Annotated in this window: 214 protein-coding genes, 1 tRNA gene and 10 pseudogenes (2 of these 225 only partly in view); 120 read left to right on the forward strand and 105 right to left on the reverse strand. The window is 72.8% G+C overall.

Annotated elements, in window-relative coordinates; genetic code table 11:
• Together FB563_RS33475 and FB563_RS33480 are read left to right on the forward strand one after the other, a co-directional pair.
• A protein-coding gene (locus FB563_RS33475) for a hypothetical protein (protein ID WP_055703895.1) crosses the window boundary here: on the forward strand, window positions 1-413 show its 3' portion. Its footprint begins 49 nt before the window's first position; only the last 413 of its 462 coding nucleotides appear in the window; the start codon falls outside the window, past its left edge; the stop codon is at window positions 411-413.
• A gap of 461 nt (window positions 414-874) precedes the next feature.
• Window positions 875-1783, forward strand: coding sequence for a TolB family protein (locus FB563_RS33480; RefSeq protein WP_055703894.1), 909 nt, complete (start codon window positions 875-877; stop codon window positions 1781-1783).
• Window positions 1784-1834: 51 nt separating this feature from the next.
• On the opposite strand, the gene FB563_RS33485 is transcribed toward FB563_RS33480, so the two are convergent.
• Window positions 1835-2398 (reverse strand): hypothetical protein, encoded by a 564-nt coding sequence (locus tag FB563_RS33485; RefSeq protein ID WP_055703893.1) that lies wholly within the window; start codon window positions 2396-2398, stop codon window positions 1835-1837.
• A 107-nt stretch (window positions 2399-2505) separates the two neighbouring features.
• Here FB563_RS33485 and FB563_RS33490 point away from each other — a divergent pair.
• A pseudogene (locus FB563_RS33490) lies at window positions 2506-3159 on the forward strand (M15 family metallopeptidase).
• 440 nt (window positions 3160-3599) lie between these two features.
• Here FB563_RS33490 and FB563_RS33500 read toward each other — a convergent pair.
• The 6 genes from FB563_RS33500 to FB563_RS33520 form a co-directional block, all read right to left on the reverse strand.
• Window positions 3600-4052: a hypothetical protein gene (locus FB563_RS33500; protein ID WP_142219138.1), complete on the reverse strand. Its 453-nt coding sequence runs from the start codon at window positions 4050-4052 to the stop codon at window positions 3600-3602.
• Window positions 4053-4125: 73 nt separating this feature from the next.
• Window positions 4126-5184, reverse strand: coding sequence for an FUSC family protein (locus FB563_RS44505; protein WP_234357863.1), 1059 nt, complete (start codon window positions 5182-5184; stop codon window positions 4126-4128).
• Window positions 5118-6350 (reverse strand): hypothetical protein, encoded by a 1233-nt coding sequence (locus tag FB563_RS44510; RefSeq protein ID WP_244329063.1) that lies wholly within the window; start codon window positions 6348-6350, stop codon window positions 5118-5120. The genes FB563_RS44505 and FB563_RS44510 overlap by 67 nt, the downstream gene beginning before the upstream one ends.
• 62 nt (window positions 6351-6412) lie before the next feature.
• The gene (locus FB563_RS33510) at window positions 6413-7270 is read right to left on the reverse strand and encodes a 5-oxoprolinase subunit C family protein (protein WP_142219139.1); all 858 of its coding nucleotides are present in this window, start codon (window positions 7268-7270) and stop codon (window positions 6413-6415) included.
• Window positions 7267-7914: a 5-oxoprolinase subunit B family protein gene (locus FB563_RS33515; RefSeq protein WP_055706670.1), complete on the reverse strand. Its 648-nt coding sequence runs from the start codon at window positions 7912-7914 to the stop codon at window positions 7267-7269. Before FB563_RS33515 ends, FB563_RS33510 begins: the two co-directional genes overlap by 4 nt.
• The gene (locus tag FB563_RS33520; RefSeq protein WP_055706671.1) at window positions 7911-8663 is read right to left on the reverse strand and encodes a LamB/YcsF family protein; all 753 of its coding nucleotides are present in this window, start codon (window positions 8661-8663) and stop codon (window positions 7911-7913) included. The genes FB563_RS33515 and FB563_RS33520 overlap by 4 nt, the downstream gene beginning before the upstream one ends.
• 168 nt (window positions 8664-8831) lie before the next feature.
• Between FB563_RS33520 and FB563_RS33525 the strand changes: the two genes are divergently transcribed.
• The 4 genes from FB563_RS33525 to FB563_RS33540 are packed head-to-tail and all read left to right on the forward strand — an operon-like array spanning window position 8832 to window position 11757.
• Complete coding sequence (locus FB563_RS33525) at window positions 8832-9551, forward strand: DUF969 domain-containing protein (RefSeq protein ID WP_055706672.1); 720 nt, start codon at window positions 8832-8834, stop codon at window positions 9549-9551.
• A complete protein-coding gene (locus tag FB563_RS33530; protein ID WP_055706673.1) occupies window positions 9548-10522 on the forward strand; it encodes a DUF979 domain-containing protein in 975 nt (324 codons plus the stop codon). Before FB563_RS33525 ends, FB563_RS33530 begins: the two co-directional genes overlap by 4 nt.
• 54 nt (window positions 10523-10576) lie before the next feature.
• Entirely contained in the window at window positions 10577-11227 is a 651-nt protein-coding gene (gene pcp / locus FB563_RS33535) for a pyroglutamyl-peptidase I (protein ID WP_055706674.1), read from the forward strand.
• Window positions 11227-11757 carry a DUF2891 family protein gene (locus tag FB563_RS33540; protein ID WP_055706675.1) on the forward strand — a complete coding sequence of 177 codons (531 nt, stop codon included), beginning with the start codon at window positions 11227-11229 and terminating at the stop codon, window positions 11755-11757. Before pcp ends, FB563_RS33540 begins: the two co-directional genes overlap by 1 nt.
• Window positions 11758-11810: 53 nt before the next feature.
• Here the strand turns inward: FB563_RS33540 and FB563_RS33545 are convergent, their stop codons facing one another.
• The 5 genes from FB563_RS33545 to FB563_RS33565 form a co-directional block, all read right to left on the reverse strand.
• Complete coding sequence (locus tag FB563_RS33545) at window positions 11811-12149, reverse strand: GNAT family N-acetyltransferase (RefSeq protein ID WP_055706676.1); 339 nt, start codon at window positions 12147-12149, stop codon at window positions 11811-11813.
• A 73-nt stretch (window positions 12150-12222) separates the two neighbouring features.
• The gene (locus FB563_RS33550; protein ID WP_055706677.1) at window positions 12223-13212 is read right to left on the reverse strand and encodes a pirin family protein; all 990 of its coding nucleotides are present in this window, start codon (window positions 13210-13212) and stop codon (window positions 12223-12225) included.
• Window positions 13213-13294: 82 nt separating this feature from the next.
• Window positions 13295-14287 (reverse strand): NADPH:quinone reductase, encoded by a 993-nt coding sequence (locus FB563_RS33555; protein ID WP_055706678.1) that lies wholly within the window; start codon window positions 14285-14287, stop codon window positions 13295-13297.
• A gap of 51 nt (window positions 14288-14338) precedes the next feature.
• Entirely contained in the window at window positions 14339-15238 is a 900-nt protein-coding gene (locus FB563_RS33560; protein ID WP_055706679.1) for a 4Fe-4S domain-containing protein, read from the reverse strand.
• A gap of 346 nt (window positions 15239-15584) precedes the next feature.
• Window positions 15585-16775 (reverse strand): acyl-CoA dehydrogenase family protein, encoded by a 1191-nt coding sequence (locus tag FB563_RS33565; RefSeq protein ID WP_055706680.1) that lies wholly within the window; start codon window positions 16773-16775, stop codon window positions 15585-15587.
• Window positions 16776-17300: 525 nt separating this feature from the next.
• Here FB563_RS33565 and FB563_RS33570 point away from each other — a divergent pair.
• On the forward strand, window positions 17301-17687 hold the full coding sequence (locus FB563_RS33570) for a DUF2267 domain-containing protein (RefSeq protein ID WP_055706681.1): 387 nt from the start codon (window positions 17301-17303) through the stop codon (window positions 17685-17687).
• Between the two features lie 28 nt (window positions 17688-17715).
• Here FB563_RS33570 and FB563_RS33575 read toward each other — a convergent pair whose 3' ends face one another.
• Complete coding sequence (locus FB563_RS33575; RefSeq protein ID WP_055706683.1) at window positions 17716-18384, reverse strand: dienelactone hydrolase family protein; 669 nt, start codon at window positions 18382-18384, stop codon at window positions 17716-17718.
• A gap of 494 nt (window positions 18385-18878) precedes the next feature.
• On the opposite strand from FB563_RS33575, the gene FB563_RS33580 reads away from it, so the two are divergent.
• The gene (locus FB563_RS33580; protein WP_055706682.1) at window positions 18879-20060 is read left to right on the forward strand and encodes a glycosyltransferase family protein; all 1182 of its coding nucleotides are present in this window, start codon (window positions 18879-18881) and stop codon (window positions 20058-20060) included.
• 408 nt (window positions 20061-20468) lie between these two features.
• On the opposite strand, the pseudogene FB563_RS33585 reads toward FB563_RS33580, so the two are convergent.
• The 5 genes and pseudogenes from FB563_RS33585 to FB563_RS33605 form a co-directional block, all read right to left on the reverse strand.
• Window positions 20469-20764: pseudogene (locus FB563_RS33585) on the reverse strand (pyridoxamine 5'-phosphate oxidase family protein); the annotation flags it as partial.
• A 123-nt stretch (window positions 20765-20887) separates the two neighbouring features.
• Entirely contained in the window at window positions 20888-23080 is a 2193-nt protein-coding gene (locus FB563_RS33590; RefSeq protein ID WP_055706903.1) for an MMPL family transporter, read from the reverse strand.
• A 240-nt stretch (window positions 23081-23320) separates the two neighbouring features.
• Window positions 23321-23974, reverse strand: coding sequence for a maleylpyruvate isomerase N-terminal domain-containing protein (locus tag FB563_RS33595; protein ID WP_055706904.1), 654 nt, complete (start codon window positions 23972-23974; stop codon window positions 23321-23323).
• A 76-nt stretch (window positions 23975-24050) separates the two neighbouring features.
• On the reverse strand, window positions 24051-24416 hold the full coding sequence (locus tag FB563_RS33600) for a 5-carboxymethyl-2-hydroxymuconate Delta-isomerase (protein ID WP_055706905.1): 366 nt from the start codon (window positions 24414-24416) through the stop codon (window positions 24051-24053).
• 104 nt (window positions 24417-24520) lie between these two features.
• Window positions 24521-25372 carry a helix-turn-helix transcriptional regulator gene (locus tag FB563_RS33605; protein ID WP_055706906.1) on the reverse strand — a complete coding sequence of 284 codons (852 nt, stop codon included), beginning with the start codon at window positions 25370-25372 and terminating at the stop codon, window positions 24521-24523.
• Between the two features lie 87 nt (window positions 25373-25459).
• Between FB563_RS33605 and FB563_RS33610 the strand changes: the two genes are divergently transcribed.
• Complete coding sequence (locus FB563_RS33610; RefSeq protein WP_055706907.1) at window positions 25460-26251, forward strand: SDR family NAD(P)-dependent oxidoreductase; 792 nt, start codon at window positions 25460-25462, stop codon at window positions 26249-26251.
• A gap of 17 nt (window positions 26252-26268) precedes the next feature.
• Here FB563_RS33610 and FB563_RS33615 read toward each other — a convergent pair whose 3' ends face one another.
• Window positions 26269-27141 (reverse strand): SGNH/GDSL hydrolase family protein, encoded by an 873-nt coding sequence (locus FB563_RS33615; RefSeq protein WP_055706908.1) that lies wholly within the window; start codon window positions 27139-27141, stop codon window positions 26269-26271.
• Window positions 27142-27462: 321 nt separating this feature from the next.
• Here FB563_RS33615 and FB563_RS33620 point away from each other — a divergent pair, with 321 nt between their 5' ends.
• Together FB563_RS33620 and FB563_RS33625 are read left to right on the forward strand one after the other, a co-directional pair.
• Complete coding sequence (locus FB563_RS33620) at window positions 27463-28452, forward strand: NAD-dependent epimerase/dehydratase family protein (RefSeq protein WP_055706909.1); 990 nt, start codon at window positions 27463-27465, stop codon at window positions 28450-28452.
• Between the two features lie 86 nt (window positions 28453-28538).
• The gene (locus FB563_RS33625; RefSeq protein ID WP_055706910.1) at window positions 28539-28844 is read left to right on the forward strand and encodes a hypothetical protein; all 306 of its coding nucleotides are present in this window, start codon (window positions 28539-28541) and stop codon (window positions 28842-28844) included.
• Window positions 28845-28848: 4 nt separating this feature from the next.
• On the opposite strand, the gene FB563_RS33630 is transcribed toward FB563_RS33625, so the two are convergent.
• Both FB563_RS33630 and FB563_RS33635 read right to left on the reverse strand, forming a co-directional pair.
• The gene (locus FB563_RS33630; RefSeq protein ID WP_055706911.1) at window positions 28849-29961 is read right to left on the reverse strand and encodes a sensor histidine kinase; all 1113 of its coding nucleotides are present in this window, start codon (window positions 29959-29961) and stop codon (window positions 28849-28851) included.
• A gap of 2 nt (window positions 29962-29963) precedes the next feature.
• The gene (locus FB563_RS33635) at window positions 29964-30707 is read right to left on the reverse strand and encodes a response regulator transcription factor (protein ID WP_055706912.1); all 744 of its coding nucleotides are present in this window, start codon (window positions 30705-30707) and stop codon (window positions 29964-29966) included.
• Window positions 30708-30818: 111 nt separating this feature from the next.
• Here FB563_RS33635 and FB563_RS33640 point away from each other — a divergent pair, with 111 nt between their 5' ends.
• The 3 genes from FB563_RS33640 to FB563_RS33650 are packed head-to-tail and all read left to right on the forward strand — an operon-like array spanning window position 30819 to window position 32877.
• Window positions 30819-31511: a glycosyltransferase family 2 protein gene (locus FB563_RS33640; protein WP_055706913.1), complete on the forward strand. Its 693-nt coding sequence runs from the start codon at window positions 30819-30821 to the stop codon at window positions 31509-31511.
• Window positions 31508-32125, forward strand: coding sequence for a TIGR04282 family arsenosugar biosynthesis glycosyltransferase (locus FB563_RS33645; protein ID WP_055706914.1), 618 nt, complete (start codon window positions 31508-31510; stop codon window positions 32123-32125). Before FB563_RS33640 ends, FB563_RS33645 begins: the two co-directional genes overlap by 4 nt.
• Window positions 32122-32877, forward strand: coding sequence for a class I SAM-dependent methyltransferase (locus tag FB563_RS33650; RefSeq protein ID WP_055706915.1), 756 nt, complete (start codon window positions 32122-32124; stop codon window positions 32875-32877). The genes FB563_RS33645 and FB563_RS33650 overlap by 4 nt, the downstream gene beginning before the upstream one ends.
• 313 nt (window positions 32878-33190) lie before the next feature.
• Here the strand turns inward: FB563_RS33650 and FB563_RS33660 are convergent, their stop codons facing one another.
• A complete protein-coding gene (locus FB563_RS33660) occupies window positions 33191-34423 on the reverse strand; it encodes a molybdopterin-dependent oxidoreductase (protein ID WP_079048830.1) in 1233 nt (410 codons plus the stop codon).
• Window positions 34424-34536: 113 nt separating this feature from the next.
• Between FB563_RS33660 and FB563_RS33665 the strand changes: the two genes are divergently transcribed.
• Together FB563_RS33665 and FB563_RS33670 are read left to right on the forward strand one after the other, a co-directional pair.
• On the forward strand, window positions 34537-35871 hold the full coding sequence (locus FB563_RS33665) for a hypothetical protein (RefSeq protein WP_142219140.1): 1335 nt from the start codon (window positions 34537-34539) through the stop codon (window positions 35869-35871).
• 161 nt (window positions 35872-36032) lie between these two features.
• A complete protein-coding gene (locus tag FB563_RS33670; RefSeq protein WP_142219141.1) occupies window positions 36033-39194 on the forward strand; it encodes an amidohydrolase family protein in 3162 nt (1053 codons plus the stop codon).
• Window positions 39195-39203: 9 nt separating this feature from the next.
• Here FB563_RS33670 and FB563_RS33675 read toward each other — a convergent pair whose 3' ends face one another.
• Complete coding sequence (locus tag FB563_RS33675; protein WP_055707671.1) at window positions 39204-40697, reverse strand: long-chain-fatty-acid--CoA ligase; 1494 nt, start codon at window positions 40695-40697, stop codon at window positions 39204-39206.
• Window positions 40698-40857: 160 nt separating this feature from the next.
• Here FB563_RS33675 and FB563_RS33680 point away from each other — a divergent pair, with 160 nt between their 5' ends.
• On the forward strand, window positions 40858-42057 hold the full coding sequence (locus tag FB563_RS33680; RefSeq protein ID WP_234357841.1) for a PucR family transcriptional regulator: 1200 nt from the start codon (window positions 40858-40860) through the stop codon (window positions 42055-42057).
• Here the strand turns inward: FB563_RS33680 and FB563_RS33685 are convergent.
• On the reverse strand, window positions 42054-42797 hold the full coding sequence (locus FB563_RS33685) for a class I SAM-dependent methyltransferase (RefSeq protein ID WP_055707672.1): 744 nt from the start codon (window positions 42795-42797) through the stop codon (window positions 42054-42056). The two genes, FB563_RS33680 and FB563_RS33685, sit on opposite strands and share 4 nt — an antisense overlap.
• Before the next feature lie 113 nt (window positions 42798-42910).
• On the opposite strand from FB563_RS33685, the gene FB563_RS33690 reads away from it, so the two are divergent.
• From FB563_RS33690 to FB563_RS33705, 4 genes are all read left to right on the forward strand, one after another.
• On the forward strand, window positions 42911-43870 hold the full coding sequence (locus tag FB563_RS33690) for a TIGR01777 family oxidoreductase (RefSeq protein WP_055707673.1): 960 nt from the start codon (window positions 42911-42913) through the stop codon (window positions 43868-43870).
• Window positions 43871-43950: 80 nt separating this feature from the next.
• Window positions 43951-44865, forward strand: coding sequence for a TIGR01777 family oxidoreductase (locus tag FB563_RS33695; RefSeq protein WP_055707674.1), 915 nt, complete (start codon window positions 43951-43953; stop codon window positions 44863-44865).
• Between the two features lie 152 nt (window positions 44866-45017).
• The gene (locus FB563_RS33700) at window positions 45018-45887 is read left to right on the forward strand and encodes a class II glutamine amidotransferase (RefSeq protein WP_055707675.1); all 870 of its coding nucleotides are present in this window, start codon (window positions 45018-45020) and stop codon (window positions 45885-45887) included.
• 54 nt (window positions 45888-45941) lie between these two features.
• Entirely contained in the window at window positions 45942-46175 is a 234-nt protein-coding gene (locus FB563_RS33705) for a hypothetical protein (RefSeq protein WP_234357842.1), read from the forward strand.
• A 19-nt stretch (window positions 46176-46194) separates the two neighbouring features.
• On the opposite strand, the gene FB563_RS33710 is transcribed toward FB563_RS33705, so the two are convergent.
• The 3 genes from FB563_RS33710 to FB563_RS44995 form a co-directional block, all read right to left on the reverse strand.
• A complete protein-coding gene (locus FB563_RS33710) occupies window positions 46195-47898 on the reverse strand; it encodes an LCP family protein (RefSeq protein ID WP_234357843.1) in 1704 nt (567 codons plus the stop codon).
• Window positions 47899-48229: 331 nt separating this feature from the next.
• Entirely contained in the window at window positions 48230-48592 is a 363-nt protein-coding gene (locus FB563_RS33715; RefSeq protein WP_055707677.1) for an ArsR/SmtB family transcription factor, read from the reverse strand.
• A 170-nt stretch (window positions 48593-48762) separates the two neighbouring features.
• On the reverse strand, window positions 48763-49890 hold the full coding sequence (locus FB563_RS44995; RefSeq protein ID WP_055707678.1) for a TerD family protein: 1128 nt from the start codon (window positions 49888-49890) through the stop codon (window positions 48763-48765).
• A gap of 255 nt (window positions 49891-50145) precedes the next feature.
• Between FB563_RS44995 and FB563_RS33725 the strand changes: the two genes are divergently transcribed.
• The gene (locus tag FB563_RS33725) at window positions 50146-50412 is read left to right on the forward strand and encodes a GlsB/YeaQ/YmgE family stress response membrane protein (RefSeq protein ID WP_055707679.1); all 267 of its coding nucleotides are present in this window, start codon (window positions 50146-50148) and stop codon (window positions 50410-50412) included.
• A gap of 415 nt (window positions 50413-50827) precedes the next feature.
• Here the strand turns inward: FB563_RS33725 and FB563_RS33730 are convergent, their stop codons facing one another.
• The gene (locus FB563_RS33730) at window positions 50828-51430 is read right to left on the reverse strand and encodes an Rv1733c family protein (protein WP_055707680.1); all 603 of its coding nucleotides are present in this window, start codon (window positions 51428-51430) and stop codon (window positions 50828-50830) included.
• A gap of 426 nt (window positions 51431-51856) precedes the next feature.
• Here FB563_RS33730 and FB563_RS33735 point away from each other — a divergent pair, with 426 nt between their 5' ends.
• Window positions 51857-52336, forward strand: coding sequence for a pyridoxamine 5'-phosphate oxidase family protein (locus tag FB563_RS33735; protein WP_055707681.1), 480 nt, complete (start codon window positions 51857-51859; stop codon window positions 52334-52336).
• On the opposite strand, the gene FB563_RS33740 is transcribed toward FB563_RS33735, so the two are convergent.
• Window positions 52303-53046, reverse strand: a complete 744-nt coding sequence (locus FB563_RS33740) for a TIGR03943 family putative permease subunit (protein WP_055707682.1) — start codon at window positions 53044-53046, stop codon at window positions 52303-52305. The two genes, FB563_RS33735 and FB563_RS33740, sit on opposite strands and share 34 nt — an antisense overlap.
• Window positions 53043-54083, reverse strand: coding sequence for a permease (locus FB563_RS33745; protein WP_411573201.1), 1041 nt, complete (start codon window positions 54081-54083; stop codon window positions 53043-53045). The genes FB563_RS33740 and FB563_RS33745 overlap by 4 nt, the downstream gene beginning before the upstream one ends.
• A gap of 191 nt (window positions 54084-54274) precedes the next feature.
• On the opposite strand from FB563_RS33745, the gene FB563_RS33750 reads away from it, so the two are divergent.
• The gene (locus FB563_RS33750) at window positions 54275-55096 is read left to right on the forward strand and encodes a serine hydrolase (RefSeq protein WP_055707683.1); all 822 of its coding nucleotides are present in this window, start codon (window positions 54275-54277) and stop codon (window positions 55094-55096) included.
• 4 nt (window positions 55097-55100) lie between these two features.
• Here FB563_RS33750 and FB563_RS33755 read toward each other — a convergent pair whose 3' ends face one another.
• Window positions 55101-56639, reverse strand: a complete 1539-nt coding sequence (locus FB563_RS33755) for a nitrilase-related carbon-nitrogen hydrolase (RefSeq protein WP_055707684.1) — start codon at window positions 56637-56639, stop codon at window positions 55101-55103.
• A 137-nt stretch (window positions 56640-56776) separates the two neighbouring features.
• Between FB563_RS33755 and FB563_RS33760 the strand changes: the two genes are divergently transcribed.
• The 5 genes and pseudogenes from FB563_RS33760 to FB563_RS33780 all read left to right on the forward strand — a co-directional run bounded on the left by FB563_RS33760 (window position 56777) and on the right by FB563_RS33780 (window position 60409).
• Window positions 56777-58018 carry a sensor histidine kinase gene (locus FB563_RS33760; protein ID WP_055707685.1) on the forward strand — a complete coding sequence of 414 codons (1242 nt, stop codon included), beginning with the start codon at window positions 56777-56779 and terminating at the stop codon, window positions 58016-58018.
• Complete coding sequence (locus FB563_RS33765; RefSeq protein WP_142219142.1) at window positions 58015-58686, forward strand: response regulator; 672 nt, start codon at window positions 58015-58017, stop codon at window positions 58684-58686. The genes FB563_RS33760 and FB563_RS33765 overlap by 4 nt, the downstream gene beginning before the upstream one ends.
• Before the next feature lie 200 nt (window positions 58687-58886).
• Window positions 58887-59114 carry a response regulator transcription factor gene (locus FB563_RS33770; protein WP_055704977.1) on the forward strand — a complete coding sequence of 76 codons (228 nt, stop codon included), beginning with the start codon at window positions 58887-58889 and terminating at the stop codon, window positions 59112-59114.
• 166 nt (window positions 59115-59280) lie between these two features.
• Window positions 59281-59433: pseudogene (locus FB563_RS45300) on the forward strand (HEAT repeat domain-containing protein); the annotation flags it as partial.
• A 397-nt stretch (window positions 59434-59830) separates the two neighbouring features.
• On the forward strand, window positions 59831-60409 hold the full coding sequence (locus tag FB563_RS33780) for a HEAT repeat domain-containing protein (protein WP_055704978.1): 579 nt from the start codon (window positions 59831-59833) through the stop codon (window positions 60407-60409).
• Between the two features lie 58 nt (window positions 60410-60467).
• Here the strand turns inward: FB563_RS33780 and FB563_RS33785 are convergent, their stop codons facing one another.
• Window positions 60468-62273: an alkaline phosphatase family protein gene (locus tag FB563_RS33785; RefSeq protein WP_055704979.1), complete on the reverse strand. Its 1806-nt coding sequence runs from the start codon at window positions 62271-62273 to the stop codon at window positions 60468-60470.
• 252 nt (window positions 62274-62525) lie between these two features.
• On the opposite strand from FB563_RS33785, the gene FB563_RS33790 reads away from it, so the two are divergent.
• Both FB563_RS33790 and FB563_RS33795 read left to right on the forward strand, forming a co-directional pair.
• Complete coding sequence (locus tag FB563_RS33790; protein ID WP_055704980.1) at window positions 62526-62939, forward strand: SRPBCC family protein; 414 nt, start codon at window positions 62526-62528, stop codon at window positions 62937-62939.
• 71 nt (window positions 62940-63010) lie between these two features.
• A complete protein-coding gene (locus tag FB563_RS33795; protein WP_055705009.1) occupies window positions 63011-63205 on the forward strand; it encodes a hypothetical protein in 195 nt (64 codons plus the stop codon).
• A gap of 106 nt (window positions 63206-63311) precedes the next feature.
• On the opposite strand, the gene FB563_RS33800 is transcribed toward FB563_RS33795, so the two are convergent.
• Window positions 63312-64883 carry a hypothetical protein gene (locus tag FB563_RS33800; protein WP_055704981.1) on the reverse strand — a complete coding sequence of 524 codons (1572 nt, stop codon included), beginning with the start codon at window positions 64881-64883 and terminating at the stop codon, window positions 63312-63314.
• Between the two features lie 267 nt (window positions 64884-65150).
• Here FB563_RS33800 and FB563_RS33805 point away from each other — a divergent pair, with 267 nt between their 5' ends.
• The 10 genes from FB563_RS33805 to hypA all read left to right on the forward strand — a co-directional run bounded on the left by FB563_RS33805 (window position 65151) and on the right by hypA (window position 74323).
• On the forward strand, window positions 65151-66272 hold the full coding sequence (locus FB563_RS33805) for an aromatic acid exporter family protein (RefSeq protein ID WP_055704982.1): 1122 nt from the start codon (window positions 65151-65153) through the stop codon (window positions 66270-66272).
• Complete coding sequence (locus FB563_RS33810; protein WP_055704983.1) at window positions 66269-67474, forward strand: PP2C family protein-serine/threonine phosphatase; 1206 nt, start codon at window positions 66269-66271, stop codon at window positions 67472-67474. Before FB563_RS33805 ends, FB563_RS33810 begins: the two co-directional genes overlap by 4 nt.
• Before the next feature lie 303 nt (window positions 67475-67777).
• The gene (locus FB563_RS33815) at window positions 67778-69337 is read left to right on the forward strand and encodes a hypothetical protein (protein ID WP_234357630.1); all 1560 of its coding nucleotides are present in this window, start codon (window positions 67778-67780) and stop codon (window positions 69335-69337) included.
• A 93-nt stretch (window positions 69338-69430) separates the two neighbouring features.
• Window positions 69431-70519 carry an NADH-quinone oxidoreductase subunit B family protein gene (locus FB563_RS33820; protein ID WP_055704984.1) on the forward strand — a complete coding sequence of 363 codons (1089 nt, stop codon included), beginning with the start codon at window positions 69431-69433 and terminating at the stop codon, window positions 70517-70519.
• Between the two features lie 63 nt (window positions 70520-70582).
• Entirely contained in the window at window positions 70583-72376 is a 1794-nt protein-coding gene (locus FB563_RS33825; RefSeq protein WP_055704985.1) for a nickel-dependent hydrogenase large subunit, read from the forward strand.
• Window positions 72369-72929 (forward strand): NifU family protein, encoded by a 561-nt coding sequence (locus tag FB563_RS33830; protein WP_055704986.1) that lies wholly within the window; start codon window positions 72369-72371, stop codon window positions 72927-72929. Before FB563_RS33825 ends, FB563_RS33830 begins: the two co-directional genes overlap by 8 nt.
• A complete protein-coding gene (locus FB563_RS33835; protein ID WP_055704987.1) occupies window positions 72926-73522 on the forward strand; it encodes a DUF5947 family protein in 597 nt (198 codons plus the stop codon). The genes FB563_RS33830 and FB563_RS33835 overlap by 4 nt, the downstream gene beginning before the upstream one ends.
• 21 nt (window positions 73523-73543) lie before the next feature.
• Window positions 73544-73750 (forward strand): hypothetical protein, encoded by a 207-nt coding sequence (locus tag FB563_RS33840; protein WP_055704988.1) that lies wholly within the window; start codon window positions 73544-73546, stop codon window positions 73748-73750.
• A 32-nt stretch (window positions 73751-73782) separates the two neighbouring features.
• Window positions 73783-73959, forward strand: coding sequence for a hypothetical protein (locus FB563_RS43275; RefSeq protein ID WP_167528535.1), 177 nt, complete (start codon window positions 73783-73785; stop codon window positions 73957-73959).
• A 7-nt stretch (window positions 73960-73966) separates the two neighbouring features.
• On the forward strand, window positions 73967-74323 hold the full coding sequence (gene hypA / locus FB563_RS33845; RefSeq protein ID WP_055704989.1) for a hydrogenase maturation nickel metallochaperone HypA: 357 nt from the start codon (window positions 73967-73969) through the stop codon (window positions 74321-74323).
• A gap of 24 nt (window positions 74324-74347) precedes the next feature.
• Here the strand turns inward: hypA and hypE are convergent, their stop codons facing one another.
• From hypE to FB563_RS33895, 10 genes are all read right to left on the reverse strand, one after another.
• Window positions 74348-75421: a hydrogenase expression/formation protein HypE gene (gene hypE, locus FB563_RS33850; protein ID WP_055704990.1), complete on the reverse strand. Its 1074-nt coding sequence runs from the start codon at window positions 75419-75421 to the stop codon at window positions 74348-74350.
• Entirely contained in the window at window positions 75414-76526 is a 1113-nt protein-coding gene (gene hypD, locus FB563_RS33855; RefSeq protein WP_055704991.1) for a hydrogenase formation protein HypD, read from the reverse strand. The genes hypE and hypD overlap by 8 nt, the downstream gene beginning before the upstream one ends.
• Window positions 76523-76813: a HypC/HybG/HupF family hydrogenase formation chaperone gene (locus FB563_RS33860; RefSeq protein ID WP_055704992.1), complete on the reverse strand. Its 291-nt coding sequence runs from the start codon at window positions 76811-76813 to the stop codon at window positions 76523-76525. The genes hypD and FB563_RS33860 overlap by 4 nt, the downstream gene beginning before the upstream one ends.
• 3 nt (window positions 76814-76816) lie before the next feature.
• Window positions 76817-79186 (reverse strand): carbamoyltransferase HypF, encoded by a 2370-nt coding sequence (gene hypF, locus FB563_RS33865; RefSeq protein WP_055704993.1) that lies wholly within the window; start codon window positions 79184-79186, stop codon window positions 76817-76819.
• Window positions 79183-79902, reverse strand: a complete 720-nt coding sequence (gene hypB / locus FB563_RS33870) for a hydrogenase nickel incorporation protein HypB (RefSeq protein WP_055704994.1) — start codon at window positions 79900-79902, stop codon at window positions 79183-79185. The genes hypF and hypB overlap by 4 nt, the downstream gene beginning before the upstream one ends.
• 72 nt (window positions 79903-79974) lie before the next feature.
• Window positions 79975-80541, reverse strand: a complete 567-nt coding sequence (locus FB563_RS33875; protein WP_055704995.1) for a hydrogenase maturation protease — start codon at window positions 80539-80541, stop codon at window positions 79975-79977.
• Complete coding sequence (locus tag FB563_RS33880; RefSeq protein ID WP_055704996.1) at window positions 80538-82244, reverse strand: hydrogenase maturation protein; 1707 nt, start codon at window positions 82242-82244, stop codon at window positions 80538-80540. The genes FB563_RS33875 and FB563_RS33880 overlap by 4 nt, the downstream gene beginning before the upstream one ends.
• A 66-nt stretch (window positions 82245-82310) precedes the next feature.
• Window positions 82311-82679, reverse strand: a complete 369-nt coding sequence (locus FB563_RS33885) for a hypothetical protein (RefSeq protein ID WP_055704997.1) — start codon at window positions 82677-82679, stop codon at window positions 82311-82313.
• A gap of 55 nt (window positions 82680-82734) precedes the next feature.
• Window positions 82735-83085, reverse strand: a complete 351-nt coding sequence (locus FB563_RS33890) for a phage holin family protein (protein WP_142219143.1) — start codon at window positions 83083-83085, stop codon at window positions 82735-82737.
• 118 nt (window positions 83086-83203) lie between these two features.
• Window positions 83204-83734 carry a hypothetical protein gene (locus FB563_RS33895; protein WP_055704999.1) on the reverse strand — a complete coding sequence of 177 codons (531 nt, stop codon included), beginning with the start codon at window positions 83732-83734 and terminating at the stop codon, window positions 83204-83206.
• 208 nt (window positions 83735-83942) lie between these two features.
• Here FB563_RS33895 and FB563_RS33900 point away from each other — a divergent pair, with 208 nt between their 5' ends.
• Complete coding sequence (locus FB563_RS33900; protein ID WP_055705000.1) at window positions 83943-84434, forward strand: DUF1360 domain-containing protein; 492 nt, start codon at window positions 83943-83945, stop codon at window positions 84432-84434.
• A gap of 45 nt (window positions 84435-84479) precedes the next feature.
• Here FB563_RS33900 and FB563_RS33905 read toward each other — a convergent pair whose 3' ends face one another.
• Window positions 84480-85217 carry an MgtC/SapB family protein gene (locus tag FB563_RS33905; RefSeq protein ID WP_055705011.1) on the reverse strand — a complete coding sequence of 246 codons (738 nt, stop codon included), beginning with the start codon at window positions 85215-85217 and terminating at the stop codon, window positions 84480-84482.
• 246 nt (window positions 85218-85463) lie between these two features.
• Between FB563_RS33905 and FB563_RS33910 the strand changes: the two genes are divergently transcribed.
• The gene (locus FB563_RS33910; RefSeq protein WP_055705001.1) at window positions 85464-85898 is read left to right on the forward strand and encodes a DUF2267 domain-containing protein; all 435 of its coding nucleotides are present in this window, start codon (window positions 85464-85466) and stop codon (window positions 85896-85898) included.
• Window positions 85899-86060: 162 nt separating this feature from the next.
• Window positions 86061-86429 carry an ANTAR domain-containing protein gene (locus tag FB563_RS33915; protein WP_055705002.1) on the forward strand — a complete coding sequence of 123 codons (369 nt, stop codon included), beginning with the start codon at window positions 86061-86063 and terminating at the stop codon, window positions 86427-86429.
• A gap of 30 nt (window positions 86430-86459) precedes the next feature.
• On the opposite strand, the gene FB563_RS43280 is transcribed toward FB563_RS33915, so the two are convergent.
• Window positions 86460-86606, reverse strand: coding sequence for a hypothetical protein (locus FB563_RS43280; protein WP_159045458.1), 147 nt, complete (start codon window positions 86604-86606; stop codon window positions 86460-86462).
• Between the two features lie 707 nt (window positions 86607-87313).
• Here FB563_RS43280 and FB563_RS33920 point away from each other — a divergent pair.
• The gene (locus tag FB563_RS33920; RefSeq protein ID WP_055705003.1) at window positions 87314-87982 is read left to right on the forward strand and encodes a nitroreductase; all 669 of its coding nucleotides are present in this window, start codon (window positions 87314-87316) and stop codon (window positions 87980-87982) included.
• Window positions 87983-88126: 144 nt separating this feature from the next.
• Window positions 88127-89299, forward strand: coding sequence for an AI-2E family transporter (locus FB563_RS33925; protein ID WP_055705004.1), 1173 nt, complete (start codon window positions 88127-88129; stop codon window positions 89297-89299).
• A 161-nt stretch (window positions 89300-89460) separates the two neighbouring features.
• On the opposite strand, the gene FB563_RS33930 is transcribed toward FB563_RS33925, so the two are convergent.
• Window positions 89461-90018 (reverse strand): TetR/AcrR family transcriptional regulator, encoded by a 558-nt coding sequence (locus FB563_RS33930; RefSeq protein ID WP_055705005.1) that lies wholly within the window; start codon window positions 90016-90018, stop codon window positions 89461-89463.
• 115 nt (window positions 90019-90133) lie between these two features.
• Here FB563_RS33930 and FB563_RS33935 point away from each other — a divergent pair, with 115 nt between their 5' ends.
• The 3 genes from FB563_RS33935 to FB563_RS33945 all read left to right on the forward strand — a co-directional run bounded on the left by FB563_RS33935 (window position 90134) and on the right by FB563_RS33945 (window position 93875).
• Complete coding sequence (locus FB563_RS33935) at window positions 90134-91291, forward strand: FAD-dependent monooxygenase (RefSeq protein WP_055705006.1); 1158 nt, start codon at window positions 90134-90136, stop codon at window positions 91289-91291.
• Window positions 91292-91454: 163 nt separating this feature from the next.
• Entirely contained in the window at window positions 91455-92603 is a 1149-nt protein-coding gene (locus tag FB563_RS33940; protein ID WP_411573168.1) for an FUSC family protein, read from the forward strand.
• Between the two features lie 336 nt (window positions 92604-92939).
• Window positions 92940-93875 (forward strand): alpha/beta hydrolase, encoded by a 936-nt coding sequence (locus tag FB563_RS33945; RefSeq protein ID WP_142219144.1) that lies wholly within the window; start codon window positions 92940-92942, stop codon window positions 93873-93875.
• Window positions 93876-93943: 68 nt separating this feature from the next.
• On the opposite strand, the gene FB563_RS33950 is transcribed toward FB563_RS33945, so the two are convergent.
• Window positions 93944-94945, reverse strand: coding sequence for a LacI family DNA-binding transcriptional regulator (locus tag FB563_RS33950; protein WP_055707962.1), 1002 nt, complete (start codon window positions 94943-94945; stop codon window positions 93944-93946).
• Between the two features lie 199 nt (window positions 94946-95144).
• Here FB563_RS33950 and FB563_RS33955 point away from each other — a divergent pair, with 199 nt between their 5' ends.
• The 3 genes from FB563_RS33955 (at window position 95145) to FB563_RS33965 (ending at window position 98237) form a co-directional block, all read left to right on the forward strand.
• Entirely contained in the window at window positions 95145-96401 is a 1257-nt protein-coding gene (locus FB563_RS33955) for an MFS transporter (protein WP_055707963.1), read from the forward strand.
• A gap of 65 nt (window positions 96402-96466) precedes the next feature.
• The gene (gene surE, locus FB563_RS33960) at window positions 96467-97372 is read left to right on the forward strand and encodes a 5'/3'-nucleotidase SurE (protein ID WP_055707964.1); all 906 of its coding nucleotides are present in this window, start codon (window positions 96467-96469) and stop codon (window positions 97370-97372) included.
• Between the two features lie 229 nt (window positions 97373-97601).
• Window positions 97602-98237 (forward strand): LysE family transporter, encoded by a 636-nt coding sequence (locus FB563_RS33965; protein WP_055707965.1) that lies wholly within the window; start codon window positions 97602-97604, stop codon window positions 98235-98237.
• Window positions 98238-98540: 303 nt separating this feature from the next.
• On the opposite strand, the gene FB563_RS33970 is transcribed toward FB563_RS33965, so the two are convergent.
• Complete coding sequence (locus tag FB563_RS33970; protein ID WP_055707966.1) at window positions 98541-99395, reverse strand: alpha/beta fold hydrolase; 855 nt, start codon at window positions 99393-99395, stop codon at window positions 98541-98543.
• A gap of 58 nt (window positions 99396-99453) precedes the next feature.
• Here FB563_RS33970 and FB563_RS33975 point away from each other — a divergent pair, with 58 nt between their 5' ends.
• Window positions 99454-99936 carry a MarR family winged helix-turn-helix transcriptional regulator gene (locus FB563_RS33975; protein ID WP_055707967.1) on the forward strand — a complete coding sequence of 161 codons (483 nt, stop codon included), beginning with the start codon at window positions 99454-99456 and terminating at the stop codon, window positions 99934-99936.
• A gap of 36 nt (window positions 99937-99972) precedes the next feature.
• Here FB563_RS33975 and FB563_RS33980 read toward each other — a convergent pair whose 3' ends face one another.
• The 5 genes from FB563_RS33980 to FB563_RS34010 all read right to left on the reverse strand — a co-directional run bounded on the left by FB563_RS33980 (window position 99973) and on the right by FB563_RS34010 (window position 106666).
• Window positions 99973-100812 carry a lysozyme gene (locus FB563_RS33980; RefSeq protein WP_055707968.1) on the reverse strand — a complete coding sequence of 280 codons (840 nt, stop codon included), beginning with the start codon at window positions 100810-100812 and terminating at the stop codon, window positions 99973-99975.
• Between the two features lie 87 nt (window positions 100813-100899).
• Window positions 100900-102756, reverse strand: coding sequence for a M1 family aminopeptidase (locus tag FB563_RS33985; RefSeq protein WP_055707969.1), 1857 nt, complete (start codon window positions 102754-102756; stop codon window positions 100900-100902).
• A gap of 213 nt (window positions 102757-102969) precedes the next feature.
• The gene (locus FB563_RS33990) at window positions 102970-103626 is read right to left on the reverse strand and encodes a maltokinase N-terminal cap-like domain-containing protein (protein WP_055707970.1); all 657 of its coding nucleotides are present in this window, start codon (window positions 103624-103626) and stop codon (window positions 102970-102972) included.
• 340 nt (window positions 103627-103966) lie between these two features.
• Window positions 103967-105094: a hypothetical protein gene (locus tag FB563_RS44520; RefSeq protein ID WP_055709905.1), complete on the reverse strand. Its 1128-nt coding sequence runs from the start codon at window positions 105092-105094 to the stop codon at window positions 103967-103969.
• Window positions 105095-105721: 627 nt separating this feature from the next.
• Window positions 105722-106666: a LysR family transcriptional regulator gene (locus FB563_RS34010; protein WP_055709906.1), complete on the reverse strand. Its 945-nt coding sequence runs from the start codon at window positions 106664-106666 to the stop codon at window positions 105722-105724.
• Between the two features lie 71 nt (window positions 106667-106737).
• Between FB563_RS34010 and FB563_RS34015 the strand changes: the two genes are divergently transcribed.
• A complete protein-coding gene (locus FB563_RS34015; RefSeq protein ID WP_142219145.1) occupies window positions 106738-107469 on the forward strand; it encodes an SDR family oxidoreductase in 732 nt (243 codons plus the stop codon).
• 151 nt (window positions 107470-107620) lie between these two features.
• Here the strand turns inward: FB563_RS34015 and FB563_RS34020 are convergent, their stop codons facing one another.
• On the reverse strand, window positions 107621-107821 hold the full coding sequence (locus tag FB563_RS34020) for a hypothetical protein (RefSeq protein ID WP_055708675.1): 201 nt from the start codon (window positions 107819-107821) through the stop codon (window positions 107621-107623).
• Window positions 107822-108066: 245 nt separating this feature from the next.
• Between FB563_RS34020 and FB563_RS34025 the strand changes: the two genes are divergently transcribed.
• On the forward strand, window positions 108067-108984 hold the full coding sequence (locus tag FB563_RS34025) for an SGNH/GDSL hydrolase family protein (protein WP_142219146.1): 918 nt from the start codon (window positions 108067-108069) through the stop codon (window positions 108982-108984).
• 483 nt (window positions 108985-109467) lie between these two features.
• Here the strand turns inward: FB563_RS34025 and pgm are convergent, their stop codons facing one another.
• Entirely contained in the window at window positions 109468-111108 is a 1641-nt protein-coding gene (gene pgm, locus FB563_RS34030; protein WP_055706009.1) for a phosphoglucomutase (alpha-D-glucose-1,6-bisphosphate-dependent), read from the reverse strand.
• A 159-nt stretch (window positions 111109-111267) separates the two neighbouring features.
• Between pgm and FB563_RS34035 the strand changes: the two genes are divergently transcribed.
• Entirely contained in the window at window positions 111268-111888 is a 621-nt protein-coding gene (locus FB563_RS34035) for a DUF4328 domain-containing protein (RefSeq protein WP_055706010.1), read from the forward strand.
• 10 nt (window positions 111889-111898) lie between these two features.
• Here the strand turns inward: FB563_RS34035 and FB563_RS34040 are convergent, their stop codons facing one another.
• Both FB563_RS34040 and FB563_RS34045 read right to left on the reverse strand, forming a co-directional pair.
• Window positions 111899-112741 carry a chitosanase gene (locus FB563_RS34040; RefSeq protein WP_055706011.1) on the reverse strand — a complete coding sequence of 281 codons (843 nt, stop codon included), beginning with the start codon at window positions 112739-112741 and terminating at the stop codon, window positions 111899-111901.
• A 157-nt stretch (window positions 112742-112898) separates the two neighbouring features.
• The gene (locus FB563_RS34045; RefSeq protein WP_199832801.1) at window positions 112899-114392 is read right to left on the reverse strand and encodes an MFS transporter; all 1494 of its coding nucleotides are present in this window, start codon (window positions 114390-114392) and stop codon (window positions 112899-112901) included.
• 229 nt (window positions 114393-114621) lie between these two features.
• Here FB563_RS34045 and mgrA point away from each other — a divergent pair, with 229 nt between their 5' ends.
• The 3 genes from mgrA (at window position 114622) to FB563_RS34055 (ending at window position 116703) form a co-directional block, all read left to right on the forward strand.
• On the forward strand, window positions 114622-115665 hold the full coding sequence (mgrA, locus tag FB563_RS34050; RefSeq protein ID WP_055706012.1) for an L-glyceraldehyde 3-phosphate reductase: 1044 nt from the start codon (window positions 114622-114624) through the stop codon (window positions 115663-115665).
• 162 nt (window positions 115666-115827) lie between these two features.
• The gene (locus FB563_RS43285; RefSeq protein ID WP_167528541.1) at window positions 115828-115983 is read left to right on the forward strand and encodes a hypothetical protein; all 156 of its coding nucleotides are present in this window, start codon (window positions 115828-115830) and stop codon (window positions 115981-115983) included.
• Window positions 115984-116079: 96 nt separating this feature from the next.
• Window positions 116080-116703, forward strand: a complete 624-nt coding sequence (locus FB563_RS34055) for a DedA family protein (protein ID WP_055706013.1) — start codon at window positions 116080-116082, stop codon at window positions 116701-116703.
• Between the two features lie 144 nt (window positions 116704-116847).
• Here FB563_RS34055 and FB563_RS34060 read toward each other — a convergent pair whose 3' ends face one another.
• Both FB563_RS34060 and FB563_RS34065 read right to left on the reverse strand, forming a co-directional pair.
• The gene (locus FB563_RS34060) at window positions 116848-118638 is read right to left on the reverse strand and encodes an MFS transporter (RefSeq protein WP_055706014.1); all 1791 of its coding nucleotides are present in this window, start codon (window positions 118636-118638) and stop codon (window positions 116848-116850) included.
• Window positions 118635-119057, reverse strand: coding sequence for a MarR family winged helix-turn-helix transcriptional regulator (locus FB563_RS34065; RefSeq protein ID WP_055706015.1), 423 nt, complete (start codon window positions 119055-119057; stop codon window positions 118635-118637). The genes FB563_RS34060 and FB563_RS34065 overlap by 4 nt, the downstream gene beginning before the upstream one ends.
• A 359-nt stretch (window positions 119058-119416) precedes the next feature.
• On the opposite strand from FB563_RS34065, the gene FB563_RS34070 reads away from it, so the two are divergent.
• Window positions 119417-119863 (forward strand): ATP-binding protein, encoded by a 447-nt coding sequence (locus FB563_RS34070; protein ID WP_055706016.1) that lies wholly within the window; start codon window positions 119417-119419, stop codon window positions 119861-119863.
• On the opposite strand, the gene FB563_RS44530 is transcribed toward FB563_RS34070, so the two are convergent.
• Window positions 119826-120377, reverse strand: a complete 552-nt coding sequence (locus FB563_RS44530) for a hypothetical protein (RefSeq protein ID WP_055706017.1) — start codon at window positions 120375-120377, stop codon at window positions 119826-119828. The genes FB563_RS34070 and FB563_RS44530 overlap by 38 nt on opposite strands.
• A 217-nt stretch (window positions 120378-120594) precedes the next feature.
• Between FB563_RS44530 and FB563_RS34080 the strand changes: the two genes are divergently transcribed.
• The 4 genes from FB563_RS34080 (at window position 120595) to FB563_RS34095 (ending at window position 124698) form a co-directional block, all read left to right on the forward strand.
• The gene (locus FB563_RS34080) at window positions 120595-121053 is read left to right on the forward strand and encodes a hypothetical protein (protein WP_055706018.1); all 459 of its coding nucleotides are present in this window, start codon (window positions 120595-120597) and stop codon (window positions 121051-121053) included.
• Between the two features lie 16 nt (window positions 121054-121069).
• Entirely contained in the window at window positions 121070-122086 is a 1017-nt protein-coding gene (locus FB563_RS34085) for a 4Fe-4S dicluster domain-containing protein (protein WP_055706019.1), read from the forward strand.
• Window positions 122083-123096, forward strand: a complete 1014-nt coding sequence (nrfD, locus tag FB563_RS34090) for an NrfD/PsrC family molybdoenzyme membrane anchor subunit (RefSeq protein WP_199832799.1) — start codon at window positions 122083-122085, stop codon at window positions 123094-123096. Before FB563_RS34085 ends, nrfD begins: the two co-directional genes overlap by 4 nt.
• A 90-nt stretch (window positions 123097-123186) precedes the next feature.
• Window positions 123187-124698, forward strand: coding sequence for an MFS transporter (locus FB563_RS34095; protein WP_055706020.1), 1512 nt, complete (start codon window positions 123187-123189; stop codon window positions 124696-124698).
• Window positions 124699-124923: 225 nt separating this feature from the next.
• Here FB563_RS34095 and FB563_RS34100 read toward each other — a convergent pair whose 3' ends face one another.
• Together FB563_RS34100 and FB563_RS34105 are read right to left on the reverse strand one after the other, a co-directional pair.
• The gene (locus FB563_RS34100) at window positions 124924-125604 is read right to left on the reverse strand and encodes a haloacid dehalogenase type II (RefSeq protein ID WP_055706021.1); all 681 of its coding nucleotides are present in this window, start codon (window positions 125602-125604) and stop codon (window positions 124924-124926) included.
• On the reverse strand, window positions 125594-125938 hold the full coding sequence (locus tag FB563_RS34105) for a hypothetical protein (protein ID WP_055706022.1): 345 nt from the start codon (window positions 125936-125938) through the stop codon (window positions 125594-125596). Before FB563_RS34105 ends, FB563_RS34100 begins: the two co-directional genes overlap by 11 nt.
• Before the next feature lie 268 nt (window positions 125939-126206).
• On the opposite strand from FB563_RS34105, the gene fdh reads away from it, so the two are divergent.
• The gene (fdh, locus tag FB563_RS34115) at window positions 126207-129467 is read left to right on the forward strand and encodes a formate dehydrogenase (protein WP_234357730.1); all 3261 of its coding nucleotides are present in this window, start codon (window positions 126207-126209) and stop codon (window positions 129465-129467) included.
• A 3-nt stretch (window positions 129468-129470) separates the two neighbouring features.
• On the opposite strand, the gene selD is transcribed toward fdh, so the two are convergent.
• On the reverse strand, window positions 129471-130490 hold the full coding sequence (gene selD / locus FB563_RS34120) for a selenide, water dikinase SelD (RefSeq protein ID WP_055706025.1): 1020 nt from the start codon (window positions 130488-130490) through the stop codon (window positions 129471-129473).
• Window positions 130491-130527: 37 nt separating this feature from the next.
• On the opposite strand from selD, the gene FB563_RS34125 reads away from it, so the two are divergent.
• A tRNA-Sec gene (locus FB563_RS34125) sits at window positions 130528-130620 on the forward strand.
• Between the two features lie 35 nt (window positions 130621-130655).
• On the opposite strand, the pseudogene FB563_RS34130 reads toward FB563_RS34125, so the two are convergent.
• Both FB563_RS34130 and selA read right to left on the reverse strand, forming a co-directional pair.
• Window positions 130656-132398, reverse strand: a pseudogene (locus FB563_RS34130) (SelB domain-containing protein); the annotation flags it as partial.
• The gene (gene selA / locus FB563_RS34135; RefSeq protein ID WP_055706026.1) at window positions 132398-133723 is read right to left on the reverse strand and encodes an L-seryl-tRNA(Sec) selenium transferase; all 1326 of its coding nucleotides are present in this window, start codon (window positions 133721-133723) and stop codon (window positions 132398-132400) included. The pseudogene FB563_RS34130 and the gene selA, both read right to left, overlap by 1 nt.
• A 262-nt stretch (window positions 133724-133985) precedes the next feature.
• Between selA and FB563_RS34140 the strand changes: the two genes are divergently transcribed.
• Window positions 133986-134372 (forward strand): hypothetical protein, encoded by a 387-nt coding sequence (locus tag FB563_RS34140; protein WP_234357731.1) that lies wholly within the window; start codon window positions 133986-133988, stop codon window positions 134370-134372.
• Between the two features lie 12 nt (window positions 134373-134384).
• Here the strand turns inward: FB563_RS34140 and FB563_RS34145 are convergent, their stop codons facing one another.
• From FB563_RS34145 to FB563_RS34160, 4 genes are all read right to left on the reverse strand, one after another.
• A complete protein-coding gene (locus tag FB563_RS34145) occupies window positions 134385-135407 on the reverse strand; it encodes an MASE1 domain-containing protein (protein WP_055706027.1) in 1023 nt (340 codons plus the stop codon).
• A gap of 155 nt (window positions 135408-135562) precedes the next feature.
• Window positions 135563-136387, reverse strand: a complete 825-nt coding sequence (locus FB563_RS34150; protein ID WP_055706028.1) for a PP2C family protein-serine/threonine phosphatase — start codon at window positions 136385-136387, stop codon at window positions 135563-135565.
• A gap of 144 nt (window positions 136388-136531) precedes the next feature.
• On the reverse strand, window positions 136532-136852 hold the full coding sequence (locus FB563_RS34155) for a hypothetical protein (RefSeq protein WP_055706029.1): 321 nt from the start codon (window positions 136850-136852) through the stop codon (window positions 136532-136534).
• 90 nt (window positions 136853-136942) lie between these two features.
• Window positions 136943-138151 (reverse strand): glycosyltransferase family 39 protein, encoded by a 1209-nt coding sequence (locus tag FB563_RS34160; protein WP_234357732.1) that lies wholly within the window; start codon window positions 138149-138151, stop codon window positions 136943-136945.
• Window positions 138152-138334: 183 nt separating this feature from the next.
• On the opposite strand from FB563_RS34160, the gene FB563_RS34165 reads away from it, so the two are divergent.
• Window positions 138335-139780: a glyceraldehyde-3-phosphate dehydrogenase gene (locus FB563_RS34165; protein WP_055706031.1), complete on the forward strand. Its 1446-nt coding sequence runs from the start codon at window positions 138335-138337 to the stop codon at window positions 139778-139780.
• A gap of 73 nt (window positions 139781-139853) precedes the next feature.
• On the opposite strand, the gene FB563_RS34170 is transcribed toward FB563_RS34165, so the two are convergent.
• The 3 genes from FB563_RS34170 to FB563_RS34180 all read right to left on the reverse strand — a co-directional run bounded on the left by FB563_RS34170 (window position 139854) and on the right by FB563_RS34180 (window position 144155).
• Window positions 139854-141815 (reverse strand): collagenase, encoded by a 1962-nt coding sequence (locus tag FB563_RS34170; RefSeq protein WP_079048749.1) that lies wholly within the window; start codon window positions 141813-141815, stop codon window positions 139854-139856.
• Window positions 141816-141963: 148 nt separating this feature from the next.
• Window positions 141964-142917: a LysR family transcriptional regulator gene (locus tag FB563_RS34175; protein ID WP_055706032.1), complete on the reverse strand. Its 954-nt coding sequence runs from the start codon at window positions 142915-142917 to the stop codon at window positions 141964-141966.
• Window positions 142918-143267: 350 nt separating this feature from the next.
• Window positions 143268-144155, reverse strand: coding sequence for an NAD(P)-dependent oxidoreductase (locus FB563_RS34180; protein ID WP_055706033.1), 888 nt, complete (start codon window positions 144153-144155; stop codon window positions 143268-143270).
• A gap of 70 nt (window positions 144156-144225) precedes the next feature.
• Here FB563_RS34180 and FB563_RS34185 point away from each other — a divergent pair, with 70 nt between their 5' ends.
• Window positions 144226-144621, forward strand: a complete 396-nt coding sequence (locus tag FB563_RS34185; RefSeq protein ID WP_079048750.1) for a winged helix-turn-helix transcriptional regulator — start codon at window positions 144226-144228, stop codon at window positions 144619-144621.
• 248 nt (window positions 144622-144869) lie between these two features.
• On the opposite strand, the gene proS is transcribed toward FB563_RS34185, so the two are convergent.
• The gene (gene proS / locus FB563_RS34190) at window positions 144870-146282 is read right to left on the reverse strand and encodes a proline--tRNA ligase (protein WP_055706035.1); all 1413 of its coding nucleotides are present in this window, start codon (window positions 146280-146282) and stop codon (window positions 144870-144872) included.
• A 148-nt stretch (window positions 146283-146430) separates the two neighbouring features.
• Between proS and FB563_RS34195 the strand changes: the two genes are divergently transcribed.
• The 7 genes and pseudogenes from FB563_RS34195 to FB563_RS34215 all read left to right on the forward strand — a co-directional run bounded on the left by FB563_RS34195 (window position 146431) and on the right by FB563_RS34215 (window position 150867).
• Window positions 146431-146664 carry a hypothetical protein gene (locus tag FB563_RS34195; protein WP_055706036.1) on the forward strand — a complete coding sequence of 78 codons (234 nt, stop codon included), beginning with the start codon at window positions 146431-146433 and terminating at the stop codon, window positions 146662-146664.
• Window positions 146665-146667: 3 nt separating this feature from the next.
• The gene (locus FB563_RS34200; RefSeq protein ID WP_234357733.1) at window positions 146668-147960 is read left to right on the forward strand and encodes a glycoside hydrolase family 27 protein; all 1293 of its coding nucleotides are present in this window, start codon (window positions 146668-146670) and stop codon (window positions 147958-147960) included.
• Between the two features lie 49 nt (window positions 147961-148009).
• Window positions 148010-148747 carry a LacI family DNA-binding transcriptional regulator gene (locus FB563_RS34205; protein ID WP_234357734.1) on the forward strand — a complete coding sequence of 246 codons (738 nt, stop codon included), beginning with the start codon at window positions 148010-148012 and terminating at the stop codon, window positions 148745-148747.
• Window positions 148735-148782, forward strand: a pseudogene (locus FB563_RS45625) (hypothetical protein); the annotation flags it as partial. The gene FB563_RS34205 and the pseudogene FB563_RS45625, both read left to right, overlap by 13 nt.
• A gap of 73 nt (window positions 148783-148855) precedes the next feature.
• Window positions 148856-149059: pseudogene (locus tag FB563_RS45630) on the forward strand (substrate-binding domain-containing protein); the annotation flags it as partial.
• A 48-nt stretch (window positions 149060-149107) separates the two neighbouring features.
• A complete protein-coding gene (locus FB563_RS34210) occupies window positions 149108-149677 on the forward strand; it encodes a TetR/AcrR family transcriptional regulator (RefSeq protein WP_055706037.1) in 570 nt (189 codons plus the stop codon).
• Window positions 149674-150867, forward strand: a complete 1194-nt coding sequence (locus FB563_RS34215) for a GDSL-type esterase/lipase family protein (RefSeq protein WP_234357736.1) — start codon at window positions 149674-149676, stop codon at window positions 150865-150867. Before FB563_RS34210 ends, FB563_RS34215 begins: the two co-directional genes overlap by 4 nt.
• Before the next feature lie 16 nt (window positions 150868-150883).
• On the opposite strand, the gene FB563_RS34220 is transcribed toward FB563_RS34215, so the two are convergent.
• Both FB563_RS34220 and FB563_RS45000 read right to left on the reverse strand, forming a co-directional pair.
• Window positions 150884-151633: a class F sortase gene (locus FB563_RS34220; protein ID WP_055706038.1), complete on the reverse strand. Its 750-nt coding sequence runs from the start codon at window positions 151631-151633 to the stop codon at window positions 150884-150886.
• 205 nt (window positions 151634-151838) lie between these two features.
• The gene (locus tag FB563_RS45000; protein WP_267888646.1) at window positions 151839-151964 is read right to left on the reverse strand and encodes a hypothetical protein; all 126 of its coding nucleotides are present in this window, start codon (window positions 151962-151964) and stop codon (window positions 151839-151841) included.
• 6 nt (window positions 151965-151970) lie between these two features.
• On the opposite strand from FB563_RS45000, the gene FB563_RS44540 reads away from it, so the two are divergent.
• Together FB563_RS44540 and FB563_RS34230 are read left to right on the forward strand one after the other, a co-directional pair.
• Window positions 151971-152708 carry a hypothetical protein gene (locus FB563_RS44540; RefSeq protein ID WP_142219147.1) on the forward strand — a complete coding sequence of 246 codons (738 nt, stop codon included), beginning with the start codon at window positions 151971-151973 and terminating at the stop codon, window positions 152706-152708.
• A gap of 371 nt (window positions 152709-153079) precedes the next feature.
• Window positions 153080-153958 (forward strand): SCO6745 family protein, encoded by an 879-nt coding sequence (locus tag FB563_RS34230; protein WP_055706040.1) that lies wholly within the window; start codon window positions 153080-153082, stop codon window positions 153956-153958.
• Window positions 153959-154050: 92 nt separating this feature from the next.
• On the opposite strand, the gene FB563_RS34235 is transcribed toward FB563_RS34230, so the two are convergent.
• Both FB563_RS34235 and FB563_RS34240 read right to left on the reverse strand, forming a co-directional pair.
• The gene (locus tag FB563_RS34235) at window positions 154051-155262 is read right to left on the reverse strand and encodes a cytochrome P450 (protein ID WP_055706041.1); all 1212 of its coding nucleotides are present in this window, start codon (window positions 155260-155262) and stop codon (window positions 154051-154053) included.
• Window positions 155259-155969 carry a cyclodityrosine synthase gene (locus tag FB563_RS34240; RefSeq protein WP_234357737.1) on the reverse strand — a complete coding sequence of 237 codons (711 nt, stop codon included), beginning with the start codon at window positions 155967-155969 and terminating at the stop codon, window positions 155259-155261. Before FB563_RS34240 ends, FB563_RS34235 begins: the two co-directional genes overlap by 4 nt.
• 188 nt (window positions 155970-156157) lie before the next feature.
• On the opposite strand from FB563_RS34240, the gene FB563_RS34245 reads away from it, so the two are divergent.
• The 4 genes from FB563_RS34245 (at window position 156158) to FB563_RS34260 (ending at window position 159345) form a co-directional block, all read left to right on the forward strand.
• Window positions 156158-157039: a fructosamine kinase family protein gene (locus FB563_RS34245; RefSeq protein ID WP_055706042.1), complete on the forward strand. Its 882-nt coding sequence runs from the start codon at window positions 156158-156160 to the stop codon at window positions 157037-157039.
• Between the two features lie 176 nt (window positions 157040-157215).
• Window positions 157216-157407 (forward strand): putative ATP-grasp-modified RiPP, encoded by a 192-nt coding sequence (gene tgmA / locus FB563_RS34250; RefSeq protein WP_055706043.1) that lies wholly within the window; start codon window positions 157216-157218, stop codon window positions 157405-157407.
• A 16-nt stretch (window positions 157408-157423) separates the two neighbouring features.
• A complete protein-coding gene (tgmB, locus tag FB563_RS34255) occupies window positions 157424-158404 on the forward strand; it encodes an ATP-grasp ribosomal peptide maturase (protein WP_055706044.1) in 981 nt (326 codons plus the stop codon).
• Window positions 158405-158442: 38 nt separating this feature from the next.
• Complete coding sequence (locus FB563_RS34260) at window positions 158443-159345, forward strand: Gfo/Idh/MocA family protein (protein WP_055706045.1); 903 nt, start codon at window positions 158443-158445, stop codon at window positions 159343-159345.
• Window positions 159346-159442: 97 nt separating this feature from the next.
• Here FB563_RS34260 and FB563_RS34265 read toward each other — a convergent pair whose 3' ends face one another.
• The 3 genes from FB563_RS34265 to FB563_RS34275 form a co-directional block, all read right to left on the reverse strand.
• Complete coding sequence (locus FB563_RS34265) at window positions 159443-160288, reverse strand: lipocalin-like domain-containing protein (RefSeq protein WP_055706046.1); 846 nt, start codon at window positions 160286-160288, stop codon at window positions 159443-159445.
• Window positions 160289-160372: 84 nt separating this feature from the next.
• Window positions 160373-160732, reverse strand: coding sequence for a hypothetical protein (locus FB563_RS34270; RefSeq protein ID WP_055706047.1), 360 nt, complete (start codon window positions 160730-160732; stop codon window positions 160373-160375).
• A gap of 46 nt (window positions 160733-160778) precedes the next feature.
• A complete protein-coding gene (locus tag FB563_RS34275; RefSeq protein ID WP_055706048.1) occupies window positions 160779-161687 on the reverse strand; it encodes a GNAT family N-acetyltransferase in 909 nt (302 codons plus the stop codon).
• Window positions 161688-161987: 300 nt separating this feature from the next.
• On the opposite strand from FB563_RS34275, the gene FB563_RS34280 reads away from it, so the two are divergent.
• Entirely contained in the window at window positions 161988-163085 is a 1098-nt protein-coding gene (locus FB563_RS34280; protein ID WP_199832803.1) for a PP2C family protein-serine/threonine phosphatase, read from the forward strand.
• 12 nt (window positions 163086-163097) lie between these two features.
• Here the strand turns inward: FB563_RS34280 and FB563_RS34285 are convergent, their stop codons facing one another.
• Together FB563_RS34285 and FB563_RS34290 are read right to left on the reverse strand one after the other, a co-directional pair.
• The gene (locus FB563_RS34285; protein ID WP_055706050.1) at window positions 163098-163538 is read right to left on the reverse strand and encodes an Lrp/AsnC family transcriptional regulator; all 441 of its coding nucleotides are present in this window, start codon (window positions 163536-163538) and stop codon (window positions 163098-163100) included.
• 32 nt (window positions 163539-163570) lie between these two features.
• On the reverse strand, window positions 163571-164920 hold the full coding sequence (locus FB563_RS34290; RefSeq protein WP_079048751.1) for a transaminase: 1350 nt from the start codon (window positions 164918-164920) through the stop codon (window positions 163571-163573).
• A gap of 289 nt (window positions 164921-165209) precedes the next feature.
• Between FB563_RS34290 and FB563_RS34295 the strand changes: the two genes are divergently transcribed.
• Window positions 165210-165677 (forward strand): hypothetical protein, encoded by a 468-nt coding sequence (locus tag FB563_RS34295; protein WP_055706051.1) that lies wholly within the window; start codon window positions 165210-165212, stop codon window positions 165675-165677.
• A 4-nt stretch (window positions 165678-165681) separates the two neighbouring features.
• On the opposite strand, the gene FB563_RS34300 is transcribed toward FB563_RS34295, so the two are convergent.
• Entirely contained in the window at window positions 165682-165909 is a 228-nt protein-coding gene (locus tag FB563_RS34300; RefSeq protein ID WP_055706052.1) for a hypothetical protein, read from the reverse strand.
• 254 nt (window positions 165910-166163) lie between these two features.
• Here FB563_RS34300 and FB563_RS34305 point away from each other — a divergent pair, with 254 nt between their 5' ends.
• Window positions 166164-167402, forward strand: coding sequence for a serine hydrolase domain-containing protein (locus FB563_RS34305; protein ID WP_411573181.1), 1239 nt, complete (start codon window positions 166164-166166; stop codon window positions 167400-167402).
• Window positions 167403-167526: 124 nt separating this feature from the next.
• Here FB563_RS34305 and FB563_RS34310 read toward each other — a convergent pair whose 3' ends face one another.
• On the reverse strand, window positions 167527-169083 hold the full coding sequence (locus FB563_RS34310; protein WP_055706054.1) for a helix-turn-helix domain-containing protein: 1557 nt from the start codon (window positions 169081-169083) through the stop codon (window positions 167527-167529).
• A gap of 311 nt (window positions 169084-169394) precedes the next feature.
• On the opposite strand from FB563_RS34310, the gene FB563_RS34315 reads away from it, so the two are divergent.
• From FB563_RS34315 to FB563_RS34325, 3 genes are all read left to right on the forward strand, one after another.
• The gene (locus FB563_RS34315; protein ID WP_055706055.1) at window positions 169395-170015 is read left to right on the forward strand and encodes an L-threonylcarbamoyladenylate synthase; all 621 of its coding nucleotides are present in this window, start codon (window positions 169395-169397) and stop codon (window positions 170013-170015) included.
• A 117-nt stretch (window positions 170016-170132) separates the two neighbouring features.
• On the forward strand, window positions 170133-170888 hold the full coding sequence (locus tag FB563_RS34320; RefSeq protein WP_055706056.1) for a dienelactone hydrolase family protein: 756 nt from the start codon (window positions 170133-170135) through the stop codon (window positions 170886-170888).
• A 177-nt stretch (window positions 170889-171065) separates the two neighbouring features.
• Window positions 171066-172241, forward strand: coding sequence for a glycoside hydrolase family 64 protein (locus tag FB563_RS34325; RefSeq protein WP_055706057.1), 1176 nt, complete (start codon window positions 171066-171068; stop codon window positions 172239-172241).
• 47 nt (window positions 172242-172288) lie between these two features.
• Here FB563_RS34325 and FB563_RS34330 read toward each other — a convergent pair whose 3' ends face one another.
• Window positions 172289-174694 (reverse strand): M4 family metallopeptidase, encoded by a 2406-nt coding sequence (locus FB563_RS34330; protein ID WP_055706058.1) that lies wholly within the window; start codon window positions 174692-174694, stop codon window positions 172289-172291.
• 427 nt (window positions 174695-175121) lie between these two features.
• On the opposite strand from FB563_RS34330, the gene FB563_RS34335 reads away from it, so the two are divergent.
• Window positions 175122-175862: an SDR family NAD(P)-dependent oxidoreductase gene (locus tag FB563_RS34335; protein ID WP_055706059.1), complete on the forward strand. Its 741-nt coding sequence runs from the start codon at window positions 175122-175124 to the stop codon at window positions 175860-175862.
• A gap of 113 nt (window positions 175863-175975) precedes the next feature.
• Here the strand turns inward: FB563_RS34335 and FB563_RS34340 are convergent, their stop codons facing one another.
• Window positions 175976-176263, reverse strand: a complete 288-nt coding sequence (locus FB563_RS34340) for a DUF1905 domain-containing protein (RefSeq protein WP_055706060.1) — start codon at window positions 176261-176263, stop codon at window positions 175976-175978.
• 92 nt (window positions 176264-176355) lie between these two features.
• On the opposite strand from FB563_RS34340, the gene FB563_RS34345 reads away from it, so the two are divergent.
• On the forward strand, window positions 176356-177858 hold the full coding sequence (locus tag FB563_RS34345) for a metallophosphoesterase family protein (protein WP_107100609.1): 1503 nt from the start codon (window positions 176356-176358) through the stop codon (window positions 177856-177858).
• A 67-nt stretch (window positions 177859-177925) separates the two neighbouring features.
• Window positions 177926-178954 (forward strand): LLM class flavin-dependent oxidoreductase, encoded by a 1029-nt coding sequence (locus FB563_RS34350; RefSeq protein WP_055706062.1) that lies wholly within the window; start codon window positions 177926-177928, stop codon window positions 178952-178954.
• A gap of 13 nt (window positions 178955-178967) precedes the next feature.
• On the opposite strand, the gene FB563_RS34355 is transcribed toward FB563_RS34350, so the two are convergent.
• The 3 genes from FB563_RS34355 to FB563_RS34365 form a co-directional block, all read right to left on the reverse strand.
• Window positions 178968-179870: an NADP-dependent oxidoreductase gene (locus FB563_RS34355; RefSeq protein ID WP_055706063.1), complete on the reverse strand. Its 903-nt coding sequence runs from the start codon at window positions 179868-179870 to the stop codon at window positions 178968-178970.
• Window positions 179871-180167: 297 nt separating this feature from the next.
• On the reverse strand, window positions 180168-181163 hold the full coding sequence (locus FB563_RS34360; RefSeq protein ID WP_055704092.1) for a TauD/TfdA dioxygenase family protein: 996 nt from the start codon (window positions 181161-181163) through the stop codon (window positions 180168-180170).
• A 58-nt stretch (window positions 181164-181221) separates the two neighbouring features.
• Window positions 181222-182784, reverse strand: a complete 1563-nt coding sequence (locus FB563_RS34365; protein ID WP_055704093.1) for a glycoside hydrolase family 32 protein — start codon at window positions 182782-182784, stop codon at window positions 181222-181224.
• 151 nt (window positions 182785-182935) lie between these two features.
• On the opposite strand from FB563_RS34365, the gene FB563_RS34370 reads away from it, so the two are divergent.
• From FB563_RS34370 to FB563_RS34385, 4 genes are read left to right on the forward strand one after another with little or no spacing between them, the layout of a single operon-like run.
• A complete protein-coding gene (locus tag FB563_RS34370) occupies window positions 182936-184345 on the forward strand; it encodes an ABC transporter substrate-binding protein (RefSeq protein WP_055704094.1) in 1410 nt (469 codons plus the stop codon).
• Entirely contained in the window at window positions 184342-185319 is a 978-nt protein-coding gene (locus FB563_RS34375) for a carbohydrate ABC transporter permease (protein ID WP_055704095.1), read from the forward strand. Before FB563_RS34370 ends, FB563_RS34375 begins: the two co-directional genes overlap by 4 nt.
• Before the next feature lie 50 nt (window positions 185320-185369).
• Window positions 185370-186209 (forward strand): carbohydrate ABC transporter permease, encoded by an 840-nt coding sequence (locus FB563_RS34380; RefSeq protein WP_055704121.1) that lies wholly within the window; start codon window positions 185370-185372, stop codon window positions 186207-186209.
• A complete protein-coding gene (locus FB563_RS34385; protein WP_055704096.1) occupies window positions 186206-187609 on the forward strand; it encodes a glycoside hydrolase family 32 protein in 1404 nt (467 codons plus the stop codon). The genes FB563_RS34380 and FB563_RS34385 overlap by 4 nt, the downstream gene beginning before the upstream one ends.
• Here the strand turns inward: FB563_RS34385 and FB563_RS34390 are convergent.
• Window positions 187572-188636 (reverse strand): LacI family DNA-binding transcriptional regulator, encoded by a 1065-nt coding sequence (locus FB563_RS34390; RefSeq protein WP_055704097.1) that lies wholly within the window; start codon window positions 188634-188636, stop codon window positions 187572-187574. The two genes, FB563_RS34385 and FB563_RS34390, sit on opposite strands and share 38 nt — an antisense overlap.
• Window positions 188637-188730: 94 nt before the next feature.
• On the opposite strand from FB563_RS34390, the gene FB563_RS34395 reads away from it, so the two are divergent.
• Window positions 188731-189561 (forward strand): aldo/keto reductase, encoded by an 831-nt coding sequence (locus FB563_RS34395; RefSeq protein WP_055704098.1) that lies wholly within the window; start codon window positions 188731-188733, stop codon window positions 189559-189561.
• Between the two features lie 13 nt (window positions 189562-189574).
• On the opposite strand, the gene FB563_RS34400 is transcribed toward FB563_RS34395, so the two are convergent.
• A complete protein-coding gene (locus tag FB563_RS34400; protein WP_055704099.1) occupies window positions 189575-190450 on the reverse strand; it encodes a helix-turn-helix domain-containing protein in 876 nt (291 codons plus the stop codon).
• Between the two features lie 163 nt (window positions 190451-190613).
• On the opposite strand from FB563_RS34400, the gene FB563_RS34405 reads away from it, so the two are divergent.
• From FB563_RS34405 to FB563_RS34420, 4 genes are all read left to right on the forward strand, one after another.
• On the forward strand, window positions 190614-191477 hold the full coding sequence (locus FB563_RS34405; RefSeq protein ID WP_055704100.1) for an oxidoreductase: 864 nt from the start codon (window positions 190614-190616) through the stop codon (window positions 191475-191477).
• Between the two features lie 85 nt (window positions 191478-191562).
• On the forward strand, window positions 191563-192171 hold the full coding sequence (locus tag FB563_RS34410; RefSeq protein WP_055704101.1) for a DNA polymerase ligase N-terminal domain-containing protein: 609 nt from the start codon (window positions 191563-191565) through the stop codon (window positions 192169-192171).
• Window positions 192172-192177: 6 nt separating this feature from the next.
• The gene (gene ligD / locus FB563_RS34415; protein WP_055704102.1) at window positions 192178-193188 is read left to right on the forward strand and encodes a non-homologous end-joining DNA ligase; all 1011 of its coding nucleotides are present in this window, start codon (window positions 192178-192180) and stop codon (window positions 193186-193188) included.
• A gap of 106 nt (window positions 193189-193294) precedes the next feature.
• Window positions 193295-193729, forward strand: coding sequence for a cupin domain-containing protein (locus FB563_RS34420; protein WP_055704103.1), 435 nt, complete (start codon window positions 193295-193297; stop codon window positions 193727-193729).
• A gap of 19 nt (window positions 193730-193748) precedes the next feature.
• On the opposite strand, the gene FB563_RS34425 is transcribed toward FB563_RS34420, so the two are convergent.
• The 4 genes and pseudogenes from FB563_RS34425 to FB563_RS34440 form a co-directional block, all read right to left on the reverse strand.
• Complete coding sequence (locus FB563_RS34425; protein WP_055704104.1) at window positions 193749-196079, reverse strand: SpoIIE family protein phosphatase; 2331 nt, start codon at window positions 196077-196079, stop codon at window positions 193749-193751.
• Window positions 196080-196155: 76 nt separating this feature from the next.
• Window positions 196156-196623 carry a peroxiredoxin gene (locus tag FB563_RS34430; protein WP_055704105.1) on the reverse strand — a complete coding sequence of 156 codons (468 nt, stop codon included), beginning with the start codon at window positions 196621-196623 and terminating at the stop codon, window positions 196156-196158.
• The gene (locus tag FB563_RS34435; protein ID WP_055704106.1) at window positions 196620-197000 is read right to left on the reverse strand and encodes a DoxX family protein; all 381 of its coding nucleotides are present in this window, start codon (window positions 196998-197000) and stop codon (window positions 196620-196622) included. The genes FB563_RS34430 and FB563_RS34435 overlap by 4 nt, the downstream gene beginning before the upstream one ends.
• Window positions 197001-197081: 81 nt before the next feature.
• A pseudogene (locus FB563_RS34440) lies at window positions 197082-197552 on the reverse strand (MarR family winged helix-turn-helix transcriptional regulator).
• A gap of 108 nt (window positions 197553-197660) precedes the next feature.
• Here FB563_RS34440 and FB563_RS34445 point away from each other — a divergent pair.
• The 3 genes from FB563_RS34445 to FB563_RS43300 all read left to right on the forward strand — a co-directional run bounded on the left by FB563_RS34445 (window position 197661) and on the right by FB563_RS43300 (window position 199719).
• Entirely contained in the window at window positions 197661-197948 is a 288-nt protein-coding gene (locus tag FB563_RS34445) for a putative quinol monooxygenase (RefSeq protein WP_055704107.1), read from the forward strand.
• Window positions 197949-198125: 177 nt separating this feature from the next.
• Window positions 198126-198725, forward strand: a complete 600-nt coding sequence (locus FB563_RS44545; RefSeq protein ID WP_055704108.1) for an SH3 domain-containing protein — start codon at window positions 198126-198128, stop codon at window positions 198723-198725.
• Window positions 198726-198912: 187 nt separating this feature from the next.
• Window positions 198913-199719: an XRE family transcriptional regulator gene (locus FB563_RS43300; protein ID WP_055704109.1), complete on the forward strand. Its 807-nt coding sequence runs from the start codon at window positions 198913-198915 to the stop codon at window positions 199717-199719.
• Window positions 199720-199947: 228 nt separating this feature from the next.
• Here the strand turns inward: FB563_RS43300 and FB563_RS34460 are convergent, their stop codons facing one another.
• Together FB563_RS34460 and FB563_RS34465 are read right to left on the reverse strand one after the other, a co-directional pair.
• Window positions 199948-200598, reverse strand: a complete 651-nt coding sequence (locus FB563_RS34460; RefSeq protein WP_055704110.1) for a GntR family transcriptional regulator — start codon at window positions 200596-200598, stop codon at window positions 199948-199950.
• Window positions 200599-200687: 89 nt separating this feature from the next.
• Window positions 200688-201545, reverse strand: a complete 858-nt coding sequence (locus FB563_RS34465) for a LysR family transcriptional regulator (RefSeq protein ID WP_055704111.1) — start codon at window positions 201543-201545, stop codon at window positions 200688-200690.
• Between the two features lie 147 nt (window positions 201546-201692).
• On the opposite strand from FB563_RS34465, the gene FB563_RS34470 reads away from it, so the two are divergent.
• Together FB563_RS34470 and FB563_RS34475 are read left to right on the forward strand one after the other, a co-directional pair.
• Window positions 201693-202505 carry an EamA family transporter gene (locus FB563_RS34470; protein WP_055704112.1) on the forward strand — a complete coding sequence of 271 codons (813 nt, stop codon included), beginning with the start codon at window positions 201693-201695 and terminating at the stop codon, window positions 202503-202505.
• Window positions 202506-202548: 43 nt separating this feature from the next.
• A pseudogene (locus FB563_RS34475) lies at window positions 202549-202887 on the forward strand (SpoIIE family protein phosphatase); the annotation flags it as partial.
• Here FB563_RS34475 and FB563_RS34480 read toward each other — a convergent pair.
• Entirely contained in the window at window positions 202884-203309 is a 426-nt protein-coding gene (locus FB563_RS34480; RefSeq protein WP_055704115.1) for an ATP-binding protein, read from the reverse strand. The pseudogene FB563_RS34475 and the gene FB563_RS34480 overlap by 4 nt on opposite strands.
• A 165-nt stretch (window positions 203310-203474) precedes the next feature.
• Between FB563_RS34480 and FB563_RS34485 the strand changes: the two genes are divergently transcribed.
• The 7 genes and pseudogenes from FB563_RS34485 (at window position 203475) to hemC (ending at window position 209870) form a co-directional block, all read left to right on the forward strand.
• Window positions 203475-204242, forward strand: coding sequence for an IclR family transcriptional regulator (locus tag FB563_RS34485; protein ID WP_055704116.1), 768 nt, complete (start codon window positions 203475-203477; stop codon window positions 204240-204242).
• Window positions 204243-204286: 44 nt separating this feature from the next.
• Window positions 204287-205801: a glycerol kinase GlpK gene (gene glpK, locus FB563_RS34490; protein ID WP_055704117.1), complete on the forward strand. Its 1515-nt coding sequence runs from the start codon at window positions 204287-204289 to the stop codon at window positions 205799-205801.
• A gap of 43 nt (window positions 205802-205844) precedes the next feature.
• Window positions 205845-206297 (forward strand): annotated as a pseudogene (locus FB563_RS34495) (MFS transporter); the annotation flags it as partial.
• A gap of 357 nt (window positions 206298-206654) precedes the next feature.
• Window positions 206655-207611 carry an ATP-dependent DNA ligase gene (locus FB563_RS34500; RefSeq protein WP_107100506.1) on the forward strand — a complete coding sequence of 319 codons (957 nt, stop codon included), beginning with the start codon at window positions 206655-206657 and terminating at the stop codon, window positions 207609-207611.
• Between the two features lie 154 nt (window positions 207612-207765).
• Window positions 207766-208284: a hypothetical protein gene (locus tag FB563_RS34505; RefSeq protein WP_142219149.1), complete on the forward strand. Its 519-nt coding sequence runs from the start codon at window positions 207766-207768 to the stop codon at window positions 208282-208284.
• A complete protein-coding gene (locus FB563_RS34510) occupies window positions 208281-208757 on the forward strand; it encodes a GNAT family N-acetyltransferase (RefSeq protein WP_055708614.1) in 477 nt (158 codons plus the stop codon). The genes FB563_RS34505 and FB563_RS34510 overlap by 4 nt, the downstream gene beginning before the upstream one ends.
• Before the next feature lie 177 nt (window positions 208758-208934).
• Entirely contained in the window at window positions 208935-209870 is a 936-nt protein-coding gene (hemC, locus tag FB563_RS34515; RefSeq protein WP_055708615.1) for a hydroxymethylbilane synthase, read from the forward strand.
• A gap of 99 nt (window positions 209871-209969) precedes the next feature.
• On the opposite strand, the gene FB563_RS34520 is transcribed toward hemC, so the two are convergent.
• The 4 genes and pseudogenes from FB563_RS34520 to FB563_RS34535 all read right to left on the reverse strand — a co-directional run bounded on the left by FB563_RS34520 (window position 209970) and on the right by FB563_RS34535 (window position 213634).
• Window positions 209970-210494 carry a hypothetical protein gene (locus FB563_RS34520; RefSeq protein WP_055708616.1) on the reverse strand — a complete coding sequence of 175 codons (525 nt, stop codon included), beginning with the start codon at window positions 210492-210494 and terminating at the stop codon, window positions 209970-209972.
• A gap of 190 nt (window positions 210495-210684) precedes the next feature.
• Window positions 210685-211545, reverse strand: a complete 861-nt coding sequence (locus tag FB563_RS34525) for an ABC transporter permease (protein ID WP_055708617.1) — start codon at window positions 211543-211545, stop codon at window positions 210685-210687.
• Window positions 211505-212320 (reverse strand): annotated as a pseudogene (locus FB563_RS34530) (ABC transporter ATP-binding protein); the annotation flags it as partial. The pseudogene FB563_RS34530 and the gene FB563_RS34525, both read right to left, overlap by 41 nt.
• An 828-nt stretch (window positions 212321-213148) precedes the next feature.
• Window positions 213149-213634 (reverse strand): MarR family winged helix-turn-helix transcriptional regulator, encoded by a 486-nt coding sequence (locus FB563_RS34535; protein ID WP_055708618.1) that lies wholly within the window; start codon window positions 213632-213634, stop codon window positions 213149-213151.
• A gap of 260 nt (window positions 213635-213894) precedes the next feature.
• Between FB563_RS34535 and FB563_RS34540 the strand changes: the two genes are divergently transcribed.
• The gene (locus FB563_RS34540; RefSeq protein WP_055708624.1) at window positions 213895-214686 is read left to right on the forward strand and encodes an RNA polymerase sigma factor SigF; all 792 of its coding nucleotides are present in this window, start codon (window positions 213895-213897) and stop codon (window positions 214684-214686) included.
• 13 nt (window positions 214687-214699) lie between these two features.
• Here FB563_RS34540 and FB563_RS34545 read toward each other — a convergent pair whose 3' ends face one another.
• Window positions 214700-215014, reverse strand: a complete 315-nt coding sequence (locus FB563_RS34545) for an ANTAR domain-containing protein (RefSeq protein WP_055708619.1) — start codon at window positions 215012-215014, stop codon at window positions 214700-214702.
• A gap of 128 nt (window positions 215015-215142) precedes the next feature.
• Here FB563_RS34545 and FB563_RS34550 point away from each other — a divergent pair, with 128 nt between their 5' ends.
• Window positions 215143-215952, forward strand: coding sequence for a VOC family protein (locus FB563_RS34550; RefSeq protein WP_055708620.1), 810 nt, complete (start codon window positions 215143-215145; stop codon window positions 215950-215952).
• On the opposite strand, the gene glgX is transcribed toward FB563_RS34550, so the two are convergent.
• Window positions 215953-218097 carry a glycogen debranching protein GlgX gene (glgX, locus tag FB563_RS34555; protein WP_107100739.1) on the reverse strand — a complete coding sequence of 715 codons (2145 nt, stop codon included), beginning with the start codon at window positions 218095-218097 and terminating at the stop codon, window positions 215953-215955.
• Window positions 218094-218651: a hypothetical protein gene (locus tag FB563_RS34560; protein ID WP_055708621.1), complete on the reverse strand. Its 558-nt coding sequence runs from the start codon at window positions 218649-218651 to the stop codon at window positions 218094-218096. The genes glgX and FB563_RS34560 overlap by 4 nt, the downstream gene beginning before the upstream one ends.
• 330 nt (window positions 218652-218981) lie before the next feature.
• Here FB563_RS34560 and FB563_RS34565 point away from each other — a divergent pair, with 330 nt between their 5' ends.
• The 5 genes from FB563_RS34565 to glgB form a co-directional block, all read left to right on the forward strand.
• The gene (locus tag FB563_RS34565) at window positions 218982-219281 is read left to right on the forward strand and encodes a DUF5133 domain-containing protein (protein WP_055708622.1); all 300 of its coding nucleotides are present in this window, start codon (window positions 218982-218984) and stop codon (window positions 219279-219281) included.
• Between the two features lie 107 nt (window positions 219282-219388).
• Window positions 219389-221380: an alpha-1,4-glucan--maltose-1-phosphate maltosyltransferase gene (locus tag FB563_RS34570; RefSeq protein WP_142219150.1), complete on the forward strand. Its 1992-nt coding sequence runs from the start codon at window positions 219389-219391 to the stop codon at window positions 221378-221380.
• Window positions 221377-223095 (forward strand): maltose alpha-D-glucosyltransferase, encoded by a 1719-nt coding sequence (treS, locus tag FB563_RS34575; protein ID WP_055707908.1) that lies wholly within the window; start codon window positions 221377-221379, stop codon window positions 223093-223095. Before FB563_RS34570 ends, treS begins: the two co-directional genes overlap by 4 nt.
• A 31-nt stretch (window positions 223096-223126) precedes the next feature.
• Entirely contained in the window at window positions 223127-224491 is a 1365-nt protein-coding gene (locus FB563_RS34580) for a maltokinase N-terminal cap-like domain-containing protein (protein ID WP_055707907.1), read from the forward strand.
• Between the two features lie 4 nt (window positions 224492-224495).
• Window positions 224496-224505, forward strand: partial view of a 1,4-alpha-glucan branching enzyme gene (glgB, locus tag FB563_RS34585; protein ID WP_055707906.1) — the 5' portion only. 2192 nt of this gene lie beyond the right edge of the window; 10 of the gene's 2202 nt are visible here — the first part of the coding sequence; it begins with the start codon at window positions 224496-224498; the stop codon falls past the right edge of the window.

Here is a 224505-nt window from a genome sequence, read left to right on the forward strand (position 1 = left end):
TGCGCTTTCAAGTGCCATCGGGACTGCATCGTCTGCAGCTGAAGATCGCCTGGTGTTCCAGTCCGCCGCTCACCGCCGTGGTCGAGCCGGGCAGCACGGTCTACTTCTGCTGCGCGCCCGGCGGTCACCCGTTCGACGGGCTCGACGACATCCTCGGCAACCCGGGCAACTACATCGCCCTGCAGCAGACGCCGGAGCCGGCCGACATGGAGAAGATCCGGCTGGATCCGAGCGGACGCGTGCTGATGGGCGCGTACTTCGGTCTTCTCGGAGGAGGCATCACCGTCGTGGCAGCCCAGGTCTGGCACCTCCCAGGTCCGGTGGGCGGTGCGAGCCTGGCCGTCACTCTCCTCTCGCTCATCGTCGCCCAGCTCGGCAGGCGCCACAGGGCCAGACAGCGCCGTGGCAAGTGATGACGTGCGAAGCCGGCCTACTGCTCCGCTGGCTTCGGGCTGCAGTGGGCGGCTCAATGCGCGAGCCCGACGACGGTGCGGGTGCTGGGCCGGCGCCGGTGCAGGCCGGCGCGTCGTGACCGGCCGGGGTGAGGCGGGCGGCCCGCAGGATGGGCCGTTCCTCGTTCGCCGACAGCTCCGAGCGCATCTCCCGATCAGCCGGCTCCGCCGGCCCCCGGTGCCTGGCGTCGGTTCCACCGCCTGTTGACGGCGTGAGCGAAGGTCACCCGACGACACCCAGCCCCGCAAGGCTTCCCGCTCACCCTCACGCGGCTTCGTCTGGAAGTCGCACGTGGACCTCAACCCCTGTGTTACGCCTCTGTGACGGTGAACGGACGATTCGAAGATCAGGGCCTGCCAAGCTCGGCTTCAGCGAGCGACTCGACCAGTCGACCAGTCCAGGTTCCTGGGGGAATACAGACATGACCACGCGTACCCGCACCATGGCGGCCGCCATCGCCGTGGCGGCGGCCGTCACCGGCACGGCACTGCTGGGCGCCTCCGGCGCGGCCTCGGCCGCCGCCACCGCCTCGCACAGCACCCTGACCATCAGCAACGGCTCCAAGTACGTGCTGATCGGCGGCCACAAGGTGGACTTCGGCGTGCCCGTCCGGGACCTGGCCTGGTCCCCGGACGGCAAGAAGGCCGCCTTCGTCGACGGCTCAGGCAACCTGGACATCGCGAACCCCGACGGCAGCGGGCGCGTCGTCGTCGCCAAGAATCCCGGAAACCAGAACTGGTCGCACCCGACCTGGCAGGTGACCGCGAAGGACACCCAGAACGGCATCCCCGCCAAGGACAACCTCATCTTCGCGGCACGCGCGAACAACGTGTCCCGGCTGAAGTACATCTCCGCCAAGGCCGTCCACGGCACGCCCAAGACGCTGTCCCTGTACGGCGACCCCGGTCCGGGCGGTGCGCTGCCGCAGACCGGCAACGTCTGGCCGAACGCGGCCGGCCACTACGGCACCTCGGTGTACGCCAACGACCACAACGGCGAGGTCTACATCCGCGACGACTACCTGCGCCAGCAGGGCGGCAAGCTCACCCAGGGCTCCCAGCCGGCGCTGTCCCCGAACGAGGAGGAGGTCGTCTTCGTGCGCTCGGTCGCCGGCCACGACCACGTGCTCGTGGAGGACTTCACGCACGGCAACCACATCAAGGACCTCACGCCGCACGCCACGACCGACTACACCGAGCCCGCCTGGTCCCCCGACGGCAAGACCCTCGCAGTGCGCACCCCGTCCGGCACGGTGACAATGCCGGCCGACGGCACGGGCCACCCGACGAAGGTCACCTCGACGGTCGGCCTGGCGGCGTACCGCCCCTGACATCGTCGAGCGACACAGCGGGCCGGGCGCGTCCGGGGCGCGGAGTGCGGGTCACTTCGCCGTCCGGGCGAGCTCGGCCCGCAGTTCGTCCAGGTGCGCGTCGGCGGTGTCGTGCGGCAGGAACTCGACGACGTCGAGGAACCGGAAGAGCACCCGGCTGGCGGTGACGGCGTACTCGTACTCGCCGAACCCCACCACCGCACCCAGCGCGCCGCGGACGGCGCCCCGCACCACATGTGAGGTCATGTCGTCCGGCTCCGCCGCCGACATGCCGCGCCGGGCGTTGGGCCGGGCCAGATAGGGGCAGACCATGGAGGCGTACAGCATGCACGCACGGTGCCCCGGTCCTTCGAGGGTCGGCGCGAGATTGCGGTAGGGCCGCCCGGCGGCCAGCGCCTCCCCGATCGCGGCGCTCTCCGCGGCCCCCACCACACGCCACACCGGCCCCTGCGGCATGCCCTGGTTGCACACCGAGCACAGACGCTTGCGCGCACAGGCGGCGCTGCGTTCGTAGTCGGTCAGCGCGAACTGGGGCTCCTCCCCCTCCCAGGGGGTGATCGCCGGCACCGGATACCCACGGGCGTCACGGGGCCGCGCCTCGACCGGCGCCGGCATGGGAACACTCTCGAATCGCACAGGCCATGACTACCAGGACCGACGGCTTTGGGCCAAGACCGGCAGACACGGCCACGGTTGAACGGACGGCCGGAGAGGATCGGTGCATGAATGAGCTCGTACTGATGGCGGATCCGAGGTCGCGGCCGTCCCCGTGACCGAGTGCGGTGAACCGCTGGTCGACGTCCGGCTGCGGAACACCCTGGCCGTGGATGCGGCGCAGTGCGGAACCGTCGGGGGCGTTCGCGTATCTGCGCGAAGGAGTGCTGATCCGTCTGCTCAGGGCGCAGCAACTCCTCCCGGACGGCCTGCGCCTGCTGTTCGTCGAGGGGTACCGGCCGCCCGCACTGCAGCGAGAGTACTTCGAGCGGTACGCCGACTCGCTGCGGGCCGCTCACCCGGACTGGTCGCCGGCGCGGGTGCGGGAGGCAGCGAGCCGGTATGTGTCGCCGCCGGAGATCGCGCCGCACAGTGCCGGCGCCGCGGTGGACCTCACGCTCGTGGACGCCGAGGGGCGTGAGCTCGACATGGGCACTCGGGTGGACGCCGACCCGGAGGAGAGTGACGGCGCCTGCTACACGGACGCCGCCACGATCGGCCCCGAGGCGCGGGCCAACCGCCGCGTCCTCGGTGCCGCACTGGGGGCCGTCGGCCTCGTCAACTACCCCACGGAGTGGTGGCATTGGTCCTACGGCGACCGCTATTGGGCTCTCTCGACGGATGCCGGCGCCGCCCTGTACGGCCCGTGGGAACCGGGATGAGCCGGGCTGCGGCCCGCGGCCCCGACGGCCCGGGACCGGCAGGTGACGCGGTGGGCCGGACGGACCTCGCGGACGACGTGCCGTCGGAGACCGGTCCCGTACCGGTGGCCCGGGCGGTGCCGCCGTTCGACCCCGAACCGTCCGAGGCACTGGGAGGTTCGTGGGCCTTGGCGAGGGAGCCGTACACCCCTCAGAACCTTGCCGCCCGGCAGGAGCGGGAGGATCTGTCCGGGCTGCCCCCGGCCTGTGTCGAGGTCGGCTCGGCCGAGACCTTGCGGCACGAGGCCGTGGCGCCTACACCCAGGCGATCTGGCAGGCCGGCGGCCGGGCCCAACTGCATGTCTGGCCCGGCGCCTTCCACGGCTTCGACACCCTCGCGCCACGCGCGGCGCTCAGCCGGGAGGCCCGCGAAACCCGTACCCGCTGGCCGCGGCGCACCCTCAACCCGACGCGACGACCCGGTAGGTGACCAGGCCGTAGGCGAGATGCGGGACGGCGTCCGAGGCCCAGTCGGCCGACGACCAGGTGCGCGGATCGCTGATGCCCAAGCCGGCGATCGGCGCGTCGGCCAGCGTCATCGCCAGGGCCCCGGTCAGCAGGGCGCCCAGCCAGGCGTGCGGCCGCAGACCGGCGCGGTGCAGCAGTGCCACCACGGCGCCCGTCCCGACGCCGACGGCGATGCCCGACAGGGCCCCCAGTCCGGAGAGCCGGTTGTCCCGCCCTTCCCCGCCCCGGACCGGGTGCCCCACCTTGGTGGTGACCTTCTCCACGACGGCTTCCGGGGTGCCGCTCGAAGGCCGGGCGCGCACCGCCATGTCCAGATAGGTGACGGCGTTCAGGGCGGTGGTGCCGGCAGCACCGGCGGCAGAGCCCCGCGCGATGGTTCGAAACATGTCGCTCCGGGTCCCCGCCGTGACATGGGCCAAACCGCGCCCCGGTCGGCCGCGGCCGGATCCGGCGGCACGGTCACGGCGGATGCGGGCCCGGTCCGGACTCGGGGCTGCCGCGCGCGATCCGGGTCAGGTCGGTCATCAGCGAGTCGAGCCACGACACGGTCGCGTAGTACAGGCGCGGGGCGCCGGGCGGCTCGGCGGCGGACCCGGCGAGCGCCGGATCGATCGGCGGAACCGGCCCGGCCGGCGTGTCCGCTCCGGGATCGAGGGCCGCCGAGATCAGCAGCATCCGCCCGGCCACGCGGTCCCCCAGCCCGCTGACGGATTCGGCCGCCGAACGGCCGAGGCCGGCCGGCGGCGGCGCCAGCAGCCGTACCGAGCCCCACAGGGTGTGGTGGCCGGCCATCAGCGTGGCCTGCCGGTCCACGCTGCGCGGAGCGGGCCGGCGCGCCACGCCGCCGAACGGTGTCGGCTCGCTCTGGAACTGGGCGTACGCGGACTCGGCGAGGACGACCGCGCGATGCAGCGACCGGTGCCCGGACGCCCCGGACGGCGCGGTCACCGCACCGCCGGCCGCCACCGAGGCGCCGGTAGCCACCACGATCTCGGCTGCCCTGCGCAGGAGTTCCGCCGCCGCCTGGCGCAGCTCGTCATGGGCGCCGCGCGGCCAGGCCAGCAGTCCGAAGACAGCGCCGATCGCGCTGCCGACCAGCACGTCCAGCATCCTGACCTCCGCCAGGCGCCAGGTCGGCGGGGCCAGCTGGGCGAAGACCAGGGCCACGAGCACGGTGAACAGGCCCTGTGCCCAGCCGACGCCCTTGACCGGGCCCACCGTGAAGGCGAACAGCATCCACACCGGCAGGACGACGGCGTAGACGGCGGTGTCGGTCCCGGCCAGGCCCAGTGTCCCGGCGGTGACGAGGGCCCCGGCCAGGGTGCCCGCGAGGGCAAGACGGATGGTGTGCCAGGTCTCGTCCATGGTGGTCCGGGTGAGGGTGAGCGTCGCCAGGGTGGCCCAGAAGCCGTGGGGCAGCGTGTCCACCCCGGCCACGAGCCGGGCCGCGGTCAGTGCCAGGGCGATGCGGACCGCGTTCTGGAAGAAGACCGACCGGCTCCCGGCGTGGCCGCGCACCCGGTGCCACCACAGGAGCGGCGCCCAGGTCCCGGCGTACCGGAAGCGGCCCTGCGTGTCCGCCACCGCGGCACGCCTTCCGTGTACGGCGAGCTCGGCCGCCGTGGCCATGGTGAGCGCGGCGTCGGCGATCCCAGCACGGCGACGTGCCGGCGCAGTACCGCGGGCGGGAAGTCCGGCGCGCGAGCGGTTCCGGGTGCCGGATCACCGGCGGCGGCCGGGGTTCCGGGTGCCGGGTCCCTCGCGGGGGCCGGGGCCGCGGAGACGGCCGACAGGTGCGCGCGTGCCCCGGCCAGGTGCTCGTACGGGGTCACCGGCGACGGCCCGGTCCGCAGGCAGTCCGCGGTCGCCGCGGCCAGCCCGGCGACGGACCGCAGCACGGCGGCCACCTCGGGACCCGGCTCCCCGCCGGGCGGGACGGGCAGCTGCGCCAGGCGGCTGAGCAGGGTGCGCGTGGCCAGACCGGTGTGGGCGAGGGCTCGGTCGCGCACTCCCGGCCCCGCCGGGCGTTCCGCCTCCGGCACGGTCAGGGGCCGCAGGGACTGGCTGCTCTCCCCGGCCGCCCGGATGTCCGGGCCGGTCAGGGCGTACGGCGGTGCGGCGAGGAGCGCCGCGCAGTGCGCGGCGGTTCGCACGGCGCGGGCGGCCCGTTCCCGGTACGAGGGCGGGCGGGGCTCGGGGAGGATCAGCGCCTCGGCGGCGATGAAGAGGGCCAGTCCGGTGCTCGTCCCGACCAGGCGCTCGCCGAGGGTGGCGGGGGCGTACGGGGGGAACGACGGGAGGATGTACAGCAGTTGCAGTCCGGGCGCCGCCCCTGCCGGGCGTGGACCGCCCACGGCGGCGAAGCCCAGCGTGAAGCCCACCGCCAGCATGCCGACGACGGCGCTCCAGGTCCGCACCGACAGAAAGGTGCCGACGGCGACCAGCAGCCAGCACACCGGAAGCAGGCGCAGCACCGTCGCGGCCCGCTGCCGGCCGGTGCCCGGGATCTTGGCGAGTCCGCCCAGGGCCACGGAGGCGAACAGTGCGTAGGTAGCCGCCACGGGCCGGTCGAGGCCGTAGCGGAAGAGGTAGAACCCGGCCGCGGCGACCAGTGTCACGCGTACCGCCCGGCGGCCCGAGACGGCGTAGTCCGCCGGAATCCGGCGGGCTGGGACACCACCCACCCCTCCAGAATCACCCACCACCCGGCGCCCGCACGCCGCCGCCGCGCGGGCAGCGGCGGCGGTCAGCCGGGGGTGAAGCGGACCGGCGTACCCGGCGCGGCCTGCGCGGCAGCCGCCAGCGCGGTCTCTGCGACGACGCCGATCACCGGGTAGCCGCCGGTGGTCGGGTGGTCGTGCAGGAACACCACCGGGCGGCCGTCGGGGGGCACCTGGACGGCGCCGAGGACCATGCCCTCGCTCGGCAGCTCGCCGGCCGACACGCGCTCCAGCGCGGGTCCTTCGGTGCGCAGGCCGATCCGGTTGCTGTGCTGCGACACGCGGTACGTCGCCGCGGTGAAGGTGCGCAGCGCGCCGGGGGTGAACCAGTCGGCGCGGGGGCCGAGCCGCAGCGGCAGGGTCAGTTCGGTCGGCGGCGCCGGCCAGGGAGCGCTGTCCGGAAGCGCCGGCTGCCGGGCGGGGGTGCCCACCGGGAGGACGTCGCCGTCGCGCACCGGCGCCGGGCCCAGTCCGGAGAGCAGGTCCGTCGACCGGCTGCCGAGGACCGGTTCGACGGCGATGCCGCCGGCGACGGCGACGTACGAGCGTACGCCCGCCGTCACCCCGCCCACGTCGAGCACGGCGCGCCCGGGCACCCGTACGGGCACGCCCCAGGCCACCGGCCGGCCGTCGACCGTCACCGGGCAGGGTGCGCCGCCGACCACGACGGTCACGCCGCGGTCGGGACGCAGGGTGCAGCCGGTCAGCGTGGTCTCCAGGGCGGCGGCGTCGGCGGCGTTGCCGAGCAGCAGATTGGCCAGTCTCAGGGCGGCCGAGTCGAGGGCGCCGGAGCGGGGAACGCCCAGGTGGGCATGGCCACGACGGCCGCTGTCCTGGACGGTGGTGAGGGCGCCGGAGCGCAGGACGGTGAGCTCGGCGGTCATGGCGTGCCGTCCTGAGCCACGAACCGTACGCGCGTCCCCGGTGTGAGGAGGGCCGGTTGGTCCCGGCCGAGGTCCCACAGCGGTGTCGGGTCCGGCATGGTTCCGATCAGCTGCCAGCCACCGGGGGTGGCGCGCGGGTACACCGCGCTGTAGGGGCCGGCGAGCGCGACGGCGCCGGCCGGGACGCGGGTGCGCGGGGTGTCGCGGCGCGGAACGTGCAGCTGGGCGGGCAGGCCGGTGAGGTAGCCGAAGCCGGGGGCGAAGCCGCAGAAGGCGACGCGGAAGGTGTGGGAGGAGTGACGTGCGGCGACCTCGTGCACGGCGACGCCCCACAGCGCGGCCACCCGGGCCAGGTCGGGTCCGTCGTAGCGTACGGGGATCTCCACGACTCCCCCGCCGTCGGCGGCCCGGTCGGGCACGTCCCAGTGGGAGATGTGGCGGGCCAGCTCCTCCGGGTGTGTGACGCCGTCCAGGAGTACAGTGCGGGCACCCGGCACGATCTCCACGACGTGGGGCAGGGTGCCCGCCGCGCGCCGCCGGAGGACTTCGGCGTGGAAGGCCGCGGTGTGCTCGGCGTCCGGCAGCTCGACGAGCACCGCGTGCCGCCCGGCGAGGCGCACCTGCACGGACCGGCTCTGCGTCATGCGAACGCCCCGACCTCGATCCCGGCCGCCTCCAGGGCCGCGCGTACCCGCGCCGCGATCCGGGCGGCGCCCGGGGTGTCGCCGTGGACGCACAGGGAGCGGGCGGTCACGACGACCGTCGTCCCGTCCACGGCCTCGACGGCACCGTCCACCGCGAACGCCAGCGCGCGCCGGACCACCTTGTCCTCGTCGGTCACCACGGCGTTGGTCTCGCGCCGCGACACGAGCGTGCCCGCGGGGGTGTAGGCGCGGTCCGCGAAGGCCTCCGGTACGGCGGTGAGGCCGGCGTCCTCCGCCGCGGCGAGCAGCTCCGACCCCGGGAGGCCGAGCACGGACAGCGCGCCGCCGGCCAGTTTCACGCCCTCCACCACTGCCGCGGCCTGCTCGGCGTCGTGCACGGTGCGGTTGTAGAGCGCGCCGTGCGGCTTGACGTAGGCCACCTCGGCGCCGGCGGCCTGCGCGAAGACCCGCAGTGCCCCGATCTGGTAGGCCGTCTCGGCCGCCAGTTCGTCGGGCGGTACGTCCATGGCCCGGCGGCCGAAACCGGCCAGGTCGCGGTAGGACACCTGGGCCCCGATCCGGACGCCGCGCTCCGCGGCGAGGTCACAGACGCGCCGCATCACCGAGGGGTCGCCCGCGTGGAAGCTGCAGGCGACGTTGGCGCTGGTCACGACGGAGAGCAGGGCGTCGTCGTCGGTGAGGGTCCAGCGGCCGAATCCTTCACCGAGGTCCGCGTTGAGGTCGATCACGCCCCACAACGTAAGCGATTGTTGAACGATCCGACAAGGGGTGGATTTTTCGAACGCCCCCTTGTTCGATCGTTGAACGATCCCCTAGGGTCCGGGCATCCCCACGGATCCGGGCCCCCGGATCCGCGCCGCTCGGGCGTCCCGCCCGCTCACGCCAAAGGCCACCGCATGATCGTTCTCCTAGGCGTCGTCGTGGTGATCCTCGGATTCGTCACGCGCCGCAACCCCGTCCTCGTGGTGGGCGTCGCCGGTGTCTGCACCGGGCTGCTCGGCAGGATGAACCCGCTGGAGGTCCTCGCGGCCTTCGGCCGGTCCTTCGCCGACAGCCGCTCGGTCACCGTGTTCGCCGTCGTCCTGCCCGTGATCGGTCTCCTGGAGCGCTACGGCCTGCGCGAACAGGCCCGCAGACTCATCAGCCGGCTCGGCGGCCTGAGCGCCGGCCGGTTCCTCACCGTCTATCTGCTGGTCCGCCAGATCACCGCGGCGTTCGGCCTCACCAGCATCGGAGGTCCCGCGCAGTCGGTACGGCCGCTCGTCGCGCCCATGGCCGAGGCCGCCGCCGAGCGCTCGACGGGCGCGGCGCTGCCCGAGCGCCTGCGGGAGAAGGTGCGCTCCTACGCCGCGTCGGCCGACACCGTGGGCCTGTTCTTCGGCGAGGACTGTTTCATCGCGATCGGCTCGATCCTCCTGATCACCGGCTTCGTCAACTCGACGTACCACCAGAACCTCGAGCCGACCCAGCTGGCCCTGTGGGCGATCCCGGTCGCCGCCTGCGCCTTCCTCGTGCATGGCGCCCGTCTGCTGCTCCTGGACCGGCAGCTGCACCGGGAGATGGCACTCGCCACCGCCGAACACGATCTGCCGCGGCCGAAGGAGACCAACAAGTGATCAAGGTCGAATGGCTCTACTGGCTGGTGGGCCTCGTCTTCGTCGTCATGGCCGTACAGATGGCCGCCGACCGCAGCAACCCCAAGCGGTGGACGACCGCCGCGTTCTGGGGCCTGCTCGGGCTCACCTTCCCCTACGGCACCGGCGTCGCCGACGCCACCGCGAAGAACGGCGACTGGACGTTGCCCGCCGAACCGCTGGGCGTCGCGGTCCTCGCCCTGATCGTGCTCGCCGGGTTCAACTTCCTGGGCAAGGGCGTCCCGGTCACCAGCACCAGCGAGGAACGCGAGGCCTCCGCGGCCCGGCTCGGCAGCAGGATCTTCATCCCCGCCCTGACGATCCCGCTCGTCGCCATCGTCTGCGCCTCCCTGCTCGACACCTCCGGCCTGTTCGAGACCGGCAAGGCCACCCTCCTCGGGCTCGGCGTCGGCTGCCTGGTCGCGCTGGTCGTCGGCATGCTGGTCACCGGCGAGCGGAAGCTGTCCGTGCCGCTGCACTCCGGGCGTTCCATGCTGGAGGCGATGGGCTCCGCCCTGCTGCTCCCCCAGCTCCTCGCCGTGCTCGGCTCGATCTTCGCTCTGGCCGGGGTCGGCACCCAGGTCGGAAAGATCGTGCACGAGGTCCTGCCGGACAACTCGAAGTACCTGGCCGTCGTCGCGTACTGCGTCGGCATGTTCCTGTTCACCGTGATCATGGGCAACGCGTTCGCCGCGTTCCCGGTGATGACCGCGGCCATCGGCTGGCCCGTCCTGATCGAGCAGATGCACGGCAATGCCCCGGCCGTTCTCGCGATCGGCATGCTGGCCGGCTTCTCCGGCACCCTGTGCACCCCGATGGCCGCGAACTACAACATCGTCCCGGCGACCCTGCTGGAGCTGAAGGACCAGTACGGCCCCATCAAGGCGCAGATCCCGACCGCCCTGCCGCTCCTGGCCTGCTCCACCGTGATCATGGCGCTCTTCGCGTTCTGAGCCGCCTTCGCGTTCCGAGTCGTCCCTACCCTCGCCTCCCGTGAAGGAAGTGCCATGACCCGCGTGCTCATCACCGGCTTCGCGCCCTTCGACGGCCAGGAGGTCAACCCGTCCTGGCGGGCGGCCCGTCTCGTGGCCGCCGAGCCGCCCGCCGGGCTCACGGTCACCGCCGCCGAACTCCCCTGTGTCTTCGGCGAGTCCGTCGACACCCTGCGCGATGCCGTCCGCGCGTCGACGCCCGACCTGATCCTGTGTCTGGGCCAGGCGGGCGGCCGTCCCGGCGTCACCGTCGAACGCGTCGCCGTCAATGTCGACGACGCGCGCATCCCCGACAACGCGGGCAACCAGCCCATCGACGAACCCGTGGTCCCGGGCGGCCCCGCCGCGTACTTCTCGACCCTGCCCGTCAAGGCCTGCGTCGCCGCCCTGCGCGCGGCGGGCGTGCCGGCCGCGGTCTCCAACACGGCCGGCACGTTCGTCTGCAACCACGTCGCGTACGGCCTCGGCCACCTGATCGCCACCGAATTCCCTAGCGCCCGCGGTGGTTTCGTCCATGTGCCCTGGGCTCCCGAGCAGGTCCTGGACGGCACCGCCCCCGCCCTGGCGCCCGCCACGGTCGCCGACGGACTGCGCGCCCTGCTGGTCACCGCCGCCGGCACCCTGGCGGAGCACGACCTGAAGGTCACCGAGGGAGCCACCCACTGATGCCGCGCAGCGCACACGCGTCCGGCTTCGCCCGTCCGGCCCTTGCCGACATCACCCGGGAGTACCCCGACTTCCCTGCGCACCCGGTCACTTCACCCGACGAGGAGGTACGGCCCAGCACGCTGCATCCGGCCTTCCAGGGCGCCGACGACTGGCACTCGTCGGTCCATATGCACTGGCTGCTGGTGCACCTGCTGCGCCGCCACGGCGACACGCCCGCCTTCCCCGCCCACGGCGCCGGGTTCCTGCCCGCGCCGCGCTCCGGCGCCCCCTGCCCGCTGCTGGAGGTGCCGGTCGTCTCCGACCACGCCGACCGCACATCGGCCATCTGCTGGGTCTCACCCTCGGCAGGGCCGCCGCGCTGCCGGACGGGCCGGTCCGCGCGCTTGGCGGAAGCCGCCGAGGCCCACCTCGCGGCGAGCCTGCCCGCGGTGGAACGCACGGACTTCACGACCGGCCACTGGCCGGCCACCTTCGCGGCACTGGCCCTCGGCGCGGGATCCGACTCCCCAGCGGCCGACGTCGCCTGACCGACGGCGGGCGGCGACTCGCTCCACGACCGCAGGGCCGTCGCCGCCTGGGGTCAGCCCAGTTCGGTGTCCAGCCAGTGCAGGACGTCGGGGGTCACGGGGTCGGTGATGTCGGCGAACTCCTCGTGCCTGTTCAGGAACTTGGCCACGTACGGGCAGACGGGCACGATCCGCTTGCCGGACTCCCGCACGTCGGTGAGCGCCTCCTGGACCAACCGGGAGGCCAGGCCCTGTCCGGCGAAGGCCTCGTCGACCTCGGTGTGGTGGAAGACGCGCTGGTCACCGCGGTCGCGGTAGGCGGTCAGTCCGGCGCGCTCGCCACCGACCATGATCTCGTAGCGGTTCCTGGCGGCGTTGTGCTCCACGGTCGGAGCGGCGGAGGGCTGGCTCATGGGGTGCCTTTCGGACGGGAGCGGGTGGGGTCGGTGCACGCGGCGGAGAGGAACGTGACGCGTGCCGGAGATGTCAGCGGCGCGGTGGATTCCTGCGCGGTGTGATCACGGCGTTCGGCAGGGCGGGGGCGGGAAGACGGTGCCCCGGATACCCCTCGACCACCCCGAAGCGATCGGAGGAGTTCTGCCAGTCCTCCCGGGCCTTGGCGACGTCCTCGTGGCTGCGGCCGACGAAATTCCACCACATGACGATCTCCTCCTCGAACGGGGTCCCGCCGAGCAGCACCGTCCGTGCGGCGTCGTCCGACTCGTTCGTCAGGGTCAACGTGTCGGCGCCCGGCGCGACATAGCCCAGCTGCGCAGGACCCACCGGGGTGTTCGCCAGGCACACCAGTCCCTGGTCGACCAGGAGGCCGTGCTCGAAGGCGGGGTCCACGGCGAGGGTGAGGGTCGCGCGCGGCCGGAGGACGATCTCGGCGCCGAGCAGCGGTGTGAAGGCCGGCACCGGAGAGACCCGGCCCGCCAGGGAGCCCACGAAGACCCTGATCTCCGCTCCGTCGGCCTGCACCGGCTCGGGTGCGTAGTGCTGGAAGTCCCGTTCGGTGTCGCGGTGTTCCGCCGGGAGAGCCACCCACAGCTGCACGCCGTGCAGGACGGTGGTCCGCGGGGTGGAGACCTCCGAGTGGCTGATGCCGTACCCGCCCGTCATGAGGTTCAGCTCGCCGGGCCGTACGTACGTGTGGTTGCCCATGCTGTCCCGGTGCTCGATCTCCCCGGTGAACAGCCAGCTGACCGTCTGCAGGCCGGTGTGGGGGTGCGGGGCGACGTCCATGCCGCCTGTGACCGAGACGTCGTCCGGGCCGTAGTGGTCGGCGAAGCACCAGGCGCCGATCAGGGTCCGCGCGCGCTGCGGCAGCGTGCGGCGTACGGTCATCGCCCGGGGGCCACCGAGGGGCACATCGCGCGGGGTCAGTACGTCGACCCGGGCCGGCCCGGTGGTCCGGTCGGCGTCGACTGCGCCCCCGCACCGCAGCTCCTTGGGTTTCGTCTCGATGTTGCTCACCGTGGACCGCCTCCCGGAAGATTAGTTCTATGTTCAACTATTATGCCATGGCCGTAGGCCGTCACCCAGGGCGGCCGGGATGTCAGCCGGCGGAGGTGAGGTCCGTACGCAGGACGACCCGGCGTCCGTGCAGTTCGCCCCTCTCCATCCGGGCATGCACGTCGGCGGCCGCGCCGAGGGGAAGGACCTCGATGCTGCGCGGGCGAAGGGCACCCCGGCCGAGCAGGTCGTTGATGTACGCGGCGGCTTCGGCGAGTTCGGCGGCTGTGGCGTGGGAGATCACGAACCCCACGAGGGAACGGTCGTGCATGTACAGCGCCCCGGCGGGCAGGACCGGGCGGGTCCGGGCCCCGGCCAGCAGCACCACGCGGCCCCGGCGGGCGAGCAGGCCCACCGTGGTCTCGAGGTCGTTGACGCCTGCCGTGTCCAGGTACAGGTCGATCCCCGACGGCGCCGCGCCGCGGATCTTCGCCGTCAGTTCCGGATCCCGGTAGTCGAACACCTCGGCCGCCCCCAGCTCCGCGCAGTACGGCGTGTCCCGCGCGCCGGCCGTGGCGAGGACGCGGGCGCCGGCCCGCACCGCCATCGTCACCAGGGCGCTGCCGACGTTGCCCGCGGCGCCGGCGACGAACACGGTGTCCCCCACGCGCAGCCGCCCGTGGACGAACAGGGCCAGATAGGCGGTCGCCGCCGGATGGAACGCGGCCACCGCCGCGTCGGGATCGACCCCTTCGGGCAGGTGGTACAGCCGGTCGGCCGCCACCACCGCCTGCTCGGCCGCCGCGCCCTGCCTGCCTCCGTGCCCGAGGCTGTTGCACCACACCCGGTCCCCGGCACGGAAGCCGCTGACGCCGGGGCCCGTCTCGGCGACCGTGCCGACCAGATCACGGCCCACGACGAACGGAAAGTCGACCTGCGTGGGGAACAGGCCCGACCGCACGAACGTGTCCACCGGGTTGACCGTGGTCGCCAGGACGTCCACCAGCACGTCGGTCGGACCGGGCCGGGGCGCGGCGATCTCGCCGTACCGGATGACCTCGGCGGAACCCAGCTCCTCGATGTACGCAGCACGCATGGCACCACATGTTTCCACCACCGCCCCGCAAACCTCGGCCGCACCGGGCCGTCACCAGCGCATCGCGGTGAAATCGACGGGCCGGGGCGGCAGTTCGCGGGTGCGCTCCGCGAGCCCTCGCAGTCGCCGGGCCATCTCGTCGGCGGGGAGACGCCGGCGGTCGCCATGGCCGGGCAGCAGCCACTCGAAGCGCAGGTGTCCGACGGTGCGCGCCAAGGAGGCGGCCAGCTCCCGGATGTCGTACCAGGTGACACTCTCCGCGACCTCGATGTCCCCGGTGGTTCGCGACCAGTAGAAACTGTCGCCGCTGAAGCAGTACCGGTCGTCGGCGAGGAAGAGCACACTGCCCCGTGTGTGGCCGGGCAGGGGCTGGGCGATCACCCCTTCGGCGATCTGCACCGGGTCGGTGCCGTGCAGGACGCGGTCGGCGTCCGGGGCGGCATCGAGGTCTCCCTCGTGGATCCACAGCCGCGCGCCGAAGCGGTCGGCGTAGCGGCGGCCGTGCGCGGCGTGGTCGCGATGGGTGAGCAGGACGTCGGTGACGGGGGCGAGGGTCTCGTAGCGCGCCGCCAGCGCCGTGCTCCAGCGTGGGGTGTCCACCATCATCGCGGTGCCGTCGGGACGGCGTAACAGGTAGGAGTTGGCTCCCGCGGTGCGCGGGGAGTTGTGTCCGCACAGGTGGACGCTGTCGTCCAGGGCGATCGGGAAGGGGTCCGGTGCCGTGTCCAGCCGCCCTCCCGGGGGGCGGATCGAGCGGGTGGGGCAGGCATGCGCGGCGGCGTGGAGCAGCCGCGCCTCGGTCTGGTCCCGGGGCTGCCGCAGCACGGCCGAGCGTCCGTCGATCTCACCGATCAGGCCGGGCGCGAGCTGCCGCGCGACATCGCAGTTGGTGCACCGCTCGTCCACGTACCAGCCGGCATACCGGCCGTCCCCGAACCGCTCACCGCTCATGTCCCGTGCCCTCCGCATCGTGTCCGCCGACCGCTTCCTCACGCTTCAGGGGTATCCGACGCCGACCGGACAAAGGAAGGGTGCGTGGATCTTGTGGTCGGGGCATGACGCTGCTCTGAGCGGATGGTGCGAGCCGCGGCTCCGGGCTGATGCGTGAGTGGTCCGTCGACATCGCGGGTGGGGCGGGCACGGTGCGGCAGTAGCCCGGGGAAGTGGTGATGGCCCGTCCCGTCGGCACCGACGGGGCCCGCGGGGATCCGCGCGCCGGTGGGACGGGCCTGCGCCGTCGAGGACACGTGGCGGTGGCCGACGTGACCGGCCACCGTGTCCTGCCGGGGCGGCGAGGTCAGCGCCCCGGCTCGGTGCCGTCCACACCGAGTGCCCAGGCCCCGTAGGCCGTCCCGGTGGTCTCGAAGGAGAAGACCATGTGGGACGCGGCGGTGTTGACGTCGCGCCAGAACCGCTGGACCGGGTCGGACTCGAAATGACCCGTCGTCCCCATCCCGCGGAAGAGCCGTTCGACAGCGGACACCGACAGCTCGACCGCCAGCGCGAGGTCCCGCGGACCGCGGACCGCCGCCTCGCCCTGCTTGGTCTCCTCGATGCCGTCGGCGACCCGGGCGGCCCGCTGGACGAGGAGTTCCGCGGCGTCCACCTCCGCGGCCGAGCGCGCCAGGTCGATCTGCACCGACGGCTTCTCGCGCAGCGGGGCACCCCGTCGGTCGAGCCGCCGGAGGTTCTGCTCGACCGCGGTCCGCACCGCGCCCCGCGCGGCGCCCACCACGGGCACGGCGAGCGGCAGCGCGTTCACCTCGTTCACGGGGACCGTGTGGCAGCGGGCCTCGGAGGCCGTCGCCCGACCCGCGTTGATGTCGAACCGGGACAGGGTCAGATGCTCGGGCACGAAGACGTCGTCCAGGACCATGGTGTCGCTGCCGGTCCCGCGCATGCCCAGCGTGAACCAGGTGTCCTTGACGGTGATGTCCCTCTGCGGCACCGCGAAGAACCGCACCTCGCCCCGCCCGTCGGGGCCCACCTCGCCGGGTACGGCGGAGCAGGCGAAGACCCAGTCGGCGAAGCGCACCCCGCTGATGTACTTCCATTCGCCGTTGAGCCGCCAGCCACCGGGGACGGGCTCGGCCTTCCCGGCCGGCATGAGCGCGCCCGCCACGAGGGCGTCCGGCCCGTCGCCCCAGATCACCGCCTGTCCCTCCGGGGGCAGGTACGCGCCGTACCGGGCCGCGTAGGCGGACAGCGAGGCGGCCCAGGCAGCCGAGGCGCAGCCCTCGCCGACCAGGGTCACCGCCGAGGTCATGTCCACGAACCGGCCTTCCGTACCGCCGAAGGCCGCGGGGACGAAGTGCCGGGCGAACCCGGCTTCCCGCACCGCCGCGACCACCTCGGGCGCAAGGCACCGGGCGGCCTCCGTCTCGTCGCTGCACCGCGCCGCGATCTGCGCCACGCGCGGAGCATCCGCGACGACCGCCGCCACGCTCGGCTTCTCGGCAAGGATCGTCGCTGTGCTGTCGCTGAGCATGTCTTCGCCACCTCCGTTGGGATGGCCGCAGTCTCTCCGGCCGAGCCCACGACGGGCCGCACCCGAGCCGGGACCGGCCCGCCAATCACCCGACCGGCTTCGCCACGACCGCGTCCGGTGCGCTCCGTCGGCCAACAAGCCGGTGCGCTCCGTCAGCCAACAAGTGGGATGCGTCGTGAGCGGCACCCGGTGGGAATGCGGGACCGCCACGCAGCTGTGAGCGGGAACGGCCGCCGTCCTATGCCCCCTGGCTCGCCGGCCACGGTCGCCGCCTCCGTCGCGGCCGGCAGCCGGATCACCCCGTCCGGAAGAGCGGAAAGCTCCCCGCACCGCCCTCATGGCGCCACGCGGTCTTACGCTCGGCCCGCCCGATGTCGAGAGCTCCCTCCGCTTCCGCGCGGCCCGGGACCGGCGAACCTACAATGACGACATCACCCATGTCCGTCGGCCGCCCCGTACCTCGGCCGCGGCGGGCGGGAGGGTGCGGCTCGCCGTGATGGCCTGCGACGACAGTGGGAGGCAGCCGTGCAACTGGAAGAATTCCTGGCCCAGGTCCGCGACCGGGGCGAGTACCGCAGCCGCGAGGAGACCGAGCACGTGTGCGAGGCGGTCCTGTGGGCGCTCGCGACCCGGATCGCCCCGGAACAGGCCGACGAACTGGCGGCTCGGTTGCCCGCCCCGCTGGACGAGGCCCTGCATCTGGACCGGGGGCGTCCGGAGACGTTCGACTGCGACGAGTTCCTGCGGCGGGTGTCCGTGCAGACCGGCGCCCGGCCCCGTACGGCCGAGTGGGACGCGGACGCCGTACTGTCCACGGTGGCCGACGCGGTGCCCGCCCCACAGCTCGACCAGCTCCTGTCCGGGCTGCCGGACCGCTACGCGGAGTTCTTCGGCAGGGCGAATCCCAGCTGACAAGGCGTCCCTGCCGGCAAGGCACCCATCATCCGCCCTGCTGCGCGGCGTCCCCGGTCAGCCGGTCGTCGCACCACTGCCTGGCCACCGCGGCGACCTCCTCCAGGGCGCCGGGCTCGCCGAACAAGTGGGTCGCACCCGGAACGATGTGCAGGGCGCACGGGGCCCGCAGATACCTGGCCGCTTCCTCGTTCAGCTCCTGGACCTGCTGGTCCTGGCCGCCGACGATGAGCAGCACCGAGGCCTGCACGCGTCCCAGCGCATCGCCCGCCAGGTCGGGCCGGCCGCCTCGCGAGACCACGGTCAGCACCCGCTCGGGGCGCTCGGCCGCGGCCACCAGCGCCGCGGCGGCGCCGGTGCTGGCGCCGAACAGGACGACGGGGAGACCGCGGCTGTCGGGCTGGGTGTCCAGCCAGTCGATCGCGGCCACGAGACGTCGCCCGAGGAGCGGAATGTCGAAGCGGTGCTCGCCGGTCAGCGCGTCGTGGCGCTCCTCACGCTCGCTGAGCAGGTCCATCAGCAGTGTGCCGAACCCGGCGGTACGCAGTTCGGCGGCCACCATCCGGTTGCGCGGACTGTGCCGGGAACTGCCGCTGCCGTGGGCGAAGAGCACCACGGCCCGCGCCGCCGTCGGGACCACGAGGTCACCGGAGAGTGTGGCGTCGCTGGTGGGAACCAGAACCATGTCGGAGATCATCGGCTTCACTTCTTCCACGCCTGCCGACCACCGGATCACGGCGGATCACCAGGATCCGGATGTCCCTGTCTCCACCATAACGAAGCACCGCATGTCACGTCTTTCGTACAAACCTCTCGTGGGCCGCCGGTCGTGAGGTACCTTCTCGCGCATGCGGCAGTCCTGGACGACCGCCGATGGACTGCGGTCAAGGCGCCTGGGACGACAGCGACCCATTTCGCTTCCCCGGACGTCCCGGACGACGAGGCACCGCGCCGGCGGGGTCGGTGAACTCCTGCCGGCCCGGCCGGACTTCAGGCCCACGAGGAACTCGGGCGGCCTGCAGCGTCCCGTCCTCCTCGGCCTCCGCCGCCATGTCCGCGGAGACGGGCCGACGGTGACACCCGGATCCGAACGGTGGGACCTCCCGCGCCGGGCGGGCGTGACGCGGCCTTCCATCCGGGGTGTTCCGGATTGCGCTCGTGATTCCGGCCGCTCAATCTCGGAGGGTGAGCATGTCACCCGCGCTGCGGCCGTCCGACAGCCCTCGAGAGACCGGCCGCGGTCGGGCGCAGGGCGCCCCCGGCGTGCTCCGGGCCCTCGCCGTCTTCGCGGCCGTCCGGCTCGCCGGAGTGGTCCTGCTGATCGTGGTCGACGCGGTAGCCGGCCGACCGTTCGGGAAGAGCCTGGCCCATGCCTGGGACTCGGTCTGGTACCTGCACATCGCGGAGCACGGCTACGGTAGCCAGCTGCACATCACCAGCACGGGCGCGGTCCAGACCGACTGGGCGTTCTTCCCGCTGTATCCGGGGCTCATCCGAGCCGTGCGCGGGTTACTCCCGGTGACCGCCGGGCAAGCCGGGCTGCTGATCGCCTGGAGTTGCTCGGCGCTCGCCGTGTGCGGCGTCTACACGGTCGTCCATCACCTCCACGGGCGGGCGGTCGCGACCGCTGCCGTCGCCCTGTGGGCCGTACTTCCGCAGTCGGTCGTCTTCGCGCTGGCCTACACGGAACCGCTGTTCACCGCATGTGCCGCCTGGTCCCTGCACGCCGTCCTGCGCCGCCGCTGGCTGACCGCGGGCTCGCTGGCGCTGCTGGCGGGCCTCAGCCGGCCGAACGGGGTCGCGGTCGCCGCGGCCGTCGCCGCCGCGGCGGTGCACGAGGTCGTACGGCAGCGTGGGCGCGCCTCCCCGGGACTGCTGGTCGGCATGGTCATGGGTCCGCTCGGCTGGGCGGGCTATGTGCTGTGGGTGGGACGGCAGACCGGTGACCTGTGGCACGGCTACCTGCAGGTGCAGAGCGCCTGGAACTCCCAGCTGGACCTCGCGGTCGGGCCCCTGCGGTTTCTGGAGTCGATGCCGGTGCAGGGCAGTTGGGTGACCTATCCGGTGTCCGTGGCCCTCGTCGTGGCCGGCATCGTGTCGTTCTGCGTGTTGTGTCTGGACCGCGCCCCGCTGCCCCTGGTGGTCTTCGCAGGCGTGCTGCTGCTCCTGGTGGTCGCGGTGTCCGGACCCTTCTCCTGCAAGCCGCGCTTTCTCCTTCCGGCCTTCCCCCTGCTCATCCCGCCTGCCCGCGCCCTCCTGCGGACCTGGCGCCCGAGCCCGTCGCACCGGACCCGCCTGCTGTGCGGCGGCCTCACGACCGTGTCCCTGCTCTACGGCACCTACCTGGCGGCCCTCGCCAGCCAGCCGCTGTGAGGCACCTGCCCAGGGTGGCGCGGCTGTGCGACACGACCCGGGCCGCGGCCCGGCGGACTTCCGGGGCAGCGGCATGGAGCAGGGGCAGCAGCCGGGGGGGAGGAGTCGTCCCTGGTTGTACTCGATGCCCGGCCGGGGGCCGGAGGCAGGTCCTGTCGTCGAACTCCCGCCGTCCGCCCGGAGGGCGGGCCTCGCGGCGTCAGGGGCGTGCTCTGGGGGTCCCCCCGGCCGAAGGCTGGGGAAGTGCCGGGCCCTGGCCCTCGTACTGGATGTACTTGGGCCCGGGCCCGGTGCGGCGAGTGGGGGCACCTCCCACGCCCTCGAGGCAGTGGAGGAGCGTGCAAGGCGTCGCGGGGCGGGGGGGCACCTCCCGGCCGAAGGCTGGGGGAGGGAGTTTGACGACAGGGCCTAGCCCTCGATGTCCAGCGCCGGCCCGTACAGCCGGGCCACGCGCAGCCGGATCACGAGCCTGCGCTCGGCCACCTGCTGTGTGCGGAAGGCCTCCTCGTCCTCGGGCCTGGCGGCCGGCGGGAGCATCGCGAGGAGTTCCCGGCCGACCGTGTCACCGGGCACCGTGGTGGCCTCGGAGACCTCGGCGGATCGGAGACCTCGGCGGATCCCTCGGCGACGGCGAACGACCACGCGTCGCCGCCCTGCACATGCAGCGCCGCCCACAGATCGCGTCGCACATGCTTCGCCTTCACGTCAGGGGGCGGGGTGCAAGTCCTTGAGTCGTGGCAGTGCAGGCCCCACGACGTGCCGACGGGGAGTCCGGCCAGGTCCCCATGAGGGCCTGGCCGAACTCCCCGTGACACCGCACGCTGCCGCTAGTTACGGCGCCCCGCGGGGTCGTGGGCGACGGAGTCGCGGTCGGTGCCGGGCGCCGGCACGGAACCGCCGACGCCGGTGCCCGCGCCGGCCGGCGCCGCCTCGGCCCGGTCGCCGTGCCCCGGCCACCACGCGGCGTGGCCGATGAGCGCGGTGAGGCTCGGGGTGAAGAACAACGCCATGACGAAGGCGGCGACGGCGATGCCGAAGGACACCGCGAAACCCATCTCGGTGAACAGCGAGTTGCCCGCCAGCATCATGGTGGCGAAGGTCGCCGCCAGGATGAAACCGGCCGCGGCGACCGTCGGACCGGCGTGCCGCAGCGCCATGCCGGCCGCCTCGCGCGGCTCGCGGCCCTCTCGGGCCTCCTCGCGGAGCCGGGCGATCATGAGGATGTTGTAGTCGGTGCCGATGGCGACCACGAACAGATACATGATCACCGGCAGCAGGAACATCAGGCCGGAGTTTCCCTCTCCCTTCTGGAAGATCCAGACGGTGGCGCCGAGGGTGGCGCCGAAACCGAGGCCCACGGAGGCCATCAGGTACCAGGGGGCGACGACACTGCGCAGCAGCAGGCCCAGGATCACCATGATGAGGATTGCGGCCACCGGGAAAACCGTCTTGTAGTCGTGGTTCACCGCGGTGTTGATGTCCTTGTAGATCGAGGACATGCCGCCGACGAGCGCCTTGGTGCCCTCCGGGGCGTTGGCGTGCGCGACGTCCCGCACCCGGCCCACGGTGTCGATCGCCTTGTCCGTCGACGCCTCGTACTTCAGGGTGACGGTGATGTCGGCGGTGCTGCCGTCCTTGTTCACCTGCGCCAAGCCGGCGTTGGCGACCCCGTCCACGGCTCCGAGTTTGCTCACGTACGCGCCGAAGGCGGCCTTGTCCAGGGGCTTGCCGTCGGTGCTGGACAGGTAGACGTCGGTGGGTGCCGCGGCGCCCGCCGAGTACGCCTTCTGCATCTGGTCCTGGACGACCATGGACTCCTTGGTCTTGGGCATCGAGCCCGAGGCCAGGTCGAACGAGGCGTGGTAGCTGAAGACGCCGAGCGACAGCGCGACCAGGACGAGGCCGGACACCACGGCCGTCAGCGCCGGGCGGCGGCGCACTCCGCGGCCGAGCGCGGCGAACATCGCGTTCTCCGGCTCCTTCTGCCAGGACTTGGAGGGCCAGAAGACCTTCGGTCCGATGAGCGAGACCACGGCCGGGATCAGGGTCAGACCTGCGACGAGGGTCGCGCCGACCGCGATGGCGAGTGCCGGACCCATCTGCTTGAGGAAGCCCAGCGTGGAGAGCACCAGCGCGAGGAAGGCGACGATGACCGCACCGGCGGCCGAGGCGATGGCCTCGCCGACCCGGGCGACCGCGTTGATCATGGCCTGCTTGGGTTCGTCACCGGCTCGCAGGCGCTCGCGGTAACGGAACATCAGGAAGAGGAAGTAGTCCGTGCCCACGCCGAAGAGCACGACGATCAGCATGCCCGAGATCGAACTGTTGGCCTGCAGGTCGAACAGCTTGGTGGCGTAGGAGATCAGGCCGTTGGCGATGACGGACACCAGAATGATCAGCACCACAGGGAGCACGGCCAGGATCGGTGCCCGGAAGATGATCAGCAGGGTCACCAGGATGATCACGAAGGTGCCGAGGAAGATCAGCTGCTGACCACGCTTGGACGCGTCCTGCTGGTCGAGGGTCTGCGCGGCGGAACCGCCGAGCTTGACGTCGAGATGCGTGCCCTTGGCCAGCTGCTTGACGTCGTCGCGCAACACCTTGGCCGCGTCGGCCTGTTTGGGCTGACCGGCGTTCTTGCTGTCCATCTGGACCAGGGTGAGGCCGTACCTGCCGTCCTTGGACGGCGGGCCGGGGACGACCTTCTGCACCTGGTCGATGTGCTTCTTGCCCAGTTCGGTGGTGATCCGGGCGATGTCCTGCTTGTCGCCGGCGGTCAGCTTGCCGCCGTCCGTGCGCTGGTACAGCGCGATCGCGGACGGGGTGAAGGCGCTGGGGAACGCCCTCTGCTGGAGGTCCGCCGCCTTGATGGACTCGTAACTCTTGGGTAGGAAGCTGCTCTCGTCACTGTTCGAGGGCAGACTCGGGGCGGTGGCGACGATCGCCACCGCGGCGATCAGCCATGCCACGATCGTCCACACGGGATGTCGGACGACCGTGGTGCCAATACGTCGGAACATGCGGAAGGTCCTCCTGGGCAGGAAGATCACCGCAGCCCGGGGAGCGGTCCCTGGCATCGGCGACCCTGAACGGCGCGTATCGAACGGGCCGTTCCATTGGTTGTCTTGGCGTCACATGGTAGTGACTGGGTGCAAAAAACATCTCATCAGGTGGTCTCGGCTCGAGTGAGCTTCAAGCACTCGGGGGACAGGGAGTGCTCAAGGCCACGGAAGCCCTAGACCGGCGAGCGGAGGGACCGCTCAGCCCAGGGCGAACGGGAGTTCGGCGGCGTAGTCACCCAGCGCCGCCTTCTCCGTATCGCTCGGGGTACGGCGTCCGGTGCCGATCAGCAGCGCGTCCTTGTCGGAGAACGAGGCGGGGAACGCGCTCCCGGCGATCTTCTCCAGGGACACCCGCGCCGCCGCGAGGGTCTCGGCGGGCGGTTCGGCGGCCGACGGCAGATGGGCGATCAGGTCGAGGTGGTGCAAGGTCCACTCGACGACGTACGCGGACAGGTAGTCGCCGACGGTCAGCACCTCGTCGCGCGTGCTGACGCGGACGGCCGGATCGGCGAGTTCGGCGGCGCGGCCCGCCGCGGAACCGACGTCGTCCAGGTGGAACTTCAGCCACCGCGGCTCGCCGTAGGCGGCGGCCAGCCGGGGGATCAGCGCGTCGAGCGGATCCTCGCCGGTCGGGGGCTCGACACGGTTCCAGTAGGTGACCGCGTCCACGGTCGGTTCGGTGTCGGCGGGTGTGACCAGGGTGATCAGGACGTCCTGGGCGTCGATGACCAGGTGGCACACCAGGTCCCGTACCAGCCAGCCGGTACAGCCCGACGGCCGCTCGAAGTCCTCGTCGGGGAGTTCGGCGACCGCTGTGCGCAATGCCGTCCAAGAGCGTGAGAAGAGATCCACTGACCGCACGGTAGTGCGGGGCCGACACGGCGGACAACCGAATTCGGACGTGTCGGGGCCGGCTCCGGCCCGGGGCTCACCGCGCGGAGGGCGAGAGCCGGTAGGAGGCCGCGAGGTCGCGCACCTCCACCGACAGGAACACCCGGTCCTCATCCCCGTCGGCCACCGGCAGATGCTTGGCGAGCAGGGCCAGAACGCTCTCCGACAGCCGCGCCTTCCGCGCCTGAGAGCGGCCGGGCATCAGGCCGACCTCCACGTGGACGAAGACGGCCTCCCCGCCCGGCTGTTCCCCGGCATACGTCTGCACGGGCCGGAGCAGCGTCTTGCACACGCCCGAGGTACCGGACTCCTCGACCACGAGCGGGTGCAAGTCCTTCACGAGGGCACAGGCGTCGAGGGAAGGGGCCAGGTGAGAGGAGTAGTCGATGGTGAGGTACGGCATGGAGGGCCTTTCCCGCGCTACCTGTAGTTTCGCCAAGCAACTATTTTCCCTCATGCCGCGACGCCTCCTCACGGCACCCCTGCCACAGGTCCCCGGTCCGCGGTTCAGCGGGCGGCGTCCATGCGCTGGGTGCCGATGACCGACAGCAGGCGCAGTGCCTCCTCGGACGGTGTGCCGGGGACGGCCGTGTAGATGACGACCTGCTGATTGCGGTCGGCGAGGTCGAGGGCGTCGCAGTTGACGGTGACCGGCCCGACCAGCGGATGCCGGAACGTCTTGCGCAGTGTGGGTTCGCCGTCCACGTCGTGGGAGTCCCACAGCCGGGCGAACTCCTCGCTCCCGGCGCGCAGTTCACGGATCAGCCCGGCCACCTCGGGATCGTCGGGATAGCGTGCCGCTGCCGTGCGCAGCCGACGCGCCGCGTGCCGGGCGAACGCGTCGGCGTCGGACACGCCGTACAGCCGCTGCCCCTCGGAGCGCGTCCCGAGGAAGGCGCGGCGCGCCAGGTTGCGGTCGCGGGGCGACAGCGCGGAGAAGTCCTCCATCAGGGCGGCGGCCAGGTCGTTCCAGGCGAGCACCTCCAGCGTGGCGGAGGTGACGAAGGCGGCGGACTGCGGCAGCCGGTGGATCAGGTCGAGGATGCTCTGCCGCACCTCGCGCGGGGGGCCGGGCGCGGGGTCCGGCGGGGTGCCGGCCAGCAGATGCAGGTGCTCGCGTTCGGCGTCCGACAGCCGCAGGGCGCGGGCCAGCCCCGCCAGTACCTCACGGGACGGGCGCGGTCCGCGGGCCTGCTCCAGCCGGGTGTAGTACTCGGTCGAGATGAACGCCAGGTGCGCGACCTCCTCCCGCCGCAGCCCCGGGGTACGACGGCGCGGCCCGGCCGCCAGGCCCACGTCCGCAGGGCTGATCCGCTCGCGCCTGCTGCGCAGGAATCCCGCAAGTTCCGCTCTGTCCACACCCCCAGTGTGCGGGCCCGCCACGACGCCCATCCAGGTACTGGCGGTGCCTGGATGGGCCCGTGCCGGGGGCGCACGCTCGCTGCCATGGACAACACACCCAACAAGGACACGCCGCCGCACGGGCTGCTGGCCGGCAAGGTCGCCTTCATCACCGGTGCCGGGCGCGGCATCGGCGCCGCCGCGGCGCGGCTCTTCGCCCGGGAAGGGGCCCGGGTCCTGCTCGCGGCCCGCACCGAGGCCCAGCTGAAGGCGGTCACCGAGGAGGTGCGGGCGGCGGGCGGCACCGCGGAGTACGTCGTGTGCGACCTGGCCGACACCGCGAGCGTGCGGGCCGCCGTGGACCGCTCCGTCGGCCTCTACGGCCGGCTCGACATCGCCTTCAACAACGGAGCGACGATCCAGCCGCCGGGCCCCATGGACCAGCTGCCCGAGGCCGAGTTCGACCGTGTGTACACGGTGAACCTCAAGAGCGTCTGGCTCGCCATGGTGGCCGAGGTCGCCGCCATCCGGGCCACCGCCGGGACGGGCGCCATCGTCAACAACTCGTCCATCGGCAGCCTGCGCGGCAATCCCGAACTGCCCGTCTACGCTGCCATGAAGCGGGCGGTGAACAGCCTCACCGAGTCGGCCGCCGTGACCTACGGTCCCGAAGGGATCCGCGTCAACGCGATCGCGCCCGGCAACACCCTGACGGAGATGATCCGCGCCTGGGAGGCGGAGGCCCCCGGTCTTCAGGACCGGCTCACGGCGCTCACCCCGCTGCGCCGAGCGGCCGCGCCCGAGGAGATCGCCGAGGCCGCCGCATGGCTGCTCAGCGACCGTTCCTCGTTCGTGACGGGCACGGTGCTGAAGGTCGACGGGGGCGCCCGCGCCTGAAGCGCGGGCGCCGGAGGTCAGCCGAGACCGAGCACACTCATCGTGCGCTCGGCCATGCGCTGCTCGCCGAGCGCGTTGGGGTGCACCGGAACGATGTTCTGCCCGAACAGGAGCGGCTCGATCCACCGGGTGCCGACGGCCTGGCACGCGTCGTGCCCCTCGGACGCTGAGGAGAAGTCCACGTACGTGGCCCCGGTCTCCGCGGCGGCGCGCTGCACGACGGCGTTGAGATGGGCCTGCAGCGCGTGCAGGTACGGCACGTCACCGGAGGCGACCGGCAGTCGGGCGAAGCAGGAGGGGTCGGCCTCGGCGGGCGTGATCCACGGGTAGCCGAGCACCGCCACGCGGGCGTTCGGTGCCTTGGCGCGCACGGCACGCAGCGCGTTCTTCAGCGCGGGGTAGGTCTTGGCGTCGATCGCGTCGTCGAAGGAGGTGCCGTACGTGTCCTTGCAGGGGCTGCCCCTGCCGCCGCTGAGGACGCCGGCGGTCCCGCAGGCGAGCATGGCGCCTATGAAGGTGCCGTTGTCGTTGCCGCCGATCGTGAGCGTCACCAGGCCGGTGTCCGCGCCGACCGCGTCCGCCTGCGGGGCGACGCCGGGGTACTGGGACCCGGTGAAGTCCTTGGTCTGGGCGGCGCCGCAGGTGACGTCCGTCAGCCGGGCCCCGGTGCGGGCGGCGATGACGTGGGGGTAGTTCGCCGTGGAGCGCAGGCAGATCAGGTTGCTCGTGTCGACGGGTAGGACACCCGAGGCGGCACTGTAACTGTCGCCGAGGGCGGCGTAGTTCAGGGGGGTGGTGGCGTGGGCCGGCACGGCGGTGAGGCCGAGGGCCAGCGCGCCGGCGAGTGCGGACGCCGCGGCGACGACGCGGCGCAGGGCGGGCTTGGGCATGGGTGGGTGCTCCCTCTTCTCGGGTGGGGGCACGCAGCAGGCGGGCATGACGGGGCCCGCGCGTGTGCTGTGCGCGAGAAAGCGGCGGCTCAGAGCGAGGTGGGGTACGGACGTGGGGTGCCGGTTCGCGGGATTACCGCTGAGTACTACCCATAGGTAATGTGCGGTCACCGGGCCACGGAGTCAACGTTGTTGACACAGATTCTTGAAACACCCACGAACAGGGGTGAACCGGCGCGCGGAGGCGGTCACCCCTTACGGAGTCATGACGTGGCGGTCGCGTCGCCCGGGCCCGGTGCCGTCCGCGTCTAGCGTGGCCGTATGCGTGTACTGGTCACCGGCGGAGCCGGGTTCATCGGGTCCCATGTCGTCGAGGCGCTGCGGGCGCGCGGGCACGAGCCGCTCGTGTACGACGTCCGTGCGGACCCCGGCGCGGACGTGCGCCACCCGGCGTCCATGGCCCGGGCGCTGGCCGGGGTGGACGCCGTCTGCCACCAGGCCGCGATGGTCGGGCTCGGCGACGGTGTCGCCGACGCGGCGGAGTACGTCTCGCGCAACGATCTCGGCACGGCCGTGCTGGTCGCCGCCATGGCGGAGGCGAGGGTACGGCGTCTGGTGCTGGCCGGGTCGATGGTGGTGTACGGGGAGGGCCGTTACGCGTGCCCGCGGCACGGGGTCGTACGGCCGGGCCCACGAGCGGTGGCGGACCTGGACGCGGGCCGGTTCGAGCCCCCCTGCCCCCGGTGCGGCGCCTCGCTGACCCCCGGCCTGGTCACCGAGGACGCCCCGCCCGACCCGCGCAACGTCTACGCCGCGACCAAGCTCGCCCAGGAGCACCTGGCGGCCGCCTGGGCCCGCGCCACGGGCGGTACGGCGATCTCGTTGCGCTACCACAATGTGTACGGCCCCCGGATGCCCCGCGACACCCCGTACGCCGGCGTCGCCTCCTTCTTCCGCTCGGCCCTCCAACGCGGCGAGGCCCCGCGGGTGTTCGAGGACGGGCGGCAGCGGCGGGACTTCGTGCACGTGAGGGACGTCGCCGCGGCCAACGTCATCGCGCTGGAGGCCGCCCCGTCCCCGGGAACCCTCACGGCGTACAACACCGGCAGCGGCGAGCCGCACACGGTCGGCGACCTGGCCCGCGCCCTGTCCGCCGCGCACGGCGGCCCGGAGCCGGTCGTCACCGGCGAGTACCGGCTCGGCGACGTCCGCCACATCACGGCGGACTCCTCCCGGCTGCGCGCGGAACTCGGCTGGAAGCCGGAGGTGGGCTTCGCGGAGGGAATGCGGGAGTTCACGCGAACGCACTGAGCGTGTCCGCGCCCGCAGGACGGCGTCGCCGTCGATCATGGCGTTGCTTCGCACCGAGTTCAGACGAACCAGTCGAAAGGACAGTCATGTCGCGACGGACCCTGAGGCCGACCCGCGCCCAGGTCGCAGCCCTGCTCACCGCGCCGGTGCTCGGTTTGGGCCTCCTCGCCCCATCGGCCTCCGCGGACACACCGCCGCCCGGCCCGAAGGTCGACAGCGGCACCGTCATCGACAAGGTCTGCCGGCACGCGAACGACGACGACGAGGGCGGCTCCGGTCTGTCCTGCGAGAAGGACATCGCGCCGCTCCTGTCGCGCATCATCGGCCCGGGCAGCGGAGTCACCTGCCGGAGCGACGCCCCGACCGTCATCGTCTGCCGCCCGGAGAGGTGACCGTTCAGGCCTCCGCCGTCGGCAGGGTCACCTCGAAGCGGCAGCCTCCCGGGATGTTGCGGACGGTCGCCCGGCCCTGATGGGCCTCGACGATGCCCCGTACGATCGCCAGCCCCAGCCCCGCCCCGGCGGGCGGGGTCCGGGCGTCGCTGCCGCGCCAGCCGGTGTCGAAGACGCGCGGCAGGTCCTCCTCGGGGATGCCGCCGCAGCCGTCGGTGACGGACAGCACCACGCCGTCGTCGGTGCGCTCGGCGGCGATGGCGACGGTGCCGTCGGGCGGGGTCCGGCGGATGGCGTTGACCAGGAGGTTGCCGAGCACGCGGGTCATCTCCTTGCCGTCCACCTCCACCGGCACGGGCTCGACCCGGTCGCCCACCAGCCGTACCCCGTGTTCCCGGGCGAGCGGGTCGGCCCCGGCCAGCGCGTCGCCGACCAGGTCGTACAGGGAGATCCAGGCGGGGCTCAGCGGGAGGGTGCCCGCGTGGATGCGGGAGAGTTCGAAGAGGTCGCCGACCATGTCGTTGAGCCGTTCGACCTCGGTGCGGATCTGCTTGAGGTAGCGGCCGGGGTCGGCTGCCACGCCGTCCTCCAGCGCCTCCGACATGGCGCGCAGTCCGGCGAGCGGGGTGCGCAGGTCGTGCGAGATCCAGGCGACCAGCTCGCGCCGGGACTTCTCGAGCGCCCGTTCCCGCTCGCGGGATTCGGCGAGCCGTGCGCTGGTGGCGGCCAGCTCGCGGCCGAGGGCGTCCAGTTCGGCGGTGGCCGGGCCGTGCGGGGCGGCGAAGGCGCCGGCGTCGCCGAACGAGCGGGCGGCGTCGGTGAGTTCCCGGCTGCGGGCGACGACCCAGCGGCCCAGGAGCAGCGCGGTGGCCAGGGAGACCACGGCCGCCATGGCGACGACGGTGGTGACCACGGTCAGGTCGTGCGAGGACAGGAACATCGCCCAGGCGACGGCGAGGGTGCCGGCGAGCATGGCGACGACACCGACCGCCGCGACCACGGCGAGGGAGGCGGTGAGCGAGCGGCGCCGGATCAGGCGCAGCACGCCCGCTCCCGCCACGCCCGCGGCCGCGGCGCCGGCGAAGGCGTACAGGGCGATGAGGAGGGTGTCCCACATGGTCAGTGCACCGCCTCGCCGGTGTCGAAGCCGGGCTCGAAGCGGTAGCCCACGCCCCACACCGTCTGGATCAGGCGGGGCCGGGCCGGATCGTCCTCGACCTTGCCGCGCAGCCGGCGGACATGGACGGTGACGGTCGACAGGTCGCCGAAGTCCCAGCCCCAGACCTCGCGCATCAGGTCCTCACGGCTGTAGGCCCGGCCCGGGTGCCGCAGGAAGAAGGCGAGAAGGTCGAACTCCCGCAGGGTCAGGGCGAGTTCGGTGCCGTTCTTGGTGGCGCGGCGGGCGTCGGGGTCGACGGCGAGGCCGGCCGCGGCGAGCCGGTGCCCGGTGGTGGCGGGGCGGCTGCGGCGCAGCACCGACTCCACGCGCAGGACCAGTTCGCGGGGGCTGAAGGGCTTGGTGACGTAGTCGTCGGCGCCGACCTCCAGGCCCAGGATGCGGTCGTCCTCGTCGCCGCGGGCGGTGAGCATGATGACCGGCACCGGACCGCCGTCCCGCATCCGCCGGCACACCTCCAGGCCGTCCATGCCGGGCAGCATCAGGTCGAGCACCACGAGGTCGGGCCGGTGGGCGGCGGCGCGGGTGAGGGCGGTCGGGCCGTCGTCGGCGCGGTCGACCAGATAGCCGGCGCGGTGCAGGTATCCGGTGACGACCTCGGCGACGGTGGGATCGTCGTCCACGACGAGGATCCGGGCCGTCTCGCCTGCGGCTTCGGTCCCATGGGGCTCGTACAGCGATTGCATGCCACCAGCCTCGCACCACTGGGCAGCCGTCGTCCGGCCGCGGGACGGGCGTCCGCGTTTCGTAAGGACCAAGAGTCCGATATGCCCGATTGGCGTTCGTAGGGTGAAACCGTGACGACCACTTCAGCGGACGTCGACGTGGTGCTCCCCTGCCTGGACGAGGCCGAGGCCCTGCCCTGGGTGCTCGGCCGGATCCCGGCCGGCTGGCGCGCCCTCGTCGTCGACAACGGTTCCACCGACGGCTCCCCCGACATCGCCCGCGCGCTCGGCGCGACGGTGCTGCACGAGCCGCGGCGCGGCTTCGGCGCCGCCTGCCACGCCGGACTGACCGCGGCCACGAGCGACATCGTGTGCTTCTGCGACTGCGACGCCTCCCTCGACCCCGCGCTGCTCGTCCCGTTCGTGCGGGAGGTCCGGGACGGCGCGGCCGACCTGGTGCTCGGCCGGCGGCGTCCCGAGGGCCGGGGCGCCTGGCCGGCGCACGCCCGCGTGGGCAATCTGGCGCTGGCGCGGATGCTGCGCCGCCGTACCGGGCTGCGCCTGCACGACCTGGGCCCGCTGCGTGCCGCCCGCCGTGAGCCGCTGCTCGCGCTGGGCCTCACCGACCGGCGCAGCGGCTATCCGCTGCAGATGGTCGTCCGCGCGGCCGACGCCGGCTGGCGCATCGCCGAGCACGACGTGCCCTACCGCCCGCGCACCGGCGCCTCCAAGGTGACGGGCACCTGGCGCGGCACCTGGCAGGCGGTGCGGGACATGAGCCGCGTGCTGGCCGAGACCCCTGCCGACAGGGAGCTCGTACGGTGACCACGCTGCTCGTCATCGCCAAGCAACCGCTGCCGGGGCGGGTCAAGACCCGGCTCACCCCGCCGTTCACGCCGCAGCAGGCGGCCCGCCTCGCGGAGGCGGCGCTCGCGGACACCCTGCACGCCGTGGCCGCGGCTCCCGCGACCCGGCGGGTCCTGGTCCTCGACGGGACGCCGGGAGACTGGCTGCCGGCCGGCTTCGAGGTGCTGCCGCAGTGCGCGGGCGGACTGGACGAGCGGCTGGCGAACGCCTTCGCACACTGCTCGGGACCGGCGCTGCTCATCGGCATGGACACCCCGCAGGTGACGCCGGAGCTGCTCACCGTGGACTTCGCGGACTGCGACGCCTATCTCGGCCCGGCCGAGGACGGCGGTTTCTGGGCGCTGGGCCTCGCCGAGCCGGACCCCGCGCTGCTGCGGGGCGTGCCCATGTCGACGCCCGGGACCGGGGCGGCACAGCGGGAGCGGCTGGTGACCGCCGGGCTGCGGGTGTGCGAGCTGCCCCGGCTGCGGGACGTCGACACCGCCGCCGACGCCCGCGCGGTCGCCGCGCTGGCCCCGCACGGCCGGTTCGCCGCCCGGCTGGCCGACTGTACGCCGGTCAGCCCGCGATGAGGGGCAGCTCCGTCGCCTGGGCGACCGCCGACCCCTACGCCGCCGCGCTGCGCACCGGCCGCGGCCCGCTGTTCCTGCGCCGCGCCGACGGCTGGCTGCTGCCGCTGGAGGTGGAGCGCTGGTGCGCACAGGCCGATCAGGTCGACCTACAGGTCCTGGACCGCTGCGAGGGCGCCGTCCTGGACGTCGGCTGCGGTCCCGGCCGGCTGGTGGCGGAACTCGCCGCCCGGGGCCGTACCGTGCTCGGCATCGACGTCAGCGAGGCCGCCGTCGACCACACCGTGCGGCTCGGCGGGCAGGCGCTGCGGCGCTCGGTCTTCGAGCCGCTGCCGGGCGAGGGCCGCTGGGACACCGTGCTGCTCATGGACGGCAACATCGGCATCGGCGGCGAGCCGTCCGCGCTGCTGGACCGGGTGGCCGCGCTGCTGCGCCCGGGCGGCCTGCTGATCGCCGAGACCGTGCCGGGGCACGTCGACGAACGCGCCCGGGTCCAGGTGGTCGACACGGTCGGCGCCGGCCGGGCCACCGGTGTTCCGTTTCCGTGGGCGCGACTCGGCACCCCGGCCCTGCTGCGGTACGCGCGCAGGGCCGGGTGGCGGCCGGTCGGTCAGTGGTCGGCGGGCGGCCGGTGCTTCGCCGCCCTGCGCACCCGGCAGGCCAAGAACAGCGCCGAGCCGCCGAAGAGCACGGCGGTGATCAGCAGCCAGCGGGTGAGGAAGCCGTCTGGGGAGAGCCCGGTGGCGGACCGGTAGCGCCCGGCCGTCATGCCGCTGATCAGCGGGAACCAGACGAGCAGGAGCAGCCCGGACAGCAGGGCCGGGACGCGCACGTACAACGTCCAGGCGCGCCGTCCGGCCGCCCCCAGACCGCCGGTGACCGCCCGGTCCGCCACCGTGTACAGCGGCAGCAGGACCAGGTCGTGCAGCAGTGCGGCGCCCACGATCCACAGCGCCACCCCGAACCAGTCACCGGCGAGCAGCCGCACCCCGGCGTACGCGGCGAGGGCGAACGAGCAGGCCAGCAACAGCAGTTGGAAGGGACTGCCCAGGCTCAGGCGTCGCGACATCACAGGTCTCCGAAGGTCAGTCGGGCCACCCACTTGGTGTTCAGCACCCCGGGTGCCGCGGGGACGATGATCCGCGCCGGGTGGCCGTGGTCGGGGGACAGTTCCTCGCCGTTGACGAAGAGCGCGAGCAGCGAGCGTCCGTCGGCCACCTGGTTGGCGCGCAGCGCCGCACGCCGGAACGCTCCGTGCCGTTGCAGGGACTCCACGAGGACGTCCGGCGGATCGCCGTCGTACCCGACGAGCGCGGCGAGGTCGCGCAGCCGCACCCCGCGCCACCACTGGTCCGCGGTCGACCAGCCCTCCACGCACGCGATGGGCAACGACGCGCTGTGCTGCGGCAGTCGGAGAAGCTGGGTACGGCTGAGCCGGACGGTTCCGGTGCGGCCGGTGACGACGAGCCGCCAGGCGTCCTCGTGGGTGTCGGCCGCCGTGATGCCGGCGTAGGCGGCGGTCTTGTTGATCTGGAAGCCGTTCGGGCCGCCGCCCGGATCGGCGGTGCCGTGCGGCGCGAGCAGGGCCGTACGGCGGAAGGGCCCGCCCAGGCTCTGCCCGACCGTGGTCAGGAACAGCAGCAGGGAACCCCCGCCGACCAGCCCCAGCGCGCCGCGCCGGGAGACGGTGGGCGCCGTGGGGCGCGGGGAGACCAGGTCGTTCGGTTCCTGCCGGCGCCGGCGTACGGTGCGGAGCGCGGCCGGTGTCTTGAGCGCGGCGTGGGCGACGAACGCGGCGAAGAACACCCACGCCCCGTAGAAGTGGAGCGGGTAGAAGGAGCCGGGGAAGACGTAGTCCAGCTGGACGTTGAGGACTCCGGTGGTGAACTCGAACAGCCCTCCCCCGACCAGCAGCACCAGGGAGATCCGCTCCAGCGCGTGCGCGAGGGAGCGGGCCGGCGGCAGGGTGAAGAGCCTCGGCACCACCGACCACAGCTTGGCCAGCAGGACGGGGACCAGAGTGATGCCGAGCGTCACATGGACGCCCTGGGTGAGCCGGTACAGCCACACCGGGTCGGTGGGCCAGGCGAAGAGGTAGAAGCCGAGGGCGCCCTTGTCCGGGGTCATGTCGTTCACCCGGGACAGGCCCGGGTTGTAGGCGGCGTACGACACCAGGCCGGTCACGAACAGCACGGTGACGCCGGCGAGCAGCACGAGGCCGAGCACCGAGGTGAGCCAGGGACCGCGCAGCGGGCTGCGCCAGAAACCTGGGGAAGTGGGAAGCCGGGGATGGTCGCGCATGTCCCGACCGTAGGCCGGGACACCCCCGGAGAAGGGCCCGCGACCGGTGACGAAACGCTGACGTCCGGCCCGTACGGCGGCCGCTCGCCGCTCCCCCGGCCTAGCGTGCCGGTGTGATCAGATCTCTCCGCCGTGACCTGTACGCCGCCGGTGTCGCCGCCCTCCTCGTGACGGCCGCCGTCGTCGTCGGCCGGCACATCCAGGACACCCGCCACACCCTGTTCGTGCACTGGCCGCCGCTGTTCGCGGACTGGGACCCGCACGTCGGTCCCGGCACCCCGGCGGCCCTGGCGGTGGCGGCGGCCGTCGTGGCGTACGGTCCCGCCGTGGCAGCCCGGCTGCCCTGGCGCGGGCTGCTCGCGGCGGCCGGGGCGAGCGCCCTGGCCTGGATCCTGTCCCTCGCCCTGGTCGACGGCTGGCACCGGGGCGTCGCGGTCAGGCTGACCACGACCAACGAATACCTGCGGGTCATCGGCCGCTTCCACGACATCCCGGCCACTCTGCGCGACTTCACCCACCACATCGTCAGCGGCACCCCGGATCCCTGGCCCGCCCACATCGCCGGTCATCCCCCGGCCGCCACGCTCACCTTCGTGCTGCTGGACCGGATCGGGCTGCGGGGCGGCGGCTGGGCCGGGATGTGGTGCATCACGGTCGGTGCGACGGGCTGCGTGGCCGTGCTGACCGCACTCCGCGCGCTGACCGGCGAGACGCTCGCGCGGCGGGCCGCGCCGTTCCTGGTGCTGGCCCCGGCCGCGGTGTGGCAGGGAACCTCCGCCGACGCCTACTTCGCGGCCGTCGCCGCCTGGTCCCTGGCGCTGCTCGCCCTCGCCCTGACCCGACGCTCCCACGGGTACGCGGCCGCCTCGGGCCTCCTCTTCGGCCTGACCTGCTACCTCTCCTACGGCCTGACGCTGTTCGCCCTGATCGGCGCGGCGGTCGTCGGGCTCGCCCACCGCGAACTCCGGGAACGCCCGGCCGTCCTGTTGTCCCTGCTCGCCGGACTGGCCGTGTTCCCAGTGGTGTTCACGCTCGCCGGCTTCGACTGGTGGCACGCCTACCACCTCCTCGTCACGCGCTACTACCAGGGCGTCGGCGGCACCCGCCCCTACGGCTACTGGGTCTGGGCCAACCTCGCCTGCACCGTCGTCATCACCGGCCCGGCCACGGCGGCGGGCCTGCGCCGGACGACCACGGCACTGCTCCCCGCGGCCGGCTCCCGGTGTCGCGCGGACCTGCGTCTGGCGCTGCTGGTCTCCGTCGCGCTGCTCGCCCTGCTGGTCGCCGACCTGTCCGGCATGAGCAAGGCGGAGACGGAACGCATCTGGCTGCCCTTCGCCCTCTGGCTCCTCCCCGCCTGTGCCCTCCTCCCCCGCCCCCGCCCCTGGCTCACGGCGCAGGCGGTCCTGGCCCTGCTCCTCAACCACCTGCTGCTGACCGGCTGGTGAGCGTTCCCGAGCCGCCGGCGCGGCAGGGTGACGCCCCGTGACCGCCGTACGGTCCGGGCGTTGGCCTGGGCAGCGGACGGGCCGGTGTGGCCGGAATCGCGTACTGGTGCGGGGCGTACGGCTGCCCCTTCCCTGGACGGAGACGGCAGGAGGGACAGGGGATGGACTTCGGCGGCGTCGATCGGCGCGGGTTTCTCGGGACGGCGGCGGCAGGGCTGGTCACAGTGGTCTCCGCACGGGCGGCGACGGCGGCCGGGACACCGGCCGGCTCCGGTGCGCGCGCCGACGGTGGGGGGCGGTTCCTCACCTACGACCGGATGACCGGGGGCTCGGTCACCGGCAGCCGGGCCGGCGGCGACCTGATCGCCGAGGTCCAGGGAGCGCTGTGGCGGGTGCCCCGGGACGGTGGGGCGGCCGTACAGGTGACGGGCTGGGAGCTGGAGGCGACGCGCCCCGCGCTGTCCCCCGACGGCAGGACGCTGGCGGTGTGCGGTTATCGCGGGGGCGGCTTCCATCTGTGGTCGCTGCGTCCGGACGGCGGCGGGCTGCGCCGGTTGACGGACGGGCCCTGGGACGACCGCGGGGTCGCGTGGTCGCCGGACGGCACCCGCCTGGCCTTCTCCTCCGAGCGCGGCGGCGACGCCACGGCCGGTTCCGCCTACGGGCTGTGGGTGCTGGACCTGGCCGACGGCCGGCTACGGCGGCTCACCGGCGGGGACCACGAGGACTTCGATCCGGCCTGGTCGCCGGACGGGCGGTCGCTGGTGTGCGTGCGCGCCGCCCACACACCGGGCGGCGGCAACGACGGGGGGCTGTCGCTCGTCCGCGTGCCGCTCGGGGACGGCCGGGCCGAGGTCCTGCGCACGGTGACCGGGGGACGGCTGCTGTGCCCGTCCGTCTCGCCCTCGGGACGGATCGCCTATGTGCACCTGACCGGCGCGAGCAGCCCCGGCCTGCCGGCCGACACCGCCCGGCTGATGGTCGACGGTGAGACCGTGACGGCCGAGGAGGACCTGGCGGCCGCTCCGCCGTGCTGGCTCAGCGAGGACGAGCTGCTGTACGTCGGTGACGGCCGGATCCGCGTCCGCTGCCTCTCCGGGTCCTCCGTGCGGGAGGTTCCCTTCACCGCGCGGATGCCGGTGCCCGGTCCCTCCCGGGGTCCCCGACGGGCGCCGCTCGCGCCGGAGTCGGCAGCCCCGGTGCGCGGTCTGCACCGGCCGGCCCTGGCCCCGGACGGTCGCAGCGTTGCCTTCGTCGCGCTGAACGCCCTGTGGCTGCTGCCGGACGGCGGTACGCCGCGCAAGCTGCTCCAGGCCGCCGACGTGCACCTGGTGCAGATGCCGGCGTGGGCACCGGACGGGCGCAGCCTGCTGTACTGCACGGACCGGGACGGGCTGGTGGCCGTACGCCGTCATCACCTCGGCAGCGGCGCCGACGAGCCGTTGGCCGAGGGCGGCCGGCTGTATCCCGCGCTGTCACCGGACGGTTCCCGCCTGGCCTGCCAGGACGTGACCGGGAACCTGCTGCTGCGCACCCTGGCCACGGGCGCCGAGCAGGTGCTGGCCCGGCCACTGGCCACCGACGGGCCGCCCGGCGCGCCCACCTGGTCGCCCGACGGCCGGTACGTGGCGTTCTGCGACCGCAACCGGCTCAACCAGCGGTTCCGGGAGGGGTACAACCTCATCCGCGTCGTCGACACCCGCACCGGGGACGAACGCCGTCATCTGCCCGCCGAGCACCAGTCGCTGTCCGACCGGGTCGCCTCGGGGCCCGTCTGGTCGCCGGACGGCCGCTGGATGGCGCTGGTCGCCGAATCGGCGCTGTGGCTGCTGCCCGTGACGGCCGACGGCACCCCGGCCGGACCCGCCCGCCGGCTCAACGACGAACCGGCCGACCACCCCAGCTGGTCCGCGGACTCCGGCACGCTCCTCTACCTGTCCGAGGGCCGGCTGCGCCGGCTCTCCCTCACCACCGCACGAACCCGCACGCTCCCGCTCCGGCTGACCACCGGGCGCGGCGTGGGCCGGTCCGCGCAACCGCTGCGGATCCACGCCGGCCTGCTGTGGGACGGCACCGGCGCGCCGCCACGGCACGACGTCGACATCCTCGTCACCGGCAAGCGGGTCACCGCCGTCGAGCCACACCGTCCCCGCCGCCCCGGACACCGCACCCTCGACGCCTCCACCCGGACCGTGCTCCCCGGCCTCGTCGACAGCCACACCCACCCGTACCCGGCCACCTACGGTGCCCGCCAGAGTCTGACCACGCTCGCGTACGGCATCACGACCACGTTCTGCCTGGGCAGTCCGCTCTACGACGCGGTACGGCTGCGCGAGGCGGCCGGCGCCGGGGCCCTGCTCGGCCCGCGGCAGCTCGCCTGCGCCGAACTGATCGACGGCGCCCGCACGGCGTACAGCATGGGCCGCGCCCACCGCACCCGGGACGGTGTCCGGCGCACGCTGCGGCGCGCGGCCGCCCTGGACGTCGACTTCGTGAAGACGTATGTGCGCGCCCCGGGCGAGGTCATGGCCGAGGCGGCCGAGGTGGCCCACGCGCTGGGCGTGCCCAGCGGCAGCCACCTGTGCTCGCCCGGCCGGGCGGCGGGCCAGGACCTCACGACCCATCTGCAGGCCACCCAGCGCCTGGAGTACGGGCATGCGACCACCCCGCTCGGGCGCATCGGCCAGGACCTGGTGCAGCAGTACGCCGACGGCTCCTTCGCCCTGATCATCACGCCGTTCAGCGCGCAGATCCTGCTCGCCGCCGATCCCGGGCTCGCCGAGGATCCGCGCGTGACGCGCCTCATGCCGCCCTGGGACGTCGCCGTTGTCCGCGCGCACGCCCGCACCGCGCCCACGGACGCGCAACGGCAGGCCCTGGCCGCCGAGATGGCGGACTACCGGCGGCTGGCCTCGCACGGCGCCCGTATCGCCCTGGGCACCGACGCGCCCCTGGTCCCGGTCGGCCTCTCCCTGCATCTGGGCCTGCGCGCCCTGCACGCGCACGGGTTCACGGCCGCGGAGGCCCTGCACACCGCGACCGTGGAGCCGGCCCGCCTGCTCGGCCTCGACGCCGACCTCGGGACGGTGGAGGAGGGCAAGGTCGCCGACCTGACGATCGTCGACGGGGACCCGTTCGCCGACTTCGGTTCGCTGGTCCGCATCCCGGTCGTCGTACGCGAGGGAGTCCCGTACGCGCAGGGCGACCTGACCTCGGCCCATCGCAGTGGCGTGCCGCACGAACCCCCCGGGAGGACGTCCTGGCTGGAGGTGGCCGAACGGCTCCGGCGGGGGTCGTGCTGCCATCCCGGCGCGGACGGGTGAGGCGGCCTCTCAGGAGGCCGGCACGGCGATCTCCCGCTTGAGGATCTTGCCGCTCGGACCCATCGGCAGCGCGTCCGTCAGCCAGAGCCGGCGCGGGTACTTGTAGGCGGCCACCCGGTCCCGGACGAACCGCTGCAGCTCCTCGGTGTCCGCCCGGGCTCCCGGCCGCAGGACGACCGCGGCGGCCACCTCCTCGCCGAGCCGTTCGTCGGGCACGCCGAGGACCGCGGCCAGCGCGACGTCGGGATGCTCGTGCAGCACCTCCTCGATCTCGCGCGGGTAGACGTTGTAGCCGCCGCGGATGATGAGGTCCTTCTTCCGGTCGACGATGTAGAGATAGCCGTCCTCGTCCTGGCGGGCCAGGTCGCCGGTGCGCAGCCAGCCGTCGGGGACGGCGGCGGCGGTCTCCTCGGGGCGGTGCCAGTACTCCTTCATCACGTTGGGCCCGCGCACGGCCAGTTCACCGACCTCCCCCGGCGCGACGTCCCGCCCGGAGTCGTCCAGCAGCCGGACCTCGACGTCGCGGATGGGGGTGCCGATGGATCCGGGCTTGCGCGGGCGGTCGGGGTGGTTGAAGGAGACGACCGGGCTGGTCTCGGACATGCCGAAGCCCTCCAGCACCATGCAGCCGAAGCGCCGCTCGAACCCGTGCAGGAGCTCCACCGGCAGCGAGGCGCCGCCCGAGACGCACATGCGCAGGCTGGAGACGTCGGCCGCGGCGGCGCCCGGGTGCTGCAGCAGCGCCGCGTACATGGTCGGGACGCCCTCGAAGACGGTGGCACGGTCGCGGGCGATGGCGTCGAGCACGGTCTGCGGCTCGAAGCGGGGGACGAGGGTGAGGGACGCCCCGCTGCGGACGGCGACGTTCATGGTGCAGGTCTGGCCGAAGATGTGGAACAGAGGCAGGCAGCCGACGATCACGTCGTCGGAGGTCAGCCGCTGCACCTCGGTGACGTTGACCTCGGTGTTGTGGCGCAGCCCGGCGTGGGTGAGCGCGGCGCCCTTGGGCCGGCCGGTGGTGCCCGAGGTGTAGAGCAGCACGGCGATGTCGTCGCCGGCGGCGGCCGTCACCTCGTACTCCGGCTCCAGGCGGGCCAGTTCGGCGGCGAAGGCGGCCGGTTCGACCGCCAGGTGCCGTACGCCGGCGGCGGCCGCGCCCGCAGCGCCCTCACCCGGTGCCCGGTACCACTCGAAGAGCAGCACGGCGCCGGAGTCGCGCAGGTGGTACTCGGTCTCGCGCTCCTTCAGCAGCGGGTTCATCGGTACGACGATGCCGCCGGCGCGCAGCACGGCGTAGTAGAGCACGACGAACTCGGGCACGTTCGGAAGCATCAGTGCGACGCGGTCGCCGGTGCGCAGGCCCTCGGTGCGCAGCAGCGTGGCGGCCTGGGCGCTGAGCCGGTCGAGCTCGGCGTAGCTGGTGGTCACGGTGCCGAGCCGCAGCGCCGGTCGGTCCGGCAGCCGTCGCGCCGTCTGAACCAGGAATTCCGCCAGATTGGCCATGATGCCTCCTCGCACGCATGCTCCCGCCGCGCTCACGGGTCCCGCCGCGAGCGCTCCCGGCATGGTCGCGTGCACGGTCGGGGCCGTCCATGGGGACGCCCACAGTTCGCCCGCGCCGGAGTTGTTCCTGGGAACAAACAGACGGCCGTACGCTGCGAGTATGGGTCTGTCGAATGTGGGCGCGGCGTTGCGGGTGCGCCTCCCGGAGCTGGGCGTGCGGATGGCCGAGCGCATCCGGGCGGAGGTCGAGTCGTACGCGGACGACTCGCTGATCCCGTTCGCGTCGCTGAGGGAGTCGTGCGAGGGCAACGCCGATCTGCTCCTCGGGCGTTTCGCCTACGGCGCCGAAGCCGATGTGGGAGCCGCTCAGCAGACCGGACGACTGCGCGCCGAACAGGGCGTGCCGCTCGCGGACACGTTGCACGCGTACCGGGTCGGTTTCGAGCTGCTCTGGTCGGAGATGGTCGAGGAGGCGCGCAGGCACCCGGAGGTCACGGACGCGGAGCTGGTGGCCGGTTCCTCGGAGATCTGGGCGCTGTTCGGCCGGTACGCGGAGGCCGTCGCGGCCGCCTACCGCGAGGCCAGCGCCGAGCTGGCGCTGCAGCGCGAGGCCCGCCGGTCGGCCCTGGCGGAGGCGTTGTTCACGGGCGCCCTCGCGGATCGTACGACGCCGTGGGAGGCGGCCCGGCAGCTCGGCCTGCCGGAGCGCGGGCCGTACGCGGTCGTGGCCGCGGCGGTGCCGGATCCCGGCCAGGAGCCGCTGCCCGGGATCGAGGCGGCGCTGCGCCGCTCCGGTGTGCCGTCGGTGTGGCGGCTGCTGCCGGACCAGCAGATCGGGCTGGTCTCGCTCGGGCACCGGGACGCGGAGACGGTGAGCCTGCGGGCGCTGCGCCGACGGCGTGCCCGGGTCGGCGTCAGCCCCCGGTTCGACTCGCTGCGGGACACGCCGCAGGCGCTGCGGTTCGCCCGGCTCGCCCTGGCCGGACCGCCAGGCGAGGGTCCGGGGGTCACCCGGTTCGACGACAGCCCGCTGGCGATGCTGGTGGCCGCCGCACCTGCGGAGGCGAGCCGGCTGGTCGAGGTCGCCCTGGGACCGCTCCTCGGACTGCCGGAGGCGGAGCGGGCGCGGCTGCTGCAGACCCTCGGTCACTGGTTCACCTCGGGCGGGGTGGCCGCCGGGGCCGCGGAACGGCTCTTCGTCCACCCCAACACCGTGCGCTACCGGCTGCGCCGCATCGAGGAGCTGACAGGGCGTCCGCTCACCGACCCGATGACCCTCGCCGACCTGGGCGCCGCGCTGTACGTGCTACGGCTGCTGCCTGCGGGGTCACGGCGTTCGGATGCGTCGTTCCCCGGCTAGTCCGTCAGCGGCAGGCGGTACACCGAGACGTGGGAGCGCGACTCGGCGGTGAACTCGGTGCCGGACCAGTCGGCATGCCTGGACTCCAGCTCGAATCCGGCCAGTTGGGCCATGAGGTCGAGTTCGGACGGCCAGATGTAGCGGTGCGGGCTGCGGTACAGCCGGGCCTCCTCGGTCTCGTCGAAGCGGAAGTGGTGCGATACGACGTGCTGGTCGAGGACGTCGTAGGTGTCCAGCCCGATGTAGCCGGAGTCGGTGCGCCACACGGTGGCCGCCTTGCCCGGGGGAAGCGTGCGCAGCTCCGGCACCCACAGCTCGATCACGAACCGGCCGCCGGGCGTGAGATGGCGGGCGGCGTTACGGAAGCACTCGACCTGCTCGGCCTGTGTGAGCAGATTGGAGATCGTGTTGTAGACGAGGTAGACGAGGCTGTACGTCCCCGGGGCGCGGGTCGATGCCATGTCACCCATGACCACGGGGATGGTGGCTTCGTCGGCCTTGGTCCGCAGTTGCTCCACCATCGGCCCGGACAGCTCGATCCCGGTGACGGGGACTCCTCGCCCGGCCAGCGGGACGGCGACGCGGCCGGTCCCGATCGCGAACTCCAGTGCCGCTCCGCCGTCCGCCAGCTCGGCGAGGCGTTCCACCGTGGGCGTCAGCACCTCGGGCGCGAACATGCCGGTGCCGGGTGTGTCGTAGCGCCGGGCGGCGGCCGCGTCCCAGATCTTTTCCTGCTCCATGACCTCAACGCTGACCTTGGGCAAGGAAGTTGTCCATCGAATTACCGGCCACCCCAATTTTGAACGTGTTCAAATCTGTGGGTACGGTGTGCTCACCGAACCAAGGGGGCTCGATGAAGGTGGTTCTGCCGGGGGGAACCGGACAGATCGGTACGATCCTCGATCGCGCGCTGACGGCAGCCGGACATGAGGTCACCGTGGTGAGCCGGCACCCGACGGGTGAGCGGCAGGTGGGCTGGGACGGGGTCACGCTGGGCAGCTGGGCCGAGGTGGTCGACGGCAGCGATGCCGTCGTCAACCTGGCCGGGCGCAGTGTCTCCTGCCGCTACACCGCCGAGAACCTGCGGGCCATGATGGATTCCCGGGTGAACTCCACGCGCGTTGTCGGGCAGGCGATCGCCGCCGCGGCAAAACCGCCGCGCGTGTGGCTGCAGATGAGCACGGCGACGATCTACGCCCATCGCTTCGACGCGGCGAACGACGAGGCGACCGGCGTGATCGGCGGCTGCGAGACCGGAGTTCCCGCCTACTGGTCCTACAGCGTCGACATCGCCAGGAACTGGGAGCACGCCCAGGCCGAGGCGCCGACGCCGGCGACCCGGAAGGTGGCGCTGCGCTCGGCGATGGTGATGAGCCCGGACCGGGGCGGGGTCTTCGACGTCCTGCTGGGACTGGCCCGGCTGGGCCTGGGCGGCCCGGTCGCCGGTGGCGGGCAGTACGTCTCCTGGATCCATGACGAGGACTTCGTGCGCGCGGTGGAGTTCCTGATCGACCGGGGCGACATCGAGGGCCCGGTCAATCTGGCCTCGCCCGACCCCCTCCCGCAGCGGGAGTTCATGCGGACCCTGCGCGCCGCATGGGGCGTCCCCGTGGGGCTGCCGGCGACCCGGTGGATGGCGGAGCTGGGGGCCTTCGCGCTGCGCTCGGACACGGAGTTGCTGCTCAAGAGCCGCCGGGTGGTGCCGGGCCGGCTGTCGGCGGCCGGGTTCGACTTCAGGTATCCCGAGTGGCAGCCGGCCGCCGTGGACCTCGTGGGCCGGGCCAGGTTGTCGCGGGCACGAGCGGCCGACTGAGACTTACTTGAAAGTGCAAGTAGTGGGTGTATCGTGCGCCATGGTTCAAATTTGAAACACGAACTCCTCGGGAGGACGCCATGCGCGTCGCGATCACCGGATCCACCGGACTCATCGGCTCCGCCCTCACCCGCTCCCTCCTCGCGGACGGCCACCAGGTGGTCCGCCTGGTCCGCGACCGTTCCGCCGCGACCCCTCACGACGGCAGCGAGTCCGCGCGCTGGGATCCGGTCGCGGGCCGGGTCTCGCCGGGTGCGCTGGACGGCGTCGACGCCGTCGTGCACCTGGCCGGCGCGAGTGTGGGCGACAAGCGGTGGACGGCCGGATACAAGCAGGAGATCCACGACAGCCGGGTGCGCGGCACCGACACCATCGCGCGCGCGTGCGCCGCGTCCGCCGAGCCGCCGCGCGTCCTGATCTCCGCGTCCGCGACCGGCTATTACGGCGACACCGGCGAACGCACCGTCGACGAGAGCGAGCCGGCCGGGGACGACTTCCTCTCGTCCGTCTGCGTCGACTGGGAGGCGGCCGCCGACCCGGCCCGGCAGGCCGGCGTCCGCGTGGTGCACCCGCGCACCGGGCTGGTCGTCTCCGCGCGGGGCGGCGCGTTCGGCCGGCTCTTCCCGCTCTTCCGCTTCGGACTGGGCGGCCGGCTCGGCTCCGGCGACCAGTACTGGCCGTTCATCTCCCTGACTGACCATGTCGCGGCGCTCCGCTTCGCCCTCGGCACCGAGGAACTCTCCGGACCCGTCAACTTCACGGCCCCCGAACCGCTCACGAACCGCGAGGTGACCCGGGCACTGAGCCGCGCCCTGCACCGTCCCGCGGTCGCCGCCGTCCCGGCCTTCGCCCTGCGCGCGGCGCTCGGCGAGTTCGCCTCGGGCATCACGTGCAGCGCCCGCGTCGTACCGGCCGCCCTGCACAAGGCCGGTTTCGCCTTCGCTCATCCGACGATCGAGGCGGCGCTCGACTCGGTGCTGCGACCGGATGCCTGACGAGGCCGTCCGCAGCACCGCAGAGCGCCGAGCGCGAGGCCGGATTCCGTCCGTGCGCGAGTGCGCGAACGTCCGGCGCACGGGACCATGGTCGTCCGGGCAGGGCGTCGGACGACGGGGCCCGGCGGACGACGGGTGACGAGGAGGAAGCCGTGTGCCGACTGTTCGGGCTGATCAGCTCCCCGCTGCGCACGCACGCCACGTTCTGGCTGCTGGACGCCCCCGACAGTCTCAGCGTGCAGAGTCGCCGCGAGCCGGACGGCACCGGGCTCGGGTTCTTCGACGCGAGCGGCAGGCCTGAGGTGCACAAGGCACCGATCGCCGCGTACGAGGACCGGGCCTTCGCCCGGGAGGCCCGGGAGGTGGAGTCGGCCACCTTCCTCGCGCACATCCGCTACGCCTCGACCGGCGGGCTGGACGTGCGCAACACCCACCCCTTCGAGCAGGACGGGCGGTTGTTCGCGCACAACGGCGTGATCGAGGGGCTGGACGAACTGGACGGACAGCTCGGCGAGGACCGTTCGCTGGTGCACGGGGACACCGACTCCGAGCGCTTCTTCGCACTGGTCACGCGGGAGACCGCGGCGCACGGCGGGGACGTGTCCGCCGGCATCGTGTCCGCGGCCCGCTGGGTCGCCGGGAACCTGCCCCTCTACGCCCTGAACATCATCCTCGTCACCGACCGGGAGCTGTGGGCCCTGCGTTATCCCGCCACCCACGAGCTGTACGTCCTGCGGCGCCCGGCGGGCGGTCACCACGGATCGCGGCATCTCGACCACGCCGGCCGGCACGGTCATATGCGTGTGCGCTCGGCGCACCTGGGTGATCGTCCGGCGGTGGTCGTGGCCAGCGAGCCCATGGACGAGAGCCCGCACTGGCAGCTCATGGCGCCCGGCGAGTTGCTCCACGTCGGCCCCGAGCTGCAGGTGACCTCGCGCGTCGCCATTGCCGATCCACCGGCCCACCCGCTGACCCTGTCCGACCTGCGCCCGGAGGCGGCCGCCTCCCAACGGCCCGCGTAGAGCGGTGACCGGGCTCACGAGCTCGAAACTTGCGCAACCCGTAAACTTTCGGCCGTGGAGACTACCGAAGTGACGGGTTGGGAGACCGCCGTGCTCGAGGGTGGGCCGGCGGACGGGCTGCGGATGAAGGTCTCCGACCGGCCGCGCGTGATCCAGGTGACGTACCCCTGCCAGGTCGAGGCCGCACCGCCCGGCGGCGTACGCGCCGAGGCGGTGTACCTGTACCGCCGCGACTACGCCGTCACCAGCGAGCCCCTGCGGTACGGCTTCGACATCGCGAGCCCCTGAACCACTCCGTCCCCGGCGCTCACGCGTCGGAGTCGGGCTTGCCGCGCGCCGCCGCGTACGCCTGGGCCGGAGTCATGGAGACGCCGTTGAGGCTGACCGTCCGGTAGGGGCTGACCTTGGCGCAGGTCTTGGCCTGGTCGGCGGTGGAGGCGTGGGCGCCTCCGACGGCGGTCTTGGTGTCGGCGGGCGCGGGCGAGGAGCTGCCGCCCGGGAAGCTGGTGCCGCTGGGCCAGTCGCTGCCGATGACCAGGGTCAGGCCGGTGCCGGTGCCCTGCTTCAGATGCGAGGAGGGCAGACCGAGCGCCTTGGCGGCCGTCTGCGCCTCGTCCTTCTGACCGGTGCCGTAGGTGAGGCTGGTGGTGGTCGCGGGGCTCGGCGCGTTGGCCGTGGTCGTCGCGGAGCTGAAGCCCTGGTCGGTCAGGGCGGTCGCGATGTCCGAGGCGCGGCCGGTGACCGTGGTGCCGTTCTCGACGGTGACGGCGATCTGCGAGGCGGGCACGGCCGGGGTGGTGGCCTTCGCGGTCGCCGAGGCCGCCGCGGACTTCTTGCCGGAGCCGGTGCTCAGCGACTGGTCGTTGGCGATGGTGGAGAACAGGGTCTTGGCGCCCGGCCCGACGACCACCCGGTCCTTGTTGTTCGGATCCGGGGCCGTCTGCATCGTCGTGAACGTCATCCGTTTCGTCGGCACCTTGTTGACGTCCGACGCGAGCGAGATCAGCTTGCTCACGCTGCCCAGGCCGTCGTCCACGGTCAGCGCCTTGGTCGCGGCGTCGGCCAGCCCGTACACCGCGGTCGGGTCGGTGAGCGTGCCCGCGCTCTTGAACTTGCGGATCATCGAGCTGAGGAAGATGTGCTGCGAGATCGTACGGCCGAGGTCACTGCCGTCGCCGAAACCGTGCCGGGACCGGACGAACTCCAGCGCCGCCTGGCCCTTGAGGGTGTGGGTGCCCTTGGACAGCTTCAGGTGGGAGTAGGTGTCGTACACGTCGTCGCTGACACAGACGGAGACACCGCCGACGGCGTCGGACATCTTCACGACGCCGGAGAAGTCGAGCTTGACGAAGTGGTCGATGGGGATGCCGGTGAGCTGGTGGACGGTGGCCACCTGGCAGGCGGGGCCGTACTGCAGAGCGCTGTTGATCTGGCCATAGTAGCCGGGGGTGGACTGGCCCGACTCACTGTCCGTGCAGGCCGGGACCCGGGTCATGGTGTCGCGCGGGATGCTCATCACCGTCGCGTTGGAGCGGTCGGCGGATATGTGCACCACCATCTCCACGTCCGCGTTGCTGCCGGTCTGCACGCCCGTCTTCGAGCAGCCTCCGCCGAGCGCGCAGTCGGCCTTGCTGGTGCGGCCGTCCGAGCCCATGACCAGGATGTTGATCGGGGTGCGGCCGAAGGCGTCGGCCTTCTCGGTGCCTCCCTTGCCGTCGAGGCCGACGCTGTGGATGTTGCCGTTCAGGTGCTGGTAGAACCACCAGCCCGCACCGGCCGTGACCACGATGATCACCGACAGGCCTATCCCGAGGACCTTCAGCACCTTCCGCCCGCGGCCCACCGGACGGCCCCGGCGCCCCCGCCTGCCACGCTCGCGGGCAGCCGCCCGGGCCGCGGCCCGGCCGCCCGGCCGAGGCGTTCCGTCGGACTCGGCCGTTCGCTGTCCGGGCAGCCGCGCGCTACGGCTGCGCGTGGCCTGCCCGGTGGGCCCGTCCCACGGGTCGCTCATCTCCCACTCCCCTGAACGGTCGGGCCCTCAGGCTGGGCCGTGGGGTGTACGGCCCGGCCCGCGCGGCGGTGTACGGGCGGGCGGAGCGCACCGCTCCGCCGTTGCTTGCGTGGTTGCGCAATCTAACAAACCTGTGGGCCGAACAGCACAGATACACACATGATTCACAGGTGAGGCATCTCATGGAACAGCCGTGCGGTCCCGCGACGGTACGGGAGCCGGAGTCTACGCGCCTCAGATAAGAGCGACATATAGAGCTTGCACAAAAGCCCAGTGTGGAGCCGCACGGAAGACATCGTCACAGGGCCGAGGAGTCACCGCGTGGGCACTCTCAGCCACCGGTCCCGCGCAGCCCCTGGACCGGGGCGCAGGGGCGTGCCGAGCGTGCGGTGAGCTGAGCCACCATCACCCGGACCAGAGTCACGACGTCGGAATCGTCGATGTAGTAGACCTGCCTCCGGCCCTCACGGCGTGCGCGGACGAGCCCGGCGAGCTTGAGCTTCGCCAGGTGCTGGCTCACCGCGGGGAGCGCTCCGCCCACCCGGTCGGCGAGATGCGTGACATCGCTCTCCCCCTGCGACAGGGCCCACATCAGATGCAGCCGTGCGGAGGAGGCGAGCAGGCCGAACGCCGCGGCGGCCTCGGCCAGCACCTCGGCGGAGGGATCCTCGATGCCGGCGACGCTCTCCGTCACAGTCCTCTCCCGTCCCCGCCCTCGTCACAGCCGACGCACGTGCGCCCACCCAGTGTAGGCGTCCGGTCCCGGCGGCCGGGTGCCGCCGGGACGGTCCGGCCGTCCGCGCCGGCACCGGGCGCATGCGCGGGGAGGGGACGGCGGGAGGAGTCCCGCGCCTCCCTCGGGACTCACTCCTCGTAGAAGTTGTTGACCACGACCTCCGGCTCGTCGTCGTCGAACGCCTCGTTGAGCAGCGCGCCGCCGATGAGGCCTGCCGCGCCGGCACCGATGAGGGCGCCCGTGCCGAAGCGCCGGCCGCCGCCCTGCTGGTGATGGTCGTGGTCGTGGTCCGCGTACGGCTGGCCGTACGACTGCTGCGGGTACCCCTGTTGCGGGTAACCCTGTTGCGGGTAGCCCTGCGGCACCGGCTGCGGATAGCCCTGCTGGGGCGGGGTGTAGAACGGGGGCGCGGTGGTCTGTACGCGCTGCGCGCAGGCGCCGCAGGTCTGCACCGGCCGGGGCACGCCCCACTGCGGAGACCAGGTCACGGTCGTCACGCCGGGGCCGTGGTTGGGGTCGAAGAAGCAGGTCACGCTGGAACTCCCGGTGGTGTGTTGCGGGGATGTGGGGAACGCCGGGGCCGGCGGGGCGGCGACCGGCGGCTTGTGCGGGGCGGGCGGCACATGGCTGACGGCAGGCGTCTGTGGCGCGGCGACCGGGTCCGGAGCCGGAGCCGGGCTCGGGGACGTCTCCCTCAGCACGGCCACGCCGTAGTCGGTGGCGATGCCGGCGAGTCCCGAGGCGTATCCCTGCCCGACCGCGCGGAACTTCCACTGCGCGCCGTGCCGGTACAACTCGCCGAAGACGAGCGCGGTCTCGGTCGACAGGCCGCCGGACGCGAGGTCGTAGCGGGCCAGTTCGGTGCCGGCCTCCCGGTCGAGGACACGGATGTGCGCGCGGTGCACCTGCCCGAAGGACTGGCCGCGGCTCGCGCCCTCGTACAGCGACACGGTGAAGACGACCTTCTCGATCTCGTCCGGGACCCTGGTCAGGTCGGCCTCGATCCGCTGGTCGTCGCCGTCGACCGGTCCGCCACCGCCCAGGTGGCGGACCGAACCGTCGGGGCTGCTCGGGTTGTTGAAGAAGACGAAGTGCTCGTCGGACGGCACCTTGCCCGACGCGGCGCACAGCAGGGCTCCGGCGTCCAGTTCGTACCCGGTGTCGGCCTGCCAGCCCAGCCCGACCGTCACAGCAGTCAGACCGGGGGCCTGCTTGCTCAGCGACACATTGCCGCCCTTGGTCAGGGACACGCTCATCCACGCCCTCCGCAGCCGCTCGTACTTCCCGCGTCCATCATGATCGACGTTCCTGGGCCCCTCTGGGTTCCTCGATTGCGCAATGTCTTAATCATGTTGCAGAACCTCGACGGGTCATCACCAGAGGCTCGCGGGCGGCCGACATCCCTTGCCCGGCTCCGTCGAGCTGCCCCTAGGCTTGCGCGAACTGGCAGAACTCGTGTCGGTCTCCGGCGCACTCGACGCGGATCCCGACCCGACGGGAGGAACAACACCATGGGCATCATCGGCTGGATCATCCTCGGCCTGTTCGCCGGAGGCATCGCGAAGATCCTGCTCCCCGGCCGCGACCCGGGCGGACTGCTCGGCACCACTCTCATCGGCGTCGCGGGATCCTTCATCGGCGGCTGGCTCTCCGTCCGCTTCCTCCACCGCCCGGTGGAGAAGCACTTCTTCGACCTCTACACCTGGGGCGCCGCGATCGCCGGTTCCCTGGTGCTGCTCATCGGTTACCGCATCCTGTTCGGCAACTCGCGGGACTGACCCGGCTCCTGAGTCCTCCTGTCACCTGGACGGCTGCTCACCCATGGCTCGCGAGGGCCTCCATGGCCCCGGTGGCAACGGCTTGCGCGGACCGACAGGTTGACGATGAGAAAGAGCATGAGAAGGGCCTGCCGGCGCGGGTCCGGTCAGCCACCGCAACGCCCGTGAGGTGCGGCAACGACCCTCTTGGGTGGCGGGACGGGACGGGTCCACGACGGCAAAAGACTGCTGGGCCTGGTGGGACGGCGGTTTCCGTGGTGTGCTGGTAGTGGCGGGAAGGACCGAGAACAGACGCGGGGAAGCGGCCGCGAGCCGTGCACCGCGCAATCCGGATCCGCGAGAAGCGGGTGGCCCTTCCCGCCCTGTCGTCCCCTCTCTGGCACGCGGGGCGGCGGAGACCGGCCGGTGTCGGGCGCTAGCCCCGTCCGCCGCTGAGGTTCCCCCACCGGGGGCCGATCTGCTTCCACTCCTCGTCCCACTCGGCCATGCGTCGCTTGATCAGCCGGCTGCGGACCACCCAGCCCGCACCCCAGACCACCGTGCCGGCCGTCGGGGCGACGAGGGCGCCGGTGAGGGCCGCCTGCAGATCGGCGGCAGCACCGGTGACGGGCGCGGCGACCACGTGACCCGCACGGTTGGTCCACACGGTCACCTGGGATCCGGTGGGGGCACTCGGAGGCACCTTCGCGCGGTCGGTGTGCACGGTGCCGTGGACGTCCGTCCAGCGCACGGTGGCCCACACCCGCCCGTCGTCGTAGCCGGTCCCGGAGGCTGGAGTCCGCGCCGCGCCGTCGGTGAGCACGGCGGACACGGCGTGCACCTGGGCCTGCCGCGCGGAGAACGCCGCACCGGCGGTCTGGGCCGCCACGAGACCCGCCGCGGCTCCGCCGAGAACGGCGAGCACCCAGGTCACGAGGACGATCCAGGCCTCGACGACGTCGCTGTGCCGCCTGAGCGGATTGCGTCGCCAGCGCCACAGCCGTACCTGGGCGACCGTCGTGGGAGGTGTCCGGTTCATCGTCACCCGCCTCCTCTCGCGCACCGGCGGCCTCGCCGCACCCACTCCCCGCACCCCTCGCCGGGCAGGATCGCGCCAGGCGGGCGGCGAGCGGGCTCGGGGCGGTCTCCCGGACCCGGCCGTCGAGTGTCACCACACCATCGTGCACCTCAATCCGGGAGTCGGCGGAGTGAGTGCGCGAGAGGCTCGTGACGCCTTCCCGCCCCGCCCCTGCCGACCGGCGGAATCGGGACGTACGGCCCTGCCGCCGTGGGCCGAAGGACACTGGGCGGACGGCGCTGGACGGACGACAGTGGGGACAGGAGCGGCACCGGTTCCCCCGCGGTGTCGCTCCGTCCCCGGGCTGCCGCCGCACGCGCCGGGGACCCGCGAGGCAGGGAGAGCCACCCACCCGCGAAGAAGTAGCCACCCGCGAAGAAGCCAGCCATGATCCGTAACGGCCAGCCGGCGCACCGGCGCATCGACCTCGACCCGGTGGAGGCGCTGCGGCTGCTGGACAGCGTGCCCCTGGGGCGGGTCGTCTTCACCCGGCAGGCCTTGCCCACCGTCCGCCCGGTCAACCACGTCCTCGACGGCGGCGACATCGTGATCCGCACCCACGAGGGCGCGGCGCTGACCACGCACGTGCAGCAGGGCGGAGACGAGGGCGTGGTCGTCGCCTACGAGGCCGACGCGATCGACCCTGACACGCATCTCGGCTGGAGCGTGGTGGTCACGGGCTACGCCCGGCTCGTCACGGACCCCGGGGACCTCGCCCGGGTCCGGACGCTGCTCGTCCCCTGGGCGCCGCAGGAGGGCGTGGACCACGCCGTGCGCATCCACCCCTCGCTGGTGACGGGCGTGCTGCTCACGGACACACCGGGTCCGGTGCCCTACGACGGTGTGAGCGGCAGGTCGTCGGTGTAGGCGTTCACCGGCTGGGCGATGGGGCGGGTGTCCTTGGCGTCGAGGGCGGCCTGCGCGGTGCTGGTGCCGAGGGTGCCCTGGGGGTGCCAGGTGCCGGTCACCGCGAGCCAGGTGTTCGCGGGTGGGGCCTCGGTGCCGTACACGCGGATCTTGACGGTCTGGGAGTCCGCCGCGCAGCACGTGAAGATGATGCGGGTCAGGTACCAGCCGCCGCCCGCGGCCGGGGTGACGAAGCCCGTGAGCCGGACGAGTCTGGTGCTGATCGCGCGGCTGGGGTCCTGCTGGACGCGCTTGGTGAAGTCGGTGAGGGTCATCGGCAGCGGCGAGGTCGCGGGCAGTGGGGTGAATCCTTTCTGCACGCCGACCGGCCTGGCGTTCGAGCGTGCCGCGGTGTACGCGCCCAGGGCGGGCGGAGCGTAGAGGAGCAGGCTGAGCGCCGGGAGGAACAGCAGCCAGGCGACGCGCGGGGCTGCGGTGTGGGCGTGACCGTGCCCGGGGTCGGGCTCGTGGTCGTCGTGGCCGGCGCGCTCCGGGCCGCCCCGTGCGGCCGCCGCGGCCAGCCCGAGCAGCAGCAGGACCACGCCGGAGGTGATCAGCAGCGGCCGCAGACCGGCCTTGACGTAGCGCAGGTAGATGTCGGTGAAGAGGGCGGCGTGCAGCAGGCCGATGCCGGTCAGGGTCAACAGGAGGGTCTGGGCCGGGCGTCTCACAGCAGCGCGCCTCCGGTCAGGACGCTCGCGGCTACCGCCACGAGAGTGGTGGCCGTGGAGAACCGCCAGGCGAAGGCCCGCCCGAAGGTGCCCGCCTGAAGGGCGATCAGCTTCAGGTCGACCATCGGGCCGACCACCATGAACGCGAGCCGGGCGGCCGGGGAGAAGCCGGTGAGCGAGGCGGCGACGAAGGCGTCCGCCTCCGAGCAGACGGCCAGCAGCACGGCGAGCCCGGCCAGGAAGAGCACCGAGAGCCAGGGCGAGCCGGAGAAGGCGTCCAGGACGGAGCGCGGCACCGCGACGTTGAAGGTGGCGGCGGCCATGGCACCGAGGACGAGGAAGCCGCCGGCGTGCAGGAAGTCGTGCTGGAAGCCGAGCCGGAACTCGTTCCAGCGGCTGCGGCCGTGCCGGTGGCCGGTGTGCCGGTGCCGCAGGACCGGCCGCAGCCACTGCTCCTTGCCCAGCCAGAGCCACAGCCAGCCCATCACGGCAGCCGTGGCGAGGGAGGCCAGCAGCCGCGCGGCGACCATCGCGGGGTTGCCCGGGAAGGCGACGGCGGTGGCGGTCAGCACGACGGGGTTGATGGCGGGCGCGGAGAGCAGGAAGGCGAAGGCGGCGGCCGGGGTGACACCACGTCGGATCAGGCTGTGCGCGACCGGGACGGAGGCGCACTCGCACCCGGGCAGCACAGCCCCCGCGGCACCGGCGACGGGCACGGCGAGGGCGGGCCGCCTCGGCAGGACCTTGGTGAAGAGGTCGGCCGGCACGAAGGCGTTGATCGCCCCCGACAGGGCCGTGCCGAGGAGGAGGAAGGGGAGGGCCTGGACGGTGATGGCGAGGCACACGGTGCGCCAGGCCTGTACGGCGGGCTGATCCAGCCACCCGGTTCCGGCGAGGGCGAGCACGGCGACGACACCGAGCGCGATCACGAGGGCGGCACCGAGCAGTCCGGGCCGGATGCGGCGCACGGACGGCAAACCAGCGGGGACGACCGTCACGCCCTCAGCCACGCCAACCAGTTCATCCGCTTTTTCCATGATCACTCCGGATGTCGGTGTCTGGCCGACGATAGGCGCGGCCCCGGCTGCCACCCCGCATCGACCCGCGCCCGGACGGCGGATGCGTCCCATTGGCGGCATCCATGACCCTTCTCACAATTCCCCATGAACAGGCCCGAAGGTGACCGCTGCCACATCGCCCGGTACACGTTTTGTCTACGTTCGACGCCATGCCGTCTTACCCCTTCCTCACCTTCGCGCGCACGCGGACCTGTGCCCTGCTGGCCTCGGCCGCGGCCCTCGTCTCCGTCGGCGCGCTGCACCCGGCACCGGCCGCGGCCGCCCCCGCCCGGGCCGCCTCCCCGCGTGCCACGGCGGCGGCGCTCGACCTGGATGCCGCCGGCCGCACCCCCGTGGTGCACGGGGAGGACACCGCGTACGACACCGCCAGCATCGTCAAGATCGACATCCTCGCGGCGCTGCTGCTCCAGGCGCAGGACGCGGGACGGCAGCTCACCGCCGCCGAGCGCGGCCACGCCGAGCCGATGATCGAACGCAGCGACAACACGGCGGCCGACGCGCTCTGGCGCGAGATCGGCCAGGCCTCCGGGCTGGCGGCGGCCAACAAGCGACTGGGGCTGACGTCGACGACCGGCGGGCCGGGCGTCAAGTGGGGCCTGACCCGGACGACCGCGAGCGACCAGATACGGATGCTGCGGGCCGTGTTCGACGGGCACGCAACGGGGACGTCCGGCGTCACCAGGAAGTCGGCCCTGAACGCGCGGTCCCGGACCTACATCCGCGGCCTCATGGGCAAGGTCATCCCGGAGCAGACCTGGGGAGTCTCGGCCGCGGGAGCCTCCGGCAGCGCGCGGGCGCTGAAGAACGGCTGGCTGCAGCGCAACACCACGGGCCTGTGGGACGTCAACAGCGTCGGCCAGGTCACCGTGAAGGGACACCGCCGCCTCGTCGCGGTGCTGTCGAACGGCAGCGCCTCGATGAGCGACGGGATCTCCCTGGTCGAGCGCACGGCACGCGAGGCCGTCGCATAGCGGCTCAGCGCTCCCCCGGTCGGCAGGGCCGGACGACGGCGGTGACCGCGAGCGAGCCGAGCAGGGCCACGCAGAGCCAGGCGAAGGTGTCCCCGATGCGGTCGTAGACCGTCGTGACGCCGTGCACGGGGACGTAGGCCACCATGGTCTGCCGGCCGGTCGCGAAGTAGTCCGAGCCGGCGAGGACGTGCCCCTCGGCGTCGTAGGCGGCCGAGACCCCTTCCGCGTCCTGGCGGATCAGGGCGTAGCCGTTCTCGATCGCGCGCAGGCGCGCCTTGTCGGTGTGCGTGGCGCCGTACTCCTTCCAGTCGTGCGAGGGGACGAGCATGATGTCGGCCCGAGTGCGCATCAGGGCCGGGAAGTCGGCGTCGTAGCAGATGACGTTCGCGAGGCGGCCGTACGGGGTGCGTACGACGGGGACATGGCCGTCGCCGGGCGTGAAGCGCTCGGAGCCGGGAATGGGATGGGCCTTCTGGTAGGTCCGGAGCACCGTGCCGCGGGGGTCGATGAGAAGTGCCTCGTCCCGCCCGTAGGCGGGCGGGGTGGTGCTGTGGACGCGGACTCCGATCTCCAGGTAGACGCCCGAGTGGCGGGCCTCGCGCTGTGCGGCGGCGATGGCGGCGGCCTCGTCCTGCTCCCGGGTCCGGACGGCGTTCTCGGGCCAGATCACTATCTTCGCGCCGGCGGCGGCCTCGCGGCGGGTGGCCGCGAGCAGGTCGTCCTCGACCGCGGTCATCGCGGGCCGCACCGCGGCGGCGGGGGCGGCGGCGACGCCCCCCGGCCCGTTGGCGTACCGGGCGAGCGTGGCCTTGAGCGTGTCGGTCGCGGCGCGAGCGGGGCTGACGCCGGCGATCCGTACGGTCGTGCCCTGCGGCGGAAAGAAGGCCAGCCGGGCGCCGCCCGCGAGCAGCACGCCGAGCAGGACGGCCGTGCAGCCGAGGCCGCTGCGCCAAGTGGCTCGCTGCCAGAGGCGGTTGACGGTGCTCGCGACGTAGGCGATCAGGAAGCCGACGCCCCACGGCCCCGTCACCGAGACGACCTGGAGGAGCGGGAGGTCTCCGTGCTGGGTGACGGCGAGGGAGCCGTACGCCGTGCCGAACGGGGACACCTGGGTGATCAGGAACTCCACGGCGGCGACAGCGGCGGGGAGGACCAGGGACGCGGCCGTGGGGTGCAGGCGGGCCGCCATCAGCCGGTCGGCGACGAAGGGCAGCGTCTGCAGGGCCGCCAGGGCGACGGCCCCCGCCAGCACCGCCGGGTTGAAGCCGATCGCCGACTCCTGGACCCAGAAGACGGCTGCCGCGAGGTGCGCCGCCCAGGTCCACACTGCTCCCGGCCAGGCACGGCTCAGGCGGGTGAAGCGCAGCAGCAGCACGGGGAAGATCCAGGCGGCGGCCGCGATGTCCCACCGGCCGCCGACCGCGAAGAGCATCGCGGTGGTGCCGAGCAGGAGCAGCGGCCAGGTGTGTTTGCGGGAAGGCGTCCGCCGCCGGGGCTGGTCGGTCGTCGGCCGGGGCGGGGGCTGTACGGCTGTGTTCGACATGTCCGGGACGCTAGGGGGGACCGGCCCGGCGGCGCCTCGGGCCCGGTGCCGATCCTGGCGAGCGCCGACGCATCTTTCGATGCGCGCCCGGCGGAGGATCCGTCGCGCCCGCGTGGCGTCTAGCCTGACGGACCGAGATGAGCGCCCAGGTGATCGCCCTGCCCCGAGCCGCACACCGCTGGCTCGCCGACCGACCGCGGCTGACCGACGCCGTGTGGGTCGGCGTCCTCACGCTGCTCGACATGGCCACGGTGCGAGCCCGCACACCCGAGCCGCCCGTCTGGGGCGTGGCGCTGTGGGGGGCGCAGACCGTGCCGCTGCTGTGGCGGCGGGCGGCGCCGCGTGCCGTGCTCGTCGCGATGACCGCCCTGTACGTCCTGTTCCAGACGCTCGGCCCGATCCCGTCGAAGGTGCCCGGACCGTTCCTGCTGATGCTCGGTGTCTACGCCGTGGCCCGGTACACGCCGGCCCCGACGAGTGTGCCGCTGACCCTGCTCGCCCTCGCCTCGGCAGCCGTCACGGACGCGCTGAGCGGGCACTGGGAGCCGCCGCGGCTCGGTTCGCTGGAGCCCATCAGCCTCACGACGTTCGCCTTCTTCTTCGCCCTGGCCTGGCTGCTGGGCCACGGGCGGCGCCGGATCGACGCGGACGCAGCCCGGCTGCGCGAGCTCAACCGGCGGCTCGCGGCGGAGCGGGAACTCAACGCGCGCCAGGCCGTGCTCACCGAGCGCGCCCGTATCGCCCGCGATCTGCACGACGTCGTCGCCCATCACGTCAGCGCCATCGCCCTGCAGGCACGGGCCGCCGAGGACGTGCTCACCTCCGGTCCGCTGCAGCCGGAAGAGGCCGCGCACGGGGTCGGGGTGATCGCGCGGACCGCCGACACGGCGCTCGCCGAGATGCGGCGGCTGCTCGGGCTGCTGTCCTTCGGCGAACGGGATCTCGCCCCCGAGCCGTCCCTCGCCCGTCTCGACCGGCTCATGGGGGTCGCGACCTCCGCGGGCTGCCGGGTCTCCTGTGCCGTCGAGGTGGCCGGGCGGGCGGCGCCGCCCGCCGGGATGCAGGTCTCGGCCTACCGGATCGTGCAGGAGGCGCTGACGAATGTGGTCAAGCACGCCGGTCCGGTCGCCGTACGGATCGCCGTGCGCGGTGACGACGCGCGGCTCACGGTCGAGGTCGAGAACGACCCGCCGGCCCCGGGCCACCGGCCGGTGCCCGGCACCGGGCGGGGGCTGGTCGGGGTGCGGGAGCGGGTGGCGGCCTTCGACGGCGGGCTGGACGCGGGTCCGCGCCCGGACGGCGGCTGGCGACTGCGCGCGGTGCTGTCCGCGCGGGCGGCCGGCACGGCACGGCCTCCTGCGGCGCGGGGGGACCGATGACGGTACGCGTGCTGGTGGTGGACGACCAGGAGATCGTGCGGACCGCGCTGCGGCTGGTCATCGACCGGCGCGAGGGGCTGTCGGTAGTCGGGGAGGCAGGCGACGGCGAGGAGGCGGTCTCGCTGGCCGCGGCGCTGTGTCCGGACGTGGTGCTGATGGACGTACGCATGCCGGGCACGACCGGGGTGGAGGCGACCCGGCGGATCGTGCGGGAGTGGCCGGGCCCCGGGCCGGTGCCGCGTGTGCTGGTGCTGACCACCTTCGACCTGGACGAGTACGTCCACGCGGCCCTGCGTGCCGGGGCCGTCGGCTTCCTGCTGAAGAACAGCCGGCCCGAACAGCTCGCCGCGGCCCTGCGTGCGGCGGCGGACGGCGAGCCGGTCCTCGCGCCGACCGTCACCCGGCGCCTCATCGACACCGTCACCGGGCTGCCGCCCGCGCTGCTGCCGACGGCGGCCACACCCGTGCCGGCGGACGTCTCGCTGACCGAGCGCGAGATCCAGGTCCTGGTGCTGGTCGCGCGGGGCCTGTCCAACGCCAGGATCGCCGCGGACCTGGGCCTGAGCGAGGCGACGGTGAAGAGCAGGGTCAACCGCATCCTGACCAGGCTGGGCCTGGAGAACCGGGTCCAGGCGGCCCTGTACGCCCACCGGGCCGGCCTCGCCTGACGCGGTGCGCACCGGTTCCCCCTCAGGTGGGCCCGCCCCGCCGCCACCTCCCCAGGGTTCCGGCATTCCGCATCCCCCCTCCCCTGTGACGCGCCTGTGACAGTCGGCGGACACGGTCATGACGTCCGGCAAGCAGCCTGGAGAAACAAGGGCAAATCGCCCTAAACGGTCAGACCCCTCGCCGCCGGAGGACAAGCACCATGAGCGCCACCCTCTCCACGCACACCGAAGCCCCCGCCCCCGCGCTGGCTCCGCGCGAGCGGGAGACGCTCCGGCACATCGCCGCCGGCCGCACCTATCTCCAGACCGCCCGCCACATGGGCCTGTCCACCCACACCGTGGACGCCTACCTGCGCCGCATCCGGGCCAAGCTCAACATCACCAACACCGCCGAACTGACCCGCGTGGCCATCTCCCTCGGCATGTGATCACGTCCCGGACTCGTCCTCGGCGCCCCCGGCCGGCGCCTGCCGAGGCGGTAGCTTGGCGGGTGCGAGGGAGACGCAAGGGGGGATCGAGGGGGGATGGGGCGTGCGTCAGGAAGGCCTCGGGTGCCGGCTCGTCGCGGCTGTGCGGGCGCGGGACGCGCGGGCGGTGCGGAAGCTGCTGGCGGAGGGGGCGGATCCCGACACCCGGAACGCGCAGGGGTTTCCGGTGCTGTGCGAGGCCGTGGCCGGGTACGACGCGGGGGTCGCCGAGGCGCTGGTCGACGGCGGTGCGGACCCCGACCTCGTCCTGCCGGACGGCACGACAGCGCTGTGGCGGGCCGTCGACGGCGGTTCCCCGGCCGTTGTCACCGCGGTCCTGGGGAGAGAGCCCCGGCTGCGACTGGCCCGGACCGAGCGTGAGCGGCTGCTCGGCCTGGCCCGGCACTGGTACGAGACGGGCGTGGAGGAGGAGCCTGCGCCGCTGCGCGAGGACCCACACCACCGTCGACCAGTCCACATCGTCCTCGTCGGGCACCCGCACACCGCGCGCGACCAGTTCGCCGACCGGGGTCAGGATCCGGAAGGCCCACTCCAGCGCGGTCAGGACGGCGCCGTGTCCGTCGCGTACGACGAGCCCGGCCAGCGACACCTCGTCGACCTGCGAGTACTCGTCGTCCAGCACCCGGACCCGCCTGGCTCACGAGACCTGGTCGGCCGTGGTCGCCCACCGCGACGCCCCCGACCCGGCGCACCGCCGGCTCCTGCTGGACTACCTGGGAACGCGGGCGCTGCTGCGCACGGACCCGGGCCCCTACGAGAAGCGGGAGTGCGAGTTCCTCGCCTCCTGGGCGGCCGAGGAACAGGACGGCGCGACCCTGGCGAAGCTGCTCGACGCCTTCATGTACTACGACGATCCCGCCGTCGTGTCCCTGGCGCTGCGCCACATCGCCCATCCCGACGCCCGGGTCCGCCGCGCGGTGGCGTACGCGCTGCCGTCCGGCGGACCGCCCTCGCCCGAGGTCGCCGCCGCCCGGCTCGCCCTCCTGCGCGATCCCGACACCGAGGTGCGCACCAGCGCCTGCGCCGGCCTGCGGCACGCAGCGGTACTGACCCGGGAATGCGTCCGGGAACTGATCCTGCGCACCGGAGACCCCGATCCCGGGGTTCGGGAGGAGGCTGCGGCCGCGTTGGCACAGTCCGCGGACCGCAGCCCCGACGTCGCCGCCGCCCTGCGAGTCCAGAGCGGCGGCGACGACCTGCGGAGAAGGCGGCGGAGACAGCAGGCCACGGGCTGAGGATCCGCGGGCTGCTCCGCCGGGCGGCCAGGAGGCGTGGGCCCGTTTCCGTCGTCGGTCAGCCGACGGTCAGGGAGAACGGACCGGCGAGGACCGAGTAGCCGTCATTGGCGAGGTAGTACACGTCGTACCTGCCCGCTCCGCTCAGTTTGCCGGTCGAGAAGGTGACGGCGCCGCTGGCGTTCGGGGCGTAGGACCAGGCCGGCGAGGACTGCTTGCCCGGCGTCACGCCCGCGGGGTACACACCGATCCAGTTCTTGGCGTTCACCTGGGTCGCCGACGGCACCGAGTAGCGGAAGGTGACGTTGCCGCCGCCGGAGACCGCGTTCAGGTCGCCGGTGAGCGTCGGGATGGTCGCGGTGGCCGGGGCGAACGCGGCGTTGAGCGGTGTCGCGTAGGTGTCGTTGGCCGTGAGACCCGGCAGACCGAGGGCGGCCTCGACGGTACGGCCGATGCCGTAGTGGTCGTAGTGCAGCGGGCTGCTGGTGCCGGCCGGGACGGTGCCCTGGGAGCCGACGACCGTGGTGACCACGTGGTTGTAGGCCTCGTTCGCGCTCTCGTCCCAGGTGAGGATCAGCAGCGAGCGATCCTGCGTCCAGGCCGGGGAGGCGAGGACCGGGGCCAGGGTCTGCTTCAGCCAGCCGTCCTGGGTCTTCAGACTGGTGGTGTTGCCGTTGCCGGAGGCCTCGCCGTCGTAGTAGTCGTCGGCGGCGATCCAGGAGAAGTTGGGTGTGGAGGCCGCGGACTTCAGGTCGGTGGTCAGCTGCGTGGTGTCGAACAGGTGGGCCGCACAGCGCGTCGCGTCACCGCTGATGTCGGTGTAGTTGATGAAGGGCGCGTCGTCGGGCTCGTAGTAACTGTCGTTGTTGTTCTTGGTGTTGCAGGGGGTGCCCATGCCCTGCTCGTACGCCTTCCAGGTCTTGCCGGCCGCCTCCAGGGTGTCGCCGAGGTTGCGCTCGGGAGAGTTGATGTTCGGGAAGTAGGTGGCGCCCTTGGCGTAGGTGTCGCCGCCGGCTATGGCGAGGTAGTTCTCGTCGCTCGGGTGGTAGACGCCGTGGAAGTCGGTGAGTGTGGCGCCCTGGGTCATGAGGCTGTGCATGTACGGCGTGTCCGCGGGGTCGTTCATGACCTCGGAGTAGTCGGTGTTCTCCATCATGACCATGAAGACGTGGTCGTAGCCGGGGACCTTGGACACGGGCGGCGAGAGCGGAGCGGGCGCGGTGACCGGGGTGTCCAGGGTCAGGGAGAGGTTGTCGAGGTAGCCGGTCTCGCTGCTCGTCGACAGGAACTGCACCTCGACCTGGATGGAGCGGGTGCCGGCCGGGACCGCGCCGGTGGTGCTGCGCGAGAGGAACTTGGTGGCCAGACCCCGGTCGCTCGCGGACACCGTGGGCAGCTTGGCGGCGGCGCCGACGGGGCCGCCGTTCGCGTCGTGGAAGTGCAGGCTGACCGCGACATAGCCGCTGTACGTGGTCCAGCCGCCGAGCCATCCGGAGAGGTTGTAGTGCACTCCCCCGCCGTCGATGGCCGAGGCGGCCGAGGAGACGTCGACGGTCTGCGTCATCGCTCCGTCGCCGAAGTTGCCGGGCCCGAAGAACGCCTTGCCCGGCGTGTTGCCGTCGCTCGGCAGTCCGAAGGAGGCGACGCTGTGGCACATGACGTTCAGGCCGCCGGCCTCGGTGGTCCAGCCGGGGACAGTGGTGGCGGCCGACCAGTCGCCGGTGCAGTAGCCGCCGCTCTCCGCGTCGCCGTTGACGATCAGGTTGCCGCTGCTCCCGGCCGCCCGGGCGCCGGTGGGAGCGGCGACGATCAGTGCGCCGAGGAGGGCGAGCAGCCCGCCGAGGGATCTCCAGCGCAGTCGCATACGTAGTACCTCGTCCCGTTGGTGAGGATGCCGTTGACGGGCCACGCCCGCACGGCCTGACTGTGCGCACGAACGGGACATGAGTAGTGGCCGTGACTGTCGAGGGGAAGAACCGCGACCAAACTTGACCAGACAAGTTGGCGGCCGGTGCCGCCCGGTCCGGGCAGGGGACGGGGAGGCGGCGGGCTTTTCGGCTGCCTCGGAAGGGGCACGCGGTCGGGGTAGGACTTCCGAGCGGAGGGCGGTATCACCATGAGCGAGTACGAATGGTCCCGCACGATGCCCGCACAGCCCGAGCAGGTCTTCGACCAGGCGGCCAACCTCGGCCAGCTCGACGCATGGCTCCCGAACGCCCTGCACGTGGAGGCCGAGGAACCGCCCGCCGTCACGGTGCACGAGGACCGCTCCGGCCAGGACATGGCCGCCCTGCTGCGGGCCCAGCCCGAGCAGATGCGCCTGGAGTGGGGCACCCGGGAACAGGGCAGCTACACCGGCTGGCTCCAGGTGTCCGGCATCGGCACCGGGGCCAGCGAGGTGACCGTGCACCTGTCGTTCTTCGACCCCGATCACGACCCCGGTCAGGAGGCGGTGTTCGACGCGCTGGACCACAGTCTGCGGCGCCTGGAGGAGCAGGTGCGCATGCGCGTCGACAACGGGGCCGGCTGAGCTGCCGGACCCCCCGCGAACTCTGTTTCTCTTCGGGAAGGGCTGGGGACCCGGGGCAGGAGGTGATCGTCGTGCCCGAACCCGGCAGCAAGAAGTACGACACCCGCAGGGCGCGGCTGCGCAAGGAGGTGGAGCGTTCCGGCGTCTCCGACCAGGACGCGAACACCGCCGCGAACGAGGCCCTGCAGGAGGAACCGAAGCGGAGCCGGGGCCCGAGGACGGAACGCGGCCGCGGCCCGAAGGGCGAGCGCCCGGAGAACGAGTAGGCGTGCGCAGGGCCTCCCCGGACACTCCGGGGAGGCCCTGTTCCGTACACCACCGTTTTTCAGGGCGGGTTCGCGGCCATCTCGTCGGCCTGCCCCCGGCCGCCGGTCAGTAGCCGGACCCGAACGACTGGGTCGTGTAGGCGCACTCCGTGTAGATGTAGCCGGGCCGCAGCTGGGCCGTGTCGGAGGCCGGGGTGGCGGTGCCGGCGCCGTTCGGCTTGTGCACGAAGTAGGTGGTGCCCGCCGGGAGGCTGATGGTGCGCTGCGGGTAGTCCTTGCCGCCGCTGCACGGCTTGAAGCCGGTCATCAGGGTGTCGGCGAACGTGTACGCCTTGCAGCCGCCGCAGCCCTTGAGGGTGAAACTGCCGGTCACCGGGCCGGTGTAGAGCACGGTGATGTCGTGGGGGCTGTCGTTCTTCACCGTGACGGAGATGCTGCCGCCGGAGGCGGTGGTGGGCAGCTTCTTGCCGGCCTTGGGGAGGGTCTGGGCGACCTCGGCGGCTATGGCGATCTTCTGGGCGCGGGCTCGGTTCTTGTCGTTCTTGTTGTCGGAGACGAACTGCTCCATTGTCTTCTGGGCGGCGGCGAAGTCGCCCTGCCGGTACTGATCGACGCCGCAGGCGTACTCCCCCGCGTCGCCGCTCCTCCCGGCGCGCTCGGCGGCCTTGTTCAGCGTGCCGTCCGCGTCACCCGTGGACTTGCCCAGTGCGCCGATCCGGGTGTCCAGGTCGCGCAACTGCGCCACGGCCGTGCAGGGTTCGCTTCCGCCGACGGCCTTCTCCGCACGCTGCACGGCCGCGTCGACGGCGGACGGAACCCTGGTCGCCGCCGCTGACCGCGGGAAGGTGTTCAGCAGGTCGCCGAAGCGCGTGTCCCAGTCCGTCCCGCCGGCCGTGAGGCGCTGGGACCCGCACTCGTACAGGGAGGTCGCGAGCCGGTCGTCGGGCCAGCCGGCCAGCGATCCGAGCTGGTCCTTCGGCATGCTGTCGGGCATCGTGCGCAGGTACTTCAGGGGCTCGATGGCGTCGCAGTACTGCCGGTGGCCGTACGGAGCGCCGACGGTCGTGTAGTAGGTCCGCAGGCTGCCGGGGAGCCGCCGGGCCGCGCGGGAGCCGGAGTGGTGCTCCGCGAGGTCGCGGTAGACCTCCAGCGCGGACCGGTAGTCCGGCTCGGCCGAGGTGAACGGCCGGCGGCCGCTCGTCGCCACCAGGTGGTCGGCCTTGTCGAGACGGCCGAGGAGCGCCTGCTCCACGGCCTCGTCGTGGGCGTCCCGGTACCAGAGCGTGCCACCCGCCGGCACGGCGAGCAGCAGCACGCCCAGCAGCAGGGCGAGCGGGACTCCGGGCGGCCGGGCGAGCCGCGTGCGCAGCCCGGCGGTCCCGCCGTGCAGGGCGGCGAGCAGCAGGAGTACGGCGTAGCCGACGACCGCGGCGACCGGGATGCCGTCGGCGTCGGCGGGCAGCGCCACGAGCAGCAGCACGACCGTCGCCGTCCAGCACGCGGCCATGAGCACCCAGCGCCGCAGCAGCGCGTATCCGAGGCCCAGACCGCTCAGGTTCAGCAGGGCGACCGCGACGGCGCGCCAGGCGTCGGGGGGCGCGGGTGGCGGGCTCGACGGCATGGGCGGCAGCGGTGGCCCCGCGAACCCCTGGCTCGGACCGTACGGACTTCCGGACATGGTCGCTCCCCCCGTCAGCAGCGCCCCCATGGCTGCGGACCCGCAGTTTACGGGTCCGGGGAGCGGCCTGACAGAGGCTCGAACGGGGCCGAATTCATTGCGACTTGAACCGGTCATGCATAAGGCACACCACTACGGTCTCTACAAATTCCTTATTTGCCTCATGCCCCATTTGTCCGACTATCCTGGGCGACCGTGCCCGCCCAACGAAATGCGACGAAATCCGACGGGATCCAACGGGCCGGGTGGAAAGGGGACGGACGAGGCATGCACAGGTCACCGCTGCCCGCGCTCATGGCGCGGTTCGGACGGGCCGGCGGCGCCGAGGCCGCGCGCGCCGCCGTCGCGGCGGCTCTGACCTGGCAGATCTGCGCGCGGCTGCTGCACATCTCCGCCCCGTACGCGGGCGCCGTCGCCGCCGTCCTCATCGTCGAGACGACGGTCGTGGCCACGGTCTCCGCCGCCACCCGCTACGCCGCCGGATGCCTGCTCGGCGTCCTCCTCGCCCTGCCCGGCGCGCTGTACGCCGAGCCCGGCGCGCTGTACGCCGAGCCCGGCGTGGTGGGCCTTGCGGTCGTCGTCTTCGCCTCCGCGCTGGTGGCCCGGCACGCCTTCCTCGGCCACCACGGGCTGCACGTCCCGATGACCGCCCTGATCGCCTTCGCCCTGGTCCGCGGCCGCCACCCCGACGAGCTGGCCGCCCATCTCGCGGAGATCGTGCTGGGCCTCGCCCTCGGGCCGGCCTGCAGCCTGCTGCTGTTCCCCGCCGTGCGCGTGCGCTCCGCCGAGCGGGCGCTGGAGGAGCTGCGCCTGCTGGTCGCCCGGAACCTCGACGGCCTGGCCGACGCGGTCGTACGGCACGAGCGGCCGCGGACCGTGCTCGGCCCGGCCTGGGAGGACGACCTCGGCACGGCCCTGACCCGGGCCCGGGCCTGCGTGGCCGAGGCGCACGAGAGCCTGCGCTGGAACGTCCGGCCGACGGCCCGGCGCCGCCGCTGGCACCTGGACGACCGGGTGCTGGGCACGCTGACCGACGTGGCCGGGCAGGTGACCGCGACGGGCCGGCTCCTCGACGCCCACCCCGGCGCGGCCGAGGACCCCGGTTCCGGTTCCGCCTTCGCGCAGCCGTACGCCCGCCTGCTGCGGACGACCGCCCTTCGCGCCTACTCGTGCCGGGGCGGCCGGCCGCATCCCGCCCTGCCCGCGGCACGGCACGCCCTCGCCCGGCTCGGCGCGCCCGGCTGTGATCCCCCGGAGCGGGCCGGCACCGACCAGCGCCTCCTGCGTCCCCTGGAGTCGGCCCTGACGTGCCTGTCGGCGCCCGCACCCACACCGCCCGCCCGAGCCCACCGGCTCCTCGCCCCGCTACGGCCCTCACCGAGACGATGACTTCTCACCCCACCGCACTGCACGACACCACCAACGGGCACACCGCCGAACCCGCGCGCCGGCCGCCGACGAGACGCCCGCCGGCGCCCTGGCGCCGCCGCACCGGCTCCCGCGCACTCCTTGCCGTCACCCCCGCGCTGCTGCTCGCGGTCGTCGCCCTCACCGATCTGCTCACCCCGGACTGGCTGCACGTCTCCCCCGTGATGGCCGCCGTCCCGGTACTGGCCGCCGTGCTGCTGCCGTGCCGGGCGACGGCGGCGCTCGGCTGCGCCGCGCTCGTGATCACCGCGCTGCTCCAGTGGGACGCCGGCACTTGCGGGCACCCGGACGCGGACGTCACCCTCGTCAGCCTGTTCGTGGTCGGACTGACCTCGCTGGCCGCGTGCTCCCTGCGGCAGCGCCGGGAACGGCAGCTTCACCGGGTCCGCTCCGTGGCCGAGACCGCGCAGCGCGCCCTGATGCACCCCCTTCCCCGCCGTATCGACTCGCTCGCCCTGGGCGGTGTGTATCTGCCGGCCGAGTCGGAGGCGCGCATCGGCGGCGACTTCTACGAGGCCCTGCCCACGCCCTACGGCACCCGGCTCGTGATCGGCGACGTACGGGGCAAGGGTCTCCAGGCCGTCGGCGCCTCGGCGACCCTGCTCGGCGCGTTCCGTGAACTGGCCTACCGAGAGCCGTCCTTGACCGAAGTGGCGGAGCAACTGGACGAGCGGGCACGCCGGCACATCGCCGCGCTGGACGGCACACCGGACGGCGGGAGACCCGGCGGCACCGGCACCGGTGCCCTGTTCGCGGAGCGGTTCGCGACGGCGCTCCTGGTGGAGTTCCCGCCCGGCGAGCCCGTGGCCCGCATCGTGCACTGCGGGCACCCCGAGCCGTACGTCGTCCGCTCCGGCGGGGTACGGCCGTACGAGCCGGACCGGCCCGGCGCCCCGCTCGGCCTCGGGGACCTGCTGGCGGTGCGGCCCGCGGCCCAGACCGTGCCGTTCGCGCCGGGCGACCGTCTCGTGCTGTACACCGACGGGTTCATCGAGGCCCGCGACCGGCGTGGCCGCTTCCACGACCTGGCCGCCTCGGTGCGGGCGCACGCCGGCCGGCCGCTGGAGACGCTGGTGACCGCCCTCCGCCGCGACCTCCTGCACCACGTCCACGGCGACCTCGGCGACGACGCGGCCCTGGTCGCCCTGGAACGGCTGCCGTGACAGGGGAATACCGAACACCCCGACGACCGGCGGACCGGCCGCTGCCGAACAGCAGGCCAGGACCCTCGGTGGGTACGACGTGACCCCCGCGGCCTCGGGCACCGTTGCCCGCTCGCGCGAACCCGTTGTGGTTCTGCCCGTTCCTCGCCGCCGTGGGCCTCGGCCGGCGTGCCCGGAGGCCCTCTCGGACGCGTCTCGTCCCCCGCACGGCGCAATCGGGGTGCGCCGGAGGGGCGAGCGGCCGTGACCGGTGTGAGCTTGGTGGAAGGAGTGCGCACAGGAGACCTGCGATGAGGAGGCGGCATGTCCGAGGGAACCGGCGAGGGCGCACCGGCGCGCGCCGCCGTGCTGGACGGCCGCGGTGCCGAGGTGCCGTACGGCCGGACCGCCGACGCCTTCGCACAGGTCGGTGCGGTCGCGGACGCCGTGCTCTACGAGGGATACCTGCTCTACCCGTACCGCCGGTCGTCGCCGAAGAACCAGGTCCGCTGGCAGTTCGGCGTGCTGCTGCCCCGCGACTGGGTGGAGCGGGACGGGCCGGTCACGCCGGGGCTCTCCGGCTCCGCGGACTCCTGGTACCAGCAGACCGAGTGCCTGCTGCGAGCACCGCGCGCCGACGCGGTCGTACGGGTGCGGGTGCGCTGTCTGCAGATGCAGGACAAGCAGGTCGAGGCGGTCGGCCCGGACGGACGGTACCGCCCGGTCGAGTCGTTGCGGACGCCCGACGGCACGACGCATCTGTCGTTCGCGGAGGCGGTGCCCCGGGAGACCGACCTGGTGCTGCCGCTGCGGGAGCTGCTGGACGGCGGGCGTACCGCCCGGGTGGGTGCGGACGCCGGCACGGAGGCCGAGGCTCTGCCGGGCGGGACCGGGCGGACGGTACGGCGGCGCGGGGAGGTGCGGGCCGTGACGACGGTCGTGGCCGAACCGCTCGCGCCGGAGCTGTACCGGTTGCGGGTGCGCACCGAGAACACCGGCGGGGCGACGGACCGTCAGGCCCCACGCACCGAAGCGCTGCGGCACGCGCTGCTCGCCACACACACCCTTGTCGGCGGGGACGGCCTGGAGTTCGCCTCCCTGATCGATCCGCCCGTTGGTCTGGCGCAGCACGCGCGGGGCTGCCGGAACGCGTTCACGTTCCCGGTGCTCGCCGGCCCGCCTCAGCAGGGCACGACGGGCGCCGTCCTGCTGTCCGCTCCGATCATCCTGCCGGACTGGCCCCAGGTGGCGCCGGAGAGCCCGGGCGATCTGCACGACGCGGCGGAGATCGACGAGATCCTCACCCTGCGCACGATGCTGCTGACCGACGAGGAGAAGGCGGAGGCCCGGGCCACCGATCCGCGGGCGGCGGAGATCCTCGACCGGGTCGAGAACATGCCCCCGGAGGTCTTCGCCCGGCTGCACGGCGCCATCCGGTCCCTGACCCCGGCACAGACCCGGTCCGGCGCCGAGCGGCCCGCCTGGTGGCAGGAGGGCGGCGACGACGGCCTGTCCCCGAGCACCGACACGGTGCTCGTGGACGGCGTACCCGTGGGCGGCGGCAGCCGGGTCCGGCTGCGTCCGCGCGTCCGGGGCGCCGACGCGCAGGACATGTTCCTCCACGGAAGGACCGCGCAGGTCGCCGCCGTCCGCCACGACGTGGACGGCAGCGTGCACCTGGCGGTCACCGTCGACGACGATCCGGCCGCCGAACTGCACGGCTGGTACGGCCGTTTCCACTACTTCCGGCCCGACGAGGTGGAACCGCTCGGCCACGCGGACGTGTCCGATCCGGGCCCGGTGCGATCAGCCCGGCCGCGGTCCCCGCGGCCCCCGCGTCCGGCCGAACGGCCGGAGGAGGGACGGTGCGATGGATGTCCCTGAGGCACGCCCTGGCCGCCCCCAGGCCCGGACCGCCGTGGTCCCGGCCGTCCCCTACGACCGACCCCGAGACCGGCAGCAACGGAGGCCGCAGCGATGACCACACAGAGCGGTACCACCGATGTCCGCGGCGAGCCCAGCAGGGCCGAGGCGCGGAAGGGATTCGACGAGATCACCATCCTCTGGATCTCGGAGGGCATGAGCTGCGACGGCGACACGGTGTCGCTGACCGCCGCCGGCCAGCCGTCCATCGAGGACGTCGTACTGGGCCTCATCCCGGGCCTGCCGAAGGTCAACCTCGTCAACAAGGTGCTCTCACCGAGCCTGGGCGGCGAGGACTTCCTCGCTCCGTACCGTGCCGCGGCGCGGGGCGAGCTGGAGCCGTTCATCCTCGTCATCGAGGGTTCGGTCCCGAACCAGAACATCATTCAGGGCGACGGCTACTGGACGTCGTTCGGCAACGATCCCGACACCGGCGAGCCGCAGACCCTGAACTGGTGGATCGACCAGCTCGCACCCAAGGCCTGGGCGGTGGTGGCCGCAGGGACCTGTGCCACGTTCGGCGGCATCCACGCCATGGCCGGCAACCCGACCGGCTGCATGGGCCTCGCGGACTACCTGGGCTGGGAGTTCAAGGCCCGGTCGGGGCTCCCGGTCGTCAATGTCCCCGGCTGTCCCATCCAGCCGGAGAACTTCATGGAGACCCTCGTCTGGGTCCTCCAGCACGCCGCCGGTGCCGCTCCCCCGCCGCCGCTGGACCACATGCTGCGCCCGCAGTGGCTGTTCGGGAAGACCGTGCACGAGGGCTGCGACCGGGCCGCGTACTACGAGCAGGCCGACTTCGCGAGGGACTACAACTCTCCCAAGTGCCAGGTGAAGGTGGGCTGCTGGGGTCCGGTCGTCAACTGCAACGTGCCCAAGCGCGGCTGGATGGCCGGCATCGGCGGCTGCCCCAACGTCGGCGGGATCTGCATCGGCTGCACGATGCCGAGCTTCCCCGACGCGTTCATGCCGTTCATGGACGAACCCCCGGGCGGCACGCTGTCGACCATGCTCGTCAAGCCGTACGGAGCCGTCGTCCGCCGGCTGCGCGGCCTGACCAACGACGTGGTGAACCACGAGCCCAAGTGGCGCCACAACAAACGCAAGCTGACCAGCGGTTACGACCCGCACTGGCGCGCCTGACGCCGCCCGTGCCCGTCCCGCCACCGAACCGCCCGACCCCAACAGCGAGGGGCAGTACCGCAGATGACCACGACCGAGTCCCGGCCCACGGAACGCAAACCCGCCCAGATCGTCGACATGTCCTGGGATCCGATCACCCGGATCATCGGCAACCTGGGCATCTACACGAAGATCGACTTCGCCAACCAGGAGGTCGTCGAGTGCCACAGCACCTCGTCGCTCTTCCGCGGCTATTCGGTGTTCATGAAGGGCAAGGACCCGCGTGACGCCGGTTTCATCACCTCGCGCATCTGCGGGATCTGCGGCGACAACCACACCACCTGCTCCAACTACGCCCAGCAGATGGCCTACGGCGTCAAACCGCCGAAGCTGGCCGAGCACATCACCAACCTCGGCGAGGCGGCGGAGTACATCTTCGACCACACGATCTTCCAGGACAACCTGGTCTTCGTGGACTTCTGCGAGGCCATGGTCAAGGCCACCAACCCCGGTGTCCTGGCCCGCGCCGAGCGCACCGACGCACCCCGCGGGGACGTCCACGGCTACCGGACGATCGCCGACATCATGAAGGCCTTCAACCCCTTCGAGGGCGAGGTCTACAAGGAGGCGCTGAAGGTCAGCCGGATCACCCGGGAGATGTTCTGCCTGATGGAGGGGCGGCATGTGCACCCCTCCACGATGTACCCGGGCGGCGTCGGCACGATGCCGCAGCCGAACACCTTCACCGACTACCTCAGCCGCCTGATGCGCGTCATCGACTTCATCAAGAAGGCGGTGGCGATGAACGACGACGTCTTCGACTTCTTCTACGAGGCCCTGCCCGGCTACGAGGAGGTCGGCAGGCGCCGGATCCTGCTGGGCTGCTGGGGCGCCTTCCAGAACCCGGACGTCGTCGACTACCGCTACGCGACGATGAACGAGTGGGGCCGGGCGATGTACGTCACCCCCGGCGTCATCGTGGACGGCAAGCTGGTCACCAACAACCTGATCGACATCAACCTCGGGCTGCGCATCATGCTGGGCAGCTCCTTCTACGAGGACTGGGTGAACGAGGATCCGTTCGTCACCCACGACCCGCTGGGCAACCCCGTCGACATGCGCCACCCGTGGAACCAGACCACGGTGCCGGTGCCGCAGAAGCGGGACTTCGACGGCAACTACAGCTGGGTGATGAGCCCGCGCTGGTACCACCCCGAGACCGGTGAGCACCTCGCGCTCGACACCGGAGGCGGCCCGCTGGCCCGGCTGTGGTCCACCGCGCTCAGCGGCCTGGTCGACACGCCGTACGTGAAGGCGACCGGCGGCAGCATCCGCATCACCCTGCCCAAGGGCGAGAAGCTGCCGGAGCAGACCCTGGAGTGGCGCATCCCGAAGTGGAGCAACACCCTCGAACGGGACCGCGCCCGGCCGTACTTCATCGCCTACGCCGCCGCCATGGCCCTGCAGTTCCTGGAGGAGGCCATGGGGATGCTCAGGAACGGCGACACCAAGGTGTTCGAGAACTTCGAGGTTCCGGACGAGTCGATCGGCTGCGGCTTCCACGAGGCGGTGCGCGGGGTCCTCTCCCACCACCTGGTGATCCGGGACAAGAAGATCGCCAATTACCACCCGTACCCACCGACCCCGTGGAACGCCAGCCCCCGCGACATCTACGGCACGCCCGGCCCCTACGAGGACGCCGTCCAGGGCCAGCCGATCTTCGAGGAGAACGGCCCCGACGACTTCAAGGGCGTCGACATCATGCGCACCGTGCGCAGCTTCGACCCCTGTCTGCCGTGCGGTGTCCACATGTACATGGGCAAGGGCAAGACCCTGACCACGGTGCACTCGCCCACGTACGGAGCGAACCATGGCTGACACCGCCGTACGGCTCCCCGACCCGGCGGTGGAAGCGCGGCTCGCCCGTCTCGACGAGGTGCTGGCAGGGCTGGAATCGGCACCCGGCCCGGCGCTCGAGGCGGTGCGGCTGCTGACCGAGGTCTACGGCGAGGCGCTCGCCCGCGTGCTGGACGGCGCGGACGAGCGGCTGCGCGAGCGGCTCGCCGACGACGAGCTGCTCGGGCACCTCCTGGTCCTGCACGACATCCACCCCGAGCCCGCTGAGCGCAGAGCCGCCCGCGCGGTGGAGAAGCTGCGGCCGGCGGTGCGCGAGCGCGGCGGTGACCTGGAGTGGGCCGGTGTCGACGGGCAGGTGGCGCGGGTGCGGCTGACCTCCGGCGGCGGGTGCGGATCCGGGTGCGGCGGCGGCTCGGCGGAGATCGTCGAAGCGGTCCGGGACGCGGTGCTGGCCGTCGCCCCGGAGCTGACCTCGGTGGAGACGGTGCCGGACGCCGCCGAGCGGAAGCGGGCGCCCGCGTTCGTACCGCTGAGCACGATCAGGCGCCGGACCGTGCCCGAGGAAGTGCGGTGAGGGTGGACGGCGCCCTCGCCCGGGTCATCCGCTCCGCGGCCGACCGTGCAGCGACGGGCGAGGCCGAGCTCTGCGAGCTGTGCGCCGCCCGCCTGGCCGTCGACCATGCCCACCTGTACGACACGGGCGCCGCAGAGGTGCGGTGCGCGTGCGGACCCTGCTCGGTGCTGTTCGCCGACGACGGCGCGGGCGAGGGCCGCTACCGGCTCGTGCCCCGGCGCCGGCTACGGCTGCCGCCGGTCGACACGGCGGTGCTGGGTGTCCCGGTGGGTCTGGTGTTCTTCGTGCCGCGCTCCGACGGCTCGGTCACCGCACAGGGGCCGAGCCCGGCCGGAGCCATGCGGTGGGAGGTGGACGCGGCGGCCTGGCAGCGGCTGGCCGCCACGGTTCCGCAGCTCGCCGCCATGGCACCCGACGTGGAGGCGCTGCTGGTGAACACCGTGCGGGGCCTCGACGAGCACTGGATCGTGCCGGTCGACGACTGCTACCGGATGATCGCCCTGGTCCGCCGCGAGTGGCGGGGCCTCTCCGGTGGCGGCCGGGTCTGGCCGGCCGTAGAACAGTTCTTCAGGGAGCTGACCGAGCGGTCCTGAGGACCCGGAAGGAGAACCGACATGGGCAGCATCCGAGTGGGCCGCCCCCAGGCGAAGCCCGACACGCCCAGCCACGTGCCCGGACTGCACCAGGGGAACAAGGGCCCGTACAAGCACCAGACCGGACACCACAAGGACGGCAGCTCCGACGCGCGCCGCTCCACCGGCATCCACTGGAAACGGCATGACGCCCTGGTGAAGGACATGCCGAACATCTCGCCCGGATGAGACAGCAGGAAGGGACCGCCATGAAGGTCGGTATGCGAAGAAGGACCGTACGGGCCGGGATGTCCGGACGTCGGCTGCTCGCCGCGCAGGCGGCCGTGATCGGCGGCCTCGCCATGACCCTGTTCGTCAAGGAACTCCCGGGGATTGTCCGCGAGTTGCGCATCTACCGGATGACCGGGGGCCTGCGGGCCCGCCGCCGGTACCCCTGAGCCGGCCGTGCACGAGCTGTCCATCGCGACCGCGATCGTGGAGCAGGCCGGCGAGCTCGCCCGGGCGGACGGCGCGCACGCCGTCTCGGCGGTGACCGTCCGCGTGGGCGAGCTGGCGGGCGTCGTGCCCGACGCACTGCACTTCGCCTTCGAGGTGGCCCGGGAGGGTACGGCGCTGGCCGCGGCCGAGCTGGTCGTCGAGCAGGTAACGGCGCACGCCTACTGTGCGCCGTGTGCCGAGGAGTTCGCGGTGGGCATGCCGCCGTTCTTCTGGTGCCCGCGGTGCGACCGGCCCTCGCGGGAGCTGCGCAGCGGGCGGGAACTGGAGATCACCCAGGTCGAGGCGGTCCCGGCCCCGCGCTGACGGCGGGGCCGGGCCGGGGTCCGCTCAGCAGATGCGGGGCAGCTGCTCCCCCAGCGGCAGGTCCACCACCCGGGTGCCGCCCAGACCGGTGGCGACGACCACCATGCCCGGGTGCTCCGTCACGCACTCGCCGATCAGAGCCGCTCCGGTGCCCTGCGGGTGTGCCCGCATCGCCGCCAGGACGGCCTCGGCGTGGTCCGGGGGCACGAAGGCGACCAGCCGGCCCTCGTTGGCGACGTACAGCGGGTCCAGGCCGAGGAACCCGCAGGCGTTCACGACCTCGTCCGGGACCGGGATGGCCCGCTCCCGCAGCCGCACTCCGGTGCCGGAGGCGCGGGCGATCTCGTTCAGGGACGCGCCGAGGCCGCCCCGGGTCGGGTCGCGCAGGACGTGGATGTCCCGCGTGACCGCCAGCATGGCCGCGACGAGGTCCGCCAGGGGCGCGGTGTCGGAGGCGATCTCCACACCGAACTCCAGGCCCTCGCGGACGCTCATGATGGCGACGCCGTGCAGCCCGATGGGGCCGCTGACGAGGACGGCGTCACCCGGCCGGGCGCGCTGGGGGCGGATGTCGACGCCGTCGGGGACGAGGCCGACGCCGGCGGTGGTGACGTAGACGCCGTCGCCGTGCCCCGACTCGACCACCTTCGTGTCGCCGGTGGCGACGGTGACGCCCGCGGCCTCGGCCGCCGTTCCGATGGCCTGCGCGACCCGGCTGACGACGTCCAGTGCCACGCCCTCCTCCAGCACGAAGGCGGTGGACAGGTAGGCGGGCCGGGCGCCGCTCATCGCCAGGTCGTTCACCGTGCCGTTGACGGCGAGGTCGCCGAGGCTGCCGCCGGGGAAGAACAGCGGCCGTACGACATAGGAGTCGGTGGAGAAGGCCAGCCGGGCGCCGCCCAGGTCGAGGACGGCCGAGTCGGTGAGGGCGGCCAGGGTGGGGTTGCCGTAGGCGGGGGCGAAGACCTGCTCGATCAGCTCGGCGGACAGGGCGCCGCCTCCGCCGTGGCCCATGACGACGACCGGCTGGTCGCGCAGGGGTGCGGGGCAGGTCCAGTTCGCGGGGTCGACCGCCGCTTCGGTGATCAGGTCAGCCAACGGGGTTCATCTCCGGGGTGTTCATCCGGCGGTACAGGTAGTAGGCCGCGCAGGCGCCCTCGTTGGAGACCATGGTGGCGCCGAGCGGGGTGCGGGGGGTGCAGGCCGTGCCGAAGGCCTCGCACTCGGTCGGCTTGATCAGCCCCTGCAGCACCTCCCCGGCGCGGCACACGGCGGGCTCCTCGGTGCGGATGCCGGTGACGTCGAAGCGGTGTTCGGCGTCGAAGGCACGGTAGGCGTCGGACAGCCGCCAGCCGCTGGCGGGGATGCGTCCGATGCCGCGCCAGTTGCGGTCGGTGACCTCGAAGACCTCCTCCAGCATGCGCAGGGCGGCCGGGTTGCCCTGCTCGCGCACGGCGCGCCGGTAGGCGTTCTCCACCCGGTGCTCGCCGCGCTCCAGCTGGTGGACGGCGCGGCGGATGCCCTCGAGGATGTCCAGCGGCTCGAAGCCGGTCACGACGATCGGCACCCGGTGCCGGCCGGCCAGTTCGGGGTACTCGGCGGTGCCCATGACGCTGCACACGTGTCCGGCGGCGAGGAACCCCTGCACCCGGCATTCCGGTGCCGTCATGATGGCCTCGATCGCGGGTGGCACCCGGACGTGGGAGACCAGCAGGCTGAAGTTGGCGATGCCCAGGCGGCGGGCCTGGTGGACGGCCATGGCGTTGGCCGGGGCGGTCGTCTCGAAGCCGATGGCGAAGAACACGACCTGGCGGTCGGGGTTCCTGCGGGCGAGGTCGAGGGCGTCCAGCGGTGAGTACACCACGCGTACGTCGCCTCCCTCGCCCTTGACCCGGAACAGGTCGCGGTCGGTGCCGGGCACGCGCAGCATGTCGCCGAAGGAACAGAAGATCACCTCGGGCCGGGCGGCGATCTCCAGCGCCTTGTCGATGACGTCGAGCGGTGTGACGCACACCGGGCAGCCCGGGCCGTGGATCAACTCGACTTCCTCCGGGAGGAGTTGGTCGATGCCGTGGCGGATGATGGAGTGGGTCTGACCGCCGCAGACCTCCATCAGCGCCCACGGCCGGGTGACCGTGGCGCGGATCTCGTCCAGCAGCCGGCCCGCCAGCTCCGGGTCGTTGAACTCGTCGATGTACTTCACCGGGCCTCACTCCCGTTCTCCTGCCGCGCCGCCTGCTCCCAGGCGTCCCCGAACTCCTCCTCGAGCAGCCCCAGTTGCTCGAACAGCTCCAGGGACGCCCGGGCCGACTCCTCGTCCAGGCGCTGCAGGGCGAAGCCGACGTGGACGATGACGTACTCCCCCACCCGGACGTCGGGCACGTACTCCAGGCACGCCTGTTTGCGCACTCCGCCGAAGTCGATCAGCCCGGTCAGGGGGTCGGCGCTCCGGTCGATGGACACGACCTTTCCGGGCACTGCCAGACACATGGGTCACTCCGTCCCGTGGTGGGTTGCTGTCCCGTGGTGGGTTGCTGTTCCCGCGACCATGAGCTGACCCAGCGCCAGCCCTCCGTCGTTCGGGGGTACTTCGCCGTGCCGGAGCACCGTGAAGCCGTCCCCGGCCAGCAGCGTGGTGCACTCCTCCTCCAGCAGGCCGTTGGCGAAGACGCCTCCGGTGAGGGCGACCGTGGCCACACCGGAGGCGGCGCGGGCGCGGTGGCAGATGCCGGCGACGGCCCGTGCGACACCCCGGTGGAAGCGGGCCGCGAGGACCGGGGCGGGGGTGCCGCCCAGCCGGTCCGCGAGCAGGGCCCCGAGCATGGGCGCGGGGTCGCAGGCGAGGACACCCGCACCGGTGACGCCGAAGGGGTACGCCGTCGTGTCCGCGTCCCTGGCCTCCAGCGCGGCCGCCTCCAGCTCCATCGCGGCCTGCGCCTCGTATCCCGCCCGGTGGCACACCCCCACCAGGGACGACACCGCGTCGAAGAGCCGCCCCATGCTGGACGTCGGCACGCAGGCCACCTGACGGTCCAACTGCCTTCTCAACGTGGCGAGTTCGATGTCGGTGCAGGCGGTGACGCTCGGCAGGTCCGGGGTCCACGGCAGCCCGGCCGCCCACAGGCGGGCCAGCGCCAGCCGGCAGGGGTTGGCCACGCCGGCGTCTCCGCCGGGCAGCGGTGCGGGGGTGAGGTGGGCGAAGCGCCGGTAGCCGGAGTAGTCGGCGAGGAGGATCTCGCCGCCCCACACGGTGCCGTCGTCGCCGTATCCGGTGCCGTCGAAGGCGACTCCGATCACCGGCGTGGTGCCGTCCAGGCCGTGTTCGGCCATCGCGGAGGCGATGTGGGCGTGGTGGTGCTGGACCAGCCGCAGGGAGCCGTCCGCCGGCCGGGAGGCACGCCGGCGGGCCCGGCGGGCCGAGTGGTAGCCGGGGTGCCGGTCGGCGGCGACCAGGACCGGGGTGACGCCGGTCAGCCGGGTCAGGTGCCGCTCGGCGCGCTCGGCCGCCTCCAGCGTGGCCAGCTCGCCCATGTCGCCGATGTGCGGGCCGAACCACGCCTGGTCGCCCTCGCCCAGGCACAGGACGTTCTTCAGGTCGCCGCCGACCGCGAGCACGGGCGGTACGGGCACGGGCAGCCGCACCGCGCGGGGGACGTAGCCGCGCGACCTCCTGAGGACCTGTTCGGTGCCGTCGGGGCGGACCCGCAGCAGGGAGTCGTCGCAGGGCGAGGCGATGGGCCGGTCGTGGGCGAGCCAGGCGTCGGCCAGTCCGGCGAGCCGGTCCAGGGCGTCGGCGTCGTCGGTGACGATGGGTTCGCCGGAGCGGTTGCCGCTGGTCATCACCAGCGCGCGGGGACCGGGCGGGTCGCCGGGCAGGCCGAACAGCAGCGTGTGCACCGGGGTGTAGGGCAGCATCACGCCCACGTGCGGGCTGCCCGGGCAGACCTGCCCGGCGAGGCGGAGGCCGTCCGGCGCGGTGCGCCTGCGCAGCAGGACGACGGGGCGCCGGGCGCTGGTCAGCGCGGCCCGTTCGGCGGCGGAGAGGACCGCGATCCGCTCGGCGGTGGCGAGGTCGGCGCACATCACCGCGAAGGCCTTGCCGCCGCGTTCCTTGCGGTCCCGCAGGGCGGCCACGGCCCGCTCGTCCGTGGCGTCGCAGGCGAGGTGGTAGCCGCCGACACCCTTGACGGCGAGGATCCGCCCGGCGGCCAGCAGCGCCCGCGCCGTGGCGAGGGCGTTCGCGTCCCGCGCCGGGCGGAGGCCGCCGAGGGCCGGGACCAGGGTGAGCCGGGGCCCGCAGTCGGGGCAGGCGACCGGCTGGGCGTGGAAGCGCCGGTCCGCGGGATCGCCGTACTCACGGGCGCAGGAGGAGCACATCGGGAAGCCGGCCATGGTCGTGGCCGCCCGGTCGTAGGGCATCCGGGTGGCGATGGTGAAGCGGGGGCCGCAGTGGGTGCAGGTGACGAACGGGTGCCGATGCCGGCGATCGGCCGGGTCGGCGAGTTCGCGCAGGCAGTCGGCGCAGGTCGCGGTGTCGGGCGGCAGCTGGGTGCGACCGCCGGCCCGCTCGGTGGAGCGGATGGTGAAGGGGCCGGTGTCGCCGGTGACGGGCACGTCCTCGCCGGCGAGGCCGCTCACGGTGGCCAGGGGCGGCGGCTGTTCGGCCAGCACGGCGCAGAAGCGGTCGACCTCGTCCGCGGTGCCCTCGACCTCGACGATCACGCCGTCGCCGGTGTTGCCGACGAATCCGGCGAGACCCAGGCCGGCCGCCAGCCGGTGCACGTACGGCCGGAAGCCGACTCCCTGCACGGTCCCGCGCACCGTGAGCCGACGCCGGACCAGGCCGGTCGCGGGGGCCGTCATACGGCGGGGGCGGGCGCGTGGTGGTGGCCGTGCGGATGCGGCGCGAGCGGTGGCCGGTGGAGCGTGCCGTCCCGGGCGGCCAGGGCGCGGTCCAGCAGGGTGTCGACGCCGTCTCCGGTGCGGGCACAGGACCGTACGATCTGCACGCCCGGGTTGACGCGGTGCACGTTGGCCCGGAAGGCGCTCTCGTCGAAGCCGGCCGGTTCGGCGAGGTCCGTCTTGGTGATCACGACCAGATGGGCGGAGCCGAAAGCGGTCGGGTACTTCAGCGGCTTGTCCTCGCCCTCGGTGACCGCCATCAGCACGACCCGCATGCTCTCGCCGAGGTCGTAGGCGGCCGGGCAGACGAGGTTGCCGACGTTCTCCACGAACAGCACCGAGGTGTCCGCCGGCAGCCAGCCGTCCAGCCGGGCGCGGACCTGACGGGACTCCAGGTGGCACAGCCCGTCGGTGAGCACCTGCTGGACGGGGGCGCCGGAGCGGGCCAGCCGTACCGCGTCGTTCTCGGTGGCCAGGTCGGCGGTCAGCGCGGCCACCGGCACCTCCTGCCGCACCGCGCGGGCCAGGACCCGGGCGAGGAGCTCGGTCTTGCCGCTGCCGGGGCTGGACAGCAGATTGACGACGGTCACGCCCTGCCGGGCGAGATCGGCGCGCAGTTCCGCTGCCAGGTCGTCGTTCTTCGCCAGGACGGCCTGCTTCACGTCGGACCGGCACATGGGCGCTGCTCCTTGGATGCGGCGTGGAGCCCGGGGCACGTCCCTGCGGCCCGGGCTCCACCGATCTTCCGCTCAGCCGCCCGCCGCACCGGGCAGCGCAGCCGGACGCGGGGGCCCGGATTCCACCGGGCGGCCCAACGGGGGCGCAGGTGCGCCGGGGTCGGCGAGCAGGGCCGGGATCAGCGTGTGCAGCGCGTCCACGGCCCGGCCGACGGCTTCCCGGACCGGTGTGCTGAGCCCCGGCAGGAGATCCTCGTCACCGCTGGGCAGCAGTTCGGGCTCGCAGGCCAGGACGAGCACCCGGGGCAGGGCCTCCTCGCCGAGGTGCGCGGCCAGCGCGAGGACCTTCGCCGGGTCCATGCCGTGGGCCTCGGGTACGACACCGCCGTCGGGCGGTTCGGCCTCGATCAGGGAGAGGGTCCCGGGGGGCCGGCCGCGTCGCGCCGTGTCCACGAGGACGGCGGTGTCGTACCCGTCGAGCAGGGCGTAGGCGAGGTCCATGCCGCGGATGCCGTAGTCGTGGACCCGCACCCCGGGCGGCAGCGGACGCGGGCCGAGGGCGCGGATCACCTCGGGGCCGAAGGCGTCGTCGGCGAGGAAGATGTTGCCGACGCCGGCCACCAGCAGCCGCGGCGTCACCGGACGTCCCTGGCCGGCGGGGTGAGGGGCCGGGGTGAGCCGGACGGTGTCTTGCGGACGAAGGCGGAGCGCAGGGTGTGATAGGGGGCCGTGGGGTCGAAGAAGATGGCGTGCATGCGGGCCAGTTCGGCCTCGCGGTACCCGGCGAGGGGGCGTTCGCGCCGGTCCGCGGCGCGGGCTGCCTTGGCGGCGATCCGGGCGTCCAGGAAGGGCGAGGAGGCGAGCTCGGCCGCAAGCTGCTCGACCTCGGCCGCGAAGTCGCCGGGCGCGGCCGGCACGAGCCGGTCCACGAGCCGCAGCCGCTCGGCGGACGCGGCGCTCACCGGCAGGGCCTCGGTGGTGAGGCGCCGGGCGTGGTCCGCTCCGACGCGGCGCGGCAGGGTGTAGGTCCAGAACTCCGAGCCGTACAGCCCCATGCGCCGGTAGTGCGGGTTGAGGACGACGCCGGTGCGGCACCACACCTCGTCGGCGGCGAGGGCGAGCATGGCGCCGCCGGCCGCCGCGTTGCCGGCGAGGGCGGCCACGACCAGCCGGTCGGTGGTGCGCAGTACGGCCTCGACCAGGTCGTCCATGGCGACCAGGTTGACCCACGACTCCTGGGCCGGGTCGGGGGCCGCCTCGATGACGTTCAGGTGGATTCCGTTGGAGAAGAAGTCGCGGGCCCCGCCGAGCACGAGGACCCGGGTGGGCCGGGTGAGGGCGTGCTCGTAGGCGGCGAGCAGCCGCCGGCACTGGTCGGTGCTCATCGCGCCGCCCGGGAAGGAGAAGCCCAGGAAGCCGATGTCGCCGCGCTGCCGGTAGCGGATGTCGCTCCACGTCCGCCGGCCGGACGGCAGCTCCAACGGGACGGCGGCTTCCGGGAGTTCGAGGGAGGGTTCCCAGGCGGCGAGAACGGAGGCGGCGGGGCGGCGGAAGGGCGCGGGGTCGCCGGAGTTCCTGCGGGGGCGCAGTTCCGGGATCCAGACGGCGCCGTCGCGGGTGGCCCGGCAGACGGCGCCCGCGCGCTGCGCGAGGAGTGCGCCGGGGCGGCCGCGCAGCCGGTCCTCGGGGTGACCGCCGTGCAGGAACACCTCCCGGCCGAGGAGCTCGTCCAGGACACCCGGCTGCGAGTCGGCGCCGCGGAGTTTGCGGAGAACCGTTTCGGTGTCGTCCTGCTCCCAGTCGATGCGCCGCCGCCGCTGCCGGAAGACGTCACGCCAGACCACGCTGACCGAGTCGTCGGTCTGCGGCCGGGGTTTGTAGGCACCCTCGGCGTAGCGCCGTACGGCGGTGAGGACGGCGGTGACGGCGGCGTCGGAGGCCTCGTTGCGGTACAGGTCGCTCTTGCCGACGGGCGGTACGGGGAACGGCTCGGCCGCCCAGATCGGGCCCGCGTCCATCGCCGCCTCGGCCTGCAGGACGGTCACGCCCCACTCCGGCGTGCCCTCGGCGATGGCCCAGTCGAGCGAGGACGGGCCGCGGTCACCGGGCGGACCCGGATGGACGATCAGGCAGGTGTGGTCGCGCCACACGTCCTCCGGGATGGCCGACTTCAGCATCGGCGCGACGACCAGATCCGGGCGCAGTTCGCGCAGGGCGGCCCGGACGGGGTCTTCGCCGTGCGAGGCGAGTACGACGTCCACGCGGTGCCCGAGGTCCGACAGTTCGGCGTACACGCGCTGCGTGAGGCTGTTGAACGCGCTGGCGACGAGCAAAATGTCCATGACATGGCATGGTCGACCCTGACCGGCGTGCCGTGAAGAACCGCCGCGCCGTTTTGTCCGCCTCCGTCAGGTCTCTTCCTCCATCCGGATCGCATTGCGCAGTTCCTCGAAGGCCTGGCTCCGGTCATCGGCGTGGGCCTCCAGCAGCGCACCCGCGATCGCGTCCAGCTTGCGCTGGATCGCGTGCTCGGCCCGCATCTCGGCGTTCTTCAGCAGGGCGAGGAGCAGCAGGGTGACCGCGGTCATCGACTCACCCGCCAGCAGGAGCAGTTCGAGCCGCAGGTGCGCGACGTGCGCGGCGGCGAAGAAGCCGACGAGGAGCAGGCAGAAGAGGAAGAACACCGGGGAGCTGGTGAAGTTGGAGGCGTACTCCGAGAACTGCTCGAACCGGCCGCGACGCGCCCCGCCGCGGTGCACAGGATTCTTGAAGGTCATGGCCAAGCCTTCGTTCACGCCGGGCGGCACCGGCCCACCGGCTGCCGCCGGCCCCTCATACGGCGGCCTGGGCCGCGGCGCGTACCCGGCCCTGGGCCGCCATCGCCGGGCCCAGGGCCCCGGCGGTGTGGGCGCCGCTCAGTACGGCCCAGGCCGTGGACTCCGGCAGGGCCGGGCCAAGGGCGCGCAGCAGCGTCGTGTGCGCGGCCGCGAGGGCGAGGACACCACAGGTGCCGGCTCCGGCGAGCAGCAGCCCGCCCGCGCCCAGCCGCTTCAGCGCCGTCATGATCTCGTCCCGGACGGCGCCGATCTCCTTGCGGGCCAGTTCGCCGGTGTCCTGGGCCGGCCGGGCCGCGGCGTCCCCGACGCCGCCGGCCGCCGGTGTGTCGTCGCCTTGCGCGCGCATCGCCTTCTCCTGCCTGCCGTCGCTGGGGATCGTCCGCCGTCGGCGCACGACCACGGATCAGCTCCGCAGTACCCCGGCGAGGGCGTACGACACCGGGCCGGTCCGGCGGATCGCGCGGTCAGGCCGCGAGCGTACGGCCCGGTCCGAGCCGGTCCAGGAGCTGGTCGAGGTGGAGCTCGGCGACGGGGGCGAGGAGGTCGGGGTGGCGCAGCAGGGCGGCGGCACCCCGGTCGGCGTCGTCCGGGGCGAGCAGGCGCCGGAACTCGGCCATCGGGCCCGGGCCGTGATCTCCCTCGGCGACCGCGGCGACGGCCAGCCCGGCCAGCTCGGGATCGGTGAGCAGACCGGCCGCCCAGCTGGCCACGACCTCGTCCACCCAGGTCCGCCAGGCCCAGTCGTCGTCCGTGGCCTCCTCGCCGGTGCGCTCGGCGCCCGTGATCCAGTCCAGACGGGCGGCGCCACCGGGACCGGCCATCGTGACCAGCGCCGCGTCGATGTCGGTCGGGTAGCGCAGGCACGCGGCGACGGTGACCGCCTGGCGGGCCTGCGCCTCGCACAGTGCGGAGGCCAGCGCACCGCCGCTCGGCGGATAGGCGACCGTCAGCCAGCGCGTCGTCGCCGCGATGAGGGGGGACAGATCAGTGAGCACAGCCGGGCCGTCCGGGATACGAGGGGGAACAGGGGCTCGACGCAACGGTAGCCCGGCACCGGGGCGACCGGGAGAGAGTGCGAACCAGGTCATATGTGGCATCGCCCACGTCGGCCCGCCTCGCCGGACGAGCCCGCCGCCCGTGTCACTCCTTCCCGCCGGGGAACTCGTTGCGGGCCACGGCAGGACACGCACCGGAGGGTCAGGCATGACGACGGACGCGGGGCAGTACGACGACCAGGGCGACGTCCCTCTCGCCGGATATGCCGCCCTCGCCGCCGTCTTCGCGGCGGGGGCGGGAGGATACGCGGTGCTGGCCCGGCGCCGGGGTGTCCGGCTGCCGCGGGAGGTGCCGCCGTGGGACGTCGTGCTGCTGGGGACGGCGGCGTACAAGGCGTCCAGGGTGCTGACCCGGGACCGCATCACGAGCTTGCTGCGGGCGCCCTTCACCCGGCGGGCGGACGAGGGCGAGGCGAGCGAGGTCATCGACGAACCGCGGGGCGACGGACTCCGGCGTGCCGTCGGCGACCTGCTGTCCTGCCCGTTCTGCACCTCGGCCTGGACCGCCGGCGCCCTGGTCTGCTCCTACGCGGCCGCACCCCGGCTCACCCGCCTGGTCTGCGGGGGCCTCGCCGCGCTGACGGTCGCGGACTGGCTGCAGTACGCCTGGACGTGGACCCAGCAGACGGCCGAGAGCTGAGCGGACGGCGGTACCGCCCAACGGCCGTACCGCCTGTGCGTCGTCCTATTCCTCGTCCGCGGCGGCACTCACCTCCACGTCGAGCACGCCCTCGTCCTGGAACAGTTCCGACGCCAGTCCCGTCGGATCCGCGGCGCCCTCCAGTTCCAGCAGCACGCGGGCCGCGTCGTCCGTGCGGCCGGGCAGCCGTTCGACCTTGACCTGCACGATCCGGAAGCCACGACGGGTACAGGTCTCCATCAGCCGGGGCAGCAGCGCCGACCCCGTGCGATAGGTCAGGCGTGCCTCGAACGCGGCGGCGGCCGTGCCGGGGATCAGCCGGGAGGTGAAGCGCGCATAGCCGCGCACCACCAGGAAGTGCAGGGCGGTCACGGCCAGCGCGAGGACGGGCAGCCCGCCGCCGCAGGCCATGCCGACCGCGCAGGTCAGCCAGATGGTGGCGGCCGTCGTCAGACCCCGGACGGCGTCGCGCCGTACGAAGATCAGGCCGCCGCCGATGAAGCCGATGCCGGAGACGATCTGCGCCGCGACGCGGGAGGGGTCGAAGGAGACGTTCTCCAGCCCGAGCACCGCGGTGAACCCGTGCTGGGACACCTCCATCATCAGCGCGCTGGCGACACCGACCAGCGTGTGCGTGCGCAGCCCCGCGCTCTTCTGCTGCGCCGCCCGCTCCCAGCCGATCAGGCTGGACAGCAGCAGCGCCAGCGCCAGCTCGGCCAGCTGTCGTGGCCCCTGGCCGTTGTGGACGTCCCACAACGGCGCCGCCAGCCCCGTTTCCGCCATGCGCACCTCGCCTTCGGCTCCGCCGGTGTCCGGCGTCGTTCCACGGTCCGCCGCCACGCCTACCCCCGGGGCGGGACCGCGACGCCCCGTGCCGGGTACCCGCGGCGGCGACCGGGGTACTCGGCCGGGGTCGCGGAAGGCCCGGCCGACCCCGGTGACGGCGCCGCCGGCCGGACGCCGGCCGCTGCCCGGCCCCGACGGGGAGGCAGCGCACCGTCAGGACCTCGTGCGGAAGGAACCGGCCTCATGCGGCACGACGAGATGATCGGAAAGGTGCAGGCGCTGGCCCAGCTGCCGGACCGGGGTTCGGCCGAACGAGCAGCGCACGCCGTCGTCAGCACGCTGTCGGAGCGGCTGCCGTCCGGGCTGGCCCGGCATGTGGCCGCACAGCTGCCGCCGGACATGGCGGCGGCGATGCGGGAGGCGGCGGACGCCTCGGCGGGTGCCGACTCCGGCGTGTCGGGCGAGCGGTTCGGGCTGACGGTCTTCGCCGGACGCATCGCCGACCGGGCTGGCACCGACGAGGACACGGCCCTGCGGGAGGCCGCCGCCGTGATGGAAGTGCTCGACGCCGCGCTGGCCCCGGAGCTCACCGAGCGGATGGCCGACGCCCTTCCCGCGGACATCCGTGACCTGCTGCCGGTGGGCCGGGCGGCGGAGAGCACGGGCCGAGAGGGCTGACAGCGCGTCGTCTCGGGGGGCAGGGCGGCGCACGGATGTTCACGACCTGCGGCACGGCCCGCGCGGCGTGACGGTGCCGGGCGCCGCTTGTTCAATCGGTGTGCAAGCGCCCATCGAGGGCAGGCGTGGTAGTGACGCCCCCCACCCCCGCAAAGGTGCTCCATGGCATTCTTCGCCCTTTCCCGGCAGCAGCCGCTGGTCCTCCTCTCCTCGACCGAGCTCGCCGCGGAGTACGACCGGCTCGTGACCGAGAACGAGCAGTTGCGGCGCGCCGTGTCCTCGCACGCGGTGATCGACCAGGCCATCGGGGCCGTGGTCGTCATCGGTCAGATCGCCCCGGAGGAAGCCTGGCGGGCGTTGCGGGACGTCTCCCAGCGCACCAACACCAAGCTGCGGACGGTCGCCGAGCACATCCTCGACTACGCCCGGGGCGGCACCCTCCCTGAACCGGAGCGGGTCGAACTCGGCAAGGCGATCATCCGCTACCGGCGGTGGGCCGATCCGGACACGGACACGACGACCGGCAGCTGAAATCCCGGTCGGGAGCCCGCCGACGGCGGATCAACGCCTGCCGGGCCTCATACGACGGTGCCGGCGCTGCTTGGTGTGACGGGCCGTCGGATGCAGGATCCACCGGTCCTCGACCTGGTCCAGGCCGAAGAGCAGGACGGTGAGGACGGGGAGCAGCAGTACAGCGATAGTGATCACTGGGGATCCCCTCTGCCGACGACTCTCCCCGGGTGCCCCGCCCCGGGCGGCCCACCCGCAGTGGTTGTGAAGGTCGTGTGAGCTCCGGCTGACGGCACCGGTCGCCGACGCAGCCCTGTGGCGCAAGGGGGCAGGTGGGACCGCTGTGCCGGGCCGGGCGTCGGGCCGGGAACGTGTGAAGGCCGGAGGCCGGGTTCGGCAGGCGACGGGGCAGCCGGGCGTGCCGCGCCACTGGCCGGCCGGGCCACCGAGCTCGCGCGGCCGGACTCCGGAGTGCGAGCGTCATCCGCAGTTCCAGCCGTTCACGGACGCCTTCGCCCCCCCGGACCCGTGCGCCCCGAGCGCTTCGCCGGTGCCGCCGACGCTGCTCGCACGCTCGGGGGGCGCGGCTGTGGCGGGGCAGGAACCGATGTCCGCCGACCGCGGCCTGCGGCCTGCGTGCCTGGCCGTGGGCGGCCGGGTTCACGGGTACGGCGGCGGGGCGGATGCCGAGGGCCCGGAGCGTTCTCGGCCAGTTCGCCACGCCCTGGGCACAGCCCGCGCCCTGCCCCTGGGGACTGGACGGGCAGCCTGACAGCAAAACCGAGACCACGCGCTCAGCGCTCCGCCGCCCGGCACCCGGGCCGGGCGGGACGGCTCGGGTCACATCCGTCGGCCGGGTTTCGTCAGTACAGCGGAAGTGCGGAGCGGGCCTGGAGGTCGTGCGGGTGGATGTGTACGAGGCGGTGGCAAGCCGGCGGGCGGTGCGGGCCTTCACGGACGAGCCGGTCCCGCGTGCGGTGCTGGAGCGGGTCATGGCCGCCGCGGCGCGCGCACCCTCGGGCGGCAATCTCCAGCCGTGGCAGGTCCATGTGCTCACCGGTGCCCCGCTGGCCGAGCTGAAGAAGCGCACCGGAGAGCGTGCCGCGGCCGGTGATCCCGGGGACGAGCGGCAGTACCGGATGTATCCACCGGAGCCGGGGTCTCCGTACCGGGAGCGGCGGTCCGCGGCGGCCGCCCAGCGTTTCGGGGCACTCGGGATCCGGCGCGGGGACGCGGAGGCCCGCCGGGCGGCCGTCGCCGCGAACTGGCGCTGTTTCGGAGCCCCGTGTCTGCTGCTGTGCTACATCGACCGAGCCATGGGCGCGGCGCAGTGGGCGGACCTCGGAATGTACCTGCAAACGGTGATGCTGCTGCTGCGCGCCGAGGGGTTGCACAGCTGTGCGCAGATGGCGTGGTCGGTGTATCACCGGACGGTCGCGGAGGTGGTGTCGCCCCCGGAGGACCTGGTCCTTTTCGCGGCTGTGTCGATCGGCTTCGCGGATCCGTCGGCGCCGTTCGCCCGCATCGACCGGGCACCGCTCGCGGAGACCGTGGCGTTCCTCGGCGACGCCTGACACGACGGCACCCCGGCGGTGAAACGTCCCCGTCCGGGGGAAACCGCGCACGGACGCACTGGGCGCGCCGCGCGCGCCCTGCGCGCTTACGGTTCTTTACATGTGACCGACCGTCATCAGGGTGACGGAGAGGAGCCGGAAGCGGTGGTGGGCGATGGGCGTCGGCGGGCGGCCGGGGCGGACGGCCGGCGCCGCAGGGGCCGGGTGCTGGGCAGCCGGCCGGCGTACACCGTGCGGCTCCCGGCCGTCCCGCGCACCGAACCGGTACCTGCGGCCGAGCGGACGGTCCCGTGGCTGCGGGTCGGGGCGGCCTATGCCTGGCGGCTCATCCTCGTCGGGGTCGTCATCTACGGCGTCTTCAGCATCCTCGGCAGCTTCCAGCTCATCGCCGTGGCCGTCTTCCTCGCGCTGGTCGTCACCACCGTCCTGCGCCCGCTGACGGACCTGCTCAACCGGGTCCTGCCCCGGCCGCTGTCCGTAGCGGTGGCGCTGGTGGGCAGCATCCTGCTCCTGCTGGCCCTGCTCGCCCTGGTGGGCAACGCCGTGGCGGGCGAGTCGGCCAGGCTGGCGGGTGAGTTCCGGGGCGGGGTGCACCGCATCGAGCTGTGGCTCCAGCGACCGCCGTTCCGGCTCAGTCCCGGCCGGCTGTCCCAGCTGGAGAGCCAGGTGACGCACTACCTCTCCGCGCACCGCTCCAGCCTGCTCAGCCGTGCCGTCAGTGGGTTGGGCCAAGTGGTCGAGTTCGTCACCGGGGGCGCGCTCGCGCTGTTCGCCTCCGTGTTCTTCATCCACTCCGGCGAACGCCTGTGGCGCTGGATCCGCGACCAGCTGCTGCCCGTCGGCGCCCGGCCGGCCTGGGACCGGGCGGGGTGGGCCGCCTGGCGGGCCTTCGCCGGGTACACCCGCGGCATCATCATCGTGGCCGCGACCAACGCCGTGCTCGTCGGCATCGCACTGCTCGTGCTGCGGGTGCCGCTCGCCCTGCCACTGACGCTGCTGGAGTTCTTCGCCGCGTTCGTGCCGCTGGTGGGCTCCCCGGTCGCGCTCGGTGTCGCCACGATCGTCGCGCTCGCCGGGCGGGGGCCGCTGACCGCGGTGGCCGTGCTGGCGTTGATCGTCGTGATCGGCCAGCTGGAGGGCCATGTGCTGCATCCCCTGGTGATGAGCTGGGCGGTGCGGCTGCATCCGCTGGTCGTCGCGGTCTCGGTGATCGCCGGCAGCATCATCGCCGGGGTGATCGGCGCCGTGGTGGCCGTCCCTCTGGTGTCGGTGGTCTGGGCGGTGCTGCGCGCACTGCGCGCGGTGCCACCGCCGTGACGGGCCGCCCCCCGGCCGGCCTCGACTGCCCTGTGTCGTGCGGGCGAAGGGCCGTGGCCGGCGGGCTCGGCGCATGCGGCAGCGCCGCCATGATCGTCGTACCGCTACGGGCGGAGACCGCGCCGCCGGCGTACCGGCGCACCCCCCGCCGCCCCTCCGGCTCAGCGCAGCGCCGCCGTGACCAGGCCGCGGATCTCCTCCTCCGCTACGCTCCCGCCGTTCACAAGCCGGTCGAAGACCAGGCCGTCCACGCAGGTCAGCAGCGTCACCGTCCGTTCCTCCGGGTCGGCCACGCCCTGTGCGGCGAGAAAGTCGCACAGGGCCTGCCGCGCCAGGTTCTCGCGCGGCACCAGGATCTCCCGCAGTTCGGGGTGGCGCGCGCTCTCGACGGCGCACGCGTAGCGCGCCAGGGAGCGTCTGCGCCCGTCCCCGGTGAGCCTCGCCGCCGTGAACCCGGTGAGTCCCGCCACCACGTCGGCGGCGGTCCGGGGCGGCGGCGTCCTCGCCCCGATCTCCTGCAGCTCGGCCTGGTCGAGCGCCACCAGGCGCCGTACCAGGGCGGTGAGCAGGGCCTGGCGGGTGCGGTAGTAGGCGGACGTGGTGCCGGGCGGCAGCTGGGCCGCCCGGTCCACCGCGCGATGGGTCAGCCCCCGCACGCCGGCGTCGGCGAGGACGGCGATGGCCGCGTCGGCGAGGAGAGTACGTCGGTCTGGGGACACCCTCACTTTCTACACCCCTGCTTCTACAGCCGTAGAACACCGCTGTAAGGTCTTCGCCAGCGGCTTCTACATCTGTAGAAAGGCTGGCGCTGACCGAGGTCGAAGGGGGTCCGGCATGGGCGGTACGGCGGTGGTGGTCGGAGGTGGCATCGGCGGGCTGGCGGCGGCGATCGGCCTGCGCCGGATCGGCTGGGACGTACGGGTCGTGGAGCGCGCCGCGACCCTCGACGACGCCGGGGCGGGCATCTCGCTCCACGCCAACGGCCTGCGCGCCCTTGACGCCCTCGGCGTGGGCGCGGCCGTACGTGCGGCGGCGCGCCCGCAGTACACCGGCGGCACCCGCACCCCCGCGGGCCGGTGGCTGGCGCGGATGGACGGCGCCGCACTCGAACGCGCGCTGGGCACGCCGATCGTCGGCATCCGGCGCGCGGTCCTGCACCGCCTGCTGCGCGAGGCCCTGCCGGCCGAGAGCCTGCTCATCGGCGTCACCGTGCCCGCACTGGACCTCTCGGCCCCCGACCGGGTGGGAGTGCCGGCCGGGGACGGGATGCTGGACGCCGACCTGGTCGTCGCGGCCGACGGAGTGGGCAGCCGGCTGCGCGGACTGCTGTTCCCCGGACATCCCGGCCCGGTGTACGCCGGCTCGACGGTCCTGCGGGCCGTGACCTCGGGGCCGCCGGCCCTGCGCACCGACTTCGAGCTGACCTGGGGCGGGGGCGCCGAGTTCGGGCACATCGGCTTCCTGGACGGCCGGGCCGAGTGGCACGCGGTGCTCACCGCGCCGCCCGGGGTCCACCACGCCGACCCGCTCGGCATGCTGCGCCGGCGCTTCGCCGGCTGGCACGATCCGATCCCCGCGCTTCTGGACGCGACCCGGCCGGAGGCCGTGCTCCACCACGACATCCACGAACTGGTCACGCCGTTGCCGTCGTTCGTCGCGGGCCGGGTGGCGCTCCTCGGCGACGCGGCGCACGCCATGACACCGAATCTCGGCCAGGGCGCCTGCCAGGCCCTGGAGGACGCGGTGACGCTCGCCGCCGCGCTGGCCGCGCAACCCTCGGTCACCTCGGCGCTGGCCCGCTACGACGCCGAGCGCCGCCCGCGCGCGCAGGCGGTCGCCCGTGCGGCCCGGCAGGCGGGCCGGATGGGCCAGCGGCTGTCCCGCCCGGCGGCCGTGGCCCTGCGCAACACCGCACTGCGGATCGCCCCGTCGCGAGTGGCGACACGGGCGATCCTCCGGCACGCCGACTGGACGCCGCCCAGTCTCGGGTGACCTGCCGGCAGGGGTGTTTCGAGCGTGGGTGCGCCAACCGACCCGCGTGTGACGAGGAGGCGAGGCGCGTAGGGTCCGGGCCGCTGGTCACCCGGCCGGTATGCGATGCGGGTGGACGGAGCGTGGCCGTGTCCGGCGTGGCAGCCGGGGCGCCGTACGGCGCGTGCGAGTGACGTGGCAGGCACTGCGGCGCGAGGTGACGGCCGCGGCGTACGGTGCGGCACGGGCCTGGGCCGGGCCGTGCCGGGAGCGCGATCTGGCCGCCCAGGCGGTGAAGGCCGCCCTCGCCGCGTGGCTCGCCTGGGCGGTGGCCGGCTGGTGGCTGCACGCTCCGGTGGCGTTCGTCGCGCCGTGGGTGGCGGTGGTCCTGGTGGAGTCGACCGTGTACCGGTCCATCGCGCACGGGCTGCAGCAGCTCGCGGCGATCGCGGCGGGCACGGTCGTGGCCACCGCGGTGGCGCTGCCGCTGCGCGACACGATGGCCGCGATGGCCGTCGTCCTCCCCCTCGCGATGCTGCTCGGTCAGTGGCGGCGCCTGGGCAGCCAGGGCATCTACGCGGCCACCGGCGCCCTCTTCGTCCTGACCGGCGGATCCGTCACCGTCGGCACCTCCGCGGCCCGGCTCGCCGAGGCCCTGTTCGGCGCCGTGGTCGGCATCGCCGTCAACGCGCTGGTGCGCCCGCCGCTGTACCTGCGGGACAGCCGGGCCGTACTGAAGGACGCGACCGCGGAGGCCCACGACATCCTGCGCACGGTCGCCGAGGGGCTGGCCGAGGGACGCTGGGACGCCGAGGAGGCCGGCGCCCGGCACGAACGGGCCCTGCGGCTGCACCGGCTCGTGGCGCAGGCCCGCTCATCGGTCGAGTGGGGCCGGGAGAGCCTGCGCGGCAATCTGCGCCGCCGGCGCACCGGCCCGGAGCCACGGCCCGGAAAGGGTTACGACGACGCCGTCCTGGTGCTCGACTACGCCGCCGTACACACGACGGGCGTCACCCGCACGGTACTGGAGGCGGCCACCGAGGGCCGCGCGGCACCCCGCCCACACCCCGAACTCGCCCGATGCTACGCGGAGTTCCTGTGCCGCACGGCACACGCCCTGCGGCTCTACAGCCACAGCCGGTTCGGCGACGCGTACGACGAGTGCGACGACGAGCTGCGCGCGGCCGTGGCACGGTTGCGCGAGACGCTGGACGGTCTGCGCCGGGAACTGGTCCGTGCCACGAGCGACGACCCCGACGAGGTCGCCACCTACGGCGCCCTGCTCGCCCAGGCCCACCGGCTGGCCGATCAGCTCGTCGTCTCGGGCGCCTGACCGGCACTCGGTCCCCGGACGGCGAGGCCGCCGCCGGGACGCCGGTCCGGTTGCGGGCGCGCCCGGACAGGGCGCCTCCGCGGTGAGAGCGATCAGCCGGCGGAGCCGAGGCGTCGATGCGGTGGGCGTACCGACAGGGCACTGCCCGGAGAGGCTCAGGACGTCGCATCTCCTCTGTCCCGGTCGCCCGCAGGCCGGGAGCTCGGCCCGGTGCGGCACGCCGGGTATCCGTCGGGAAGACCCTCGCCAGTCGGTGGTTACACGTGTAACATCCTCGCTGCGCCGACGGCACCGCGCCCTCGGCCCTCGCCCCGGCCGACGACGGAAGGCCCCGCCATGACCTCGACCGCACCCGCCCAGCTCGACACGGGCTGGCCGCCGCCCCCGTTCCGCGCCCCCACCTCCGCCGTGACCGGCACCGACGGCGTGCGGCGTTTCCACGGGCTGACGTACGCGACCTCGCCGGGCTACCGGCCCCGACTGCTGGACGTTCATCTGCCGCCCGCCGAAGGACCCGTACCGGCCGTCGTGTGGATCCACGGCGGCGGGTGGCTGGAGGGCGACCGGCGCTATCCCCCGCCGACCGTGCCGGTGGAGCTGCTGCACGGAGCCGTCCTCGGGGCCGGGCTGGCACTGGTCGGCATCGACTACCGGCACAGCCTCGAGGCGCCGTTCCCCGCCCAGCTGCATGACGTCAAGGCCGCCGTCCGGTATGTACGGCACCACGCCCCGGCCCTCGGCATCGACCCCGAACGGATCGGCGTCTGGGGCGAGTCGGCCGGCGGGCACCTCGCCGCGCTGGCCGGTCTGGTCCGCGCCGACGCGCACGGCGCCGGCCTCGAAGGCGTGGAGGGAGTGCGGGAACAGGACAGCGGGGTGCGGGCCGTCGTCGACTGGTACGGGGTGTCCGACCTCGAACCGCTCCTGGCGCACCCCATGCCGGCCGTGCCCGGCGAGCCGTCGTACCCGAACCCCGTCCACGCCCTGCTCGGCGGGCCGGAGACCGAACGCCGGCAGCGGGCACGCGCCGCCAGTCCCGTGACCTACGCGACGAACGGCGGCGCGCCCCCGTTCCTGCTGATCCACGGCCGTGAGGACCAGGTCGTGCCCTACAGCCAGAGCGAGGCACTGGCCCGGGCACTCAGGGACGCGGGCGGCGACGTCACCGTGCGGCCGGTCGAGGGGGCCGACCACATCTTCCTCGGCTCCACGGAGGTGCCGTCGATCGTGGCGCACAGCGTGGACTTCCTGCACCGACACCTGACCGCCTGACCTGCGGCGCGGGAGCGGGAGCGGGAGCGGCACAGCCTCCCCCGACCTCCCGTGACGGCAGGCGTTCCTCAGGCCGACTCGCGGCGTACGAGCACCGGCTCGACCGCCGGCAGGGGGGCCGCGGTGCCGGTCTCGATCAGGTCGTGCAGCGCCGCGGCCACCTGCGCGGCGGAGGGCACCTCCAGCCGGATCGTGGTGAGGGCGGGGCGCTGCAGGGCCGCGGTGACGAGGTCGTCGCAGCCGACGACGGCGACGTCCCCGGGAACGTCGGCGCCCGCGTCCCGCAGCACGGCCAGCAGCAGCGCCGCGTACTCGTCGTTGTAGGCGAAGACGCCGTCCGGACCGCGCCGCGCCCAGCCGTTCGCCAGCCCGGCGGCAGACGCGTGCGTGTACTCCATCTCCACCGGGGTCACCGTCGCCGTCGTCCGGGCGGCCACGCTCCGCGCACCGGCGAGGCGGGGCTCGGCGAAGGCGCAGAGGCCCCGCTCGCGGGGCATGACGACACCGATGCGCCGCCGCCCCTGCGCGACGAGGTGTTCGGCGGCGAGCGCGCCCACCCGGCGGTCGTCGAACACGACCGTGTACACGCCCTCGACCGGCTGTGGCGCGAGGGCCATCAGGGCCTGGACACCGGCACGCCGCAGCACGTGCACGCCGGCCGGGCCGAGGCTCGTACCGTCCAGCGCCAGGACCGCGCCGGGGCGCAGTTCGGCCCACGCTCGGGCCGCGCTGCCGGGGTCGGGGAACCGGCCGGCGTGCAGGACGGCCGTGTAGCCGTAGCGCTCCAGCTCTGTGTGCAGGTCGTCGATCCAGCCGCTGACCAGGCGGCCGATGGCCGACACGGCGGCCGGGATCAGCACCAGGTTGTTGCGGCCTGCACGCAGGGAGCGGGCCGCCGCGTGCGGGACATAGCCGAGGACGTCCGCGGCGGCGAGGACCTTCGCACGGGTCGCCTCGCTCACGCGGTGCGCCGGGGTGTTGTTCAGCACGAAGGAGACGGTGGCCCGCGAGACTCCCGCCAGCCGCGCGACATCCGCGCTGGTGACGGCCGCGGCCGCGTTCCTCGCCATGGTTCCCCTCCGCCCGGTTTCGGTGCTCTCAGGTTACACGCGTCAAGTGACGGAACGGCCTCCCTGACGCAGACCTCTGTTCAACCCCGCAACCGGGTGCTACACAAGGACCACGCTCCTTGGTTACTCGTGTAAGTAGCCGGCTCTGTTCCCCTCTCTCGCTCTTCCTCCTCCTCATCCTCTTCCTCCGGGAGTCGCCATGCCCGTGCCCACCGAAGATCTCCGGCCCGCCACCACGCCGGCCGCACCCGAGTCCCGGCAGCGCGGGCTGATGACGCTGCGGCTGGTCGCCAACGCGTCGATGTACGCGGTGTACATGGGGGTCGGGTCCGTCCTGCTGCCCACCCAGGTCGCCGCGATCGACGCGCACCACAAGGTGGCCCTGCTGGGCCTGATCGGCGGGGTCAGCTCGGTGTTCGCCACCGCCTGCAATCCGGTCGCCGGCGCGCTCTCGGACCGTACGGGACGCCGCGGCCCCTGGGTGCTCGGCGGTGCGCTGGCCTCACTGGCCGGTCTCGCCCTCCTCGGCAGCGTGCGCACGGCGCTGCTGGTGGGGATCGGCTGGTGCCTCGTCCAGGCGACGATGAACGTCTACCAGGCCGCCGTCACCGCCATCGTGCCCGACCGGATCCCGCCGGCCCGCCGCGGCACGGCCTCCGCCCTGGTGGGGCTCGCCCTGCCGGTCGGCGGCACGCTGGGCGTCCTCATCGCCTCCAGAACCGCCGACCACCTCTCCGCGGGGTACCTGGCACTGGGACTGGTCGCCGCAGCGGCGGCGGTGCTGCTGACGGCGCTGTGCCGGGACGTTCCGCGGGACCAGGGCGCCGTACCCGCGCCGTCCCTTCCCTGGCGCCGGCGTGCGGCGGTCTTCCTGTCGGCGCTGAGCAGCCGCGACTTCCGCTGGGCCTTCATCGGCCGTGCCCTGATGGTGCTGGGCTACTTCTCCGTCGTCGGCTACCAGCTGTACATCCTCGACGACCACATCGCGCTGCCGAAGGGACTCGGCGCGGCGGACGCCATGGCCGTCCTCACTCCCGTGTCGATGGCGGCGATGGCCGTCTCCACGCTGGTCGGCGGCCTGCTGTCGGACCGCTGGAACCGGCGCAAGGTGTTCGTCGGCGTCTCGGCGGCACTGGCGGGCGTCGTCATGGTGGTGCCCGTGGTCGCGCCGACCTGGCCGGGCATGCTCGTGTTCAGTGCCCTCAACGGGCTGGCGTTCGGCTGCTTCATGGCCGTGGACACCGCCGTCGTCACCCTCGTACTCCCCCGCGCCGAGGACGCCGCACGCGATCTGGGCGTGCTGAACATCGCCAACGCCGGACCGCAGATCGTGGCGCCGTTCGTCGCCTCGGCCGTCGTCACCGCGCTCGGCGGCTACACCCCGCTGTTCCTGTTCGGCGGCGCGCTGTCGCTGCTCGGCGCGCTCGCCATCCTGCCCATCCGCGGCGTGCGCTGAGCCGCCGTCAGAGTTCCTCCCGGTGTCCGCCGAGCCGCCGTCACGCCCTTTTCCAAGGAGTACCCGTGCCTCGCAGAGCCCTCCTTCCCCTGGCCGCCCTGCTGCTGTGTGCCGGCACCCTCGCCGCGCCCGCCGCCGGAGCCGCCCCGCGCGCCTCGGACCCGCCGCGGCCGCTGCGCATCCTGCTGACGAACGACGACGGTTACGACGCCCCCGGCATCCGCATGCTGTACGACCGCCTCACCGCCGCCGGGCACGACGTGACGATCGTCGCCCCGCTCACGAACCAGAGCGGAGCCGGTACCCGCATGTCGAGTGGGCCCACGATCGGCGTACTGCATCCGCAGCCGAAGGTGTGGGCGGTCGACGGCTCGCCGGCGGACGCGGTGAGCTTCGGTCTCTCCGCCGTGTTCGCGCGGCACGCCCCGGACCTGGTCCTCTCCGGGACGAACTTCGGCCCCAACCTTGCGGCCATGGCGACTCATTCGGGCACGGTGGGCGCCGCGGTGACGGCCCTGGAGGACGGCGTGCCCGCGATCGCCGTCAGCACCGGCGGCCTTCGGGCGCCCGTATCCGACCGGATCCTCAACGCCATGCGCCCCACGGACGACTTCGTGCTGGCACTCGTCGACCAGCTGCGGGACCGGGCCCACGGCGGACGTCTGCTGCCGGAGGGTGTGGGCCTCGACGTCGACCATCCGGTGCTGGGGGCGGACGGCACGGGAACCGCGCGCGGCACCGACGTCACCACGCAGGATCCGCGTCCCGTGCTCGAGCCCGAGTACGCCGACAACGGCGACGGCACCTGGAAGGTGACCGTCGGCGTCGTGGACGCCCCCGCCCGCCCGGGCAGCGACGTCGCGGCCGTCGACGCCGGCCGCATCTCGGTCTCGCCGATCACCCCCGGCTGGAACCCTGGCCCGGGCGACTACGCCCGTACGGCGGCCCTCGTGGCGGGACTGCGGCCCTGAGGAACCGGCTCAGGCGCCGACGGGTGCCGGTGGCGGCGGCGCATGAGCACCGCCCGGGCCGTCACGTGCGGACGCCACCGCCGGAAAAAGAGTTGTCCGGGTACCCGTACTGCCGCCACGATCAGCCCATGACCTCGCTGATCGACTTGCTGCCGCCGACCGCCGCCGACCGATCGGTGCGCGGCCGACAGCAGCGCGACCGACGGCGGAGGCCCACACCCGTCCACGCATGACCGCGGCGCTGGTCGCGGGGCTTCTCGCGGGCTACGGCATCGCCGTGCCCGTGGGGGCCGTCGGGACGTATCTGGTGGCGTTGACGGCTCGGACCTCGTTGCGGATCGGCGCATGCGCCGCCCTGGGGGTCGCGACGGCGGACGGCGTCTACGCGCTGATCGCCGTGCTCGGAGGCTCCGCGCTCACGCACGCCGTCGAGCCGATCGTGCGCCCCCTGCGCTGGGTCGCCGGCGCGGTGCTCGTGGTGCTGGCGGTGCGCGGCGCGGCAGCGGCGATCACCCACTACCGCACACCGCCGACGGCCTCCCGGACCGAGGGGACTCCCCTCCGCCCCGCCCGGGCCTTCCTGGGGCTGTGGGGCCTCACGATGATGAACCCCCTCACCGTGATCTACTTCGCGGCGCTGGTGCTGGGCAGCCAGGCCTCTGCGGTCCCGGACCGGGTCGAACGGGCCGTGTTCGTCCTGGCCGCCTTCGCGGCGTCGGCCAGTTGGCAACTGCTCCTGGCCGGGGGCGGAGCCTTGCTCGGCCGGCTCCTGACCGGCAGCCGGGGCCGGCTCGTCACGGCCTTGGCGTCCAGCGCCGTGATGACGGCACTCGCCCTTCGCGTGCTGTTCGCTCACGGCCACTAGGGCAGGCCGCCCTCGGCGCGGTGCGCACATGGCCGATGCCTCGGGTGGCCGCGTCGGGTTCCGGGGCGGAGGCGATCGCCCCAGCGGCCGTATGCCCAGGCCGGGTGACTGCGCGTGGCACGGTGTCAGGGGCGGCTCGTAGCGTCCGTGCCACGCACACAGGCCCATGCTGCCCGATGTCGTCTTGCGCCGGGTGGGCATCACGTGAGCGCCGCCCGGCCGCCGGCCCGGCCCGGTCGTCCTGGGCGTCTCCCGGGCCTGGTCCCCGGACCGGGTCCCGGGGATGGGAGGGACATCGCACCCTCACGGGCCGCACGGGGACGGGCTCCAGTCCGGCAACCGGTTCAGAAAGGCCGACAGTTCGGCGTTGAAGCGTGCCGGGTCCTCCATGTTCGGGTAGTGCGCGGTGCCCGGCACGCTGACGCTGTGGGCGCCGGGGACGAGGCTCGTCAGGCGGGTGGCCATGGCGAGGTGGTCGGGGGCGTCCAGGGCGCCGTTGATCGCGCACACGGGGACCGTGATGTCCGCGGCGCGCTCCCAGGTGGCGGTGACGGGCACGCGCCGGTCGGGCTCCCCTGCCGTGTGCTTGGCCAGTGTGGCCAGGGCCATCTCCCGGACCCGGCGCAGCACTTCGGGCGGCGCGTCGGCCGGGTCGCGGTGCGGGCCGACGGTGAACCGGTTGAAGGCGTCCACCCAGCCGTCCAGGTCACCGGCGGCCAGAGCCTGCCGCTGGGCGGCGAACACGTCCAGGGCCCAGGGGTCGCGGAAGACGGGCTCGCTGGTGCCGACGCCGCTGACGACGACCGCGCGGACCAGTCCGGGATGCTCCAGCGCGCAGTCGACGGCGGTGGCCCCGCCCATCGACACGCCGACGAGCACGGCGGGGACGGCGTCGAGGCCGAGGAGCAGTGCGGCGAGGTCGTCGGTGTTCCGGTAGGGGGCGGTGGCGTTGGCCGAGCCGCCGTGGCCGCGGGCGTCGAAGGCGATCACCCGGTGGTGCGGTGCGAAGGCGGGGATCTGGTCGTCCCACACCCGCTGGTCGAGGAAGCCGCCGTGCAGGAACACCAGGGGCGGTCCCGAGCCCGCCTCACGGTAGGCGAGGGAGCCGTCGGCGGTCGGCAGCGAACGGGTCGGCACGGAGGCCAGGTCGACTGTCATGACAACCAAGTTGTCATTCATGGGTGCAGGTTGGCAACCCGGGTGTCATCCTTGGGTCATGAACGTCGACCGCTCCGCAGCCGCCCAGCCCACCCAGGACCAGCTGGCCGAGCGCCTCACCGAGGTGTTCGACCTGGTCGGACCGCTCTACCGGCGGGTGCACCGCAAGGTGGAGCAGGCGGCACCGATCGAGGGTCTGTCGGTCGGGGTACGCGCCGTGCTCGATCTGCTGGACAAACAGGGGCCCATGACGGTGCCGCAGATGGGCCGGGCCCAGGCGCTCAGTCGGCAGTTCGTCCAGCGCATGGTGAACGACGCGGCGCGGCTCGGCCTGGTGGAGAGCGTCGCGAACCCCGCCCACCGCCGCTCGTCGCTCATCCGGCTCACCGGCGCCGGCCGCGGCGCCATCGCCGCCGTACGGGCCCGCGAGCACGAGGTGCTGCGCCGGGTGGGTGGCGATCTGACCATGGCGGAGGTGGACGCGTGTGTGCGCGTCCTGGGGGCGATGCACGCGCTGTTCGCGGACGTGGACGTCGACTGAGCCACGGCCGCCGGCGCCCGGCGTGCCGCCGGGTGGTCAGCCGGTCGCGAAGATCTTCAGCCGGTCCAGGGCGCCGTTGAAGCGGTCGTGGTCCCCGACGGTCTTGCCGGCGGAGGTGTACTGCCACATCGTGTGGTACGACCAGCCGGCCGGCAGGGTCCCCGGGTCCGAGGCGTAGCGGGCGATCCACAGCGGGTTGTTCGCGGCGAAGCCGCTGTAGTTGCCGGTGCACTGGGTCCACCAGCTGGTCGCCGTGTAGATGACGGCGTCCCTGCCGGTGCGCGACTTGTAGCGGCTCAGGAAGTCACGGATCCAGCTGACCATGCTGGACTTGGACTTGCCGTAGCAGGCGTCGCCGTACGGGTTCCACTCGATGTCGAGCGCGCCGGGCAGGGTCTTGCCGTCCTTGGACCAGCCGCCGCCGTGCGCGAGGAAGTAGTCGGCCTGAGCGGCGCCACCGGCCGTGTCCGGCGTGGCGAAGTGGTAGGCGCCACGGATCATGCCCACCTTGTACGAGCCGGTGTACTGCTGGGTGAAGTAGGGGTTGGTGTAGTAGGTCCCCTCGGTGGCCTTCGTGTACGCCCACTGCGTGCCGTCCTTCCACAGGGTCGGCCAGTCGACGCCGGCCTGGTGGCTCGCGACGTCGACGCCCTCGGGCTGCGAGGCGCGTCCCGCCGGGGGCCGGGTGCCGGTGTCTCCGTCATGGGCGAGGACGCCGATGCCCATGTACGCGCCGCCGCGCACGGGTCCACCCCCGGCGGGTTCGGACATGGCCGGCGTGCCGGGCAGGAACAGGACAAGGACGGTCAGGGCGCCGGTGAGGCACCGGCGGGACCGGCCGCGGAAGGGGACTGTCAGACTTTGCACGGAATACATCTGACCCGTGGTCGGGTCGGATCGCACTCCGTGTTCCGCCCGAGGAAGCCATCCGCGGCCGGATTTTCAGCCTTGTGGGTGTGCCGGTCAGCCTTCGATGCGGTGCTGGGCCCAGAAGGAGGTGAGGTCGGTGCTCGTGACGGCCTGGGCGGCGGCCTTGAACTCCGCCGTGGTCGACACGCCGTACCAGTGCGCGGTCGCGTAGTCCTTCAGCAGCTTGGCCATGGCGGTGTCACCGAGGACGCGGCGCAGATCGTGCAGGGCACACTTGCCGTAGCCGTAGACGACGGTGGAATAGCGGGAGGAGTGCGCGTCCCAGTAGGCCATCGGGTTGGTGATCTTCTCGGCGCTCGACGCCCAGGAGACGCTGCTCCAGCAGTTGGTGCCGGTCTTGCCGAGGGCGAGGTCGGTGGCGTAGTCCGTGAACGCCTCGTCCAGCCAGGGGCTGTTGTACTCGTCGTCGCCGACGATGCCGTACCACCACTGGTGGCCGATCTCGTGGGTGAGGGCGGTGGAGCTGACCACGTCCAGGACGAACCCGGGGTACTCCATGCCGCCGAACCAGTAGTTGTTGTCGATCACAGCGTCCAGCTCGCCGTAGGGATAGGCGCCGAAGCGGGCCGCGTGGGCGTCCATGGCGCTCTTGGCGGTGGTCAGCATGGACTGGGCACTGGAGGAGCTGATGCCCGAGACCGAGTAGACGTTCACCGCGACGCCGGCCGCCGAGGTGCCGGAGACCTTGGTGAAGGGCCCGGCGGCCCAGGCGAAGTCACGGACCTTCGACGCCGTCGCCGTCGTCACCGTACGGCCGCTGGAACCGGGCGTGTCCGTGGAGGTGCCGGTCGCCGGGACCAGCAGGCCACTGGGGTGGTCCAGGGTCACCTTGAAGTCGGCGGCCAGGGAGTAGAACGACTCGCCGTTGTTCGTGTACGGGTCGAGGTGCCAGCCTGCGCTGTCACGGACGGCAAGGACGGGCAGGGCGTTGCCGATGAAGCTGTAGGCACCGTCGTGGCCGAACCGGTCGGCGCCGCTGGGTACGGTGATGCCGAGGTCGAACCCGATGGTGGCGCTCCGGCCCTGGGCGAGCGGGGCGGGCAGGTCGATCTTGAGCGCGGTGCAGGCCACGGAGGGCGCGCCGGCCGTACCGCCGGTGACGTTCGTGACGCGGATCGGCATGGCGTCACAGGTGCCGTGGTAGTTGTCCCACAGCCGCAGATAGACCTCGTTCAGCGCGGTGGCGGAGGCGTTGCTGAAGGTCACGCTCTCGTGCCCGGTCCATGCGGTGCCGCTCGTATCGCTGCTGAGGTTCACGGTGTACGAAGGAGCGGCCGGGGTGCGCGTGGAGTCGCCCGGCGGTGGCGCGCTGCCGCCCGAGGTGTCGAGCGCTATGTCGTCGAGGACGAAGCTGGTCTGCAGGCTTTCGTCCTCGGTCCCGGTGAAGGAGAGGGCGACGGTCTGCCCGGCGTACGCCGACACGTCGACCGACTTCTGGACGTACCCGGTGTTCGCGTCGAGGTTCGACCAGGTGCCCAGTGTCGTGGCGCCGATCCGGGCCGTGAGCTTGTCGTAGGCGACGGAGGAGGCCGTCTCGTCCGTGTCGATGTGCAGCCAGAAGGTGAGGGTGGCCGCGTCGCAGCCGGCCGGGACGGTGACGCTCTGGCTGAGGGTGTCCGTATGGGTGCTGCCGACTCCGTCCAGCCAGGCGTAGGAGCTGCCGCCGTGGGCGGTCTGGCCGGAGCGGCTGGTGATGACGGTGGAGGAGGACGTCGACCAGGGCGACGTCCCGCTCTCGAAGCCGCCGTTGCCGACGACCTGCGCCGGAGTGCAGGCGGCGGATGCCGTGGCCGGCCGGGCCGCGGCGGGTGTGCCGGGGAGCACGAGGGCGGCCACCACGGCGACGGTGAGCGCACCGGCGCCGAGGACCTTGTGGGGGGTCGATCTCACACGCTACTCCTTTGCGGCGGCCGGGATTCCCGGCCTGCTCGATGGCCACCGCCGGCTGGGGTACGCCGGGGTGGCCGCTGACAGGGCTTGCGCGATCGCTGTACCGAGTGGTGCGCCGCGCCCTCATGGGGTCAGGGTGCGGACTGCCGAAAGCGTGACAGATTTGACCGGGCCATGCCAGAAGGATGCGGTGTGCTTCGGACTGAGGGGCGGTCAGTTGGCGCGCAGCGTCACGAACACCGCCGTCAACGCGATGCCCCGCGGGTCCTGCCAGCCGCGCGCCACATGGCCGATCGCACCCTCGGGGCGCAGCGGCGGGTTCTCGGCCACGGGGGTGAGCACCCGGTGGACGTGCAGGACCATGCCGTGCGGCGCGGGGATGCGGGTGCCCTCCTGATCATCGGCCGGCTCGGGGGCGAAGCCGCCCGGAGCCCAGGGGGCGCCCGCATAGGAGCGGATCACCTCGGGGTCGGGGGCGCCGTCGATGCTCTGGGCCTGCGCCTGGGCCCTGCCCTCGATCAACGACAGCAACTCGGCTACCAGCACCGGGTCGTGACAGCCGTCGTAGGCCCAGCGCTTGCCCAGGACACCGTGCTCCAGCGTGCCGACGAGCGCGTGTTCCGCCCCCTCCAGCGGCGCGCCGCGATAGGTCAACGGAACGAGGTAGGCGGTCGGTTCCCCGGTGGACGTGTCGGTGGCCACCATGAACTCGATCCCGACCTCGCCCTCCGGGTCGTCCAGCCGGAATCCCCCGGACTTGGTCAGCACCGGAGCGTCCGGGCCGCCGCGGTACCAGGGGCGCGAGGGCAGCCAGTCGGTGAGCAGCTCCAGCTTCGTGGGCTTGAGCGTGGTGTGGTGGATGATGGCCATGTCGTCGGTGCTCCTCCGTGGTGCGGATGTGCTGACCACGGCAGCTTCTCACAACGTCGTCGCAGGTCATCGGCACGCCCCCGGCTGGCACGAGGGTCAACTCGCCCTGCCTGCGGACTGTTGACGGGTCATCGCCCCGCAGCCGGTCGCGCCGTGCTCGTGCGAGGGTCGGTACGGCGGCGGGGGGCTTGGCGGGGGGGGTTCGTGTACTTCGTGTCAGGGCCGGCCCAGTCGTCGGGTCGAGGCCGGCACGCTCGGCCCTGCATGCCGCTGGGCCGCCCGCAGCGGACGGCCCAGCGATCTCCTGTCCCGGCTTCTTCAGCCGGCTGTTGTCACCTGCTCAGTCCTCGCCCGAGTCGTGGCCGTGGTCCGACCCCTTGTGCGACTCGTGCGACTTCGACGGCTTCGACGGCTTCGACGGCTGAGTGGGCTTCATCGGCTTCTCCGGGTACGTCGGCTTCACCGGGTACGCGGGCTTGGCCGGGTACGCAGGCTTCTCCGGGTACGCGGGCTTGACCGGCAGCACCGGCTTCTCCGGATACGCGGGCTTCACCGGCAGCACCGGCTTCTCCGGATACGCAGGCTTGGCCGGCAGCACCGGCTTCACCGGCAGCACCGGCTTCTCCGGGTACGCAGGCTTGGCCGGCAGCACCGGCTTCTCCGGGTACGCAGGCTTGGCCGGCTTCTCCGGGTATGCAGGCTTGACCGGCAATACCGGCTTCTCCGGATACGCGGGCTTGGCCGGCTTCTCCGGGTACGCGGGCTTCACCGGCAGCACCGGCTTCTCCGGATACGCAGGCTTGGCCGGCAACACCGGCTTCTCCGGGTACGCGGGCTTGGCCGGCTTCTCCGGGTACGCGGGCTTGACCGGCAACACCGGCTTGGCCGGGTACGCAGGCTTGGCCGGCAACACCGGCTTCTCCGGGTACGCAGGCTTGACCGGCAATACCGGCTTCTCCGGGTACGCGGGCTTGGCCGGCTTCTCCGGGTACGCGGGCTTCACCGGCAATACCGGCTTCTCCGGGTACGCAGGCTTGGCAGGCTTCTCCGGATACGCGGGCTTCACCGGCAACACCGGCTTCTCCGGATACGCAGGCTTCACCGGCAACACCGGCTTCTCCGGATACGCAGGCTTCACCGGCTTCTCCGGATAGACCGGCTTCACCGGATAGACCGGCTTCACCGGGTGGACCGGCTTCTCCGGGTAAACGGGCTTCACCGGATAGACCGGCTTCTCCGGGTAGACAGGGTGGACCGGCTTCTCGGGATGGATCGGATAGGTCGCCTTCACCGGATATGCCGGTCTCTCGGGATGGAGCGGGTAGGCGGGTTTCTTCGGGTAGGGCGGCTGCGGGTTGGTGTGGTCCTGTGCGTAGGCGGCACCCGGGTTCGCCAGCGCGGCTGCGGTGATCGCGGCGATGGTGGCAGCTGACGCCAGAACGGATCGCCGTCGCGGCGATGTCGTCATTCTCTCCACTCTCCTCGACTTGGGTCAGAGCTTGAAGACGTCTGGTCAGTCCTGATGAGTCGTTAGTGGAATGATCAGGAAATCGGCGCCGTGAATAACGCTCACGCGGCCAGAAGCCACCGGATGGTGTAGCGCACAGGCATGACGGCCGCCTGACGCTCCGTCAGGGAGGGCAGCGCGGCGGCCGCACCATTCCCCCCTGATCATCTGACGGGACGTCACTCATCATCGAGACGGCGGAGCCGGTCTGCCGGGTTTGGCCCGCAAGCCGGCGAAGGTGTCCGTTCTGGCCTTCGGGGAGGACCGGTCCGGGTTTTGACACGGCCGCGGGCGCGTGCGGCGTCCAGGCCTGCGCGGGTGCCGGAGACGATGAGCTCGCCGACGAACTCTGCGAGGGCGGCGAAGACGTGCCAGACGAGACGGTGGGCCGGAGATAGTGGTGTCCAGGCGCTCGTGCAGAAAGCAGAAGCCGATCGAGGGACCGGTCGTAGCGGTCGAGCGCGGGGACGAGGCGGCACGCGCATGGCGGTGGCGGGTGAGGGGGTGCCGGCCCTTCTTCGCGCTGGTGGTTGTCTGGAATCGGTCCTGCGGTGATCGTCATGGCGAGGGGCGAGTGCCCCCCGGTCATTAGGCCAGTGCGGTCATGTGGTCGGGGTGGTGGGCGTCGACGTCGTGGGCGGCTTGGACGAAGGCGGCGACGGCCGCGGATCGCGAGGTCTCCGGCCAGGCGACCATGACCTCGCTGGGGCTGAGGCCGATGACCGGCCGGTATGCGATGTCCGGGCGCTGGTGCCGCTCGGTGGTGGAGAGTGACAGGAACGCCACCGCCTGGCCCAGCGCGACCACCTCCAGGAGTTGCTCGACGCTGGCCACGAGCGGCCCCTCAGGAGTTTCGGCCGACGCCAAGCCTGTGTGGTCATCGCCTGCTTCTGCGCCGTCGTATCCGGTGTAGTAGGCGGTGGCGGAGGGGGCGGCCCCTTTCCAGCGCGGGCTCGGTTCGCCCTTGAGGTCGGTCAGCCGCAGTCGCCGGCGTCCGGCCAGGCGGTGCGCGGCGGGGAGGACGGCCAGTCGCGGCTCGACCACGAGCGTCTGGCAATCCAGCCCTTGACCGTCGAACGGGCTGCGCAGCAACGCTACATCGGCACGGCCGTCCCGCAGCATGGCGATCGGCTCTCCGCTGCCGTCGACGACGACTTCGGGCGGCGGCAGATGCGGACCCGTTCCCCGGTAGGCGGCGAGGATCTCCCGCAGCAGCCCGGCATCGCCTCCCGGTTTGGCCGCCACGACGAGCTGGGGTGTCGGCTGACCGGCCCGGCGTGCTCGCCGGGCCGCCGCGTGCACCGCGTCGACCGCGATCCGGGCCTGGTCGAGCAGCACCTGACCGGCGTTGGTCAGCCTCACCTGCCGGGTGGTGCGCTCCAGCAGGCGTACCCCGAGCCGGGACTCCATCTGAGCGATCGCCTTCGACAGCGGGGGCTGCGCCATCCCCAGGCGTTGCGCGGCCCGGCTGAAGTTCAGTTCCTCGGCGACCGCGATGAAGTACCTCAGCTCCCGCACCTCCAGCTCACTCATATCCGTAGACTATAGATCCAGAGTCTTCTGGTCTTTCCCTGCCGCCCGCAGGCGAGGGGAGGCTGGGTGCCATGACTTCGCAGAAGACTGCTCTGATCACCGGCGCGAACAAGGGCATCGGCAAGGAAACGGCGCGCAGGCTCGCCGCCCTCGGCATCTCCGTGCTGATCGGCGCCCGCAACGCCGAGCGTGGCGAGGCGGCGGCCGAGGAGCTTCGCGCCGACGGCGCCGACGTACGGTTCGTACCGCTGGACGTCACCGACGAGACGTCGGTCCAGGCCGCCGCCCAGCACATCGACGCCACGTTCGGCCGCCTCGACATCCTCGTCAACAACGCCGCGATCGCCGCAGGACCGCAAAAACCGAGTGAAACCCCAGCCGCCACCGTCCGGCAGGTCTACGAGACCAACGTGTTCGGCGTCATCGCGGTGACCCACGCCATGCTCCCCCTGCTCCGCCGCTCCGCCGCCGCACGCATCGTCAACATGTCCAGCGAACTCGGCTCCCTCGCCCACCTGGCCGACCCGGGCAGCCCGTGGTCCGCCTACTCCTCGATCCTCCTCCCTTACTGCACCTCGAAGAGCGCGCTGAACGCGATCACCGTGCTCTACGCCGATGAACTGCGCGCCGAAGGGATCCTGGTCAACGCGGTGAGTCCCGGCTATTGCGCGACCGACCTCAACCGCCACACCGGGATGCGCACGGCGGAGGAGGGCGCGGCCGTGGCGGTTGACCTGGCGACGGCGGGCGAGGACGGCCCGACGGGCGCCCTTCTGGCCGAGAACGGGCCGATTCCCTGGTGAGACCATGCCGCGCCGTGCCCGCCCGAAGCCTGCCGGAATGTCTTCAACCCCCGCCGTGACGATCACTGGCCTCTTGCGCGGCGCCCATCCCCACGGGCCTTACCCGTAGTTGGTGGGCGCACAAGCCAAGACGGGCACGAGGCGATCAACTTCAGCTTCTCCTCCCGCCCGCCCCGCCCCGCCCCAGCAGCCGAGTGTCCATCAGGACGTCGAGCAGGTCCAGGGCGTCGTCCACCGAGGCGGTCTTCAGGCGCCGCACCGTGGCCGGCATCGTCGCGGTGTTGCGACTCTGCTCGGCAGCGAGCCGGCCGTAACGGAAGACCTGGTCATCGGACAGGAAATCAACTGGCATGAGCCGGAACGCGGGGGCTGCTGAACAGGCCGAACTGCCCGAGTCACCGAACCGGTACCGAGATCACCGGTCTACCGCCAAAACCCGGACCGCTCCTCCCCGAAGGCCGTTCTCACGCCTGAACTCGTTGCTTCCCGCTTCTGGTCGGCGAGTCCTACCGGACGGTATACAGACCCAGTCGAACGCGCGAGGGCCGCTCTCCGGTGCCGGCGTCGCGCGATGGAACGGTCTCAGGGGGAGGAACCATGGCGAACGGCACACGTGCGGCGGGTGGGGCGAGAGGCCGGCGGGGAACCGCCGTACTGGGGGCGGCGCTGGGCGGATGCGTCCTCGTCGCGGCCGCCACCGCGCCGGCCTCCGCGCACTCCACGGGACACGGCCACCGCATCGACTACGTCGCCCTCGGCGACTCCTACACCTCGGGCCCCGGCATCCCGCAGCAGGTGGACGCCAACTGCGCCCGGTCCGACCGCAATTACCCCTCGCTGGTGGCAGACCGCCGTCAGGTGAGCACGTTCAACGATGTCAGCTGCGCCGGGGCGACGACCGCCGAGATGTGGCAGGCGCAGGGCACCAACGCGCCCCAGCTCGACGCCGTGCAACGGGACACGGACCTGGTGACGGTACAGATCGGCGGCAACGACGTCGGCTTCGGACCGATCATCAGCACCTGTGCCCACCTGGCCGCCCAGGACCCGACGGGCGACCCCTGTGAGCGCTCGTACAAGGCGTCCGGCTACGACCGGTTGGCCCTCGCGATCGTGCAGACCGCGCCGAAGGTGGACCGGGTGCTGCGGGCCGTGCACGCGAGGGCGCCGCACGCGCGCGTGGTCGTCGTCGGCTATCCGGACCTGTTGCCCGACGACGGCAGCGGCTGCTTCCCGCAGGTGCCGTTCGCGCAGCAGGACTTCCCCTACCTCCGGGACACCGAGAAGCGGCTGAACCTGATGCTGCGCCTGGTGGCAGGGGTGAACCGGGCCGAGTACGTGGACACCTACGGCCCCACGGTCGGCCACGACATGTGCAAGGCACCCGCGGACCGCTGGATCGAACCGCTCCAGCCGGCCGCGCCCGCCGCCCCGGCGCATCCCAACGCCACGGGTGAGCAAGCCATGGCACAGGCGGTGCTGGACAGCCTGAACGAGGGCCGTGGCCGCGGCTGATCCGGCCGGGCGGCATCCAGCGCGTGGCCGGGGCCCGGCCACGGCCACCAGGCCCGGCCGGGCGGCCCCCGCACCGCACCGGTCGGGACTGCGGGGCGCACCTGGCCCAGCCGGCGGCGCGGTCGCGTGGCGGGGCCGGACCGGGCCGCCGGCCTCGCATCCCACGGACGCGGTGGAACCGGCCGGACGGCCTCCAGGGCACCGCCGCCCCCCGTCCCGGACCTCACCTGGTCCCGGACGCGGCGCGACCGAGCACGGCACCCCTGGCAGACCGGCTGGGCGGCCTTCGTGGCGGAACCGGACCGGACCGCGGGCGCACCAGGCCCGGCCGGCGCGGCCCCGTGGCGGAGCCGGCCCCGGTCGCGGGACCCGGTTGGTCGCGGATGCGGCCCGGCAGGGTGGCGTCCGTGGCCGCGGCGGAAGGGGTCGCGCGCGGCCGGTCATCCGCCCCGCCGCCCGAATGCCGCCGGCCCCCGGTGTCGCTCAGCCGCCGAGCGCGTTCAGCACCACGGACCGGGCCTCCTCCTGTACCCGCGCGAGGTGGGCGGGGCCGAGGAAGGACTCGGCGTAGACCTTGTAGACGTCCTCGGTGCCCGAAGGGCGGGCCGCGAACCAGGCGTTGTCGGTGGTCACCTTGATGCCGCCGATCGCGGCGCCGTTGCCGGGTGCCTCGGTCAGAACGGCCGTGACGGTCTCCCCGGCGAGCGTGTCGGCGGTGACCTGGGCCGGTGACAACGTGCCGAGCAGTGCCTTCTGTTCGCGGGTCGCGGGCGCGTCGACGCGGGCGTAGGCGGGCTCGCCGAAGCGGGCCGTCAGGCCGGCGTAGTGCTCCGAGGGGGTCCGGTCCGTGACGGCCGTGATCTCGGAGGCGAGCAGGGCCAGGATGATGCCGTCCTTGTCGGTGGTCCACACCGAGCCGTCCCGGCGCAGGAAGGAGGCGCCGGCGGACTCCTCCCCACCGAACCCGATGGCACCGCCGACCAGTCCGTCCACGAACCACTTGAACCCGACCGGCACCTCGACGAGTTGGCGTCCGAGATCGGCGGCGACCCGGTCGATCATCGTGGAGGACACCAGGGTCTTGCCGATGCCGGCACCGGCGGGCCACCGGTCGCGGTGACGGTACAGGTAGGAGATGGCGACCGCGAGGTAGTGGTTGGGGTTCATCAGGCCCGCGTCCGGGGTGACGATGCCGTGCCGGTCCGCGTCGGCGTCGTTGCCGGTGGCGATGCGGAACCGGTCGCGCTGCTCGATGAGGGAGGCCATCGCGTACGGCGAGGAGCAGTCCATGCGGATCCGGCCGTCCCAGTCCAGCGTCATGAACCGCCAGGTGGGATCGGTGTGCGGGTTGACCACCGTGAGGTCGATGCCGTGCTGTTCGGCGATGCGTCCCCAGTAGGCGACGGAGGCCCCGCCGAGCGGGTCGGCGCCGATGCGCACCCCGGCCGCGCGGATCGCGTCCAGGTCCAGCACGCTCGGCAGATCGTCGACGTAGGCGCCGAGGAAGTCGTACCGCCCGGTGGTGTCCGCGGCGAGGGCCTGCGGGTAGGGCACCCGGCGTACGTCCTTCAGCCCGCCGGTGATGATCTCGTTGGCCCGGTCCTGGATGCGGGAGGTGGCGTCGGAGGGCGCCGGGCCGCCGCTCGGCGGGTTGTACTTGAAGCCGCCGTCGGCCGGCGGGTTGTGCGAGGGGGTGACGACCACACCGTCGGCGAGGCCGGAGGTGCGGCCCCGGTTGTGGGTGAGGATCGCGTGCGAGACGGCGGGGGTGGGCGTGTAGCCGTCCGCGCTGTCGATGAGCACCGTGACGCCGTTGGCGGCGAACACCTCCAGTGCGGTGACCTTCGCGGGCTCGGACAGGGCATGGGTGTCGGCGCCGAGGAACAGGGGGCCGTTCGTGCCCTGGGCCGCGCGGTACTCGCAGATGGCCTGGCTGGTGGCGGCGATGTGGTCCTCGTTGAAGGCGCTCGCCAGGGACGAACCCCGGTGCCCGGAGGTGCCGAACGCCACCCGCTGCGCCGGGTCGGCCGGGTCCGGGTGCAGTGCGTAGTACGCCGTGACCAGCCGGGCCACGTCGACAAGGTCCTCGGGACCGGCCGGCCGGCCGGCTCGCTCGTGCGGCATGAGTCCGTTCCTCCGCGTCGTCGGATCGATCCCTCACCGCCCATCTTTCCTCGTCAGGGCCCTGACATGCGAGTGCGCCCCGCCTGATGATCCGGTCCTTCGATCTTCGCGCTGCCCTGCCGCCCGTGCTGGGCGCCCAGCACAGACAGGTCTGTCCCCGTGACCGGTTCCGTCGCCAAGGCTCCTTGGTTCTTCGCGCGTTGCGCCCAGTTCGCCGTGCCGGCGGCGGCCGGTGGCGAACTCGTCCGGGCGCCGACGGTCCGTGCTCATCTGCTGCATCCGTCGACGACCACGGCCTCCGATTCCGCCCGGGCCTCGATGATCTTCGCGTGCGTGATGACGGCGGCGATCGTGCTGTTCCTCCTCTGGTTCGCCCGCTGCCGGCGCAACGCGGAACTGCTCTCGCCCGGCCGGGTTCCCGGTTCCGTCACCTGGGCGGTCCTGGCCTGGCTGATACCGGTGCTCAACCTCTGGGTGCCGCGCGGGCTCGTGCGGGACATGCACCGCGCGAGCGCGCCCGACGGCACGGACGCGGGCCGCGGGGACCTGCTCGTGAACGTGTGGTGGGGGGCCTGGGTCGGGCACGGGGCAGTGTCCCTGCTGGGCGCGCACCTGGGCGGCGGCACCCCGCTCCCGCCGCTGGTGGCGGCGGAAGGCCTCGACCTGCTTGCCGCCGTCCTGGCGACCGTCGTGATCCAGCGGAGCACGGTGCGGCAGGCCGCCGGGCTCGGCGCGGGGCCTCAGGTGCCCACGCCCGTCGACCTGCCGCACGCCTCGTGACACCGGCGCGTCAGCCGATGTGGTAGCTGTCCCCGTACACCTTCCAGTCGAGCGGGGTGTTCAGGTCGAGGTTGCCCTTGCGCAGGAAGACCCGCTGCTCGGTGTCGACACGGCTGGTGTCACTGTGCGCCTCCTCCTGCTTCATGGCCCACACCCGGGCGTCGAGGAAGGCGTTGAGGTAGGTCTTCTCGTCGCCGCCCTGCGCCGGTGGCTTGGCGCTGCGCAGGGCCCGCTTGCGGATGTTGCGGAAGCTGGTCGGGTCGTCGCCGTCGCCGTGCATGACGATGGCGTCGTAGTAGCAGAACTGGCCGAGGGCGCGCAGGCCGTCGGCCTTGCCCTGGGCGACCGCGGGGTTGAAGTAGACGCGGTCGCGTTCGTCGTTCTGGCACTGCTGGAACACGGTGTCCTGGGCGGCCTTGCGCCAGTCCTTGGGGAAGTTCGGGTCCAGGCCCTCGTGGGAGTCGCTGCCGTTGACCTTGCGCAGGGCGGGCAGGTACTTGGCGAGGACGTTGCCCGGCTCGCGGTCGGCGTAGAGCTGGACGAGGTCGAGCATGTCGCCGGTGCCGGAACAGAAGCCGATGATGCCGGCGGTGTATCCGCGGCCGTCGCCGATGTCCTCGATGTACTTGTACTGGGCCTTCCAGTCGAGCGAGGAGTTCTCCGCGCTCGACACCAGTTCCATGGCGATCTCCTTCTTCGCCGGGTCGTCGAGGCCCGACGCCTTCGCCGGTGCGGCGGTCGCGCGCTGGGGCGCGAGCAGGGCACCCGAGGCGGCGGTGGCGCCGAGCAGGGCGACGACGGTCCGGCGGGATATGCGGGCGGGGGGTGGTGTCTCGCGGTCTGTGTTCACCACAGGGCTCCAAGCGGGAGTGGGGGGTGGGCAGTTGGTCCGTGCGGTCCGCGCCGGACACTGGTAGGAAAGTTTCCTATCAAACCCTGCGGCGCTCGGTAACCAGGCTCGCGAGAAGTTCGTACGATCGAACGAGGACGTACCCGGGACCGGGCGTGCCTCAGGTGTGCCGCGCCCCGTCCCGCTGCCGCACGAGGCTGTACAACTCCCGTGACACGGTGATCAGTTCGCGCCGCTCCTCCCGTGAACCGACCATCGGCTGCGAACCCTTGAGCGGCACCTGGGCGGTCTCGGGCAGGAACTTCACCGTCAGCAGGCCGATCACCCCGGCCAGCATCACGTAGTAGGCCGGCATCAGGTCGTCACCGGTGGCCGTGACCAGCGCGGCGGTCACGAGGGGGGTGGTGCCGCCGAAGGCGGAGACGGCGACGTTGAAGCCGATGCCCATCGCCGCGTAGCGGACGGCGGTCGGGAAGAGGGCGGGCAGCGTGGCCGCGCTCGGCGCGGCGAAGCAGGCCAGCAGAGTGGCCAGCAGCAGGACGCCGAGCACGGGCGGCCAGGTGCCGTGCGCCTTGATCAGCAGGAAGGCGGGCACCGCCAGCACGATCATCGCGGCGGCGGCGACGGCGTAGACCGGCCGCCGGCCGACGCGGTCGCTGAGCCGGCCGAGGAAGGTGATCAGTACGACGATCCACAGCATGCCGACGAGCACCAGGAGGTCCGCGGAGCCGCTGGAGCGGTGCAGCACCTCGGTCTGATAGGTCGGCAGATAGCCGGTGACCATGTAGTTGGTGACGTTGTACAGCAGCACCAGCCCCATGCAGACCAGCAGCTCTCCCCAGTGGCTGCGGATGATGTCCTTGAACTCGCTGCCCGCCGACTTCTGCGCCAGGGCCTTCTCGTGCTCGTCCAGCTGCTGCTGGAAGGCCGGGGACTCCTCCAGCCTGAGCCGCATGTAGAGACCGATCACCCCGAGCGGTCCGGCGATCAGGAACGGGACGCGCCAGCCCCAGGACAGCATCTGAGTGTCCGTCAGGGCCAGGTTGAGCAGGGTGACCAGGGCCGAACCGAGGGCATAGCCGACGAACGTGCCGAAGTCGAGCCAGCTGGAGAGGAAGCCGCGCCTGCGGTCCGGCGAGTACTCGGCGACGAAGGTGGTCGCACCGCCGTACTCACCGCCGGTGGAGAAGCCCTGGACCATACGGGCCAGCAGGAGCAGCACGGGCGCGGCGATGCCGATCGTGCCGTACCCGGGGATGACGCCGATGGCAAAGGTGCCGATCGCCATCATGATCATGGTGGTGGCGAGCACCTTCTGCCGGCCGATCCGGTCGCCGAGCGGCCCGAAGACCAGGCCGCCGAGCGGCCGGACGACGAAGGCGGCGGCGAAGGTCGCGAAGGAGGAGATGACCTGCGCGGCCGGGGAGGCGCCGGGGAAGAACACCTTGCCGATGGTGGCGGCCAGGTAGCTGTAGACACCGAAGTCGAACCACTCCATGCAGTTCCCGAGGGCGGAGGCACCCACGGCGCGCCGGAGCAGCGGCGGCTCGACGACCTGGACGTCGTCCTCGCCGAAGGCGCGGCGGTCGCGGCGGAGCCTGCGGGTCAGCTCCTCGCGCACCTGGCGCGGCAGCCGTACCACGGCCTGCGGCATCCGCGGGCCGCCCCGGCTCTCCCGCCGCCCGTCCGAACCGGCACCGCTCACCAGCCCCTCCTTCCGTTGCCCACCGGTCACCGCCTGCCCCCATGGCCGATTCAGAAACGGAACCGCTCAATCCCATCCGGTACGGCGGTTGGACTTGCGGTGGCGCGCGGGCGCAGGGTGGACGGGCCCGTCCGTACCCGGAGGGGCGACCGCCACGGCACCACCCGGAGAGAACCCGATGACCCACGTCGCGGACCCCGCACGCTACGACGGCACCATGCGCTACCGCCGCACCGGCCGCTCGGGGCTGGACCTGCCCGTCCTGTCCCTGGGCTACTGGCACAACTTCGGTGACGACCGTCCCTTCGAGACCCAGCGCGAGATCGCCCTGCGCGCCTTCGACCTCGGGATCACCCACCACGACCTGGCCAACAACTACGGCCCGCCGTACGGCGCGGCCGAGCTGAACTTCGGCCGGCTGCTGCAGCGGGACCTCGCTCCGTACCGGGACGAGCTGGTGATCTCCACCAAGGCCGGCTGGGACATGTGGCCCGGCCCCTACGGGCAGGGCGGCGGTTCCCGGAAGTACGTGCTGGCCTCGCTGGACCAGTCGCTGCGCCGGATGGGCGTGGATTACGTGGACATCTTCTACTCCCACCGGCTGGACGCGAGCACGCCGCTGGAGGAGACGATGGGGGCGCTCGACACCGCCGTGCGCCAGGGCAAGGCGCTGTACGTCGGCATCTCCTCCTACGACGCCGAGCGCACCCGGCAGGCGGCGGCGATCCTGCGGGAGCTCGGCACCCCCCTGCTGATCCACCAGCCGTCGTACAGCATGCTCAACCGCTGGATCGAGACCGACGGCCTGCTGGACGCGGCCGAGGAGGAGGGCTTCGGGGTCATCGGCTTCACGGCCCTCGCCCAGGGCCTGCTGACCGGCCGCTACCTGGAGGGCGTGCCGCAGGACTCGCGGGCGGCCCGCGGCACGTCCTTCGACGCCTCCTGGCTGACGGACGACATGCTGCGGCGGCTGCGCGCCCTGAACGACATCGCGGCGCGGCGCGGTCAGACGCTGGCGCAGATGGCACTGGCCTGGGCGCTGCGCGACGAGCGGGTGACGTCGCTCGTCATCGGCGCCTCCCGCACGGAGCAGCTGGAGCAGAACGTCGCCGCGCTGGAGAACCTGCGGTTCGACGCGGAGGAACTGGCCGAGATCGACAAGTACGCGACCGAGGGCGGCGTGGACCTGTGGCGGGAGGCGCGGCTGGGCCAGGTGGGGTGACCCGGCCGCCCGGCGCTCCCGGAGGGAGGGTGGCACTCGGTGACACGCGCTATGGACAATAGGAATAAAGCCGACATAATGGATGTCATAGGGACAGCGTTGTCAGCGCGGACGACAGCGCCCTCACGTTGACTCGCGACTTCCAAGGAGCCGCTTCCCCTCATGGCACACGGAGCCCACCGCACCTTCATGCCTCCCCGTCCCGATCTGAACCTCGCCCGCGACTGCGAGGTGTGCCTCGGCTGGGGCACCGTCGTCACCCGCGACGGGGATCACGAGCTGTGCCACATGTGCCAGGGCATCCCCACCGACGACTAGGGCACCGGCCGCTTCGACTGGTGGCCGGAGCGGCCGGTCGGCCGTGAACCGCGCCGGGCGGGCCGCACGCTGATCGCGCGGACGTACCGTTGAGGCATGGCCGCCCCTCCCCTTCCGGGTCCGCTGGCGCATCTGGCGCCGCTGCTCGGCCACTACGGTTACTGGGCCGTGGGGGCCGTGGTCCTGGTGGAGGACTTCGGGGTGCCCGCGCCAGGTGAGACGATTCTGCTGGCCGCGGGGGTGTACGCGGGCGCGGGGCGGCTGAACGTCGTGGGCGTGGCGGTGGTCGCGTTCGTGGCGGCCGTCGTCGGGGACAACATCGGCTATGTGATCGGGCGATGCGGCGGGCGGCCCTTCGTGCACCGGTGGGGGCGGTACGTCTTCCTGACGCCGAAGCGGTTCCAGGCGGCCGAGGAGTTCTTCGGCCGGCACGGCGGCAAGATCGTGACGGTGGCCCGGTTCGTCGAGGGCCTGCGCCAGGCCAACGGCATCATCGCCGGCACCACGGGCATGCACTGGCTCCGCTTCCTCGCCTTCAACGCGCTCGGTGCGGCCCTGTGGGTCGGCCTGTGGACCACCCTGGCCTACCTCGTGGGCAGCCACATCACGACCGTCTACGACGAGGTCTCGCGCTACCAGCTCTACGTCCTCGTCGCCGTCGGCGTGCTGGTCGGCGCCCTCGTCGTACGGCACCTCGTACGGCGGCGCCGCGAGCGCTGAAAGTGGTTTGCGCCTGTGTGTGCGGCGCACTCGGGAAGGAGACCGCGACCTGCGGTCGACGGTCCGGGGCTCCCCTGGTTCGGAACAGATGCCGGGGGAGCTTCGCGGCGTGTCCGTCACTCCAGGCCGCGGCTGCCGCGACCGCTAGGGGGAGGTGCGCGTGGACCGGGCCTTCGCCGCGTGGTCCGGCTCCCCCTGCCGGACGTCGTCGTCGGCGCGCGCGTGGCCGCCGCGCAGGGCGGAGGCGAGCGCGGCGACCAGGGCCATGCCCGTGGCCACGCCGAAGACGATGGTCAGGCCGTGGTGGAAGGGCCCGGCGACCAGTTCGGGGAAGAAGGCGTGGCCGGTCAGGGTGGCCCGCTGGGCGGCGGTCAGGTGGTCCAGCGTGCCGGCGCCGAGCAGATGACCGATGGGGTTGTCGCCGAGGAACGTGGCGAACAGCGTGCTGACGGGCGGCAGCGAGGCCACCTCGTGTGCGGTCGACGCGGGCACACCGTGCGCCTGGAGCCCGGCGCCGAGCGTCCTGGGCAGAGTGCTCGCCAGGCCCGAGACCATCAGCGAGAAGAAGACGCCGATGGACAGGGCCGTGCCGGAGTTCTGGAAGGTGGAGCGCATGCCGGAGGCCACACCCCGGTCGCGGGCCGGCACGCTGCCCATGATGGAGGAGGTGTTGGGCGAGGAGAACATGCCCTGGCCGAGGCCGTTGAGCAGCAGCAGCGCGGCGAAGACGCCGTAGTCGAAGTCCACCGGGAGGGCCAGCAGGCCGAGGAAGGAACCGGCGACGACGACCAGTCCGGCGGTGGAGAAGAGGCGGGCGCCGAACCGGTCGGACAGATAGCCGGAGACGGGACCGGCGACGAGGAAGCCGACGGTGAGCGGCAGCATGAAGATGCCGGCCCACAGCGGGGTGTCCTCGAAGGCGTAGCCGCGCAGCGGCAGCCAGATGCCCTGCAGCCAGATGATCAGCATGAACTGCAGTCCGCCGCGGGCGATCGCGGTGAGCAGGGCGGCCAGGTTGCCGGCGGCGAACGCCCGCGCCCGGAACAGCGACAGCCGGAACATGGGCTCGGCGATCCGTGTCTCGACGAGGCAGAACACCAGCAACAGGATCACGCCGCCGACGAGGCCCGCGAGCACCCAGGGGTTGGTCCAGCCGGTGGGACGGCCGCCGTACGGCTGGATGCCGTAGGTGATGCCCGCGAGCAGGATGCCCGCGCCGGAGGCGAAGGTGAGGTTGCCGAGCCAGTCGATCCGGCCGCGGCCGCCGGCCGAGGTCTCGCGCAGGCTCAGATACGACCAGAGGGTGCCGGTGACACTGACCGGGACGCTCACCCAGAACACCGCACGCCAGTCGACCGCGGCCAGCAGGCCGCCGGCGAGCAGTCCCAGGAACTGGCCGGCGAGCGCGGTGATCTGGTTGATGCCGAGGGCCATGCCGCGCTGCCGCGCGGGGAAGGCGTCGGTGAGGATGGCGGCCGAGTTGGCGGTGAGCATGGAGCCGCCGAAGGCCTGCACGATGCGCCACAGGATCAGCCAGAGCGCGCCCGCGCCGGCCCGGAACGGGTCGAGGGACAGCGCGACGGAGGCGCACGCGAAGACCAGGAAGCCCAGGTTGTAGATCCGGACCCGGCCGAACATGTCGCCGAGCCGACCGAGGACGACCACCAGGACGGCCGAGACCAGCAGATACCCGAGGATCATCCACAGCAGGTAGCCGATGTTGCCCGCCGCCAGCGGGTCCAGGCCGATCCCGCGGAAGATGGCCGGCAGCGAGATGATCACGATGGAGGCGTCCATCGTGGCGATCAGGACACCGAGGGTGGTGTTGGAGAGCGCGACCCATTTGTAGCCGGGGCCGGGGGGCGTCTCCCGGAGGCGGGCCGGGCGCGCGAGGAGGCGGCCGCGTGGCCCCGCGGCGGGCGTACGGCCGGTCACAGCCGTTCCGCCAGCCGGTCGAGCAGGGGCAGCGCGTCGTGCAGGGCCTGCCGTTCCTGCGGGGTGAACTCGTCCAGGGCGTGGGCGAGGCGGGCCACGGACTCGGAGCGGCGCTGCTCCAGCACGGCCCGGCCCTCGTCGGTGAGGGAGACGATGGCCCGGCGCCCGTCGGCCGTGTCGGGGGTACGGCTCACCAGTCCGCGTTGTTCGAGTCCGGCGAGCGTGCCGGCCATCGCCTGCGGCCGGACGCGTTCCAGTTCGGCGAGCGAGCCGGGCGAGTCCGGACCGGTGCGGGCCAGCCGGGCCAGCACCGAGACGCCGGACAGTGTCACGTCGCCGACCGCGTGCGCCTGGCGCAGCCGACGGACGATCCGACCCATGGCCAGCCGCAGTGCGGCGGCGAGTGCAACGGTGTCCATGGTTACTAACAATAGGTTTATCAGTCTGGACTGTTCAACCAAGGGGAAGTAATCAGGGGTCCGGCGGCGAGATGTCCGCGTTTCCCGGTTTGGGCCGTGTTCAGACACTGAGCCGTGCCGGATCCGCGGCTCTTCCGATTCCGAACGGGCCCGGGACGTCCGGCGGACGCCGGCTTCCCGGGCCCGCTCCGGCGCGTGCACAGCGGGTCGGCGGCCGGTGGCCTGGGGCTCGTGTGCAACCGGAGGATTCGCGGCGTACGTGCCCTTGGTCGACGGCCCAGCGGGTATCCGAGCAACGACGGGAGGATCCCGTATGCACAGGAATGGCCTCCGGCGCCGCAGGAAAAGGGCAACGACGCATGGACATCCCGTTCGGGACGCACACGAGAACGCAGGCCCGCCCCGCGCCCCTGCGCTACAGCCGTACCTGGGACGACCCGGCGGCGGGCATCGGTGACGCCAGAGACGCCGTCGCCGCCGTGCTGGCACGGGTGCGTCCTGCACCGACCCGGCGATCGGTGCAGGACGCCCGGCTCGTCGTGAGCGAACTGGTCACCAACGTCGCCAAGCACGCCCCCGGCCCGTGCACCCTGAGCCTGGAACTGCTGCCCGGGGCCGGTGCCCTGCGCATCACGGTGTCGGACACCTCCACCGACCCGCCCCTGCGGCGCCCTCCCGATCCCCGGCGGGTCGGCGGGCACGGGCTGCACCTCGTCGCGATGCTCTCCCGCGCCCTGGAGGTGACCTGGCTGCCCCACGGCAAACGGGTCACCGCCACCGTGCCGCTCGCCGCCGGCGAGGGATGAACGTCCGGACGGGGCACACCCGGGCGTGGAGCTCGCCCAGCGCAAGGACGCGAACGGACCGGCCGGCTTCGAGCGCGTCGTCACCGGCGCCCGGCGGGATCGCAGGTCCTGCGCCCCCGTCCACCACGAACTCCAGGAGCACCGGGCCGAGTTGGCGCAGCACGTCCGCCCAGACCGAGGCGACGTGCCGGGGCCGGTCGCAGCGGACGGCCGGCAGGCCCGCCAGCCGGGCCCGCTCGGCGTACGGCAGGGCCGGGACCTCGGCGGACAGCGGGATCAGCGGATCACCGGCCGCGGCCCGGCGCTGCCAGGTCAGCCGGTTCAGGTCGCCGTTGTCCAGGACGCAGAACTCCAGCGGGGGCAGGCCGGCCAGCCGGTCCAGATGGCGGCGGACGGTGATCAGTTCGTTCAAGCCGCCGGCCGGCGGGTCGACCTGGAGTCCCGGCACGCCGTACACCCGTTCCACGCCCCACGCCCGCAGCCGGGCCGCGACGGCCTCGGACACGTTCCCCACGCCCGCCTCCTCGCCCCCGCACACCGGTCCGCGCGAGCGGGTAGCCCCCGCGCCGGTCCGGCGAACGAGCCACGGCGCCGTTTCGGGCGCGCGGAGCCGGGGCACCCGTGCCACGCTCGAAAGGGAGCACCGAGAGTGAGGGACCCAGCACGGGCGGAAGGCGAGCACGCGGTGGCGGTGTCCGAGGAGCGGCGGCCGGGCCGGGGCGAGGGACGCGGTGAGCGCCTGGTGTCCGCGCTGGACCCGGCGGCTCCCGGTCTCCTCGGCCGGCGAGGAGTTCCTGCGCAAGTCGTTCCCGGACCACTGGTCGTTCCTGCTGGGCGAGTTGGCGCTGTACAGCCTGCTGGTGCTGGTGCTGACGGGCGTCTGGCTGACGCTGCTGGACGGCGAGACGACCGCCGAGGTACGGCGCACGGCGGACGGCGGCTACGAGGAGGCGCACACCCTGCTGTCCCGCGAGGAGGCCTACCGCATCCTCGTGCGCGACACCCCCCGGCCGCGTGCCGAGGGCACGGAGGCCTGGCGCTGGTTCCACCGGCACCGGCTGCGCAACGCCCCGAGCCGCTGGTACTTCGGCAGGAGCGTGGAGATGCCGGCCACGGCCTGGCAGAAGCGCCGGGTGGCGGTCGTGCGGACCGCGCCCGGCGAGGTACCCGGGGAGGGCGAGGAGTCATGAGCGAGGAGGTACGGCGATGAGCGACGGCGACGAGGTCCGCGGACATCAGCTGTACGGCCCGCAGCCGGACGTGGCCGGGGCCTCCGGCTGGCCGGACGCCCCGCCGAGGATGGGCTTCTTCACCGACACCTCGGTGTGCATCGGCTGCAAGGCGTGCGAGGTGGCGTGCAAGGAGTGGAACGCCATCCCGGAGGACGGTCTGGTGTGGACGGGCATGTCGTACGACAACACCCAGGGCCTGGGCGCCGACACCTGGCGGCATGTGGCCTTCATCGAGCAGCGGGGGCCGTTCGGCGGGCAGCAGCCCGGGGTCGCGCACGACGACGTCGACGTGTTCGCCGCGGCGGCCCGCCTCGGCACCGATGCCCACTCCCCCCGCGCGGAGGCCACCGCTCCCCCGCCCGGGCAGGCCCCCGAGGGCGCGGCCGCCGGGCAGATCTCACCCCTCGCCCCGGACGGCCGCACCGAACTGCGCTGGCTGATGGCCTCCGACGTGTGCAAACACTGCACGCACGCCGCCTGTCTGGACGTGTGCCCCACCGGCGCGCTGTTCCGCACCGAGTTCGGCACGGTGGTCGTCCAGGAGGACGTCTGCAACGGCTGCGGCTACTGCGTGCCCGCGTGCCCCTACGGCGTCATCGACCAGCGCGAGGACGACGGCCGGGTCTGGAAGTGCACGCTCTGCTACGACCGGCTCGGCGTGGGCATGGAACCCGCCTGCGCCAAGTCCTGCCCCACGGAGTCCATCCAGTTCGGCCCGCTCCAGGAGCTGCGGGAGCGGGCGCGGGCCAGGGTGGCGCAGCTGCACGCGGCCGGCGTGACCGAGGCGCAGCTGTACGGCGAGAGCCCGGACGACGGGGTCGGCGGCGACGGCGCGTTCTTCCTGCTGCTGGACGAACCGGAGGTCTACGGCCTGCCGCCCGACCCGGTGGTCACCACCAGGGACCTGCCCGACATGTGGCGGCACGCGGCGCTGGCCGCCGTCTCGCTGGTGGCCCTGGCCCTGGGCAGCTTCGCGAGGAGGCCGCGATGAGCGACCCGGACGCCACCCGGGACGGCGTGTGGGGCGAGCGGCCCGGCAGGCAGGCGCCGAGCGATGCCGGCGCGGGACGCCGCCGGCACCGGCGCGGACGGGGCGAGCAGCCGATGGTTCCGGACGCCGCGTTCTCGTCGTACTACGGCAAACCCGTGCTGAACAAGCCGACGTGGAAGCCCCTGGACATCGCCGGATACCTGTATCTGGGCGGGCTGGCCGGGGCGTCCTCGCTGCTCGCGGCCGGGGGCCAGGTCACCGGGCGGCCGGGACTCGCGGCTCCCGCGAAGCTGGCGGCCGCCGGGGCCATCTCCCTGTCGCTGGCGGCGCTCGTCCATGACCTGGGCAGGCCGGCCCGGTTCCTGAACATGCTGCGCGTCCTCAAGCCCACGTCGCCCATGAGCCTGGGCTCGTGGCTGCTGGCGGGGTACGCGCCGCTGACGCTGACCGCGGCGGCGACGGAGGTGGCGGGCCGGTACCGGTTGCTGGGCTCGACCGCCACCGCCGCCTCCGCCGTCCTCGGCCCGGCCGTCGCGACGTACACGGCGGTGCTGCTCTCGGACACGGCGGTGCCGTCCTGGCACGAGGGCTACCGTGAGCTGCCGTTCGTCTTCGCGGGGTCCGCCGCCACCGCGGCCTCGGGCCTGGCGCTGGCCGCGGCCCCGGCCGCTCAGGCGGGGCCGGCCCGCCGGCTGGCCGTGCTCGGGGCGGCTCTGGAACTGGGCGCGTTCCAGGCGATGAAGCGGCGCATGGGCCTGACCGCGGAGCCCTTCGAACGGGGCAGGCCGCACCTGCTGCTGCGCGCGGCGGAGGCACTGACAGCGGGCGGCGCGGCCCTCGCCGTGTGCTGCGGGCGGGACCGGCGGCTGGCGCTGGCGGCCGGAGCCGCGCTGCTCACCGGCTCGGCGGCCCTGCGCTTCGGCGTGTTCCACGCCGGGGTGGCCTCCGCGGAGGACCCGAAGTACACCGTCGTACCGCAGCGGGAGCGGCTGGCCGGGCGCGACGGCTGAGCCACGGCAGCGCCGGTCGTCCGGGGCGGCGCCGGTGTTCGGGGTGGCGCCGGTGTTCGGGGTCCGGGCTCGCGGAGAGGAGCTCACCAAGTGACAGCGTCGGCGGCGGGCGGCCGGAACCCGGGTGCTCAGGAGGCCGGGTACGAGCCGGATCCGCAGCGGTGGCGGGCCCTGTGGGTCACCTTGGTGGCCGGTTTCATGAGCCTGCTGGACGTGACGATCGTGGCGGTCGCCCTGCCCACGATCCAGCGCGATCTGCACGCCTCGCCCGCGCAGGTGCAGTGGGTGGTGTCCGGGTACGCCCTCACCTTCGCCCTGGCCCTGGTCACCGCCGGGCGCCTCGGGGACGCCCTGGACCGGCGCCGCATCTTCCTGCTGGCCCTCGGCGGCTTCGTGGTCTTCAGCGCGGCCTGCGGAGCGGCTCCCGACATCACGCTGCTGGTCGTGGCCCGGCTCGCCCAGGGAATGGCGGCGGGCTTCATGGCCCCGCAGAACTCCGCACTCATCCAGCAGATGTTCCGCGGCGCCGAACGCGGCCGTGCCTTCGGCTTCTTCGGCGCCACCGTCGGCATATCGTCCGCCGCCGGGCCCGTCACCGGCGGCGCCATTCTCGCGCTGGCCTCCGGCGCCCAGGGATGGCGGTGGATCTTCTACGTCAACGTGCCCATCGGCATCCTGGCCGTCCTGCTCGGCCGCCGCCTGCTGCCCCGCACCCGCCGCTCCGGCCGGGGGCACGTGGACCTGCCCGGCGTGCTGCTCCTCGGCCTCGGCGTCCTCGCGCTGATGTATCCGCTGGTCCAGGCGGACTCCGGCGGCATCGGACGCGTGTGGTGGCTGTTCCTCGTCGGCGGGGCCGTCCTCGCCGCCTTCACCCGGCGGCAGCGGCGTCTCGTCGCCCGGGGTGCCGAGCCGCTGCTCGACCCGCGGCTGTTCACCACCGTGCGCGGATACGCCGTCGGCGCCGGGGTCGGCACGCTGTACTTCATCGGGTTCAGCGGCGTGTGGCTGGTCTTCGCCCTCTTCTACCAGCACGGTCTGGGCTTCTCGCCGCTTCGGTCCGGGCTCGCCGTGACTCCCTTCGCGCTGGGCTCGGCCGGCGCGTCCGTGGTCGCCGGCCGGCTCGTGGACCGCTTCGGCCGCCTGCTCACCGTGTGCGGCCTGACGGGCGTGATCGCCGGTCTGGGCGGAACGGCTCTGCTGCTCGGTTTCGCTCCCCTCGGCCTCGCGCCCTGGGTGGCCGCTCCGGTGCTGTTCCTCGGCGGTGCCGGCAGCGGCTGCGTGGTCTCGCCGAACATCACCATGACGCTGCGGGACGTGCCCGTGCGCATGGCCGGTGCGGCGGGCGGCGCCCTGCAGACCGGTCAGCGGCTCGGCGCCGCGGTCGGCACCGCCGCCCTGCCCGGCTTCTTCTACCTGGTGCTCGGCAGGAGTCACGACTACCGCGGCGCCCTCGTCACCGCGCTGGGCGCCGCCCTCGTCGGCATGGTGGCATCGCTCGCGCTCGCGACGTCGGACTGGCGTCGCGACCGGCGTCTGCGTCCCGCGCACCGCAGGTGTCCGGACGAGGTCGCCAACAGCCCCGTGCACGCCCGGCAGACCTGACCGGGGCCCCGGCCGGAAGACAACCGCGGTGGCCGATCCGACCTGGTCCTCCCCGAGCCCGCGACGCACCGCTGCGGCACGCGGCCGTGAGCCGCCGAAGCCCGGTCGGGCGGAGTGCCTCGCAGGCCGAGGGTGACCGCGGTGCCCGATGCCCCGACCGCCCCTCGGCCGACCGCCGTTCCCCCGCCGGTCCCGGCCTCGATGCCCTCTGGACGGCGGTCTCGCTCACGCGACGCCGAGCCGCGCGGCGAGGTCCGGCAGGGCGGTGACGGTCAGGTCGGCCGGCAGTGCCGTCGAGGGGTAGGGGCGAGCGGTACGGCACAGCCAGGCGGTGGCCAGGCCCGCGCGGGCGGCGCCGTCGAGGTCCCAGGGGTGCACCGAGACCAGCAGTGCCGCGCCGGCCGGCACTTCCATGGCGTCCAGTGCGTGGGCGTAGGCCTCCCGCGCGGGCTTCCAGCGGCCCGGCCCCGCCACGTCCAGGTGCCTCTCGAAGCAGTCGGTCAGTCGGGCCCGGCCGAGCACGGCGCGGGTGGTGTCGGCGGAGCCGTTCGTCAGGGTGGCCAGCCGGTACCCGGCGGCGCGCAGGGCCTCCACCCCGGCGGGCACGTCCGGATGCAGGGGCAGCTCGGGCAGTCCGGCGAGCACGTGCGCCGCGGCCCGTTCCGGGTCGGTGGCGCCCCCTGTGGCGGCCGCCAGGGTCCGCAGTCCGTCCCCGGCGACGGCGGCGAAGGACGCGTGACCCCCGGCGAGGGTCAGCGCCACGCCGTCGCGCAGCACCCCGGCGAACCAGGCGGACAGCAGATGGCCGGGCAGGCCGACCTGCTCCAGACGGCCGGCGAGCGGGGTCATGTCGGTGAGTGTCTCGTTGACGTCGAACACCAAGACCCGGGGTCGGTCACCGCGCAAGGGGGTCACCTCTCGGCGCGGGCAGGGCGACTCCCCGCGCCTCCCGCTCCCGCTCCGCCCGAAACCCCGAATCCTCGCGAGCCTCCCGCTCCTCCCGGTTCACCCAGGACCAGGTGACGGCCGCCGCGGCGATGCCGATGGGCAGCATGCCGACGATCATGGCGAGGCCCTGTGCCGAGTGCCCCGCGGCGACGACCCGCTCGGGCCGGTCGGAGGCCGCGGATCGCCGCCGCAGGAGGACCCGGGCGACCACCCCGAGGATCACCAGGGACACGCAGCCCGCGACGATGGACTCCAGCGTGAAGACGTTCCCGAAGATGTGACGCTGCCTCACCGCGCCGCCGCCTCGGCCCCGGCGCCCCCGACGCTCATGCGATCACTCCCGTCACCTCGTTCGGGACCGAGACCACCGGACATTACGGGCACCCGATACGGTCCGTGCGCCGACACACCGCTGCGGCGGAGTCCCCCGGATCCGCCCCCTCGCACCTTCCGGGTCCGTTTGGCCGCGCCCGGCCGGGGTACTCCGCCGCTCGCCAGGGTGAGGGATGCCCTGGCCGCGCGCATCCTGGAGAAGAGTGCCCCGAGCGGGAGGAGTGGCCGTGGGCGTACGCACCTGGATCGACTCCTGGCCGGTGTACCGCCAGCTGACCGGCACCGATCCGCTGGGCCGGGGCGCCGCGGCGAAGAGCGGGCCCAGCGAGCGCCTACAGCCCCGGGTGGCCACGGCGGACCGGGTGGTGAAGTCCGTCTGCCCGTACTGCGCGGTGGGCTGCGGCCAGAACGTGTACGTCCAGGACGGGAAGGTCACCCAGATCGAGGGCGACCCGGACTCCCCGATCTCCCGCGGGCGGCTGTGCCCCAAGGGCGCGGCGAGCCTGCAGCTGACCACCGGGGACGCCCGCGAGCACCACGTCCTCTACCGGCGCCCGCACGGTACCGAGTGGGAACGCCTGGACCTCGGCACCGCGATGGACATGATCGCCGACCGGGTGATCGAGGCGCGCCGGGCGGGCTGGCAGTGGGAGGTCGACGAGACCCGCACCCGGCGCACCCTCGGCATCGCGAGCCTCGGCGGGGCCACGCTCGACAACGAAGAGAACTACCTGATCAAGAAGTTGTTCACGGCGCTGGGAGCGATCCAGATCGAGAACCAGGCGCGTGTTTGACACTCCTCCACCGTTCCCGGTCTGGGAACCTCGTTCGGACGCGGCGGCGCGACCACCTTCCAGCAGGACCTGCAGAACGCGGACTGCATCGTCATCGAGGGCTCGAACATGGCCGAGTGCCATCCGGTCGGGTTCCAGTGGGTGATGGAGGCCAAGGCGCGGGGTGCGAAGGTGATCCACGTCGACCCGCGGTTCACCCGTACCAGCGCGCTGGCCGACCTGCATGTGCCGCTGCGCGCGGGCACGGACATCGCCTTCCTCGGCGGCATCGTCAACTACGTGCTGGAGCACGAGAAGTACTTCCGCGACTACATCGTGGCGTACAGCAACGCCCCGGTGATCCTCCGGGAGGACTTCCGCGACACCGAGGACCTGGCGGGTGTGTTCTCCGGCCTGGACGCCCGGAACGGCTCCTACGACAACGCCAGTTGGCAGTACGAGGGCACCGAGGTCCAGGCGGCCTCCGGGGAGCGCGACCAGGAGTACGAGAAGCGTACCCGCGGCGGCAGTTCGGTGACCGAGGCGGCACGCGGCGAGGCGCACGGCTCCGGCGGCGCCGTCATCCCCGAGGGCGAGCCCGAGCGCGACGAGACGCTGACCCATCCGCGCTGTGTCTTCCAGGTGCTCAAGCGGCACTACGCCCGCTACACACCGGAGATGGTCGAGGAGGTCTGCGGGGTGCCGCGGGACCTGTTCCGGCGGGTGTGCGAGCTGGTCACCGAGAACTCCGGCCGCGACCGGACCACCGCCTTCGCCTACGCGGTCGGCTGGACCCAGCACACGGTAGGGGTGCAGTACATCCGGGCGGCCTGTGTCCTGCAGACCCTGCTCGGCAACATCGGCCGGCCGGGCGGCGGCATCCTCGCGCTGCGCGGACACGCCTCCATCCAGGGCTCCACGGACATCCCGACCCTGTTCAACCTGCTGCCGGGCTACATCCCGATGCCGCACGCCCACCAGAACCAGGACCTGGACGCCTTCGTGCAGGCCGACGCGGCCCACAAGGGCTACTGGGGCAACATGCGGTCGTACCTGGTGAGCCTGCTCAAGGCGTACTGGGGTGACGCGGCGCGGGCCGACAACGACTTCTGCTTCGACTACCTGCCACGGCTGACCGGCAGCCACTCGGCGTACGAGACGGCCATGGCCCAGCGGGAGGGCATCTGCAAGGGCTACTTCCTGTACGGCGAGAACCCGGCGGTCGGCAACGCCAACTCCAAGCTGATGCGGCTCGGCATGGCGAACCTGGACTGGCTGGTGGTCCGCGACTTCTCGCTGATCGAGTCGGCGACCTGGTGGCAGGACGGGCCCGAGATCGAGACCGGTGAGCTGCGCACCGAGGACATCCGCACCGAGGTGTTCTTCCTGCCGGCCGCCGCGCACACCGAGAAGGACGGCAGCTTCACCAACACCCAGCGGCTGCTGCAGTGGCACCACCAGGCGGTCGAACCGCCCGGCGAGGCGCGCAGCGACCTGTGGTTCACCTACCACCTGGGGCGGATCATCCGCGAGAAGCTCGCCGGGTCCGCCGACGAGATGGACCGGCCGCTGCTCGACCTCACCTGGGACTATCCGACGAAGGGCCGGCACGCCGAGCCGGACGCGGAGGCCGTCCTCGCCGAGATCAACGGCCATGACGCCGAGGGGAACCCGCTGTCCTCCTACGAGGAGCTGAAGCCGGACGGCTCGACGTCCTGCGGCTGCTGGATCTACTGCGGTGTCCGCGCCGACGGCGTCAACCAGGCCGCCCGCCGCAAGCCCGGCCGGGAGCAGGACTGGGTGGCCGCCGAATGGGCGTGGGCCTGGCCCGCCAACCGGCGGATCCTGTACAACCGCGCCTCGGCCGACCCGCGGGGCAGGCCCTGGAGCGAGCGCAAGGCGCTGGTGTGGTGGGACGCGGAGAAGGGCGAGTGGTCCGGGCACGACGTGCCCGATTTCAAGAAGGACAAGTCGCCCGGTCACCAGCCGCCCGAGGACGCGACCGGTCCGGAGGCGCTGTCCGGCACGGACCCGTTCATCATGCAGGCCGACGGCAAGGCCTGGCTGTACGTGCCGTCCGGGCTCACCGACGGCCCGCTGCCGGTCCACTACGAGCCGCAGGACTCGCCGTTCCCGAACCTGCTCTACGGCCAACAGCGCAATCCGGTACGGCAGTTGATGCCGTCGCTGCCCGACAACCGCTACCAGCCGAGCGGTGACGAGCCCGGCTCCGAGGTGTTCCCGTACGTGGCCACCACCTACCGGCTCACCGAGCACCACACGGCGGGCGGCATGTCCCGCTGGCAGCCGTATCTGGCCGAGCTGCAACCGGAGTTCTTCTGCGAGGTCTCCCCGGAGCTGGCGGCCGAGCGGGGCCTGGAACACGCCGGGTGGGCGACGATCGTCAGCGCTCGCGGGGTGATCGAGGCGCGGGTGCTGGTGACGGACCGCATGGCCCCGCTGAGGGTGCACGGGCGCCCGCTGCACCAGGTGGGGCTGCCGTACCACTGGGGTCCCAACGGCTACAGCACCGGGGACGCGGCCAACGAGCTGCTGCACCTGTCACTGGATCCGAACGTCCACATCCAGGAGTCGAAGGCGTTCGCCGCGGACATCCGCCCGGGCCGGCGACCGCGCGGTCCGGCCTCGGTGGAGCTGGTGCGGGCGTACCGGGCCCGGGCGGGCATCGACGAGCACACGGGCACCGAACCCTAAGCCCTACCTGAGCACGATCGAGCGGGCTCCGCGCGGCACCAGTTCTCCCACCACCGGCGCCCCGGGCACCTCGCCGGCGACCAGCAGGCCGCCGGAGGTCTGGGCGTCGGCCAGCAGCAGCCGGGTGTCGGCGTCGGAGCCGCCGAAGTCGGTGTGCGGGGCGACCCATGCGAGGTTGCGCCGGGTGCCGCCGCTGACGTACCCGTCGCGGACGGCCTCCCGGGCCCCGTCCAGGTACGGGACGGCGGCGGTGTCGATCACGGCGGTCACTCCGGAGGCCCGTGCCAGCTTGTGCAGATGGCCGAGGAGGCCGAACCCGGTCACGTCGGTGGCGCAGGTGGCGCCGGCCGCGAGGGCGGCTGCGGCGGCGTCCCGGTTGAGCGCCGTCATGGTGGCGATCGCCTGCTCGAACCGCTCGCCGGTGGCCTTGTGCCGGTTGTTGAGCACCCCCACGCCGAGCGGCTTGGTCAGGCAGAGCGGCTGCCCCGGCCGGCCGGCGTCGTTGCGCAGGAGCCGTTCGGGGTCCGCGAGGCCGGTGACGGCCATGCCGTACTTGGGTTCCGGGTCGTCGACGCTGTGCCCGCCGCCGACATGGCAGCCGGCCTCGGTGGCGATGTCCAGGCCACCGCGCAGCACCTCGCGGGCCAGCTCGAAGGGGAGCCGGTCGCGCGGCCATGCCAGCAGGTTCACGGCGAGCACCGGCCGGCCGCCCATGGCGTACACGTCGGACAGCGCGTTGGCGGCGGCGATGCGTCCCCAGTCGTAGGGGTCGTCCACGACGGGGGTGAAGAAGTCGGCGGTGCAGACGACCGCGGTCCCCCCGTGCCTGACCACGGCGGCGTCGTCACCGGTGGCGAGGCCGACGAGCAGCGGCGTGTCGCCCCCGGCGAGCCGGGGCACGCTCAGCCCTGCCACCACCTCCTCCAGCTCTCCCGGCGGGATCTTGCAGGCGCAGCCGCCGCCGTGCGCGTACTGGGTGAGCCGGACGGGCGCCGGGTGGACCGGTGGGGATGTCGATGTCATGGCGGCGGTCTCCTGGGGCAGTAGCCTGACGAGCGGTGGAGGCGTGTGGGTGCCTGGTGGCCCTCCCGGTCTTCAAAACCGAGGGGCCCGAGGATCTCGGGCCGGCGGGTTCGATTCCCGTCCGCCTCCGTTCACCGCGTCCGCGCGGCAGCGGCGGCGCCGGTCGTCGACGCGCTCGGTGTGCCCCCGGGCGTCCAGGAACTCCAGCAGCGGTACGGCGACCCGCCGGGTGGTGCCGAGCGCACGCCGGGCCTCTTGAACCGTGAAGGGCTGGGGCAGGGTGCGCAGCACGGCGGCGGCCGCGGTGTCGGCGCCGGGCAGCAGCACGATGCCGTCGGCGATCCGCAGCAGCGCACCGGCCGTGACGGCCGCGGCCAACGCCCTGCGGTCCAGGCCGAGTTGGGCGAGCCGGCCGGCCTCGGGGGCACAGAAGGGCGCACCGGCGAGGTCCTCGCGCACGGCGTCCACGGCGGCTCGGACGGGCGGGGGCAGGGCGGGGCGCCGGCCGTCGGAGGCGTACAACCGCCCTTGCCCGCTGCGGAGTCGGGGCGTGGCGTCGGCCAGGGCGTCGACGAGGGCCCGGTCGGGCAGGCCCAGCAGCCGGCGGGCCGCCTCGCCGGGCAGACCCGGGTCCAGCGGGTGTTCCCTCGCATACCGCTCGACCTCGCCGGCCAGCCGCTCCTTCAGGGCGATCCAGTAGGTGCCGTCCGCAAGCCAGTCGCCCGTGACGGGTTCGGTGGGAGCCGGGACGCCCATGGCCAGCAGGTCGGCGCGCCGGATCAGTCTGCGGCGGCGCAGTTCGGCGGCGCCGTCGGGGATTCCGGTCAGGTCGGCGAGTTCGGCGGCGCGGGCCCGGCCGGCGCCGCGCCGGGTCAGCCGGGGTGGCCGTACGTCGAGGACGGTGGCCGCGCAGGGCATGCGGGTGCCGCCCGGTTCGCGCAGCACCGCGCGGTCGCCGACCCGCAGCGGCAGGCCCCGGGCGAGGGTCAGCCGGGTGGTGTCCTCGCCGAGCGGGCGGACGGTGACGGGCACGGCGGCGGTGCCGATGTGCAGGGTGACGCGACGGGGCAGGTCAGCGGCCGGCTCGCCGGTGATCCGTACGTCGAGGACGTCGCTGTGCAGCCAGCGGTCCGGGGTCAGCAGCACCTGCCCCCGGCGCAGGCCGTCGGTGCCCCGGCCGTGCAGATTGACCGCCACACGGGCCACCCCGCTGACCGCCGTACGGTCCTCGTGCAGGGTCTGCAGCGCGCGCACCCGGAGCACGGCGGAGCCGTCCCCGGTGACCAGCCGGTCGCCGACGCGCAGGGTGCCCGCGCCGAGGGTGCCGGTCACCACGGTGCCGTGTCCGCGCACCGAGAAGGCCCGGTCGAGCCACAGCCGTACGTCGGCGTCGGGGTCGGGGTCGGTCAACTCGCCCGCCAGTCGCGCCAGTTCACCGCGCAGTTCGTCCAGTCCCGCACCGGTGACGGCGCTCACCGCGACCGCGGGGACCTTGCCGAGGGAGCTGCGGGCCAGCCGGTCCAGGGACTGGGCGCGTACGGCTTCGGGGTCGGCGAGGTCGCTGCGGGTCACGGCGAGGACGGCGTGCCGGACGCCGAGCGCGTCGAGGACGGCCAGGTGTTCCTCGGACTGCTGCTGCCAGCCCTGGTCGGCGGCGACCACGAACAGCACGGCGGGCACCGGTCCGACCCCGGCCAGCATGGTCGGCACGAAGCGCTCGTGTCCCGGCACGTCGACGAAGGCGAGGTGCTCCCCGTCCGGGCCGAGCCGTGTCCACACGAAGCCCAGGTCAAGGGTGAGCCCCCGGCGGCGCTCCTCCTCGTAGCGGTCGGGTTCCATGCCGGTGAGGGCCCGTACCAGGGCGGACTTGCCGTGGTCGACATGGCCGGCGGTGGCGAGCACCCTCATCACGTCCCCCGCTCCTCGGACGGCCGGGCGGAGCGCACGGCATCGGCCAGCCGTTCGTCGTCCCGCTCGGGCACCGCGCGCAGATCCAGCAGGCAGCGGCCCGCCTCCAGCCGGCCCACCACGGGGACCGGGCCGGTGCGCAGCGCGGCGGCGTACGGTTCGGGCAGGGAGAGTGCCGCGCTGGGCAGGGTGACTCCGGGGGCGCCTCCGCCGCCGACGGTGGCACAGGTGTCGACGGCCCGTACGTCGATGCCGTCGGCGGCGAGACCGCCGGCGAGCCGGTGGGCGCGGGCGCGCAGGCCGTCCGGGTCGGCGGTGAGGGCGAGGGCGGTCGGGGTGGACGGGCCGGTGAGGGTGGCCTCCAGGGCGGCGAGGGTCAGCTTGTCGACGCGAAGGGCGCGGGCCAGCGGGTGCCGGGCGAGGGCGCGGACCAGGTCCCTCTCGCCCAGCAGCAGTCCGCACTGGGGGCCGCCGAGGAGCTTGTCGCCGCTGGCGGTGACGAGGGCGGCGCCCGCCCGGAGTTCGGTGTCGGCGTCGGGTTCCTCGGGCAGCGCCGGATGCGGGGCGAGCAGTCCGGAGCCGATGTCGACGACGACCGGCACACCCAGACCGGTGAGTTCCGCGGTCCCGGCGGAGCGGGTGAAGCCGGTGACACGGAAGTTGGACGGGTGCACCTTGAGCACGAACCCGGTGCCGGGGCCGATCGCGGCCGCGTAGTCGGCCGGGGCGGTGCGGTTGGTCGTGCCCACCTCGCGGAGCCGGGCACCGGTCGTGACCAGCAGGTCGGGCAGCCGGAAGCCGTCGCCGATCTCCACCATCTCGCCCCGGCTGACGACGATCTCCTTGCCGGCCGCGAGGGCGGTGGCGGCGAGCACGAGGGCGGCGGCGCCGTTGTTGACGACGTGCGCGGCCCCGGCGGACGGCACCCGCTCGTGGAGGGCTGCGAGGGCGGAGCGGCCGCGGCGGGCGCGCACCCCGCTCGCCAGGTCCAGTTCGACGTCCGTGGGTCCGGCGGCCTCCTGGACGGCCTGCCGGGCGGCGGGCGACAGCGGGGCCCGGCCGAGGTTGGTGTGCAGCAGCACGCCGGTGGCGTTGATGACCGGGCGCAGTCCGCTCGCGGTGGCGGGCAGCAGGGCCACGGCCGTCTCCGGCACCTGCTCGGGCGGGATGCCGCCCTTCCGGGCCCGTTCCTGCGCCGCGCGCACGGCGGCCTTCACCACACCGGCACCGAGCCGGTCCACCGCCGCCGACAGCCGGGGATCGCGCAGCAGGTCGTCGGTGCGCGGGATGCGGCGGCGGGCGTCGGCGCCGTCCGGGGACCGCACGGCGGGGTCCGTCGGCCGTACGCATGGCTGTGAAGGTCGTGCGGCCGTGTTCTCGCAGCCTTCCGCAGGGCCGGCCAGGGGCCGGGCCGCCCCGGTCCGCTGCTGCGCCGCGTTCGCCGTCCGCCGCTCCATGCCGCGCCTGTCCCTCCGGTCCGGCCCGGGCCCGCCCGGGCTCCCCCATCGTCCCCCAGTGCCCCGGACCGGCCGTTCGACACGCCGGGAGAGTGTTGGCGCGGGCCACGGCCCGGGTACTCGGCGCCGCATGAAGGACAAGGACCACATGCACGACAAAGGCCGTCCGCACGGCGAGGACCGCGGCCGGCAGGACGAGAGCGCGTCGGCCGCCGAGCGGGCCGCACGCCGGCAGCGCGAGAGGGACCGCGAGCGCGCCTCGGCCGAGCCGTTCGACTACCCCTATCAGGAGCGCCGGGCCGGGGTCAGGGCGCGGCGTCATGTGAGCGAGGCAGAGGCCGCCGCGGACATGCCGCCGGGCATCCCGGGCGGTTACGGCACGACCGGCGGCGGCCAGTCCGGCGCCACCGGCACCGCGCACCCGCCGACTCCCACTCCCCGGGACGTCAGGTCGCGCAAGGGCTCCGCCGAGCCGGGCGGGGACGACGAGGGTCCGGTGAACCGGTCCGGCCGGTGACACGGGACGCCATCACGGGGGTGCGGTCGGCCAGGGCCGGTCGTCCGTGCCATGGGTGTCCTCGGTGTGCGGCTGTTCCCGGGGCGGTGGGGCCTCGCCCGCGGTCAGGTGTTCCAGGACCTCGACCAGTTCCTGGCAGGCCCTCTCCACCGAGCTGCGGGTGTTGCGCTGCTCGGTGATCAGGGCGGACAGCAGGAGCGCGGTCAGGGCCATCGCGCCGTTGAACGCCTGGAGCTTCGCCATGATCTCGATCCGGCTCAGCCCCTCGAAGGCCCCGGCACGGTCCGTCGCCGCGACCGTGGCCAGCACGGACGTCAGCAGGGCGCACAGCACGCTGCCCACCAGCTGGAAACGCAGGGCGGCCCAGATGAGCAATGGGTAGACGAGGTAGAGCACGCTGATCGTGCTGTAGATGGCCACGGGCACGACAGCGCAGGTGACGACGGCCAGCGCGGTCGCCTCCCGCCAGCGGCCCAGGGGCGGCGGCCAGCACGCGCGGTGGAGCAACAGCAGCAGCGGGGTGACGAGCAGCACCCCCATGACATCGCCCACCCACCAGGCCAGCCAGACGGGCCAGAAGCTGTCCGGGTTCAGCTTGTCCAGGAGGACGAGGAGGCCGACGCCGATGGTCGAGCTGATCAGCATGGCGGTCAGCGCGGCCAGGAACACCAGGGCGACACCGTCCCTGAGCCGGCCGAGATCGGTGTGGAAGCGGGCCCGGCGCAGCAGGAGTGCCGCGCACACCGGGGCGCCGGTCTGGCCGACCAGGGTGACGAGCACGTCGGGGCCGGGGGTGCTGATGGCCATCACAGCGAAGAAGGCGCCGATCGTGATGCCGGGCCAGCAGCCCAGGCCGAGGATCAGCAGGGCGGCGACGGCGACGCCGGTCGGCGGCCAGACGGGGCTGACGACGGCGCCCTCGACGGAGAGTTCGCGCAGGAGTCCGAGCCGGGCCGCGGCGTAGTAACAGGCCGCGACGGCCAGTACCTCGACGGCGTAGCGGCCGGGCCGGCGCAGATCGTCGATACCCACCACAGCAGCCATCTCACACCGGTGGCCCCGCGTCGGCGACGCGAGCGCCGGTGCGGTCCGGCCCTATGGCTGAATCAACGGGCGTTGCGCGGGGCCGTCCGGGGCGGTGGGTGCCGGATCCGCGTACCGTGTCCCGGCCGTCGTGGCCGGACCGGTGCTCATGGTGGGGGCCCGTCGAGGCCCACGACGAGGACGGCCGCGTCGTCCTCGTGGCCGACGCTCTCGGCGCACTTGATCACGGCGGCGGCCAGGGCATGGGCCTCCAGGCTCGCCACGGCGGCGATGCCGGCGAGGCGGACCACCTGCTCGAGGCCGTCCTCGACGGTGAGCGAGGGGCCCTCCACCACACCGTCGGTGAGCAGCACGAACACGCCGCCCGTGGTGAGCCGGTGCCTGCTCACCGGGAACTCCATGCCCTTGTCGATGCCGAGCGGCGGCCCGCCCTCGTCGTCGGCGACGCCCGACTTGCCGTCGGCCGTGGCCCACACGAACGGGATGTGGCCGGCCCGTGCGCTCTCCAGCACTCCGCTGGCCGGGTCGAGGCGCATGAAGGTGCAGGTGGCGAACAGGTCGCTGCCCAGCGACAGCAGCAGGTCGTTGGTGCGGGCGAGGAGTTCGCCCGGCTCGCCGGTGACGGAGGCGAGGGCGCGGAGCCCGGCCCGTACCTGGCCCATGAAGGCGGCGGCCTCGATGTTGTGCCCCTGGACGTCACCGATGGCGAGCCCGATCCGCCCGTCGGGCAGGGTGAACGCGTCGTACCAGTCACCGCCCACGTTCAGGCCGAGGTTGGCCGGCGTGTAGCGGACGGCGAGGTGCAGGCCCGGTGCGCTGGGCAGGTCACGGGGCAGCATGCCGCGCTGCAGGGCGATGGCCAGCTCGACCTGGGTGCGCTGCAGCACCGCGCGCTCTCGTGCCTGGGCGGTGAGCGAGCCGAGTCTGGCCAGCAGCTCATCGCCTTCGTCCGTGGAGCGGTTGCGGGGCATCGGTCACTTCCGACGGGGCGGTGGCCGTCGAGGACCAGCCGCCTGAATTCTCGGCAAACGTCTAGATTTTACCTATATCGGATGATCGCACCCCGCGAGCGGCCACGGTACGGCTCCCGGTCAGCGCATCTCGGAGTCTCCCGGTCAGCGCACCTCGGAGTCGATGCCGGTGATGACGGCGGATCCCAGCGATGCGCTGCGCTCGTCCAGTCCCGCGTCCCGGAGGGCGGAGCCGGCGAGCCGGTGGGCCTCCTGCTCGGCGTGCGGGCCGGTGTCCGCCTCCACGGTCAGGCGGAGGGTGAAGGTGTTGTCCTCGTTGACGCTGAGCACGTCCAGACCCTCGGCGCTGCCCATCCGGGTGCCGTGCGGATCGGTGGGCCTGAGCGCCGTGGCCAGACGGGTACGGGTGTCCGCCCCGATGTCAGCGGTGAAGGTGCCGGGGACGCTGATCACGTAGGTCGTCATGACGGTCCTTTCCTCGGGCGTCCCCCCGCCTACCCCGATTCCCGGCCTTCGCACCAGGAGCGGCAGCACGCGTCACCAGCCGGCGGAGGCTCACAGCGGGGAGTGGGCCACCACCGTCACGAAGGCGCCGAACAGCAGGGACATGACGGTGAGGCCGCCGTAGACGACCACGGCGTGGGCCGGCCGGACCCGCCACGTCCGGGTCAGCGCCCGGGCCATGGGGATGAGCAGCGGGAAGGCGGGCAGCAGGAACCGCGGCTTGGAGGAGAAGGAGCCGGAGCCGCCGACCACGAGCAGGACCAGGATCCCGGCGAAGACCACCAGGGCGAGCGGGGCGCGCTCCAGGCACAGCAGCGCGAACAGCAGCACACCGGCCGCCACGATCACCAGGGCCGCCGGGTAGACGGCACCGCCCCCGTGCAGCAGCAGGGCCTTCGTGAAGCGTGCCGAGCCGACACCGAAGTCGAAGCGGGAGTCCCAGGCGCTCTGCACCTTGAAGTAGCCGCCGAGGAGGTCTCCCGTCCGGCTGCCCACCCAGAGCACATAGCCGAGCCAGCCCAGCGGGGCCAGCATGGCGCCGGCCCACACGCCCGCCGGGGCTCGGCCGCGCTGCCGCACGACCTCGTACGCGGCCGCGATGCAGACCGCCCCCGCCACCGCGAAGCCGCTGGGCCGGGACAGGCCCGCCAGCGCGGCCAGCGCACCGGCCCACACCCAGCGCCCCTTGAGGACGCAGTACAGGGACCAGACGGCAAGGGCGGCGAACAGCGACTCGGTGTAGGCGATGGTCAGCTCGACGGAGTGCGGCATGACAGCCCACAGGGCGACCAGCGCGGTCGCGACCCCGCGCCCGTAGAGGGTGTGCCCGATGACGTACACGCCGTACGCCGCGACACCCGCGGCGATCCAGGAGATGAGCAGCGCGGCCTGGCCGGGGGTGAAGGGCAGGACCGTGGTCAGCGCCCTGATCAGCCCCGGGTACAGCGGGAAGAACGCCCAGTCGCTCTGGACGGCGCCCTGCGGGGTGATCCAGATCTTGTGGCCGTAGCCCTGGGCGGCGATGTGCAGGTACCAGCGGGAGTCCCAGGAGTGGGCGAGGCTCTTGACCAGCGGATGCCCCCGGACCGCGTTCGTGACGATCACCAGGATGATCCCGGCGACCCGCACGGCCGCGAACAGGGCGAGGGCCGGGAGCGCCCCCTCGGGGATGCCACGCCGGGCGATCCGGGGCAGGGTCGGGGGACGCAGGGGCCGGGACGGGGCGGCCGACTCGGGCCGCGGTACTGAGGAGGTGCTCACTCTCTTGACCTTGGGCACGCCAGGTAAGACGGGCAAACTGCGACCCGGGTTTCTTACACTCTTCCACCCTGATTCAGGAATCGGTCAAGGAATGGGTACAAATCCCTTACTTGGCACCCCCCGAAGGAGCACTTGAGAGGTGTGGTTAGCATATGAGCGCTCCCTAGCTCGAAAGATGGATCCGTGACTGTCAACGACGACTCGTTCACCAACTGGAAGATCCGCGAGGAGATCGCGGAGTCGATGATCCCGCTCATCGGGAAGCTGCACCGCGAGCGGGACGTGACCGTCCTGCTGCACAGCCGCTCCTTGGTGAACAAGTCGGTGGTCAGCATCCTCAAGTCCCACCGCTTCGCCCGGCAGATCGACGGCGCGGAGCTGTCGGTCACCGAGACCATGCCGTTCCTCGAGGCCCTGACCACCCTCGACCTCGGGCCCTCCCAGATCGACCTCGGCATGCTGGCCACCACCTACAAGGCCGACGACCGCGGTCTGAGCGTGGCGGAGTTCACCGCCGAGGCCGTCGCCGGCGCCACCGGCGCCAACAAGATCGAGCGCCGTGAGCCGCGCGACGTCGTCCTGTACGGCTTCGGCCGCATCGGCCGGCTGGTCGCCCGCCTGCTGATCGAGAAGTCCGGCTCCGGCAACGGCCTGCGCCTGCGCGCCATCGTGGTGCGCGGCGGCGGCGCCCAGGACATCGTCAAGCGCGCCTCGCTGCTGCGCCGCGACTCCATCCACGGCCAGTTCCAGGGCACGATCACCGTCGACGAGGACACCAGCACGATCGTCGCCAACGGCAACGCCATCAAGGTGATCTACGCCGACGACCCGTCGGCCGTGGACTACACGGAGTACGGCATCCGGGACGCCATCCTCATCGACAACACCGGCAAGTGGCGCGACCGCGAGGGCCTGTCCAAGCACCTGCGCCCCGGCATCGAGAAGGTCGTGCTGACCGCGCCGGGCAAGGGCGACGTGCCCAACATCGTGCACGGGGTCAACCACGACACCATCAAGCCGGACGAGCAGATCCTGTCGTGCGCCTCCTGCACCACCAACGCCATCGTCCCGCCGCTGAAGGCGATGGACGACGAGTACGGCGTGCTGCGCGGCCACGTGGAGACCGTCCACTCGTTCACCAACGACCAGAACCTGCTGGACAATTACCACAAGTCCGAGCGCCGTGGCCGCTCCGCGCCGCTCAACATGGTGATCACCGAGACCGGTGCCGCCTCCGCCGTCGCCAAGGCGCTGCCGGACCTCAAGGCGAAGATCAGCGGCAGCTCGATCCGCGTCCCCGTGCCGGACGTTTCTATCGCAATTCTCAACCTGCAGCTGGCCCGCGAGACCACCCGTGAGGAGGTCCACGACTACCTGCGCGAGGTCTCCCTGACCTCGCCGCTCAAGCGCCAGATCGACTTCATCACGGCGCCCGACGCGGTCTCCAGCGACTTCATCGGCTCGCGCCACGCCTCGATCGTGGACGCCGGCGCCCTGAAGGTCGACGGCGACAACGCGATCCTCTACCTCTGGTACGACAACGAGTTCGGCTACTCCTGCCAGGTCGTCCGGGTCGTCCAGCACGTCTCGGGCGTGGAGTACCCCACGTACCCCGCGACGGCGGTCTGATCCCTCTCGCCGGCACGCGTACGGCCGCCGACCGGGGTTCCGGTCGGCGGCCGTCCTGCTGGGGCGCGTGCGGTCAGGCCTTGGCGGGCCTGGCGCAGGCGCCCGCGGCACACGCGGTGAGCCACTGGTCGAAGTCGGCGTCGTAGCGGGTGCCGATGCCGTCGTGATAGACGGCGTATCCGCCGGCGTAGTCACCGACGCGGAAGCGGGCCAGCATGCGCTGGATGTCGTCGGGGTGCTGTTCGGCCATGTAGCGCACGGCGAGATAGCCCCACGGGTAGGTGCGGATCACGTCGCTGTTGTCGTAGGTGTTCTCGAACAGCGTGCTCAGCTTGTAGGTGTGCCTGCCCGCCTCCTGGATCGCCTGGTCGTCGGCGATGCCCCGGTAGCTGTAGGACACGTACTCGGCGATGCCCTCGATCCACCACACGTCCGGCACGGTCGTCTCCTGGGCGAAGTCGCCCTTCATGTCGTCGCGACCGTCGAGGAAGTGCGTGTACTCGTGGTTGAGGTTCCAGATGCGGGCGGGGAAACCGTCGTCGGAGGGCTTCTGGTACATGATCGACGTGACGTGGTTGGCCGGGTCGGACGGGTCGCCGTCCAGGGTCATGCCGCCGTTGTCGGTACTGATGCCGTAGATCGGGCCGGCGTAGGTCTGGTAGTCGGCGCGGCTGGCGAAGACCACGAGCCGGATCGTGGACACGTACTGGCCGGGTATCGCTCCGTCGGCCTTGACCAGACCGCGGAAGTACGCGCTCTGGTCCAGCACGCTGGCGCAGGCGGCGTCGAGGTCTGCGGCGGTGAGCGACTGGGCGAGGACGGAGACGTTCGCGTCGCACTGGCGGCCGACCGGCAGGACGGCCCTGGTCAGCTTGGCGGGCAGGTCGCAGACGTCGTAGTAGGCGCAGTCGGCGCTGTCGTAGGCGTTCGCCTGGGTGGCCACGGCGACCCAGAGCCCGGCCGTGGGGCCGGTCATCGCGGTCTCGTCCAGCAGCTCCCTGGTCAACGGGCGGACCGTGTCCTGCAGTTCGGGGTGCTCGACGTAACGGGCCAGGTTCATCCCGGCGTTGGAGTCCAGGAAGGCCTGATCGGTGCCGAGCAGGTCGGTGTTGGCGAGCGCGAAGTCGTGCAGGGTGTCGATGATGGCCGGGTGGGCCTCGACCGCCTTGACGTAGTCGGGGTTCCAGTTGCCGCGCCACAGCGGCGTGTAGACGTCGTTGACGGCCCTGACCATGCTGTCCACGGAGTCGTACGAGCTGTCGTAGTCGTTCAGCAGCCGCCGGTAGACGGGGAGATAGCGGCCCTGCTGGTCGGCGCTGTCGGTGAGGACGACGCTCTCGCCGAGGATGTCGCCGTTGACCGCCGTCACGTCGCGCGAGTGGGACCGGGCGAAGAAGGCGTCCAGGCCGGACGTGACGGCCGTGGTGAGGCGGGAGGTGTACGGGCCGACGTCCGCGGAGTGGTTGAACTGCACGTAGTAGCCGGCCCGCAGGAAGAGGACCAGCTGTTCCAGGCCACCGGAGTCGTCGCCGCGGTACAGCTTGGCAGTGCGGCTGTAGGCGGCCGCGACGCTGAGCATCTGGGCCTCGCGGAAGACGTCGTGCGCGTCCTTGCCGGTCACCGAAAAGAGCGTGTTGACGCAGTCGGTGGACGAGGCCTTCACGAGGGCGACGAGGGCGGAGCCGCTGCGGCTGCCGAAGTCGGCCGGGGTGCAGGAGGCCGCCGTGGCCGCCCTTCGGGCCGGACGGGGCGAGAGGGGCTGCAGAGGTGGGAGCCGGTCAGGGCTGAGCCGCCGGGCCTGGGTCGCGGGCCGCTCGGTGACGGCGGTGGTCGCGCCGGCCGGCGACGGCTCGGGCGCGTGCTGCCGGGACGCGGTGGCGGCGCGGGTGTGCGGCTGCTGCGGGGCCGCCGACACCGGCGTGGACAGCAGTCCGGCCACGGTCACGCAGACGACCGCGGCGCCGGCCACGCCTGCGGCCGTACGGGGGTGGCCGCGGCCGGGCATGCGTCTGGGCAGCGCGAAGCGATAGCGCATCTGGATTCCTCCACGAAGGGATGCGCCTCGGTGGGGTGTTGAGGCGTGTGAGGCACTGTCTCAGCGGGGCACCCGCCCCAACAATGCCGTGTGACATAGCACATGACACTGTCGGCGCATAACATCGCGGGGTGCCTTTGACCGGCCGCTACGCCCCGGTGCCGCTCCAGGTGTGCGAGGCCCACGCGCGCAGATGGGGTGCCTGCGCGACCAGGTCGCGGTAGGCGGCGTGGGCGGACTGGGACAGTGCCTCCACGGCCTCGCCGGTGACGGTGTCGGGCCGCCAGGCCAGCACATAGCGGCACCACAGCGGGGAGCCGGCCAAGGGCTTGACCACGACATGCGGGATCGGCCGCAGCGTCGGCTGTACGAGGGACACCCCGAGGCCGTCGGCGATCATGCTCTGCAGCTGGCTCTGGTCACCGAGGAACTCGTGCACGGTGACCGGTGTGAACCCGGCCGCCGCACAGGCGTCGTAGAACACCCCCGGCCAGCCGGCACCGTCGTCCGGCGTCACGAACCACGCGTCCTCGGCCAGGTCGGCGAGCTGGACCTGGGCGCACTGGCGCAGCCGGTGCCGGGAGGGCAGGGCCACGAACGTCGGCTCGGTGACGATCCCGCGGTGCCGCACCGCGCCCGAGTGGCGCAGCTCCATGCCCGGATAGTCGGCGGCGATGGCCGCGTCCACCGCGCCCTCCTCCAGCAGTTCCACGATCCGGGAGGAGGCGTAGACGCTGGTGACGGCGAGGGACACCTCCGGCAGCCGGGTGCGAACGCGGGAGACCGTCCCGGACAGCATGGGCGAGTTCGTCGCCGCCACGCGCAGGGTACGGCGGGCCCGCGACGCGGCCCGGCGATGGCCGATGGCGTCGGCGCGGGTCAGCACGTCACGGGCCTGGGCGACGACCTCCGCGCCGTAGCGGGTGGGCCGCACTCCGCTCGTGCCGCGCTCGAACAGCGGCTCGCCGAGGTGCCGCTCGATGCGCCGCAGCTGGGTGCTCACGGCGGGCTGCGAGTAGCCGAGCTGTGTCGCGGCCCGGCCCACGCTGCCGGCGTCGGCGATCGCGCACAGCACCCGCAGGTGCCGCAGCTCCAGCTCCATCGCGCCACTCCCCGTCTCCGGCCCAGGGAGATCCTTCCGCCTCGCCCGGGAAAACCAGTGCTCACAGCCATGGCCGGCCGTGGTCGCGACCGGCGGACCGAAGCGTCGCACTGCGCCGCGCCCCGCACAAGTCGCAGGTCCGCCGACCTGGGGCAGCCGGGTTTCCGGCCGGGCGGCTCCCGTGCGTCGTCCTGGGGACAGCCGTCCATGCCGGGCGGGTGCGGGGCGGCAGGCAGCGTGGCGGGCTGGGCCACTCCGCGCCGACCGTCCCGACCGTCGCGACCGTCCCTGCGCACCCGACCAGGCCCTGTCCGCCTCACCCCCCTGAATCCCCACCGGCCCAGACCACCTCAGTGCCGGCCCAGCACCTCCGCGACCCGGATGAAACCGTCCGTGCCGTGGCCGAGTCCGATGGTGCGCCGGGCCAGACCTTCCACGGCGCGCATCACGCTCGCGTCGATGCCATGGGCATCGGAGACGGCGACGACATGGGCCATGGTCGAAGCGGCGGAGGTGAGCGGGTTGATGGCCCCGGAGTAGGAGCCTTCGTCGGCGTCCTGCGCGAACTCGGCGAAGAGCGGCGGCAGGACGGCGCCGATGCCCTGCGCGAAGGGCGCGAGCTCACCGGCCGTGACGCCCTCGGCCCGGGCGATGGCCACGGCGTGGGCGTAGCCGGCCATCGCCGTCCAGAAGAGGTCGAGCAGGGCGATGTCGAAGGTGGCGGCGCGTCCGATCTCCTCGCCGAGGTGGGTGTGTGTGCCACCCAGTGCCTCCAGCACGGGCCGGTGCTCCTCGTACAGGTCCCGCGGTCCGCTGTGCAGGATGACCGCCTGGGGTGTGCCGATGCTGGGGGCGGGGGTCATGATCGCGCCGTCCAGGTAGCGGATGGCGTGGTCGGCCGCCCAGTGCGCCGTCTCGCGGGCCCGGCCCGGGGTGTCGGCGGTCAGGTTCACGACCGTACGGCCCTTGAGCACCTCGGTGACGGGCTCGGGCCGCAGAAGGGCGTCGACCGCGTCGTAGTCGACCACGCAGACCACGGTCAGGTCGCCGGCCGCCACGGCCTCCTCGGCCGATCCGGCGCCGGCCGCCCCCTGTTCGATCAGCTCCCGGTCCTTGCCCGGTGTGCGGTTCCAGACCGTGGTCCGCAGCCCCGCCCGCAGGAAGGCTCCGGCCAGCGAGCGGCCCATCGGGCCGAGACCGAGCACGGTGACGGCGGGAAGAGTCGTGGACGTGGACATGTTTCAACTCCTGTAAGCGCAAAGGAAAACGGCCCGACGGCCGAAAACGGGGAACAGAATGAGGTCGCCGATGACACGCAGCCGCGCCCAGGATCCGGACGTCTGTGGCGTGACCGCCGCGATCGCCGTGATCGACGGCAAGTGGAAGACGTCCCTGCTGTGGCTGCTGGAGTCCGGCCCGCACCGGCCCGCCGAACTGCGCCGCCGACTGCCCGGGTTGAGCGAGAAGGTGCTGACTCAGGCGCTGCGCGAGATGGAGGAGGACGGCCTGGTGCACCGGGAGGTGTACGACGTGCTGCCGCCGAAGACCGTGTACACGCTGACCGGTTTCGGCCGAGACCTGTCCGACGCCCTCGGCCCCGTGTCCGACTGGGGACACCGCCGCCTGGAGCGACTCCGCGACCGCGCAACGGCGTCCCGACACACCACCACTACACCTCCTCCCGTCCTTCCGCCCCGCCCCTGACCTCGAAACAGCCTCTCCCGACCGGGCGCGGGCTGCCAAGTACGCACAAAAAAGTGGGTATGCGCGGACGCCGCCTCCCAACGGGGGTCGGCGGCCCCGTCGCTACAGGCAGGGATACGGGTACGGGCGCCTTCACCGGCCGGCCACAGGTGACAGCCGGGCACCACTCGGGCGGAGGAGCGCGCGTCCCCGCGTCCCGTACCGCAGGGCGTTGCGCGCCGCACCCGTCCGCGGGCGCCCCGCTCCTGTCAGTAGGCCCGCGCCACCACCGCCACGTTTCCCGGCTGGTCCTCGCTCTCCGGCACCGAACCGTCCACGGCGACCAGGCACCGTACGGACAGGCCCCGCTCGGCGAGCCGGGACTCGCCGTCCGGGCCCAGCGCGGCCCAGGGGATGCGGGCCCAGCCGGTGGTGGCGGCCTCCGCGGCCCCCTCGATCGTGCTCGCGTCGGCCGTGCGGTCCTCGCGGCGCCGGCGGGACTGTTCCAGCAGCAGCGCCTGGTCGTCCTCCAGCGCCCCGGGCAGGAGTGCGGACAGCGCCTCGGCCGCGACCGGCTCCTTGGTGCCGGGGATGCGGCGGACCAGCACGGCGGTGCCGTGTGCCAGATCGCGGGGCCCCACCTCGATCCGTACCGGCACGCCCTTGAGCTCCCAGTCGACGGCGCGCCGGCCGAACGGCACGTCCGTGCGGTCGTCCACGTGGACGCGTACGCCCGCCTCCCTCAGCCGGTCGCCGATCGCGCGGACGCCCGAGAGCACCTCCTCGTCGCCCTTGACGGCGAGGACCACGGCCTGGACGGGGGCCAGCCGGGGCGGGACGCGCAGCCCGGCGTCGTCGCCGTGCGCCATCACCAGCGCGCCGACCATGCGGGTGGTGGAGCCCCAGGAGGTCTGCCACACGTAGTCCTGCCGGCCGTCCCGCGTCACGAACCGTGTGCGGAAGGCCCGGGCGAAGTTCTGGCCCAGTTCATGGCTGGTGACCATCTGGAGGGCCTTGCCGTCGCCCATCATGCTCTCCAGCGTGAGCGTGTTGACCGCCCCGGCGAAGCGTTCCCCGGCCGTCTTGCGTCCGGACACGAAGTCCATCGCGAGGACGTCACGCAGGAACGCGCCGTAGACCTCGCTCTGCACGTGTGCCGCGAAGGCGCGCGCCTCCTCGTACGTGGCGTGCGCGGTGTGCCCCTCCTGCCACAGGAACTCGGTCGTGCGCAGGAACAGGCGCGGGCGCAGCTCCCAGCGCACCACGTTGGCCCACTGGTTGATGAGCAGGGGCAGATCGCGGTAGCTCTGCACCCACTTGGCGAAGTACTCGTTGACGATCGTCTCGGAGGTGGGGCGGACCACGACGGGCTCCTCCAGCTCCTTGCCACCCGCATGGGTGACGACCGCGAGCTCGGGCGCGAAGCCCTCGACGTGCTCGGCCTCCCTCGTCAGATAGGACTCCGGGATGAACAGCGGGAAGTAGGCGTTCCGGGTGCCGGTTGCCTTGATCCGGGCGTCCATGTCCTGCTGCATCCGCTCCCACAGGCCGTACCCGTACGGTCGGATGACCATGGTGCCCCGCACCGGGCCGTTGTCGGCCAGCTCCGCCTTGGTGATCAGCTCCTGGTACCAGCGCGGGAAGTCTTCCGCCCGGGGGGTGAGAACGGGTGCCTTTGCCATGCCCGGCAGGGTAGGTCCCGGTTCCTGCCGTCTGCGAACCGATTTCGGCCCACGGCACCCCCTGACCGCCCCCTGGCCGCCCTCTTGACCCGCCTCTGCGGCGATGCCACTTTTATCGATACAAACGATCTCGGATCGGAGTACGTCCGTGCCCACCGCCACCGCGATCATCCCCAACCTGCGCCGGCCCGGCGGCTGTTCCGCCGACGAGTACCACTGGAGGGACGGCCTCGGACCGCGCGCACGGCGACCCCGTATGGCCCCACGCGTCCAGCACCAGGCCGACGGCGACGGCGTTCGGGTCACGGACCGGGGGCTCGAGCTGACCCTGCCCCCGCACTCCTTCGTGACCGTCCAGGCGCCCATGACCGTGGCGGACTGAGCGATGGCGATGGTGGACCGGCCCCTTCCGGACCGGCGGCTGCGTCCCCCGATGGGCTGGAACAGCTGGGACTGCTACGGCACGACCGTCACCGAGGACGAGGTGCTCGGCAACGCGCGCTTCATGGCCGGCCACCTGCTCGCCCACGGCTGGGACACGGTGGTGGTGGACATCCAGTGGTACGAGCCGACGGCCCGCGCCCACGGCTACAACGCGGACGCGCCGCTGGTCCTGGACGCGTACGGCCGCCAGCTCCCGGCGCCGAACCGGTTTCCTTCGGCCGCCGGCGGGGCCGGCTTCGCCCCGCTGGCCCGGCGGGTGCACGACCTGGGGCTGCGCTTCGGCCTGCACATCATGCGGGGTGTCCCGCGCCGCGCCGTCGCCGCCCGGCTCCCGGTCCTCGGGACGGAGTTCACCGCCGACGAGATCGCGGACACCGGTTCGGTGTGCCCCTGGAACTCCGACAACTTCGGCCTGGACCACGACCACCCGGGCGCCCAGGCCTACTACGACTCCCAGGTCGCCCAATTCGCGGCGTGGGGCGTGGACTTCGTGAAGGCCGACGACATGCTCTTCCCGTACCACGAGCGGGAGATCGCCGCCTACGCACGGGCGGTCGAGCGCTGCGGCCGGCCGATCGAGCTGAGCCTGTCCCCCGGCACCGACGTGTCCCTGGCCCGGCTGGACCACCTGCGCGAGCACGCCACGATGTGGCGGGTCTGCGACGACCTGTGGGACCGGTGGGAGGACGTCGAGGCCCAGTTCGCCCGGATGGCGCGATGGGCGCCTTGGCAGGGCCGGGGCGGCTGGGCGGACGCCGACATGCTGCCGCTCGGCCGCATCGGCATCCGTGCCGAACGCGGCGAGGACCGGCTGTCCCGGCTCACCCGGCCCGAGCAGATCAGTCTGCTCACCCTGTGGCTGGTCTCCCGTTCCCCGCTGATGATGGGCGGCGACCTGCCGACCAGCCCGCCGGAGACCGTCGAACTCCTCACCAACGACGAGGCGTTGGCCGTCCTCATGCACAGTACCGGCAACCGCGAGGTGCTGCGCGAGGGCGACCTGGTGCTGTGGACCGCCCGCGACACCGACGGCCGTACCCGGTACGCCGCCGTGTTCTCCCTGGCCGACCGGCCCCGGCGGTACGAGGTGCCGCTCGGCTCGATCGGTGCCCGCCCGGCCGATCGCGTCCGGGAGCTGTGGACCCGCACCGCGGTGGCGCACGACGGCCGGCACCTGGCGGTGGACCTGCCCGCGCATGGCGGCGCGCTCTGTCGTCTGGCGCAGGACGGCTGACGGGCGGGCACCGGCGGCGTTCCGCGCAGGACACCGGTCAGGAGTGAGCGTGGCGACGATCCAGGACGTGGCGAAGGCGGCCGGCGTGTCGGCCATGACGGTCTCCCACGTCATCAACGACCGTCCCCACGTCCGGCCCGCCACCCGCGAGCGCGTCCTCGCGGCGATGGCCCGGCTCGACTACCGGGTCAACGTGGCGGCCCGCAACCTCCGCAAGGGCCGCACCGGCACCATCAGGCTCGCGGTGCCCGAGGTGAACCGCCCGTACTACGGCCGGCTGGCCGGGGCCGTCATCGCCGCGGCGGGCCGGCACGGGCTGCGGGTGAGCATCGAGCAGACCGAGGCCCGCCGGGAGAACGAGCTGGCGGCGCTGCCCCAGTCCCGCAAACGGCTCTGCGACGGGCTGATCCTGAGCACCGTCGGCATGGGCCCGGCCGACGTGGAGGCGCTCAGGGTGGACCACCCGGTGGTGATCCTCGGCGAGCGGATCTTCGGTGGGCCCGTGGACCATGTCGCCATGCCCGACGTCGAGGCGTCGGCGGCCGCCACCGGGCATCTGATCGAGCGGGGCTGCCGGCGCGTGGCCGTCGTGTGCGGGGAACTGCGGGACGAGGTCGACGTGTCGAGCCCGCGGCACAGCGGCTACCGGCAGGCGGTGGCCGCGGCCGGTCTGCCCGGGGACCCGGAGCTGGTGCGGAGCGTGCCCGCGCTCACCATGGCGGCGGGGCCCGGCAGGCGCGGTCGATGGTCGCGGACGGGCTGGAATTCGACGGTGTGTTCTGTGTGACGGACACCGTGGCCATGGGCGTGCTGCGCGGTCTCGCGGACGCGGGGGTGCGGGTGCCCGAGCGGGTCAAGGTGATCGGCTTCGACAACGTCGACGAGAGCGCGTTTCTCGTCCCCCTCGCTGTCCACGGTGGATCCGGATCACGACCTGATGGCGAGGCGGACCGTCGCCCTGCTCGTTGCGCGGCTCGGGAGTGCGGGTCCGCCGGTGGCTCGGGAGGAGTTCGTCGGCCCGTTCTCCCTGCTGATCCGCGAGTCGACAGGCGGGAGTCGACGGGCGGCTGATCCCTTCACCACTCCCCCATTTGCCTAAAGCCTTTAGGAAGCTCCATAATCTCTTACGGCAGGAGGGAGAGACGTCATGGTGCGCGCCGGGCTGACCACCGAGCGCCTCGTCCACGCGGGTGCGGAACTCGCCGACGAGGTCGGCTTCGACCAGGTGACCGTGTCCGCGCTGGCCCGGCGGTTCGACGTCAAGGTCGCGAGTCTGTACTCGCACCTGAAGAACTCCCAGGACCTCAAGACCCGGATCGCACTGCTCGCCCTGGAGGAACTGGCCGACCGCGCCGCCGACGCGCTCGCCGGCCGGGCCGGCAAGGACGCCCTCGTCGCGTTCGCCGACGTGTACCGCGACTACGCCCGCGCACACCCCGGCCGCTATACGGCGGCCCGACACCCGCTGGATCCCGAGGCGGCGGCCGCGAGCGCGGGGGGCCGGCACGCGCAGATGACCCGGGCGATCCTGCGCGGCTACGACCTGGCCGAGCCCGACCAGACCCACGCGGTCCGGCTCCTCGGCAGCGTCTTCCACGGCTTCGTCGCCCTGGAGACGGCCGGCGGATTCAGCCACAGCACCCCCGACTCGGAGGAGTCCTGGAACCGGATCCTTCAGGCCCTCGACTCCCTGCTGCGCAACTGGCCCACCCCATGACCCCGGAGACACAGGCCGACACCATGCACACCACCCCGCTCACCGCCGAACTCGTCCGCGGCGCCCTCGATCTGGAACGCACCGCCCACGGACTGCTGCCGCACCGGCTGCCCGCCCGCGCCCGCGCGCAGTGCGCCGATCCCCAGCTGGCCATGGCGGAGTCCCAGCCCTCGGGTGTACGGCTGGTCTTCCGCACGCGTGCGACCACCGTCGAGCTGGACACCCTGCCGACCAAGCGGGTCTACGTCGGCGCACCGCCGCGCCCGGACGGCGTGTACGAGGTGCTCGTCGACGGACGTCCGGCGGGCAGCGGCCGGGTCACCGGCGGCAGCACTCTCACCATCGACATGACCACCGGCACGACCGAGCACCGGCCGGGCCCGGTCGGCACCGTGCGGTTCTCCGGGCTGCCCGGCACCGAGAAGGTCGTGGAGATCTGGCTGCCGCACGACGAGACGACGGAACTCGTCGCCCTGCGCACCGACGCTCCCCTCGAGGCCGTACCGGATCAGGGGCGCAAGATCTGGCTGCATCACGGCAGTTCCATCAGCCACGGCTCGGACGCCGCGAGCCCGACCACCACCTGGCCGGCGCTCGCCGCGTCCCTCGGCGGGGTGGACCTGATCAATCTGGGGCTGAGCGGCAGCGCCCTGCTCGACCCGTTCACCGCTCGCGCCCTGCGCGACACCCCGGCCGACCTGATCAGCGTCAAGCTCGGCATCAACGTGGTCAACGCCGATCTGATGCGGCTGCGGGCATTCGGTCCCGCCGTCCACGGCTTCCTCGACACCATCCGCGACGGGCACCCCGACACGCCGCTGCTCGTCGTCTCGCCGATCCTGTGCCCCATCCATGAGGACACGCCGGGCCCCAGTCTCCCGGACTTCACCACCGTGAGCGAGGGACGGCTGCGGTTCCGGGCCGCCGGGGACCCGGCGGAGAAGGCGAGCGGAAAACTCACCCTGCAGGTCGTCCGGGAGGAGCTGGCCCGGATCGTGCGCGAGCGGTCGGCCGAGGACCCGCGGCTGTCCTACCTGGACGGCCGCGAGCTGTACGGCGAGGCCGACTTCGGTGAACTGCCGCTGCCGGACGGCCTGCACCCGGACGCCGCCGCGCACCGCCGGATCGGCGAACGGTTCGCGGCGCTGGCGTTCGCGCCGGGCGGCCCCTTCGGGGACGGCACCGCCTGATCCGCACGGTGCGGGCTCACACGAGGTGGCCGAAGACGACGAGATTGTCGGTGTAGTCCTTCGCGTCGTGGTCGTACTCCCCCGCACAGGTGATCAGCCGCACCTCGGGGCGCTCGGCGTCGGCGTAGACCCGCTCGCTGGGGAAGGCGTCCTTGGCGAAGGTCTCCTTGTCGTCCACGACGAAGTCGGCGTCGCGCCCGTCGGCGCGTTCCACGGTGAAGCGGTCGCCGGGCTGCAGCTCGTTCAGGTTGGCGAAGACGGCCGCGGAGGTCTTCGTGTCGACGTGCCCTGCGATGATCGCGGTGCCCTTCTCGCCGGGGGAGGCGCCCTTGGCGTACCAGCCGACGAGGTTGGTGTCCCCCGCCGGTGGCGGCTCGAGCTGTCCCGAGGCGCCGATGTTCAGGGTGGTGAAGGGGGCGTCCACGGCGATCTTCGGAATGAGCAGACGGGTCGGTGTGGATCGGGGCAGCTCCGTGTCGTCCTGGTGCGGGTCGGCCTGCTGCGGATCCGTGCGCTGCGGTTCGATCTGCTTCGGGTCGGACTTCAGCGGGTCCGTCTGTTGCGGATCGGCCTGGGCGGCGGCGCTCGAGCCCGCGGCACGGGACGCCTGCGCGGAGCCGTCCGAGGTGTGGTGGCCGCCGAACAGGCTGACGGCGAGGACGACGATCGCCACGCCCCACAGCGTCAGCCGCCGCCCGCCACGGCCGGAACTCCGCCCGTCCGCCCGCGATTCCGCGGAGGTCGGGGAGGAGGGATCTGCTGCCATCGGACACCACCTCACTCGGGCACGGCAGCACGGGGATCTGGACAAGGGCGCCGGAACATCTCCCGGCGCACGGGGAGGGACGTACAGGGGCGCCTGCGCATGGGAAACCGATGTGCGCGCAGCCGTCGGGGAGGGCCAGCGGGTGCGGGCCGCCGACACGGTGGGGCATCGGCGGCGGCCGCAGCCTCTGGAACGAGTCGTGCGGTCAGGACGCCGGCTGGCCGGCCTTCTTGCGGCGCAGCAGGTACATTCCGCCGGCACCTACGGCCAGCACGCCCAGGCCGCCCGCGGTGACGCCCGGCGTGGCGAGCGCGCCGCCACCGGTGTGCATGCCACCGTGCGGCCTCTCGTGGTCGCCGCGCTCGTCGTGGTCGCGGCCACCCTCGCCCCCACCTTCACGCCCACCTTCACGGCCCCCGTCCCGGCCGCCTTCACGACCGCCGTCCCGGCCGCCGTCCTCGTGACCCGAGCCCCAGTCGTCACCGCGCAGAGTGGCGAGCGCACCGCCACCCGTGTGCACGCCGCCATGCGGCCCGCGGCCCTTGTCGTGCCCGCCGCGGCCCTTGTCGTGATCGCCCCCACCGTGCTCGTCGCCGCCGTGCTCGTCACCCCCACCGTGCTCGTCACCCCCACCGTGCTCCTCGCCCCCGCCGTGGTCGTCGTCACGGCCCTCTTGCTGACCGTGCTCGTCGTCGCCCCGGTCGTCACCGTGGCCGTCACCTCGCACCGCGGCCAGCGCTCCGCCACCCGTGTGCATTCCACCGCGCGGCTCGCCGTGTCCACGGCCCCTGCCGTGGCTGTCGCCGTGATCATTGTCGTGGTCGCGGCCGGAGTCGTCGTCGCGGCCGTGGTTCTCGTCGGAACCCCGGTCGTGGTCCTGGCTGTAAGAGGAGTCGTCTCGGCCTCCGTCGTCACCCGCGGGAACGGCGAAGGCGGCACTGGGCGCGCCGAAGGTCAGTGCGGCGGTCGCTGCCGCCGTGGCCAGAAGCATGCGGGCAGAACGCATAGCTATGTCCTTCCGCCGTGGCCGGGCAGCGGAATCCTCATCAGCTGGACAGACCCGGCCTCGACATGAACCACCGTCAGCGAGTGCGCAAGCTCCCACCATCCGAGCCACCCAGCCGGGTCATCGCGCCACCCGTATGTCCCAGCGATCCGGTCTGCACGGCCCCTCGTCCGGGCGAATCACCCGGCGCGCCGCGCGGCCCTCGGCCGGTCGAGTGCCGCATGCCCCGCCCTCGCCCACACACCGAAGGGTCGCTTCGTCGGTCCGCCCCCTACGACCCGAAGAACCGCGGAGCCGTCCCTGCGGGCAACAGCAGCCAGCGGGTGGTCGACCGCCGGACCCCCGTGCTTCCGCGCGGGCACACCCTTGTTATGACTGCCGTCATAACGCAGTCTGGTGTCGACGGCATGCGGTAGGTCCTGAGTGGCGGGGAGGCAACGGTGGCGGACGCGATGGCGCGGGCCCTGTGGGAACGGTACGAACCGGTGCACGATCTCGTGTACTTCACCCCGGAGGTGCGCCGGACGGCGGACGCGCTCGGGATGCGCGGATTCTGGATGGGCTACTTCGCGCTGCGCGCCGCACCGCTCGGCGCGGTTCCCCCGTCCGTCGTGACGAGCTGCTTCTACGTCTTCCACCCGGCCAGAGTGGCCCGGGCCCTGCCGGACGCCTGGACGTACGCGGCTCCCGCCGATGTGCTGGTCGCCCGACAGGACGCCCTCCACGCGGCGATGACCCGCCTGTTCGGACCGGACACCGTCGGCTCGGCCGAGTTCACGGAGGCCGCCGACCTCGCCTGGGAAGCGGCTGCCGCGGCGGACACCACGGGCCGCGTGCTGGCCGCGGCCAACCAGGCACTGGAACGCCCGGACCGCCCCACCGCGCGGCTGTGGCAGGGCCTGACGACCCTGCGCGAACACCGGGGTGACGGGCACGTCGCGGTACTGGTGAGTCAGGGAATCGGGCCGGTCGAGGCCATGGTGCTCAAGGCGGCCGCAGGCGAATCCGACGGCGCGTTCCTGCGGGAGACACGCAAGTGGGACGAGGCGGACTGGGAGGCGGCGGGGGTACGCCTGCGTGAGCGGAGCCTGCTCGCGGCCGACGGGTCGCTCACGCCGGCCGGCGCGGCCGTCCGCGCGGAGGTGGAGGCGCTCACGGACGCGGCGGCGGAGCAGGCCTGGGCCGCCCTCGGCACCGACCGCAGCGCCCGCCTGGCCGGCCTGCTGGATCCCCTGGCCCACATGGTCGAGGCCTCGGGGCTGCTGCCGCCGGGCAATCCGGTGGGGCTGACGCGGCGGAGCCACCCGGCCGGCCGCTGACCGAGTCCCGAACCACCCGGGTGGACCCGCCGGCGCCCCCTTCCCGGGATGCCGGGTCGGGGACACCGTACGGACGGCCGGGTGTGTGCCGGTTACCAGGTCACCGGCAGCCGTTCGGGGATGCGCTTCATGAAGCCGGTGCGCCACACCAGTTGGCCCGGGGGCACGGCGAGGGCGAGGTCCGGCAGGCGGTCGAGGAGGACCTCCAGGGCGATCCGGGCGTGTGCGCGGCCGAGTGCGGTCGCGGGGCAGTAGTGGGCGCCGCCGCCGAAGGAGAGGTGGTCGGCGGTGTTGTCGCGGTGGACGTCGAAGCGGTGCGGGTCGGGGAACTTCTCCGGGTCCAGATTGGCGCCCTCGACCAGGACCAGGACCAGTTCGCCGGCCCGTATGTCGACATCGCCCAGCCGGACGTCCTCCAGGGCCAGGCGGGGCAGGGCATCGCCGATGGAGAGGTTGACCCGCAGCAGCTCCTCGACGCCGGGGCCGATCAGGTCCGGCCGGTCGCGCAGGAGGTCACGGGCGATGGGGTGGGTGAGCAGGTAGACCAGGGCCATCGCGAGGAATCCGGAGGTGGAGATCACGCCGGCGCCGAACATGGTGACCCCGACGGTGGCCAGCATCTCGTCGGTGAGGTGGGCGTAGTCGGGGTCGTCGCGCAGCGCGGCGAGTTCGCCCATCAGGCCACATGTCGCCGGGTCGTCGAGCAGGGCCGTCATCCGGGCGATGTCCCGGTCCCAGTTGATCCTCGCGCCGGTGACCGGGCACGGCGAGTTCATGAAGGCGATGTCGAGGCTGCGCAGAAAGGGCGGGGCCTCGGTCTGCGGGATGCCGAGGATGCGGCAGTGCATCCCGGCGGAGTACGGCTCACAGAAGGCGCCGCGCAGGTCGGCCGTCGGTCCGTCCTCGACCATCCGGTCCACCAGGCGGTGCGCCTCCTCGCGCAGCCACTCCAGCAGGCCCGGCGACTTCGGGTTGAGCGCCTTCAGCACCGCCCTGCGCAGCCCGGCCCCCGTGATGTTGCCCATGTTGTTCACGACCTCGGGCGGGATCGTGAGCGCGTACTGCCGGGGGACTCCGGGGGCGGAGGTGTCCTTGAGGGAGAAGCGGTCGTCCTTCAGGACCTGCGCGCACAGGTCGTACGACGACACGAGCCAGGCCTCGTCGCCGGCGATGGTCCGCACGCGCCGCACGGGGGTGGTGGCGCGCAGCTCGGCGACCTCGGCGGGAACCTTGGTGCCGTCCCAGGAGAACGGGAAGTCGAGCAGGGGCGGGTGGTCGGCGCGGACGCCGGGGGCGGTGGTCATGCGGCGGTTCCTTCGAGGGCGGCGGGGGTGACGATGGCGTGGCCCTGGTTGCGGGAGGCGCGCAGTCCGGCGCCCCGGGAGTACAACAGCTCGGCCATCGGCAGCAGTTGGTGGTAGCAGTTGAGCGAGGAGGGCACCTTGAGGATGGCGGGGGTGTCCAGGAACAGCGGCGCCTCGGCGCACACGTACTCCAGGCACACGGCCCGCTGCCGTTCGGTCGGCGTCTCGCCACGCGCGCTGAGGAAACGATTCACCAGGGCGTCACAGACGGCCCGGAACGCCCCGTCGGAGGCCAGACGCGCCTTGAGGTGCTGGTGGATGTCCTGGTAGGCGGGGTTGGTGCGGAACTCGGACATCGGGTGCCAGTCCATCCGCAGCCCCTCCGGGTCGGCGGCCGACACCGCGTCCCGGACCTTGGCGCGCACGCCCCGCAGGTTCTTCACCGCCTTGCGCCGGGCCTCGTCCGGTGGATAGCCGGACGCCTCGTACATCTCGGCGACGTACAGGTCGGTGTAGACGAAGTCGACCCTGTCGAAGTGGTCCAGTCCCCAGCGGGCGAGGTCGTGCAGGCGGCGGGCGGAGAAATAGCTGTTGCCCGGGGACACGCCGATCACGGCATGCGCGCCCTCGCCGAGGATGACCTCGCAGTGGGAGGTGTAGGGCTGGACTTCGAAGACGTCGGCCATCAGCACGGATGCTGTGGTCAAAGGGGAAATCCTCCGCCGCGCGCTAGTCCCGGCGGGGCCCTGTGCCCCTGGTGTGGCGACGCGGCGCCCTCACGCTAGCGGTACGGAATCAGTACGTGCAGTTACTGCTTGGTTTTGGCTGAAAACAGTCGTATCAATGGTCGAAGTCGCCTACCGCACAGCTCCGTTGCGCGACCTAGGCTGGGGCCGTGGTCAAGGGATACGAGGATCGCGAGGATCCGGTGCGGGCGGCGTCCCGGCTCACCGGACGCCCGGTCACCGGCGCTGCGACGGGCTCCGGATCGCCGGCCGAGGTCACCCTGGACAGTGGCGCTCCGGTCATGGTCAAGCGGGGGCACGCTCCCGGGGCCGTACGCGCGGAGGTGGCGGGGCTGCGGTGGCTGGCCGCGGCGGACGCGGTCCGGGTGCCCGCGGTGCTCGGTCACGACGAACGCTGGATGGTGACGGAGCGGGTGGCGACCGGACGGCCGGACCCTGAGGCGGCGCATCATTTCGGCCAGGCCCTGGCCGCCCTGCACGCCTCGGGCGCTTCGGATTTCGGAGCTCCGCCGCCCGGCGGCCCCGAGGACGCCTTCATCGGCCTCGCCCCCATGCGCAACACGCCGGGCCGTGACTGGCCCGGCTGGTACGCCGAGCACCGCGTGCTGCCGTATGTGCGCAGCGCGGTCGACCGCGGCACGCTCGGCCCCGGCGAGGCCGCGCTGTTCGAGCGCGTCTGCGCACGACTGCCGGATCTCGCGGGACCCGCCGAGCCGCCCGCGCGCCTGCACGGTGACCTGTGGAACGGAAACGTGCTGTGGGGCGCCGACGGCGAGGTCCGCCTCATCGACCCGGCCGCGCACGGCGGACACCGGGAGACGGACCTGGCGATGCTCCAGCTCTTCGGCTGCCCCCATCTGGACCGGGTGCTCGCGGGGTACGAGGAGACGGCACCACTCGCGCCCGGCCGGCGCGACCGGGTGGGCGTGCACCAGCTGTTCCCGCTGCTGGTCCACGCCGTGCTGTTCGGACGCGGGTACACGGAACAGGCCTTGACGGTGGCACGGAGCGCGCTGTCGCTCGCGGAGTGACACGCTTTTCCGTCGCGGCAGCGCAACGCCCCGGGCTTCATCGGCGTCATCGGCCATGCAGGCACGCCGTGCTGCCAGGTTTTTCGACACCCCTCGGCCTGCGGTTACTCAGCGTGAGGAAACCAATCACCCGTTCGATTCGTATAAGGACGTGAAAGCCTAATCAGGGAGAGACCATGCAACCGTTCACGCTCAACTACGCGCGCCCCGCTGTGCAGTTGGACGTCACCATTCCGTATGCGTACGACTCCGGACTGCAGTTGAACGTCCTCCCGGACGGGCGGATCGCCGCCACCGACCACGCGACGCTGACGGCTCTGGGAACCACGACCTCGACGGCCGGTTCCAAGACGCACTTCGACGACTGAACGCGGGTCCCGGAAGATGACCGTGCTCATCCTGACCAGTGAAGAGGACGTGACGGCGGACATGGTGGTCCTCCGGCTGGGCGAGACCGGCGTGCCCGTCGTCCGGCTCGACCCCGCCGATCTGACCAACGGGGTGGCGCTGTCGGGCGAGTACGTGCAGGGCGCCTGCCGGGGACACCTGTCCGTCGGCGGGCGCCTGGTGAGCATGGGCGGCCTGCGCTCCGTCTGGGTGCGCAGGCCCGGCGACGCCGCCGCCCGCGCCCCCCAGCCGTCCGCCTGGCTGACCGAGGAGTCGGCACAGGCGCTCTACGGCATGCTGCGCACGACCGACGCGCGCTGGATGAACCATCCGGACGCGGCCCGCCGCGCGCGCCACAAGCCCTGGCAGCTGCGCCTGGCCCAGGACAGCGGACTCGCGGTGCCCGCCACGCTGATCACCACGTTCCCGCAGGCGGCCCGGGAGTTCGCCGAGCGCTTCCCGGATCTGGTGGTCAAGCCGGTGTCCGGCGCGCATCCGCAGGAGCCGCCGCGTGCCGTGCCGACCAGCCGGGTCGCCCCGGACACCGACTTCTCGGCGGTGGCCTACGGCCCGACGCTGCTGCAGCGCCGGATCGCCAAACGGGCCGACATCCGGCTCACCGTCGTCGGCGACACCCTGCTGGCCGCCCGCAAACCGGCCGACCCGGACGCCCACCCGGACGACGTGGACGTCCGCTTCGCCCCGTCGGTCTCTCCCTGGCTCCCCGCGGACGTGCCCCCACGCGTCGCCGAGGGCGTACGGCGGTACATGAGGGGCGCGGAACTGGCTTACGGCGCATTCGACTTCGCCGAGGACGCCGACGGGATCTGGTGGTTCCTGGAGTGCAACCAGTCGGGTCAGTTCGGGTTCGTCGAGATGGACACAGGTCAGCCCATCGCCGCGACGATCGCCAAGTGGCTCGCCGCGGACGGGGATCCGGACGGCAGGTGTGCGCGGGGCACCCGGAGCGCAGGCTGAAGACGGTGCGGGGATCGGCTCGGAGAAAGGAACGCCACATGCGTATCGGACTGCTGGGGACGGGCCCGTGGGCCCGGGCGGCGTACGCCCCCGCCCTCGCCGGGCACCCCGGCGTGGAGTTCGCCGGGGTGTGGGGCCGCCGGCCGGAGGCCGCCACCACGCTGGCCGAGCGGTACGACGTAACGGCATATGACGACGTGGACGCGCTGCTGGCCGGCGTGGACGCCGTCGCCGTGGCCCTGCCACCGTCCGTACAGGCCGAGTTCGCGGTGCGGGCCGCTCGGGCGGGCCGTCATCTGCTGCTGGACAAGCCGCTCGCGGTGTCGGTGGCCGACGGGCGGGCCGTCGTGGCCGCCGTCGAGCGGGCCGGGGTGGCCTCGGTCGTCTTCTTCACCGCCCGCTTCCAGAAGGAGCCGGACGCCTGGATCGAGGAACAGGCCGCAGTGGCGGGCTGGTTCACGGCCCGCGCGCAGTGGCTGGGGGCCGTGTTCACCACCGACAGCCCGTTCGCCGCCTCGCCGTGGCGACGGGAGAAGGGCGCGCTGTGGGACGTGGGTCCGCACGCGCTGTCGGTGCTGCTGCCGGTCCTCGGCGACGTACGGCAGGTCGTGGCGGCGGCGCACGGTCCGGCGGACACCGTGCATCTTGTCCTCGACCATGCCACCGGTGCGTCGAGCGCCCTCACCCTCAGCCTGACGGCGCCGCCGGCGGCGGCCGGGGCCGATGTGGAACTGCGGGGTGAGGCGGGCGTGGCGCTGATGCCGGGGAGTTCCGAAGGAGCGATCCCGGCGCTCTCCCGCGCCACCGACGCCCTGCTCACGGCCGCCCGCACGGGCCGCCCCCACGCCTGCGACGCCGCGTTCGGCCTCCGCGTCACCGAGATCCTGGCAACGGCGCAGGCACGCCTGACGGACGACAGGGACCTGGTCCCGGCCGACTGACCGGTGACCGGGCCGGCGGGCCCCTGGTGGCCGTGGACGCCGGCGCTCGGGGTGAGACGAAGCCGCTCCGGCTCACCCCGAGGCCGGGCCCCGGAACTCAGTAGCCGATGACGTCCGTGAAGCCGTGCCCGGATATGGCCTCTCCCGCGAGTGTGCCGGTCACCTGACAGGCGCCGGTGTAGGCGCCCTGCGTGGCGAACAGCTCGCGACGGGTGATGTCGAGGGACGCGTCGAGGCTCGGAACGGTCAGCACCCCGTGCCCGTCCCGGTCGGTTCGCCGAGCTCGGGTGATCAGGTGTGAGCCGTCGGGCTTGAGCTCGGTGAGCCAGGAGGTGCCGTCTCCCCCTGTGTCCCAGACGCTCAGGTACCGGCCCGCGCCGAGGTCGAGTCCGAGCCAGGTGAAGCGCGGTGCCTCGGTGGTCCCGGAGACCCACTGCCGGTCGAACCAGGTGCGTCCGCCGACCTGATGCGTGACCCCGTCCACGGTGATGGTCCCCGACGTGGTCAGGCCGGGCAGCGCGTACTGGCCCGTCGTCCCGCCGAAGAAGGGGAACACTCCGGCGCCGCCGTTGTAGAGCACGGGGCCCTCGCGTCGCAGGGTGAGCCGGATCGAGGCGGTGTCCGTGGCACCGGACACCGCCAGCTCGTCCAGGTCCCCGCTCAGGGTCAGGATCGACGTCTTCACCTCGAGCGAGTCCGCGGACACCATCGCGCCGGCCTCGGTGTCGATCGCATGCCCGGCGCCGGTCTGGCCGTCCGGTTCCCGGAGCAGCGCGACCGTGCTGAGACAGGCGCCGTTCATCTCCATCGCGTGGATCTTCACCCAGAAGACCTTCTCGTCGTCGTGCAACCTGGCGCCGAACCACCAGGAGTCGGCGTCGACGGCGGAGTTCGCCGCGAGCGCGCGGGCGGCGTCGATCAGCGTGGGACGGGGCGTGGTCATCAACTCTCCTGTCACGGGCGGCCGTTGACGGCCGGGCTTCATGATCAAGCGTAGGTCTCCGGCCGCACGGCGCCCGCGCCCGCGTCAGCCCCCCGCCCGTCCCTCCCCTGACGGCTCCTCGATCGGCTCGTCGCTCCAGCGGAACCACGCCCGGTCGCCCTCGATGTGCAGCAGGAACGCAGAGACCGGACCGTCCGGCGACGACAGGGAGACTCGGCGCGCTATCTCGTCGTACGCCCTCTCCCATGCCTCCCAGCCATGTTCGTCCTCGTCGGCCCGTTCCAGCAAAGCCAGTTCACCGGCGAAGAGGTCCCGCACGGTGGCGAAGCCGGGGCCCGCGGCGAAGGTGCCCGACAGCCACGGGAAGTCGGCCTCGTCGATCAGGATGTCGCCGACCGCCTCCTGCCCCGCGCACACCCGCCACACCTCGCCGACGAATCCCATGGTCCCTCCCCCACCGCACTGCCGATCACCACTGGCGCCCAGCATGTCACCCGCCACTGACAACACGGTCGGACCAGAAGTTGATGCGCTCCCGTACGACGGGGTAGCCGGCCCTGGTGAAGTGTGCGGCCATGGGGAAGTTGGACCGATCGGTGGCGGCGGCGATGAAGCCGGCGCCCTGGGCCGCCAGGAAGTGGGTGCACTCGGTCAGCAGGTCGAAGGCGTAGCCGTGACCCCGCTGTTCCGGCACGACGCCGATGAAGCCGACGCAGGGTCCGGACGGATTGCGTGCGGGGATGTGGATGCCGACCGGCTCGCCCTCGGGCGTGCGGGCGATCCGCCACCAGTCGCGCGGGGACGCAAGCCAGTGAAAGACGTCCAGTTCCCGCTGCGCGGCCAGGTCCGGCCCGCCCTCTTCGAGCGCCCGGCGGGCGTGGGCGTCGAGGGTGACCGAGTGGATGCGGCGCAGCAGGTCGTGGAAGACGGCGTCGTCCGGCTCGGCGGCGAAGACGAGGCGGCCGGGGCGCTCGGGCAGGCCCCGGTCCGGGGTCCAGCGGTACAGGTAGCGCTCCACCAGCGGCGTGTAGCCGGCCGCCCGCGCGGCGGCGGTCCGGATGTCCACGGCGGTCCGCAGCCGGGGGTCGGTCCGCCAGCCGGCGGGCGCGTCGAGTTCGAGTTCGTCGGTCTGCCAGGGCGCCGTCCGCAGGAGTTCAGCTCCTGCCTCCTCCTCGCCCTCGGCCACGTCGAACCAGTTGATCAGGAGCGGCTCGGGGTCCTCGGGCCGGCCCCACCAGGCGGCGCGGGCCACGGTGCGGCCGTCGCGTACGGCGATGCGCTGCCAGTCGGGGCGGTAGCGGGTGTTGCGGTGCTTGTCACGCAGCGCCAGCGGGTCGGGCATGGTGTCGAAAAGGTGCGCGGTGCTCTCGTCGAGCGCGCGGATGACCGGGGTGGTCATGGATTCCTCCGGGATGCGTGCCGCGGTACGGCGGCGGGGACGCGCTCCCGGTCAGGCGTGGCACACCCGGGTGACGGTGAGGCGGGAGCGCGGGATGACAGTGGCCATGACGCTCGCCTCCTTCCGGTCCGTCTCGGGCATGCCGCGCACAGGCTATGCGGGGCGCACGCGGGCGTCCACCGCTTTTCGCGGGCCACGGCCGGGACGGGAGCTCGCGGGCCGCAGCCGGGACGAGGGCCCGGTGCCATCGAGGGGGAGGCCCTGGTGCGCGGGGCGGCGTAGCTTGGGGATGTGAGATCGATGCGCGGCGGGTCGTCGCATCGGGACCTGGAAGATCGCGGCTGGTTGCGGGGCGCGCCGCCGCCGTGGTGGGTACGGGTGCTGCCTGTGCTGCTGCTCGTGGCGATCACCGTGGCCACGGTGATCACTCCGGCCGCGCGGGACGCCGGCTTCCTCCTGGGCGCTATTCCGCCGCTGGCGGTCCTGTCGTACGGCCCGCTGGCGACCGCGGTCCTCGGTCTCGGGGTGGTCGCGGTGCTGAATATCCCCGCCACCCATCTCAACCGCCCCGGCAACACCGATCTGCTCAGCATCGTGTTCGTGGCCGCGCTGAGTGTGTTCGTGTCCTACGTGCGCAGTCGCCGGGACGCCCAGCTGGACACGGAACGGGCGATCGCCGAGGCGGTGCAGCGGGCCGTGATGCCGCCGCTGCCGGAGCGCGTCGGGCAAGTGGGCTGCGCGGGCTTCTACCGGGCCGCGCAGGACGGGACGCTGGTGGGCGGGGACTTCTTCGACGTACGGGACGGCCCGTACGGGGTGCGCGCGGTGATGGGCGATGTGCAGGGGCACGGGCTGTCGGCGGTCGCGACGGTGGTGTCGCTGCTGGGCGCCTTCCGCGAGGCGGCGCTGGAGCAGCCGGACCTGGAGTCGGTCGCCGCGCGGATGGACCGCAGGCTGGCGGTGGACTCGGCGGGCGTGCGCCACGCGGAGCTGTTCGCCACCGGGGTGCTGCTGGAGTTCTCCGCCGACGGCCGTGCCGTGCGGGTGGTCGCCTGTGGTCATCCGGCGCCCGTGCTGCTGCACGAGGAGGACGCCCTGGAGGTGACGGTCGCGCCGGGACCGCCACTGGGGCTCGGGCTGGTCGGCGCCGGCCCGCCGAAGGAGGTCACCGTGACGCTCGGGCCGGGCGACCGGCTCTTCCTGGCCTCCGACGGGGTGTGGGAGGCCCGGGACGCCCACGACGCCTTCTATCCGCTGTCCGCGCGGCTGGCCGCCCTGACGGGAACGGCGTCCGCCGAGCTGCCCGGGACGGTGTGGACGGACCTCGTCGAGCGGGGCTACGAGGTCCGGGACGACGTCACCATGCTGGTGCTGGCGCCCGCACCACCGGTCGCGTGACAGCCATGCCGGTCAGCCCACGTCCCACAGGAAGCGGTGGGTGTGGATGCCGAAGTACGGGAACGACTGGATCTCGCGGACGCCCTCCAGGGGCCGTACCACGTCGTTGACGAAGTCCAGCAGGGCCTTCGGGCCGGGGGCGACCACCTCGGCGAAGAGATCGAATCCGCCCGAGGTCAGCACCGCGTAGACGACCTCCGGGCGTTCGGCGAGGGCGTCGGCGACGGCGCGGGGATCGCCGTCGGCACCGATGCCGAGCAGGGCCATGGCCTGTCCGCCCATGGCCATCGGATCGGTGACCCCGACCACCTGGACGGCCCTGGAGTCCAGCAGCCGCTGCAGCCGCTGCCGCGCCGCCGAGGCGGACAGGCCGACCTTCGGGCCGAGGTCGGCGTAGGCGATACGGCCGTCGGTCTGCAGCTCGCGCAGGATGGCCCGGTCGATCTCGTCCACGTGTGTCCTCTCGGGTAGGGGTGGCCGGGGCTTCAGTCCGCGAGCTCGGCGAGCGCGGCGGCGAAGACCTCGGTGTGGGTGTCGACGTCCTGCTCGGTGGTGTCCGGGCACATGAGCGCCATGTTGTGGAACGGGGTCAGCAGGATGCCCCGGTTGGCGAGGTAGAGGTGCAGGAAGTCCTCCAGCTCCGGGTCGGAGACGGCCGCGGACTCGGTGCCGGTGCGCGGCGCCGGGGTGGTGAAGCGGTACTCGGTGCGGGCGCCGAGCCGGCTCACCGACCAGGGCAGTCGGTAGGCGTCGATGCCGGCCCGGACACCCGCCTCGAAGCGCTCGGAGAGCTTGGTCATCCGGGTGAACGCCCCGTCGGTGAGGACGTGTTCGAGGGTGGCCCGCATCGCGGCGACCGAGAGCGCGTTGCCGGCGAGGGTGCCGCCGACGCCGCCCATGTCGACGAGGTCCAGGTCGGTGCGGGCCAGCAGCCGGTCGGCGAGTTCGGCGGACAGCCCGTAGGCGCCGGCCGGGATGCCGCCGCCGATGGCCTTGCCGATGGTCAGCAGGTCGGGTTCCAGGTCCCACGCGGCGGTGCAGCCGCCCGGTCCGGCGGAGAAGGTGTGGGTCTCGTCGTTGATGAGCAGGCTGCCGTAGCGCCTGGTCAGCTCGCGGACGCCGGTGAGGTAGGCGGGCTCCGGCAGGACGATGCCGATGTTGGTGAGGGCGGGCTCCATCAGGACGGCGGCGACGTCACCGTGGGCCAGCTCGCGCTCCAGGCCGGCGAGGTCGTTGAACTCGGCCACCCGGCTGGTCAGGGTCACGTCGCACGGCGCGCCGACGTTGCCGGGGCGGGCGGTGCCCGCGCCGTCCGGGCCGACGACGATCAGGGACTCGTCGACGCTGCCGTGGTAGCAGTAGCTGTTCACAAGGATCTTGGGGCGCCCGGTGACGGCCCGGGCCAGCCGGATCGCCCAGCGGTTGGCGTCGGTCGCGGTGAGCGAGAAACTCCAGCGCGCCAGGCCGAACCTGCGGGTCAGCTCGGCGCCGACCCACTCCGCGTCCTCCGTCGGCAGCATGGCCGTGGCCCCGCCCAGCTCGGCGAACCGGCGCTGCACGGCCTCGGTGACCGGGGCGGGCGAGTGGCCGGCCATGGCACCGGTGTCGCCGAGGCAGAAGTCGATGTACTCGTGCCCGTCCACATCGGTGACCCGTGCGCCGCGCGCACCGGCCAGGTAGCGGGGAAAGGCACCGGCCGTCTTGTTCATCCAGGTCATCGGCACCCGGCCGAAGAGGTGGCCGGCCCCCGCATAGGCCGCGCACGAGCGCGGGCCCAGGCGCTCGGCCTCGGCGCTCTCGCGGGCCAGGAGGGCGTGCAGGCGCGTGCGGTCCATGGAGTACCTCGCTGGAGAAGGAGATGATTTGGGCGACTCTACGATCGAAATAGCAGCTCACTCAACATCTGACGCATGAATCAACTGTCAGCACGCTCGAATCGAGCGAGGAGTCGATGTCCGACCACTGTGCGGGTGACGCGCCCCCTACGCCCAACTGACGAACCCGCAGCCGGAGTTCGAACGTTCCGCCGCAAACGCCAGGGTTCGCCACCCCTTCCGTCGCGTAGAAATATCTACGAGCATGCATATGCCGAGGGCAGGCGGACGAAGACACCCGGAGCGGTGCATGACGAACACGATGTGGACGCGGGGCGTGGAGTGGCTGGCCGCGGCGGCGGCGGACCCGCGCTCGTGCAAATGGGAGTGGGATCACGGCGAGGGCATCGCCCTGCTGGAGGCGGGCCGCTTCTGGGACGTGCTGAGCGTCCCCGAGCGGCTGGGCCTGCTCACCCTCGACCTGCTGTTCCGGCCCGGAATGCCCGTGCCGGGGCCGACGCTCGTCGACACCGCGGCGGGCCGGGTCGGGTTCTTCCTGCCGCCGGACCCCTCCGGGGGCTGGGTGGGCGCGGGTCTGCGCCACGCGACCAGGGGAGCCTGGGTCGCCGTACCGCCGCCGTACCGGCCCGCGCGTTTCCTGGAGTGGCTCGTGCCGCCGGACGGCTCCGGCGTGCTGCACGCGCCCGGTGTCCTGGAGGAGTCGCTGCGCCAGGCCAACGGGACCCTCGCCGTCCTCGCGCCGGTGTGCGGGCAGTGACGGTTCAGGCGCGTTCGGGCGTGGGCCGCGCACCCGGGCCGGCTCCGGGGAGGGCGGCCGAGAGCGCGCCGGTTTCCGCGGGCACGGTCCGTCCCTGCGCCCGCCACTCGGCGACGAGTCCGGCGTAGATCGGCTCACGCGCCCGGTCCACCTGCGCCGGCCGGCCCGCCCGGCGAATCCGGTCCAGACGGTCGAGCCAATCCAAGCGGTGCGCCGGATCGAAGCGGTTCATGCCGGGGCAACGCCCGGGGCCCGTGACCGGTACGGCCCGGCCCAGAGGCTCACCGGGTCGGGTGAGGCCGTCGCCGGAACGGGGCCTTCCGCCAGTCGGACAAGCATCCCTTCGGCAGGCGTCGCAGGGGGGCGGCCGCCGCTACCGCCCGGCGGGCGCGGCGGGGGGTGCGCTCCTATGCTGGGTGGGTCAGGGCTCCGACGTCCCGCTCAGCGCACGCTCGCCTCCCCCGTGCTTGGAGTCAGCCCATGTCGATGTCCGCACGCCTGAGGGGGGCCGCGGTCGCCGTCGCGGTGGGGACGCTGCCGGCGCCGGTCGCCAGCGGGCCGGTATGGGCGTCCCCGGCCGCCGTGCCGGCCGCCCTCACCGCCGACTCGCCCGGCCCGAGCCCCTTGGGCACCGCCGTCCGCGACCTCACCCCCGGCGTGGCACGCCAACTGGACGCCGCCGTGCGCACGGTGATGCGGGAAGCGGACATCCCCGGGGTGACAGTGGGCATCTGGACGCCGGGGCAGCCGAGTTACGTCCGCTCCTTCGGGGTCGCCGACAAGGCCACCGGCCGGCGGATGGCGCCCGACCTGTACCTGCGCATCGGCAGTGAGACCAAGACGTTCACCGTGACCGCGCTGCTGCAGCTGGTGGACCGGAAGAAGGTGGGCCTCGACGACCCGATCGGCACGTACGTCGACGGCGTGCCGAACGGCGACAGGATCACGCTGCGTCAGCTCGCCGACATGCGCAGTGGGCTGTTCAACTACTCCGAGGATCCGGGCTTCGACAAGGCGCTCACCTCGCACCCGCAACGGCCCTTCACGCCGCAGCAGTTGCTCGCCTACTCCTTCAAGCACCCGGTGCTGTTCCAGCCGGGGCAGAGGTTCTCCTACTGCAACACCAACCTGATCCTGCTCGGCCTGGTGGTGGAGAAGGAGAGCGGCCAGCGGCTCGGGGACTACATCAGGCAGCACGTCCTCGATCCGGCCGGCATGGATCACACGCTCTTCCCGGCCGGCAACGAGTTCCCCGCCCCGCACGCGCAGGGCTACACCGTGCAGACGGCGAACGGCGAGGAAGCCGACGCGGCCGACTGGAATCCGTCCTGGGGCTGGGCGGCCGGCGCGATGATCTCGGACCTGCGGGACCTGCACACCTGGGCGCCCACCGTCGCCACGGGCCGGTTCCCGGACGGCAGGCGGATGGTGAGTGCCGCCACCCAGAGGCAGCGGCTGATCACTCCGGGAACCGGCACGATCAAGGGTGCCGGATACGGTCTGGGCATCTTCGACGTCCAGGGCTGGATCGGCCACAACGGCTCCCTGCCGGGCTACGAGTCGCTGACCGTCTACCTGCCCGAGACCGAGACGACGCTCGTGGTGCTGCTCGACACGGACACCGACTACCTGTCCCAGGAGCCCAGTACGGTGCTGGGCAGGGCCATCACGAAGATCATCTCGCCGGGCCACGTGTACGACCTCCCCGTCACGCGGACCGGATGAGCCGGGCAGGCACGCGGGGCCGCGACCGGTCCCCCGTTCCGGTCGTGCCCCGCGGACTGCCGAAGCTACGTGCGCTGCCGGACCCGGGGTAGTGCATCCATGCCCGGCAGGGCCCGCACGGGGCTCACCGCTGCACAGACGCGTCCGGTTGGTCCGCCTTCGCCGCGCCCGGGCCGGGTACGCCGAGGCCGGGCACGGGCAGTTCGCCGGTGACGAGCTGGGCGAGGACGACCTCGTACAGGTCGGTGCCGCCGGCCGTCAGCCGGCGTTCCAGGATCCCTTCGGCGGCTCGCACGTGTTCGCGCACGGTCTGGGCGTGTACGCCGAGGGCCCGGGCGGCGTGTTCGGCGTGCGCGTCGGCCCGGGACCAGGCGCGCAGGGTGCCCCGCAGATCCCGGCCGTCCTCGTCGAGGCGGCCGAGCAGCCCCTCCGCCCAGGAGCGCAGCGCGCCGGTCGCGAGCAGCTCGGCGAGCCGGATCCGGGCCGGCGGACCGGATGCGCCGCCGGCCGGGTCGTACGGGCCTTGTGCGGCCTCGGTGTTGAGGGCGGCGTGGACGACGGCGCGGACGGGCAGCCGGGAGAGGTCGGCGCCGAGCAGGGCGGCGACCCGGTCCATCCGGGCGCGGACCGTGTTGCGGCTGACCCCGAGCACCTTGGCCGCGTTCACGGCGGTGAACTCCAGGCCCAGCCGGGTGGTGGCGAGCAGTTCGGCGCGCACGTGGTGCGCCAGCGCATCGAGCGGGCGCAGCACGGCGGCGGCCCAGATCCGCAGCGCCTCGGGGTCCATGAGCTGTGCGGGGCGGGTGCGGGCGGCGTAGACGGCGTACCGGTCGGGCCGGAAGCGGGCCACGGCGAGGGCGGTGACGGCCTGTCCGTAGGCGGTGGCGGTCAGGGCGAGGCGCTGCCGGGGGCTGCCGCCGAGGAAGGTGCCGGGCCGGTCGCCGACGAGGGACCGCAGCCGCTCCCCCACCTCGGCGGACGGGCCGACGACGATGACGTGTTCGTCCACGGCGGGGCAGCGCACGACGAGCGCCCGGCCCTCGGTGGCGTCCACGCACGCGTCGGCGAGCCGGTCGCGTTCCTCGGCCGTGTCCTCCAGGACGTAGACACGGGCGGTGTCCTGCTCCAGCAGGCCCGGCCACAGCCCGGCGGCGACCCGGCGGGCGGAGACGGTGTCCTCCACCATGAGCAGTTGCAGGATCGCCAGCCGCAGATCGGTCGTGGCCCGCCGCAGCCGCCGCGCGGACTCCGCCGACTCCCGCTCCCTGAGCAGCAGTTCCACTACGCCGGCGGTGTGGCCGAGGATCTCGGTGGTGCGCCGGTCGAAGGGCTCCGTGCGGGCCACGGCGAGGACGGCTCCCGCCGCCGGGCCGGGCCCCGGCTGCCGTATCCCGACCAGCCGCACGTGCCGTGCTCCGTCGCCCAGGGAGGCGGCGGAGACCCGGCCGGCGGCGACGCCGGCGACGACGACGGGGTCGAGCGGCAGCCGCTCACCGGCGAGCAGTCCACCTCGGTCGTCCTGGAGGCACACCGACGCGCTCACGGTCCGGGCGAGCCAGTCGACGAGCCGGCGCGGATCGCGTCCGGTGGGCCGCAGCTGGTCCAGCAACTCCCGCGCCCAGGCGCCGTCCCCGCCGTACGGCTGCTGGAACGCCGGGCCCTCGTCCGGTCGGCCGGCCACCTGCCGCTCTCCTCGCTCCGTGTTGACCTGGACTGACGCATCCGCACGTTACCCGACGCGGTCGTGCACCCACGCCGGACAGGGCTCCGCCGGCGGCCCGGGGGGGGGTGGGCCGCCGGCGGAGACCACGAGTCCGGAGCCGGGGGGAGGGCCTCGGACTGCTCACGGGTCGGATGCCCCGAAATCCGGGAAGTACGCGAACGGCGTCGAGCGGGCCGTGCGGAGCATCCGTATGAAGCCATGGCTGTGGCGCGGTGCCCACGGAACCGCGGTGCGCGCCCGCCGCCCGCCTCACGGCATAAGCTCGATGAATGGCGAAGTACTTCGACGTGCACCCCGAGAACCCGCAGCCGCGCAGCATCACCCAGATCGCCGACGCGGTCCGCTCGGAGGCACTCATCGCATACCCGACCGACTCCTGTTACGCGCTGGGCTGCCGGCTGGGCAGCCGGGACGGCATGGACCGGATCCGTTCCATCCGCCACCTGGACGACCGGCACCACTTCACCCTGATGTGCCGGGACTTCGCCCAGCTCGGCCAGTTCGTACGGGTGGACAACGACGTCTTCCGGGCCGTGAAGGCGTCCACGCCCGGCAGCTACACCTTCATCCTCCCGGCCACCCGCGAGGTGCCGCGCAAGCTGCTGCACCCGAAGAAGAAGACCGTGGGCGTCCGCATCCCCGACCATGTCGTCACCCAGGCGCTGCTGGCGGAGCTGGGCGAGCCGCTGCTGTCCAGCACGCTGCTGCTGCCGGACGAGGAGGAGCCGCTGACGCAGGGCTGGGAGATCAAGGACCGGCTCGACCACGCGGTGGACGCGGTGGTCGACTCGGGCGACTGCGGCACCGAGCCGACGACGGTCGTGGACTTCTCCGGCGGCGAGGCGGAGATCGTGCGGCGGGGCGCCGGGGACACCAGCCGTTTCGAGTGAGCGCGCGGCACTCCCGGTGCGGGGACATGGATCTTGCATGACAGCATGGGCGCAGCCGAGGCGTCGAGGGGCCGTCGCCGCCCGACGCCCATGTTCCCCAGGGAGGTCCGCCCCACCATGACCGATGTCCAGGCGACCGATCTCGACATCACGACCGAGGACGGCGTCGCCGACGCCTACCTCGCCCATCCCGCCGACGGCCGTCCCCGTCCGGGCGTGCTGGTCTACCAGGACGCCTACGGCCTGCGGCCGCATCTGCGGTCGATGGCCGGCCGGCTGGCCGCGGCCGGCTACACCGTGCTGGTGCCGAACGTCTTCTACCGCATCCGCCGCACCCCGGTGGTCGAGCTGCCCGAGTTCATCGACCCGGCCGCCGATCCGACCATCTGGGAGCGGCTCGGCCCGGTCGTGGCCTCGCTGACTCCGGAGCTGATCGCCCGGGACGCGGGCGCCTATCTGCAGTGGCTGGCCGACAGCCCGCTGGTCGCCGACGGGCCGGTCGCGGTGGTCGGCTACTGCATGGGTGCCCGCCTGACCCTGTGGACGGCGGGCGCGCACCCCGACCGGGTCGCGGCGGCGGCCGGCTTCCACGGCGGCGGCCTCGCCACCGACGAGCCGACCAGCCCGCACCTGTCCGCCCCGGACATCACCGCGGAGCTGTACTTCGGACACGCCGACAACGACCGGTCGCTGCCCCCGGAGCAGATCGAGCGCTTCGAGAAGGCCCTGACCGATGCCGGGGTCCGCCACACCTGCGAGGTCTACCCGGGCGCCCCGCACAGCTACACGCAGGCGGACACCCCGGCGTACCGCAAGGAGGCCGACGAGCGGCACTGGGCGGCCCTGCTCGGCCTGCTCGAGCGGACCTTCTGACACCGGCTCACGGCGCCTGCCACTCGGCGGGCGCCGTATGCGGATCTGTTCCTTGCATTGACATGGACGCGTGTCAGTACGAGTCTGAGAGCGCTCTCAGAACAGGTACGGACCAATACCCGTACGACCCCGACCCCACACGGAGGCAAGAGAGTGCCACATCAACTCACCCGACCCATGCTGCCCTTGGCCGCCGCCGCGGCCCTGGTCGGCGGAGTGCTCGCCCTGGGCGCCCCCGACCGCGCCGGGGCCGCCGTACCGGACACCATCCCGCTGAGGATCACCAACAACTCGGGCCGCTCCGAACCCGTCTACGTCTACGACCTCGGCACCCAGCTGTCCTCCGGGCAGCAGGGCTGGGCCGACGCGAACGGCGGCTTCCACGCCTGGCCGGCCGGCGGCAATCCGCCGACGCCCGCACCGGACGCGGCGATCGCCGGCCCGGCCCCCGGGCAGTCGAAGACCATCCGCATACCGAAGTTCTCCGGCCGTATCTACTTCTCCTACGGCCAGAAGCTCGACTTCCGGCTGACCACCGGCGGTCTGGTGCAGCCCGCCGTGCAGAACCCCTCCGACCCCAACCGGAACATCCTGTTCAACTGGTCCGAGTACACCCTCAACGACTCCGGACTGTGGCTGAACAGCACCCAGGTGGACATGTTCTCCGCCCCGTACGCGGTCGGCGTGCAGCGCTCCGACGGCAGTGTGAGCAGCACCGGGCACCTGAAGTCCGGAGGGTACAACGGCTTCTTCAACGCGCTGCGCAGCCGGTCGGACGGCTGGTCCGGCCTGATCCAGACCCGCTCCGACGGCACGGTGCTGCGCGCCCTGTCACCGCTGTACGGCGTGGAGACCGGGGCTCTCCCGGCGAGCGTGATGGACGACTACGTCAACCGGGTCTGGCAGAAGTACTCGACATCGACGCTGACCGTCACGCCGTTCGCCGACCAGCCGAACACCAAGTACTACGGCCGGGTCTCGGGCAACGTCATCAACTTCACCAACGCCTCGGGCGCGGTCGTCACCAGCTTCCAGAAGCCGGACGCGGACAGCGTCTTCGGCTGCCACAAGCTGCTCGACGCGCCGAACGACACCGTGCGCGGTCCCATCTCCCGTACGCTCTGCGCCGGTTTCAACCGCTCGACGCTGCTGGTCAACGCGAACCAGCCGGACACCTCGACGGCCGCCTTCTACCAGGACGCGGTGACGAACCAGTACGCGCGCGCGGTGCATGCGCAGATGGCCGACGGCAAGGCCTACGCCTTCGCGTTCGACGACGTCGGCAACCAGGAGTCGCTGGTCCACGACGGCAGCCCGCAGCAGGCGTATCTCACGCTGGATCCGCTCAGCTGACATGCCGCGGCCCCGCACCGCGCGGGTGCGGGGCCGCGAGGGGTGACTCAGCCGGTCGTCAGGGCGGTGTCGTCCACGACGAAGCTGGTCTGCAGCGAGGAGTCCTCCACGCCGTTGAACTTCAGGGTGACCGTCTGGCCCGCCAGCGAGGACAGGTCGAAGGTCTTCTGGCCGTACCCGGAGGCCGCGTTGAGGTTCGAGTAGGTCGCGAGGGTCTTCGAACCCGCGGTCACCGTCAGCTTGTCGTACTGGGTGCTGGTGGTGGTCTCCGAGGTGTCGATGTGCAGGTAGAAGGTCAGGGTCGCCTTGCAGCCCGCGGGGATGGTCACCGACTGGGACAGCGTGTCGGTGTGCGAGGAGCCGTAGCCGTCGAGCCAGGCCTTGTAGGAGCCGCCGTGGGCCGCCTCACCGGTGTCGGTGGTGATGACACCGCTGGTCGCGCTCCAGCCGCTGCCTCCGGACTCGAAGCCCGGGTTGCTCAGCAGCTGGGTCGAGGTGCAACCGCCGCCGCCGCTGGAGTTGACCGTCCAGGTGAAGGTCGCCGTACCGGTGGCGCCGGTGGAGTCGGTCACCGTCACCGTGGTGTTGTAGGTGCCCGCCGTGGTGGGCGTGCCGGTGATCAGGCCGGTGGAGCTGTTGATCGACAGGCCCGCGGGCAGGCCGGAGGCGCTGTAGGACAGCGCTCCGCTGTTGGTGCTGCTCGCCTGGACCTGCAGGCTCACTGCGGTGCCGACGGTCGAGGTCTGGTTGCCCGGGTTGGTGACCGTCACTCCGCTGCTCGGCGGTGTGATGTGGCTGCCCACGTTGATGCCGGCGAAGGCGTTGCCGACGCCCGCGTACTGCGTGGAGTTGGCGCCGTACAGGGCGGCTGCCGCGTTCAGGGCGGCGGTGCGGGCGCCCGCGTAGTCGGTGCTCGACGTCATGTACGTCGTCAGCGCCTTGTACCAGATCTTCAGGGCGGCGTCGCGTCCGATGCCGGTGACGGCGACGCCGTCGGAGGTCGGGCTGTTGTAGGTCACACCATTGATGACCTTGGTGCCGCTGCCCTCGGAGAGCAGGTAGAACATGTGGTTCGCCGGGCCCGAGGAGTAGTGCACGTCCAGACCGCCGACGCCGGAGTACCAGCTGTCGGCGGAGCTGCCGTCCTTGCTGGGCTTGTCCATGTAGCGCAGCGGGGTGCCGTCGCCGTTGATGTTGATCTTCTCGCCGATGAGGTAGTCACCGGGGTCGGCGGAGTTGTTCGCGTAGAACTCCACGCCGGTGCCCATGATGTCGCTGGTGGCCTCGTTCAGGCCGCCGGACTCACCGCTGTAGTCCAGGCCCGCGGTGTTGGCGGTGACACCGTGGCTCATCTCGTGGCCGGCCACGTCGAGCGAGGTCAGCGGGTCGTTGTTGTTCGAGCCGTCGCCATAGGTCATGCAGAAGCAGCTGTCGTCCCAGAAGGCGTTGACGTAGTTGCTGCTGTAGTGGACGCGGCTGTAGGCCGCGACACCGTCGTTGCGGATGCCGCTGCGGCCGAAGGTGTTCTTGTAGAAGTCCCAGGTCTCCTGCGCCCCGTAGTGGGCGTCCGCGCCCGCGGTGGCGGCGTTGGAGTTGGTGCCGTCGCCCCAGGTGTCGTTGCTCTGCGAGAACAGCGTCCCGGTGCCCGAGGTGCCGTGGTTCAGGTTGTACGTCTTGTGGCCGCCGCGCGTGGTGTCGTTGAGCGTGTACGTCGAGCCCGACTGGGTCGTGGTCAGCGTGACCTGCCCGCTGTAGTGGGTGTTGCCGACGCCGGTCTCGATCGCCTGGAAGCGGTACAGCTCCTTGCCGGTGGTGGCGTCGGTGATGACGTGCAGCCGGCTGGGCGTGCCGTCGTCCTGGAAGCCGCTGACGACCGTCTCCCAGGCGAGCCTCGGGGTGCCGGTACCGGCCCAGATCACCTTGCGGGCGCTGTCGGTGGCGGGCTTCTTCGCGTCGAGGGCCTTGGCGGTCCTCAACGCCTTGGCCTCGGCGGCCGACTTGGCGAAGGTCGCGGTGGTGGAGGCGACCTGGATCCTGTGCTTGTTGTTGAAGGTGGTGGTCACGGCGCCCGCGGCGAGGGAGGCCGGCGGGGTGTGCACGACGAGGTCGCCGCCGAGGACGGGAAGTCCGGCGTAGGTGCGCTCGTAGCGGGTGTGCAGGGTGCCGTCGTTGTCCTTGACGACGTCCTTGACGACCAGCTTCTCCTTCGCCCCGAGCCCCAGGGTGCGGGCGGTCGCGGCGGTCTTCTGCTGGGCGCTGCTGATCAGCGCCTGGTGCTCGGCCGGGCTGAGCCTGGCCTCCAGGCCGCCGGTGCGCAGCGGGCCGGGGTGGGGAGCGGCCGGCTTGGCGACGGCCGGGGCGGCCTGCACGCCGAGGGCGAGGAAGGCCGCGGCGGAGACCAGGGCGGCTCCTGCCGTGGCACGCTTGTGGGGAAGGCGTCTGTGGGGTCTCACTCGTACTCCTCCTGCTGCGGCCGCCGGGTCGCGACCGGTGACAGACGGGCAGCCGGGTCTGCTGCCCGGGTGAGCTGAGCTGTGCGGACCGTGGATCCGTGTGCGGGTTGTGAAGGATCGACGTGCGCACGCGGAGGATGACAGGGTTGACCAGGCCATGTCATCACCGTTGCGGTCAATCGAGGGATTTCCCTATGAGGCGGCTCGGGGCCGGACGAGGCGGCTCGGGGCCGGGCGGCACCCAGATGCCGGCGCAGGAACCGCGCTCGGTGCCTCAGCAGATCGTGGGTGACGTCGGTGCCGATGGGCCGGCGGCCCGCCAGGGCAGGAGCAGCACCTGGAGAGACACGACCAACCGGCGTACGGCCCGGGCCGGGGCCGAGGGCCCGGGTTCGGATGCAAAGGCGCCGTGACAGGATTCCCGATCATGAGAATGGAACGAGGAGACCGGCCCGTCGCCCTGGTCACCGGGTCCACGTCGGGGATCGGGGAAGCGGTCGCACGGCGGCTGGCGGCGGACGGCATGCGGGTGGTCGTGCACTCGCGGAGCAGTACCGCGGCCGGGGAGGCGCTGGCCCGCGAGCTCGGCGGGGTGTACGTGCGCGCGGACCTGGCGGCGGAGGAGGAGGCCCGCGGGCTGGTGGCGGCGGCGCTCGACCGGCACGGGCGGCTGGACGTGCTGGTGAACAACGCCGGCATCAGCCGGCAGATCCCCCACGACGACCTGGCCGCGGCCGCCCCGGCGGACTGGCGGCAGCTGCTGGAGGTCAACCTGATCGCGCCATGGGTGCTGTGCACCGCGGCTCTTCCGGCACTCCGCGAGTCCCCTGCGGGTGGCAGCATCGTGAACGTCACGAGCCACGCCGGCGTGCGCCCCAAGGGCGCCTCCGTGCCGTACGCGGCGAGCAAGGCGGCGCTGAACCATGTCACCCGGCTGCTCGCGGCCGCGCTCGCGCCCGGCGTGCGGGTCAACGCGGTGGCGCCGGGGCTCGTGGACACGCCCATGACCAAGGACTGGACCCAGGCACACGAACTGTGGCACGAGCGCGCACCCATGCGCCGCCCGGCCCAGCCCGCCGACGTCGCCGACCTCGTGGCATCCGTGATCGCCAGTACCTATCTGACAGGCGAAGTCATCCTGCTCGACGGCGGATTGAACCTGACCTGATCACGAGCGGCGGCGTCACGATGCCCGGGCGGGTCCCCGGCGGGCGACAGCCGGCCCGCCCGCTGGAATGCGCATGACACCTGGGCGTCGCGCCTCCCGTCTCGCCGCGGGTCTCACAGACGTACCGTCATCGCGACGGTCACCTCGTCACCCGGCGCGAGGCCCTCCGGCCGGCGCACGGCGCTCTTGAGCGGCAGCAGGTATCCGCCGTCCTTGGGGAAGAGGGACGTGGTGAAGTCCGTGCCGCCGATTCTGGCCTCGACCGGGATCACGCCCCAGCCGTAACTGGCCGGCGCGGCCACGTCACGGATGTCGGCGGACTCCGCGTCCGGCACGGCGACGAAGTAGTACGGCGCCGGCCCCCGCCACTCCACGACCCGTCCGGCGAAGGCGAGTTCCATGGCCTGCCTGCCCCTCTCCCGAAGCGGCCTCCCAGCGTACCGGCCGCGGCCCCGCCAAGCGCCCCTGACCGGCGCGTTGTACCGTGCACGGTGTGTCTGACTCCTCGCGCGATACCGCACAGGGCGCCGGCTGGGGCCCGGCCGAGCCCGGCGCCTACAAGCAGCTGATGCCGGACCACGTGGAGAAGCTGTCGTGGCTGAATCCACGGACGCTGTGGGCCGCCCGCAACGGCGTGCTGGCCTCCTGGTTCGGCGACCCCACGGGTCGCACCCGCAGCCGCTGGGTGGCGCGCCGGCAGGCGGCCGGGGCACCCGCCGACAAGGTGATCGAGCAGCAGACCGGCGACCGGTTCTCCTTCATGGTCATCGGCGACACCGGCGAGGGGGACGACCCGCAGTACGCCGTGGTGCCCGGGTTCCTGAAAGCGAGTCAGGGCACGGACTTCGCGGTGATCGCGAGCGATGTGATCTATCCCGTCGGCAGCACCGAAGACTACGGCAGCAAGTTCTTCCGCCCCTACCAGGACTATCCGGCCCCGATCTATGCGATTCCGGGCAACCACGACTGGTACGAGGATCTCGGCGCCTTCATGCGCGTCTTCTGCGCCGACACCCCGCCGCTCGACCCCGAGCCCCGGCCTCGCCCGCTCGGCCGCGCCTGGTGGCGGTCCCTGCTGTGGCACCGGCCCCGGCCGGCCGACGAGCAGCGGCTCGCCGCCGCCCGGGAGTTGCGGTCCGCACCCGCCCAGCAGGCCGTGCAGCCGGGACCGTACTGGGCGATCGACGCGGGTCCGGTGCGGATCGTCGGCATCGACACCGGTCTGCTCGGTACGATCGACGCCGAACAGGGCGCCTGGCTGCGCGAGGTGTCCCGGGGCCCCAGACCGAAGATCCTGATCACCGGTTCGCCGCTGTACGTCGACGGCGAGCACCACCCGTGCGCGATCGAGGGCGGCGGGACGGTCGACGCCATCGTCCGGGACCCGGAGCACCGCTATGTGGCCGCGATCGGCGGCGACATCCACAACTACCAGCGCTATCCGGTCGACGTGGACGGCCGCACCGTCCAGTACGTCGTCGCGGGCGGCGGCGGGGCGTTCATGCACGCCACGCACACCATCCCGCGGATCTCGGTCGCGGGTGTCACCGAGCGGGACTTCCGCTGCTACCCCCTGCGCGGCGATTCCCTGGCCTTCTACAGCCGCCTGTACGGCCGCCGGCTGCTGTTGCGCCGCTTGTTCACCCTGACCGAGGCGGAGGCCACGGCGGTCGTCGCCGACCGCCTCGGCATCGAGCCGGGCCGCAAGCCCGCCCCCGACGCCCGGGTCACCCGGCGCACCCGGCTGGTCGCGAGCCTCCTCGGCGCCGGTGGCCGCCCCGACCGTACGTCCCGGGTCCGGCTGCCCGTGCGCAAGGCCTACACCCAGCTGTTCTCGCCCGGCTCGGCGACCTACAGCCCGCCGTTCTTCAAGTGCTTCCTGCGGCTGGACGTGGCCCCGGACGCGGTCCGGCTGCGCTGCTTCGCCGCGACCGGCAACCGGGCACAGGAGCTCGATCCGCCGGTCGAGGACGAGGTCGTCATTCCCCTGAAGTGATCACACGGTTGTCACACCAGCCTGCCAGAATCGAAGGGCGAAGCGCCCTACGACCGCTGGAGGAGCCATGCCGCCCACGCCCCGCCCGCTGCGCAAGCTGGGCTTCCTCACCATCGGCCTGTTCGACCCGGCGGATCCGGCCCTGGGGCACCAGTCCACGCTGGAGATCATCGAGCTGGGTGAGCGGCTCGGCTTCGACAGCGCCTGGCTGCGCCACCGCCACCTGCAGTACGGCATCTCCTCCCCGGTCGCCGTCCTCGCCGCCGCCTCCCAGCGCACCCGCCGCATCGAGCTGGGCACCGCGGTGATCCCGCTGGGCTGGGAGAACCCACTGCGTCTCGCCGAGGACCTGGCGACGGTGGACGTCCTGTCCGGGGGCCGGCTGAACCCGGGCGTCAGCGTGGGCCCGCCGATGCACTTCGAACAGGTCAAGGACGCCCTGTACCCGGACACCGCCGACACCGAGGACTTCTCCTACGAGCGGGTGCGGCGGCTGCTGGACCTGGTGCGGGGCAAGCCCGCGACCGACTTCAGCGGGGTCGAGGGCTTCGAGGTGTTCTCCGATGTGGTCCAGCCGCATTCCCCGGGACTCGGCCGGCGGCTGTGGTACGGCGGCGGGAGCCTGGGCTCGGCGCGCTGGGCGGGCGAGCACGGCATGAACTTCCTGACCAGCAGCGTGGTCAAGGCGGAACAGCCGGACGGGCCATGGGACTTCGCCGAGATCCAGCTCTCCCTCATCCGGGAGTTCCGCGACCGTCACCCCGACGGCGAGGCGGCCCGGGTCTCGCAGGGCCTGGTCGTGATACCCACTGACTCGGCGAGCGACGAGCAGCGCGCCAAGTACGAGGCGTACGTGGCCAAGCGGCTGCCCCGGACGGCCTCACCGCAGGGCCCGGGCCGGCTGCTGTTCGCCCCGGACCTGGTCGGCACCTCCGAGGAGATCGCCGAACGGCTGCACGCACACGCCGCGTTCCGGGAGGTGGACGAGGTGGCCTTCGCACTGCCGTTCACCTTCGACCACGAGGACTACGTACAGATCCTCACGGACATGGCGACGAAGCTGGGCCCCGCGCTGGGGTGGAAGCCGGCCGGCTGAGCGCCGGTTCCCGTCAGTCCACGAGCAGCACGAGCTTGCCGCGCACCGTCCCGGCTTCGCCGACGCGGTGGGCGTGGGCCACCTCGGTCAAGGGGAAGGTCCGGCCGACCTGGACGGAGAATCGTCCCGTTTCCGCCATGTGGGCGACCTGGGCCAGCGCGTAGGTGGCGCGGCCGGTGTCGCCGCGGCTGAAGCGGATGCCCGTCTGCCGCGCGCCGCGCAAGTCGGCGACCGTGATCACACGCTCGGGCGCGCCCGCGAGTTCCGCGAGTTCGGGAAGGACGCCGCTGCCGGCGACGTCCAGTGCGAAATCGACACCCGACGGCATGATCTGCCGGACTCGTTCCGGCATCCCGTCGCCGTATGCCACCGGCTCGGCCCCGAGCGAGCGGAGGGCATCGTGCGTGCCCGGACTACCCGTGCCGATGACGCGCGCACCGCGCTCCACGGCGAGTTGGACTGCGGCACTCCCGACGCTGCCGGATGCCCCGTTGATGAGCACGGTGCTGCCCGCTGTGACACCGAGCTGGTCGAGCGAGCGCGCCGCGGTCTCGGCTGCCGCGGGGATCGCCGCGGACCTCGCACAGTCGAGCGAGGCCGGGACCGGCGCCCAATCGGACAGCACGGCCGACTCCGCTTGGGCGGCTCCGTACGGTGAGGCTCCGAAGACCCGGTCGCCAACCGCGACACCCGAGACATCGTCGCCGATCTCGTCGACGATGCCCGCGGCCTCATGGCCCAGGGTCTGTGGCAGTTCCCGGTCCATCAGGCCCTGACGCTTTTTCCAGTCGCTGGCGTTGATCCCCGCGGCACAGACCTTGATCCGTATCTCTCCGGCGCCGGGACGGGGATCGGGGAGGTCGACGATCTCAAGAACCTCCGGGCCGCCGAACCGGCTGAACCGTACTGCCCTCACGACACACTCCTTCCGCGGAAGGAGTGGCGGATCGTCCGACACCGCGTGTGCGCGTACTCCCTGTCCGGCCATCCGTCCGGCCCAGAGCACGTTTCTACTCCGATGCACCGACCCTATGTCATGGCCGCCCACCGTGGCGAGCCGCCTCCGGAGCCACCTCGACCCACACGGCCGGGACCGGACCAGCTCCGGGCGGTCCGAGGTGAGGCCGCCGGGCAGCGCGCGAACGACACGCACGGACGGGAGGAGCTGTCGGCCGCTCACGGGCGCCCTGCCCGGTTACCGCGCCGGGCCGGTTCACCAGCGGCCCGGTTCCGTGCCCACCACCGCCTCCGACCGCCTCCCGTCCACCCCCACCGGCACCTCCCCCGCGAGCATCACCCGGTGCATGATGCGGGCGGAGCCGACGTGGGCGTGGTCGCTCGGAGCCAGGTGGATGGTGGCCCGGTTGTCCCAGAAGGCGACGCTGCCCCGCTCCCAGCGGAAGCGGACGGTGTACTCGGGGCGGACGGCCTGCTCCAGCAGCATCTCCAGCAGTGCCGCGCTCTCCGGGCGGGAGACGTCGGTGATCTGTTCCAGGTAGTAGCCGTTGACGAACAGCACCCGCTCCCCCGTCTCCGGATGCACCCGGACCAGCGGGTGCACCGAGGCCACCTGGTGGTCGAGGAGATGACGAAGGTAGGCGTCGTCGCCGGGCCGGGGCTGGTAGCCCACGCCGAGCCGGTGCTCGGCGCGCAGCCCGTCCACGAAGGCGCGGACCGGTGCGGACAGGCCGGCGTAGGCGGCGGCCAGGTTGGCCCAGGTGGTGTCGCCGCCGTACGGCGGGACGGTCTCGGCGCGCAGGATGGTCGCGGCGGGCGGGTCGATCCGGGCGCCGTGGTCGCAGTGCCAGCCGCGCAGCAGGGTGTGCCGGCGGCGCCGCAGCCACTCCTCGTGCTCCATGCCGAACCGCCCGCCCAGCTCCAGCCGGTCGGCGGTGGTCTCCACCTCGGGGAAGCCGGCCGGTGAGGCGCTGCCCCGCCGGCCGAGCACGACGGGTTCGCCGAACCGGCGGGCGAAGGCGACGTGCCCGGCGTGGTCGAGGTCCTGTCCGCGGAAGAACACCACCTTCCAGCGCAGCAGGGTCCGCCGGATCAGGGCCACCACGGCGTCGTCCAGCGGCCCGGCGAGGTCGACGCCGGTGATCTCGGCGCCGATGTGCCCGGCGGCCGGCGTCACCGCCACGCCTGGAACCTTCGGCTCCACGCCCTCGGCCCGCTCCGTCTGATCCGCGGTGGCCCTGTGCGTCGTCATTGCGCGCTCCCGTGCTCGTCCGAACCGGCTCCACCGAAGATCGTGGCACCCCTGGCCCTCACACGGCGAACTCCCGGACGACCGTGTTCCGGAACACCGCCGTGCCGCCGGCCGCGAAGAGGGCCAGCCGGTCGTCCACCAGATACGGGAACACCTCGCTGGAGTGCACGTACCGGCCGTCGTCCACGAACATCTCGACCGAGGTGCGGTCCACCAGGATGCGCAGCCTGACCCGGCCCGCGCCGGGGTCGAAGGGCGTACGGCTCTCCTGCCGGTTGCCACTCGTGTCGGGGCCCACGGTGCCGCGCCGGTTGAGGAAGGCGTAGTCGCTCCACACCCCCGCGTCGACGTGCCGGCCGCCGTCGGGTGAGCGGCGCAACTGCACGCCCGCTCCGGTGAGTCGGGACCAGGTGATCTCCGTCGTCAGCTCGTAGGAGATGCCCGAGTAGTCGAGGAGGCGGGTGCCGTCGACGGTGAGGTCGCCGAGGTTCACGGTGCGCGAGACGTAGGAGTCGAGCGCGGGGACGGGGCGGGAGGCCAGGTAGTAGGAGCCGGAGGCGGACTTCACCAGCGTGATCTCGCGGACGATCGAGTCGGTGCCGTTGAATCCGTCCGCGTCGATCGTGGGTGTGGTGTGGGCGTACGCCCAGTTGTTGAGCCAGCCGAGGGCGTAGCGCGCGGCCGGGTCCGGTGAGCCGTCCGCCCGCCGTTTTTCGAAGGTGACCGCCGCGTACCAGTCCCAGCCGTGGTCGAGCCACTGCGGGTCGGGGGAGTCGGGGGTGAACGAACCGCCGTCGAAGGAGCCGGTCCAGTAGGCGTACGTGGCCGGCTGCCCGGACCCGGTGCCGTCCGCGCTCGCCCCCAGCACCCACTTCGCCGTGCCGTCGTCGGCGGTGATCCTGAACAGGTCGGGGCATTCGAGCACACCGATGCCGTCCTTGACGTAACCGCCCGCGTGGGTCCAGGACTTGAGGTCGGCCGAATGGTAGAAACCGACCCTGTCGCCCTGGGCGAGGACCATCACCCAGCGGTCGTGGTCCTCGTCGCGGATCACCTTCGGATCGCGGAAGTCGGCGCCCACACCCGGACTGGCCAGTACGGGGCCGGTGCCGTAGTTCGTGAACGTCCGGCCGCCGTCCGTGGAGTGGTACAGGAACTGCTCCTGGTGGTCGGTGCCGCCGCCGGGTGACATCGTGACGACGGCGACCACCGCACCCGCGCCGAAGCCGGCCGTGTCGCCGCTGTCGACCACGGCCGAGCCCGACCAGACGTCGCCGTTGACGGTGGTGTCCTTGGGCACGGCGATCCCCCGGTCGGTGAAGGAGACCAGGTCGGTGCTGGTGGCCAGGCGCCAGGCGGTGCCCACCTCGCCGCCGTCGAGGTAGTCGGCGTTGTAGAGGTAGTAGTAGTGGTACTCGCCGTCGATCCACACCGGGCGCTGGGGGTCGTTCTTCCACTGGTCGGGAACCGTGAAGTGGTAGCCCGCGCGGTAACTCAGGCAGCTCCGCGCCGACTTGGGTCTCGGATGCGGCCCGGCGCCGGCGGGTGCCGCGGGCAGCAGTGCCGCGCCGGCTCCGGCGGCGGTCGCGGCGAAGAGGGATCTTCTGGTCGGGCCACGCATCACGCATCGGTCCTCTCGTGACGGTCCATGGCACCAGGACTGTGGGACCTAACTCGTTAAAGGTCAAGCGTTCCCACGCCTTGACAGGGACGTAACACGCTTCTCATCATCTGGGTCGTCTCACTTTTGCTAACACGAGTTAGGCACCTGGATGACCGACTCGCACCTCTCCCGCCGCGCACTGCTGCGCTACGGCGCCTACGGCGCGGGGGCCGCGGCCCTCGCCGGCACCGCCGCGAGCTGGGACCGCCTCACCGGAGCGGACATACCGGGTCGCGACGACGGCTCCCTGGTCGTCGCGACCCTGGGTTCCGCGTTCTCCCCGGACGGAATCCGCGCGCTGGTCACCGGCTTCCGCAGGCTGCACCCCGACATCAAGGTCCGCATCAACGCCGTGCAGGCCGTGGACTGGTCGGACTTCTTCGCCAAGATCCTCACGCAGATCGCGGCGGGCACCGCGCCCGACCTGGTCTATGTGGCCACCGAGGGGGTGCAGTTGTTCGCCCGGCACCTGGGCGTGGCGCTGGACCGCTGGGTGCAGCGGGACGCGGCGGAGCTGACGGAGTACTTCGCCGACGTCCATCCCTCGCTGGTGGAGTCGATGATGTACGAGGGCAGCCTCTACCAGCTGCCGATCGAGTTCAACGCGGCCGACATGTACCTCAACACCCGGGTGGTGCGACGAGCGGGCGCGGACCTCCCGGCGGACGGCTGGACCCGGGACGACTTCACCGCGCTGCTGCGCCGGATGAAGAAGGCCAACGACGCGCACTTCACGCCGTACTTCTGGACGAACCGGCTCTGGGGCGGGGTGGTGCCGTGGCTGTTCGCGAACGGCACCAACCTGCTCGCCGAGTCCAAGGCCCCCGGCGGCCGCTGGCTGTGGGACGCCTTCTATCCGGCGGCGCAGCGGCAGGGCCGCGGCGGCGGCTTCCGCTGGACGACCCCGCAGGCCACCGGCGCCCGGGTCGAGGAGGCGTACGACTATCTCGCCGCCCTGATCGAGGAGGGGCTGTGCACCCGGCCCGAGGGCGGCAACGGCCAGAACCTCATCGGGGTGTTCTCCACCGGCCGGGTCGGCGTGACGCCCGCCGGCGGCTTCTGGGCGGGCGGTCTGCATCTGGCCGGCATGCCCGACGACGCCTTCGACGTGCGGTACTTCCCGCGCTGGCGCACCCAGCGGCACCAGTTCGGCGCGGCCGGATACGCGCTGCTGCGCACGTCGAAGAAGCAGGACGCGGCCTGGGAGTTCATCAAGTACTCGGCCCGGCTGGACACCCTGACCGAGCTGTTCTCGACCAACCAGACCACCCCGGCCCGCCGTTCGATGCTGACCACGGCCCGCTACCGGGAGACCGGCCCGGCGCACTGGCGGGTCTTCTACGACACCCTCGACAAGTTCCCCGACACCGGCCCCATTCCGGCCCCGCCGCAGGTCGCCGAGGTGGCTCAGGTACTGCTCAAGCACACCGGGACGGCTCTGGCGAGCCCGCGCTCGGTCGGGCCGGCGCTGCGGCGGATGCAGGGCGATCTGGAGAAGGCCATGGAGCGTGACGTATGACGGACACGACCAACGCGACGGACGCGGCGGACGCCCGGATCGCCGCCGTACCGACCCGGGCAGCGGGCCCGCGCACGGTGGCCGGACGGCGCTCGGCGCGCGAGCGGGGCACGCGGCTGCTGGCGGCGCTGTTCCTGGCCCCGACCGTGGTCGGGATCGTGGTCTTCACGGTCGTACCGATCATCGGCTCGGTCGTGTTGAGCCTGTTCCACTGGAACGTGATCGACTCGCCCGGCTTCGCCGGAACGGCCAACTACCGTGAGGTGTTCACCGATTCGACCGTGTTGGTGTCGTTCCGCAACACGCTCGTCTTCATGGTGTTCGCGGTCGCCGCACAGCTGCTGATCGCGCTGTCGCTCGCGCTCACCCTGCAGGGTCGGATGCCCACGTGGCTGCGCTCGGTCTTCCGCTCGGCGTTCTTCTTCCCGCTCGTACTGTCGGCCGCGTCCATCTCGGTCGTGATGAAGTACCTGTTCAACCAGGACTTCGGAGTGGTCAACTGGCTGATCGGGTTGATCGGGATGGCTCCCGTGCCCTGGCTGACCTCCGAGCACGGAGCGATGGCCACGGTGATCATCGTGTACGTCTGGCAGCAGTTCGGCTTCTCGTTCCTGCTGTTCGTGGGCGGCCTGAACAACATCCCGAAGGAGATCCACGAGGCGGCCTCGCTGGACGGCGCGACGGGGCTGCGCAAGCACCTCGCCATCACCCTCCCGCTGCTCTCCCCCACCCTGCTGGTGGCCTCGGTGGTCGGCATCATCAACGCCCTGCAGGTCTTCGAGCAGCCGTACGTGCTCACCGACGGCGGGCCCGGCGACTCCACCCGCACGGTCGTGATGGTCATCTACGAGAAGGCCTTCGAGCAGCTGCGCTTCGGCGAGGCGTCCGCGGTGGGCGTGCTGCTGTTCGTGCTGATCATGGCGGTGACCGCCGTCCAGTTCCGGCTCAGCCGGCGTTTCGTCCACTACCAGTGAGCCGGGTGATCCCCTTGAGCCGAGCAACCCTGTCCCCCCGTCAGGCCCCCCTGGCCGTCGGCCGCGCCCGGCACGTGCTCGGGCCGTGGGCGCGGATCGCCGGGCTGACCTTGTGCGCCCTGCTCACGCTCGGCCCGGTCGTGTGGACCGTCTCCACCTCGCTGCGCACTCCGGCGGACTCGTTCAATCTGCCCCCGCAGATCATTCCGGCCCATCCGAGCACGGCCGCCTATCGCGGTGTCTTCGACCAGATCGACGTGTGGCTCCTGGCGCTCAACTCGACCCTCGTGACCGCTTTGATCGCGGTGGGTCAGATGATCACGGCGGGGCTCGCCGGTTACGCGTTCGCCCGGCTCGAGTTCCGGTTCAAGAAGCCGCTGTTCGCTCTGGTCCTGGCGACCATGATGGTCCCGCTCCAGGTCACGATCGTGCCGGTGTTCCTGGTGCTCAAGTCGATGGGTCTGGCCGACACGCTCCTCGGGCTGATCGTCCCGGCGTTCCCGACCGCGTTCGGCACCTTCCTGATGCGCCAGTACTTCCTCGGCATGCCGAAGGACCTGGGCGAGGCCGCGATGCTGGACGGCGCAGGGCCCTGGCGGATCTTCCGTTCGGTGTATGCCCCACTGGCCACCCCAGGCCTGGCGATCGTCGGCGTCCTTGCCTTCAACTACCACTGGAACGAGTTCTTCCGCCCCCTGATCCTGGAGACCTCGGCCCAGAACTACACCCTCCCGCTGGGCCTGGTCTCCCTGCAGGGCAACCTCGGCACCGGCTCCATCTCCGTCGTCCTCGCCGGTGTCGTCCTCTCGATGATCCCCGCCGTCGCCGTGTTCGTCGTCGGTCAGCGCCCTCTCCGCGAGGGCATCACCTCCGCAGGAGTCAACCGTTGAGCCTCGCACGCCCCACCCCGGACCCGGCCGCGCCCCGCTTCCGGGTCCGCCCGCCCGCGGGCTGGATCAACGACCCCAACGGCCCCTTCCGCTGGCGTGGCCGCCATCACCTCTTCTACCAGCACAACCCGGCGGCGCCGGTGCACGCGAACGTCCACTGGGGGCACGTCTCCAGCCCCGACCTGGTGCACTGGGAGCACCACCCGATCGCCCTGACCCCGACCCCGGGCGGCCCCGACGAGGCGGGCTGCTGGTCGGGCTGTGTGGTGGACGACGCCGGCGTTCCCACGGCCGTGTACACGGGCGTCGGCCACACCCACACCGGTCTCGGCACCATCTGTCTGGCCCGGGCGGCGGACCCCGACGACGATCGGCTCGTCGAGTGGCGTCCCCTGCCCGAGCCCGTGGTCACGGCACCGCCGGCCGGACTGGACGTGGTGATGTTCCGCGACCCGTTCCTGTTCCGGCACGCCGGGCGGCGCTGGGCGCTGGTCGGCGCGGGCCACGCGGACGGCACCCCGTCGGTCCTGCTGTACGACTGCGAGGAACTGACCGCGTGGCGGTTCGCCGGCGTCCTGCTGGACGGCCACGACCCGGTCGCCGCCGACGCGTTCGGCGACAAGGCGGTCGGCTGGGAGTGCCCGCAGCTGTTCGGGACGGGCGGCGGCGAGCACGTGCTGGTGGTGTCCCTGTGGGACGGAGCTCCCCGCTCGACCGCGTATCTGACCGGCCGTCTGGAGGCGGACGTGCAGGGCGGATTGAGGTTCACGACCGGTGCCTGCGGCCCGCTCGACCTGGGCCGGGACTTCTACGCGCCCGCCGTTCGCCAGGAGCCCGGCCGGGTGCTGATGTGGGGCTGGTCGTGGGAGGCGCGGGAGACGGCGGAGGTGCTGGCGGCGGGCTGGGCCGGCACGCTCACCGCGCCGCGGGTCGTCGACGCGCACCCGGACGGCACCCTACGGGTCGGGCCGGCGCCGGAGCTGGAACTCCTGCGCGCCGCGGAGCCGTTCGCGACGGCGCCGGGCCGGGCGGTGCCGCTCCCGGCGTCGTACGACCTCACCGTCACCGCACACGGCCCCACGACCGTCACCCTGCTGCGGTCGGCGGACCTGACGCTCACGATCCGGCTGGATCCGGCGGCGGGCACCGTCGTCCTGGACCGCGGCGCTCGGCCGCACACCGGAGCCGAGGGCTCGGCCCCGGTCACGGTGCGCGTGCCGCCCGGCCCGGCCCTCGGCGTCCGGGTGCTGGTGGACGGCTCGCTGCTCGAACTCTTCGTCGCGGACCGGGCGACGGTGACCGAGCGGGTCTACCGCCGCCCGGACGACGTCGCGGAGCTGGAGGTCACCGGGGACGCCGAGGTCAGCGCGTGGGAGCAGGTCCCACCGAGGCGCGGCTGACCACGGGGCAGGCCAGCCGCCGTACCGTGGCGGGCGGGGTGCGGCCGGTGTCGATGGCGTCCAGCAGCAGCCGGGCCGCCGCCTCGCCCATCGCCCGGTGCGGCAGCGCGACCGTGGTCAGGGCAGGGGTGAGGTAGGCCGCCATGTGTTCCTGGTCGTCGTAGCCGACCACCGACAACTCGCCGGGTACGGCGATCCCGAGCCGGGTCGCGGCATGCAGCACGCCTGCCGCGACCCGGTCGTTGTAGCAGAAGATCCCGGTGGGCCTGCGGTGCGGGCCGGTGCCCTCGAGCAGCCCGGTCGCGCCCTGGTAGCCGCCGGCGATCTCGCCCCCGGTGCGCACGACCCACTCCTCGGGCACGGTGACGCCCTCGGCGCGCAGGGCGTCCCGGAAGCCGCGCAGCCGCTCCACGGAGGCGATGTCGTCCTGCCCGCCGACCACGGCGAGCCTGCGGTGCCCCGCTTCCAGCAGCAGACGCGCGGCCGTGCGCCCGCCGGCCCGCTCGGCCGGGATGACGGCGGGCAGCGAGTCGTCCTCGGGCAGACAGTTGGCGAGCACCGAGTGGGTGCGGTGCAGGCCCTCGGGGACCCGGAGCCGGCGCAGGGACATGGCCGCGTAGATGATGCCGTCGACACGCCGGTCGAGGAGTTCGGCGACGGCCGCGTCCTCCTTGGCCGGGTCACCGCCGGAATCCACGGTGAGCACCAGGTGGTCGCTCGCCCAGGCGGTCTCCATCGCGCCGCGCAGCAGCCGCCCGGCGAACGGGGACGAGGCGATCTCGTCGGTGACCAGCCCGATCACGGCAGTACGGCGGCGGCGCAGACCGCGGGCGACCGGGTCGGGCCGGTAACCGAGCTGGGCGGCGGCCTGCCGGATGCGTTCCTGGGTGGCGGGCGAGAGATTGCCCTCGGCGCGGCCGTTGAAGACGAAGGACACGGCGGTGTGCGACACCCCTGCGAGCCGTGCGACATCCCGTGACGTGGGCCGTCCGCCGCCCGTGCCGTTGCTGTCCGCACCGCCGCCCATGCCGTCCGCTGCCCTCTCCCCCACCCGTCCGGTTGATCACGCTCACCCTATCCGTGAGGCTGTAGGGACGACACTGTCGAGGGAAGGTCCCATCGTGAACGGCATTCCGGTGCACACGCTCAACGACGGTACGACGCTCCCCGCCATCGGCCTGGGCACCTGGCCGCTGGACGACGCGGCGGCCGAGCGGGCCGTACGCTCCGCGCTCGGCCTCGGCTACCGGCTGGTGGACACCGCGGTGAACTACCGCAACGAGACCGGTGTCGGGCGGGCCGTGGCGGCCGGCGGCGTGCCCCGCGACGAGGTGGCCGTCACCACCAAGCTGCCGGGCCGCCACCACGGCTACGAGGAGACGCTCGCCTCGTTCGAGGAGTCCCGGCGGCGGCTGGGCCTGGAGTACGTGGACCTGTATCTGATCCACTGGCCCAATCCCCGGGTCGGCAAGTACGTCGACTCCTGGAAGGCCATGATCAAGCTGCGGGAGGACGGGCTGGTCCGCTCGATCGGTGTCTCGAACTTCACGCCGGAGCAGATCATGCGGCTGGAGAAGGCGACCGGCGTGCTGCCGTCGGTGAACCAGATCGAGCTGCACCCGCTGTTCCCGCAGGAGGAGCTGCGCGCCTTCCACGCGGACCAGGGCATCGTCACCGAGAGCTGGAGCCCGCTGGGCCGGGGCAGCGGTCTGCTGGCGGATCCCGCGGTGGCTCAGGTCGCCGCGGCGCACGGGGTGACACCGGCGCAGGTGCTGCTGCGCTGGCACCTGCAGGTCGGCGCGCTGCCCGTTCCGAAGTCGGCCGACCCGGGCCGGCAGCGCGCCAACCTTGACGTCTTCGGCTTCGAGCTGGACTCGGACCAGCTGGCGGTGATCGGCCGCCGCTCCCCTCGGCGGCTCGGCGGCGACCCCGAGAAGCACGAGGAGTTCTGAAGGGGCCGGGGCGCTACTGCTCCTCGATCCGCTCCTGCGCACCGCCGGGCCGGGTGCCGTCACCGGCCGGCGCTGCGAGGCTGCCGAGGATGTCGAGCAGTTCGGCGCTGCGGCTGCCGGGCTCGGCGTGGAAGACGACCAGGGTGAGTCCGTCGGTGCCGTCCACGGACAGCTTGGTCGACTGCAGGTCGAGCTCGCCGATCTGCGGGTGGGTCAGGTGGCTCACCCGGCCGCGGCGGGGCCGTACCTCGTGCCGGGCCCACAGGGTGCGGAAGCGTTCGCTGCGCAGGGACAGCTCGCCGACCAGGTCGCGCAGCCGCGGGTCGTCCGCGTCCGCCCCCGCCTCGGAGCGCAGTGCGGCCACGCCCTCCTCGGTGAGGTCCGCCCAGTCCCGGCGCAGCTCGCGCTCGGCCGGGTCGAGGAGGACGGCCCGCAGGAGGTTGACGCCGGGCCGGTAGTTCGGGGTGAGCGCGGTGGCGAGGGGGTTGGCGGCCAGGCAGTCGGTGTAGCGGTTCTGGACGTAGGCGGGGTTGCGGGGCCAGCCGTCGATGAGCTGGAGCAGGCTCGCCGGGACCTGACGCGCAGGGTGCCCGGAACGCGGCGACGGGCGGGGCCGGTCCTGTGCGAGGCCGACGAGGTGGGCGGTGGCGTCGGCGTCGAGCCGCAGCACACCGGCGATGGCCTGGAGGACCTGCACGGACGGGTTGCGGTCACGGCCCTGCTCCAGCCGCAGGTAGTAGTCGGAGCTGATGCCGGCCAGCATTGCGACCTCCTCGCGGCGCAGCCCCGGCACCCGGCGCAGCCCGCCACCGGGCAGCCCCACGTCCTGGGGCCGTACCAGCGCCCGGCGGGCGCGCAGGAACTCGCCGAGCGCGTTCGTTCGGTCCATGGCCCCACCGTACGGCGGCCCGGCCGGCCGTGACTGGCCCTGTCAGTCCCAGGATCGACGGGGTACTGCAACGGCGGCCGCGGCGGGCGCAGGGTGGAGAGCGTGGCCGCCGACGGGAACCGGGTGGCCCGGACATCGCAAGCATCATCCGAAGAGGTACGACATGACTGCACAGCTCGGCGGCACCCTCACCCCGGCCGACGGCCTGACCCTGACCCGCGTCGGCTACGGCGCCATGCAGCTGGCCGGGCCGCACGTCTTCGGCCCCCCGAAGGACCGGGACCGGGCGGTGGCGGTGCTCCGCGCCGTGGTGGAGGCGGGCATCACGCACATCGACACCGCCGACTTCTACGGGCCGGTGGTGGTCAACGAGCTCATCCGGGAGGCCCTGCACCCCTACCCCGAGGACCTGCACATCGTGACCAAGGTCGGCGCCCGCCGGGGAGCCGACGGCAGCTGGATGCTGTCCCGGCACCCCGAGGACCTGAAGGCGCAGGTGTACGACAACCTGCGCAGCCTCGGTGTGGAGTCGCTGGACGTCGTCAACCTGCGGGTGGGCGATGTGGACTCCCCGAACGACGACTCCCTGGCCGAGCAGTTCGGCGCGCTGGCCGAGCTGCGGGAGCGGGGTCTGATCCGGCACCTGGGGCTGAGCACGGTGACCGCGGCGCAGCTGGACGAGGCCCTGGCGATCGCGCCCGTGGTGACCGTGCAGAACCTGTACAACCTGGCCAACCGGCAGGACGACGCCCTGGTGGAGCGCACGGCGGCCGAGAACGTCGCCTTCGTGCCGTACTTCCCGCTCGGCGGGTTCTCCCCGCTGCAGTCCGAGACGCTGGCGAAGGTCGCCGGCCGGCTTCAGGCCTCGCCGCAGCAGGTGGCGCTGGCCTGGCTGCTGCGCCGGTCGCCGAACATCGCGCTCATCCCCGGCACCTCCTCGCCGGAGCACCTGCGGGAGAACATCGCCGCCGCGTCCCTGGCGCTGCCGGACGACGCGGTGGCCGAGCTGGACGGCATCGCGGGCTGAAACGGCCCGGTCCTGGGCGCCGGGCTGAACGGCCCGGGCCTGGGTACCCGGGGCCGGTGAGGCGGTCGTACGGAAGGAGCCGCAGGTGGCAGCGGAGGACCGGCTGCGGACGTACCGCGGCAGGCGTGACTTCGAGCGGACCCGCGAGCCGTCGGGGCAGGAGCCCCGGCCCGGGGGTGACGAACCCCATTTCGTGGTGCAGATCCACGACGCGAGCCGGATGCACTTCGACTTCCGGCTCCAGGTGGACGACGTCCTGAAGTCGTGGTCGATACCCAAGGGTCCGTCCACGGATCCCGCGGACAAGCGGATGGCCGTGCCCACCGAGGACCATCCGCTGGATTACGAGGAGTTCGAGGGCGTGATCCCGAAGGGCGAGTACGGCGGCGGGACGGTGATCGTCTGGGACCGGGGCACGTACGAGCCGCTCAGTCACGACCGCAGGGGGCGCCCGGTGGACTTCGCGCAGTCGCTGGAGCGCGGGCACGCCACCTTCCGGCTGCACGGCAGCAAACTGCGCGGCGAGTACGCCCTGACCCGCTTCCGCGGGGACGAGGGTGAGCAGGAGGCCTGGCTGCTGGTGCGCAAGGGGTCGGCGCGGTCGGCCGGGCACGGCACCCCGGATCCCCGGCGGGCCCGCTCGGTGCGCACCGGACGCACCCTCGCCCAGGTCGCGGCCGCCGGCGAGGAGTGAGGGGCGGTGCCGGGGCTGCTGGACGGGCTGCCGGCCTACGTGCGGGAGCTGCTGCGCCCTGCCGGGCCGGGCACGGAGCTCGCCGCGGCCCCGATGCTCGCCACGCTCAGCGACCGTCGTGACTTCGGCGAGGGCCGGCTGTTCGAACGGAAGCTGGACGGCGTCCGGCTGCCGGCGGTGCGCGAGGGCGACCGGGTGCAGCTGCTGTCGCGCACGGGTCAGCGGCTGAACGACACCTACCCGGAGATCGTGACGGCGCTCGCGGCGCAGGGGTGCACCGACTTCACGGTGGACGGCGAGGTCGTCGCGTTCAGCGGCGGCCGTACCGACTTCGCGCGGCTGCAGCGGCGGTTGGGGCTGACCCGGCGCCGGGACATCGAGGCGTCCGGGGTCGCGGTCACGTACTACCTCTTCGACCTGCTGCGCCTGGAGGGCGCCGACACCCGTCAACTCCCCCTGCGCCTCCGCAAGTCGCTGCTGCGGCGGGCGCTCTCCTTTCGCGCCCCGCTGCGGCTGACCCCGCATCGCAACGCGGGTGGCGCCGAGTTGCCGGCCGAGGCCTGCGGCCGGGGCTGGGAGGGGCTCATCGCCAAGCGGGCGGACGGACCGTACCGGACCCGCAGGTCGCCGGACTGGCTGAAGCTCAAGTGCGCCCAGGGGCAGGAGTTCGTGATCGGCGGCTTCACCGAACCGGCGGGCAGCCGCGTCGGGCTGGGGGCGCTGCTGCTCGGCCACTACGACGGTGACCGGCTCCGCTACGCCGGGAAGGTCGGTACCGGCTTCGACCGGCGGACCCTGCTGGATCTGCGCGAGCGGCTGGACGCGTTGTGCCGGGAGGCCTCGCCCTTCACCGGCGCGGTGCGCGAGGCCCGCGCCCGCTGGGTGGAACCGGAGCTGGTCGCGCAGATCGCGTTCACCGAGTGGACCCGGGACGGGATGCTGCGGCATCCCCGCTACCTGGGACTGCGCGAGGACAAACGGCCACGGGACGTGGTCCGCGAGCGCGCGGCGGCCTGACACCCGCGCCCACGCACGCATACGGATCACCGGGTTCCGCCCCCAACTTCCCTGTGGTGCCTCTATGTTCACGGCGACACCCTGCTCGCCTGTCGAAAGGTCCCGCATGCGTACCGCGCTTCGTGCCGCCGTCACCGGCGCGCTGACCCTCGCCACCGTTCTGGCCTGCGGCTCCGCGCAGGCGACCCCGCCGGGACCGGGGGTGACGGCCCGGATCATCGGCCGGACCACCGTCGGCGGCACCGACTACACCCTGCGGGAGATCACCGTCCCGCCCGGCCAGAGCACAGGCTGGCACTATCACGACGGGCCGCTGTACGGCGTGGTGAAGCAGGGCACGCTCAGCCACTTCGACTCCACCTGTGCCGCCGACGGCGTGTACCGGGCGGGCGCGACGATCCAGGAGCCGGCCGGTGCGGACCATGTGCACATCGGGCGGAACCTCGGCGACACCCCGCTCGTGCTCGACGTGCTGTACGTGCTGCCGCACGGCGCCCCGTTCTCGGAGGACGCGCCGAATCCGGGCTGCCCCTTCCAGTGATCAGGTGCAGGGAGGCCGGTCAGGTGCCGGGCAGCGCCTGTTCGGCCCAGATCGTCTTGCCCCGGCCCGTCTGCCTGCTGCCCCAGCGCTGGGTGAGCTGCGCGACCAGCAGCAGTCCGCGGCCGCCCTCGTCGTAGACCTGCGCCCGGCGCAGGTGCGGTGAGGTGGAACTGGCGTCGGAGACCTCGCAGATGAGCGCGCGGTCGCGGATCAGCCGGAGCTGGATGGGCGGTTCGCCGTAGCGGATGGCGTTGGTGACGAGTTCGCTGACGACGAGTTCGGTGATGAAGGCGGCCTCGTCGAGCCCCCACACCGCCAGCTGTTCGCCGGCCGCCTGCCGGAAGGCGGCGACCTCGGCCGGGTCCGGCGGGACGTCCCAGGTGGCGACCCGGTCGGCGCCGAGGGCGCGGGTGCGCACGAGCAGCAGGGCGACGTCGTCGCCGGGCTGGTCCGACAGGACGGCCTTCAGGACGCCGTCGCACAGGGCCTCCAGGGAGTCGGCGGGGGCGCCGAGGGCTCGGCACAGGTCCTCGGTGGCACCGTCGACGTCCCGGCCGCGGTCCTCGACCAGGCCGTCGGTGTAGAACGCGACGACAGAGCCCTCGGGCAGCTCCAGCTCCGTCGCCTCGAACGGCAGCCCGCCGACGCCGAGCGGTGGTCCGGCGCTCATGGTGACGGACTCGGCGGTGCCGCCCGGCAGGACGACGACCGGGGCCGGATGGCCGGCGGCGGCCACCCCGAGCCGCCGGGAGACGGGGTCGTACACGGCGTACAGGCAGGTGGCGCCCAGTTCGGCGACCTCTTCGCGGCTGTTCTCGGCGGCCAGGTGGGTGACCAGGTCGTCCAGATGGGTGAGGAGTTCGTCGGGCGGCAGGTCGACGTCGGCCAGCGTGCGTACGGCCGTCCGCAGCCGGCCCATGGTGGCCGAGGACTGGATGCCGTGGCCGACCACGTCGCCGACGACCAGGCCCACCCGGCCGCCGGAGAGCGGGATGACGTCGAACCAGTCGCCGCCGATGCCGGCCACCGATCCGCAGGGGAGATACCGGTGGGCCACCTCGACCGCCGCCTGCCGGGGCAGGCCGCTCGGCAGCAGGCTGTGCTGGAGGGCGAGGGCGGTGCTGCGTTCGCGGGCGAACCGGCGGGCGTTGTCGATACAGACGGCGGCGCGGCTACCGAGTTCCTCGGCGAAGACGGTGTCGTCGGGGCCGTAGTCGTCGGGGTGGGCGATGCGGACGCAGACGGCGACGCCCAGGGTGGTGCCGCGGGCCCGCAGCGGCACCGCGATCAGGGAGTGGGCGCCGTGCCGGTAGCGGCGGCCCTGGGGCGCGCGTGCGTTGCGCTCGGCGAGCCACTCGGCGAACTCGGGCTCGCCGGCCTGGCTGAGCACCGCGCGGCCCTCGCGCAGGGCGCGGATGGGCGGGGAGTCCGGTGCGTAGACGTCGGTCTCGCCGATGCGGACGGCCGCGCCGGGGTCGCCCTCGAAGGTCGAGCCGTGGGCGATGCGGTGCAGGACGACACCGCCCTGCGGGATCATCGGCGGCTCGTCCGCGCCGAGCACCCAGTCGAGCAGGTCGACGCTGGCGAAGTCGGCGTGGTGCGGGACGAGGACCTCGATCAGTTCCTCGGCCGTGCGCACCACGTCCAGGGTGGTGCCGATGCGGGTCGACGCCTCGTTGAGCAGGGCCAGGCGGCGCCGGGCCCAGTACTGCTCGCTGCTGTCGAAGGCCGCCATGGCGACGCCGGTCAGCTCGCCGGAGCCGGCGCGCAGCGGCCACATCTCGATGCTCCACAGATGTTCCCGGTTCAGTGCCGGGGTGCCGGCGAAGCTCTCGTAGCGGACGGGCCGGCCGGTCTCGGCGACCTCCTTGAGGTGGCGCAGAAAGCCCGCGTTGTATTCGGCGTCCTCCACGGTGTCCGGGAAGAACCGGCCGGTGAGCGCGGCCTCGGGTACGCCCATCACCTTGCAGGCGGCGTCGTTGAGCCGCAGATAGCGCTGGTCGAGGTCGAAGACCGACATGGACATGGAGGCCTGCTCGAAGGCCTCGGCCGCCAGTGTGCGGCCGGGTGGGTCGGAGGTGACGACGAAGCAGGCGGGCTTCCCGTCGGCTCCGGCGACGGCACAGGCGGTGAGGGTCACGTCGATGCGGTGGCCGTCACGGTGGCGCAGCGCGACGGTGCCGGTCCGCGCGGTGAGTGTCTCGTCCGGGATGTCCCCGGCGAGCAGCCCGGCCGCGGGCCGGCCCACGACATGCTCGGCCGAGTGGCCGGTGAGCCGCCGCGCGCCCTCGCTCCACCCGGTCACCGTACCCAGGGCGTCGATGATCGCCACGGCGGCGCCATGCTTCATATGCCCAAGGATGTTCCGATTGCCCGAGCACATCAAGCGCGCGGGCCCGCCGGTCCGCCGGTGCGAGCGGTGACCTTCAGCCCCGGTGGGCGTGCAGGGCGGCGAGCGCCCGGTCGGCGTGGGTGTTCATGCGCAGCTCGCTGCGGACGACCTCCAGCACCGTGCGGTCCTGGGCGATCACGAAGGTGACGCGCTTGGTGGGGGCGAGGGAGAAGCCGCGCTTGACGCCGAACCGCTCGCGGACCGCGCCGTCGGCGTCGGAGAGCAGCGGCATGCCGAGGCCATGCCGGCCGGCGAACTCCTGCTGCTTGTCGACGCTGTCACCGCTGATGCCGACCGGCTGGGCACCGACGGCGGCGAACTCGGCGGCGAGGTCGCGGAAGTGGCAGGCCTCGGCGGTGCAGCCGGGAGTGAGGGCGGCCGGGTAGAAGAAGAGGACCACGGGCCCTTCGGCCAGCAGCTCGGTGAGCCGGCGAGTGGTGCCGGTCTCGTCGGGCAGGGCGAAGTCCTCGGCCTTGTCGCCGGCCTCGACGCGTTCCGTCATGACCGCCCCTCCTCGTTCCGGGCGACCGACCGGGCCCACAGCACCAGCGGCACCTGCAGCGGCAGCCGCGCGAGGGCGGCCGTCCGCAGCGGCTTGGGCCGGTGCCGCCAGTCCACGGCCATCTGCACGTTCGCCGGGAACACGCCGACGAAGAAGGCCGCGGCCGCCTTCGCTGCGACCGCGCGGGTGCGGGGTGCGGCTATCCCGGCGGCCAGGGCGAGCTCCGCGACACCACTGCCGTACGTCCATGCCCTGGGTGAGCCCGGCAGGGCGCGCGGTACGACCGCGTCGAAGGGACGCGGGGTGGCGAAGTGGGCGACCCCGGCCGCGGCCAGCAGGCCGGCGAGCAGCAGGGGTGAGCGTTCGGACCGGGGCACGGTTCCTCCTCTGATGACCTGCCGCCGGATATTACTGGACGGTAGGCGCCGGGGTGGCCCGTTGCCGCAGAACGCCGGCCGTCACGCGGTGGTGACCGCGTCGTCCGCGTCCCGGTCGGAGTCCTCGTCGGTGGTGTACGCGAGGAAGTCGTCGACCATGCGGTGGTACAGGGTCGCCATCTGCCGCAGGTCCTCGGCCCGCCGGCCGGCGAGGGCGAGCTGCATGCCCCGGGCCCCGGCCTCACGGACCCGGTCGACGGCCTCCCGGCCCGCGTCGGTCAGCCGGATCCGCTGGGCGCGCCGGTCGACGGGGTCCGGGACCCGCGTGACGTATCCGGCCTCTGCAGTTGCTGCACGGTCCGTGTGACATGGGAGGCCTCCACGCCCAGGCGCTGTGCCGGCTCCCCCCGGACGCAGCGGTTCGCTGTCGGCGACCTGCCGCAGCAGGGCCACCGCCGCCCGGTCCAGCGGCACCCCGGCCAGCGCCATCAGCCGCTCGTTCTGCCGGGCCCGGGTGCCGAGGTAGGTGATGCGCGTCAGGGCGCGCTCGATCTCGCACCGTGATCGGTCGGCCGTGGGGCGCGTGTCGCACCGGCCACCCCTCGGCGAAGCTGCTGGAATCGGCGAGTCCACCGCCGCCCGGAAACCCGGAGGAACCCCATGGCCTTCGCCGTCGTCGCCCAGTACCAGTGCGCCCCCGCCGACGCGGACGCCGTGCGCGAAGCGCTGCGCAAGATGCGCGAACTGGTCCCGTCGGAACCCGCGAACCTCGCCTACGAGGCCCACGAGGTCGTCGACCGGCCGGGGGCCTTCGTGCTGTACGAGCGCTACACGGACCGCGCCGGCTTCGAGGCGCACAAGGAGACCGGCCACTTCGCGGAGCTGATCCGGGGAACGGTGTTCCCGCTGCTGAAGGAGCGGACCGTCACCTTCGCCGAGAGCCTCTGACCGCACGGAGGCCGCGGGCGCCCGTCCGGGACACGTCACCCGTCGGCGGGCGCCCGTCCCCCGGGACGTCCCGGGCGTCCCGGGGGACGCCGGAACGGCATTCCGGCGGCCTGCCACGGAAACCCTGGCTGTCGTGATCACGGCTCGTGGTCACGAGAACGACAGCCGGAGGCTTCCATGATCCGACGGACTCTCCAGAGCGGGCTGCTGGCCGCGGTGGCGGTGCTCGCGCTCCTGCCCACGGCGGCGGGCGCCGCCACGGCGGACGCCGCCACACAGCGCCCGGTTCCCGGCACCACCGCACAGCACCAGGTCCACCGCGCCCACCGCACCGCAGGGCGCGTCCACCACCGCAGGTACGTCACCCACCACCGGCACCACCGCGCCCACCTCCGCACGCATCACGCCCGCCGGGCGCACCGGATCCACCGTCTCCCGGCGCGTCGGGCGGCGTACTTCATGCCGCGGACGGCGGCCTACCGTCTCGCCATGCACCGGCTGCAGTACCGGCTCGCGGTGCAGTGGATGACGCACCGTCACATCCAGCCGCTCACGGGCCGCGTCGCCACGCGTCACACCGTGCTCAACGTCCGCTCCGGACCCGGCACGGGCTACCGGGTGATCGGCCACCGGCAGCGGGGCCGGGTCCTGACGCTCACCTGCCGGACGCGGGGCTCCTGGGTGCACGGGAACCGCACCTGGTACCGGCTGCCGCACCACGCGGGATACGTCTCCGCCCACTACATCCGCCCCGCCCGCTCCGTCCCCTGGTGCTGACGGCACGCCGCCGCAGCACCACCCAGCCGCCGAAGGCCCGTTCGACGACCCCCGAACGGGCCTTCGGTTCGCCCGCACCTCACCCACCTCCTACCTCACCGCGTGTTGCAGTCGCCGTCCTCCCGGGCATCCATTCCGACAACAGGGGCGAACCCGCCCATACTGGAAAGGGAGTCGAGGACGCACGATGCGGCACCCCCAAGCATCGACCACGCCGGACGAGGCACTGGTGGTGGAACTGCGCGAGCTGAAGGACCGTACGGGGCTGAGCCTGGCGGCGCTGGCCGCGCGCACCCCGTACAGCAAGTCCGCGTGGCACCGCTATCTGTCCGGCGGCACACCGCCCCCCAGACAGGCCGTGGAAGCGCTCTGCCGGCTCGCCGGCGCCGCCCCCGAGGCCGTACTGGCGCTGTGGGAGGCGACCGGGACTCCCGCGACCGCGGCCGACGCACCCGACGCCGGGCCCGGGGAGCCCGGCCGAGCTCGCCGGCTCGCGCCCCGGCTGCCGGGGCGGTTCCCGTCGTGGTTTCCGCTGTCCGTGTTCGCGCTGTGCGGTACGGCCACGGCGGTGGCCGCCGTCACCGTCGCCCTGTCCGCGCGGCCGGGTACCGCGCCCGCCGCGCAGGCCCTGCCCTCGGCGCCCCACTGTCACGGGCGGTCCTGTCAGGGCGAGTTGCCCGACGCCACGGCGTGCGCCCGGGACGCGCGGACCACGAGCACGGTCAGCGGCCGCGCCTACACCGTCCGGCTGCGCTGGTCGCCGGCCTGCGGGACCGCCTGGTCCGAGGTGCGGCTGCGGGCTCCCGGGGCCCGTGAGGTGTCGGTGCGCGCGGGCCAGGACGTGATGTCGGCCGGATATCCGGCCGACGACTCCACCCGGGACAGCAGTCCCATGCTTTCGGTGTCCTCGCCCCGAGGCGTGGAGGCCTGCGCCGAGGTGGCCGGGGAACTGGCCTGCACGGGCCTGGACGTGGAGCCCGGCGCGCCGGGGTGACACCGTGGCACGCGCACGGCGCCCGTACGCCTGGGCAGGGTGCCCCGCCGTGCGCGCGGGGAGCGGGTCAGCCGGCGGTGACGAGCTGCTGCCCGGTGCCGCTGCGTTCGGGGCGGCGCGAGGAGCGCAGGGCGGCGACGCCGATCGGGCTCGGTGCGCCGCAGCGGTGTGTGCGCGGCACCCTCGCCCCGGTGGACAGGTGCGCGCCCGCCCCGGTGCCCCGCGTGCTCAGTCCTGAAGTGCCTCGATCACGCCGGCCAGGTGGGCGCGGACGGCCGCTTCGGCCGCCTGCGGATCCCTGGCCCTGATCGCCTCGATCACCGCCAGGTGCTCGTTCAGGGACTGCTGCGGACGCCCCGGCCGGAGCGCCAACTGGAAGCGGTGGCGTACCAGTTGGGCGTTCAGCCGCTCCAGCAGCTCCACCGCGGTCCGCTGCCCGGAGATGACCCGGATCCGGTCGTGGAGCCGGTGGTTGAGGTCGGAGTACGTCACCGGCTCACCGTCGGCGACGGCCTTCTCCATCGCCGCGCCGAGGTCGGCCAGCTCGGTCAGCTGCTCGTCACTGGCGGCGACGGCGGCCTTGGCCGCACACAGTCCCTCCAGGACCATGCGGCACTCCGTGATGGCGACCGCTTCCTCCACGGTCACCACCCGCACCCGCGAGCCGCGGTTGCGGATCCTCTCGACCAGTCCCTGCGCCTCCAGATCGATCAACGCCGCACGGATGCCGGCCCGCGTCACACCGAACTTCTCGGCGAGTTCGTTCTCCACCAGCCGCTGGGCCGGTGCCATCCCGCCGTGCAGGATCGCCTGCCGCAGCTGTGCGAGCGCATGCTGTTTGGCCTGCTCTCCAGTGGTCGGACGGGCTTCCTTCGGCATCGTGCTCTCCCTGAGTGAGTGCCTGTGCAAACTGAATCTGGCCAGACAAGATTGTCAACAATTTTGTTCGCGACTTACGGGCCGGGCCCTCAGCCCGTCCGGTACAGCTCACCGATCAGTTCGAGGACCGCCTGGAGCGCCGGGTGCGGGTCGTCGCGCCACCAGGCGAGCCGTACGGCGACGGGTTCGGCGTCGCGCACCGGCCGGTAGACGACGCCGGGCCTCGGGTACTGGTGCGCGGTCGACTCCGCGGTGACACCGATGCCGCGTCCGGCGGCGATGACGGTGAGCCAGTCGTCGACGTCGTGCGTCTCCGCGACGGCGGGGCGGGAGCCCTCCGGCCACAGCTCGGGGGTGGTGGTGCCGGTGCGCCGGTCCACCCACAGGGTCCGGCCGGTGAGGTCTGCGAGCCGTACGGACCGGCGGCGGGCCAGCGGATCGTCGGCGGCCACCGCGCACAGGCGCCGCTCCAGGCCCACGATGGCCGTGTCGAACCGCCGGTCCTCCAGCGGCCGGCGCACCACCGCGAGGTCACAGGCCCCTTCGGCGAGACCGGCGGACGCCGTGTTCACGCGGACGAGATGCAGCTCGGTCCCGGGGTGGTCGGCGGCCCAGCGCCGCTGGAAGGCGACGGTGTGGCGGCCGACGGCCGACCAGGCGTAGCCGATCCGCACCCGGGTGTGTCCCGAGGTGGCCTCCTGGACCAGGGCGGCGGCGTCCGCCAGTACCCGGCGGGCCTGCGCCACCACCCGCAGCCCGGTCGCCGTCGGGGTCACCTCGCGCGAGGTCCGCCTCAACAGCCTTACCCCCAGCGCACGTTCGAGACCGGCCAGGGTACGGGAGACGGCCGCCTGGGACACCCCGAGGGCGATCGCCGCGTCGGTGAAGGTGCCCTCGTCGACGATGGCGACGAGACAGCGCAGCTGCCGGAGCTCGAGCTCATCCATGCATTCAGCGTATAGATCGCGAAGCGCATGCATTTTGCGCAAGCACCGGGCCGGGCGGACGCTCCTGCCATGCGACGAGCTCTCGAACATCCCGCGGCGACGGCGTCCCCTGCGGTCCCGGACCCGGCGCCGGGACAACTGGCCGGCGTGGCGGCCATGTTCGGCAGCGGCCTGTCCAACCAGACCGGAGCGGCGATCGGCGCGCTGGCCTTCCCGGTCCTCGGCCCGCTCGGCGTCGTGGCGGTACGCCAGTACGTCGCCGCGCTCGTCCTGGTGGCCGTCGGCCGGCCGCGCCTGCGCGCCTTCACCCGGCGCCAGTGGTGGCCGGTACTGCTGCTGGCCGGGGTCTTCGGCACCATGAACCTGAGCCTGTACAGCGCGATCGACCGGATCGGGCTGGGGCTGGCGGTGACCCTGGAGTTCCTGGGGCCGCTCGGCATCGCGCTGGCCGCCACGCGCCGGCGGCTGGACGCGGGGTGCGCGGCGCTGGCCGGGGCCGGAGTGGTGGTGCTGATGCGCCCCCGGCCGTCCACCGACTACCTCGGCCTGGGCCTGGGCCTGGTGGCGGCCTGCTGCTGGGCCGCGTACATCCTGCTCAACCGGATCGTCGGGCGGCGCGTCCCGGGCGCCCAGGGGCCGGCCGCGGCCGCGTGCGTGTCGGCGCTGACCTTCCTGCCGATCGGCGCCGTCGTCGCCGTACGGCATCCCCTGACGGCCGGAGCGGTGCTGTGCGCGGTGGCGGCGGGCGTGCTGTCGTCCGCCGTGCCGTACCTCGCCGACCTGCTCACGCTGCGCAGGGTGCCGGCCCGGACGTTCGGCCTGTTCATGAGCGTCAACCCGGTGCTGGCGGCGGTGGTCGGCTGGGCGGTCCTCGGGCAGAGCCTCGGTCTGCCCGAGTGGGCGGGGATCGGGGCCGTGGTCGCCGCGAACGCGGTCAGCCTCGCGACCGCGCACCGCTGAGAACGACCGGCACGCCCGCTCCCGCCTTCGCCGCGGACGCCGCCATCCCGCTCCGCCCCCCGGGCTGCGCGCCCTCGCGGGCCAGACCCCCCGCCTGCAGCGGCTGCCCTTCGCGGTCCGAGACCAGCTGCTGCTCTACACCGACGGGGTCACGGAGGCCCGCGATCACGCACGCGCCTTCCATCCGCTGGCCGAAGGGGTGGCCCGCCATGTGTGCGACGAGCCGGCGCGGACGCTCACCGCGCTCCATGACGAACTGCCGGCGCATGTCGGCGGCCGGCTGCACGACGACGCCGCCCTGCTCCTGCTCCGGAAGCAGGCCGCGGACGAGCCGGCGTGTGTGCCGTCATGGGGCGAGGCCGCCGCAGGTCAGCACACCTAGGGCGCGACGAGTTCGGCCCACCGGGTGACCGCGTCGAGGTGGGTGCGTATGCCATGGCGGGTGGCCAGGGCGCGGACGATCGCCTCGCCCCTGCCGTGCTCGTCGGGGTCGATCCCGATGAGGGGCCGGCCCACCGGCAGGGCGGGTCCGGCGTCGGTGACCTCGATCCGCAGCGTGCGGCCGCCGTCGCCGCCCACCCACGACAGCCGGAGCACGGCCGGGGGCCGGGCGTGCACGATCGCGTTGGTGACGAGCTCCGACACCACGAGCAGGGCGTCCTCGACGAGATGCGGACACACACTCCAGTCCGCGAGGACCGCCTCCGCACGACGGCGTACGGCCGAGACGGCGCCGGCGACGGGAGGCACCGGGCACACGTGTTCGCATGCCGCCTGTACCAGCGTCTTGAGCTGTGCCGTCATGGTCTCTCCCGGTGGTGTGTACGGCCGGTCCGGCGCCGCCTCAACGACGCGTTCGGGCTCGCATGCACGCTATGGAGACAAATCAGGCGGGTCAATGAACGGCGGTCGGCATTACCGAACGCCCTCCCGCGGGCACGGCGTCCGTACGGGTAATAGGCTCGCTTCATGGCCGGACCGGTCCAGTCGATCGAGCGGGCGGCGGCGATTCTGCGTCTGCTCGCCGGCGGGCCCCGCCGACTCGGTCTCGGCGAGGTGGCGGCCTCGCTCGGGCTGGCGAAGGGCACCGCCCACGGCATCCTGCGCACGCTCCAGCACGTGGACTTCGTGGAACAGGACGCGGCGACCGGGAAGTACCAGCTCGGCGCCGCCCTCTTGCACCTCGGCACCAGTTACCTCGACGTCAACGAACTGCGCTCGCGCTCGCTCAACTGGGCCGATGCCCTGGCCGCCCGCAGCGGGGAGGCGGTACGGCTCGGCACCCCCCTGGAGGGCAGAGTGCTCGTCGTCCACCATGTGTTCCGGCCGGACGACACCTTCCAGACCCTGGACGTGGGCTCCCTGCTGCCCCTGCACGCCTCCTCGCTCGGCAAGGTACTGCTGGCGTTCGGGACCGCGAGCGTCGAGCCGGCCCAGGGGCGGGGGCTGGAGGCGTACACCCGGCACACCCTGGTGGATCCCGAGCGGCTCGCCCGGGCGCTCGCGGAGGTCAGGGAACTCGGATGGGCAGCCGAGATCCAGGAAATGAGCATGGGCGAGGCCGGGATCGCCGCACCGATCCGCGGGCACGGCGGCCTCGTCGTCGGCGCCATCGGGCTGTCCGGGCCGATCGAGCGGATCTGCGACAGCCAGGGCCACCCCCGCCCGAGTCTGGTCACGCTGCTCCGCGAAGCCGCACGGGCGATCTCCAGAGACCTCGGAGCCGCCCGCTGGTAGAGCAGGACAGCCGCCCCTCGATCCGTCGGAAGGCAGACCCGATCATGGCCGAACGGTACGTAATGTCCATCGATCAGGGCACCAACTCCACCCGATGCATCCTGTTCGACCACCGTGGGCGGCTGGTCTCGGTCGCGCAGAAGGAGCACCAGCAGCACTTCCCCCGGCCCGGCTGGGTGGAGCACGACGCCATGGAGATCTGGCAGAACCTGCGGCACATCGTGCCCGAGGCGCTCTCCGACACCGGTGCCGGCAGGGGGCAGATCACCGCCATCGGCCTGGCCAACCAGCGCGAGACGACCGTTCTCTGGGACCGGCGGACCGGCGCCCCGCTGAGCCGGGCGATCGTCTGGCAGGACACGCGTACGGCACCGCTCGTCGAGGACCTCGGACGGCACCCCGGGGAGGAGTTCTTCCTTCAGCGGTGCGCCCTGCCGCCCTCGACCTACTTCTCCGCGCTGCGGATCCGGTGGCTGTTCGACCACGTCAAGGGGATCGAGCAACGCGCCAAGGACGGCGAGGTGCTGTTCGGCACGATGGAGAGCTGGCTGATCTGGAATCTCACCGGGGGCGCCGCGGGCGGCCTGCACATCACCGACGTCACCAACGCCAGCCGCACCATGCTGATGAACATCCGCACGCTCACCTGGGACGACGAACTGCTGGCCTTCTTCGGGGTGCCCCGTGCGATGCTGCCCGAGATCCGGCCCTCCGCGGAGACCTACGGCGAAGCCCGCGCGCTGCTGCCCGGGGTCGCGATCACGGCCGCCCTCGGCGACCAGCAGGCCGCCCTCTTCGGCCAGACCTGCTTCTCCCCCGGCGAGGCCAAGTGCACCTACGGAACGGGCAGCTTCCTGCTGCTCAACACCGGCAGCGAGCTGGTGCGGTCCCGGCACGGACTGCTCACCACCGTCGCGTACCGGATCGGGGACCAGCCGCCGATGTACGCCCTGGAAGGGTCGATCGCCATCACCGGCGCGCTCGTCCAGTGGTTCCGGGACCGCCTGGGGCTGATCAACAGCGCCCCGGAGATCGAGACCCTCGCGCGGACGGTCGAGGACAACGGCGGCTGCTACATCGTCCCCGCGTTCTCGGGCCTCTTCGCTCCGCGCTGGCGCAGCGACGCGCGCGGGGTCATCGTCGGCCTCACCTCGTACATCACCAAGGGGCACCTGGCGCGTGCCGTCCTGGAAGCCACCGGATGGCAGACCCGGGAGGTCGTCGACGCCATGAACGCCGACTCCTCGGTGTCCCTCCAGCAACTCAAGGTGGATGGCGGCATGACCGCGGACAACCTGCTCATGCAGTTCGTCGCCGATGTGCTCGACGTGCCCGTCGTGCGCCCCATGGTCGCCGAGACGGTCTCGCTGGGCGCCGCCTACGCGGCCGGGCTCGCCGCGGGCTACTGGCCCGATCTGGAGGTGCTGCGCCGCAACTGGCACCGGGCCGCCCAGTGGCTGCCCGCGATGGACCCCGAACTGCGGGAGTCGGAGTACGACAACTGGCAGCGGGCCGTGGAGCGGTCCTTGGGCTGGGTCAGGCCACCACGCTCCGGCTGACGCCGGCCGCCCTGGAGACCGAGGGCCCGACCGGGCCAATTTTCGGGGGCCGAAGATCACGCTGATGCTGGGAGCGGTGATCGTCGCCGCCGGATACGGGCTCAACACCGTGCTGATGAGCGAGGTCTGGCAGCTGATCCTGGTGTCCTGCGTCATCGGCGCGGGCGTCGGCTTCGCCTACGGAGCCATGCCCGCCCTGATCATGGGTGCGGTGCCGCCGTCGGAGACTGCGGCCGCCAACAGCCTCGACACGCTGATGCGCTCCATCGGCACGTCCGTGGCCGGCGCGGTCGCCGGGGTGATCCCGTCCCAGCTGACGATCAGCCTGGGCGGGCACGCGCTGTCGTCCGAGAACGGCTTCAAGGTCGTCATGGCGATCGGCGCGGGTGCGGCGATCCTGGCATTCGTCCTCGCCTCCTTCCTCCCCCGGCCCCGCCCGGCCACCCCGGCGCCCGCACCGGCGCCCGCGGAGTCCTCGGCGGAGACGGTGGGCTGAGCCGGCGGGGGGCCGAGACGGCCGGGGTGCGGCCCGCGGGAGAGCCCGCGCGGACGCATCCCCGGCCGCTGTTCCCTTCGCCGGGCGGGAGGGGGCTCGCGGCATCGGCCCGTGAGTCCAAGGGCGGCAGGGCGGCTCGAACGCGGTTCCGAGGCCCGGTACGGCGGCGTCTTCACCGAAGTCGGGCCTGCCCTCCCACGACAGCCGGCGCCGACGGAGCCGCCGCGCCTTTCCGTCCGCGGCACGCAGACGGTGCGGGTCCGTTCAGGGGAACCGGTGGCCCAAGGCGCGTGAGGCCGGCGCAAGTGGTCGAGATCTTCAGCCGTGACCGCCCAGCCCCTGCCGCTCATCGCTCCGATGCTCGCCACTCCCGGCACCCTGCCGCCCACCGCCCAGGACCAGCGGTGGGCGTACGAGACCAAGCAGGACGGCCAGCGGGTGATGGTCTATCTGCCCGGCGACGGCAGCGTGCTGCTGCGGGCCCGCTCGGGCGAGGACATCACCGCGGCCTATCCCGAACTGCGGCCGCTCGGCGGTGCCTTGGGCACCACGCCCGCCGTGCTGGACGGCGAGGTGCTGGCCCTCGACGAACAGGGCCGGGCCGACTTCCAGCTGCTGCAGAGCCGGATGGGCCTGGCGCACTCCCCCGCGCGGGCGGCTCGCCGGGCCGCCCAGGTGCCGGTGCATCTGGTGCTGTTCGACGTGCCGTACTGCGAGGAGCCCCTGCTGCGGCTGCCGTACGTACGGCGGCGGGCCCGGCTGACGGAGCTGGGCCTGGCCGGGCCGTACTGGTCGACCCCGGGTGCGGTGACCGGGCACGGCGCCGAGGCGCTCGCGGCGACCAGGGAACACGGCCTGGAGGGTCTGGTGTGCAAGCGGCTGGACTCGGTGTACGAGCCCGGGGTCCGCTCGCGCGCCTGGATCAAGATCCGCAACATGCGCGCGGAGGATGTCGTCGTCGGCGGCTGGCTGCCCGGCAAAGGACGCCTGAGGGGGCTGCCCGGCGCGGTGCTGGTCGGCCAGCGCGACGCGAGCGCCCGGCTGAGGTACGTCGGCGGTGTGGGCACGGGCTGGAGCGAGGCCGAACGGACGGAGCTGGCCGCGCTGCTGCGGGACATGGTGAGCGAGCGGTGCCCCTTCGATCCGGTGCCGCGCGTCCCGGGCGCCCACTGGGTGCTGCCCCGGCTGGTCGGCGAGGTCAGCTACAGCACCCGTACCCGGGCCGGGCTCCTGCGCCAGCCGTCCTGGCTGCGGCTGCGCCCCGACCTCACCCCGGAGGAATCGGCGGCGGACCTGCCGGAGGGCTTCGGCTGAGGGCACACGCTCCCGTACGCCGTACTGCGCGCCGCCGCGCCGTACCGTGCGCCGCCGCGCCGTTCGGTACACCGATTGCTGTACGCCGCCCTGCCGTAGGGCGCATCGCCACCCCGCCGTGGACGCCCGCGCACCGAGCCCCCATGATGGCCGGATGGATCTTCATGTGGAGCTGCCCCCGGCGATCGACGCGACCGGACTGCTCGCCCTCGCCGAGGGCCATCACGGCCGGCCCGCACGGGCGTTGGGCATCCGGGAGGCCTCCGGTCACCTCGTCAAGGTGTACGCGCTGCAGGCGCCGGGGCGTACCGTCGGTCCGCAGGCCGTGGACACCGCGCTGGACCTGGCCGCGGGCCATCTGGCCCTGGGACGGGCACGCGGCTCGCTGGGCCTCGCGGTCCTGGTCGTGCACGCGGGCGGCGACGGCGACTACGTCCTCGTGCACAGCTGGATCGAGGGCCACATGTCCGACCTGGCCGTGTTCACCGGCCCGGCCGGGCGGCCGGCCGAGCTGCGGCCGGGCCGGGCGGGGCTCGCCCCCTGTGTGTGGGAGGCCGCGCTGCTCGCGCACGAGCGGGAGGCGTACTCCCGGCACGTCCTGGACGGCAAGGGCCCGCTCGCCGAGCGCCTGACCGCCTGGAGCACCGACACCCTGGACGGCGAGGTCCGGTGACCGGCACTCCCCGGGTGCGGCACGCCGACCGTGCCGATCTGCCTCGCGTGGCCGAACTGGCCGCCCAGCACGCCGCGTACGAGCGCGCCGCCCCGCCGGCGCCCGACCTCGCCGCCCGGCTGGCGGGCCTGCTGTTCGACACGCCCGCTCCGCGGCTGCGCTGCCTGGTCGCCGAGGCCCCGGACGGCGAGCTCGTCGGCTACGCCACCTGCGCGCCCGAACTGTCCACCTGGGACGGGCGGGAGTATCTGCACATGGACTGCCTGTTCCTGGCCCCCGGCCACCGCGGCCTCGGCCTCGGCCCGCTGCTCGTGGACGCGGTGGTCGCCGAGGCCCGGCGGCTCGGCGTCACGGAGGTGCAGTGGCAGACGCCCGCCTGGAACGAGGGGGCCGTCCGGTTCTACGACCGGCTCGGTGCCCGCGCGAAGCAGAAGCTGCGCTACAGCCTCCCGGTCGGCGAAGCCGGCGCATGAGCCGCGAACCGGTGACGGCCCGGGAGCTGTGTCCCCGGAGCGGGCCGACGCACTCGCGGCCCGGCCCGGCTGGGCGGCGGACCTGTTCCCGTACGGCCGGCGGTGACCGAAGGGGGACGCCCGCGCAGCGCGAGTGGGGCCGACCGGGCGTCGGGCCGGAGGGTCTATCGTGTCCCCATGTCCGTCCCGGAACTCATCCGAATCGTCTCCCGCGACTCCCCCATGGCCCTGGCCCAAGTCGAGCGGGTCCGCGCCGAGTTGGCCGTGCTGCACCCCGGTGTGCGCACCGAGGTGGTGCCGGTGAGGACCACCGGCGACAAGTGGCTCGGCGATCTCTCGAAGGTCGAGGGCAAGGGGGCGTTCACCAAGGAGGTCGACGCGGCCCTGCTGGCCGGGGAGGCCGATCTCGCGGTGCACTGCGTCAAGGACGTGCCCGCCGACCGGCCGTTGCCCGCCGGGACGGTGTTCGCCGCCTTCCTGAAGCGGGACGACGTCCGGGACGCGCTGATCCACCCGGGCGGGCTCACCCTGGACGAGTTGCCGGCCGGCACCCGGATCGGCACGTCCTCGGTGCGCCGCGTGGCCCAGTTGGCCGCCACCCACCCGCACTTGGTGTGCGTGCCGTTCCGCGGCAACGCCAACCGCCGGCTGGAGAAACTGGCCGCCGGGGACGCGGACGCGCTGCTGCTGGCGGTGGCCGGTCTGGAGCGGATCGGCCGGACGGACGTGATCAGCGAGGTGCTCTCGGCCGAGACGATGATGCCGCCGATCGGTGCCGGCATCCTCGCCCTGCAGTGCCGGGAGGACGACACCGATGTGATCGACGCCGTCACCGGGCTGGGCGACCCGGACACGTATCGCGAGGCGACGGCCGAGCGGATGTTCCTGCATGTGCTGCAGGGCCACTGCAACAGCCCGATCGCCGGCTACGCGCGCGTGGACCGCGGCGGGGAACTGTCCCTGCGGGCCTGTGTGTTCACCCCGGACGGCAAGACCCGGCTGAACGCCCACGAATGGGCCGGACGGCTGGACCCGGCCACGCTCGGCACGTCGGTCGCGGTGGCGCTGCTGCGGCAGGGTGCGCGCGAGATCATCGACGGTATCCCGCACTGACCGCGGGGCGGCGCCGGCCGGTTCAGGCCGTACCGGACGCCGTCTGGTCGCCCAGGAGGACTCAGGCGGTACCGGACGCGTCTGGTCCCCCTGGAGGACTCAGGCGGCGCCGGGCTCCGTCTGGTCCTTCAGGAAGGCGCTGACCTGGTGGGCCAGGCTGTGCTGCCCGGCGACCGCGGGGGCGGCCGCCGTGGTCGCCTCCAGGACGCCGATGCCACCGGTCCACAGCCGGCGGTCGGTCCACTCCTCCTCCACCCGCAGCTGCACCTGCACGTCCACGTGGGTCAGGGCGGCCTCGGGAGCGGCGGCGTAGAGCACGGCGGTGGCCCGGCGCAGCGGATAGACGTCGAAGCCCTCGATGAACTGCGAGTTGCGCCAGTCGATGAACGCGCTCTCGCCGTCGGAGCCGACCCGGACGTCGAGCTGGCCGTCCTCCAGGTGGATGCCGTAGTGCCGGGCACCGCGGTTCTCCACCGTCACCCGGACACTGAAGTACGTCAGACCGGCGGCGGCGTCGTCACGTCCGCGCGGCGGCTCCGCGGCCTCCAGACGGTGGACGCGGACCCGCAGACCGGCATGCTCGTCGTACTCCTGCCAGTCCCCGACCACGTTCGGCTCGTACACAGTGCCCCTCTCGACCTCCGAGAGCTGCTGTCTATCTGTGCGCCGAGCGCACTGTCAAATGCGCAGAATGCGCTCTGGCCAGGGAGTTCGCCCGCTTTGATCGCTGATCAAGCGCTGCCCAGGAAGGATGCGTTCGCGGCGCTTTCGGCGGGGGTACCCGCGCGTGCCGCACATCACGTCCGCGGCAAGATCACCGGGCCAGCCGGCCGAGCAGTGAGGAGGCCGCCGCGATGCCGAGCGCGGAGGCCACCGCGAGGACGGCGAAGTCGGTGCCGAGGTGCGCGGGCGTGCCGAGCAGCAGGCCGCGCAGGGCGTCGACCTGATAGCTCAGCGGGTTCACCGTGCTGACGGCCTGCAGCCAGCCCGGCATCACCGAGACGGGGTACAGGGCGTTGGAGCCGAAGAACAACGGCATCGTGATCGCCTGCCCGAAGCCCATCAGCCGGTCGCGGCTGAGCACGATGCCGGCGATGGTCATCGACAGGCAGGAGAAGAACGCGGAGGCGAGGACCACGGCGAGGGCGACGCCGAGCAGCTTCAGCGGGTTCCAGGTCAGGGCGACACCGAGCAGGGCGGCGATGACGATCACGACGATCGCCTGGATCAGCGACTTCACCCCGGCGGCGAACGCCTTGCCGGTGATCAGTGCCGAACGCGGGGTCGGGGTGACGAGGAGCTTGTTCAGGATGCCCGCGTCGCGCTCCCAGATGATCTGGATGCCGTAGAAGATCGCGATGAACATCGCCGACTGGGCGATGATGCCGGGCGCCATGAAGTCGATGTACGGGACGCCGCCGGTGGGTATCGCCCGGATCCGGGTGAAGGTCTGACCGAAGATCAGCAGCCACAGGGCGGGCTGGACCGCGCGGGTGTACAGCTCGGTACGGTCGTGCCGCAGCTTCTGCAGCTCGACGGCGCACATGGCGACGACCCGGGCGGGCAGCAGCCGCCAGCCGGCGCGCGGCACGGGCGGGCGGAGCAGCAGGGCGGTGTCGCTGCCGGGCGTGCGGTCAGCCGACGCGGCGCGCGGTGCGGCGGGTGCTGCGGACATCGCGGAAACCTCCTCCGGAGTGGTCGTCGAGGCCGCTGCCGGCGACGTCGCGGAAGACGTCCTCCAGCGTGGGCAGAGTGTCGGTGCCCTGGCGTTCGGCGAGGTCGCGGCGCAGCTCGGCCGGGGTGCCGAGGGCGCGGAGGCGGCCGCGGTGCATCAGGCCGACGCGGTCGCAGTACTGGTCGGCCTCGTCCATGTAGTGGGTGGTGACGAGGACGGTCATGCCGGTGGCCGCGCGGACGGCGTTGATGTGCTCCCAGACGCCGGTACGGGCGATGGGGTCGAGTCCGATGGTCGGCTCGTCGAGGATCAGCAGCCTGGGCGCGCTGACCAGCGCCTGGGCCAGCTCCAGGCGACGGACCATGCCGCCGGAGTAGGTCCCGGCGAGCCGGTCGGCGGCGTCCGTGAGCCCGACGGCGGTCAGCGCCTGGCCGACCCGTTCGGCACGCTCGCGGCGGGGCACGTCGAAGACCCGGGCGAACAGGGCCACGTTCTCCCGGCCGGTGAGCCCGCTGTCGGCGGACAGCTGCTGCGGGACGTAGCCGAGCAGCCGGCGCACCGCCATCCGCTCCTTCGCCGCGTCGTGCCCGAACACACCGACCATGCCGGCCGGGACCGGCAGGAGGGTGGTGATGCAGCGGATGGCGGTGGTCTTCCCGGCCCCGTTGGGACCGAGCAGCCCGAACACCTCCCCCTCCCGAACGGCCAGGTCGAGCCCGTCGACGGCAAGCGTGTCACCGAAGGCGTAGGCGAGCCGGGTACAGCTGACGGCATCGGCGACCGGGGTGCCGGTGGGCCCGGTGCGCGCGACTTCGGCGGCTGCATCGACGCCAGGGGCGGCCTCGGGTTGCGCGACTTCGGCGGCTGCATCGACGGCGTCGGTGACCGGGGCGGGGGCGGCTGCGGGACGCGCGGCTTCGGTCGGTGGGGCAGTGGCGGCGGATCCGGTGGCCGCCTCGCCGGTTCCGGCGGAGCCGGTGGCTGCCCCGGGGCCTTCGGTGGACCGGCCAGGGGCCGCACCGACGCCGCCGACTGCGGCAGGTACGTCGACGGGGGCGGGGGTGGCTGCGGGACGCGCGGCTTCGGTCGGTGGGGCAGTGGCGGCGGATCCGGAGGCCGCCTCGCCGGTTCCGGCGGAGCCGGTGGCTGTTCCGGGGGCGTCGGTGGACCGGCCAGGGGCCGCACCGACGCCGCCGACTGCGGCAGGTACGTCGACGGGGGCGGGGGTGGCTGCGGGACGCGCCGCTTCGGCCGGTGGGGCAGTGGCGGCGGATCCGGAGGCCGCCTCGCCGGTTCCGGCGGAGCCGGTGGCTGCCCCGGGGCCTTCGGTGGACCGGCCAGGGGCCGCACCGACGCCGCCGACTGCGGCAGGTACGTCCGGGGTGTTCGCGGCGTCACCAGTGGTGCCGGTGGTGTCCACCCCATCGCCGGGGCTGTCGGCGGTCTCCACATCGCCAGGGGCGTCACTGGTGCCGACGGCGGCTACCGGGGCGGCAGCGGTGCCGGCGTCGCCGCGGCTGTCCGTGGGGCCGGCGTCGTCGGGGGTGTCCGTGCTGTCCCTCGTCATGGGTTCTGGACCTCCGTCATGATCGTCGGCCTCCCGTCATGCTTCCTCGGCCTCCTCGTGCAGGCCGGCCGCCAGCCTGCGCAGCGCGGGCAGGGCCGCCCGCAGGGCCTCCCGATCGGTGTCGTCGAGGCGGGACACGTGAAGGCCGACGAGTTCGGCCCGGCGTCGCCTCCAGTCGCCGAGCCGTTCCTCGGCGGGCGCGGTCAGCCGCAGCCGGGCCGCGCGCCGGTCGGCGGGGTCGGTCTCGCGCAGCAGGTGTCCGCCCCGGACGAGCTGGTTGACCAGGGTCGACACGGAGTTGCCCGCCAGGTGCAGGGCCTTCGCCGCGTCCGAGACGCCGATGCCGGGGCGGGACTCGACCAGCCGGAGCAGTTCCACCTCGGCACCGCGCAGCCGGGGCCCGTTGAGCTCGCCGCGCAGCCGCCGCCGGATCAGCCGTTGGATGCGCACCAGCGCGTCCGCCAGTTCCTCCGGGAAGGTGTCGGACTCCGTTGTCGCTCGCCGCGACGCCTCGGTCTCCATGCCAGAAGATTATCTCTGCTACAGAGGTAATGCCCGGCCAAGTGAGGCCAAGGGCAGGGCAAAGGGATCTGATCGCATCCTATTTGTACTTAATTGTTTTGTGATGTCCGAGAGCGGGAAAAGGACGAACAGTGCTTCGGACCGGAGGCACGTCCGTGGGAGGCGGCTCTTTGCCGCACGCCCCGCTTCCCCCTTTCCCGGTCCGAGCGCGCCTCCCACGGTGTCTGTAGATCCAGCACCTGCTGAGAGAGGTGCGCACCATGCGTGTCACCGGCAGTACCACCTCCCATCCCCACGACGACGCCCCCGACACGGCGGAGTCCTTCGAGCGGCTCGCGACGCTGCCCGACGGCCCCGAGCGGCGGGCGTTGCGTGATGAACTGGTCCAGCTGTGGCTGCCCATGGCCGAGCGGATCGCCGTGCGGTTCCGTGGCCGCGGGGAGACGCTGGAGGACCTGTACCAGGTGGCCGCCCTCGGCCTGGTGAAGGCCGTCGACCACTACGATCCCGGGCGGGGCCGCGCCTTCGAGGCGTACGCCGTGCCCACCATCACCGGTGAGATCAAGCGCCACTTCCGCGACCACATGTGGACGCTGCACGTGCCGCGCCGGGTGCAGGACCTGCGCAACCGGGTCCGCGCCGCCGGCAAGGAACTGGCCCAGAGCACTTCGGGGCGCCCGCCCACCGTGGCGGAGATCGCCGCCCACACCCGGCTCACCGAGGACGAGGTGCGCACCGGCATGGAAGCGCTCGAGTGCTTCTCCGCGCTGTCCCTGGACGCCGAGGTGGCCGGCACCGACGGCTACGCGCTCGGGGACTCCCTGGGCGGCCTCGACCCCGGATACGAGCTCGTGATCGACCGCACCGCCGTCCGGCCCTGTCTGGAGGCACTGCCCGAACGCGAGCGCATCATCCTCTACCTGCGGTTCTTCCGTGGGATGACGCAGAGCCGGATCGCCCAGCAGCTGGGCATCTCACAGATGCACGTCTCACGGCTGCTCAGCAGCTGCTTCGACCGGCTGCGCGAGGAACTGCTCGCCGAGGTCCGCTGAGCCCGCAGAGGCCTCACTCCTGCGAGGCCTCGGGCACCTGAGTGGGGCCGTACCGGTCCAGAGCGTCCTCCAGCGCGGTCAGCACATCGGACGGGATCTCGCCGCGGCGGCCCCAGATGAGGATCAGCTCAGCGATGTTGCGCAGCTTGATGTTGGTGTGCTGGGAGACCTCCCTCAGTACTTCCCAGCCCTCGTCCGGCGTCACCCTGCCCAGGGCCACCACCATCCCGATCGCCTGGTCGACGACCGCGTGGGAGATCACGGCCTCCTTCATCTGGTCGACCTCGGCCTGCAACTCGGAGATCCGCTCGGACTCGCTCGCGCCCATGCCCCCATCGTGCTCGCCTGCCTGGACCGGTGCCACCGCGGGTACTCGACAGGCAGCCCACCCGCTTCCGGTTGGACACTGGTGCGAGAGCGGTGGCCGCCCGGCCCCGAGAGCAGGACGCGACTGACATGAACGACAACGCCCCCGTCAGTGGTGGACCGCGGAAACGAGACGTCGTCTCCACGCACTCCGTCTTCGGTGCCCCGTGCTGGGTCAGCCTGACCAGCCGTGACCTCGAGGCCACCCAGGACTTCTACTCGGCCGTCCTGGGCTGGCGCTGGCGCGGCGCCGAACTCGGCGAGCACTTCCGTATCGCCCTGGCGGACGGGGTGCCGGTGGCCGGGATCGCCGCCGTGGCGGCCATGTGGCAGATGGCCGTGGCCTGGACGCCGTACTTCGCGGTTCCGGACGCCGATGTGGCCGTGGCCCGGGCCCGGGAGCGCGGGGGTACGGCCGCCGTCGGGCCGCTGTCCTTCCCGCCCGGCCGGGCGGCCCTGCTCGCCGACCGGGACGGGGCCACCTTCGGGATCTGGCAGGGGGAACTGGTCGGCAACTGGGAGGCCTGGCGGCGGGCGTCACCGACCTTCATCCGGCTGCACACCCGCAACGCCTTCGACTCGGCGATCTTCTACGGCGAGATCCTCGACTGGGCGACAGGGGTGCCGGGCTGCTGCGAGGTGGAGTACGAGGGCGGCGAGGTGGTGCTGCGCAGCCAGGGCGACGTCGTGGCACGCATCGACTCGGGCGCGGTGGAGGCCGCCCCGGACCCCTCCGTCCGGCCGCACTGGCAGATCCACTTCGCCGTCGCGGACGTGACCGGCTGCGCCCGGGCGGCGGAGAAGCACGGCGGCAGCGTGCTGAGCGAGGACGAGGACGAGGCGATCCTCCGCGACGCCGACGGGGCCCAGTTCACCGTCACCTCACGCCGGCTGCGCTGATCAGCTCGCCACCCGGGACGGACGCGACAGCAGAACGAGACTGCGGGCCTCCACACGGAGCCTCGTGCCGGCCTTGCGTTCGCGCTCGTCGGGGATGCCGTCCGGGTCGGCGGTGTCGATCAGGGTCGTCCAGCGCTCGCCGAAGGTGTCGTCGGGCAGGCGGAAGTCGACCGGTTCCCAGTAGCCGTTGACGAGCATCAGGAAGGAGTCGTCGACCATCCGGCGCCCATAGGCGTCGCGTTCGGCGATGGCGTCGCCGTTGAGGAACACACCCACCGAGTGCGCGTCGCCGCGCTGCCAGTCCCGGGCGGTCATCTCGCGGGCGTCGGGCCTGAGCCACATCAGGTCGGGCAGCGGTTGCCTGGCGTTGGTCACGGTCTCGCCGTGGAAGAAGCGGCGCCGTCGCAGCACGGGGTGCGCGGCACGCAGCGCGATCACGTGCCGGGTGAAGTCCGCGAGGCCGCGCTGCTCCTCCGTCAGCTCCCAGTCGATCCAGGAGATCTCGTTGTCCTGGCAGTAGGCGTTGTTGTTGCCCCGCTGCGTGCGGCCGAGTTCGTCACCGTGGCAGAGCATCGGGATGCCCTGCGACAGCAGCAGCGTGGCCAGCAGATTGCGCTGCTGCCGGGCCCGCAGTTCGAGGACGGCCGGGTCCTTGGTGGGGCCCTCCGCTCCGCAGTTCCAGGACCGGTTGTGGCTCTCGCCGTCCCGGTTGTCCTCGCCGTTGGCCTCGTTGTGCTTGTCGTTGTACGACACCAGGTCGCGCAGGGTGAAACCGTCGTGCGCGGTGACGAAGTTGACGCTCGCGCGCGGCCGGCGCCTGCTGTGCTGGTACAGGTCGGAGGATCCGGTCAGCCGGGAGGCGAACTCGCCGAGCGAGCCGGGCTCGCCCCGCCAGAAGTCCCGTACGGCGTCCCGGTACTTGCCGTTCCACTCCGACCACAGTGGCGGGAAGTTGCCGACCTGGTAGCCGCCCTCCCCCACGTCCCAGGGCTCGGCGATGAGCTTGACCCGGCTGATCACCGGGTCCTGCTGGATCAGGTCGAAGAACGCCGAGAGCCGGTCCACCTCGTGGAACTGCCTTGCCAGCGTGGCCGCGAGGTCGAAGCGGAAGCCGTCCACATGCATCTCGGTCACCCAGTACCGCAGCGAGTCCATGATCAGCTGGAGCACGTAGGGGTGCCGCATCAGCAGGCTGTTGCCGGTGCCGGTGGTGTCGTAGTAATGCGCCCAGTCACCGTCGACCAGGCGGTAGTAGGACGCGTTGTCGATGCCCCGGAAGGACAGCGTGGGGCCCATCTCGTTGCCCTCGGCCGTGTGGTTGTAGACCACGTCGAGGATCACTTCGAGGCCGGCCGCGTGCAGCGCCTTGACCATCGCCTTGAACTCGTTGACCTGCTGGCCACGGCTGCCGAAGGCGGCGTAGGCGTTGTGCGGGGCGAAGAAGCCGATGGTGTTGTAGCCCCAGTAGTTGGACAGGCCGCGGTCCTGGAGCACGCCGTCCTGCACGAACTGGTGGACCGGCATCAGTTCCACCGCGGTCACGCCGAGCGAGGTCAGGTGCTCGATGACGGCCGGGTGGGCGAGGCCGGCGTAGGTGCCGCGCAGCCGCTCGGGGACCTCGGGGTGCGTCATGGTCAGGCCGCGTACATGGGCCTCGTAGATCACCGAGTCCGAGTACGGCGTGCGGGGCGGGCGGTCGTCGCCCCAGTCGAAGTACGGGTCGGTGACCACGCCCAGCATGGAGTGCCCGGCACTGTCGGCCGGGGCGGGGCCGTCCGGGGCGCGCTCGTACAGCGAGGCGTGGTTGTCGATCTGGCCGTCCACGGCCCGGGCGTACGGGTCGAGCAGCAGCTTCCGCGGGTTGCACCGGTGGCCGAGCGAGGGCTGCCAGGGGCCGTGCACCCGGTAGCCGTAGCGCTGGCCCGGTGCGATGCCGGGCAGGTACGAGTGCCAGACGAATCCGTCGACCTCGTGCAGGCGTACGGGGGTCTCCTTGCCGGCGTCGTCGACGAGGATCAGCTCGACCCGCTCGGCGACCTCGCTGAACAGGGCGAAATTGGTGCCCTGTCCGTCGAACGCGGCACCCAACGGGTAGGGCTGCCCGCTCCACACGGGCAGCCCTTTGCGTCGCTTGCGGGCGGTCACCGGCTGCCCTCCAGGGCGTCGTCCACCACAGCGGCCGGCGCGGCGACCTGCGCCGCGAGCGTGTCGTCCACCGCTCCGGCCGGCGCGGCCAGCACCGCGACCGGCGCCTCGCGCGGCACCTGGAGCCCCTCCCGCAGCGTCGGCGAGGGGGCGGTCGGCACCAGCGGGACGCGCTGGCCGGCGCGGGCGCGCTGCGAGAACCAGATGATCTTGCTGCCGGTGTCCGAGGCGCAGCAGCCCCAGCCGTCGCTCATGGCGGCGATGTCCGCGAGGCAGGCCCGCAGGTCCTGATCGGGGCGCAGGTCCGGGTCGTCGTCGCCGAAGGCGGTGATGAGGTGCTGGCCGTTCCACCACATCTCGATGGAGGTGTGCTTGTCCTTCGCGTGCTCGTCGATCGCCCGCAGCAGCAGTTCCGCGCTGCGGCAGACGGGATCCTCGAGGTTCTCGAGGTCCCAGTAGCGGAGGTGGGCGGCCAGGATGCGGCTGACCTGACCCACCCGTTCCGGGCTGACTTCCACGTCGAGGTGGTAGTAGCAGGGCACTGCGGTCTTCATCGTCGCTTGCTCCTCACCGGCGAAGCTCTCGCTCCCCTCGCCCGTCCGGGAGGGATCCCGGATGCCAGTCCGGGAATGGAGTCCCGGACACACAGCGTGAGCGCTGATCGCTTCTGAGTCACCTCCACGGTGACGGTGCTACGCCATTCGTGCAACACGAGACCCCGACACACCATCCGTCGTTGAAGATCCAACAAGACGCTGCGTCGTCGTCCGTGCACCATAAGTGAAAGCCTCGATCGCCGTAACGGTGCCGTGCCCTCCCGCGCGCGGACACCACCCGACCGTCGGGAACGCGCCCAGTCGAGAGCGTGGAAGGTGAAGAGGGCAATGCTGCTACCCGCCAAGGCCGAAGTGGCCCGGGCGTTGCGGCGTTACCGGGCGTGGGAGCGCGTCATGCTCGCCTCGCCCCACGACCGCACGGTCCGGGCCACCTTCGAGGACTCGGGCTACACGCTGTGCGTACTGATGGGCAAACGCTGCGCCCGCGAGGCCGCGGACGCCGCCGAACGCTATCTGCGCACCAATCTGGTCACCTACCTGCGCGAGCAGGACGGACGGCCGCGGCCGCACCGATCGGCCAGAAGAGCGCCGCCACCGGAGCGGCGTTCCACGGCGCCAAGCCCCTGACCTGGCACCGTACAAGGCGTTCCCCCCGGGGCCGGCGCGAGTCGGCCCCTCTCGGATCGCGAAGCCGGGCCGGGTGCCCGGCTTCGCGCACGGCGGAGGTGAGATACATGCCCAGGACCCCGGCCATCGGCCGCGTACCGGTACGTGACGTCCGGCCGGCCGTTGAGTGCGGCAGGCGCCCGGCGAAGGCGGTGGCCGGGGAGACCTTCCGGGTCACGGCCACCGTGTTCCGTGAAGGGCATGACGCCGTGGGCGCCAATGTGGTCCTGCGCGATCCGAAGGGCCGCCGCGGCCCGTGGACGCCGATGCGGGAGCTGTCCCCGGGCAGTGACCTGTGGGGTGCGGACGTCACCCCGGACGTGACGGGCCGCTGGACCTTCCGGGTGGAGGCCTGGAGCCATCCGCTGGCGACCTGGCAGCACACCGCCTCGGTCAAGGTGCCGGCCGGGATCGACATCGGGCTCGTGCTGGAGGAGGGGGCCGAGCTCTACGAGCGTGCGGCCGCCGGAGTGCCGAAGGGCCCGGATCGGAACGTCGTCCGCGCCGCCGCACAGGCCCTCGGCGACGACTCCCTGTCGGTCGACGAGCGCCTGCGGGCGGCCCTGTCGCCCGAGGTGGACGCGCTGCTGAGCCGCTATCCCTTGCGGGAGTTGGTCACCGCCTCCGACCCGATGCCGCTGCTGGTGGAGCGCGAACGCGCCCTGTACGGCTCCTGGTACGAGTTCTTCCCGCGCTCGGAGGGCACGGCCGAGCAGCCGCACGGCACCTTCCGCACGGCCGCGCGCCGGCTGAAGCCGATCGCGGAGATGGGCTTCGACGTCGTCTACCTCCCGCCCATCCACCCCATCGGCACCACCTTCCGCAAGGGGCCCGACAACACGCTCACCGCCGGGCCCGAGGACGTGGGCGTGCCCTGGGCGATCGGCTCCCCCGAGGGCGGCCACGACGCCGTCCACCCGGACCTGGGCACGATCGAGGACTTCGACTGGTTCGTGGCCCAGGCGCGCTCCCACGGCCTGGAGATCGCCCTCGACTTCGCCCTCCAGTGCTCCCCCGACCATCCCTGGGTGCAGAAACACCCCGAGTGGTTCCATCACCGGCCCGACGGCACGATCGCGTACGCGGAGAACCCGCCGAAGAAGTACCAGGACATCTACCCGATCGCCTTCGACGCGGACATGGACGGCCTGGTCGCCGAGACGGTACGGATCCTGCGGCACTGGATGGACCACGGCGTGCGGATCTTCCGCGTCGACAACCCGCACACCAAGCCGGTCGTCTTCTGGGAGCGGGTCATCGCCGAGGTCAACGGCACGGACCCGGACGTGATCTTCCTGGCGGAGGCGTTCACCCGGCCGGCGATGATGCACACCCTGGCCCAGATCGGCTTCCAGCAGTCGTACACGTACTTCACCTGGCGCAACAGCAAGCAGGAACTGACCGAGTACCTGGGCGAGTTGTCGGGGGAGGCGGCGGCCTGCATGCGGCCGAACCTCTTCGTCAACACCCCGGACATCCTGCACGCCTACCTCCAGCACGGCGGGCGCCCGGCCTTCGAGGTGCGGGCCGTGCTCGCCGCGACCCTCTCCCCCACCTGGGGCGTCTACAGCGGCTACGAACTGTGCGAGAACACCCCGCTCAGGGAGGGCAGCGAGGAGTACCTCCACTCGGAGAAGTACCAGCTCAGGCCGCGCGACTGGGAGGCGGCCGCACGCGAGGGCCGGACCATCGCCCCGCTCATCACCCGGCTCAACACCATCCGACGGCAGCACCCCGCGCTACAGCGCCTGCGGAACCTCCGCTTCCACCGGACCGACAACGATGCCGTGCTCGCCTACAGCAAGAGCGCGGGTACGGACACGGTCATCGTGGTCGTCAATCTCGACCCGCACCACACCCAGGAGGCCACGGTCTCGTTGGACATGCCGCAACTCGGCCTGGACTGGAGCTCTGCCCTGTCCGTGCACGACGAACTGACGGGCGAGACGTACCACTGGGGCAGGACCAACTACGTGCGCCTGACGCCCGGCAGCGCGCCGGCGCACGTGCTCCACGTCGGGCGTTCGACGCCCCGGAACGGAGGGCCCGCGGCCTCATGACCGTCAACGAACCCGTGCACGACACCTTCGAGGACACTCCCGCCAAGGACCGGGACCCGCAGTGGTTCAAGCGCGCCGTCTTCTACGAGGTCCTGGTCCGCTCCTTCCAGGACAGCAACGGCGACGGCATCGGCGACCTGAAGGGTCTGACGGCCAAGCTGGACTATCTGCAGTGGCTCGGCGTGGACTGTCTGTGGCTGCCGCCGTTCTTCAGGTCCCCGCTCAGGGACGGCGGTTACGACGTCTCCGACTACACCGCCGTCCTGCCGGAGTTCGGTGACCTCGCCGACTTCGTGGAGTTCGTGGACGCCGCCCACCAGCGCGGCATGCGCGTGATCATCGACTTCGTCATGAACCACACCAGCGACCAGCACCCGTGGTTCCAGGAGTCCCGCAGGAACCCCGACGGCCCCTACGGGGACTACTACATGTGGGCCGACGACGACAAGCAGTACGAGGACGCCCGGATCATCTTCGTCGACACCGAGGCCTCCAACTGGACCTTCGACCCGGTGCGCGGCCAGTACTACTTCCACCGTTTCTTCTCGCACCAGCCCGACCTCAACTACGAGAACCCAGCGGTCCAGGAGGAGATCCTGGCGGCCCTGAGGTTCTGGCTGGACCTCGGCATCGACGGCTACCGGCTCGACGCGGTCCCCTATCTCTACGCCGAAGAGGGCACCAACTGCGAGAACCTGCCCGCGACCCACGAGTTCCTGAAGCGGGTCCGGCGCGAGATCGACGCGATGTACCCGGACACCGTACTGCTGGCGGAGGCCAACCAGTGGCCCGAGGACGTCGTCGACTACTTCGGGGACTACTCCTCCGGCGGCGACGAGTGCCACATGGCCTTCCACTTCCCGGTCATGCCGCGCATCTTCATGGCCGTACGGCGTGAATCGCGCTACCCCGTCTCCGAGATCCTCGCCAAGACCCCGGCCATCCCCTCCGGCTGCCAGTGGGGCATCTTCCTGCGCAACCACGACGAGCTGACCCTGGAGATGGTCACCGACGAAGAGCGCGACTACATGTGGGCCGAATACGCGAAGGACCCACGGATGCGCGCCAACATCGGGATCAGGCGCCGCCTGGCCCCGCTCCTCGACAACGACCGCAACCAGATCGAGCTGTTCACCGCCCTGCTGCTGTCACTGCCCGGCTCGCCGATCCTCTACTACGGCGACGAGATCGGCATGGGCGACAACATCTGGCTCGGCGACCGCGACGCCGTCCGCACCCCCATGCAGTGGACCCCCGACCGCAACGCCGGTTTCTCGACGTGCGATCCGGGGCGACTCTATCTGCCGACGATCATGGACCCGGTCTACGGCTACCAGGTCACCAACGTCGAGGCATCGATGTCCTCGCCGTCCAGCCTGCTGCACTGGACCCGCCGCATGATCGAGATCCGCAAGCAGAACCCCGCCTTCGGACTGGGCTCGTTCACGGAACTGCAGTCCTCCAACCCGGCGGTCCTGGCATTCCTGCGCGAGTACGGCGACGACCTGGTGCTGTGCGTCAACAACTTCTCCCGCTTCGCGCAGCCCACCGAACTCGACCTGCGGGCCTACGACGGCCGGCACCCGGTCGAGCTGATCGGCGGCGTCCGGTTCCCGGCGATCGGTGAGCTCCCCTACCTGCTGACCCTGCAAGGCCACGGCTTCTACTGGTTCCGGCTCACCCGAGTCGCATCCCGCATCGGCCGCCGTCGCTGACCGACCGGCGCCGAGGAAAGGACGCGTCACCATGCCGAAGACCATCACTGTCCGACCGAGAACGGTGGCGGGTCTCGACGGGCCCCTGGCCTCGCTCGGCGGGCTGCTGCGCCAATGGCTGCCGAGGCAACGCTGGTTCGCGGGCAAGGACCGGCCCGTCACCGATCTGTCGGTGCTCTCCGTGACCGAACTGTTCCCGGGGTGTCTGCATCTGCTGGTGCACGCCTCGCACGCGCCCGTTCCCACGCCGGGAGGCAGCTCCCCGCCCGGTGACTGCTACCAGCTGCTGCTCGGTCTGCGCGAACACCTCGCCCCGCGTCTGGAGCGGGCGTACATCGGCCGGGCCGAGCACGGCCCGTTCGCCGGCCTCGCCGTCTACGACGCGCTGCACGACCCGCGCTCGGCGAACCTGCTGCTGGAGCGGCTGCGGCAGCCCGGCGCGGCCGGCCCCCTGCGGTTCGAGGCCGACCCGGCCGCCCCCGTGCCCGGCGGTCTGCCGCCGCGCCTGCTGGACGCCGAGCAGTCCAACTCGTCGATCGTCTACGGCGACGCGTACATCCTGAAGGTCTTCCGCCGGATCCAGCCGGGCGTCAACCCGGACCTGGAGGTGACGGCCGCGCTCGCCGCACAGGGGTGCACCCGGGTGCCGGCGCCGGTGGCCTGGTTCGGTACGACCGCACCGCAACCCGCCACTCTGGGCGTGCTGCAGCCCTTCCTGCCGGACGCGACGGACGGCTGGACGCTGGCGCTGCGCGCGCTCGCCGCCGGTGACGACTTCACCGCCGAGGCACGCGCACTGGGCCGGGCCATGGCCGAGGTGCACCTCGCACTGGCCGAGGCGTTCGGTCCGGCCGGGCCGGGCGAGAACGGCCGTACGGCCGAGGCGATGTGCGCGCGGCTGGACGCGGCCGCGCACGCCGTGCCGGGGCTGGTGCCCTACGTGCCGGGGCTGCGGGCCGCGTTCCGGGCGCTCGCCACCTGCGACACGGGGCCGCCCGCCCAGCGCATCCACGGCGATCTGCACCTCGGGCAGGTGCTGCAGGCCGGCCGTGACTGGTTCGTCATCGACTTCGAGGGCGAGCCGTCCCGGCCGCTCGCCGAGCGGCGGGCCCCGCACTCCCCCGTACGGGACGTGGCGGGGATGCTGCGCTCCTTCGACTACGCGGCCCGGCAGCGCCGCCCCTGGCGACCCGAATGGGCGCGCCGCTGCCGGGAGGCGTTCTGCGCGGGCTACGCGGCCAGCGCCGGCTGGGATCCACGCAAGAAGCACGCGCTGCTGCGCGCGCACGAGACGGACAGGGCGGTCTACGAGGTGCTGTACGAGGCAAGACACCGGCCCGACTGGCTGCCGGTACCGATGGCGGCGATCAAGCGGCTCGCCGTGTGGGGAGGATGACGTCATGGCCCTGC

Source organism: Streptomyces puniciscabiei (genome assembly GCF_006715785.1).
Classification (GTDB): Bacteria; Actinomycetota; Actinomycetes; order Streptomycetales; family Streptomycetaceae; genus Streptomyces; species Streptomyces puniciscabiei.

Excerpts from the sequence above, each read along its gene's own strand:
- FB563_RS33680 (WP_234357841.1), top strand. The coding sequence starts at position 40,858 with ATGGGTCTGTCGAATGTGGGCGCGGCGTTGCGGGTGCGCCTCCCGGAG.
- FB563_RS33695 (WP_055707674.1), top strand. The coding sequence starts at position 43,951 with ATGCGCGTCGCGATCACCGGATCCACCGGACTCATCGGCTCCGCCCTC.
- FB563_RS33610 (WP_055706907.1), top strand. The coding sequence starts at position 25,460 with ATGGACAACACACCCAACAAGGACACGCCGCCGCACGGGCTGCTGGCC.
- FB563_RS33830 (WP_055704986.1), top strand. The coding sequence starts at position 72,369 with ATGGCTGACACCGCCGTACGGCTCCCCGACCCGGCGGTGGAAGCGCGG.
- FB563_RS33600 (WP_055706905.1), bottom strand. The coding sequence starts at position 24,416 with ATGCCGTACCTCACCATCGACTACTCCTCTCACCTGGCCCCTTCCCTC.
- FB563_RS34025 (WP_142219146.1), top strand. The coding sequence starts at position 108,067 with ATGGCGAACGGCACACGTGCGGCGGGTGGGGCGAGAGGCCGGCGGGGA.
- FB563_RS34325 (WP_055706057.1), top strand. The coding sequence starts at position 171,066 with ATGCTGCCCTTGGCCGCCGCCGCGGCCCTGGTCGGCGGAGTGCTCGCC.
- FB563_RS33905 (WP_055705011.1), bottom strand. The coding sequence starts at position 85,217 with ATGGCGGAAACGGGGCTGGCGGCGCCGTTGTGGGACGTCCACAACGGC.
- tgmB (WP_055706044.1), top strand. The coding sequence starts at position 157,424 with ATGACCGTGCTCATCCTGACCAGTGAAGAGGACGTGACGGCGGACATG.
- FB563_RS34505 (WP_142219149.1), top strand. The coding sequence starts at position 207,766 with ATGGATCTTCATGTGGAGCTGCCCCCGGCGATCGACGCGACCGGACTG.
- FB563_RS33565 (WP_055706680.1), bottom strand. The coding sequence starts at position 16,775 with ATGCTCAGCGACAGCACAGCGACGATCCTTGCCGAGAAGCCGAGCGTG.
- FB563_RS33650 (WP_055706915.1), top strand. The coding sequence starts at position 32,122 with ATGAGGGGCAGCTCCGTCGCCTGGGCGACCGCCGACCCCTACGCCGCC.
- FB563_RS34065 (WP_055706015.1), bottom strand. The coding sequence starts at position 119,057 with ATGGACACCGTTGCACTCGCCGCCGCACTGCGGCTGGCCATGGGTCGG.
- FB563_RS34580 (WP_055707907.1), top strand. The coding sequence starts at position 223,127 with ATGCCGAAGACCATCACTGTCCGACCGAGAACGGTGGCGGGTCTCGAC.
- FB563_RS33635 (WP_055706912.1), bottom strand. The coding sequence starts at position 30,707 with ATGCAATCGCTGTACGAGCCCCATGGGACCGAAGCCGCAGGCGAGACG.
- FB563_RS33615 (WP_055706908.1), bottom strand. The coding sequence starts at position 27,141 with ATGCCCAAGCCCGCCCTGCGCCGCGTCGTCGCCGCGGCGTCCGCACTC.
- FB563_RS33885 (WP_055704997.1), bottom strand. The coding sequence starts at position 82,679 with ATGACCTTCAAGAATCCTGTGCACCGCGGCGGGGCGCGTCGCGGCCGG.
- FB563_RS34365 (WP_055704093.1), bottom strand. The coding sequence starts at position 182,784 with ATGCGTGGCCCGACCAGAAGATCCCTCTTCGCCGCGACCGCCGCCGGA.
- FB563_RS33760 (WP_055707685.1), top strand. The coding sequence starts at position 56,777 with ATGAGCGCCCAGGTGATCGCCCTGCCCCGAGCCGCACACCGCTGGCTC.
- FB563_RS33500 (WP_142219138.1), bottom strand. The coding sequence starts at position 4,052 with ATGTTTCGAACCATCGCGCGGGGCTCTGCCGCCGGTGCTGCCGGCACC.
- FB563_RS34350 (WP_055706062.1), top strand. The coding sequence starts at position 177,926 with ATGCCGCCCACGCCCCGCCCGCTGCGCAAGCTGGGCTTCCTCACCATC.
- FB563_RS33485 (WP_055703893.1), bottom strand. The coding sequence starts at position 2,398 with ATGCCGGCGCCGGTCGAGGCGCGGCCCCGTGACGCCCGTGGGTATCCG.
- FB563_RS33970 (WP_055707966.1), bottom strand. The coding sequence starts at position 99,395 with ATGACAGTCGACCTGGCCTCCGTGCCGACCCGTTCGCTGCCGACCGCC.
- FB563_RS34445 (WP_055704107.1), top strand. The coding sequence starts at position 197,661 with ATGGCCTTCGCCGTCGTCGCCCAGTACCAGTGCGCCCCCGCCGACGCG.
- FB563_RS33575 (WP_055706683.1), bottom strand. The coding sequence starts at position 18,384 with ATGATCTCCGACATGGTTCTGGTTCCCACCAGCGACGCCACACTCTCC.
- hypF (WP_055704993.1), bottom strand. The coding sequence starts at position 79,186 with ATGACGGCCCCCGCGACCGGCCTGGTCCGGCGTCGGCTCACGGTGCGC.
- FB563_RS34140 (WP_234357731.1), top strand. The coding sequence starts at position 133,986 with ATGAAGGACAAGGACCACATGCACGACAAAGGCCGTCCGCACGGCGAG.
- FB563_RS34010 (WP_055709906.1), bottom strand. The coding sequence starts at position 106,666 with ATGAGTGAGCTGGAGGTGCGGGAGCTGAGGTACTTCATCGCGGTCGCC.
- FB563_RS34340 (WP_055706060.1), bottom strand. The coding sequence starts at position 176,263 with ATGGAACTCGCCTTCGCCGGACGGGTCGTGGAGTGGCGGGGGCCGGCG.
- proS (WP_055706035.1), bottom strand. The coding sequence starts at position 146,282 with ATGGCAAAGGCACCCGTTCTCACCCCCCGGGCGGAAGACTTCCCGCGC.
- FB563_RS34540 (WP_055708624.1), top strand. The coding sequence starts at position 213,895 with ATGCGTGTCACCGGCAGTACCACCTCCCATCCCCACGACGACGCCCCC.
- FB563_RS33730 (WP_055707680.1), bottom strand. The coding sequence starts at position 51,430 with ATGAACCGGACACCTCCCACGACGGTCGCCCAGGTACGGCTGTGGCGC.
- FB563_RS34265 (WP_055706046.1), bottom strand. The coding sequence starts at position 160,288 with ATGACCACGCCCCGTCCCACGCTGATCGACGCCGCCCGCGCGCTCGCG.
- FB563_RS34370 (WP_055704094.1), top strand. The coding sequence starts at position 182,936 with ATGACCGACTCGCACCTCTCCCGCCGCGCACTGCTGCGCTACGGCGCC.
- FB563_RS34270 (WP_055706047.1), bottom strand. The coding sequence starts at position 160,732 with ATGGGATTCGTCGGCGAGGTGTGGCGGGTGTGCGCGGGGCAGGAGGCG.
- FB563_RS33545 (WP_055706676.1), bottom strand. The coding sequence starts at position 12,149 with ATGAGCCAGCCCTCCGCCGCTCCGACCGTGGAGCACAACGCCGCCAGG.
- treS (WP_055707908.1), top strand. The coding sequence starts at position 221,377 with ATGACCGTCAACGAACCCGTGCACGACACCTTCGAGGACACTCCCGCC.
- FB563_RS34390 (WP_055704097.1), bottom strand. The coding sequence starts at position 188,636 with ATGGGCGGCGGTGCGGACAGCAACGGCACGGGCGGCGGACGGCCCACG.
- FB563_RS34280 (WP_199832803.1), top strand. The coding sequence starts at position 161,988 with ATGCGCGGCGGGTCGTCGCATCGGGACCTGGAAGATCGCGGCTGGTTG.
- FB563_RS33860 (WP_055704992.1), bottom strand. The coding sequence starts at position 76,813 with ATGTGTCTGGCAGTGCCCGGAAAGGTCGTGTCCATCGACCGGAGCGCC.
- FB563_RS34425 (WP_055704104.1), bottom strand. The coding sequence starts at position 196,079 with ATGAAGCATGGCGCCGCCGTGGCGATCATCGACGCCCTGGGTACGGTG.
- FB563_RS34360 (WP_055704092.1), bottom strand. The coding sequence starts at position 181,163 with ATGACGACGCACAGGGCCACCGCGGATCAGACGGAGCGGGCCGAGGGC.
- FB563_RS33515 (WP_055706670.1), bottom strand. The coding sequence starts at position 7,914 with ATGACGCAGAGCCGGTCCGTGCAGGTGCGCCTCGCCGGGCGGCACGCG.
- FB563_RS33560 (WP_055706679.1), bottom strand. The coding sequence starts at position 15,238 with ATGAGCGGTGAGCGGTTCGGGGACGGCCGGTATGCCGGCTGGTACGTG.
- FB563_RS34465 (WP_055704111.1), bottom strand. The coding sequence starts at position 201,545 with ATGGATGAGCTCGAGCTCCGGCAGCTGCGCTGTCTCGTCGCCATCGTC.
- FB563_RS33935 (WP_055705006.1), top strand. The coding sequence starts at position 90,134 with ATGGGCGGTACGGCGGTGGTGGTCGGAGGTGGCATCGGCGGGCTGGCG.
- FB563_RS34290 (WP_079048751.1), bottom strand. The coding sequence starts at position 164,920 with ATGGACCGCACGCGCCTGCACGCCCTCCTGGCCCGCGAGAGCGCCGAG.
- FB563_RS34015 (WP_142219145.1), top strand. The coding sequence starts at position 106,738 with ATGACTTCGCAGAAGACTGCTCTGATCACCGGCGCGAACAAGGGCATC.
- FB563_RS33750 (WP_055707683.1), top strand. The coding sequence starts at position 54,275 with ATGCCGTCTTACCCCTTCCTCACCTTCGCGCGCACGCGGACCTGTGCC.
- FB563_RS43275 (WP_167528535.1), top strand. The coding sequence starts at position 73,783 with ATGCGAAGAAGGACCGTACGGGCCGGGATGTCCGGACGTCGGCTGCTC.
- FB563_RS33980 (WP_055707968.1), bottom strand. The coding sequence starts at position 100,812 with ATGTATTCCGTGCAAAGTCTGACAGTCCCCTTCCGCGGCCGGTCCCGC.
- nrfD (WP_199832799.1), top strand. The coding sequence starts at position 122,083 with ATGAGCGACCCGGACGCCACCCGGGACGGCGTGTGGGGCGAGCGGCCC.
- FB563_RS34260 (WP_055706045.1), top strand. The coding sequence starts at position 158,443 with ATGCGTATCGGACTGCTGGGGACGGGCCCGTGGGCCCGGGCGGCGTAC.
- FB563_RS34335 (WP_055706059.1), top strand. The coding sequence starts at position 175,122 with ATGAGAATGGAACGAGGAGACCGGCCCGTCGCCCTGGTCACCGGGTCC.
- hypB (WP_055704994.1), bottom strand. The coding sequence starts at position 79,902 with ATGTGCCGGTCCGACGTGAAGCAGGCCGTCCTGGCGAAGAACGACGAC.
- FB563_RS34525 (WP_055708617.1), bottom strand. The coding sequence starts at position 211,545 with ATGTCCGCAGCACCCGCCGCACCGCGCGCCGCGTCGGCTGACCGCACG.
- FB563_RS33820 (WP_055704984.1), top strand. The coding sequence starts at position 69,431 with ATGACCACACAGAGCGGTACCACCGATGTCCGCGGCGAGCCCAGCAGG.
- FB563_RS33685 (WP_055707672.1), bottom strand. The coding sequence starts at position 42,797 with ATGGAGCAGGAAAAGATCTGGGACGCGGCCGCCGCCCGGCGCTACGAC.
- tgmA (WP_055706043.1), top strand. The coding sequence starts at position 157,216 with ATGCAACCGTTCACGCTCAACTACGCGCGCCCCGCTGTGCAGTTGGAC.
- FB563_RS34550 (WP_055708620.1), top strand. The coding sequence starts at position 215,143 with ATGAACGACAACGCCCCCGTCAGTGGTGGACCGCGGAAACGAGACGTC.
- FB563_RS34570 (WP_142219150.1), top strand. The coding sequence starts at position 219,389 with ATGCCCAGGACCCCGGCCATCGGCCGCGTACCGGTACGTGACGTCCGG.
- FB563_RS33805 (WP_055704982.1), top strand. The coding sequence starts at position 65,151 with ATGCACAGGTCACCGCTGCCCGCGCTCATGGCGCGGTTCGGACGGGCC.
- FB563_RS34480 (WP_055704115.1), bottom strand. The coding sequence starts at position 203,309 with ATGACGGCACAGCTCAAGACGCTGGTACAGGCGGCATGCGAACACGTG.
- FB563_RS34315 (WP_055706055.1), top strand. The coding sequence starts at position 169,395 with ATGGCGAAGTACTTCGACGTGCACCCCGAGAACCCGCAGCCGCGCAGC.
- FB563_RS33950 (WP_055707962.1), bottom strand. The coding sequence starts at position 94,945 with ATGGCGAGGAACGCGGCCGCGGCCGTCACCAGCGCGGATGTCGCGCGG.
- FB563_RS34275 (WP_055706048.1), bottom strand. The coding sequence starts at position 161,687 with ATGACCACCCCGGTCATCCGCGCGCTCGACGAGAGCACCGCGCACCTT.
- FB563_RS34300 (WP_055706052.1), bottom strand. The coding sequence starts at position 165,909 with ATGAACCGCTTCGATCCGGCGCACCGCTTGGATTGGCTCGACCGTCTG.
- FB563_RS33770 (WP_055704977.1), top strand. The coding sequence starts at position 58,887 with ATGAGCGCCACCCTCTCCACGCACACCGAAGCCCCCGCCCCCGCGCTG.
- FB563_RS34020 (WP_055708675.1), bottom strand. The coding sequence starts at position 107,821 with ATGCCAGTTGATTTCCTGTCCGATGACCAGGTCTTCCGTTACGGCCGG.
- FB563_RS33765 (WP_142219142.1), top strand. The coding sequence starts at position 58,015 with ATGACGGTACGCGTGCTGGTGGTGGACGACCAGGAGATCGTGCGGACC.
- FB563_RS34320 (WP_055706056.1), top strand. The coding sequence starts at position 170,133 with ATGACCGATGTCCAGGCGACCGATCTCGACATCACGACCGAGGACGGC.
- FB563_RS33670 (WP_142219141.1), top strand. The coding sequence starts at position 36,033 with ATGGACTTCGGCGGCGTCGATCGGCGCGGGTTTCTCGGGACGGCGGCG.
- FB563_RS33965 (WP_055707965.1), top strand. The coding sequence starts at position 97,602 with ATGACCGCGGCGCTGGTCGCGGGGCTTCTCGCGGGCTACGGCATCGCC.
- FB563_RS34305 (WP_411573181.1), top strand. The coding sequence starts at position 166,164 with ATGTCCGCACGCCTGAGGGGGGCCGCGGTCGCCGTCGCGGTGGGGACG.
- FB563_RS33555 (WP_055706678.1), bottom strand. The coding sequence starts at position 14,287 with ATGCGTGCTGCGTACATCGAGGAGCTGGGTTCCGCCGAGGTCATCCGG.
- FB563_RS34210 (WP_055706037.1), top strand. The coding sequence starts at position 149,108 with ATGGTGCGCGCCGGGCTGACCACCGAGCGCCTCGTCCACGCGGGTGCG.
- FB563_RS34045 (WP_199832801.1), bottom strand. The coding sequence starts at position 114,392 with ATGCCGCAGGCCGTGGTACGGCTGCCGCGCCAGGTGCGCGAGGAGCTG.
- selD (WP_055706025.1), bottom strand. The coding sequence starts at position 130,490 with ATGACATCGACATCCCCACCGGTCCACCCGGCGCCCGTCCGGCTCACC.
- FB563_RS33790 (WP_055704980.1), top strand. The coding sequence starts at position 62,526 with ATGAGCGAGTACGAATGGTCCCGCACGATGCCCGCACAGCCCGAGCAG.
- FB563_RS33890 (WP_142219143.1), bottom strand. The coding sequence starts at position 83,085 with ATGCGCGCGCAAGGCGACGACACACCGGCGGCCGGCGGCGTCGGGGAC.
- FB563_RS34420 (WP_055704103.1), top strand. The coding sequence starts at position 193,295 with ATGCGTACCGCGCTTCGTGCCGCCGTCACCGGCGCGCTGACCCTCGCC.
- FB563_RS34175 (WP_055706032.1), bottom strand. The coding sequence starts at position 142,917 with ATGGAGCTGGAGCTGCGGCACCTGCGGGTGCTGTGCGCGATCGCCGAC.
- FB563_RS34215 (WP_234357736.1), top strand. The coding sequence starts at position 149,674 with ATGACCCCGGAGACACAGGCCGACACCATGCACACCACCCCGCTCACC.
- FB563_RS33660 (WP_079048830.1), bottom strand. The coding sequence starts at position 34,423 with ATGCGCGACCATCCCCGGCTTCCCACTTCCCCAGGTTTCTGGCGCAGC.
- FB563_RS34180 (WP_055706033.1), bottom strand. The coding sequence starts at position 144,155 with ATGTCCACGTCCACGACTCTTCCCGCCGTCACCGTGCTCGGTCTCGGC.
- FB563_RS33810 (WP_055704983.1), top strand. The coding sequence starts at position 66,269 with ATGACTTCTCACCCCACCGCACTGCACGACACCACCAACGGGCACACC.
- FB563_RS44520 (WP_055709905.1), bottom strand. The coding sequence starts at position 105,094 with ATGACGACATCGCCGCGACGGCGATCCGTTCTGGCGTCAGCTGCCACC.
- FB563_RS33800 (WP_055704981.1), bottom strand. The coding sequence starts at position 64,883 with ATGTCCGGAAGTCCGTACGGTCCGAGCCAGGGGTTCGCGGGGCCACCG.
- FB563_RS33955 (WP_055707963.1), top strand. The coding sequence starts at position 95,145 with ATGCCCGTGCCCACCGAAGATCTCCGGCCCGCCACCACGCCGGCCGCA.
- FB563_RS44545 (WP_055704108.1), top strand. The coding sequence starts at position 198,126 with ATGATCCGACGGACTCTCCAGAGCGGGCTGCTGGCCGCGGTGGCGGTG.
- FB563_RS34295 (WP_055706051.1), top strand. The coding sequence starts at position 165,210 with ATGACGAACACGATGTGGACGCGGGGCGTGGAGTGGCTGGCCGCGGCG.
- FB563_RS33590 (WP_055706903.1), bottom strand. The coding sequence starts at position 23,080 with ATGTTCCGACGTATTGGCACCACGGTCGTCCGACATCCCGTGTGGACG.
- FB563_RS33990 (WP_055707970.1), bottom strand. The coding sequence starts at position 103,626 with ATGGCCATCATCCACCACACCACGCTCAAGCCCACGAAGCTGGAGCTG.
- FB563_RS34545 (WP_055708619.1), bottom strand. The coding sequence starts at position 215,014 with ATGGGCGCGAGCGAGTCCGAGCGGATCTCCGAGTTGCAGGCCGAGGTC.
- mgrA (WP_055706012.1), top strand. The coding sequence starts at position 114,622 with ATGACCCACGTCGCGGACCCCGCACGCTACGACGGCACCATGCGCTAC.
- FB563_RS34235 (WP_055706041.1), bottom strand. The coding sequence starts at position 155,262 with ATGACCACCGCCCCCGGCGTCCGCGCCGACCACCCGCCCCTGCTCGAC.
- FB563_RS33900 (WP_055705000.1), top strand. The coding sequence starts at position 83,943 with ATGACGACGGACGCGGGGCAGTACGACGACCAGGGCGACGTCCCTCTC.
- FB563_RS33975 (WP_055707967.1), top strand. The coding sequence starts at position 99,454 with ATGAACGTCGACCGCTCCGCAGCCGCCCAGCCCACCCAGGACCAGCTG.
- FB563_RS33910 (WP_055705001.1), top strand. The coding sequence starts at position 85,464 with ATGCGGCACGACGAGATGATCGGAAAGGTGCAGGCGCTGGCCCAGCTG.
- FB563_RS34185 (WP_079048750.1), top strand. The coding sequence starts at position 144,226 with ATGACACGCAGCCGCGCCCAGGATCCGGACGTCTGTGGCGTGACCGCC.
- FB563_RS34150 (WP_055706028.1), bottom strand. The coding sequence starts at position 136,387 with ATGCCCCGCAACCGCTCCACGGACGAAGGCGATGAGCTGCTGGCCAGA.
- FB563_RS33690 (WP_055707673.1), top strand. The coding sequence starts at position 42,911 with ATGAAGGTGGTTCTGCCGGGGGGAACCGGACAGATCGGTACGATCCTC.
- FB563_RS33620 (WP_055706909.1), top strand. The coding sequence starts at position 27,463 with ATGCGTGTACTGGTCACCGGCGGAGCCGGGTTCATCGGGTCCCATGTC.
- FB563_RS33480 (WP_055703894.1), top strand. The coding sequence starts at position 875 with ATGACCACGCGTACCCGCACCATGGCGGCCGCCATCGCCGTGGCGGCG.
- FB563_RS34500 (WP_107100506.1), top strand. The coding sequence starts at position 206,655 with ATGCTCGCCACTCCCGGCACCCTGCCGCCCACCGCCCAGGACCAGCGG.
- FB563_RS34220 (WP_055706038.1), bottom strand. The coding sequence starts at position 151,633 with ATGGCAGCAGATCCCTCCTCCCCGACCTCCGCGGAATCGCGGGCGGAC.
- FB563_RS33625 (WP_055706910.1), top strand. The coding sequence starts at position 28,539 with ATGTCGCGACGGACCCTGAGGCCGACCCGCGCCCAGGTCGCAGCCCTG.
- FB563_RS33880 (WP_055704996.1), bottom strand. The coding sequence starts at position 82,244 with ATGGACATTTTGCTCGTCGCCAGCGCGTTCAACAGCCTCACGCAGCGC.
- FB563_RS34200 (WP_234357733.1), top strand. The coding sequence starts at position 146,668 with ATGGCGATGGTGGACCGGCCCCTTCCGGACCGGCGGCTGCGTCCCCCG.
- FB563_RS33540 (WP_055706675.1), top strand. The coding sequence starts at position 11,227 with ATGCCGCGCAGCGCACACGCGTCCGGCTTCGCCCGTCCGGCCCTTGCC.
- FB563_RS33745 (WP_411573201.1), bottom strand. The coding sequence starts at position 54,083 with ATGGAAAAAGCGGATGAACTGGTTGGCGTGGCTGAGGGCGTGACGGTC.
- FB563_RS33945 (WP_142219144.1), top strand. The coding sequence starts at position 92,940 with ATGACCTCGACCGCACCCGCCCAGCTCGACACGGGCTGGCCGCCGCCC.
- FB563_RS34535 (WP_055708618.1), bottom strand. The coding sequence starts at position 213,634 with ATGGAGACCGAGGCGTCGCGGCGAGCGACAACGGAGTCCGACACCTTC.
- FB563_RS34055 (WP_055706013.1), top strand. The coding sequence starts at position 116,080 with ATGGCCGCCCCTCCCCTTCCGGGTCCGCTGGCGCATCTGGCGCCGCTG.
- FB563_RS34560 (WP_055708621.1), bottom strand. The coding sequence starts at position 218,651 with ATGAAGACCGCAGTGCCCTGCTACTACCACCTCGACGTGGAAGTCAGC.
- FB563_RS33510 (WP_142219139.1), bottom strand. The coding sequence starts at position 7,270 with ATGACCGCCGAGCTCACCGTCCTGCGCTCCGGCGCCCTCACCACCGTC.
- pcp (WP_055706674.1), top strand. The coding sequence starts at position 10,577 with ATGACCCGCGTGCTCATCACCGGCTTCGCGCCCTTCGACGGCCAGGAG.
- FB563_RS34085 (WP_055706019.1), top strand. The coding sequence starts at position 121,070 with ATGAGCGACGGCGACGAGGTCCGCGGACATCAGCTGTACGGCCCGCAG.
- FB563_RS34460 (WP_055704110.1), bottom strand. The coding sequence starts at position 200,598 with ATGCCGAAGGAAGCCCGTCCGACCACTGGAGAGCAGGCCAAACAGCAT.
- FB563_RS33675 (WP_055707671.1), bottom strand. The coding sequence starts at position 40,697 with ATGGCCAATCTGGCGGAATTCCTGGTTCAGACGGCGCGACGGCTGCCG.
- FB563_RS33785 (WP_055704979.1), bottom strand. The coding sequence starts at position 62,273 with ATGCGACTGCGCTGGAGATCCCTCGGCGGGCTGCTCGCCCTCCTCGGC.
- FB563_RS43285 (WP_167528541.1), top strand. The coding sequence starts at position 115,828 with ATGGCACACGGAGCCCACCGCACCTTCATGCCTCCCCGTCCCGATCTG.
- pgm (WP_055706009.1), bottom strand. The coding sequence starts at position 111,108 with ATGCCGCACGAGCGAGCCGGCCGGCCGGCCGGTCCCGAGGACCTTGTC.
- FB563_RS45000 (WP_267888646.1), bottom strand. The coding sequence starts at position 151,964 with ATGCACACCGGTGGCGGCGCGCTCGCCACGCCGGGCGTCACCGCGGGC.
- FB563_RS33755 (WP_055707684.1), bottom strand. The coding sequence starts at position 56,639 with ATGTCGAACACAGCCGTACAGCCCCCGCCCCGGCCGACGACCGACCAG.
- FB563_RS34070 (WP_055706016.1), top strand. The coding sequence starts at position 119,417 with ATGGACATCCCGTTCGGGACGCACACGAGAACGCAGGCCCGCCCCGCG.
- FB563_RS34170 (WP_079048749.1), bottom strand. The coding sequence starts at position 141,815 with ATGCGCTATCGCTTCGCGCTGCCCAGACGCATGCCCGGCCGCGGCCAC.
- FB563_RS34155 (WP_055706029.1), bottom strand. The coding sequence starts at position 136,852 with ATGACGACCTACGTGATCAGCGTCCCCGGCACCTTCACCGCTGACATC.
- FB563_RS33735 (WP_055707681.1), top strand. The coding sequence starts at position 51,857 with ATGATCCGTAACGGCCAGCCGGCGCACCGGCGCATCGACCTCGACCCG.
- FB563_RS34485 (WP_055704116.1), top strand. The coding sequence starts at position 203,475 with ATGGCCGGACCGGTCCAGTCGATCGAGCGGGCGGCGGCGATTCTGCGT.
- FB563_RS43300 (WP_055704109.1), top strand. The coding sequence starts at position 198,913 with ATGCGGCACCCCCAAGCATCGACCACGCCGGACGAGGCACTGGTGGTG.
- FB563_RS33725 (WP_055707679.1), top strand. The coding sequence starts at position 50,146 with ATGGGCATCATCGGCTGGATCATCCTCGGCCTGTTCGCCGGAGGCATC.
- FB563_RS33580 (WP_055706682.1), top strand. The coding sequence starts at position 18,879 with ATGTCACCCGCGCTGCGGCCGTCCGACAGCCCTCGAGAGACCGGCCGC.
- FB563_RS34565 (WP_055708622.1), top strand. The coding sequence starts at position 218,982 with ATGCTGCTACCCGCCAAGGCCGAAGTGGCCCGGGCGTTGCGGCGTTAC.
- FB563_RS33915 (WP_055705002.1), top strand. The coding sequence starts at position 86,061 with ATGGCATTCTTCGCCCTTTCCCGGCAGCAGCCGCTGGTCCTCCTCTCC.
- FB563_RS34430 (WP_055704105.1), bottom strand. The coding sequence starts at position 196,623 with ATGACGGAACGCGTCGAGGCCGGCGACAAGGCCGAGGACTTCGCCCTG.
- FB563_RS33840 (WP_055704988.1), top strand. The coding sequence starts at position 73,544 with ATGGGCAGCATCCGAGTGGGCCGCCCCCAGGCGAAGCCCGACACGCCC.
- FB563_RS33815 (WP_234357630.1), top strand. The coding sequence starts at position 67,778 with ATGTCCGAGGGAACCGGCGAGGGCGCACCGGCGCGCGCCGCCGTGCTG.
- FB563_RS34400 (WP_055704099.1), bottom strand. The coding sequence starts at position 190,450 with ATGGACCGAACGAACGCGCTCGGCGAGTTCCTGCGCGCCCGCCGGGCG.
- FB563_RS44995 (WP_055707678.1), bottom strand. The coding sequence starts at position 49,890 with ATGAGCGTGTCCCTGACCAAGGGCGGCAATGTGTCGCTGAGCAAGCAG.
- FB563_RS34405 (WP_055704100.1), top strand. The coding sequence starts at position 190,614 with ATGACTGCACAGCTCGGCGGCACCCTCACCCCGGCCGACGGCCTGACC.
- FB563_RS33630 (WP_055706911.1), bottom strand. The coding sequence starts at position 29,961 with ATGTGGGACACCCTCCTCATCGCCCTGTACGCCTTCGCCGGCGCCGCG.
- FB563_RS34375 (WP_055704095.1), top strand. The coding sequence starts at position 184,342 with ATGACGGACACGACCAACGCGACGGACGCGGCGGACGCCCGGATCGCC.
- FB563_RS33825 (WP_055704985.1), top strand. The coding sequence starts at position 70,583 with ATGACCACGACCGAGTCCCGGCCCACGGAACGCAAACCCGCCCAGATC.
- hemC (WP_055708615.1), top strand. The coding sequence starts at position 208,935 with ATGTCCGTCCCGGAACTCATCCGAATCGTCTCCCGCGACTCCCCCATG.
- FB563_RS33525 (WP_055706672.1), top strand. The coding sequence starts at position 8,832 with ATGATCGTTCTCCTAGGCGTCGTCGTGGTGATCCTCGGATTCGTCACG.
- FB563_RS33710 (WP_234357843.1), bottom strand. The coding sequence starts at position 47,898 with ATGAGCGACCCGTGGGACGGGCCCACCGGGCAGGCCACGCGCAGCCGT.
- glpK (WP_055704117.1), top strand. The coding sequence starts at position 204,287 with ATGGCCGAACGGTACGTAATGTCCATCGATCAGGGCACCAACTCCACC.